Annotated in this window: 197 protein-coding genes and 5 pseudogenes (2 of these 202 running past the window's edge); 105 read left to right on the forward strand and 97 right to left on the reverse strand. The window is 66.7% G+C overall.

Annotated features, from left to right (window positions below):
- The 4 genes from AB3K92_RS04600 to AB3K92_RS04615 form a co-directional block, all read left to right on the forward strand.
- Nucleotides 1–926 carry the 3' portion of a ketoacyl-ACP synthase III gene (locus AB3K92_RS04600; protein WP_369464531.1) on the forward strand. The gene continues 73 nt to the left of window position 1, outside the view, so only the last 926 of its 999 coding nucleotides appear in the window; its start codon lies off the left edge, out of view; the stop codon is at nucleotides 924–926.
- A 5-nt stretch (nucleotides 927–931) separates the two neighbouring features.
- Nucleotides 932–1,828: an MBL fold metallo-hydrolase gene (locus AB3K92_RS04605; RefSeq protein WP_369464532.1), complete on the forward strand. Its 897-nt coding sequence runs from the start codon at nucleotides 932–934 to the stop codon at nucleotides 1,826–1,828.
- A gap of 89 nt (nucleotides 1,829–1,917) precedes the next feature.
- Nucleotides 1,918–5,754 (forward strand): AMP-binding protein, encoded by a 3,837-nt coding sequence (locus AB3K92_RS04610; protein ID WP_369464533.1) that lies wholly within the window; start codon nucleotides 1,918–1,920, stop codon nucleotides 5,752–5,754.
- Between the two features lie 11 nt (nucleotides 5,755–5,765).
- Nucleotides 5,766–7,907, forward strand: a complete 2,142-nt coding sequence (locus tag AB3K92_RS04615; RefSeq protein WP_369464534.1) for a hypothetical protein — start codon at nucleotides 5,766–5,768, stop codon at nucleotides 7,905–7,907.
- Nucleotides 7,908–8,087: 180 nt separating this feature from the next.
- On the opposite strand, the pseudogene AB3K92_RS04620 reads toward AB3K92_RS04615, so the two are convergent.
- From AB3K92_RS04620 to AB3K92_RS04650, 7 genes and pseudogenes are all read right to left on the reverse strand, one after another.
- Nucleotides 8,088–8,195: pseudogene (locus AB3K92_RS04620) on the reverse strand (3-hydroxyacyl-CoA dehydrogenase family protein); the annotation flags it as partial.
- Nucleotides 8,196–8,279: 84 nt separating this feature from the next.
- Nucleotides 8,280–9,095: a hypothetical protein gene (locus tag AB3K92_RS04625; RefSeq protein WP_146774233.1), complete on the reverse strand. Its 816-nt coding sequence runs from the start codon at nucleotides 9,093–9,095 to the stop codon at nucleotides 8,280–8,282.
- A gap of 505 nt (nucleotides 9,096–9,600) precedes the next feature.
- On the reverse strand, nucleotides 9,601–10,455 hold the full coding sequence (locus AB3K92_RS04630) for a 3-hydroxybutyryl-CoA dehydrogenase (protein WP_048028345.1): 855 nt from the start codon (nucleotides 10,453–10,455) through the stop codon (nucleotides 9,601–9,603).
- Nucleotides 10,456–10,492: 37 nt separating this feature from the next.
- Nucleotides 10,493–11,686 carry a beta-ketothiolase BktB gene (gene bktB, locus AB3K92_RS04635; protein ID WP_059817967.1) on the reverse strand — a complete coding sequence of 398 codons (1,194 nt, stop codon included), beginning with the start codon at nucleotides 11,684–11,686 and terminating at the stop codon, nucleotides 10,493–10,495.
- Between the two features lie 48 nt (nucleotides 11,687–11,734).
- On the reverse strand, nucleotides 11,735–13,408 hold the full coding sequence (locus AB3K92_RS04640; RefSeq protein WP_136470571.1) for an electron transfer flavoprotein-ubiquinone oxidoreductase: 1,674 nt from the start codon (nucleotides 13,406–13,408) through the stop codon (nucleotides 11,735–11,737).
- A gap of 36 nt (nucleotides 13,409–13,444) precedes the next feature.
- Nucleotides 13,445–15,235, reverse strand: a complete 1,791-nt coding sequence (locus tag AB3K92_RS04645; protein ID WP_369464535.1) for an acyl-CoA dehydrogenase — start codon at nucleotides 15,233–15,235, stop codon at nucleotides 13,445–13,447.
- A 388-nt stretch (nucleotides 15,236–15,623) separates the two neighbouring features.
- A complete protein-coding gene (locus AB3K92_RS04650) occupies nucleotides 15,624–15,896 on the reverse strand; it encodes a hypothetical protein (protein ID WP_369464537.1) in 273 nt (90 codons plus the stop codon).
- Between the two features lie 324 nt (nucleotides 15,897–16,220).
- Between AB3K92_RS04650 and AB3K92_RS04655 the strand changes: the two genes are divergently transcribed.
- The 8 genes from AB3K92_RS04655 to AB3K92_RS04690 all read left to right on the forward strand — a co-directional run bounded on the left by AB3K92_RS04655 (nucleotide 16,221) and on the right by AB3K92_RS04690 (nucleotide 24,538).
- Nucleotides 16,221–16,499, forward strand: a complete 279-nt coding sequence (locus AB3K92_RS04655; protein ID WP_059704281.1) for a hypothetical protein — start codon at nucleotides 16,221–16,223, stop codon at nucleotides 16,497–16,499.
- A 23-nt stretch (nucleotides 16,500–16,522) separates the two neighbouring features.
- Nucleotides 16,523–16,756: a hypothetical protein gene (locus AB3K92_RS04660; RefSeq protein ID WP_369464538.1), complete on the forward strand. Its 234-nt coding sequence runs from the start codon at nucleotides 16,523–16,525 to the stop codon at nucleotides 16,754–16,756.
- Nucleotides 16,757–17,051: 295 nt separating this feature from the next.
- Nucleotides 17,052–17,699, forward strand: a complete 648-nt coding sequence (locus AB3K92_RS04665; RefSeq protein ID WP_192387877.1) for an Imm50 family immunity protein — start codon at nucleotides 17,052–17,054, stop codon at nucleotides 17,697–17,699.
- Nucleotides 17,700–18,543: 844 nt separating this feature from the next.
- Nucleotides 18,544–19,128 carry a hypothetical protein gene (locus AB3K92_RS04670; RefSeq protein WP_059854524.1) on the forward strand — a complete coding sequence of 195 codons (585 nt, stop codon included), beginning with the start codon at nucleotides 18,544–18,546 and terminating at the stop codon, nucleotides 19,126–19,128.
- Between the two features lie 90 nt (nucleotides 19,129–19,218).
- Entirely contained in the window at nucleotides 19,219–21,336 is a 2,118-nt protein-coding gene (locus AB3K92_RS04675) for a serine protease (RefSeq protein ID WP_369464539.1), read from the forward strand.
- 29 nt (nucleotides 21,337–21,365) lie between these two features.
- On the forward strand, nucleotides 21,366–22,259 hold the full coding sequence (locus AB3K92_RS04680; RefSeq protein WP_155638347.1) for a hypothetical protein: 894 nt from the start codon (nucleotides 21,366–21,368) through the stop codon (nucleotides 22,257–22,259).
- 584 nt (nucleotides 22,260–22,843) lie between these two features.
- On the forward strand, nucleotides 22,844–23,776 hold the full coding sequence (locus tag AB3K92_RS04685; RefSeq protein ID WP_060154563.1) for an MBL fold metallo-hydrolase: 933 nt from the start codon (nucleotides 22,844–22,846) through the stop codon (nucleotides 23,774–23,776).
- Nucleotides 23,777–23,980: 204 nt separating this feature from the next.
- A complete protein-coding gene (locus AB3K92_RS04690; RefSeq protein WP_369464641.1) occupies nucleotides 23,981–24,538 on the forward strand; it encodes a YbhB/YbcL family Raf kinase inhibitor-like protein in 558 nt (185 codons plus the stop codon).
- A gap of 18 nt (nucleotides 24,539–24,556) precedes the next feature.
- On the opposite strand, the gene AB3K92_RS04695 is transcribed toward AB3K92_RS04690, so the two are convergent.
- Nucleotides 24,557–25,306: an SDR family NAD(P)-dependent oxidoreductase gene (locus AB3K92_RS04695; RefSeq protein ID WP_369464540.1), complete on the reverse strand. Its 750-nt coding sequence runs from the start codon at nucleotides 25,304–25,306 to the stop codon at nucleotides 24,557–24,559.
- Between the two features lie 108 nt (nucleotides 25,307–25,414).
- On the opposite strand from AB3K92_RS04695, the gene AB3K92_RS04700 reads away from it, so the two are divergent.
- On the forward strand, nucleotides 25,415–26,293 hold the full coding sequence (locus AB3K92_RS04700; protein ID WP_369464541.1) for a LysR family transcriptional regulator: 879 nt from the start codon (nucleotides 25,415–25,417) through the stop codon (nucleotides 26,291–26,293).
- A 48-nt stretch (nucleotides 26,294–26,341) separates the two neighbouring features.
- Here the strand turns inward: AB3K92_RS04700 and AB3K92_RS04705 are convergent, their stop codons facing one another.
- Nucleotides 26,342–26,548, reverse strand: a complete 207-nt coding sequence (locus AB3K92_RS04705; protein WP_369464542.1) for a hypothetical protein — start codon at nucleotides 26,546–26,548, stop codon at nucleotides 26,342–26,344.
- Between the two features lie 262 nt (nucleotides 26,549–26,810).
- On the opposite strand from AB3K92_RS04705, the gene AB3K92_RS04710 reads away from it, so the two are divergent.
- The 3 genes from AB3K92_RS04710 to AB3K92_RS04720 all read left to right on the forward strand — a co-directional run bounded on the left by AB3K92_RS04710 (nucleotide 26,811) and on the right by AB3K92_RS04720 (nucleotide 29,764).
- Complete coding sequence (locus AB3K92_RS04710) at nucleotides 26,811–27,353, forward strand: hypothetical protein (protein ID WP_369464543.1); 543 nt, start codon at nucleotides 26,811–26,813, stop codon at nucleotides 27,351–27,353.
- Nucleotides 27,354–27,871: 518 nt separating this feature from the next.
- Nucleotides 27,872–28,609 carry a transporter substrate-binding domain-containing protein gene (locus AB3K92_RS04715; RefSeq protein ID WP_059554367.1) on the forward strand — a complete coding sequence of 246 codons (738 nt, stop codon included), beginning with the start codon at nucleotides 27,872–27,874 and terminating at the stop codon, nucleotides 28,607–28,609.
- A gap of 153 nt (nucleotides 28,610–28,762) precedes the next feature.
- Nucleotides 28,763–29,764 carry a hypothetical protein gene (locus AB3K92_RS04720; protein ID WP_059585616.1) on the forward strand — a complete coding sequence of 334 codons (1,002 nt, stop codon included), beginning with the start codon at nucleotides 28,763–28,765 and terminating at the stop codon, nucleotides 29,762–29,764.
- Nucleotides 29,765–29,946: 182 nt separating this feature from the next.
- Here the strand turns inward: AB3K92_RS04720 and AB3K92_RS04725 are convergent, their stop codons facing one another.
- Both AB3K92_RS04725 and AB3K92_RS04730 read right to left on the reverse strand, forming a co-directional pair.
- Nucleotides 29,947–31,026 carry an alpha/beta hydrolase family protein gene (locus AB3K92_RS04725; protein ID WP_369464544.1) on the reverse strand — a complete coding sequence of 360 codons (1,080 nt, stop codon included), beginning with the start codon at nucleotides 31,024–31,026 and terminating at the stop codon, nucleotides 29,947–29,949.
- Nucleotides 31,007–33,256 (reverse strand): TonB-dependent siderophore receptor, encoded by a 2,250-nt coding sequence (locus tag AB3K92_RS04730; RefSeq protein ID WP_369464545.1) that lies wholly within the window; start codon nucleotides 33,254–33,256, stop codon nucleotides 31,007–31,009. The genes AB3K92_RS04725 and AB3K92_RS04730 overlap by 20 nt, the downstream gene beginning before the upstream one ends.
- 302 nt (nucleotides 33,257–33,558) lie before the next feature.
- Here AB3K92_RS04730 and AB3K92_RS04735 point away from each other — a divergent pair, with 302 nt between their 5' ends.
- Nucleotides 33,559–34,266, forward strand: coding sequence for a FadR/GntR family transcriptional regulator (locus tag AB3K92_RS04735; protein WP_021164174.1), 708 nt, complete (start codon nucleotides 33,559–33,561; stop codon nucleotides 34,264–34,266).
- 42 nt (nucleotides 34,267–34,308) lie between these two features.
- On the opposite strand, the gene AB3K92_RS04740 is transcribed toward AB3K92_RS04735, so the two are convergent.
- The 4 genes from AB3K92_RS04740 to AB3K92_RS04755 all read right to left on the reverse strand — a co-directional run bounded on the left by AB3K92_RS04740 (nucleotide 34,309) and on the right by AB3K92_RS04755 (nucleotide 38,476).
- Nucleotides 34,309–35,331: a methyltransferase gene (locus tag AB3K92_RS04740; RefSeq protein WP_059585621.1), complete on the reverse strand. Its 1,023-nt coding sequence runs from the start codon at nucleotides 35,329–35,331 to the stop codon at nucleotides 34,309–34,311.
- Nucleotides 35,332–35,408: 77 nt separating this feature from the next.
- On the reverse strand, nucleotides 35,409–36,509 hold the full coding sequence (locus AB3K92_RS04745) for a 3-dehydroquinate synthase II family protein (RefSeq protein WP_021164176.1): 1,101 nt from the start codon (nucleotides 36,507–36,509) through the stop codon (nucleotides 35,409–35,411).
- Between the two features lie 49 nt (nucleotides 36,510–36,558).
- Nucleotides 36,559–37,623, reverse strand: coding sequence for a 3-dehydroquinate synthase II family protein (locus AB3K92_RS04750; protein WP_369464547.1), 1,065 nt, complete (start codon nucleotides 37,621–37,623; stop codon nucleotides 36,559–36,561).
- A gap of 52 nt (nucleotides 37,624–37,675) precedes the next feature.
- Nucleotides 37,676–38,476, reverse strand: coding sequence for a 2-amino-3,7-dideoxy-D-threo-hept-6-ulosonate synthase (locus AB3K92_RS04755; RefSeq protein WP_021164281.1), 801 nt, complete (start codon nucleotides 38,474–38,476; stop codon nucleotides 37,676–37,678).
- A 285-nt stretch (nucleotides 38,477–38,761) separates the two neighbouring features.
- On the opposite strand from AB3K92_RS04755, the gene AB3K92_RS04760 reads away from it, so the two are divergent.
- The 14 genes from AB3K92_RS04760 (at nucleotide 38,762) to AB3K92_RS04825 (ending at nucleotide 55,752) form a co-directional block, all read left to right on the forward strand.
- Nucleotides 38,762–39,808 carry an LLM class flavin-dependent oxidoreductase gene (locus AB3K92_RS04760; protein WP_230942759.1) on the forward strand — a complete coding sequence of 349 codons (1,047 nt, stop codon included), beginning with the start codon at nucleotides 38,762–38,764 and terminating at the stop codon, nucleotides 39,806–39,808.
- 40 nt (nucleotides 39,809–39,848) lie between these two features.
- On the forward strand, nucleotides 39,849–41,075 hold the full coding sequence (locus AB3K92_RS04765; RefSeq protein ID WP_059484469.1) for an FAD-dependent monooxygenase: 1,227 nt from the start codon (nucleotides 39,849–39,851) through the stop codon (nucleotides 41,073–41,075).
- A gap of 66 nt (nucleotides 41,076–41,141) precedes the next feature.
- Nucleotides 41,142–41,666 carry a flavin reductase family protein gene (locus AB3K92_RS04770; RefSeq protein ID WP_048028684.1) on the forward strand — a complete coding sequence of 175 codons (525 nt, stop codon included), beginning with the start codon at nucleotides 41,142–41,144 and terminating at the stop codon, nucleotides 41,664–41,666.
- Between the two features lie 200 nt (nucleotides 41,667–41,866).
- Nucleotides 41,867–42,790 carry a LysR family transcriptional regulator gene (locus tag AB3K92_RS04775; RefSeq protein WP_059484468.1) on the forward strand — a complete coding sequence of 308 codons (924 nt, stop codon included), beginning with the start codon at nucleotides 41,867–41,869 and terminating at the stop codon, nucleotides 42,788–42,790.
- Between the two features lie 100 nt (nucleotides 42,791–42,890).
- Nucleotides 42,891–44,993 carry an FUSC family protein gene (locus tag AB3K92_RS04780; RefSeq protein ID WP_369464548.1) on the forward strand — a complete coding sequence of 701 codons (2,103 nt, stop codon included), beginning with the start codon at nucleotides 42,891–42,893 and terminating at the stop codon, nucleotides 44,991–44,993.
- Nucleotides 44,983–45,177 carry a DUF1656 domain-containing protein gene (locus tag AB3K92_RS04785; protein ID WP_027792350.1) on the forward strand — a complete coding sequence of 65 codons (195 nt, stop codon included), beginning with the start codon at nucleotides 44,983–44,985 and terminating at the stop codon, nucleotides 45,175–45,177. The genes AB3K92_RS04780 and AB3K92_RS04785 overlap by 11 nt, the downstream gene beginning before the upstream one ends.
- A 24-nt stretch (nucleotides 45,178–45,201) precedes the next feature.
- Nucleotides 45,202–46,116, forward strand: a complete 915-nt coding sequence (locus AB3K92_RS04790; protein WP_060148357.1) for an HlyD family secretion protein — start codon at nucleotides 45,202–45,204, stop codon at nucleotides 46,114–46,116.
- Nucleotides 46,117–46,127: 11 nt separating this feature from the next.
- Nucleotides 46,128–47,603, forward strand: coding sequence for an efflux transporter outer membrane subunit (locus tag AB3K92_RS04795; RefSeq protein ID WP_369464549.1), 1,476 nt, complete (start codon nucleotides 46,128–46,130; stop codon nucleotides 47,601–47,603).
- A gap of 57 nt (nucleotides 47,604–47,660) precedes the next feature.
- Complete coding sequence (locus AB3K92_RS04800; RefSeq protein ID WP_021162534.1) at nucleotides 47,661–48,101, forward strand: hypothetical protein; 441 nt, start codon at nucleotides 47,661–47,663, stop codon at nucleotides 48,099–48,101.
- 52 nt (nucleotides 48,102–48,153) lie between these two features.
- A complete protein-coding gene (locus tag AB3K92_RS04805; RefSeq protein WP_369464550.1) occupies nucleotides 48,154–48,903 on the forward strand; it encodes a hypothetical protein in 750 nt (249 codons plus the stop codon).
- Nucleotides 48,904–49,177: 274 nt separating this feature from the next.
- The gene (locus AB3K92_RS04810; protein WP_048028674.1) at nucleotides 49,178–50,338 is read left to right on the forward strand and encodes an efflux RND transporter periplasmic adaptor subunit; all 1,161 of its coding nucleotides are present in this window, start codon (nucleotides 49,178–49,180) and stop codon (nucleotides 50,336–50,338) included.
- Between the two features lie 20 nt (nucleotides 50,339–50,358).
- Nucleotides 50,359–53,502, forward strand: coding sequence for a multidrug efflux RND transporter permease subunit (locus tag AB3K92_RS04815; protein WP_059854568.1), 3,144 nt, complete (start codon nucleotides 50,359–50,361; stop codon nucleotides 53,500–53,502).
- 4 nt (nucleotides 53,503–53,506) lie between these two features.
- Nucleotides 53,507–54,949: an efflux transporter outer membrane subunit gene (locus tag AB3K92_RS04820; RefSeq protein WP_369464551.1), complete on the forward strand. Its 1,443-nt coding sequence runs from the start codon at nucleotides 53,507–53,509 to the stop codon at nucleotides 54,947–54,949.
- A gap of 113 nt (nucleotides 54,950–55,062) precedes the next feature.
- Nucleotides 55,063–55,752: a response regulator gene (locus AB3K92_RS04825; RefSeq protein WP_369464552.1), complete on the forward strand. Its 690-nt coding sequence runs from the start codon at nucleotides 55,063–55,065 to the stop codon at nucleotides 55,750–55,752.
- A 257-nt stretch (nucleotides 55,753–56,009) separates the two neighbouring features.
- Here the strand turns inward: AB3K92_RS04825 and AB3K92_RS04830 are convergent, their stop codons facing one another.
- Both AB3K92_RS04830 and AB3K92_RS04835 read right to left on the reverse strand, forming a co-directional pair.
- Nucleotides 56,010–57,164 carry an AraC family transcriptional regulator gene (locus AB3K92_RS04830; protein ID WP_048028662.1) on the reverse strand — a complete coding sequence of 385 codons (1,155 nt, stop codon included), beginning with the start codon at nucleotides 57,162–57,164 and terminating at the stop codon, nucleotides 56,010–56,012.
- The gene (locus AB3K92_RS04835) at nucleotides 57,164–58,798 is read right to left on the reverse strand and encodes an AMP-binding protein (protein ID WP_060148339.1); all 1,635 of its coding nucleotides are present in this window, start codon (nucleotides 58,796–58,798) and stop codon (nucleotides 57,164–57,166) included. The genes AB3K92_RS04830 and AB3K92_RS04835 overlap by 1 nt, the downstream gene beginning before the upstream one ends.
- Nucleotides 58,799–59,099: 301 nt before the next feature.
- On the opposite strand from AB3K92_RS04835, the gene AB3K92_RS04840 reads away from it, so the two are divergent.
- Nucleotides 59,100–59,888, forward strand: a complete 789-nt coding sequence (locus tag AB3K92_RS04840; RefSeq protein ID WP_369464553.1) for an HAD-IIB family hydrolase — start codon at nucleotides 59,100–59,102, stop codon at nucleotides 59,886–59,888.
- 124 nt (nucleotides 59,889–60,012) lie between these two features.
- Nucleotides 60,013–61,116: an AraC family transcriptional regulator gene (locus AB3K92_RS04845; RefSeq protein ID WP_042977091.1), complete on the forward strand. Its 1,104-nt coding sequence runs from the start codon at nucleotides 60,013–60,015 to the stop codon at nucleotides 61,114–61,116.
- Between the two features lie 26 nt (nucleotides 61,117–61,142).
- Here the strand turns inward: AB3K92_RS04845 and AB3K92_RS04850 are convergent, their stop codons facing one another.
- The 5 genes from AB3K92_RS04850 to AB3K92_RS04870 form a co-directional block, all read right to left on the reverse strand.
- Nucleotides 61,143–62,648, reverse strand: coding sequence for a HAMP domain-containing sensor histidine kinase (locus AB3K92_RS04850; protein WP_059491918.1), 1,506 nt, complete (start codon nucleotides 62,646–62,648; stop codon nucleotides 61,143–61,145).
- Nucleotides 62,648–63,367 (reverse strand): response regulator transcription factor, encoded by a 720-nt coding sequence (locus tag AB3K92_RS04855; RefSeq protein ID WP_021162521.1) that lies wholly within the window; start codon nucleotides 63,365–63,367, stop codon nucleotides 62,648–62,650. Before AB3K92_RS04855 ends, AB3K92_RS04850 begins: the two co-directional genes overlap by 1 nt.
- A gap of 419 nt (nucleotides 63,368–63,786) precedes the next feature.
- A complete protein-coding gene (locus AB3K92_RS04860; protein ID WP_021162520.1) occupies nucleotides 63,787–64,389 on the reverse strand; it encodes a TetR/AcrR family transcriptional regulator in 603 nt (200 codons plus the stop codon).
- A gap of 149 nt (nucleotides 64,390–64,538) precedes the next feature.
- Nucleotides 64,539–65,486, reverse strand: a complete 948-nt coding sequence (locus AB3K92_RS04865) for a hypothetical protein (RefSeq protein WP_230964592.1) — start codon at nucleotides 65,484–65,486, stop codon at nucleotides 64,539–64,541.
- 46 nt (nucleotides 65,487–65,532) lie between these two features.
- The gene (locus tag AB3K92_RS04870; protein WP_155644035.1) at nucleotides 65,533–65,865 is read right to left on the reverse strand and encodes a hypothetical protein; all 333 of its coding nucleotides are present in this window, start codon (nucleotides 65,863–65,865) and stop codon (nucleotides 65,533–65,535) included.
- Between the two features lie 335 nt (nucleotides 65,866–66,200).
- On the opposite strand from AB3K92_RS04870, the gene AB3K92_RS04875 reads away from it, so the two are divergent.
- Both AB3K92_RS04875 and AB3K92_RS04880 read left to right on the forward strand, forming a co-directional pair.
- On the forward strand, nucleotides 66,201–67,067 hold the full coding sequence (locus AB3K92_RS04875) for a PASTA domain-containing protein (protein ID WP_155644036.1): 867 nt from the start codon (nucleotides 66,201–66,203) through the stop codon (nucleotides 67,065–67,067).
- Between the two features lie 56 nt (nucleotides 67,068–67,123).
- The gene (locus tag AB3K92_RS04880; protein ID WP_021162516.1) at nucleotides 67,124–67,891 is read left to right on the forward strand and encodes a hypothetical protein; all 768 of its coding nucleotides are present in this window, start codon (nucleotides 67,124–67,126) and stop codon (nucleotides 67,889–67,891) included.
- Nucleotides 67,892–68,234: 343 nt separating this feature from the next.
- On the opposite strand, the gene AB3K92_RS04885 is transcribed toward AB3K92_RS04880, so the two are convergent.
- Nucleotides 68,235–69,344, reverse strand: coding sequence for a DNA alkylation repair protein (locus tag AB3K92_RS04885; RefSeq protein ID WP_060304007.1), 1,110 nt, complete (start codon nucleotides 69,342–69,344; stop codon nucleotides 68,235–68,237).
- A gap of 163 nt (nucleotides 69,345–69,507) precedes the next feature.
- Complete coding sequence (locus AB3K92_RS04890; RefSeq protein ID WP_369464554.1) at nucleotides 69,508–70,482, reverse strand: hypothetical protein; 975 nt, start codon at nucleotides 70,480–70,482, stop codon at nucleotides 69,508–69,510.
- Between the two features lie 224 nt (nucleotides 70,483–70,706).
- Here AB3K92_RS04890 and AB3K92_RS04895 point away from each other — a divergent pair, with 224 nt between their 5' ends.
- The 5 genes and pseudogenes from AB3K92_RS04895 (at nucleotide 70,707) to AB3K92_RS04915 (ending at nucleotide 74,670) form a co-directional block, all read left to right on the forward strand.
- Nucleotides 70,707–70,835: a hypothetical protein gene (locus tag AB3K92_RS04895; protein WP_021162513.1), complete on the forward strand. Its 129-nt coding sequence runs from the start codon at nucleotides 70,707–70,709 to the stop codon at nucleotides 70,833–70,835.
- Between the two features lie 514 nt (nucleotides 70,836–71,349).
- Nucleotides 71,350–71,502: pseudogene (locus AB3K92_RS04900) on the forward strand (zinc ribbon domain-containing protein); the annotation flags it as partial.
- A 471-nt stretch (nucleotides 71,503–71,973) separates the two neighbouring features.
- On the forward strand, nucleotides 71,974–72,729 hold the full coding sequence (locus AB3K92_RS04905) for a hypothetical protein (protein ID WP_369464647.1): 756 nt from the start codon (nucleotides 71,974–71,976) through the stop codon (nucleotides 72,727–72,729).
- 19 nt (nucleotides 72,730–72,748) lie between these two features.
- The gene (locus tag AB3K92_RS04910; protein WP_225740246.1) at nucleotides 72,749–73,432 is read left to right on the forward strand and encodes a hypothetical protein; all 684 of its coding nucleotides are present in this window, start codon (nucleotides 72,749–72,751) and stop codon (nucleotides 73,430–73,432) included.
- A gap of 29 nt (nucleotides 73,433–73,461) precedes the next feature.
- A complete protein-coding gene (locus tag AB3K92_RS04915) occupies nucleotides 73,462–74,670 on the forward strand; it encodes a zinc ribbon domain-containing protein (RefSeq protein WP_059491909.1) in 1,209 nt (402 codons plus the stop codon).
- An 87-nt stretch (nucleotides 74,671–74,757) separates the two neighbouring features.
- On the opposite strand, the gene AB3K92_RS04920 is transcribed toward AB3K92_RS04915, so the two are convergent.
- From AB3K92_RS04920 to AB3K92_RS04935, 4 genes are all read right to left on the reverse strand, one after another.
- Nucleotides 74,758–75,921: a TIGR03364 family FAD-dependent oxidoreductase gene (locus tag AB3K92_RS04920; protein ID WP_369464555.1), complete on the reverse strand. Its 1,164-nt coding sequence runs from the start codon at nucleotides 75,919–75,921 to the stop codon at nucleotides 74,758–74,760.
- A 264-nt stretch (nucleotides 75,922–76,185) separates the two neighbouring features.
- Nucleotides 76,186–78,645, reverse strand: a complete 2,460-nt coding sequence (locus AB3K92_RS04925) for an exo-beta-N-acetylmuramidase NamZ domain-containing protein (protein WP_369464556.1) — start codon at nucleotides 78,643–78,645, stop codon at nucleotides 76,186–76,188.
- Entirely contained in the window at nucleotides 78,591–79,811 is a 1,221-nt protein-coding gene (locus tag AB3K92_RS04930) for a putative glycoside hydrolase (protein WP_124625997.1), read from the reverse strand. Before AB3K92_RS04930 ends, AB3K92_RS04925 begins: the two co-directional genes overlap by 55 nt.
- Nucleotides 79,812–80,021: 210 nt before the next feature.
- Nucleotides 80,022–80,489 carry a hypothetical protein gene (locus tag AB3K92_RS04935; protein ID WP_059491922.1) on the reverse strand — a complete coding sequence of 156 codons (468 nt, stop codon included), beginning with the start codon at nucleotides 80,487–80,489 and terminating at the stop codon, nucleotides 80,022–80,024.
- A gap of 458 nt (nucleotides 80,490–80,947) precedes the next feature.
- Here AB3K92_RS04935 and AB3K92_RS04940 point away from each other — a divergent pair, with 458 nt between their 5' ends.
- On the forward strand, nucleotides 80,948–81,448 hold the full coding sequence (locus tag AB3K92_RS04940; RefSeq protein ID WP_051392386.1) for a lecithin retinol acyltransferase family protein: 501 nt from the start codon (nucleotides 80,948–80,950) through the stop codon (nucleotides 81,446–81,448).
- Between the two features lie 32 nt (nucleotides 81,449–81,480).
- Here the strand turns inward: AB3K92_RS04940 and AB3K92_RS04945 are convergent, their stop codons facing one another.
- The 3 genes from AB3K92_RS04945 to AB3K92_RS04955 all read right to left on the reverse strand — a co-directional run bounded on the left by AB3K92_RS04945 (nucleotide 81,481) and on the right by AB3K92_RS04955 (nucleotide 83,598).
- The gene (locus tag AB3K92_RS04945) at nucleotides 81,481–81,669 is read right to left on the reverse strand and encodes a hypothetical protein (protein ID WP_021163500.1); all 189 of its coding nucleotides are present in this window, start codon (nucleotides 81,667–81,669) and stop codon (nucleotides 81,481–81,483) included.
- 178 nt (nucleotides 81,670–81,847) lie between these two features.
- On the reverse strand, nucleotides 81,848–82,639 hold the full coding sequence (locus AB3K92_RS04950; RefSeq protein ID WP_369464557.1) for a polysaccharide deacetylase family protein: 792 nt from the start codon (nucleotides 82,637–82,639) through the stop codon (nucleotides 81,848–81,850).
- Complete coding sequence (locus AB3K92_RS04955) at nucleotides 82,636–83,598, reverse strand: 1-phosphofructokinase family hexose kinase (protein ID WP_059491913.1); 963 nt, start codon at nucleotides 83,596–83,598, stop codon at nucleotides 82,636–82,638. The genes AB3K92_RS04950 and AB3K92_RS04955 overlap by 4 nt, the downstream gene beginning before the upstream one ends.
- 230 nt (nucleotides 83,599–83,828) lie before the next feature.
- Here AB3K92_RS04955 and AB3K92_RS04960 point away from each other — a divergent pair, with 230 nt between their 5' ends.
- Nucleotides 83,829–85,622, forward strand: coding sequence for an adenosylcobalamin-dependent ribonucleoside-diphosphate reductase (locus tag AB3K92_RS04960; RefSeq protein ID WP_059863843.1), 1,794 nt, complete (start codon nucleotides 83,829–83,831; stop codon nucleotides 85,620–85,622).
- Nucleotides 85,623–85,645: 23 nt separating this feature from the next.
- On the opposite strand, the gene ftsH is transcribed toward AB3K92_RS04960, so the two are convergent.
- Genes ftsH through AB3K92_RS04975 form a run of 3 tightly spaced genes read right to left on the reverse strand, consistent with a single transcriptional unit; the run spans nucleotide 85,646 to nucleotide 88,788 of the window.
- Nucleotides 85,646–87,559, reverse strand: a complete 1,914-nt coding sequence (gene ftsH, locus AB3K92_RS04965) for an ATP-dependent zinc metalloprotease FtsH (protein WP_059484444.1) — start codon at nucleotides 87,557–87,559, stop codon at nucleotides 85,646–85,648.
- Nucleotides 87,560–87,592: 33 nt separating this feature from the next.
- Nucleotides 87,593–88,102, reverse strand: coding sequence for a BCAM0308 family protein (locus AB3K92_RS04970; RefSeq protein WP_059484443.1), 510 nt, complete (start codon nucleotides 88,100–88,102; stop codon nucleotides 87,593–87,595).
- A gap of 38 nt (nucleotides 88,103–88,140) precedes the next feature.
- Nucleotides 88,141–88,788 (reverse strand): BON domain-containing protein, encoded by a 648-nt coding sequence (locus tag AB3K92_RS04975; RefSeq protein WP_048028642.1) that lies wholly within the window; start codon nucleotides 88,786–88,788, stop codon nucleotides 88,141–88,143.
- A 281-nt stretch (nucleotides 88,789–89,069) separates the two neighbouring features.
- On the opposite strand from AB3K92_RS04975, the gene AB3K92_RS04980 reads away from it, so the two are divergent.
- The 10 genes from AB3K92_RS04980 (at nucleotide 89,070) to AB3K92_RS05025 (ending at nucleotide 100,750) form a co-directional block, all read left to right on the forward strand.
- Nucleotides 89,070–89,258: a DUF2964 family protein gene (locus AB3K92_RS04980; protein ID WP_042977964.1), complete on the forward strand. Its 189-nt coding sequence runs from the start codon at nucleotides 89,070–89,072 to the stop codon at nucleotides 89,256–89,258.
- Between the two features lie 209 nt (nucleotides 89,259–89,467).
- Entirely contained in the window at nucleotides 89,468–90,976 is a 1,509-nt protein-coding gene (locus AB3K92_RS04985; RefSeq protein ID WP_369464558.1) for an efflux transporter outer membrane subunit, read from the forward strand.
- Nucleotides 90,973–92,046 carry an HlyD family secretion protein gene (locus AB3K92_RS04990; RefSeq protein WP_021163492.1) on the forward strand — a complete coding sequence of 358 codons (1,074 nt, stop codon included), beginning with the start codon at nucleotides 90,973–90,975 and terminating at the stop codon, nucleotides 92,044–92,046. Before AB3K92_RS04985 ends, AB3K92_RS04990 begins: the two co-directional genes overlap by 4 nt.
- A complete protein-coding gene (gene rbbA / locus AB3K92_RS04995) occupies nucleotides 92,043–94,850 on the forward strand; it encodes a ribosome-associated ATPase/putative transporter RbbA (RefSeq protein ID WP_369464559.1) in 2,808 nt (935 codons plus the stop codon). Before AB3K92_RS04990 ends, rbbA begins: the two co-directional genes overlap by 4 nt.
- A 2-nt stretch (nucleotides 94,851–94,852) precedes the next feature.
- Nucleotides 94,853–95,977, forward strand: a complete 1,125-nt coding sequence (locus AB3K92_RS05000) for an ABC transporter permease (protein ID WP_059621620.1) — start codon at nucleotides 94,853–94,855, stop codon at nucleotides 95,975–95,977.
- A 183-nt stretch (nucleotides 95,978–96,160) separates the two neighbouring features.
- On the forward strand, nucleotides 96,161–96,349 hold the full coding sequence (locus tag AB3K92_RS05005; RefSeq protein WP_021163489.1) for a DUF2964 family protein: 189 nt from the start codon (nucleotides 96,161–96,163) through the stop codon (nucleotides 96,347–96,349).
- Between the two features lie 28 nt (nucleotides 96,350–96,377).
- On the forward strand, nucleotides 96,378–97,514 hold the full coding sequence (locus AB3K92_RS05010; protein ID WP_021163488.1) for an ABC transporter permease: 1,137 nt from the start codon (nucleotides 96,378–96,380) through the stop codon (nucleotides 97,512–97,514).
- Nucleotides 97,511–98,215, forward strand: coding sequence for an ABC transporter ATP-binding protein (locus AB3K92_RS05015; protein ID WP_369464643.1), 705 nt, complete (start codon nucleotides 97,511–97,513; stop codon nucleotides 98,213–98,215). Before AB3K92_RS05010 ends, AB3K92_RS05015 begins: the two co-directional genes overlap by 4 nt.
- The gene (locus AB3K92_RS05020) at nucleotides 98,212–99,297 is read left to right on the forward strand and encodes an HlyD family secretion protein (protein WP_369464560.1); all 1,086 of its coding nucleotides are present in this window, start codon (nucleotides 98,212–98,214) and stop codon (nucleotides 99,295–99,297) included. Before AB3K92_RS05015 ends, AB3K92_RS05020 begins: the two co-directional genes overlap by 4 nt.
- Nucleotides 99,275–100,750: an efflux transporter outer membrane subunit gene (locus AB3K92_RS05025; RefSeq protein ID WP_369464561.1), complete on the forward strand. Its 1,476-nt coding sequence runs from the start codon at nucleotides 99,275–99,277 to the stop codon at nucleotides 100,748–100,750. Before AB3K92_RS05020 ends, AB3K92_RS05025 begins: the two co-directional genes overlap by 23 nt.
- A 33-nt stretch (nucleotides 100,751–100,783) precedes the next feature.
- Here AB3K92_RS05025 and AB3K92_RS05030 read toward each other — a convergent pair whose 3' ends face one another.
- Nucleotides 100,784–101,230 carry a hypothetical protein gene (locus tag AB3K92_RS05030; protein ID WP_021163484.1) on the reverse strand — a complete coding sequence of 149 codons (447 nt, stop codon included), beginning with the start codon at nucleotides 101,228–101,230 and terminating at the stop codon, nucleotides 100,784–100,786.
- A 286-nt stretch (nucleotides 101,231–101,516) separates the two neighbouring features.
- On the opposite strand from AB3K92_RS05030, the gene AB3K92_RS05035 reads away from it, so the two are divergent.
- Nucleotides 101,517–102,920 carry an MBL fold metallo-hydrolase RNA specificity domain-containing protein gene (locus AB3K92_RS05035; protein ID WP_192387798.1) on the forward strand — a complete coding sequence of 468 codons (1,404 nt, stop codon included), beginning with the start codon at nucleotides 101,517–101,519 and terminating at the stop codon, nucleotides 102,918–102,920.
- A gap of 180 nt (nucleotides 102,921–103,100) precedes the next feature.
- On the opposite strand, the gene AB3K92_RS05040 is transcribed toward AB3K92_RS05035, so the two are convergent.
- From AB3K92_RS05040 to AB3K92_RS05060, 5 genes are read right to left on the reverse strand one after another with little or no spacing between them, the layout of a single operon-like run.
- The gene (locus tag AB3K92_RS05040; RefSeq protein ID WP_021159387.1) at nucleotides 103,101–104,141 is read right to left on the reverse strand and encodes a zinc-dependent alcohol dehydrogenase family protein; all 1,041 of its coding nucleotides are present in this window, start codon (nucleotides 104,139–104,141) and stop codon (nucleotides 103,101–103,103) included.
- Between the two features lie 41 nt (nucleotides 104,142–104,182).
- Entirely contained in the window at nucleotides 104,183–105,175 is a 993-nt protein-coding gene (locus AB3K92_RS05045) for a bifunctional enoyl-CoA hydratase/phosphate acetyltransferase (protein ID WP_369464562.1), read from the reverse strand.
- Nucleotides 105,172–106,992, reverse strand: coding sequence for a PHA/PHB synthase family protein (locus AB3K92_RS05050; protein ID WP_369464563.1), 1,821 nt, complete (start codon nucleotides 106,990–106,992; stop codon nucleotides 105,172–105,174). Before AB3K92_RS05050 ends, AB3K92_RS05045 begins: the two co-directional genes overlap by 4 nt.
- Complete coding sequence (locus tag AB3K92_RS05055; RefSeq protein WP_042974958.1) at nucleotides 106,989–107,735, reverse strand: beta-ketoacyl-ACP reductase; 747 nt, start codon at nucleotides 107,733–107,735, stop codon at nucleotides 106,989–106,991. The genes AB3K92_RS05050 and AB3K92_RS05055 overlap by 4 nt, the downstream gene beginning before the upstream one ends.
- Complete coding sequence (locus tag AB3K92_RS05060) at nucleotides 107,725–108,264, reverse strand: hypothetical protein (protein WP_021159383.1); 540 nt, start codon at nucleotides 108,262–108,264, stop codon at nucleotides 107,725–107,727. The genes AB3K92_RS05055 and AB3K92_RS05060 overlap by 11 nt, the downstream gene beginning before the upstream one ends.
- A gap of 189 nt (nucleotides 108,265–108,453) precedes the next feature.
- Here AB3K92_RS05060 and AB3K92_RS05065 point away from each other — a divergent pair, with 189 nt between their 5' ends.
- From AB3K92_RS05065 to AB3K92_RS05080, 4 genes are all read left to right on the forward strand, one after another.
- Nucleotides 108,454–109,293 (forward strand): universal stress protein, encoded by an 840-nt coding sequence (locus AB3K92_RS05065; protein ID WP_021159382.1) that lies wholly within the window; start codon nucleotides 108,454–108,456, stop codon nucleotides 109,291–109,293.
- A gap of 8 nt (nucleotides 109,294–109,301) precedes the next feature.
- On the forward strand, nucleotides 109,302–110,501 hold the full coding sequence (locus tag AB3K92_RS05070; RefSeq protein WP_369464564.1) for an acetate/propionate family kinase: 1,200 nt from the start codon (nucleotides 109,302–109,304) through the stop codon (nucleotides 110,499–110,501).
- A 69-nt stretch (nucleotides 110,502–110,570) separates the two neighbouring features.
- Nucleotides 110,571–111,074, forward strand: coding sequence for a universal stress protein (locus AB3K92_RS05075; protein WP_369464565.1), 504 nt, complete (start codon nucleotides 110,571–110,573; stop codon nucleotides 111,072–111,074).
- Entirely contained in the window at nucleotides 111,071–111,904 is an 834-nt protein-coding gene (locus tag AB3K92_RS05080; protein WP_059676159.1) for a universal stress protein, read from the forward strand. Before AB3K92_RS05075 ends, AB3K92_RS05080 begins: the two co-directional genes overlap by 4 nt.
- A 43-nt stretch (nucleotides 111,905–111,947) precedes the next feature.
- On the opposite strand, the gene AB3K92_RS05085 is transcribed toward AB3K92_RS05080, so the two are convergent.
- Nucleotides 111,948–112,418, reverse strand: coding sequence for a universal stress protein (locus tag AB3K92_RS05085; RefSeq protein WP_021159378.1), 471 nt, complete (start codon nucleotides 112,416–112,418; stop codon nucleotides 111,948–111,950).
- A gap of 248 nt (nucleotides 112,419–112,666) precedes the next feature.
- Between AB3K92_RS05085 and AB3K92_RS05090 the strand changes: the two genes are divergently transcribed.
- From AB3K92_RS05090 to fnr, 3 genes are all read left to right on the forward strand, one after another.
- Nucleotides 112,667–114,661 (forward strand): PAS domain S-box protein, encoded by a 1,995-nt coding sequence (locus AB3K92_RS05090; RefSeq protein WP_369464566.1) that lies wholly within the window; start codon nucleotides 112,667–112,669, stop codon nucleotides 114,659–114,661.
- Nucleotides 114,658–115,305 (forward strand): response regulator transcription factor, encoded by a 648-nt coding sequence (locus tag AB3K92_RS05095; RefSeq protein ID WP_021159376.1) that lies wholly within the window; start codon nucleotides 114,658–114,660, stop codon nucleotides 115,303–115,305. Before AB3K92_RS05090 ends, AB3K92_RS05095 begins: the two co-directional genes overlap by 4 nt.
- Nucleotides 115,306–115,677: 372 nt before the next feature.
- Nucleotides 115,678–116,478, forward strand: a complete 801-nt coding sequence (fnr, locus tag AB3K92_RS05100) for a fumarate/nitrate reduction transcriptional regulator Fnr (protein WP_059555020.1) — start codon at nucleotides 115,678–115,680, stop codon at nucleotides 116,476–116,478.
- Between the two features lie 31 nt (nucleotides 116,479–116,509).
- Here the strand turns inward: fnr and AB3K92_RS05105 are convergent, their stop codons facing one another.
- A complete protein-coding gene (locus AB3K92_RS05105) occupies nucleotides 116,510–117,499 on the reverse strand; it encodes a zinc-dependent alcohol dehydrogenase family protein (RefSeq protein ID WP_369464567.1) in 990 nt (329 codons plus the stop codon).
- A 174-nt stretch (nucleotides 117,500–117,673) separates the two neighbouring features.
- On the opposite strand from AB3K92_RS05105, the gene AB3K92_RS05110 reads away from it, so the two are divergent.
- The 5 genes from AB3K92_RS05110 to AB3K92_RS05130 all read left to right on the forward strand — a co-directional run bounded on the left by AB3K92_RS05110 (nucleotide 117,674) and on the right by AB3K92_RS05130 (nucleotide 122,423).
- Entirely contained in the window at nucleotides 117,674–118,675 is a 1,002-nt protein-coding gene (locus AB3K92_RS05110) for a nitroreductase family protein (protein ID WP_124625833.1), read from the forward strand.
- A gap of 50 nt (nucleotides 118,676–118,725) precedes the next feature.
- Nucleotides 118,726–119,061: a c-type cytochrome gene (locus AB3K92_RS05115; protein ID WP_059709084.1), complete on the forward strand. Its 336-nt coding sequence runs from the start codon at nucleotides 118,726–118,728 to the stop codon at nucleotides 119,059–119,061.
- Nucleotides 119,062–119,083: 22 nt separating this feature from the next.
- A complete protein-coding gene (locus tag AB3K92_RS05120) occupies nucleotides 119,084–120,115 on the forward strand; it encodes a TIGR00730 family Rossman fold protein (protein WP_369464568.1) in 1,032 nt (343 codons plus the stop codon).
- A 139-nt stretch (nucleotides 120,116–120,254) separates the two neighbouring features.
- Complete coding sequence (locus AB3K92_RS05125) at nucleotides 120,255–120,479, forward strand: hypothetical protein (RefSeq protein ID WP_021159371.1); 225 nt, start codon at nucleotides 120,255–120,257, stop codon at nucleotides 120,477–120,479.
- 177 nt (nucleotides 120,480–120,656) lie between these two features.
- Nucleotides 120,657–122,423 carry a SulP family inorganic anion transporter gene (locus AB3K92_RS05130; protein WP_369464569.1) on the forward strand — a complete coding sequence of 589 codons (1,767 nt, stop codon included), beginning with the start codon at nucleotides 120,657–120,659 and terminating at the stop codon, nucleotides 122,421–122,423.
- Between the two features lie 92 nt (nucleotides 122,424–122,515).
- Here the strand turns inward: AB3K92_RS05130 and AB3K92_RS05135 are convergent, their stop codons facing one another.
- Together AB3K92_RS05135 and AB3K92_RS05140 are read right to left on the reverse strand one after the other, a co-directional pair.
- The gene (locus AB3K92_RS05135; RefSeq protein WP_021159369.1) at nucleotides 122,516–122,755 is read right to left on the reverse strand and encodes a hypothetical protein; all 240 of its coding nucleotides are present in this window, start codon (nucleotides 122,753–122,755) and stop codon (nucleotides 122,516–122,518) included.
- Nucleotides 122,756–122,810: 55 nt separating this feature from the next.
- The gene (locus AB3K92_RS05140) at nucleotides 122,811–123,461 is read right to left on the reverse strand and encodes a BON domain-containing protein (RefSeq protein WP_042974973.1); all 651 of its coding nucleotides are present in this window, start codon (nucleotides 123,459–123,461) and stop codon (nucleotides 122,811–122,813) included.
- Nucleotides 123,462–123,691: 230 nt separating this feature from the next.
- On the opposite strand from AB3K92_RS05140, the gene AB3K92_RS05145 reads away from it, so the two are divergent.
- Entirely contained in the window at nucleotides 123,692–124,357 is a 666-nt protein-coding gene (locus tag AB3K92_RS05145; RefSeq protein WP_369464570.1) for a nitroreductase family protein, read from the forward strand.
- 104 nt (nucleotides 124,358–124,461) lie between these two features.
- On the opposite strand, the gene AB3K92_RS05150 is transcribed toward AB3K92_RS05145, so the two are convergent.
- From AB3K92_RS05150 to AB3K92_RS05165, 4 genes are all read right to left on the reverse strand, one after another.
- Nucleotides 124,462–124,896 (reverse strand): Hsp20/alpha crystallin family protein, encoded by a 435-nt coding sequence (locus AB3K92_RS05150; protein ID WP_369464571.1) that lies wholly within the window; start codon nucleotides 124,894–124,896, stop codon nucleotides 124,462–124,464.
- Nucleotides 124,897–125,076: 180 nt separating this feature from the next.
- A complete protein-coding gene (locus AB3K92_RS05155; protein WP_042974952.1) occupies nucleotides 125,077–125,352 on the reverse strand; it encodes a DUF1488 domain-containing protein in 276 nt (91 codons plus the stop codon).
- 66 nt (nucleotides 125,353–125,418) lie between these two features.
- Entirely contained in the window at nucleotides 125,419–125,889 is a 471-nt protein-coding gene (locus tag AB3K92_RS05160; RefSeq protein WP_059585664.1) for a universal stress protein, read from the reverse strand.
- A 134-nt stretch (nucleotides 125,890–126,023) separates the two neighbouring features.
- Complete coding sequence (locus tag AB3K92_RS05165) at nucleotides 126,024–126,959, reverse strand: hypothetical protein (protein WP_369464572.1); 936 nt, start codon at nucleotides 126,957–126,959, stop codon at nucleotides 126,024–126,026.
- Between the two features lie 26 nt (nucleotides 126,960–126,985).
- Here AB3K92_RS05165 and AB3K92_RS05170 point away from each other — a divergent pair, with 26 nt between their 5' ends.
- Nucleotides 126,986–128,590, forward strand: coding sequence for an AAA family ATPase (locus AB3K92_RS05170; RefSeq protein ID WP_369464573.1), 1,605 nt, complete (start codon nucleotides 126,986–126,988; stop codon nucleotides 128,588–128,590).
- 76 nt (nucleotides 128,591–128,666) lie between these two features.
- Here the strand turns inward: AB3K92_RS05170 and AB3K92_RS05175 are convergent, their stop codons facing one another.
- The 4 genes from AB3K92_RS05175 to AB3K92_RS05190 form a co-directional block, all read right to left on the reverse strand.
- Nucleotides 128,667–129,926 carry a nitrate/sulfonate/bicarbonate ABC transporter ATP-binding protein gene (locus AB3K92_RS05175; RefSeq protein ID WP_048027916.1) on the reverse strand — a complete coding sequence of 420 codons (1,260 nt, stop codon included), beginning with the start codon at nucleotides 129,924–129,926 and terminating at the stop codon, nucleotides 128,667–128,669.
- A gap of 119 nt (nucleotides 129,927–130,045) precedes the next feature.
- Entirely contained in the window at nucleotides 130,046–131,779 is a 1,734-nt protein-coding gene (locus AB3K92_RS05180) for an ABC transporter permease (protein ID WP_369464574.1), read from the reverse strand.
- 295 nt (nucleotides 131,780–132,074) lie between these two features.
- Nucleotides 132,075–132,524, reverse strand: a complete 450-nt coding sequence (locus AB3K92_RS05185) for a CBS domain-containing protein (RefSeq protein ID WP_048027796.1) — start codon at nucleotides 132,522–132,524, stop codon at nucleotides 132,075–132,077.
- 131 nt (nucleotides 132,525–132,655) lie between these two features.
- Entirely contained in the window at nucleotides 132,656–133,096 is a 441-nt protein-coding gene (locus AB3K92_RS05190) for a hypothetical protein (protein ID WP_059568829.1), read from the reverse strand.
- Nucleotides 133,097–133,491: 395 nt separating this feature from the next.
- Here AB3K92_RS05190 and AB3K92_RS05195 point away from each other — a divergent pair, with 395 nt between their 5' ends.
- A complete protein-coding gene (locus AB3K92_RS05195; RefSeq protein ID WP_060341470.1) occupies nucleotides 133,492–133,707 on the forward strand; it encodes a hypothetical protein in 216 nt (71 codons plus the stop codon).
- A 326-nt stretch (nucleotides 133,708–134,033) separates the two neighbouring features.
- On the opposite strand, the gene AB3K92_RS05200 is transcribed toward AB3K92_RS05195, so the two are convergent.
- A complete protein-coding gene (locus AB3K92_RS05200) occupies nucleotides 134,034–134,915 on the reverse strand; it encodes an endo alpha-1,4 polygalactosaminidase (RefSeq protein ID WP_081071497.1) in 882 nt (293 codons plus the stop codon).
- A 315-nt stretch (nucleotides 134,916–135,230) separates the two neighbouring features.
- On the opposite strand from AB3K92_RS05200, the gene AB3K92_RS05205 reads away from it, so the two are divergent.
- The 11 genes from AB3K92_RS05205 to AB3K92_RS05255 all read left to right on the forward strand — a co-directional run bounded on the left by AB3K92_RS05205 (nucleotide 135,231) and on the right by AB3K92_RS05255 (nucleotide 146,944).
- Entirely contained in the window at nucleotides 135,231–136,382 is a 1,152-nt protein-coding gene (locus tag AB3K92_RS05205; protein ID WP_369464575.1) for an acyl-CoA dehydrogenase family protein, read from the forward strand.
- Nucleotides 136,383–136,421: 39 nt separating this feature from the next.
- Entirely contained in the window at nucleotides 136,422–136,826 is a 405-nt protein-coding gene (locus AB3K92_RS05210; protein WP_042974961.1) for a thioesterase family protein, read from the forward strand.
- A gap of 23 nt (nucleotides 136,827–136,849) precedes the next feature.
- Nucleotides 136,850–137,839, forward strand: coding sequence for a nitronate monooxygenase family protein (locus AB3K92_RS05215; protein ID WP_060089387.1), 990 nt, complete (start codon nucleotides 136,850–136,852; stop codon nucleotides 137,837–137,839).
- Nucleotides 137,840–137,879: 40 nt separating this feature from the next.
- Nucleotides 137,880–139,016 (forward strand): prephenate dehydratase, encoded by a 1,137-nt coding sequence (gene pheA, locus AB3K92_RS05220; protein WP_059863825.1) that lies wholly within the window; start codon nucleotides 137,880–137,882, stop codon nucleotides 139,014–139,016.
- Entirely contained in the window at nucleotides 139,013–139,693 is a 681-nt protein-coding gene (locus AB3K92_RS05225; protein WP_021159351.1) for a hypothetical protein, read from the forward strand. The genes pheA and AB3K92_RS05225 overlap by 4 nt, the downstream gene beginning before the upstream one ends.
- A 26-nt stretch (nucleotides 139,694–139,719) precedes the next feature.
- Entirely contained in the window at nucleotides 139,720–140,211 is a 492-nt protein-coding gene (locus AB3K92_RS05230; protein ID WP_081065249.1) for a shikimate kinase, read from the forward strand.
- A 162-nt stretch (nucleotides 140,212–140,373) separates the two neighbouring features.
- Nucleotides 140,374–141,822 (forward strand): efflux transporter outer membrane subunit, encoded by a 1,449-nt coding sequence (locus AB3K92_RS05235; RefSeq protein ID WP_063800580.1) that lies wholly within the window; start codon nucleotides 140,374–140,376, stop codon nucleotides 141,820–141,822.
- Nucleotides 141,819–143,054, forward strand: coding sequence for an HlyD family efflux transporter periplasmic adaptor subunit (locus AB3K92_RS05240; protein ID WP_192387769.1), 1,236 nt, complete (start codon nucleotides 141,819–141,821; stop codon nucleotides 143,052–143,054). The genes AB3K92_RS05235 and AB3K92_RS05240 overlap by 4 nt, the downstream gene beginning before the upstream one ends.
- A 2-nt stretch (nucleotides 143,055–143,056) precedes the next feature.
- Nucleotides 143,057–144,595, forward strand: coding sequence for a DHA2 family efflux MFS transporter permease subunit (locus tag AB3K92_RS05245; protein WP_059817337.1), 1,539 nt, complete (start codon nucleotides 143,057–143,059; stop codon nucleotides 144,593–144,595).
- 23 nt (nucleotides 144,596–144,618) lie between these two features.
- Nucleotides 144,619–145,818 carry an arabinose transporter gene (locus tag AB3K92_RS05250; RefSeq protein ID WP_053077850.1) on the forward strand — a complete coding sequence of 400 codons (1,200 nt, stop codon included), beginning with the start codon at nucleotides 144,619–144,621 and terminating at the stop codon, nucleotides 145,816–145,818.
- Between the two features lie 103 nt (nucleotides 145,819–145,921).
- Nucleotides 145,922–146,944, forward strand: coding sequence for an aldo/keto reductase (locus tag AB3K92_RS05255; RefSeq protein WP_021157704.1), 1,023 nt, complete (start codon nucleotides 145,922–145,924; stop codon nucleotides 146,942–146,944).
- On the opposite strand, the gene AB3K92_RS05260 is transcribed toward AB3K92_RS05255, so the two are convergent.
- Genes AB3K92_RS05260 through AB3K92_RS05290 form a run of 7 tightly spaced genes read right to left on the reverse strand, consistent with a single transcriptional unit; the run spans nucleotide 146,941 to nucleotide 152,140 of the window.
- Nucleotides 146,941–148,215, reverse strand: a complete 1,275-nt coding sequence (locus AB3K92_RS05260) for an FAD-dependent monooxygenase (RefSeq protein WP_369464576.1) — start codon at nucleotides 148,213–148,215, stop codon at nucleotides 146,941–146,943. The genes AB3K92_RS05255 and AB3K92_RS05260 overlap by 4 nt on opposite strands.
- Nucleotides 148,212–148,529, reverse strand: a complete 318-nt coding sequence (locus tag AB3K92_RS05265; RefSeq protein WP_369464577.1) for a DUF1330 domain-containing protein — start codon at nucleotides 148,527–148,529, stop codon at nucleotides 148,212–148,214. Before AB3K92_RS05265 ends, AB3K92_RS05260 begins: the two co-directional genes overlap by 4 nt.
- Before the next feature lie 49 nt (nucleotides 148,530–148,578).
- A complete protein-coding gene (locus tag AB3K92_RS05270) occupies nucleotides 148,579–148,866 on the reverse strand; it encodes a DUF1330 domain-containing protein (RefSeq protein WP_021157707.1) in 288 nt (95 codons plus the stop codon).
- Nucleotides 148,863–149,225: a non-heme iron oxygenase ferredoxin subunit gene (locus tag AB3K92_RS05275; RefSeq protein WP_021157708.1), complete on the reverse strand. Its 363-nt coding sequence runs from the start codon at nucleotides 149,223–149,225 to the stop codon at nucleotides 148,863–148,865. Before AB3K92_RS05275 ends, AB3K92_RS05270 begins: the two co-directional genes overlap by 4 nt.
- A gap of 9 nt (nucleotides 149,226–149,234) precedes the next feature.
- Entirely contained in the window at nucleotides 149,235–149,768 is a 534-nt protein-coding gene (locus AB3K92_RS05280) for an aromatic-ring-hydroxylating dioxygenase subunit beta (RefSeq protein WP_027792273.1), read from the reverse strand.
- Complete coding sequence (locus AB3K92_RS05285; protein WP_021157710.1) at nucleotides 149,769–151,028, reverse strand: Rieske 2Fe-2S domain-containing protein; 1,260 nt, start codon at nucleotides 151,026–151,028, stop codon at nucleotides 149,769–149,771.
- A gap of 11 nt (nucleotides 151,029–151,039) precedes the next feature.
- Entirely contained in the window at nucleotides 151,040–152,140 is a 1,101-nt protein-coding gene (locus AB3K92_RS05290) for a 3-deoxy-7-phosphoheptulonate synthase (protein ID WP_021157711.1), read from the reverse strand.
- Nucleotides 152,141–152,349: 209 nt separating this feature from the next.
- Here AB3K92_RS05290 and AB3K92_RS05295 point away from each other — a divergent pair, with 209 nt between their 5' ends.
- Nucleotides 152,350–152,775 (forward strand): thioesterase family protein, encoded by a 426-nt coding sequence (locus AB3K92_RS05295; protein WP_021157713.1) that lies wholly within the window; start codon nucleotides 152,350–152,352, stop codon nucleotides 152,773–152,775.
- A 36-nt stretch (nucleotides 152,776–152,811) separates the two neighbouring features.
- Here AB3K92_RS05295 and AB3K92_RS05300 read toward each other — a convergent pair whose 3' ends face one another.
- Both AB3K92_RS05300 and AB3K92_RS05305 read right to left on the reverse strand, forming a co-directional pair.
- Entirely contained in the window at nucleotides 152,812–153,051 is a 240-nt protein-coding gene (locus AB3K92_RS05300) for a LuxR C-terminal-related transcriptional regulator (protein WP_225723211.1), read from the reverse strand.
- 380 nt (nucleotides 153,052–153,431) lie between these two features.
- Nucleotides 153,432–154,358, reverse strand: a complete 927-nt coding sequence (locus tag AB3K92_RS05305; protein ID WP_042973685.1) for a LysR family transcriptional regulator — start codon at nucleotides 154,356–154,358, stop codon at nucleotides 153,432–153,434.
- 377 nt (nucleotides 154,359–154,735) lie between these two features.
- Between AB3K92_RS05305 and AB3K92_RS05310 the strand changes: the two are divergent.
- Nucleotides 154,736–155,031 (forward strand): annotated as a pseudogene (locus AB3K92_RS05310) (DUF6687 family protein); the annotation flags it as partial.
- On the opposite strand, the gene AB3K92_RS05315 reads toward AB3K92_RS05310, so the two are convergent.
- Complete coding sequence (locus AB3K92_RS05315) at nucleotides 155,022–157,508, reverse strand: AsmA family protein (protein ID WP_369464578.1); 2,487 nt, start codon at nucleotides 157,506–157,508, stop codon at nucleotides 155,022–155,024. The pseudogene AB3K92_RS05310 and the gene AB3K92_RS05315 sit on opposite strands and share 10 nt — an antisense overlap.
- 252 nt (nucleotides 157,509–157,760) lie before the next feature.
- On the opposite strand from AB3K92_RS05315, the gene AB3K92_RS05320 reads away from it, so the two are divergent.
- Nucleotides 157,761–159,569 carry an alkaline phosphatase gene (locus AB3K92_RS05320; protein ID WP_369464579.1) on the forward strand — a complete coding sequence of 603 codons (1,809 nt, stop codon included), beginning with the start codon at nucleotides 157,761–157,763 and terminating at the stop codon, nucleotides 159,567–159,569.
- 99 nt (nucleotides 159,570–159,668) lie between these two features.
- Here AB3K92_RS05320 and AB3K92_RS05325 read toward each other — a convergent pair whose 3' ends face one another.
- Nucleotides 159,669–159,815 (reverse strand): DUF3096 domain-containing protein, encoded by a 147-nt coding sequence (locus AB3K92_RS05325; RefSeq protein WP_192387762.1) that lies wholly within the window; start codon nucleotides 159,813–159,815, stop codon nucleotides 159,669–159,671.
- 149 nt (nucleotides 159,816–159,964) lie between these two features.
- Complete coding sequence (locus tag AB3K92_RS05330; protein ID WP_369464580.1) at nucleotides 159,965–160,930, reverse strand: enoyl-CoA hydratase/isomerase family protein; 966 nt, start codon at nucleotides 160,928–160,930, stop codon at nucleotides 159,965–159,967.
- Between the two features lie 508 nt (nucleotides 160,931–161,438).
- Here AB3K92_RS05330 and AB3K92_RS05335 point away from each other — a divergent pair.
- The 4 genes from AB3K92_RS05335 to AB3K92_RS05350 all read left to right on the forward strand — a co-directional run bounded on the left by AB3K92_RS05335 (nucleotide 161,439) and on the right by AB3K92_RS05350 (nucleotide 166,329).
- Nucleotides 161,439–162,191 (forward strand): gluconate 2-dehydrogenase subunit 3 family protein, encoded by a 753-nt coding sequence (locus AB3K92_RS05335; RefSeq protein ID WP_369464581.1) that lies wholly within the window; start codon nucleotides 161,439–161,441, stop codon nucleotides 162,189–162,191.
- 7 nt (nucleotides 162,192–162,198) lie between these two features.
- Nucleotides 162,199–163,977, forward strand: coding sequence for a GMC family oxidoreductase (locus AB3K92_RS05340; protein ID WP_060322544.1), 1,779 nt, complete (start codon nucleotides 162,199–162,201; stop codon nucleotides 163,975–163,977).
- Nucleotides 163,978–163,985: 8 nt separating this feature from the next.
- Nucleotides 163,986–165,362 carry a cytochrome c gene (locus AB3K92_RS05345; protein WP_369464582.1) on the forward strand — a complete coding sequence of 459 codons (1,377 nt, stop codon included), beginning with the start codon at nucleotides 163,986–163,988 and terminating at the stop codon, nucleotides 165,360–165,362.
- A 106-nt stretch (nucleotides 165,363–165,468) separates the two neighbouring features.
- Nucleotides 165,469–166,329 carry a fumarylacetoacetate hydrolase family protein gene (locus AB3K92_RS05350; RefSeq protein WP_059484413.1) on the forward strand — a complete coding sequence of 287 codons (861 nt, stop codon included), beginning with the start codon at nucleotides 165,469–165,471 and terminating at the stop codon, nucleotides 166,327–166,329.
- 36 nt (nucleotides 166,330–166,365) lie between these two features.
- Here AB3K92_RS05350 and AB3K92_RS05355 read toward each other — a convergent pair whose 3' ends face one another.
- From AB3K92_RS05355 to AB3K92_RS05370, 4 genes are all read right to left on the reverse strand, one after another.
- A complete protein-coding gene (locus tag AB3K92_RS05355; RefSeq protein WP_369464583.1) occupies nucleotides 166,366–166,677 on the reverse strand; it encodes a DUF3331 domain-containing protein in 312 nt (103 codons plus the stop codon).
- Nucleotides 166,678–166,739: 62 nt separating this feature from the next.
- Nucleotides 166,740–167,759, reverse strand: a complete 1,020-nt coding sequence (locus AB3K92_RS05360) for an NADP-dependent oxidoreductase (RefSeq protein ID WP_369464585.1) — start codon at nucleotides 167,757–167,759, stop codon at nucleotides 166,740–166,742.
- A 78-nt stretch (nucleotides 167,760–167,837) separates the two neighbouring features.
- The gene (locus AB3K92_RS05365; protein WP_369464586.1) at nucleotides 167,838–168,236 is read right to left on the reverse strand and encodes an antibiotic biosynthesis monooxygenase; all 399 of its coding nucleotides are present in this window, start codon (nucleotides 168,234–168,236) and stop codon (nucleotides 167,838–167,840) included.
- 400 nt (nucleotides 168,237–168,636) lie between these two features.
- Entirely contained in the window at nucleotides 168,637–169,422 is a 786-nt protein-coding gene (locus AB3K92_RS05370) for an SDR family oxidoreductase (RefSeq protein ID WP_059484412.1), read from the reverse strand.
- A gap of 580 nt (nucleotides 169,423–170,002) precedes the next feature.
- Between AB3K92_RS05370 and AB3K92_RS05375 the strand changes: the two genes are divergently transcribed.
- The 3 genes from AB3K92_RS05375 to AB3K92_RS05385 all read left to right on the forward strand — a co-directional run bounded on the left by AB3K92_RS05375 (nucleotide 170,003) and on the right by AB3K92_RS05385 (nucleotide 174,160).
- The gene (locus AB3K92_RS05375) at nucleotides 170,003–171,043 is read left to right on the forward strand and encodes an NADP-dependent oxidoreductase (RefSeq protein WP_369464587.1); all 1,041 of its coding nucleotides are present in this window, start codon (nucleotides 170,003–170,005) and stop codon (nucleotides 171,041–171,043) included.
- 43 nt (nucleotides 171,044–171,086) lie between these two features.
- Complete coding sequence (locus AB3K92_RS05380; RefSeq protein ID WP_048027836.1) at nucleotides 171,087–171,770, forward strand: type 1 glutamine amidotransferase domain-containing protein; 684 nt, start codon at nucleotides 171,087–171,089, stop codon at nucleotides 171,768–171,770.
- 212 nt (nucleotides 171,771–171,982) lie between these two features.
- Nucleotides 171,983–174,160 (forward strand): FUSC family protein, encoded by a 2,178-nt coding sequence (locus tag AB3K92_RS05385; RefSeq protein ID WP_369464588.1) that lies wholly within the window; start codon nucleotides 171,983–171,985, stop codon nucleotides 174,158–174,160.
- A gap of 72 nt (nucleotides 174,161–174,232) precedes the next feature.
- On the opposite strand, the gene actP is transcribed toward AB3K92_RS05385, so the two are convergent.
- Both actP and AB3K92_RS05395 read right to left on the reverse strand, forming a co-directional pair.
- The gene (gene actP / locus AB3K92_RS05390; RefSeq protein ID WP_369464589.1) at nucleotides 174,233–175,909 is read right to left on the reverse strand and encodes a cation/acetate symporter ActP; all 1,677 of its coding nucleotides are present in this window, start codon (nucleotides 175,907–175,909) and stop codon (nucleotides 174,233–174,235) included.
- Nucleotides 175,906–176,421, reverse strand: coding sequence for a DUF485 domain-containing protein (locus AB3K92_RS05395; protein ID WP_369464590.1), 516 nt, complete (start codon nucleotides 176,419–176,421; stop codon nucleotides 175,906–175,908). The genes actP and AB3K92_RS05395 overlap by 4 nt, the downstream gene beginning before the upstream one ends.
- A 189-nt stretch (nucleotides 176,422–176,610) precedes the next feature.
- On the opposite strand from AB3K92_RS05395, the gene AB3K92_RS05400 reads away from it, so the two are divergent.
- Entirely contained in the window at nucleotides 176,611–177,537 is a 927-nt protein-coding gene (locus AB3K92_RS05400) for a LysR family transcriptional regulator (protein WP_369464591.1), read from the forward strand.
- Nucleotides 177,538–177,561: 24 nt separating this feature from the next.
- Here the strand turns inward: AB3K92_RS05400 and AB3K92_RS05405 are convergent, their stop codons facing one another.
- Together AB3K92_RS05405 and AB3K92_RS05410 are read right to left on the reverse strand one after the other, a co-directional pair.
- Nucleotides 177,562–179,241: a class I adenylate-forming enzyme family protein gene (locus AB3K92_RS05405; protein ID WP_369464592.1), complete on the reverse strand. Its 1,680-nt coding sequence runs from the start codon at nucleotides 179,239–179,241 to the stop codon at nucleotides 177,562–177,564.
- 110 nt (nucleotides 179,242–179,351) lie between these two features.
- On the reverse strand, nucleotides 179,352–180,314 hold the full coding sequence (locus AB3K92_RS05410; RefSeq protein WP_060322511.1) for a cyclase family protein: 963 nt from the start codon (nucleotides 180,312–180,314) through the stop codon (nucleotides 179,352–179,354).
- 381 nt (nucleotides 180,315–180,695) lie between these two features.
- On the opposite strand from AB3K92_RS05410, the gene AB3K92_RS05415 reads away from it, so the two are divergent.
- Nucleotides 180,696–181,730, forward strand: coding sequence for a porin (locus AB3K92_RS05415; RefSeq protein WP_369464644.1), 1,035 nt, complete (start codon nucleotides 180,696–180,698; stop codon nucleotides 181,728–181,730).
- A 241-nt stretch (nucleotides 181,731–181,971) separates the two neighbouring features.
- On the opposite strand, the gene AB3K92_RS05420 is transcribed toward AB3K92_RS05415, so the two are convergent.
- From AB3K92_RS05420 to AB3K92_RS05430, 3 genes are all read right to left on the reverse strand, one after another.
- A complete protein-coding gene (locus AB3K92_RS05420) occupies nucleotides 181,972–182,472 on the reverse strand; it encodes a BON domain-containing protein (RefSeq protein WP_369464593.1) in 501 nt (166 codons plus the stop codon).
- A complete protein-coding gene (locus AB3K92_RS05425; RefSeq protein WP_048027848.1) occupies nucleotides 182,456–183,394 on the reverse strand; it encodes a LysR family transcriptional regulator in 939 nt (312 codons plus the stop codon). The genes AB3K92_RS05420 and AB3K92_RS05425 overlap by 17 nt, the downstream gene beginning before the upstream one ends.
- A 341-nt stretch (nucleotides 183,395–183,735) precedes the next feature.
- Entirely contained in the window at nucleotides 183,736–186,501 is a 2,766-nt protein-coding gene (locus AB3K92_RS05430; protein WP_369464594.1) for a LuxR C-terminal-related transcriptional regulator, read from the reverse strand.
- A 275-nt stretch (nucleotides 186,502–186,776) separates the two neighbouring features.
- Between AB3K92_RS05430 and AB3K92_RS05435 the strand changes: the two genes are divergently transcribed.
- A complete protein-coding gene (locus tag AB3K92_RS05435; RefSeq protein WP_369464595.1) occupies nucleotides 186,777–187,241 on the forward strand; it encodes a nuclear transport factor 2 family protein in 465 nt (154 codons plus the stop codon).
- Nucleotides 187,242–187,318: 77 nt separating this feature from the next.
- Here the strand turns inward: AB3K92_RS05435 and AB3K92_RS05440 are convergent, their stop codons facing one another.
- On the reverse strand, nucleotides 187,319–188,983 hold the full coding sequence (locus AB3K92_RS05440) for a fatty acid--CoA ligase (RefSeq protein WP_369464596.1): 1,665 nt from the start codon (nucleotides 188,981–188,983) through the stop codon (nucleotides 187,319–187,321).
- A gap of 416 nt (nucleotides 188,984–189,399) precedes the next feature.
- On the opposite strand from AB3K92_RS05440, the gene hchA reads away from it, so the two are divergent.
- Nucleotides 189,400–190,281 carry a glyoxalase III HchA gene (gene hchA, locus AB3K92_RS05445; RefSeq protein WP_369464597.1) on the forward strand — a complete coding sequence of 294 codons (882 nt, stop codon included), beginning with the start codon at nucleotides 189,400–189,402 and terminating at the stop codon, nucleotides 190,279–190,281.
- Between the two features lie 346 nt (nucleotides 190,282–190,627).
- Here hchA and AB3K92_RS05450 read toward each other — a convergent pair whose 3' ends face one another.
- A complete protein-coding gene (locus AB3K92_RS05450) occupies nucleotides 190,628–191,026 on the reverse strand; it encodes a TetR/AcrR family transcriptional regulator (protein ID WP_369464645.1) in 399 nt (132 codons plus the stop codon).
- Nucleotides 191,027–191,175: 149 nt separating this feature from the next.
- Nucleotides 191,176–192,294, reverse strand: a complete 1,119-nt coding sequence (locus tag AB3K92_RS05455) for a helix-turn-helix transcriptional regulator (protein ID WP_369464598.1) — start codon at nucleotides 192,292–192,294, stop codon at nucleotides 191,176–191,178.
- Between the two features lie 234 nt (nucleotides 192,295–192,528).
- Here AB3K92_RS05455 and AB3K92_RS05460 point away from each other — a divergent pair, with 234 nt between their 5' ends.
- The gene (locus AB3K92_RS05460) at nucleotides 192,529–194,610 is read left to right on the forward strand and encodes a hypothetical protein (protein WP_369464599.1); all 2,082 of its coding nucleotides are present in this window, start codon (nucleotides 192,529–192,531) and stop codon (nucleotides 194,608–194,610) included.
- A 365-nt stretch (nucleotides 194,611–194,975) separates the two neighbouring features.
- Here AB3K92_RS05460 and AB3K92_RS05465 read toward each other — a convergent pair whose 3' ends face one another.
- The 5 genes from AB3K92_RS05465 to AB3K92_RS05485 form a co-directional block, all read right to left on the reverse strand.
- A complete protein-coding gene (locus tag AB3K92_RS05465; protein WP_042973658.1) occupies nucleotides 194,976–195,899 on the reverse strand; it encodes a LysR family transcriptional regulator in 924 nt (307 codons plus the stop codon).
- A gap of 123 nt (nucleotides 195,900–196,022) precedes the next feature.
- Complete coding sequence (locus AB3K92_RS05470) at nucleotides 196,023–196,580, reverse strand: ester cyclase (RefSeq protein WP_369464600.1); 558 nt, start codon at nucleotides 196,578–196,580, stop codon at nucleotides 196,023–196,025.
- 122 nt (nucleotides 196,581–196,702) lie between these two features.
- Nucleotides 196,703–197,749 carry a polysaccharide deacetylase family protein gene (locus tag AB3K92_RS05475; protein WP_175925356.1) on the reverse strand — a complete coding sequence of 349 codons (1,047 nt, stop codon included), beginning with the start codon at nucleotides 197,747–197,749 and terminating at the stop codon, nucleotides 196,703–196,705.
- A 223-nt stretch (nucleotides 197,750–197,972) separates the two neighbouring features.
- Nucleotides 197,973–199,307 (reverse strand): MFS transporter, encoded by a 1,335-nt coding sequence (locus AB3K92_RS05480; RefSeq protein ID WP_369464601.1) that lies wholly within the window; start codon nucleotides 199,305–199,307, stop codon nucleotides 197,973–197,975.
- Nucleotides 199,308–199,343: 36 nt separating this feature from the next.
- A complete protein-coding gene (locus AB3K92_RS05485) occupies nucleotides 199,344–199,736 on the reverse strand; it encodes a 5-carboxymethyl-2-hydroxymuconate Delta-isomerase (RefSeq protein WP_060377045.1) in 393 nt (130 codons plus the stop codon).
- A gap of 98 nt (nucleotides 199,737–199,834) precedes the next feature.
- Here AB3K92_RS05485 and AB3K92_RS05490 point away from each other — a divergent pair, with 98 nt between their 5' ends.
- Entirely contained in the window at nucleotides 199,835–200,797 is a 963-nt protein-coding gene (locus AB3K92_RS05490) for a LysR substrate-binding domain-containing protein (RefSeq protein WP_257251628.1), read from the forward strand.
- A gap of 202 nt (nucleotides 200,798–200,999) precedes the next feature.
- Here AB3K92_RS05490 and AB3K92_RS05495 read toward each other — a convergent pair whose 3' ends face one another.
- The 3 genes and pseudogenes from AB3K92_RS05495 to AB3K92_RS05505 form a co-directional block, all read right to left on the reverse strand.
- Nucleotides 201,000–201,710 (reverse strand): SDR family oxidoreductase, encoded by a 711-nt coding sequence (locus AB3K92_RS05495; RefSeq protein WP_226205501.1) that lies wholly within the window; start codon nucleotides 201,708–201,710, stop codon nucleotides 201,000–201,002.
- Between the two features lie 23 nt (nucleotides 201,711–201,733).
- Nucleotides 201,734–201,892, reverse strand: a pseudogene (locus AB3K92_RS05500) (alkene reductase); the annotation flags it as partial.
- An 18-nt stretch (nucleotides 201,893–201,910) separates the two neighbouring features.
- A complete protein-coding gene (locus AB3K92_RS05505; RefSeq protein ID WP_059621536.1) occupies nucleotides 201,911–202,315 on the reverse strand; it encodes a hypothetical protein in 405 nt (134 codons plus the stop codon).
- Nucleotides 202,316–202,675: 360 nt separating this feature from the next.
- Between AB3K92_RS05505 and AB3K92_RS05510 the strand changes: the two are divergent.
- Nucleotides 202,676–202,879 (forward strand): annotated as a pseudogene (locus AB3K92_RS05510) (transposase); the annotation flags it as partial.
- A 178-nt stretch (nucleotides 202,880–203,057) separates the two neighbouring features.
- Here AB3K92_RS05510 and AB3K92_RS05515 read toward each other — a convergent pair.
- Entirely contained in the window at nucleotides 203,058–204,467 is a 1,410-nt protein-coding gene (locus AB3K92_RS05515; protein ID WP_369464602.1) for an alpha/beta hydrolase domain-containing protein, read from the reverse strand.
- Between the two features lie 691 nt (nucleotides 204,468–205,158).
- On the opposite strand from AB3K92_RS05515, the gene AB3K92_RS05520 reads away from it, so the two are divergent.
- Both AB3K92_RS05520 and AB3K92_RS05525 read left to right on the forward strand, forming a co-directional pair.
- The gene (locus tag AB3K92_RS05520) at nucleotides 205,159–206,466 is read left to right on the forward strand and encodes a hypothetical protein (RefSeq protein ID WP_369464603.1); all 1,308 of its coding nucleotides are present in this window, start codon (nucleotides 205,159–205,161) and stop codon (nucleotides 206,464–206,466) included.
- 256 nt (nucleotides 206,467–206,722) lie between these two features.
- Nucleotides 206,723–207,676: a helix-turn-helix domain-containing protein gene (locus AB3K92_RS05525; protein ID WP_369464604.1), complete on the forward strand. Its 954-nt coding sequence runs from the start codon at nucleotides 206,723–206,725 to the stop codon at nucleotides 207,674–207,676.
- A 207-nt stretch (nucleotides 207,677–207,883) separates the two neighbouring features.
- On the opposite strand, the gene AB3K92_RS05530 is transcribed toward AB3K92_RS05525, so the two are convergent.
- The 5 genes from AB3K92_RS05530 to AB3K92_RS05550 all read right to left on the reverse strand — a co-directional run bounded on the left by AB3K92_RS05530 (nucleotide 207,884) and on the right by AB3K92_RS05550 (nucleotide 214,147).
- Nucleotides 207,884–209,140: an NAD(P)/FAD-dependent oxidoreductase gene (locus tag AB3K92_RS05530; protein ID WP_369464605.1), complete on the reverse strand. Its 1,257-nt coding sequence runs from the start codon at nucleotides 209,138–209,140 to the stop codon at nucleotides 207,884–207,886.
- Between the two features lie 407 nt (nucleotides 209,141–209,547).
- The gene (locus AB3K92_RS05535; RefSeq protein ID WP_021157738.1) at nucleotides 209,548–209,901 is read right to left on the reverse strand and encodes a 2Fe-2S iron-sulfur cluster-binding protein; all 354 of its coding nucleotides are present in this window, start codon (nucleotides 209,899–209,901) and stop codon (nucleotides 209,548–209,550) included.
- A 62-nt stretch (nucleotides 209,902–209,963) separates the two neighbouring features.
- Nucleotides 209,964–210,965, reverse strand: a complete 1,002-nt coding sequence (locus tag AB3K92_RS05540) for a sterol desaturase family protein (protein ID WP_051392171.1) — start codon at nucleotides 210,963–210,965, stop codon at nucleotides 209,964–209,966.
- 546 nt (nucleotides 210,966–211,511) lie between these two features.
- Nucleotides 211,512–212,810 carry a hypothetical protein gene (locus tag AB3K92_RS05545; RefSeq protein WP_369464606.1) on the reverse strand — a complete coding sequence of 433 codons (1,299 nt, stop codon included), beginning with the start codon at nucleotides 212,808–212,810 and terminating at the stop codon, nucleotides 211,512–211,514.
- Entirely contained in the window at nucleotides 212,804–214,147 is a 1,344-nt protein-coding gene (locus tag AB3K92_RS05550; RefSeq protein ID WP_369464607.1) for an MFS transporter, read from the reverse strand. The genes AB3K92_RS05545 and AB3K92_RS05550 overlap by 7 nt, the downstream gene beginning before the upstream one ends.
- Nucleotides 214,148–214,700: 553 nt before the next feature.
- Between AB3K92_RS05550 and AB3K92_RS05555 the strand changes: the two genes are divergently transcribed.
- The 6 genes from AB3K92_RS05555 to AB3K92_RS05580 all read left to right on the forward strand — a co-directional run bounded on the left by AB3K92_RS05555 (nucleotide 214,701) and on the right by AB3K92_RS05580 (nucleotide 222,581).
- A complete protein-coding gene (locus AB3K92_RS05555) occupies nucleotides 214,701–215,645 on the forward strand; it encodes a helix-turn-helix domain-containing protein (protein WP_048027883.1) in 945 nt (314 codons plus the stop codon).
- A gap of 296 nt (nucleotides 215,646–215,941) precedes the next feature.
- Nucleotides 215,942–217,381: an APC family permease gene (locus tag AB3K92_RS05560; protein ID WP_021157743.1), complete on the forward strand. Its 1,440-nt coding sequence runs from the start codon at nucleotides 215,942–215,944 to the stop codon at nucleotides 217,379–217,381.
- Between the two features lie 275 nt (nucleotides 217,382–217,656).
- Nucleotides 217,657–219,102 carry an aldehyde dehydrogenase gene (locus tag AB3K92_RS05565; protein ID WP_048027942.1) on the forward strand — a complete coding sequence of 482 codons (1,446 nt, stop codon included), beginning with the start codon at nucleotides 217,657–217,659 and terminating at the stop codon, nucleotides 219,100–219,102.
- 64 nt (nucleotides 219,103–219,166) lie between these two features.
- Nucleotides 219,167–220,531: an aspartate aminotransferase family protein gene (locus tag AB3K92_RS05570; RefSeq protein ID WP_059495601.1), complete on the forward strand. Its 1,365-nt coding sequence runs from the start codon at nucleotides 219,167–219,169 to the stop codon at nucleotides 220,529–220,531.
- Between the two features lie 145 nt (nucleotides 220,532–220,676).
- Nucleotides 220,677–221,240: a cytochrome b gene (locus AB3K92_RS05575; RefSeq protein WP_048027888.1), complete on the forward strand. Its 564-nt coding sequence runs from the start codon at nucleotides 220,677–220,679 to the stop codon at nucleotides 221,238–221,240.
- A gap of 192 nt (nucleotides 221,241–221,432) precedes the next feature.
- Nucleotides 221,433–222,581: a porin gene (locus AB3K92_RS05580; RefSeq protein ID WP_369464609.1), complete on the forward strand. Its 1,149-nt coding sequence runs from the start codon at nucleotides 221,433–221,435 to the stop codon at nucleotides 222,579–222,581.
- A 57-nt stretch (nucleotides 222,582–222,638) separates the two neighbouring features.
- On the opposite strand, the gene AB3K92_RS05585 is transcribed toward AB3K92_RS05580, so the two are convergent.
- A complete protein-coding gene (locus tag AB3K92_RS05585; RefSeq protein ID WP_021157750.1) occupies nucleotides 222,639–223,694 on the reverse strand; it encodes a porin in 1,056 nt (351 codons plus the stop codon).
- A 312-nt stretch (nucleotides 223,695–224,006) separates the two neighbouring features.
- Here AB3K92_RS05585 and AB3K92_RS05590 point away from each other — a divergent pair, with 312 nt between their 5' ends.
- Nucleotides 224,007–224,735 (forward strand): IclR family transcriptional regulator, encoded by a 729-nt coding sequence (locus tag AB3K92_RS05590; protein WP_021157752.1) that lies wholly within the window; start codon nucleotides 224,007–224,009, stop codon nucleotides 224,733–224,735.
- A gap of 42 nt (nucleotides 224,736–224,777) precedes the next feature.
- On the opposite strand, the gene AB3K92_RS05595 is transcribed toward AB3K92_RS05590, so the two are convergent.
- The 3 genes from AB3K92_RS05595 to AB3K92_RS05605 form a co-directional block, all read right to left on the reverse strand.
- A complete protein-coding gene (locus AB3K92_RS05595; protein WP_369464610.1) occupies nucleotides 224,778–226,229 on the reverse strand; it encodes an NAD-dependent succinate-semialdehyde dehydrogenase in 1,452 nt (483 codons plus the stop codon).
- A gap of 84 nt (nucleotides 226,230–226,313) precedes the next feature.
- Complete coding sequence (locus AB3K92_RS05600; RefSeq protein ID WP_021157754.1) at nucleotides 226,314–226,646, reverse strand: NIPSNAP family protein; 333 nt, start codon at nucleotides 226,644–226,646, stop codon at nucleotides 226,314–226,316.
- Nucleotides 226,636–227,594, reverse strand: the 3' portion of a protein-coding gene (locus tag AB3K92_RS05605; RefSeq protein WP_021157755.1) for a bifunctional 3-(3-hydroxy-phenyl)propionate/3-hydroxycinnamic acid hydroxylase. It continues 670 nt past the right edge of the window; the window shows 959 of its 1,629 coding nt (coding positions 671–1,629); its start codon lies beyond the right edge, outside the window — the gene reads right to left on this strand; its stop codon occupies nucleotides 226,636–226,638. Before AB3K92_RS05605 ends, AB3K92_RS05600 begins: the two co-directional genes overlap by 11 nt.

Below are 227,594 nucleotides of genomic sequence, written 5' to 3' on the forward strand. Positions count from 1 at the left end.
CCGGCATGATCGACACCAGCGACACGTTCATTCGCGAACGCACCGGTGTCGTCGCGCGACGCTATCTCGGTCCCGATCAGCATCTGGCGGACCTCGCCTGCCCGGCCGCGGAACGCGCAATGGCCGACGCGGGCGTCACGGCGCACGACGTCGACCTGCTGATCGTCAACACGCTGTCGCCCGATCATCACGACCCGTCGCAGGCGTGCTACATCCAGCCCCGGCTCGGCTTGCGGGAAGTGCCGTGCTTCGACATCCGCGCGCAATGCAGCGGCGGGCTCTACGGGATCGAGATCGCGCGCCACTTCCTCGCGAGCGGCCTGTATCGCAACGTGCTGCTGGTCTGCGCCGAGGCACTGTCGCGGCGCATCGACACGAGCAACGCCGGGCGCAACCTGTCGATCCTGCTGAGCGACGGCGCCGCCGCGCTGCTGCTGCAGGCGACGGACGAGCCGGCGCGCGGGCTGATCGACCTGACGCTCGGCGCCGACGGCACCCAGTTCGACCTGCTCGCCACCGAGGCGCCCGGCGCGCGACGCCCGCGCTTCATCGACGCGGACGACATCGCGGCCGGCCGCCACCACTTCCGGATGAAAGGCGCGCCGATGTTCGAGGACGCGACGCGCCGCATCGTCGACGCGTGCCGGCAGATGCTCGACAAGCACCGGCTGACGATCGGCGATATCGGCCTGGTCGTGCCGCACCAGCCGAACCTGCGCATCCTCGACGCGGTCATCGAGCGGCTCGGGCTGCCCCGCGAGCGCTGCATGATCTCCGTCGATCAACTGGGCAACATGGCGAGCGCGGCGTTTCCGGTCGCGCTCTCCCTCGCCCGCGAGCAAGGCCGCATGCCGGCCGGCCAGCTCAACCTCCTCGTGACCTACGGCGCGGGCGCGACATGGGCCTGTGCGCTCTATCGGAGCTGAACGACATGCTGAACGCTTCCCCCGGGTGGATCGAGCCGCGGCTGGCGCTGATCGGCACCGCCGACGTGCCGCTGTACGTGATCGTCAACGACGAGGCCGCGACGCTGATCGAGGGCGGCCTGAGCGGCATGACGGCGCTCGTATGGCAGCAGCTTCACGACCTGCTGCGGGACTTCGGCGGCATCCGGCATTTGCGCTACTGGCTGATCACCCACTCGCACTATGACCATTGCAGCCTGCTGATGACGCTCAAGTCGCGCATGCCGTGGCTCCATGTATCCGGTTCGCCCGACGCGTTCGATGCGTTCCAGAGCCCGTCGGCCTGCCGCACCATCCGCCAGCTCGACGAGCACGCGTCTCGGTCGTGGGAACCCGCTGCCGGCGCCGATTTCACCGAGTTGGCCGACCTGCCGTTCTACCCGGTCAATCCGGGCGCGCAACTCGATATCGGCGACGGGATGCAGATTCGCACGATCGCGCTGCCGGGCCACAGCCGCTGCCAGTTCGGCTACCACTGCCCGCAGCTGGACATCGGTTTCGTGTCGGATGCGCTCGGCGAGTTTCAGGACGCCACCCACTGGCTGCCGCTGGTCTTTCAGGACCTGTTTGCGTACCGGCACTCGCTGGACGTCATCGAACAGCTGCATGCACCGCGGCTCGCCCTGGGGCACCACGGCATCCTCACCGGCGAGCTCGCCCGGTCGGCCGCACGGCATGCGCGCGCGTGCCTCGATGCACGCGAGGCCGACGCACGCGCGGTTCGCGGCAACGCCGCCGCCACGCAGGCACTGGCCCATCAGTGGACGGCCCGTTACGCGGCACGAAGCGAAAAGGTCGTGCCACGTTTCCTGCATCTCAAAAGCATGACGCACATGATCGACCTGTTCCATCGCGCCGAATAGCCGTATCCGGATGTCCGCCGCGGCAACGCACGGGCGCCGGCCGGTGCGAGGCCCCTGCTCGCTGTTTTCATTCCTCTTCCGACGACATCATGACCACTGCGACCTTGCCGACTACGCTTGGCGAATTGCTTCAGAACCGCGCCGCCACACGCAGCGACCACACCGCCTACGTGTTCCTGAGCGGGCCGCCCGAGCAGGAACGGGCCGAATCGATGACCTTCTCCGAGCTCGACGTGCGCGCCCGCCGGGTCGCCGCGCTGCTGCGGCAGAACGCGGTCGACGTCGGCGACCGGGTGCTGCTGCTGTGCCGGCCGGGCCTCGATTACGTCGGCGCCTTCATGGGGTGCCTGTATGCGGGCGCGATCGCGGTGCCGGCCTACCCGCCGCGCAACAGGCAGCATATGGTGCGGATCGCCGGCATCGTCGACAACGCGGGCGCCGACACGATCCTGTGCTCGGCCGAGGACCACGCGCGCTGCTCGACCTGGCTCGCCGATACCGACGCGTCCGGCAGCACGCTGCTCGACGTCGGCGGCGCGCAGGCGCTGGCTCCGGTGGATTCGCCCGCCGGCGTGCAGCCGTCCCACATCGCGTTTCTGCAATACACGTCGGGAACGACGGGCACACCGAAAGGCGTGATGGTGAGTCACGCGAACCTGATCCACAACCTGGGGCTGATACGCGAATGGCTTGCCTATGACGAGTCGAGCACGATCGTCAGCTGGCTGCCGCCGTATCACGACATGGGCCTGATCGGCGTGATCCTGACGTCGCTGTACGGCGGCTTCCGCAGCGTGCTGATGGCCCCGGAACGGTTCATCCAGCATCCGTACCTGTGGCTGCGCGCGATCAGCCAGTACCGCGCGGACCTGACGGGCGCGCCCGATTTCGCGTACCGGATGTGCTGCCGGCGAATCTCCGACGAACAGCTGGCGACGCTCGACCTGTCGTGCCTGCGCGCCGCGTACAACGGCGCCGAGTCGGTGCGCGCCAGCACGCTGACGGATTTCTCGCAGCGCTTCGCGGCAGCGGGCTTCGCCGCCGACGGGTTCCTGCCGTGTTACGGGCTCGCGGAGGGCACGCTGTACGTCGCCGGCCGCACGGGACAGCACCCGGTCCGCACGCTGTGCGTCGATCAGGCCGCGCTCCAGCGGCAATCGGTGGTGTTGCACAACGAGACCCTCGGCGTGTCGCCGCAGCCGCTGGACCGCCCGGGCGAGCGGGTTCTGGTCGGCGTGGGCCGCACCGACGGCGAACAGCAGGTGATCGTGCGCGACCTGGAGACCAACGCGCGATGCGACGACCGGACCATCGGCGAAATCTGCGTGGCCGGCCCGAGCGTCGCCGCCGGCTACTGGCGGCTGGACGAGCAGACGCATTCGACCTTCCGGCACACGCTGGCCGGCGACCGGGACCAGGCATTCATGCGCACCGGCGATCTCGGCTTCATTCTGGATGACGAACTGTACGTGACCGGCCGGCTCAAGGACATGGTGATCCTCGCCGGCCGCAACTACTACTCGGAAGACATCGAGTACGCGCTGATCGTCGGCGTGCCGGAACTGGTGCCGAACGGCTGCGCGGCCTTCATGGACGACCAGGCCGACGCGGAACGCCTGATCGTCGTGGCCGAAGTCGAGCGCACGCAGCGCAAGGGCAATCTCGACAGCTTCATCGACGCGATTCGCCAGGCGATCTGGAACCGCCTCGACATCGGGCCGAGCAGGATCGTGCTGGTGTCGCCCGGCAGCGTGCCGAAGACGTCGAGCGGCAAGGTGCGCCGCAGCACGTGCCGCACGCAGTTGCACGACGGCGCGCTGACGATCCTCGCGCAGTGGGACGTCGACGCCGGCACGCAAACGCCGGCCCGCGATCGCGGGCAGCCCGCGCGCCCGGCCGCCGGTGTCGACCAGCCGGCGGCCAACGATCGCCGGCGCGACGACGCCGCCACCGTCGACGAACTGAACGACTGGCTCAGGCACTACGCCCGCACGCGGATCGATTCGCGCACCATCGACGAGCGACGCACCATTCCGCCGCACGTCGTCCTCGATTTCGGCAACCGGGGCCTGCTCGGCATGCCGATCGACCGTTCGCATGGCGGGCTCGGGCTCGGCCACCGCGAGATGGCGCGCGTGTTTGCGCAACTGGCCGCGATCGATTCGACGCTGGCTTTTTTCGTCGCCCTGAACAATACGCTCGGCATCGTGCCGATCATGCAGCACGCGCAGCCCGCATTGCGCAACGAACTGCTGCCGAGCCTCGCGAGCGGCCGAATGCTCGCCGCATTCGCGATCACGGAGCCGGCCGCGGGCTCGCATGTCCGCGCGATCGCGTCCCGCGCGCAGCGCATCGCGTCCGGCGACTGGCTGGTCAGCGGCACCAAGCGCTGGAGCGGCTCGTCCGCTTGGGCGGGGATCATCAACGTGTTCGCGAAGCAGGCCGACGGCACGGGAATGGTCGGCCTGGCGGTGCGACCCGGCACGCCGGGCGTGCGGATCGGCGCCGAGGAGCTGACGATGGGCGTGCGCGGCATGATCCAGAATTCGCTGCATCTGGATCGGGCGCGGATCGGCGACGCATGCCGGCTCGGCGACATCGGCCAGGGCCTGTCCGTGGCGCAGCACGCGATGAACATCGCGCGCCTCGGCATCGCCGCCGTCAGCGTGGGCGGAATGAAGCGCTGTGCGCAGCTGATGCATCGCTACGGGGCGCGGCGCGAGGTCGCCACCGGGCTCCTGCTGGACAATCCGCTGAGCCGCCTGCGCCTGGGCGAGCTGCGGGACCGCATCGACGGGCTCGACGCGCTGGTCGAGCACCTGGCCACCGAGCTGGACCTCGGCGTCGCGCTGCCTGAAGACTGCCTGCTGATCGCGAAGATTCTCGGCTCCGAGCTGCTGTCGCAATCCGCCGACGAGCTGATGCAGTTCCTGGGCGGCCGCGGTTACATCGAGACCAACTTCGCGCCGCAGATCTTCCGCGACGCGCGCCTGACCCGCATCTTCGAGGGGCCGACCGAAACGTTGCTGGTTCACCTCGGCAGCCGTCTGCTGAACGGAAGCGACGAACTTCCGCGTTATCTGGAAAGCGCGCTGGGCGCCGGCGTGCTGGCCACGGAGCTGCGCGAGCTTGGCGCCCGGCTGTCGCAGGACGGGCTCGCCAATGCGGCGAAACTCGGCGGCGCCGCGCATGCCGCCGTCTGGGTCAATTACTGGCTCGGCACGGTCGCGCAATGGGGATTGCTGCTCGCGGTGACCGAACGTGCGGCTGCACAGCAGCGCATCGGTGACGGCGCGCTGCGCTGGGCGCAGCGCCGGTACGAACTCGCGATCGAGGCGGCGCAGCGGCAGGTCGGCCTGCGATCCGCACTGACCACGTCGGCGCAATTGAACGACTGGGCCGCGCAGGTCGGGCTCGAGATCGGCGCGATCGAGCAAACGGTCCCGGGCGCCAGCCAGCGCGTCGATCCGTTGCTGGACGCCGATCCCGGCGAGCACCCGGCCGCCGGCATGCCCGATACCCCCGACGCGCCCGACACGCCGGCCGGCGAAGACGCCGGATCGGCGCCGGCCCCGATCGCGGGCGAGCCGGCGAGCCTGCTCGATCGCCAGCAGGTTCATGCCGTCGAACAATGGCTCATCGCGTGGCTGGGCGAGCGCCTCAAGCACCGCAAGCTTCGCTTGACGCGCGAGTCGACGTTCGCCGAGATCGGCTTCGACTCGATCCTCGCCGTCGAAATGACGATCGTATTCAGCGAGGCGTTCAGCGTGAGCGTCGATCCGTCCGCGGTCTGGGACTACCCGTCCATTCGCGCGCTGGCCGCCCATCTCGCGCCCCGTACTCGCGGCACCGCGCCGGCGCCGGTCGTGGCGCACGCCGATCCGGATGCCCCTTCATCCCATGCAGCCCAACCTTCGATCCTGTGAGACCGTCCAACATGCACGCCCGATCCGCCCGATTCGACCTTGGTGATTCCACCACCGCGCTGGCCCGGCAGCTCGAACACTATCTCGACGCCTATCCCGACGAAACGCGCACGTTGCTCGGCCTGCCGGCCGGCGCCGCGATCGGCGTCGAGGTGCTCGACGAGGAACTGCCCGTCAGGCTCGAACACCACACGCATGCGGCCACGCTGCGCATCGGCCGGCACGACGCACAGCGCGTGATGGCCTACACGCGCAGTTGCAACTGGGCCAACGGCATCGTGCTGGTGCCGACGCTGGCGCGCCTGGTGTTTGCCGGCGCGTTCGACGGCCTGCGGGCCGGAGCGCCCCGCGCGATGCGCGCGTTCGCGGCGTCCCGCCAGCCCGACCCGACCCGCAACCTCGGGATTCTGTGGGGCGCGTTCAACCTGCTGAGCCTGGCCGGCTGGCTGACCCTCGATCGCGGCGACGAAGACGCCGACTATGCGCTCACGCCCGCCGGCGAATATGTCGTCGCGTGCGTCGAGCACGCCCGGCCGCTGTTCGAGCAACTGGCCAATGCAACGTCGGTGCTCCAGCATCTGCACGCACTGTGTCATCGAACGCGCGTGGCGGCCGAGGACAGCCTGCTGTATGCGCGGCTCGTGCGGGCCTGCGTGGCGGGCTGGCCGGAGCTCGCGCCCCCGGCCACCGACCTGGAGCGCCAGGCGAACGGACAGCTGCGCACGGCGATGGACGGTCTGCTGCTGGGCCCGACCTGGGTCGCGCTCGACATGCCGATGTTCGACAGGCAGCCGGATGGCCAGTACGCGCAGTCGGCGCCCGGCATCCTCGGCAAGCTCGTCGAGCAGCCCGGCGGGGTCTCGGTGGGTGCCTGGACACAGGCGGACCCGGTCGTCCTGGACGCGGCATGGGCGCTGATGGGCAAGTTCGGCATGGTGGAAATCGACCAGGGGAAGGTGCGGCTCACCGAGTCGGGCCGGATTCACCGTCCGATCGCCGCGCCTTATGCGGGGCTGCCCGCGTCGTATCTGCGTTCGTATGCGCTGCTCGACGAGCTCCTGTTCGGCAACCCCGATCCGCTCGATATCGACAGCGACGGCCACATCGATCGCGTGATGAACGTGTATGCGTCGAGCGGCGCCGGGTCGGGGCCGGCGTCGCAGGAAATCACGACGAAGATCCTGCGCGAGCTGTTCGACGACACGCCGCTGGATCGCCAGCCCGCCGGCATCGCCGACATGGGCTGCGGCGACGGCAGCGCGGTGAAGCGCCTGGCGGAATACGTCATCACGTCGACGCGGCGCGGCCGGCACCTCGCGGACTATCCGCTGCTCGTGATCGGCGCCGACTACAACGAATCCGCGCGCGGCCGCGCCGCCGCGACGCTATCCGCGCTGAAGGACATCCCCGGTGTGCAGGTACGCGTGATCGCCGCCGACATCTCCCAGCCCGACCGCTACGACGAAGCCGTGGCCGACAGCGGCCTGACCGTCACGCAGCCGGACGGCAGCGTGCGCCCGGCGCGACTCAGCGACCTGCTGCACACCTTCATGTTCCTGGTCCACAACCGTCGGCTGGGCGTCCGGCGCACGGACGCCGCCGAAGCGATCCTCGAGCGCCATCTTCGCACCGTCGATCGGGCACGCCTGCGCGCGGTGATCGACCAGCACTATGCGGGGGCCCTGACGGTATCGGATCAGGAAGCGTTGCCGATCGGGCTCGAACAGATCAAGCGCGCGTTCAAGGTCGCGTACAGCGACGCGGAAGGGCTCGTTCCCGGTTACGTGGCGGCTGCGGACCTGATCGATTTCCTGACCCGCTGGAAGCCCCACGCGAAGCATGGCTTTCTCATCGTGGAAGGACACAGCCCATGGGCGGAGAACCTGTGCGCGCGGGCGCCGGGCGGCCCGGATACGTGGTTGCGCACCGAGCAGCTTCCGTCGGTGTTCAACTGGGGCATGCATTTCGTGTCGCGCCAGTTCATGGCGCCGTTCAACGAATTCACGCTCGCGCTGACCCTGGCCGGCCTGCGCCCCGACAGCCCGATTTACGGGCGGATTCATCCGGAAGGGTTCCCGGCGCCCGATCTGCTGAGCGACTATCGGTTCTTCAGTATCGCGAACTACGTTGCCGATACCGCTGTTGCCGATTGACGGTCCGTTCGGTGCTGTGCGGTACGCAGCGACGGCCGTGAATCGCATCAAGAAAACACCCCGGAGGCTGGATCGGTGCCCAGTCTCCGGGGTGCGGGTGCGCGCCGTACTGCTCGCCGGTTTCATGAATGCCCTGGATTCACACAGGGGCCTCCACGCAATCGGCGCCCGGCTCGCGCATCAGGCGCTGTAGTCGTACACCCCGCGCCCCGTCTTCCGCCCAAGCCGCCCGGCGGTCACCATCTCGCGCAGCAGCGGGCACGCGCGATACTTCGGGTCGCCGCCATTCGGACGCGACGGACACGCCCCCGGTTGCGCCGCGCGGCCGTCATGTTGGAGACAGGGCCCCCACGGCCCCGGCCCCGACCATCCTTAACGCACCACGTTGATCCGGCCGCGCGAGTCGTCGAAGCAACCGATGCCGGGCCCGCAAGCGCGCGCGTTGATCGCGAACTCGCCGAGCTTGACGGCGCGAACCGAAAAGACCGGCTGGAACAGCACGACCCCGCCGTTCGTATAGCCCGTGAAGTTGACGACACCGAACGGCTCGGAGTAGAGCGACATGGGCACGTTCCCGATCTGCGCCGTCGATACCCACAGGTGGACCGGCAAGTCGGTGAATTGGAGGACATGGGCCAGGATCCCCGGCACGATGATCGTGATGCCCTGGTCGTTGGCGATCGCCTTCGCGGGCGCGGTCCCGCCGGCCTTCGCGGCGCGGGCGACCTCGGCCGGCATCGGGGCGGTGCTGCGGCACAGCGCGAAATCGAGAACCCGCTCGTCGATCGTCACGTCCGACTCGTCGGTCACATCGACCGCGCCGCGTTGCGCGCATTGCTGCTGCCGATGCCGCGTCGCCTCGGCCGGCTGCTCGCCGCGCACGAAGCTCACGCGGCCCGGCGCGATCTGCTTCAGCACCTGTTCGACGACGACCGTCCTGCGCGCATCGGTGGGATCCGTGGTGCGGATCGAACGATAGATCTTGGTCACGCCGGCGGCATTGCCGACCGCTTGGTAATTGACGATCTCGTCCTGAGCCGTGGCGGGCGCGACGCCGTCCGCCTGCTGTGCATGAGCGGAAAGCGCGGCAACGGCCGTCGCCACTGCGATAACCCAAGCTTTAGGTTGCATGTATCCATCCTGAAGTGAGAGAGGAAACCACGCGCCCCTCGTTGCCGACGGGCGCACACCATGGCGCCGTGGTCCGGACGAACGGACGACCGCGCCCCGCCGATTCGCGCCGGCTTTTCACGTCCTTGAAAGCGAATAGGCGAACGACATCCGCACGATCAGAAATCGTGTTTTAGTAAGTGCGATGGCAATGGATCCATTTTCAGAAAACCAGCGCGAATCTACGCAGGAACCCGAACCGCTGTTGTACGTAAATGTCAGCCGCCCACGCGCGCCCGATTTATGCAACAACCTATTGCCGCTTTATTTTCTCTCGATTACATTTGTGCAACCAAGATATAACATTACACACTGAAACGTCAATTTAATCGATATGAAAACATCCACGCTAATTGATTTAACTATTTGACGATTAAAATCGATTTTCGAAATAATTCAACCGGCGGACAGGATTCGGCGAGCCACTTCCATAAATGAAAAACGCGGATGGCGAACCGCACCGGATGAACGACACCATCCGACACGACTCGCCACCCGCGTTGAAGACTTTCCAGCCTTCTGCTTATTTGCTGTAGTCGTACACCCCACGCCCCGTCTTGCGCCCCAGCCGGCCGGCCGTCACCATCTCGCGCAGCAGCGGGCACGCCCGATACTTCGGGTCGCCGAAGTCCTTCACGAACACGTCCATCACCGCGAGGCACACGTCGAGGCCGACGAGGTCGGCCAGCGCGAGCGGCCCGATCGGGTGGTTCGCGCCGAGCTTCATCCCCGCGTCGATCTCCTCGGCCGACGCGATGCCTTCAGCCAGCACGAAAAACGCCTCGTTGATCATCGGCACGAGAATCCGGTTCACGACGAAGCCCGGCGAGTTACGCACGCCGATCGGCGACTTGTCGAAACGCTCGGTCAGCTCGCGCACCGCCGACGCGGTCGCTTCGCTCGTCTGCAGCCCGCGGATGATCTCGACGAGCGGCATCAGCGGCACCGGGTTGAAGAAGTGCATGCCGACGAAGCGCGCCGGATCGGCGAGCGGCGCCGCGAGCGCGGTGATCGAGATCGACGACGTGTTGGTCGCGATGATCGCGTCGGGCCGTGCGACGGCCTCGATCTGCTTCAGGATGCGACCCTTCAGCTCGACGTTCTCGGTCGCGGCTTCGATCACGATATCGACCGACGCGAGCTGCGCGTAGTCGGTCGACGTCGTGATGCGCGCCAGCGCCGCATCGCGCACGGCTGCGTCGAGCTTGCCCTTCGACACGAGCCGCTCCAGGCTGCCCTTCAGCGTCGCGACGCCCTTCTCGAGCGCGGCGTCGCTGACGTCGATCATCACGACGTTGAGTCCCGCAACGGCGGCGGTCTGCGCAATGCCGTTGCCCATGGTTCCGGCGCCCACGACGCCGACAATTTCGATGGCCATGTAGTTCCTGTGTGTTCGGGTGCTGAGCGGTCGATTATCAGATGTTCTCGAAGATGGCCGCAATCCCCTGGCCGCCGCCGATACACATCGTCACGAGCGCGTAACGCCCGCCGATGCGCTTCAGTTCGTACAGCGCCTTGACCGTGATCAGCGCACCGGTCGCGCCGATCGGGTGACCGAGCGAGATACCCGACCCGTTCGGGTTGACCTTCGCCGGATCGAGGCCGAGCTCCTGCGTGACCGCGCATGCCTGGGCGGCGAACGCCTCGTTCGCCTCGATCACGTCGAGATCGGTGATCTTCAGGCCCGCGCGTTCGAGCGCCTTCTGCGTGGCCGGCACGGGGCCGATGCCCATGTATGCCGGATCGACGCCTGCGTGCGCATACGCGACCAGGCGCGCGAGCGGCTTCACGCCCTGCGCGCGCGCGGCGTCCGCGCTCATCATCAGCACGGCCGCGGCCGCATCGTTGATGCCCGACGCGTTGCCGGCCGTCACCGTGCCGTCTTCCTTCTTGAACACCGGGCGCAGCTTCGTGAAATCGTCCGCGCTCGCGTCGTGACGCACGTGCTCGTCGGTGTCGAACGCGACCTCGCCCTTCTTCGTGCGGATCGAGATCGGCAGGATCTGGTCCTTGAAGCGCCCTTCCGCGATCGCGCGCGCCGCGCGACGATGCGATTCGAGCGCCAGCGCGTCCTGCGCGTCGCGCGAGATGCCGTACTTCGCCGCGACGTTCTCGGCGGTCACGCCCATGTGGATCGTCTGGAACGGGTCGTGCAGTGCGCCGAGCATCATGTCGACGAGCTTGCCGTCACCCATGCGCTGGCCGAAACGCGCGGCCGGCACCGTGTACGGCGCGCGGCTCATGCTTTCCGAGCCGCCGCCGATCGCGACGTCGGCGTCGCCGAGCATGATCGTCTGCGCGGCCGACACGATCGCCTGCAGGCCCGAACCGCACAGGCGGTTCACGGTCAGCGCGGGCGTGTGCTGCGCGACGCCGCCGTCGATCGCCGCGACGCGCGCGATATACATGTCCTTCGGTTCGGTGTTCACGACGTGGCCGAACACGACATGCCCGACCGCATCGCCCGACACGTTCGCGCGCGACAGCACTTCGCGCACGACTTTCGCCCCGAGGTCGGTCGGCGAGAAATCCTTCAGGCTGCCGCCGAAATCACCGATCGCGGTACGGACACCGCTCACCACCACGACTTCTTTCGCTGCATTGCTCATCGTCTCACTCCGGTTCGTTCGCGCCCGCAGGCGCGGGGATACGTTGCGTTACATGTTCGGGTAATTCGGCCCGCCACCGCCTTCCGGCGTGACCCACACGATATTCTGCGTCGGGTCCTTGATGTCGCAGGTCTTGCAGTGCACGCAGTTCTGCGCGTTGATCACGAGGCGATCGCTGCCATCGTCGTTCTTCACGAACTCATACACCGCCGCCGGGCAGAAACGCCCCTCCGGCCCCGCGTACGTGCGCAGGTTCACGTTCACCGGCACGTTCGCATCCTTCAAGGTCAGGTGCGCCGGCTGGTTCTCTTCATGGTTCGTGTTCGAGATGAACACCGACGACAGCCGGTCGAACGTCAGCTTGCCGTCCGGCTTCGGGTACTCGATCGGCTCGCACTGCGACGCCGGTTTCAGCATCTCGTGATCCGCATGCTTGTGATGCAGCGTCCACGGCACGTTGCCGCCCATCACCTTCTGCTCGAGCCCGACCATCAGCGTGCCGAGGTACAGGCCCTTGGCCATCCACTGCTTGAAGTTGCGCGCGCGGTACAGCTCCGTGTACAGCCACGACTGCTTGAACGCATCCGGGTACGCGTTGAGCTCGTCCGACTGGCGGCCCGCCTGCACCGCGTCGAACGCGGCGTCGGCGGCCAGCATGCCGGTCTTGATCGCCGCGTGGCTGCCCTTGATCCGCGATGCGTTCAGGAAACCCGCGTCGTCGCCGATCAGCGCGCCGCCCGGGAACACCGTCTTCGGCAGCGACAGCAGGCCGCCCGCCGTGATCGCGCGCGCGCCGTACGACACGCGCTTGCCGCCTTCCAGGAACGCACGGATCGACGGGTGCGTCTTGTAGCGCTGGAATTCCTCGAACGGCGACAGGTACGGGTTCGTGTAGCCCAGGCCCACCACGAAGCCGACCACGACCTGGTTGTTGTCCATGTGATACAGGAACGAGCCGCCGTAGGTGTCCGACTTCAGCGGCCAGCCGGCCGTGTGGATCACGAGGCCCGGCTTGTGCTTGGCCGGATCGATTTCCCACAGCTCCTTGATGCCGATCCCGTACGCCTGCGGATCGGCGTTCGCGTCGAGCTTGAACTTCGAGATCAGCTGGCGGCCGAGGTGGCCGCGGCAGCCTTCGGCGAACAGCGTGTACTTCGCGTGCAGCTCCATGCCGAGCTGGAAGTTCTCGGTCGGCTCGCCGTCCTTGCCCACGCCCATGTTGCCGGTGGCGACGCCTTTCACGGAACCGTCGTCGTTGTAGAGAATCTCGGCGGCCGGGAAGCCGGGGAAGATCTCGACGCCCAGCGCCTCGGCCTGCTGACCGAGCCAGCGCGTGACGTTACCCAGCGAAATCACGTAGTTGCCGTGGTTCTGGAAGTTGGCGGGCAGCGCCCAGTTCGGCGTGGTGACGGCGCTTTTCTCGGACAGGAACAGGAAGCGGTCTTCCGTCACCTCGACGTCGAGCGGTGCGCCGCGTTCCTTCCAGTCGGGGAACAGTTCGGTGATCGCGCGCGGGTCCATCACCGCGCCCGACAGGATGTGCGCGCCGATCTCGGAACCTTTCTCGAGCACGCACACGCCGATCTCGGTGCCTTTCTCGGCGGCCAGCTGCTTGAGCCGGATCGCCGCCGACAGCCCGGCGGGGCCGCCGCCGACGATCACGACGTCGTATTCCATCGATTCGCGCGGGCCGTACTGCGCGAGCAAGTCCTGTGTGGTCAAAATCCTGTCTCCTCCTGCGTCCCGACCGTCAGCCGGTCAGAACTGGTCTTCCGTCAACGCGAGCACGCCCTCGTTGCCCTTCGTGCCGACGATCGACGCTTCGAGCGCGCCTGCCTGCACCAGCACCTGCTCCGCATAGAGCTGCGCGATCGCAATCTTCGCGCCGAAGAACGCCGGGTCGCTCGCGCGGTTCGCCTGCGCGGCCACCAGCGCACGCGCCATCTGCCATCCGCACAGCACCACGCCCGCCAGCTTCAGGTACGGCACGCTGCCCGCGAACACCGCGTTCGGGTCCTGCTTCGCGTTCGCCAGCACGTAATCCACCACCGACGACAGCGCCTTCGCGCCCTTCTCCAGCTGCACCTTCATCGATGCGGCCGCCGCACCGTCCAGCTTGCCCAGCGCCGCGACAGTCTCGCCGATTTCGGCGATCAGCGCCTTCGCCACCGCACCACCGTCGCGCAGCGTCTTGCGGCCCACCAGGTCGTTCGCCTGGATCGCCGTCGTGCCTTCGTAGATCGCCAGGATCCGCGCATCCCGGTAATACTGCGCCGCGCCGGTTTCCTCGATGAACCCCATCCCGCCGTGCACCTGCACGCCCAGGCTCGCCACGTCGTTCACCATCTCCGTGCTCCAGCCCTTCACGACCGGCACCAGATATTCGTAGATTGCCTGATGACGCGCCCGCGTCGCCTCGTCCGAATGGCGGTGGGCAATGTCGCTGTGCGCCGCGGCCACGTAGGCCAGCGAGCGTGCGCCTTCGGTCAGCGCGCGCATCGTGCCGAGCATCCGGCGCACGTCCGGGTGATGGATGATCGTCACCGACTGCTTGGCCGACCCGTCCACCGGGCGGCTCTGCACGCGCTCCTTCGCGAATTCCGCGGCCTTCTGGTACGCGCGATCGGCCACGCCGATCCCCTGCATCCCGACGCCGAAGCGCGCCGCGTTCATCATGATGAACATGTATTCGAGGCCGCGGTTCTCTTCGCCGATCAGGTAGCCGATCGCGCCGCCGTTATCGCCATATTGCAGCACCGCCGTCGGGCTCGCCTTGATCCCGAGCTTGTGCTCGATCGACACGCAGTGCACGTCGTTGCGTTCGCCCAGCGAGCCGTCGTCGTTCACCAGGAACTTCGGCACGATGAACAGCGAGATGCCCTTCACGCCTTCCGGCGCGTTCGGCGCGCGTGCCAGCACCAGGTGGACGATGTTGTCCGCCATGTCGTGCTCGCCCCACGTGATGAAGATCTTCGTGCCGAACACCTTGTACGTGCCGTCGCCTTGCGGTTCGGCGCGCGAACGCACCAGCGCAAGATCCGAGCCCGCCTGCGGCTCGGTCAGGTTCATCGTGCCGGTCCATTCGCCCGAGATCAGCTTCGGCACGTAGCGCTGCTTCTGCTCGTCGGTGCCGGCCGTCAGCAGCGCCTCGATCGCGCCGTCCGTCAGCAGCGGGCACAGCGCGAACGACAGGTTCGCCGCGTTCAGCATCTCGATGCACGGCGTGGCGATCAGCTTCGGCAGCCCCTGGCCGTCGTATTCGGACGGGTGCTGCAGCCCCTGCCAGCCGCCTTCGACGAACTGGCGGAACGCTTCGCCAAAGCCCGGCGTCGCGGTCACGACACCGTCCTTCCAGCTGCTCGGATTGCGGTCGCCTTCGACGTTCAGCGGCGCCAGCACCTCACCGCAGAATTTCGCGGACTCGTCGAGCACGGCCTGCGCCGTGTCGTAACCGGCGTCCTCGAAACCCGGCAGTTGCGCAACGGTGTCGATGCCCGCGAGTTCCTTCAGCACGAACAGCATGTCCTTGACGGGGGCGTTATAGCTCATGGTCGATGTTCCAAATCAGGCGGTGAATGAGGCGCGCCACGGGGCCGATACGGCAAAACCGGCCAGCTCCGGGCGGCGAGGTGACCCATCCTAATGCCGTGCGAGCCGGTTTCCATTGTCATATTCGGCCCACCTGGTGACAAAATCGGCCACGGGATGAGGGGCCGGGGGCGGAAGCGGCAGGCTGGATGCGGGTTTGGGCGGGGTGGGGTTTGGGCGGGAATGGCGAGCTGGCGGCTGGTTGTTATGTCCCCAAGCGCGGAAAGGCTGTCGATCGCATGCACGGGAGACGCGAACCGCCCGGAACCGGACTGAATGATTGCCCATGGGCCGCGCCGCAAGAACACTGGAACCATGCCGGCCAGCACGCCGGTTTCGCGCAGTCGTTTCAGGCACGGCACGACGTCGGGTAGAGATCTTCCGCGGTCACCGCATAAGTGCTTCCGGTCGCCTCGCGCTCCCGGCACAATGCGACGAAGTCGACACCCGGCCGCACGAGATCGAACACGCGACGATGATGCTGACCACGCGCGATGACCGCGCCGAGCAACGCATGAAACACCCGTCGCGGCACCTCGAGATGGTCGGCCCACTCGTTCCAGTCACGACTTTCATCGATCAGCGTTTCGCCGACGTCGAAGAACACGGCTTTTATCATCATCGGGTGGATCGGGTTCCGCAAAAACGGATCTTCAGGGTTTGGCGATGCCGGGATGGGTGGGCAATGACGGGAGTCGGCGCCAACAACGGCTCTTCGCCATCCGTTCCTGGACCATCGACAATCTCGAAGAAAAACTTTGGTGGTTAGCCGGATGCGAGCGATATCCTAGCGCGTGGGCCTAGCGGTGCTGGCACAACCCGCAACGTAGTGCAAACCCCGACAATCCAGTTGCGGTCGATAGTCTAGATTGTGACAGCATGGGTTCGTTGATCGAATTTCGGACGTTCCGCCTATTTCCTCGCTATGTCGACCTGAGACAGCTACGTGAACGAATCGACCTACCGCGCCATTTTCGGCTTTGTCGTGATCGCTTACGGCGCCGCGATATCCGCAATCATGGCATTTCGTCCAGAGCGAATATTGGCCTTCTATTGCAGATCAAGGGCTTGGAGATGGTGGTACAAGTTCTGCTTCAACATGTCTGCAGAAGATATTGTGTCGGCCAAAATGGTACGGCGAACCAGAATCCAAGGGGCGACGGCGCTGGCGTTCTTCACTGCCATTATTTTTGCAGCTTTGTTTCAGCTCGGTTCTCACGGCTAGCTGCTGAGCTTGGCGGGGGATATATGACGCACGGCTTGTACGAATTGCTTAGTGACCTCGACGATCGCCACCTCTTTTATACATTGGGCCGGCATCGCCCAGACACCATTCTGATCTCGATAACTGTGCCAGGTGAGCGTATCGAGATCGACGTGTTCGACGACGGACATATGGAGATGTCCCGCTTTTCCGGAGATGAGAGTGTAATTGACGACCAACAAATGATTCTGAAGGCTATCGACGAGGCGTCCGAGTGAAAGGGGTTGGTCATGAGGCGCAACGCGCCCACTTCCCGTCGGCCGACGTTGCTGCGCGCGGCCGATCTCAGGAATTGCATCTGTCTCTTATGGGTCGATTTCGGGTCACTGCGCTGGCCTACGGCAAGCAATTGCGGAAGGCAGCAGCCGGCGGTTTCTGTCATTCGACGTCGGCGCAAAAAGCATCGACAATCAACTGAGGACTAGGCGGTTGACAATAGCGAGAGAGTCAAAAATGCAGCTTCAGTCAAACTACTCGAAGACGTTCAGGTACGTTCGGCAGAACGAACGCCGCTTGACCTATGACATTGGTTACCACATCAATCAGCGCGACGACGGTACGTTCATATACGGTTACGAGATCGTGCAGGAGCTGAGTGACGGTCGCATCGGTAGCGCCGCGAGCGCGCTCGATTTTCGCGGCTCGGCTGAAGAGGCAGAACGATACCTGATAAAGAAGCTGGAGGAGATGGTAGAGGGTTTGCCGGAATCGTGGGAATCAGACCGATACAGGAACCGCAAGGAAACGGACGAGAGCGCGGTCAAATATGCCTGGTTGATACGAAGTATCTTTGGCTACTGGCCTCGGTTTCACGATGCCGAGGTGCTTGCTGTAACGCTGCGTCGCGTCAGCTCGAACGGAGCATGGCGTACTGATATGGAACTCACGATCCGTCACAGCGGACAGGATAATCCGGCACGGAACGGACAACAGGTGCCTTGTAGGATTACGTTCCTTCTCGAGGATGTTGAGGGAAGCGAGTTCACGACTGAAAACGTTTCTTACCCGTCGTGGATTTATGACCTCCGGTTTTCTCGCTGCGATGATGGCCGCACCCAGATCGACCTGTATCCGTCGACTGGCTTCTCCGTTCTGCTCTACTGCCGTGCTGCAACCGTGACATGTGTCGAACCGTGTCCGTCCGCGAATGAAAGCATTTAACGACCCGCGGCTGACCGGGTTAAGAATGAGCGGACGCGCGCCTACCCATCCACGCCAAGACAAATTCTCTCGCCGTGCCCCGGACTGACGCGCAGCGAATGACCGCATCGTGACGGCGTGATTGTCTGCTTCGGGTCGGAAGTCGCAGGTCGCACGTCGCAGGGCAGCGACCGGTTGAATCCACCACCAGAAACCGTCAGTGATCAACCCGCGCAGCCGAAAGTTGAGCGGCTGCTTCGCTCCACACGCTGTCAAAATCCCAACTCATGCAACGCCGTGGAAAAGCAATGCAGAGGGTACTAGTCAAGCCGACGGTCATTCCTCTCGACACGCTCAGGAAGCAGATCGCACAGGTCGTCACCGCAGCCAAGGCCTATGAAGTTCCGGACGCCGGTGTAGGGTAATCATACTTTCCGTGCAATTTCTGGCGGTTCGGTGACGACAGTCGTTGTCAGTCAATGCGTTGCTACCGTCGCGGTGGCAGCAAACACACAAAGCACAGAGCGTTGCCGGAAGCAGTTCCGTGCTTGGCCATCGCCATTTTTTGCTCGAAAAGTCCGATTTCCCCTCGAACTGCTGCGCCAGTTCAGCCAGCGTGCGCTCGCTTTTAACCGCTGCCAGCGCCACCTTCGCTTGGAACGCCGCTGAGTGCGTGCGTCGGGTTCTCTCCGTCATTTCCTCGGTTCCTTCACCAGCATTGTCGCTGGCTCAGGCCTCGGCCAAACCACTTATCCGATTATCCGAGTTCGCGCGGCCACCTCTCTACGTCTAGGGGCGGCGTTCCCCCTACATCGCTTCCCGGAAACTCGGTAGTCTGCTTTCATCGTACAAGAACGAGCGAGCCATGAGAGCAATCCGTGCGGGCGACGATTTGTGCCACCAGCCAAACGGGGAAGAGGCGCTTCTCGCGCGACTTTTCAGCGGTGACGCCTTCTTCGGGGGCAATCTGCGCGAGACCTCGGTTCTGTTTTGCCAGAGGCACGACGAACTCGTGTTGAATTACCTCCCGTTGATCCTGGCATCGCTTGCGAAATCGGCCGGATTCGAGACCATGTTCGACCTCGTCGCACGCGTCGGTGGAAGGCGCGTCTATCTGCCCGCCGCCCCCGCCCGGTTCTGCAGCCAGACAGGCGTAACCATCCCACACGCCGCTTACAAACCGTGGAGGCTACAAGCCGACGCCAACGGCCAGATAGAGGTTCCGTCAGCCTGGGGGGTCTATTTAGCCCTACGTCGCGCCGCAGTCAGCTACGCGATCGCACATGCATGGCCGCGCGACATCCTCCAGGTGACGTTCGGCATGTCCCGTCGGCAATTGCGATCCTATGCCTCGTCCTCCGCACCCGATGCGATCCATCGGGATCACGCCGCATCGGGTAACTGCCCGGTTAGCACGCTTACTGAAGGAGGCGCGATGACACTACCTTGATCCATTTCCCCAAGCCGCAGTACTGCGAGCCCCATCTCACATCACAAATGCATGGCGCTCATATACAGTCTTCTACATAGCGAGGTTGACATGCCTGGACGTTTGAACAAATCCTGCGCAGCAGACGGCGTGATAGCTTATCAAGACACGGACGAAAGCAATATGTTTCATTACTTTCCCGCCCGTATCGATTCCATCGCCAATGAAACGTTGCTTGACTTCAGCGTCAAATACTGGGGAATTAATGCGAAGCCCTATTACATCGATGTCGGTAAAGGGAAATACGAGAGCATTGTCGGCGCTACAGTCAGCGGCCAGGCCGTGGCGGACATCACGAAAAAACAGCGCGATGCAATTACCAAGGAAATTCGCCGGGTCTTCCAGTTGAAGCCGAAAGACGAAGTTGTCCTGGTTCCGCTCGTTCTTCAGGAGGTTGAAGTTCAACCGATTCTAGCCGGCAATGTCGTCGAAAAAGGGGGGGGCAGCAGCGTCACTTTCCCGTCCAGATTTCAGATCGGCACGCAATTCGGTTTCAACATCGGGTCGGGCAATAGCCTCTTCAGCGAGCTCGTAGCGAACGAGGGCAGTCTCGACCGTCAAAGCAGTCCAGACATCGGCGTGAACTTCTACGGTACGGCGGAGCTCAGGGCCGACAAATGGGTCGCCCGCATCGAGGCCGACCTCTCGCAGGTGTGGAGCTATACACGAAAGAAGGTCAGCGCGTCACTGAAACTTGGATGGCTGAATCTCGGAGGTGCGGATCTGGACAAAATTGTCCAGAGCCTGAGAAAAGAGAATATCGTCAAGATCACTTATATCGAAGGCGGCGGCGGAAAGGAGTTTGGGCGCGCATTGCTCGAATCAAGTAAAGCATTGTTTGAAGCCATCAACGCGCAGATCACGAGTGGTGAGGGCTTGTTCCGTTTCGAACCGAATCCCAAGCCTCAAGAGCCCCCTGCGGGTAAAGATTCGCTTGGAGGCGATCTGTTGCCGTGGAAAGTGAGCCTCAACATGTCGTTTGGCGAGAACACTTTCCAGCAATCTATCAAGTACGACCAGACGATTACGTTTGAAGGCAATACGCTGGTGGCCTTCAACGGAAATATGTCGCTTGCGTTGCCTTGCAATGCGAGCACGACGAAATACTTCTACGATCTCCAGCTGAAGCAAGGCGGGTGTATCACAGCGCAAAAGAGTGATGGACTACAGTCCCGCATCGGGAAGGAGCTGGCGGCGAAGAACGAAAAAGTGCGGCAGTACTTCAACAACGTTGAACAGGGACGTTGGACACCAGATCAAATGGCGACCATGCTCGAGTTACTCAACCAGACAACGCTGACCGAACAGGTCAACGTTGTTCAGCAACCCGATGGCGTGGTCGTGCTCGAGCCTGTACCGCTGGAACAAGCATCCGCAGCTTTTGACACCCTCGTGGCGGGGCGGGTCGAGGCCCAATCCGAGTCGCTACCAGTGGTAGCTCGGATGAAGGTTGCGAAGGTCTTTCCACCCGATACCCGTAAGCGAGTTAACGACACAAAGACCGCCCCCTGGAATGCCATTGGCCAGCTTGTTGTGAAGTTTCCGTCGGGCAATTACGGTTACGGTACTGGCACTCTCCTCGGCGGTCGTCATGTGCTCACCGCTGCTCATGTCCTTTACCTGGAGGACGAGGGCGGGCGCGCAGTCTCTGCTCGCTTCTATCCCGGCAAGAATGGCGTGCTCGATCCGTTTGGCGGTTACGACATGACGAGCTTCAATATCGACGACGAGTATCCGCAGAAAAGCGAGTTTGCGGACTATGATTACGCGCTCATCACCCTCAGCGAAGAAGTTATTCCCGGTTTTGCGAACTTTCGGCTTCGCAACATTGGATATGACGGGCTCGAGAATCATGACGTCGTGATCTCAGGCTATCCCATGGACAAACCGCTTGGTACGCTGTGGACGGCTTCCGGAGAGCTAACGGCGGTCACCGCCCGGACGCTACGCTATCGCATTTCTACGACGGCGGGCCAGAGCGGTAGCGCAGTTGCGTTCTTCGGCGGAGAGTCGTGGGATATCGTCGGGATTCATTCTGGCGAATCCGGTGACGCTAACGCAGCCTGTCGCGTAACGGACCGTGTAGTCCATGCGATACGAGAATGGATGAGCTACGACGCCGTTGAGATCGCCGAGGAAGGATGCGAGTGCAACGACGTTCCCGCTTAACGGCGAAAGAGTGACCTGCATCCGCATTTGTGCAACGCTTGTTCGGTGAAGGCTTGCGCCGCCGGCAGTCCGCCGGCGGCGTCGAAAGCATGCGACGCACGCGTTTGCCTTCGTCGATGTCGAAAGCGCGGGAAAGCATGTTCCGCACGTTCTTCGCCCGGGTCCAGGCATTGAGCGCTCAATGGGGTAATCACACTTTCCATGCTCGCTGGACGCTGGAACATGGCGAACCGGAGGCGCTAGCGTTTCTCGAACAACTCGCGGTGGCCGAAGTCACACCGTGGCGCTGCCCCTGCGGCTGTGCAAGTATCGATGCCGACGCGGCTTGCGGCTCGGGACAGCCGCAAGCTCCATATCGCCGGCTACACATAGTAAAGCGATGGCACGAGCGTCGGCTCCCCGCAATCTTGACTGTCCCTTGTGGGCCGGCAACCGTCGGCCGCATCCGTCGATTGGCGGCGGTGGATTCAACCAGTCGACGCAACGACTTGAATCGACGACAATCGAACGTCAGCAACGGATTAATATGGTGGTGTATGAGCGCCAGGAGTTCACGCTTCTTTATCGCCGGAAATATTGAGGAGCCTGTCTTCGTTCTGGATGGAATCGCTTCGGAATGGCTGTTCGTGTCGGGGTTCTGGTACAGAGTTAACGCATCGCTCGGAACGATGTACGATCAATTCGAGGAAGATGAGGCCGAACCAGCTGCACTTAGCCAGATCGCGTGCGAGCTGGCGCATCAAATCTGCGAACTTGAGGGGCGCGAGGAAGAGATGATCAGCTTCATCTACAGATGGACGCCACAAGGAGAGACATACACTCTGGAAATGCAGCGAGCGGATCTGATTTCCAAGTTGGTAGAAATGCGTGATTTCTTTAATTCGGCTGCTGCAAGTGGTGAAATTCTCGAGCTAAGCCTATAGGTAGTTCAAAAAATCTGGAAATTTGTTCGACCGATTCGCCTTCGGAAGCTGCCATTCGACCTTACAGCAATCGACGCGTGCATTTCAGCGTTTGAGCGCAGAACCGTCCGTGTCCGTCCGAGAAGGCTTTTTGACACTGAATTATGCGGTCCGCACACATCACGCATGATGTGAACTATGGCCACCTTTCCCGGACCCTGCGCCAGCGTGCATGATTCGTCCACGCGTCGGATGGCAGGATCGAGCAGCCCGCTACGCGTCATCGAGTTTGCCGTCAAGCACCATTTTGGGCCCGTTCGATCACTTGCTTCTCGCGACGCATCTGGCAGATAAAAACCCGAATTAAGTCAGATGTTCTGTCGCTGGCATTGCATTTCGCCGGCTATACGACCTGGATTGTTGCCGTCCAGACAACATGGCATACGCACTCGCGATCCTACCGGCGCTCGCCCGTCCCTCACTACAATGCGTCACACGCTCGCTTGAATTGCGAGCAAAGCGATACGCGCAAAACCCGTGGTCGCTCAGGTGAACCGCGCCGCGTGTACCGGATCCCCCCAACTGAAGCAATAGGACAATGGATCATGAGCAAGACAACTCACAATGTGCAGCCCGTTACTTCCAACCTGGGCAAACAGGGTTCAGCTGAACTCGTACCTTCCCGTTACGCGGTGCGCGTCGGTGACATCGATGTCGTATTGATCAGCGATGGCGTTCTACCGCTGCCCACCTCCACCATGTCCACCAATGTGAGCGAAGCGGATCGCAACGAATGGTTCGATGGTCGTTTCCTGCAACGAGACATGTTCGACTGGGCGCTGAATATTGCGCTCGTGCGCAGCGGTGGGCAGCTCATTCTGATCGACTCGGGCGTGGGTGATGGTTTCGAATACTTCACGCGAGCCGGAAAGTCAGTAGTGCGACTGGAGTCGGCAGGTATCGACCTTACTGCAATCACTGACATCGTCATTACGCACATGCATATGGATCACGTTGGCGGCTTGAACGTCGATGGCGTCAAGGCCAGGCTACGTCCGGACGTGCGCATCCACGTGTCGGCCTCCGAAGTAGAGTTCTGGAAAAACCCGGACTTCAGCAAGACGGTGATGCCGGAGACGGTTCCGCCTGCGCTACGCAAGGCTGCTGCGAAGTTCGTGGAACTCTACCGCGAGAATATCGTGCAGTTCGATCGGGCAGTCGAAGTCGCACCGGGCGTGTCGGCGCGCGTGACGGGCGGGCACACACCGGGGCACTGCGTCGTGGACGTCACATCAAACGGCGAGAAGCTAACGTTCGTAGGAGATGCGATTTTCGAAGTCAATTTCGACAATCCGGATTGGCAGAATGGCTTCGAGCATGATCCTGAAGGTGCAGTGGACGTGCGTCTCGCGCTGTTCAACGAAGCCGCGGAAACGGGCGCTTTGCTTGCCGCAGCGCACGTCGCGTTCCCATCCATCGGACACATTGCAAGGAACGGCGACATCTTTCGCTTTGTTCCTGTTACGTGGGATTACTAATCGATATCGGATAATTGATAATCACCCTCCGCGATCCGGACTCACTTTCCGTATCCGGAAGCGACTGGTGCGCATCCCGTGCATGACACTGTCGTTAAGCGTTACCTGCACCTGAATTTCTTCGAGCATGACTGCTATCTCCACGTGCGCACGCGGCGCGTGGAGCCCTTCAATCCACCGGAGCCTGCCATGCGATCCCTTCCCATGCCACGAAAAGCTGTTTGCGCTTGCGCGCTATTCGCAACGCTGCACGGCGCCGCGACCGCCGAAACGTTTGCGCTGAAAGTTGCCGATCTGGATCACGGCCGTTTCAGGAATGAACAAGTGTTCAGTGGATTCGGTTGCCACGGCGAGAATGTGTCACCGCACGTGACATGGTCAAACGCGCCAGCCGCTACTCGCAGCATCGTCGTGACGATTCATGACCCCGACGCACCGACGAGCGGTCTCGGTTGGACCCATTGGGCTGTTGTCAACATACCGCCTTCGCAGACGTCTCTGCAAAAGGGCGCCTCCGGCAACGTGAATCTGCTGCCGCCCGGGGTCACCGAAACGCTGACCGATTTCGGCCAGTCGAAGTATGGCGGACCGTGTCCACCACAAGGCAAGCCACATCGTTATATCGTCACCGCGTACGCACTCGATGTCCCGCATATCGACGTGAGCCCGGCATCTAGCCCTGCACTCGTTGCGTTTCAAATGCACGGGAAGATCATCGCTCGGGCTCGCTATGTCGCGACCTACCAACGCGCGGCGAACTGAGCCGCGCCACGGGTACTGTCAACTGAGCGACATGCCACCGTCGACACGCAAGTTGACGCCGTTGACGAAGCTGCCCTCGTCACTCACGAGAAAGAGCGCCGCGCGTGCGAGTTCTTCAGGAAGTCCAAGGCGGCCTAGCGGAATACGCCCTGCGACGGCAGCCTCGAACGCCGGCCGCTCGTCATGCGCGATACCCAGCTTCGTCAGAATTGGCGTGTCGACCGGCCCGGGACTCAGTACATTCACACGAATGCCACGCGTCTGAAGCTCCAAAGCCCAACTCCGCGCGAAGGCCTCGATTGCGGCCTTCGTACCCGCGTAGACTGCATGTCCTTCGAACACTTTCGAACTCGCGATCGAACTCGTCAATAGAATGGCACCACGATCTCTCATGAGTGGCGTGATCTTCTGTACCCCGAAGAAAATTGCTTTGGTGTTTGTCGCGAAGTGACGATCATAGGACTCTTCGCTCACTTCGTTCGATGCTTCGATAGTATTCACTCCCGCGTTCGCGAAATATATGTCAACTCCTCCAAAGCGCCTCGACACTAGCGCGGCCACTTCGTCGTGCGTTTTCGGGTTCGCGAGATCTCCCGTCAGTCCGATCGCCCGGTCGCCAAGTTCGGCCACGGCCGCATCGACGGCATCCGGACGTCGGCCCACCATAATGACATTCGCGCCCTCTTCAATCAGCAGCCTGGCCGCGGCCAATCCGATTCCACTATTTGCGCCAGTAACAACAGCAACCTTGTTTGCGAGTCGATTCATGTTTTCTCCGTCATATTCCACCTGTCCGGCGTAGAGCCAGAATTTAGCAACGGCTTCTGGTGGGTTGAAGTCACTCGCAGGTCATTTCACTCTTTCCACTTTGTCATCATGTCCGTGGATAAATTCAGCGGCTTTCCCGCGTTCGTTCGCTCCGTCGAGACGGGCTCGTTCACGGCTGCGGCGCAATCTTTGGGTACGACGACGTCGGCCGTGTCAAAGAGCGTGGCAAGGCTCGAAAAGCGCCTGGGCGTCACGTTATTCCAGCGCTCGACCAGGGCCTCCGTTCTGACGATTGAAGGTCAGGCGTTTTATGAGCGCATTGCCCCGCTGATGCGCGGCCTGGAGGACGCCGAAGAAGTATTGCGATCGCCGGCCGCCGCAGCAGGAAGACTGCGTGTAAGCCTGCCTGGCGAACTGGGTCGCTTTTTGCTCGATCCCGTCACGCGGGAACTCCTGCCAAACCACCCGGAACTCGCACTCGACGTGAGCGTCAGCGACCATCATGCCGACCTGATCCGCGATCGCATCGATATCGCGATCAGGGCGGGATGGCTGGAAGACAGCGGCCTGTACGCGCTGCCGATCACCAGTCTTCAGCTGGTGTTGGTTGCGGCGCCTGCATATCTGCGCGAGCGGGGATCACCGCGTGTTGTTGCGGATCTCGCTGCACATCGGCATGTGCGCTACCGGCTCAATGGCCGACCGTACCCCTTGAACTTCGCCGATGGAACGTCCAGCTCCATCGAAGGCAGGTTCGACGCTGATAACGGTGAGGCAATGCGCGTAGCGGCATTGAACGGACTGGGTATCGCCCAAATACTGGAAATTGCCGTACGGGACGATCTCGCCGCCGGGAGGCTGCAGGCTGTACTACCCGATCAGGCGCTCGCGTGCGTCCCTGTGCACGCTATTCACGCTTTCGGAAAAAACATGCCGACGCGCGCGCGCGTATTCGTCGATTTCGTTACGGCGCAACTCTCGAAATGAAGTATCCCGGCGCTCAGCGCCATCGGCTGCCGTCGCGCTGCATTCGAATCACGCCAGGGAGGCGTCGTGCAGCAAATCGATCAGTGTGTCGGCTCCAGTGTGGTCGGCCGTGAATGCCGTGGCCACCGGATCGTAGGTTGCGGGCAAGCCGACCGCACCAAGCAGATTGGCGAGGTATGTATCGAGCATGCTGGTCGCATTCGACACGCTTGCCGCGGTCACCGTATTGGCAAGCGTGACCGGCGCCCCCTGCATCAGTGAATTTATCGTCCACGACGCGCAAGACGTACATAGTCAATCTTGACCATGCCGCGCGTTCGGCGGCCCCGAGGCCGATTGCATGCGTAGCCGCATATGCCTGGCGAGGGGTGATCATGCGGGGATGGCTGGCGCCTCGACACGAACGAACAGAGGTGCAAAGTTTCCTATCGCCGACACGCAGTCACTACTATATTTTGCGTTGCGGACCCTGTCGTTTCGTCAATCGACGTCCGCGATTCCTCGCAGGAGCACAAAAATGGCACGTCGCAGGTGGGTCCCGTTCCTGGCATGGGTTGCTACAGCGTCATTGTCGTTGCCACTTGTTTCACCGCAAGTCGTCCTAGCCGGCGACGAAACGACCGCGAACACGCCGGAGCCATCACCGAAGCTCTCTTGGGCAGATCGAATTCGTCAGGCAAAAGTGCGAAAGGGCGAGCCAATCGTACTGATCGTGCATTCGGCAAAGGACTGCGTCTATTGCCAGCGCTGGAAAGGTTCATTAGGCGGCAAAGGTGATTTTGAATCGTGGGCGAAGACGCATTCCGATGTCCATCTATTCATAGTCGAGCGCGAGGCTATCGCCGTGCCAGAAACCATCGACAGCTATCCCCCGGTTGTCCAATGGCTTTTTGAGCGACGCCAGCGACTGGGCAACTTGTCGCCAGGAACACCCACCTTCGAAATATTCGTCAGGCGCAATATCATTTGGAAGTCGTATGGCTTGCACTCGTGGGACCGCGACGCGTTTCCGGCATTAAAGGACCTGGACAGCCGCCGTGTACCCTCGGACGTCGAGTAGCGTTGGCGTTCGCGCAGGTCAGGATCACGGCGAGGAATGTGCCGTTGGCATCGGACAGGGTGTGATGCGCCCTCCAGGCGTCGCAAACAGAGGTGTCCTCACTCGTTCTGAAAGTTCGTATAGCAAAATAATTCCGCGACTCCAGAATTCTCATGGATCAGGGCCTCCGTCCCGCGGATTGACGACTTTATTGACGGTCCCATCAAAATAATGTCGTCAACTCGCCTACGTCCGCATTAAATTTGTCGATTCGCGTAGTGGAGCAAGGGTTCCGGCGGTAACGTCCTGATTTCTGGACCGATTCCCGGCCTACCGCGCGGCCAGTCGAAGCGCTGAGTTCAGACAGGACGCTCTCTGTCTCAAGCTCAGTCACCTATGCTGGAAAAGCGGTGTTGCGGGACATTCGGGGCCAACTGCGTCCGCTTGCTCCCGGCTAAAAAGCGACATCTGCGCACGTAGGTAGAATCGTCAACAATCAGCTCTAGGTTTGATGGCCATTCCCATTGAGAGACGCAGCGATGAAGGTAACGATTGCATACATCGAAGAACCACCGTTCGGTTGGACGGAAGCGGATGGTACTGCTACGGGTGCTGACGTTGATCTGGCCGATGCGGTTCTTCGGGCGATCGGTGTTACCCGGATCGAGCATCGCCTGACGACATTTAGTGAACTGCTACCCGGCGTTGAAGCAGGTCACTGGGATATGAACGTTCCGCTCTTCGTTACCCCTGAACGCGCCAATATCGTCGCGTTCAGCGTACCCGTATGGGGGATCGGAGACGGCTTTCTGGTTCGGACTGGAAATCCGAAAGCGCTCAACAGCTACGTGTCACTCGCCAAACGTCCCGAGGCGCGCCTTGGCGTCATTGCCGGACAGGTGCAACACGAGTCTGCGAGAACGTCAGGCGTAAGCGAGAACCAGATAGCCATCTTCGAGCAACAGGCCGACGCGATCGAAGCGGTTCTTTCGGGCGCGATCGACGCGTATGCAAGCACAGCCTTGGGAAATCGCATAGTTGCGTATCGGATCGGAGGCTCAATGCTTGAGGCAGTGGAGCACGAGCCGCAAACGAATGGCACGCAGCAGAAGCTCCCGCTCGGCGCATTCTCGTTTAGCAGACGAAACAGCGCTCTGCTCAATGCGGTAAACGGGCAACTTCGTTCATATCTGGGCTCAGAAGAGCATCGCGCTCGTATGGCGAGATTCGGCTTGACAAACAATGAAATCGATTCCGCTCTCGCGCATGGGGTGTAAGACGGGTTTCGGCCACTTTCGGACCTTCGACTTCGGTGTCTAAACCGTCACCAATCCAGGTCACGAACACTTGTTGATGACCGTCGTGGGAAATGCACACACAATCTCACGTCATCACCGCACGACGATTTGATCAGACTGGAGACATAGCTAATGACCGATCGTGCTTCCCGCCGTCAGCTCGACCTTCTAGGCTCTCCGCGCTGGCAATGGCTCGATGAACTTCTGCGTATCTGGTATGTGCGCGCCTTAGATTCAGCCGATGGCTGCTCGCCCGACGAGCTCGCCGATATCTCGGCTCGCCTCAATTTCGTAATGCCAGCCACGCTTGCGGAGTGGTTCGAACTCGTTGGCCACCGCTTAGAATCCGTTCAGGACGCCCCCGCGACGCCCCTTACGGTGCGCGTTCAGGATGGCCTAGTAAGCGTCTGGACGGAGAACCAAGCTGTATGGACGCTGCTCGTGGGCGCCGGAAACGATCCGATGTGCCAGATCGATAGTTCCGATTTCTGCTTTCCAGCTACTCCTTTGAGCCAAGCATTGCACGGGATGACGCTTAGCGACACGTTAGTGGGCGCTTGGGATGGCAATGGTCGGGGACCACTAGGTGACTTGGCGTCATCGGTCGTCGGAGGCGTAATCGAGGACGCTACGGACGATGAGGTGGCTCGTGTCCTGAGTGCTTTCCCCCAACTAGAAGTCCCAGGCAATCCGTTCTATAACGTCCCGCCCCATGGGGACGGCACGACGATACTTCGTGACGGGATTGGCTTGGAGTGGGCGGTGGCTACGGCAGAGGCATTCGAGCACATTGATGCGCTGGTCCCGCTCGAACCTCCCGGCGGCCGCTACCGGGTGAGCCTTGAGCTCCCTACGGCAGTCGCGCGCCAGATCGGGCTGATCGGACGTAGTGCTATCCCGGATCTTAATGCCATCCATTTGCCCTCTGAACTTGCGAGGCCGGCGACGGGGAGCGTCAGCCAGCTTTCGGCTTCATTTGAGTGGGAGACCGCGCAGCCCGAAAAATGTATGTCTGCTGTTCGGAACGCGCTGCCCGAGACTGAGCGAGCGCTGGCCAAGATTACTTACAAACCAGAGCGGATTGCGCACTGGCGAACCGTCGAATCGGATGGAGGTGTTGATGATGCGCGTTGAAATCTGCCTTTCCGCCGGTTGGTAAGCAAGCCACAGCAAACGGTACGTCAGCGTCTGGGGCCGCGTCCGACCTGCCGGTCCAGGTGCAGGCGCGCGACGATATGGCGAAACCGCGAATGGCGATTGGGAGAAATTCGACTGACCGTTGAATCCACCGTCGCCAACGGCCATCCCCCACCCCCCTACTTCATCGCGACAAGCGGCTCGACAAACGCCTCGAAATGCGGCAACCAGATCGGAATCGCCTCCTTGACCGCGAACATCCCGTGGCCGTTCTTGCCGAACGGCGGCTCGACGATCATCTGCCCGTGCCCGCCCGCCGCCTGAAACGCGGCAAACCAGGTCTCCACGACTTCCGGTGCGAAATACTTGTCGTTCTGCACGTAATGCCACAGCACCGGCACGCGCGTCGTGCTCGCGAAATGCCCGATCGTGGCGGCCATCTGCCGCGGATCGCACGGCATGCCCGGATGCGTCGTCGGATTCCCGCCGCGCCCGCCCGAGAAGTTCACCACCGCGACCACGCCCTGCGGCGCGTAGCTTGCCGCCGCCAGCGACGCGAAGCCGCCCGCCGATTGCCCGACCAGCACGACGCGGCTTCGATCCACCTGCGGCAACGTCTGCGCATACCGCACGGCCGCGAGCACATCGCGCGCGGCCTGCTGGCCGGCAGCGAGGTAATCGGGATGCCGGCACGACCCTGCATCCTCTTCGTCGACACCGCCCGTCGCACCATATCCGCGGCGGATCGGCACGATGACCGCGAAACCGTGCTGCACGAACGTCCGGATCTGCGGCAACGCGCGGTAGCGCCCCACCTTCGGCCGGTCGCGCGGCTCGGGCGGGCTGCCGTGGCTCAGCACGATCAGCGGAAAGGGCCCGGGGCCGTCCGGCATGTAGGTCGTGGCGACGATGTCGCGTGTGTGCCCGCCTTCGTCGACCGGCACCTTGACGACGGTTTCATGCAGATCGGGGGCAATGGCGGTGTCTTCGACCGCCGTCGCCGCGCAGCCGGCGACGGAAGCGATCAACACGCCCGGGATCAGCACCCGGCACAGGGGGATGGCGATCCGGTTTCGACGAACGACGATGCTCATGAGCAATCTCTCCACGAATCCAGGGATGACGGGCGAGGCTGTGGCGATGCGTACCGCGAAGGCGACAGTGTATCCGTGCGGCGCCGCAACCGGGCCGGCCGCATGCGTACAGCCCGCACCGGCATCCTGATCGTCACCCGCCCCGTCACCACCGATAACTGACATCCCCCGTCACCGTCAGCCGCGTGCCGTAGAAGCACCCTCCCGCCGAAAAACACGACGACACATAAGTCCGGTCGAACAGGTTGTTCACGTGCGCCGCGACGCGCCACCCCTTCCACGCCGGCCGCTCGACACCCAGGTCGTACGACAGCCCGAGATCGAAGAGCACGACGGCCGGCACGTCGAACGTATTGACGTTGTCGCCCGCGCTGCGCCCGACGTAGCGCATGCCGCCGCCCACTCTCAGCCCGCGCAGGCCCGGCCGGTCGACCGCATAGTCGAGCCACAGCGACGCCAGATGGCGCGGCACCGCCGCCACGCGCTTGCCGACGACGGCCGCGTCCGTATCGGCCTGCACCGTCGTGTCGAGATACGTGTACGCCGCGATCACGTCCAGTTGCTTCCAGACGCGCGAACGCCCTTCCAGCTCGATCCCGCGCGAGCGCACCTCGCCCGTCTGCACGTTGAAGAACGGATGCTCGGGATCGGCGGTCAGCACATTGCGCTGGCGAATGTCGAACGCGGCGATCGACGCGTTCTGCAACCGGTCGGGCGACTGGTAGCGCAGCCCGACCTCGAACTGCTTCGCCTTCGTCGGCGTGAACGGCTGGCCGTCGAAGCGCGTGCCGAGCGCCGGCTCGAACGACGTCGAATAGCTCAGGTAGGGCGCAAAGCCGCTGTCGAACAGATAAACAGCGCCCGCGCGCCCGGTGAACGCACGCGTGCTCTGCCGCACGCTCGCGGAGCGCAGCAGGTCGTCGGTCGTCGTGCGCGACCACTCCTCGCGCCCGCCGAGCGTGAAGACCCAGCGATCCCAGCGCACCTGGTCCTGCAGGTAGACGCCGATCCGGTCGGGTGTCTGGCGCGTCTGCTGCCCGATCGGCGGCGCCGTGAACGGCTGCCCGTAATCGGGCGCACGCGTATCGAGCGGCGGCGCCGCGCCGAACCCCGACCCGACGAGGTTCGCCACCGCATGCTCGTAAGACAGCCCGGCCAGCACCGTATGCTCGACCGGCCCCGTCATCACGCGCATCTCCGCCTGGTTGTCGAGCGCGAGATGGTTCACATGCTCGCGCGACCACGACAGCGAACGGTTCAGCACGCCCGGCGCCAGGTAGGGCGCGACGAAATTGACGGCCGCGCCCGCAAAGTCGACGTCGAGATGCGTATAGCGCACGTTCTGCCGGACTTTCCACGTCGAGTCGAAACGATGCTCGAACGCGTAGCCGATCATCGCCTGCGTGCGGTCGTACGTGTCGAAACCGGGCAGCCCCGGATAGAAGCGCGTCGGTATCCGCCGGCCCGCGTCGGGCCACAGCGTGCCGAGGGCCGGCAGCCAGCCCGCGAAGTTGTTGTGCGGATCGCGCTGGAACGAACCCAGCAGCGTGAAACTCGTATCGGCGTTCGGCTGCCACGTCAGCGACGGCGCGACGACGATCCGCTGCTGCCGCGAATAATCGATCTGCTCGTCCGCGCGGCGCGCGAGGCCGTCGATCCGGTAGCGCCACGTGCCGTCCTGCGTCACGGGCCCGCTGAAATCGAACGCAAGCTGCCCGCGATCGCGGTTGCCGGTCTGCACGGCGAGCAGGTGCTGCGCGTCCCGCGTCGGCCGCTTGCTGACCATGTCGACGATGCCGCCGGGGCTCGCCTGCCCGTACAGCACCGACGCCGGGCCGCGCAAGACGTCGATGCGTTCGAGCGTCCACGGATCGACGACGCTCGCGGCCCAGTTCACGCCTTTCGGCAGCGGCAGGCCGTCGAGCATCTGCGGATTGATCGCCGCCGCCGCGAACCCGCCGAAGCCGCGCAGGAACACACTCTCGAGCACGCCGCCAGGGCGCGAGTCCGCGTACGTGCCCGGCGTGTAGCGCAGGCTGTCGCCGACGCTGTGCACGTCCTGCCGGTCCATCTGCTCGCGCGTGACGACCGACAGGCCCTGCGGCACCTCGACGATCGCCGTGTCGGTCTTGGTGCCCGCGCGCGACACGTCGCCCGCGATGCCGTTCACGGGGCCGACGCCCGTCTCGCGCCGCCCGTCGACGACGATCGGCGCGAGCAGCGGCGCATCCGCGGGCTCGCCCGCGTCCGGCGCATCTTGCGCGGCAGCCGAAGCGGCGATCGGCATCGTCGCCGCGCAGGCCAGTACGGCCGCCCAGCCCGGCACGCGCCGCAACGCCGCGCACGGCAACGGAAATCCAGGCCGCGCATCGCGGCCGATGTGTGATCGATTCATGTCGGGTTATCCGGAAAGCGGAGACGGGCGTCGGCGGATACGTGGCGCCCTTGGGTACGGAGACGGGCCGCTCTTGCAACGGCGACCTCGACTGAACAGCGAATGCGAATCATTTACGCCGACGCGACGCGGGTAAATGCCGGTGGACGCAATCGACGAATGTGCGGCATGCATCGATCGGCCGCGGGTTTATTCGTCTGACGTTAACAAAATGTCACGTTTGAATATCGTTATCCTGAACGACCAAATGAATGATCGGATGATAGGATAGCGACACCCTCAAGTTTCAAGCGACACACTTAATGTCAAGCCTGCCCCCGGCCACCCGACACTCGCTCGTCGATTCTGCGATCGAGATCCTCAAATCCAACATCACTTCCGGCATCTGGCGCGTCGGCCAGCGCATTCCGACCGAGCTCGATCTCGCGAAGCAGCTCGAAGTCGGGCGCAACACGGTGCGCGAGGCGGTTCGCACGCTCGCGTATTCCGGCGTGCTCGAAGTGCGCCAGGGCGACGGCACCTATGTGCGCCGCAACGTCGATCCGGCCGAAACGATGCGCAACGTCGATCGTGCCGCGCGCAGCGACCATCTCGAACTGCAATGCATGCTCGAAACGGAATGCGCGCGCTACGCGGCGCGCCGGCGCACCGACGAGGATCTCGTGACGTTGCGCAAGCTGCTGAAGGCGCGCGGCGAGCGCGAAGCGTCGCGCGACGTGAAGAAGTTCGTCGAGCGCGACCGCGCGTTTCACATCGCCGTGGCCGCCGCCTCGCACAATCACGCGCTCGAAGCGCTGTATCGCTACTTCTCGGGCTCGATCCTCGCGAACGTGGAAGACATCCTCGTCGAACTCGACGAGGCCGAGATCCCCGAGCCGGACATGCGGGCGCACCAGGCGGTACTCGATGCGATCGAACAGCGCGACGAGAACAAGGCGGTGCGCGCGACGCTCGCGATCCTCAAGCCGCAGATGACCTGGCTCGAGACGCGCGAGGCGCCCGCCGCCTGACGGGCCCCGCACGTCCGGTTTGCCCGGTTTGCCCCGTACGCGCTACGCGGCGACGGCCTCGATCACGTCGATCTGCCCGTCCGGCGCGGAGCGAAGCCCCACGGGCCGCCAGCCGGCGGCGGCGAGCAGCGCGTCGTATTCGTCCCGCGTGCGCTCGCGGCCGCTGCCCCAGCACATCATGTGGATGTCGTAGAGCTTCGAGAAATGCGCGACGCCCGGCGCCGGCACGACCCGCTCGATCACGAACACGCGCGCGCCGTCACGGGCGCTTTCGCGTGCCCGCCTGAGGATCGCCACGCATTCGTCGTCGTTCCAGTCGTGCAGGATCAGCTTCAGCAGATAGACGTCGGCGGCCGGCACCGCGTCGAACATGTTGCCGCCCGCCTTGCTGCAGCGCGCGCTCACGCCCATCCGCTGCGCCCAGTCGTCCGCATCGCCGTCGATCACCTCCGGCAGGTCGAACACGACACCGGTCAGCGCGCCGAACCGCCGCAGCAGGCTGCACAGCATGTGCCCCTGGCCGCCGCCGATGTCGCACGCATGCGTGCCCGGCGCGAACGTGACGTCGCGCAGCGCATCGACGACCTGCTCCGACTGCACGGTCGAGAAGCTCGACATCGCGCGCTTGAAATCGCTTCGGTAACGTTCGTGATCCTTCGCATAGTCGAACGCCATCGCGCCGAACTCGCGGACGAAGCCGTTCTGCTGCCCCTCGCGCACCATGTCGGGCAGATGCGCCCAGATCGCGTAGTGCTCGGGGCCTTCCTGCAGCAGCACGAAATCGCGCAACGTACTCGCGGCGTCCGCGTGCAGCAGCGCCCCCGACGCGGTGGCCCGGAAGCCGCGCCGCGGGTCCTCGTCGAGCAGCCCGAGCGCGGCGAGCGCACGCAGCAGCCGGTACAGCAGCGGTTCGTCGACGTCGAGCGTCGCCGCGAGCGCGGCCGACGAAACCGGTGCATCCGTGGTGACCGCATCGAACACGCCGAGCCGCGTGCCCGCATACAGGATCCGGCTGCGCCACCGCCCAAACAGCGTATCCAGCACCTGTTTTGCCGCATTTTCCATAAAGCACTCCTGAGCAGGGTTCGACCGCGCCGGCACGTGATGTACCGGGCGATCGCATCGTCAACGAAGCAGGCGGATCACTGCTCGTGCAGGAATTCCCGGATCGGGTAGCCGACATGGCGCTGCGCATCGAGCGTATAGCCGAGGATGCGGTCGCCGCGCTTGAGCTCCGTGATGTTGTGCACGCTGCCTTTCGGCCCGAGCACGCGCACGTGCCAGTCGTCCTGCGCAATGATGTTGATCGCGCGATTCGCGGCATTCTTCGCCTCGATCAGCAGCAGCGGCCGCGTCTCGACCTTCGCGCGCCCGACCACGACGCGGCGTGCCTTGCCCTGCACGTTGACAGCCAGGATCTCCGCGCCCGATTCGAGCTCGGCGAGGTAGCGGGTGCGGTTGTCCGGCGCGACGACATACGAATGGAGCGCGGCCGCGTTCACGCGGAACGGGCGCGTCGGCATGTACGGCAGCGGGTGCGTCTCGCTGCTGATCAGGATCATGCCGGTCGAATACGAACCCACGAGGATGCCCTCGTCCTGCTCGAAGCGCGAGCAGGTGTCGACGCATACGCGCTCGCCCGGCCCCAGGTGCGTGAGCCCGACGATCTCGATTTCCTCGAGCTGCAGATCCTCGACCGTGTCGCTGCAGATCGACACGAGCTGCGTGGCCTGCCCGACCTGCGTCGGCGTGAGCAGCACGCCTTCGGGGCCGCGCTGCAGCACGTTCAGCGTCACTTCGGCATCCTCCAGGTCGGCGACGACGGTGATCAGCTCGCCCGCCGCGCGATCGGCGGCCGCCAGCAGGATCTCGAGCGGGATCTTGCTCGGGTCCTGCAGGAATTCGACGAGCAGCCACGGCGTGGACACCGACAGCTCGCACGCGCGCGTGAGCGTCGCCTCGCCCGTCACTTCGATGAACACGCCGAGCTCGACGCCGTCCGGCACCGCGAAATCGACCGGCAGCCCGTCCTTCACGAGGACGATCTGCACCTGCTCGAGCAGCGCGGCATCGGCCGGCTGCCGATCGACGACCGCGACCTTGCACGCGCTCGGCGGCAGCCGCCCGGCCTGCTCCGCATCCTTCACGACGAATGCGGACACGCCGACATGCAGCGCTTCCTCGGTGATCTCGTCCGCGAGCTCGCCGATGTTGCGCAGGTCAATCCAGGAAAGCTTCTTCAAGGCCAATCTCCTTCGAAGGGGATAAAGCAGGTTGAATGACAGGGTGAAACTAGCGACTGACGGAAACGGCCGAACGCGACGCGGCGGCCCGCATCCGGCAATCCACCCAGCCGGCGCCCGGCTCGTAGCCGGCCAGCCGGACGCCGGGCGCGACATCGGCGAGCCCGACGGCCGTGCCGCCGTCGGTCCGGAACCGCACCGCGCGGTCGCCGCGCAGCACGACACGCGTGCTCGCGCCGGATGCGCTGCGCGTGTGCAACGCGACGAGCGGCGCGGATTCGATCCGCACGCGGCCGACCACGATCGCGCGCGTGTCGCCCGCCGCGCCGACCGTCAGGATCCGTTCGCCCGAACGCAGCAGCGAAAGCTGGCGCGCGCGGTCGCCGCCGCAGAACACGAACGATTCGGCCGAGCCGGCGTCGATGCCGAACACGAGCGGCCGGCCGGGCGGGTGCGCGCCGCCGGCCGCGACGACGAGCAGCATGCTGGTCGCGCTCGCGCCGGCCAGCACGCACTCTTCGCCATCGAGCTGCGAACAGCCGTCGATCACCGCATGCAGCCCGACGCCGAGCGGCTCGACGCGCTGCACCTCGAATGTCTTCAGCTTCAGCGGCTCGCGCGAGCGCAGCTCGCCGCACGCGGCCAGCACGCCGCGCAACGCGGCCGCATCGCGCGGTGCGAATGCGATGTCGACCGGCGACTGCGCATGCTTGCGCGCGAGATAGGCCGCGCCGTGCGGATCGGCGAGCGACACGACGATGCGGCACGCGGTGTCGCGGACACCCTCGAGCAGGCGCTCGAGCGGCATCGTGGTCGCGAGCGCGTAGTCGAGCAGGACGAGCGCGTGCCGCGCGATCGCGGCGCGCGCGGCATCGAAATCGGCCGCGCCGTCGATCCTCACGCGAACGCCCGCGAGCGGCGCATGCGCATCGTCGACCAGCGTCGCGACGCCCGCCGTCGAAACGGTCAATAGCGCCGCCGCGCCGGCCGCGCACGGTTCGCGCCCGGCCTCGCCCACCACGACGCGGCGCGCGCCGGCCCTCGCCGCGTCGGCCGCGACGGCGCCTGCCTGCGCGCCGAGCGCGCGCAGGTCGATCCACGGATAGCGATGCATGGAAACCCTCGATGGTCGAAAAAGACCGGGTACGACGGCCCGGCGCAGCGGATCAGGCGGCCAGGTGCGCGGCGCGCCGCTCGACGCCGTGCACCGCGTCCGACAGGCGGCGGATCAGCGGGGCGGCCTTCGGCGCGGCGAACACGTTGCGGCCGGCCGCGATGCCGAGCGCGCCCGCGTTCATCACCCGCGACGTGAACGCGACGAACTCGTCTTCGGGTAGCTTCGCGCCGCCCGCGACCAGCACCGGCAGCGACGAACCGGCGATGATGTCGGCCATGCTCGCGGCGTCGCCGCTGTACGGCAGCTTGACGATGTCGGCGCCGAGATCCGCCGCGACGTTCGCCGCATGGGCGATCAGTTCGGCCTGCGGACGATCGCCGAGGCCGGGGCCGCGCGGATAGATCATCGCGAGCAGCGGCAGCGACCAGCGCGCGCATTCGGTCGCGATGCGGCTCAGGTCGAGCAGCTGCTGGGATTCCGTTTTAGACCCGAGATTCACGTGCACGCTGACCGCGTCCGCGCCGCTCGCCAGCGCGTCCTCGACGCTCGCGAACAGCGTCTTCGCGTTCGCGTCCTCCGCGTAGCGCGTGCAACCGTTCAGGTGCACGACGAGCGCGAGATCGCTCAGCACGTCGGGCGCTAGGAAGCGCGCGCGGCCCCGATGCACGACGATTGCGTCGCCGCCGTGCGCGGCGATGTCGCCAACCAGTTGCCGCAACTGCTGCGGATGGGCGATCGGCCCGTCCGCGAGCGAATGATCGAGCGGCACCATCAGACACTTGCCCGACGCGGCACGCACCACCCGCCGCATCCTGAGCGCCTTGCCAGAAACCGATAGAAGAGCGTTCATCCGTGATTCCTCGCCAGAAATGGAAAGGCCGGCCCGTTCGACTTCAGCCTGCCCCCGGGGTGCCCGTTTGCGGGCGGAACTGGAGCGACAACCGAGCAACGCTTGCAGCAAATCTTGCGACGTGTAAGACTTGCATAGACCCAATCATCCTATGATTGGATCATCCTTGCAAGTGCCTTGCGAGCGATCCTGTTTCCCGACCGGGGGACGCCTTCGTCGCGGCATCGCTTCCCCTTTGCAGACAACGGCAGCACATCAACCTGTGAGGTGTCTATGAAGTTCGGCGTGTCCTTCCTGCCCGATACCGGCCCGGCCGACCGCCCGGCGGCCGACTATTACGCCCAGGCGCTGAAGCTCAGCGCGCTGTCCGAGCGGCTCGGCTACACGTACGTGAAGATGACCGAGCATTACCTGAAGCCGTACGGCGGCTACAGCCCGTCGCCGCTGATGTTCCTCGCGGCCGTGGCCGCGCAGACGAAGTCGATCCGCCTGATGACGGGCGGCATCCAGGCGTCGTTCCATCATCCGATCCAGCTCGCGGCCGAAGCCGCGCAGCTCGACGCGATCTCGAACGGGCGGCTCGAGCTGGGCTTCGCGCGCGCCTTCCTGCCGTACGAATTCGACGCATTCGGCATCGATCTCGATTCGAGCAAGACGCGCTTCCAGCAAACGATCGACGCAACGGTGCGGCTCCTCGCCGAGGAATCGGCCAGCGAGGACACCCCGTTCTTCCGCTATCGCGACGCGCAATCGCTGCCGCGCCCGACGCAGCAGCCGCGCCCGCCGGTATGGGTCGCGGCGCTGCTCACGCCGTCCAGCTTCGAGTGGATCGGCGAACGCGGTTTCAACCTGCTGATGGCCGCGCCGCCGCGCAAGGCCGCGCTCGCGAAGACACAGGAGATGGTGGCGCTCTATCGCGACACGTTCGAGCGCCATCACGGCCACACCGGCCGCAAGCCGCAGGTCGCGATCAGCATCCCGCTGATGATCGGCACGTCGGACGCGCATGCGCTGGCACTCGCGGAGCCGCGCCTGCGCCATCACTGGCGCAATTTCGCGGAAGCGGCGAAGTCGTGGGAGCAGGTGCAGTCGCCGGCCTACCAGGGCTACAACGAAGCGATGAAGAACAAGATGGGCGGCATGGACACGGCCGACCTCGACGCAACCGCCGTGCTCGGCACGCCCGACACCGTGCGCCAGCGCATTCGCGCGCTCGAGGCCGACCTCGGCCTCGACGCGATCCTGTGGCACATCGACTACGGCGCGCAGCCGTACGAACTGATGAGCAACAACCTGGAGGTGTTCGCCCGCGACGTGCTGCCGGGACTATGACGCCATGCCGATTCCTTCCGGATCCACCACGGGCTCGCCCATGACACCGTCCCTGTCACTCGACACGATCGTCGTCGGCGCCGGCATCGGCGGCCTCGCCGCCGCGCTCGCGCTGCGGCGCGCCGGCCATCGGGTCACCGTCCTCGAACAGAGCCGGGCGTTTCGGGAAGTCGGCGCCGGGCTGCAGGTCGTGCCGAACGCGACGCGCGCACTGCGTGCGCTCGGCGTGCTCGACCGGCAGCGGCTGGCCGCCGTCGCCCCGATCGCGACGATCCGCCGCCGCTGGCAGGACGGCAGCCTGCTCGGCGCCTTCCCGCTCGGCGACGCGGTCGAAGCCGAGTTCAACGCGCCTTACTGGAACGCGCATCGCGCCGACCTGCATGCCGCGCTGCTCGACGCCGTGCGCGACCCGTACACGGCCGGCCCGCCGGTCGCCGTCCTCGGCGGCATCGCGGTGCGCGGCCTCGACGCATACGGGCCGGACGGCGCGACGCTCGTCGATGCGGCGGGCACGCGCTGGCGCGCGGATCTCGTCGTCGCGGCCGACGGCATTCATTCGACGCTGCGCCACGCGCTGCTCGGCGACGACGCGCCGCACTACAGCGGCGACGACGCGTATCGCGCGCTGATCGACGCCGATGCAATCGACCCGCGCTCGCCCGTGTTCGAGATCGTCAAGGAACCGCAGGTGACGATCTGGCTCGGGCCCGGCCGGCACGCGATCCATTACTGGGTGCGCGACCGCCGGCTGCTGAACCTCGTCGTGATCGTGCCGGGCGACGGCAGCACGCGCGAATCGTGGAGCAGCAAGGGCGACCGCGCGACGCTCGAGGCCGAGCTCGCCGGCTGGGATCCGCGCCTCGTCGGGCTGATCCGCTGCGCGTCGGACCTGAGCCGCTGGTCGCTGCACGACCGGCAACCGCTCACGCGCTGGGTGTGGGACAGCGTGTGCCTGCTCGGCGACGCATGCCACCCGATGCTGCCGTACCAGTCGCAAGGCGCCGCGCAGGCGCTCGAGGACGCGGTCGTGCTCGGCCGATGCGTGACCGGGCTCGCGTCGAAGGACGCGCTCGGCGCCGCGCTGGTCGAATACCAGCGCCTGCGGATCGACCGCAGCGCGCGGATCCAGCTTGCATCGGCCGGCAACGGCGGCGTATTCCACCTGCCCGACGGCCCCGAGCAGCAGGCGCGCGACGCCGAGCTCAAGTCGCGCCGCGCCGACTTCAAGTCCTATCACTGGACCTGGGCCGACGCGTACCAGCTTTGACGCCCGCCCCGGTGCCGCGCGGCGCGACCTGCGCGGTACCGGGGCTCCTCGCGACAGGACCGCATCATGACGAACACCGTGGACATTGCGCAGCAACTGAAACAGGCGATGCGCGGCGTGGCCGCCACCGTCACGATCGTGACGACCGGCGGCGACGGCGCCGCCGCCGCACCGTGCGCGCTGACCGCCAGCTCGTTCACGTCGGTCGCGCTCGATCCGCCGACCGTGCTGGTGTGCATCAACCGGCGCGCCAGCATTCACGCGTCGATCACCGGCCGCCGGCGCTTCTGCGTGAACGCGCTGCGAAGCTGCCACGTACCGCTCGCGCTCGCGTGCAGCACGACGGGCTCCGACACGCGTTTCGCGCACGACGCATGGCGTACCGACGCGGCGACGGGCCTGCCCTATCTCGAGAACGCGCAGACGTCGTTCTTCTGCGACACGCTCGAACAGGTCGAGGTCGGCTCGCATTCGATTCTGGTCGGACGGGTCACGCGCGTCGCGATGTCCGCCGACGTGAACCCGCTGATGTACGTGAACGGCGCGTTCGCCGCCGTCCGCTCGCTGCCGTCCGATGCCGGCGGCGGATGACGGGCGCACGTTCTGTTGTTTCGAGCATTCGTTCGCGGGGTTCGCACCAGGCCCGTGCGCTCGAGAAAACACGCGCCCCCCACCGATGCGTGCGTCACGCGTGATGCCGCACGCAATCGTTGCGTGCGCTGCAGTCACGCTGCGCGCGCACATCACGCACTACCATTGCGCCGCATGCACGCGATGAAACGGAGAAGCCGATGGCACCCGACCTGAACCTGCTGATTTCGCTCGATGCACTGCTCGAAGAGGGCAGCGTCGTCGGCGCCGCACGCCGCATGAACCTCAGCCCGCCCGCGATGAGCCGCACGCTCGCACGCATCCGCGAAACGGTCGGCGACCCGATCTTCGTGCAGGCCGGCCGCAAGATGGTGCCGACGCCGCGTGCGCTCGAACTGCGCGGGGTCGTCCGCGAAACCGTGGAGCGCGCATCGCAGTTGCTCGCGCCGTCCGCGGAAATCGATCTCGGCACGCTCGACAAGCAGTTCAACGTGCGTGCGAACGACGTCTTCGTCGGCCTGCACAGCAGCCGGCTGCTCGAGGAGATGGCGCGCGGGATGCCGCGCGCGATGCTGCGCTTCATGCCCGAGGAAGACGACGTCGACGACGACGCATTGCGCAGCGGCCGCATCGATCTCTTCATCAGCGCGTCGCGACGCCTGGGGCCGGAGATTCGCGTGCAGCCGCTGTTCACGACGACCTTCGTCGGCCTCGCGCGCCACGACCACCCGATCTTCGACGACGACATCACGCCCGAACGCTTCGCGCGCTGGCCGCATATCGGCGTGTCGCGGCGCGGCAAGTCGGCGGGGCCGATCGACGACGCGCTCGCCGCGCGCGGGCTCGCGCGCCACGTGGTGCTCGTCGTGCCGACGCCGTATGCGGCGATCTTCGCGCTGCAGGCGTCGGACCTGATCCTGCCGCTGCCCGAGCATCTCGCGCGCGGCGCGGTGCGGGCCGGGCTCGGCGTGCGCACGTTCGAACTGCCGGTGCCGCTCGAAACCGTGCTGATCACGCAGGCGTGGCATCCGCGCTTCCAGAGCGACCCCGCGCACCAGTGGTTGCGGCGTGTCGTGCGCGGGCTGTGCACCGGCCAGCCGGCACTGCGTGCGGCGCACGCATGACGGATGCGTCGCACGCACTCGTCGAGTGCAAAGACGTCACTGTTCGGCATGCATGGCGCGACCGTAGACTGGCTTCGTCCTTTCTCATGGAGCGAGTGCAGTGCATGAAGCAGCAGATCAGACGCGCGCCGTCGCGGCGCCGCCCCGCCGCCTGACTCGCGCGGCCGCGGCGCTGATCGCGCGCATCGACATCTTCACGCCGCGCGGCGCGTATGTCGCACGCTCGGTCATCGCCGCCGCGCTCGCGCTCGGCGTCGCGTACCTGCTCGAACTGGAAACCCCGTATTCGGCCGCGTCGACGGTGCTGCTCGTGATCAATCCCGTCCAGGGCGCGGTGATCGGCAAGGGCGTGTGGCGCGTGGTCGGCACGATCGCGGGGATGGTCGTCGCGTTCGTGCTGATGGGCTGCTTCGCGCAGCAGCCGCTGCTGTTCATCCTCGGCTTCGCGTTCTGGCTCGGCGTCTGCGTCGCGGGCATGACGCTGCTGCGGCACTTCCGCGCGTCGGGCACCGTCGTGGCCGGCTACACGATCGGCCTCGCGACCTACGGCGCGATGCAGCATCCCGAGCTGACCTTCGAACACGTGATCGGGCGCGGCTCGACGGTCGCGATCGGCGTGCTGTGCCTGAGCCTCGTGTCGATGCTGCTCGGCACGCGCGACGTGCACGCGAAGCTCGACGCGCTGGTGACGCGCATCACCGCCGACGTCGCGCGGGTCATCGCCGCGCAGCGCAACGGCCTCGCGGCGGCACCGGCCGACGACAAGCGGCACGCGCTGTTCGCCGGCATCTACGGCATCGACGATCTGCTCGCGCTCGGCAAGGCCGAATCGGAGGATCTCGCGCAACGCGCGGCCGCCGTGCGGCACGGGATGGCATCGCTGTTCGGCGCACTCGCGGGCGGCATGCCGCCGCTGCCGGCCGACAGCCCCGGCGCGCGCGCGGTCGCATCGCTGCAGCCGCGTCTCGCGGCCGCGTGGCAGGCCGCCGCCGACGCATTGGGCGACGGCCCCGGCGGCGCCACGCACGCACGTGCGCTGCTCGGCGATGCGCGCGAACGCCTGCGCGACGCGCTCGACGGCATCGCGCTCGGCGATCCGCGCGACGAGGCGGCGTTGCTGATCGCCGGCGAGCGGCTGATCGAGCAGATCGACGACTACCGCGCGGCGCTCGACGGGCTCGTCGAACTGCAGCGCCCGCGCCCGGGCTACCGGCCCGCGCGGGTGCGCTTTCACCGCGACACCGGCGCGGCCCTGCGCAACGGCGTGCGCGCCGCGTGCGCGATCGTGATCTCGGGCGCATTCTGGCTCGCGACCGGCTGGAACCAGGGCGACATGATGCTGCTCGTCGTCGCACCGTACTGCGCGCTGCTCGCGACCGCCGGCAACCCGGCCGCCGGCGCGCAGGCGTTCATCAAGGGCACGGTGCTCGCCGTGCCGGCCGCGTTCGTGTGCGCGTTCGGCATCCTGCCGCGCATCGAAGGCTTTCCGCTGCTCGTCGTCGCGCTCGCGCTGTTCTGGATGCCCGGCATCTACGCGACGAGCGTGCCGAAGACCGCGCTCGCGGGGCTCGCCTATCTCGTCGCGTTCAACACGCTGACCGGCGCGACCAATCCGTTCCGCCCCGACGTCGCGCTGTTCCTGAACCAGTCGGTCGCGTGGGTGCTCGCCACGTTCCTCACGCTGCTCACGTTCCGGTTGATCCTGCCGGGCAACCTGGCCACCGACGCCACGCGGCTGCGCCGCACGATCCGCGACGACACGCTCGCGCTCGTGGCCGGCCGGCGCGTCACGGCGGCGGGCTGGCAGCAGCGTCAGCAGCACCGCATCGCGCAGCTCGGCGCGCTGCTCGCGGGCCAGCCGGCCGCGATGACGCAGGCGAGCATCGAGACGCTCGCGGCGCTGCACGTCGGCAAGGAGCTGCTGCGGATCCGCCGCGGCGCCGCGCGCGACGGCCTGCCCGACCGCGCGCGGCGATGCGTGCGTGCGGGGCTCGCGGGCCTCGCGCGGCACGCGGCCGCCCCGCCGCGCGCGGCCCGGCATGCACGGCGCGCCGCGCACGTGCTGGCCGGCCTCGCCGCCGCGCAGCCGGGCAACACCGAACTGAAGTGGCTGATGGCCGCGTTCGCCGACGTCCACGTGCTGCTGCACACGTACGCCGCCTATTTCACCGCCGTTCCGGAGCGCGCCCGCGATGCTCAGTGAATTCCCGCTGGCCGGTATCTACCTGCCGCCCTTTTTCGTCTATGCGTGCGCGACCGTGCCGCTCTACCTGGCCGTGCGCGCGCTGCTCGCGCGGCTCGGCGTGCTGCGCCGCGTGTGGCATCCGGCGCTGTTCGAGTTCGCGATTTCGCTCGTGCTGGTCGCCACGCTGATCCTCTATTTCTAGCCTCCCGTCGGAACGTATCGCGTCATGTCGCTCAAACCCCTCACCCGCTCCCTGCTGACGCTCGCCACCGTGGCCGTGGCGATCGTGCTGGTCGCCGCCCTCTGGCACGCATACGTCCTCGCGCCGTGGACGCGCGATGCGCGTGTCAGCGCGCACGTCGTGCGAGTCGCGCCCGAAGTGTCGGGCACCGTCGTCGAAGTCGCGGTGGTCGACAACCAACGCGTCGCGAAAGGCGACGTGCTGTACCGGATCGATCCGCAGCGCTTCGCGCTGGCGGTGGAACAGGCCGAGGCGCAGGTCGCCGCGACCGCCGAGTCGATGCGCCAGAAGCGCGACGAAGCGCAGCGGCGCACCGGCCTCGACGATCTCGTGCCGCGGGAGGACATCCAGCGCTCGAGCCGCGCGGTGGCGATCGCGCAGGCCGAGTACCGCAAGGCGCTGGCCGCGCTCGACGTCGCGAAGCTCGACCTCGAACGCACGACGCTGCGCTCGCCGGTCGACGGTTACGTGACGCAGCTGCGCCTGCGCCACGGCGACTACGCGGTCGAAGGCAAGCCCGGCATCTCGGTACTCGACGCGCACAGCTTCTGGATCACCGGCTATTTCGAGGAGACCAAGCTGCGCCGCGTCGCGACGGGTGCACCCGCGACGATCCGGCTGATGGGCTTCGATCCGCTGCTGAGCGGGCACGTGACGAGCATCGGCCGCGGCATCGCCGACGAAAACGGCACGCTCGACGAACTCGGCCTGCCGGCCGTCAACCCGACCTTCAGCTGGGTGCGGCTCGCGCAGCGCATTCCGGTGCGCATCGAGATCGACCGGGTGCCGGCCGGCGTGCTGCTGGCGGCCGGCATGACGTGCAGCGTCGAAGTCGGCGAACGCGGGCGCGAGCGCACGCCGCGCGGCCGGCTCGCGTCGTGGCTGCACGCGTGGATGTGACGGAGGCGACGATGCGATGCCTGTTCCCTCCGATGCGCGCGACGTGCCGCGTACGCACCTTCGTCGCGGCCTGCGCGTGCGCGCTCGCCGCATGCACGACGGTCGGCCCCGATTACGTGGCGCCGCAGCCCGCGCATCCGCCCGGCTGGATCGCGCCGCGCGACACGGTGACGGCCGACCCCGCGCAGTTGCAGGACTGGTGGCGCGCGTTCGGCGATGCGCAGCTCGATGCGCTGGTCGAGCAGGCGATCGCGCACAACCAGGATCTCGCGATCGCGCGCCAGCGCTTGCTGCAGGCGCGCGCCGAACGCGACCAGATCGCGAGCCGCCTCGGCCCGACCGTCTCCGCGGGCGGGAACGCCGATGCGCTGCGCTCGTCGCGGGCGCTCGAATGGCCGCCCGGAATCGGCCAGTCGCGCACCTACCGGCTCGGCTTCGATGCGTCGTGGGAACTCGACCTGTTCGGCGGCACGCGGCGCGCGGTCGAATCGGCCGATGCGCAGATCGACGCGCTCGACGACGATCGCCACGCGATCCTCGTGAGCCTGCTGGCCGAGCTTGCATCCGATTACGCGGAACTGCGGGCGACCCAGGAGCGGCTGCGGATCGCAACGGACAACGTCGCGAGCCTCGACGCCACGCGGCAGCTGACCGAGCGCTCGAACCGGCGCGGCCTCGGCACGTCGTTCGCGGTCGCGCAGGCGCGTGCCGAACTGCAGCTCGCGCAGGCGGCGGTGCCGCCGCTGCAGCAGGACGTCGCGCGGCTCGCCCACGCGATCGGCGTGCTCGTCGGCGGTTTTCCGGAAACGCTGCGCGACACGCTGAGCGCACCCGGCGCGACCCTGCCGGTCGCGCCCGCGCTGCCCGTCACGCTGCCGTCGGACGTGATCCGCGAGCGCCCCGACATTCGCGCCGCCGAACGGCGGCTCGCCGCCGCGACCGCGCAGATCGGCGTCGCGCGCGCCGAGCAGTTTCCGCATTTCGCGATTCCGCTGAGCCTCGGCACGACGGCGAGCCTCGTGCAGGACCTGTTCTCGGGCGCGAGCGTCGCATGGTCGGTCGCCCTCGACGGCACGCAGACGCTGTACGACGGCGGCCGCGCGAAAGCCGGCGTCGACGCCGCGCGCGCGGCCGCCGAGGCCGCCCGGCTCGCATACGAGCAGCGCATCCGCCGCGCGTTCCGCGATGTCGAGGACGCGCTGGCGGCGATCGGCGCCGCGCGCGACCAGCAAGCCATGCTCGCCGCGGCGGTCGACAGCAGCCAGGACGCGCAGTCGCGCGCGACGCGGCTGTACCGCAACGGCCTCGGCGAATACCTGTCGGTGCTCACGGCGCAGCGCGCGACGTACCGCGCCCGCGATGCGCTTGCGCTCAGCCGGCTCGCCCAGGTGCAAGGCGCGATCGCGCTCTACAAGTCGCTCGGCGTCGGCTGGCGCGATGCGCCGCCGGTCGCGCAGGCCGGCGCGGCGCAAGCGAGCGCGCATTGAATGCCCACGCACGGCCACCCGACGCTCCGGCGTCGCTCATCCAACGGAGAACCCTCGATGTCCGCTCTCAATCCGAATGATTTCGCGCTGCATGACATCCATCTCTTTCCGGTCTGCGTGTTTCGCCCCGAACACGCGACACCGGGCTACGCACCGCGCTGGGAAGGCGAGATCGACACGCTGATGCGCCACGGCGAGCCGTTCGTGATCGTCTACGTCGAACTCGATACCGACGAAAGCCACGACGACCGCAAGCATCGCGCGGTCTGGCTCAAGCAGAACAAGGTCGAGCTGGGCGCCGTCTGCAAGGCGCTCGTCAGCGTCGAACCCGATCCCGACCGGCGCGCGGAAGTGGCCGCGCAGGGCGAGGTCGCCGTCAAGGCATTCGGGATTCCTCATCACGCGGTGGCGTCGTTCGGGCAGGCCGTCTCGCTCGCCGCCCGGCTCACGCGGCAGCATCCGGGCAACGACGCGCTGCAAACCGGACAACAGGCATGACGGGGCCGGCACGCCGCGCCACGTCGCATCCGCCACCGACACGGGGGCCGGCATGCGCTATCCCGCCCTGACGATCACCGGCTCGCACACGCTGGCGTCATGTCCGTCGCGGCTTCCCGCTCCGGGCGAGATCCTGTTGTGGCGACTGCGCGGCGAATGGCAGCTCGTCACCAGCGAGCAAGGCCATCTCTGCCTGTCGAAGACGGAACTGCGGCGTGCCAGGATGCATCCGAACCGCGCGCACGGCCGCCGCTTCGCGATCGGCCGGTCGGCGCTGCGCGCGATCCTGGGGACGCTGGCCGGCCGCGCCGCCGACGAACTCACGCTGATCGAGCGGGAGGCCGACCATATCGCGATCGCGGGCTGCGACTCGCTGGACGGGCTCGACGTCGTGGTCGGCCACGCCGGTATCTGGATCGTGATCGCGATCGCCCGTGGCCCGATCGGGCTCGGCATGGCGCAAGCCGGCACGCCCGCCGGTCCGGCATCGCGCGACCAGCTTCGGCTGGACAGCCTCTCGAACGCATGCGGAAGCGGACACGGCGCGACGCTCGCGTCGCTGGCGCCGTTTGCGGGGCCCTTCCGCGAGGTCGATACGCCGCATGCGGGCCGCTGGCGCCTGCTCGACATCCCGCTCCCCGGCCTGGCCTGCGCGGCCACCGTTGCCGCGCGCCAGATGGACAAGATCCATGCGGTGGGCTGGCGCGGCGAACGCAAGGACTGGCTGGCCGACCGCGATCGCCACCTGCGGGCGGCGGCGTCGTGCGGCACTTCAGCCTGCGTCGCGGTCGAGACTGGATAAACCGGCGCAGCAATCCTCGCGGCGCGTGCTTGCGCGCCGGTCGCCGTCGGCATCGATGATGGGATGCCGTTCATGGGAACGCGCGAAGGTTCCCGGTTATGGGAGCACGCGCTCCGGATGTAAAGCGCCCACACCGCCGCCGCATCGCCATTCCGCGATTCTTTCGCCTCCTCCATCAAACCTCCATCTTTCCGCACAAAAAACTCCATCGGGCATACGCACACTGCGAACCGAAAATGCGGGCCATCGGGTGCCTGCGTCCCATGGAGTCCACATGAAGAATCAGAAACGAGCCTGCTACGGCGCCGTGTGCGCGCTGGTGGCGGCGATGCTGGCGGGCTGCGGGCCCTCCGAACAGCAGGCCGCCGCGCCGGCCATCCCGGTTGCGGCGATGACGCTCGCGGCCGCGCCCCTCGACGTGAGCGAAGACCTGCCGGGCCGCGTCGCGGCCGTGCGGATCGCCGAAATCCGGCCGCAGGTCAGCGGCATCGTCCAGCGACGGCTGTTCGAACAGGGCACCGAGGTCCGCGCAGGCCAGCCGCTGTTCCAGATCAATCCGGCGCCGTTCAAGGCCGACATGGATACAGCAGCGGCGGCGCTGCAACGCGCGGAAGCCGCGCTTGCACGAGCCAGGGTGCAGACCACGCGGCTGAAGCCGCTGGTCGAAGCCGACGCGATCAGCCGGCAGGTCTACGACGACTCGGTGTCGCAACGCGACCAGGCCGCCGCCGACGTCGCGCAGGCCCGCGCGACGCTCGCACGACGCCAGCTCGACCTCAAGTTCGCAACCGTCGAAGCGCCGATCACGGGCCGCATCGACCAGGCACTCGTGACCGAGGGTGCGCTCGTCGCGAGCAGCGACAGCCAGCCGATGGCACGCATCCAGCAGATCGACCAGGTCTATGTGGACGTCCGCCAGCCGGCCGCGTCGCTCGAATCGCTGCGCGGCGCGCTCGCGGCGCAGACGCAAGCGTCGAACAGCAACAGCCTGCCAATCGATGTGCTGCGCGAAGACGACACGCGCTACGACGTGCGCGGCCGCATGCTGTTTTCGGGCGTCAACGTCGATCCGGGCACCGGCGACGTGCTGCTGCGCGTGCTGGTCGACAACCCGAAGCGCGAGCTGCTGCCGGGCATGTACGTCCGTGCCCGTGTTCCGCGCGCGCACTATGCCAACGCGGTGATGGTGCCGCAACAAGCGGTCGTCCGCGCCGGCGGCAAGCCGCAGGTATGGGTGCTCGACGCGAAGGGCACCGCACATCTGAAGGCCGTCGAAGTCGGCGAGCTGACGAACCGCAGCTACCGCATCAAGTCGGGCCTGCAGGCCGGCCAGAAGGTCGTCGTCGAAGGGATGGAACGCCTGGTCGACGGCGCGCCGGCCGCCGCGACCGACTGGAAGTCGCCTGACGCGGCGACCACCGCGTCCGCGCACTGAGCCACGAGGAGCCTCCAGTCATGGCTGAATTCTTTATCCGCCGCCCGGTGTTTGCGTGGGTGATCGCGCTCTTCATCATCCTCGCGGGGCTGATCGCGATCCCGCAACTGCCGGTCGCGCGCTACCCGTCGGTCGCACCGCCGTCCGTCACGATCACCGCGAACTACCCGGGCGCCACGCCGCAGACGATGAACGACGGCGTGCTGAGCCTCATCGAGCGCGAGCTGTCCGGCGTCAAGAACCTGCTGTACTTCGAATCGTCGGCCGATACGTCCGGCCAGGCGGAGATCACCGTGACGTTCAAGCCCGGCACCGATCCGGCGCTGGCGCAGGTCGACGTACAGAACAAGATCAAATCGGTCGAGCCGCGTCTGCCCGCGGCCGTGCGCCAGAACGGGCTGATTGTCCAATCGGCGTCGACCGGCTTCCTGATGATCGTCAGCCTGCGCTCCGACAACGGCCGCTTCGACGAAGGCGCGCTCGCCGACTACATGGCGCGCAGCGTGTCCGAGGAACTGCGGCGTATCGACGGCGTCGGCCGTGTGCTGCAGTTCGGCTCCGAACGCGCGATGCGCATCTGGGTCGATCCGCAGAAGCTGATCAATTTCGGGCTGTCGATGAGCGACCTGACGACCGCGATCGGCCAGCAGAACGTGCAGATCGCACCGGGCAGCCTCGGTGCGCTGCCCGCATTGAAGGGGCAGCGCGTGACCGTGCCGCTCACCGCGCAGGGCCAGCTCACGACGCCGGAAGAGTTCGCGAAGGTCGTGCTGCGCGCGAACGTGGACGGCTCGAAGGTCGTGCTCGGCGACGTCGCACGCGTCGAACTCGGTTCGCAAAACTACACGTTCGTGAGCCGCGAGAACAACAAGCCCGCCACCCTCGCCGGCGTGCAGCTCGCACCGGGCGCCAACGCGGTGAAGACCGCGGAAGCGATCCGTGCACGCATGGCCGAACTGAGCAAGTCGATGCCGTCGGGCATGACCTACTCGATCCCGCTCGACACGTCGCCGTTCGTGAAGATCTCGATCGAGAAGGTGCTGCATACGCTGCTCGAAGCGATGGTGCTCGTGTTCCTCGTGATGTACCTGTTCCTTCAGAACGTTCGCTACACGCTGATCCCGGCCATCGTCGCGCCGGTCGCGATGCTCGGCACGTTCGCGGTGATGCTGCTGACCGGCTTCTCGATCAACGTGCTGACCATGTTCGGCATGGTGCTCGCGATCGGCATCATCGTCGACGATGCGATCGTCGTCGTCGAGAACGTCGAACGCCTGATGGCGGAGGAAGGCCTGTCGCCGAAGGACGCGACGTCGAAGGCGATGAAGGAGATCACCGGCGCGATCATCGGCGTCACGCTGGTGCTGACCGCGGTGTTCCTGCCGATGGCGATGGCGAGCGGCTCGGTCGGCGTGATCTACAAGCAGTTCACGATGTCGATGGCCGTGTCGATCCTGTTCTCGGCGCTGCTCGCGCTAACGCTCACGCCGGCCCTGTGCGCAACGATGCTCAAGCCGGTCGAGCCGGGCCACCACGAGAAACGCGGCTTCTTCGGCTGGTTCAACCGCCGCTTCGATCGCCTGACGAAATGGTACGAGACGCGCGTCGGCCGCCTGGTCGGCCGCACGGGTCGCGTGATGCTGGTGTTCGTCGCGATCTCGGGCGCGCTGGTGTTCGGCTTCCGCGGCCTGCCGTCGTCGTTCCTGCCGGACGAGGACCAGGGCTACTTCATCACCAGCTTTCTGATGCCGGCGGACTCCACTGCCGAGCGTACGCATGACGTCGTCAAAACGCTGGAGAAGCATCTTGCCTCGCGTCCGGCAATCCGGTCGAGCATTTCCGTGATCGGCTACGGCTTCTCGGGCCAGGGCCCGAACGCTGCGATCAACTGGTCCGTCATGAAAGACTGGAAGGACCGCGGTGACGCATCGACGCTCGAAGAAGGCATGCGGGCCCAGCAGGCGATGGCCGGGGTCACCGAAGGCACGGTGATGAGCCTGCTGCCGCCGGCGATCGATGAACTCGGCAACAGCTCGGGCTTCGCGATGCGCCTGGAAGACCGCGCCAACCAGGGCACGGCGGCGCTCAAGGCGGCTGAAGCGAAGCTGCTCGAACTCGCCGCGCAAAGCAAGGTCGTGACCGGTGTGTATCCGGACAGCCTGCCGGCCGGCACGAGCATCCGGCTCGAGATCGACCGCGCGAAGGCGCAGGCGCTCGGCGTCTCGTTCACGACGATCAGCGACACGTTGTCGACCGCGATGGGTTCGACCTACGTGAACGACTTTCCGAACGCGGGCCGCATGCAGCAGGTGATCATCCAGGCCGACGCGCCGGCGCGCATGCAGATCGACAAGGTGATGAAGCTGTACATGCGCAACGCGGCCGGCGGCATGGTGCCGCTGTCCGAAGTGGTTCGCCCGGTATGGACCGAGACCCCACTGCAGATGGTGCGCTTCAAGGGTTATCCGTCCGCGCGTATCTCAGGTACGGCCGCCCCCGGCCAGTCGAGCGGTGCCGCGATGGCCGAGATGGAGCGTCTGGCCGCGCAACTGCCCCCGGGCTTCGCGGTCGAGTGGACCGGCCAGTCGCTGCAGGAACGTCAGTCGGCGTCGGAAGCGCCGATGCTGATGGTGCTGTCGATGATCGTCGTGTTCCTGGTGCTCGCCGCGCTGTACGAAAGCTGGTCGATCCCGCTGTCGGTGATGCTGGTGGTGCCGCTCGGCCTGATCGGCGCGATCGGCGCGGTCCTGCTGCGCGGCTTGCCGAACGACGTGTTCTTCAAGGTCGGGATGATCACCGTGATCGGCCTGTCTGCCAAGAACGCGATCCTGATCGTCGAGTTCGCGAAGCAGTTGCGCGAGGAAGGCAAGGGGCTCGTCGAAGCGGCCGTGCAGGCATCGAAGCTGCGCCTGCGCCCGATCCTGATGACCTCGCTCGCATTCGGCCTCGGCGTGGTGCCGCTGATGATCGCGACCGGCGCCAGCGCCGAGACGCAGCACGCGATCGGCACCGGCGTGTTCGGCGGCATGGTGACCGCCACCGTGCTGGCCATTTTCTTCGTTCCGGTTTTCTACGTGTTCGTGATGAGCATCCAGGAACGCATCTCGGCATGGCGCGCATCCGGCAAGAAGCCCGCCACCGTGACCCACGAACATGAAGGTTGATGCCATGCGATCGCTCATTCTTACCGCGGCCGTTTCCGCCGCCCTCGCGCTGTCGGCATGCTCGATGGCTCCGAAGCTGGTCAAGCCCGCGATGCCGGTGCCGACCGCCTACACGACCGCTGCCGCGGCCGACCAGCACGCGAACGCGGCCGATCTCGGCTGGCGCACGATGTTCGGCGACCGCCGCCTGCAGCGCCTGATCGAGCTCGCGCTCGACAACAACCGCGACCTGCGCCTGGCCGCGCTGAACGTGCAGGCCGCCGAAGCGCAGTACGGCATCCAGCGTTCCGCGCGCCTGCCGTCGATCGGCGCCGGTGCGAGCTTCACGCGCCAGCGCACGGCGGCCGACTCGCAATCGAATCCGCCGCTGCTCGAGAACACGCAGAACCAGTACGGCGTGAACGTCGGCGTCAGCGCGTTCGAGATCGACCTGTTCGGCCGCGTGAAGTCGCTGTCCGATGCGGCGTTCGCGCGCTACCTCGCGACCGATCACGGCCGCCGCGCGGTGCAGATCGCGCTGGTCGGCTCCGTGGCCAACGCGTATTTCGCGGAGCGTCTCGCGCAGGAACAGCGCGCGTTGTCCGAACGCACGCTGAACGACTGGCGCCAGTCGCTCGACCTTGCACGCCGGCTCAAGCTCGCGGATCAGGCGAGCGGTGTCGACATCGCGCAGGCCGAAGGCCAGGTCGCGAGCGCCGGCGCCGATCTCGAAGCGCGCTCGCGCGCGGTCGAGCAGGCAGGCAACGCGCTGCGGCTATTGGTCGGCACCGACCTGCCGAAAGACCTGCCCGACCCGCTGTCGCTGGAACGCCAGCCGGTGATGACGCAACTGCCGGCCGGCCTGCCGTCGGAATTGCTGTACCGCCGGCCGGACATCCAGCAGGCCGAGCAGAACCTCGTCGCCGCCAACGCCGACATCGGCGCGGCGCGCGCGGCGTTCTTCCCGCGCCTGTCGCTGACGTCGTCGATCGGTTTCCTGAGCCCGGGGCTGGGCAGCCTGTTCGCCGGCGGCCAGAACGTGTGGAGCTTCGCGCCGCAGGTCACGTTGCCGATCTTCCAGGGCGGCCGGCTGCGTTCCGAACTGAATCTCGCGGAAGTGCGCAAGTCCAGCGCGGTCGTCGAATACGAACGCGCGATCCAGACCGCGTTCCGCGAAGTGGCCGACGGCCTCGCCGGGCGCGAGACGTTCACCCGCCAGATCGATGCGCAAAACCGCGTCGTCAGGAGCGCCGAGCGCCGTACCGATCTCGTGAACCTGCGCTATCGCGCCGGCATCGAGGACCGGCTGGAACTGCTCGACTCGCAGCGCCAGTTGTACGCCGCGCGTCAGGCGCTGCTGGATCTGCGCAACGCCGAACTGGGCAACGCGGTCGCGCTCTACAAGGCGCTCGGTGGCGGCCTGGTCGACACCGATGTGCCTCCCGCTCACAACGTGGCGAACAACTGAGCAACGCGTCGTCGCCGATCCGTTCGCGACGACCGCACGCACGATGAAGTCCGGCGGCGCACATGCCGCGCCGCCGGCCCGCCTGCCGGTCACGTTCACTTTCAGTGATACCGATGAACCCTCTGATACTCATTGCCGAAGACGATCCGGAGATCGCCGACATACTCGACGCCTACCTGGCTCACGACGGCTTTCGCACCTATCGCGTCGGTCACGGCCAGGCCGTGCTCGACGTGCAGCGCGTGCTGAAACCCGACCTGATCCTGCTCGACGTCAGGATGCCGAACAAGGACGGCTGGGAAGTCCTCGTCGAACTGCGTCGCCGCGGCAACACGCCGATCGTCATCATCACGGCGCTCGACCGCGAAATCGATCGCTTGCAGGGGCTGCGCTTCGGCGCGGACGACTACATCACGAAGCCGTTCAATCCGGCCGAGGTGGTCGCGCGCATCCGGGCGATCCTGCGCCGCCTGGAAACCGCCGCCGCGGGACGCTTCATCAAGGTCGGCAACCTCGAAATCGATACGCAAAGCTATCTGACCACGGTCCGCACGGACAGCGGGGAAACCAGCATCGCGCTGACGCTGACCGAATTCCGGCTGCTCGCCCACCTGGCCGCCTCGCCGAACCGCGTGTTCACGCGCAGCGAACTGATCGACGCGTGCCTCGCCGACGTCGATGCGCTGGAACGCACCGTCGACAGCCATATCAGCCGGTTGCGCAAGAAGCTCGAAGGCGCGGGCGCGTCCGGGATGCCGGAAGTGATGCGCGGCGTCGGCTACCGGCTGCGCAGCAGCCAGTGAACACGCGTCATGGATCGCGGCCGCGTGCTGCGCGGATCGTCGGGCTCCTGATGGCCACGGTCGTACTGACGATCTCAACCGGGTGGTTCGTCGTCTACGGGCTGATCATGAGCATCCGCACGCACGTGCGACGCTTCGATGCGTGGCCCGGGAGCAGGGCCCGGTTCGAAGCCGACGGGAGCCGTCCATGGGAGCGTGCGACGGGAGCCGGTTATGGGAGCCGGCTCCCTTGGCCCTTGAACCTTTGAAGCGATGCGCTACGCGCGCCGCCGGTAAGTGCCCGGCGTGCTCCCCGTCCAGTGGCGGAACGCGCGATGGAACGCGCTCGGATCGTCGAAGCCGATGTCGGCGCCGATCGCCGCGATCGTGTCGGGCGTGTCGGTCAGCCGCTGGATCGCGATGTCGCGCCGCAGTTCGTCCTTGAGCACCTGGAACGTCGTCCCTTCGGCGGCCAGGTGGCGGCTCAACGTGCGCACCGAGCAATGCAGGTGCTCGGCCGCCTGGTCGATCGCCGGCAGGTCGGGCAACGCGGCCGACAGGTACTGCCGCACGCGATGGCATACGAGCTGTTCGCTGAACGATTCGAAGATCCAGTCGCCGGGCGCGCGCGCGAGGAACTTGCGCAGGTTGCGCTTGCTCTGCCGGATCGGCGCATCGAGGTAGTCCGCGCTGAAGCGCATCAGCGTGCGCTCGCAGTCGAACTGCACGGAGCCGGTAAAGAAATACAGGTGGTCGACCGCATGGCGCGGCCGCGGGCACGCGAACTCGATCTGCAGCAGCGGGATCTTCTGCCCGATCAGCCAGGAGCACACGCCGTGCACGAGCTTGAGCATCAGTTCCTGGCCGAGCGCGCCGATCGGGCCGATCGCGTCGTTCGGGCGCAGCAGCACCTGCGCGACGAGGCCGTCGCGCTTCGATTCGACGAAGAAATCGTCGAGCAGGATATGGAAGAATTGCCCGAAACGATGCTGCGCCGTTTCGAGGTTGCGCGCGTCGAGCAGGCTCAGGCACAGGTACTTCAACGTGCCGCCGCGCAGCGGGCGCGAGAAGATGCCGGGCATCTCGTCGTCGAGGTCGATCGCGAGCGTGCGGTACAGCGTCGAGAACTGCTCCTCCGTCACGCGCGCATGCGGTTCGCCGAGCAGCTCGATCGGGATGCCGGCCCCGCGCAGGTAGCGCTCGACCACGTCGCGCTGCACGCCCGCGCTCGCGAGGAAGCCGTTGACGAGCGAGATCGGCACCGTCGCGCTCGGCGAAGGCAGCGCCCGCCCGGGCCCGGGCTGGGCGGAAAGTGCATCTGAACCGGTCATCGCGTCCCCGTCGGTCGAACCGCTCGCATTGTACTTGAGCGGCCCGCGCGGGGCCTTCCGGGCCCGAGGCGCGCCGGGCCTTGCGCGGCGCGCCGACGCCATCAGTCGGTGCGGCTGAGTTCCCGGCGCAGGATCTTGCCGACGGTCGACTTCGGCAGGCGGTCGACGAAGCGGATCAGCTTCGGCACCTTGTAGGCCGCGAGGCTCGCGCGGCAATGCGCGACGAGTTGTTCCTCCGAGACGTACGCATCCTGCGCCAGCACGACGAACAGCTTGACGGCCTCGCCCGTGCGCGCGTCCGGCACGCCGATGCACGCGCATTCGGCAACGCCCGGCATGGCGGTCGCGACGGCTTCCACCTCGTTCGGGTACACGTTGAAGCCCGACACGATGATCATGTCCTTCTTGCGGTCGACGATCCGCAGGAAACCGGCTGCGTCGAACACGCCGACGTCACCCGTGCGGAAATAGCCGTCGGCCGTGAACGCGGCCGCGTTCGCGTCCGGTTTCTGCCAGTAGCCGCTCATCACCTGCGGCCCCTTCACGCAGATTTCGCCGGCTTCGCCGATCGCGACTTCGCGATCCTGGTCGTCGAGCAGCTTCACGTCGGTCGACGGCAGCGGCAGGCCCGTGGTGCCCGTGAAGGTGTCGATCGACTGCGGGTTGAACGACACGACCGGCGACGTTTCCGACAGCCCGTAACCCTCGCGGATGAAGTTGCCCGTCACCGCCTTCCAGCGCGAAGAGATCACGTCGATCACGGCCGCGCCGCCGCCGGCCGACAGCTTCAGCCGCGACCAGTCGACTTCCGTCAGGCGCGGATGGCCGGCGAGCCCCGCATACAGCGTGTTCACGCCGACGAATACCGTCGGCCGCGCGGCCTTCAGCACGTCGATGAAACCGTCCATGTCGCGCGGGTTCGCGACCAGCCAGTTCTGCGCGCCGATCGCGAAGTAGGACAGGAAGTTCACCGTCAGCGCGAAGATGTGATACATCGGGATCGCCGTGACGACGACCTCCTCGCCCGGCTCGCGCGCGGCCGGCACGATCGCGCCGAACTGCGCGATGTTCGCGACGAGGTTGCGGTGCGACAGCGCGGCCCCCTTCGACAGGCCGGTCGTGCCGCCCGTGTACTGCAGCAGCAGCAGGTCCGCGCCGCCGAGCGGCACCGGCTCGAACGCGAGCGATTCGCCGGCGGCGATGGCGTCCGCGAGCGGGATCGAACCGGGCGGCAGCGCGTCGCATGCACCGGCCGGCGCATCGACGACGCCGAGATCGCCGCGCCCGACGCTCAGCACGGTACGCACGCGCGTGCCGCCGACCACCTCGGCGAACGTGCCCATCGACCCGCCGCACACCAGGGCGACTTCGACGCCTGCGTCGTTGAGCTGATGCTCGAGCTCGCGCGCCGTGTAGAGCGGGTTCACGTTGACCTGGATCGCGCCGATCTTCGCGACCGCGACGAACGCGACCGGAAACGCGAGCACGTTGGGCAGCATCACGGCCACGCGATCGCCCTTGCGCACGCCCACGACCTGCTGCAGATAAGCGGCCAGCGCCGTCGACAGGCGGTCGACGTCGGCATAGGTGAGCGTGCGGCCGTACGAATGGAACGCCGGACGATCGGCGAAACGGTGCATCGCGTCGTCCAGCAGCGCGCTTACGGAAGGATGGCGATCGGGATCGATCTCGGCGGGGATCGAGCCATACGACCCGGTCCAGTGTCTGTTCGTCATGTCTCACTCCACGGGGGACGGCGCGCCGGCCGCGCGCCGTTCGCGCGACGGCCTGCACGCCAGAAGCGCGGGCCGTCGCCTGACCGGCGACTATCGCCCGCGCGGCGCGCTTTGAAAATGATCCGGGCGGCCGAAAAGATGATCGAAACGGACACGCGGGCGGGCGCGCTTGTCCAGACAACTTCGCAGGCCGGCGCGGGAAACCGCTTATTCCGCGACACGAATTGCAAAGCAGCAAGCGGCATGGCACGGCCGGGCGCCCTTCTTCATAATCGACGCCCGTCATTCCGCTGTCGAAACCATGCAGCCGCTTTCCCTGGCCCCCGCCGACACCTTCTCGTCCGTCCGCTTCCTGCTGACCGACATGGACGAGACCCTGACCCATCACGGCCGCCTGTCCGCCCGCACCTACACGGCGCTCGAACGCCTGCAGGCGGGCGGCATCCGCGTGATCCCGGTGACGGCCGCGCCGGCGGGCTGGTGCGACCAGATGGCGCGCATGTGGCCGGTCGACGGCGTGATTGCGGAGAACGGCGGCCTTTTCATCCGGCGCGGCCCGGACGGGCATGGCGTCGAACGCCGTTACTGGCATGCGGACGATGCGCTCGCCGGCGCGCGCGACGCACTCCGGCGCATCGCGCGGCAGGTCGAGGCGGCCGTCCCCGCCGCCCGCCCCGCGGACGACCAGGATTTCAGGCTGACGTCGCTCGCGTACGCCCGCACCGGCGGCAACCAGGACGACCGGGTCCGCGACGCGCTGGTCGAGGCCGGCGCGGACGCGACCATCAACAACCTGTGGATCATCGGGTGGGTCGGCGGGTACGACAAGCTGTCGATGTCGCTGCGCGTGCTGTCGGACACGTTCGGCGTCGACGCGGGCGCCGGCGCGGCGCGCGATTGTGTCGCCTATTCCGGTGATTCCACCAACGATGCGCCGATGTTCGGCTACTTCACGCACACGGCCGGCATGAGCACCGTGGTCGACTATCTGCGGCAGTTGCCCGCGTTGCCGCGCTGGATCACGCAGGGCCCGGGCGGCAGCGGGTTCGTGGAGTTCGCCGACGCGATCCTGCGCACGCGCGCGGACTAGGGCCTGTTCACGCTCGCGCATCGACTGTCGCGTGATCGTCAGGGTGAACCCTGTGGCGCATGGGACCGATCCCGAGCAGAATTGCGTGCCGTAAACGATATCGATTCGGACGCAGGATGTTCCCATGCCGCGCAGTGTGCCCTTGAACCCGACGACCGCCCGCGCCGCCCGCCTGCCGGACCTCGAGCCGGCCCACACGTTGCGCCAGCAGCGCTTCACGCCGGCCAAGCTGGCCGTGCTGCTCGACGTGGCCGCGCAAGCCGGCATCGACCCGGCCGCGGTGCTCGACGGTACCGGCCTCACGCCGGCCGCCGTCGCGGACCCGTTCACGCTCACGTCGCCGCTGCAGTTCCTCACGGCCGCGCGCAATGCCATCGGCCGCCATGACGGCACCGATCTCGGCGTGCGCGTCGGCCACCGGCTGCACGTGACGAGCTACGGGATGTACGGCTACGCGATGCTGTGCTCGGAATCGCTCGCGCACGCGTTCGAATCGGCCGTCAAATATCACCGGCTCGCGAACGGCATGCTCGCGATCCGCTGGGTCGAACAGGGCGATACCGCGTCGTGGCTGTTTCCCGACCGGCACGAAGTCGCGCTGCCCGATCTCGACGAGCCGCTGTACCGTTTCCTGATCGACATGCAGTTCGCGCTGCACGTGACGATCATCAAGGACGTGATGGGTGCGTGGTGCGTGCCGGCGCGCGCGCAGTTCGCGCAGCCGCAGCCGGCGCACGCGGCGCTGCTGGGCGATGCGCTCGAATGCCCGATCGCGTTCGACCAGCCGCATCATGTGCTCAGCTATCCGGCCGCGTGGCTCGCGCGCGCGCCGCAGCTCGCGAATCCGATTACCGCCGCGCAGGTGTCGTCGCACTGCGCGAGCCTGCTCGACGAATTGCGCAGCCAGGCCGGCGTCACGCGGCGCGTGTACCAGGAACTCACCCGCACGCCGGGACAATTCCCCGATATCGACGCGATCGCGGCGATCCTGTGCATCACGTCGCGCACGCTGCGCCGCAAGCTCGAAGCCGAAGGCACCTCGTACAGCGAACTGCTGGCGAGCGTGCGCAAGGCGCTCGCGATCGACTATCTCGGCACGACCACGCTCAGCACCGAGGACATCGCATCGACGCTCGGCTTCAGCGATGCGGTGGGTTTCCGCCACGCGTTCAAGCGCTGGACCGGCATGACGCCGAGCGACGTGCGGCGCAACAAGCGCGGCGGCTGAGCGCGAGCAGTAACCGCGCTCAGCGCTCAGCGCCCGTCGCCGGTCGCGGACGCGGCCACCGCCAGCGCGAACTCGAACACCGCCCCCCGCCCGGGCCGGTCGACCAGCCGGATACTGCTGCCGTTGAGCGCCAGCATCCGGTGCACGATCAGCAGCCCGAGCCCGCCGCTCGTCACCGCGCCGCCGCTCATCGGCCGCTGCGGCCGCTGGAACAACCCTTCGCGCCGCGCCGCCGGAATCCCTTCCCCGGTATCGGCCACGGTCACGAGCACGCGGTCGCCGCGCGGCTCCAGCGCGACCTCGACCTCGCCATGCGCAGGCGTATGCCGCAGCGCGTTGTCGAGCAGGTTGGTCAGCACGCGCTCGATCATCCCGAGATCGGCCGACACGACCGGTACCCGCGCCGGAATCCGCGCATGCAGCGCGACGCCGCGCGCCTGCGCGGTCAGCTCGAACTTCTGGAACACGTCCTGCACGAGATCGACGAGCGAGAACGGCTCGCGCTCGGCCTGCACGCCGCCCGATTCGAGGCGTGCGAGCTCGAACAGCGCCTGCGCGAGCCGCCCGACCTTCGCGCTCTGCGCGAGCGCGATCGACAGGTAGCGACGCCGTTCGGTGTCGGCGAGCGTGTCGGCCTTCAGCGACAGCGTCTCCAGGTAGCCGTGCAGCGACGTGAGCGGCGTGCGCAGGTCGTGCGAGATGTTCGTGATCAGCTCGCGCCGCTGCTGGTCCTGGCGCGTCAGCGCGCGCCACTGGTCGCCGATCCGGTCGGCCATCTGCGCGAACGCGGATTCGAGCACGACGATGTCGTCGCCGCGCCGGCCCGGCCGCGAGCGCGGCACCGGCGGCTGCGTGTCGGGCGTGCCGTTCGCGTCGAAGCGGCGCATCGCGTCCGTCAGCCGGCGCAGCGGGCGCGTGATGAAGCTGAACGCGGTAAGGCCCGCGAGCAGGCCGAGCAGCGCGACGAGCGCCATCGACCACAGCGTCGTGCGCAGCACGTTGCCGGCGTCCACGCGCGCGGCCAGCCGGTCGTGCGCCTCGCCGAGCAGCACCACGTAGATGTAGCCCGACGGCGGCTGCCCCGCGCGCTGCAGCGGCGCGGCGCTGAAGACCTTGCGCGCGTCGGGGCTGCGCGGATCGTCGCCGAGGATCGGCAGCGGCTCGCCCGCGATGAAGCGCTGCACGGGGGCGAGATCGACGCGGTCGCGCTTCACGTGGCCGGGCGGCGCATCGTCGCCCTTGATGCGCCCCGCGTTGTCGAGCAGATAGACCTCGACGCTCGGGTTCACGCCCATCAGCTGGCCGAACAGCGTGCGCACGGCGTCCGGGCGCAGCCCGTTCGCGTCCATCAGCGGCGCGCTGTGGGTCACGCTGTCGACGATATTGGCGGCGAGGTCACGCGACAGCCCCTGCACGACTTCCTGTTCGCGCATGTCGTTCGCGCGGATCTGCAGCCACGCCGATGCGCCCGAGCACGCGAGCAGCAGCACCGAGAACACGAGCGACAGCCGCTGGGTCAGGGTGAGCTTCATCATCCGTCCCGCTGGCCCGGCGCGGCGAGCTTGTAGCCGCGGCCCCACACGGTGAGGATCCGCACGGGCTCCGCCGGATCGGCCTCGATCTTCGCGCGCAGCCGGTTGATGTGGGTGTTGACCGTGTGTTCGTAGCCTTCGTGCTGGTAACCCCACACGGCATTGAGCAGGTCCATCCGCGAGAACACCTTGCCCGGGTGCCGCGCGAAGAAATACAGCAGGTCGAATTCGCGCGGCGTGAGGTCGATGCGCGCGCCGTCCACGCTCGCTTCGCGCGCGATCGGGTCGATCGCCAGCCCCGCGACGTCGAGCGTACCCGCATCGATCCGCGAATCGCGCGCGAGCGCATCGACGCGGCGCAGCAGCGCCTTCACACGCGCGACGAGTTCGAGCACCGAGAACGGCTTGGCCAGATAGTCGTCGGCGCCGAGCTCGAGGCCGAGGATCCGGTGCACCTCGCTCGAGCGCGCGCTCGTGATGATGATCGGCGTGTAGCGCGTCATCGCCCGCGCGCGCCGGCAGATCTCAAGGCCGTCGACGCCCGGCAGCATCAGGTCGAGGATCAGCGCATCCCAACCGCCCTGCTCGAGCAGGCGCAGCCCTTCGGCGCCGTCCGCGCTGTGCACGACCTCGTAGCGCTCGTCGCGCAGGTGCAGGCTGAGCACGTCGGCGATGTCGGCGTCGTCTTCGACGATCAGGATGCGTTTCGGTTGGTCCATGGCGGCGGATGGCGGCACGTCGGTGCCGAGGTCGGGTATCGGTTCGGGCCGGCCCCGGGCCCGGGCCGGCTGGCCGGGTTCCCCGGGGAGCGAATCGCGGCAATGCGCCGCGCTGCCGCCATTGTGCAAAATTTTGCGGGAGGGAGGGATCACATTTCGTTTATCTTTGCATCGTGCCCGCCCCGTGAGCCAATGCCGGCATGGCTCTCCAATCCGGCCCCATGAAACGGAACCTGCGCCGTTCCGTCCGGACGCAAACTGGACACTCGGGCGCGGCTCTGTCGAGCGATGGCGGCGCGCCCCGGATTGCCGATCCGATTCCGCGCTGGATGCTGTGTGAGTGGCGCCTCCGGCACTCAGTGCCGCCGACCGGCACGCGCGGCGCACGGAACGCGCGGCGGGGAGCCGACAGCAAATGCCTAACCCTGACGACTACGCGTTTGACGCGTACTCCCGGTTGCGACCGCTGACTCGTTCAGCAACACCTTCGCCGCCTCCCACGCCCGCGCGGCGGCACGTGGATCTCCGATCGCACGCGCATCCGCTGTCGCCCCGCTCAGCAACATCACGTACACGCCGGCCAGCCGATGTGCCCGGCGACGCGGAATGATCTCGGACAGCAAGCGCTCCATGATGGCCAACAGGTCGTCCCGGTAGCGCACCGCGACGTCGGTCACCTTGGGACAGGTCGCGCCGAACTCGGCCAGCGCACGCTCGAACAGGCAGCCCGCAAACTCGGGGCTGCGAAACCAGACACCGTACCAGTCGAAGATTCCCTTCAGGCGCGCAGTGGCATCCGCCATGGGTTCGAGCTTGGCGGCAATGCTGTCCATGATGAAGGTGTAGCGCTGCTCCAGCACCGCCTTGATCAGATCGTCCTTGCTCGCGAAGTGATGGTAAAGCGTCATGCGAGCCACGTCCGCCTCGGCGATGATCCAGTCGATACCGACCGGATGAAAGCCATGGCGGGAAAACAACTCACCGGCCTTGTCCACCACTTGCTGGCGTTTGCTCGCGCGCATGCATGCTTCTCCTGACTACGGGGCGGCATCTTAGCACCGCCGTCAGCACCGCTTCTTCAGGTTGCAGCGCAAGCGTTGCAGGCTGCCGGCACGACCACGCGTTGCAGGACATCAAGCACGTGGCCGCCATGCCCCTGCGCGCGGCAGTCTCAGCAAGGCACCCGGCCGCCGTTCATCATGCACCATCGCTGCGTCTCCTGTTGCGGGGCCGCATACGGCAATCCGGTTCTCGGATCGATGTGATCGTACTGGCCCATCGGGTGTCGAGCCCGCCAAGCGGCCTGCTCGGCATACTGCTGTTCGATCGCGGCATGCTCTCGTGCCAGATCCGCCTTCTGCGCATCGTCCAGTTTCTTCGTCATGGCCACGAGCCGTGCGAACTTCGGATCGCGAACATCCTGCAGGGGCGGAAACGGTGGCGTAGGCGGCATGATGAGCACCGGGCCGGTGTATTTCGGAATCGGGAACCGGGACGGCCGGCCGAAGTTCGCCGCCATATCCATCTCCCACATGGCAGCGCCCATTCCGAGCACATGTTCGTAGTCGCGATTGACGACCGCCAGCGTGACCGGCCCCGACGGCGCCGGCAATGGCTGCAGGACAGGCGGAAGCGTCTGTCGCGCGTCGGGATAGATGGTACGGACATACGCGATTGCAGCGACGGAATACTGCTGGAGGACCGCCTCGTACGCGTCCAGTATCTGCGCTCGACCATAGCCGCCAGGATTCTCGAACATCGGCTTGTAGGCCAACACCTTCTGGCTATACAACGCATTCGCATTCCGCTGCTCTGCGGCAAGCTGTTGCTGGGGATCCATCGGCGCAGACGCAGATAGCGGCGCACACCCCGAGAATACGCTGGCGGCCAGCAATATCCCGACCGTCGCGCCAAGAGCCGTCCGGCATCGACGCAGGCTGCGGGCGATCGCCTGGTTGACCCGGGCGAACAAAACGGGGGTTTTCCTGAATGCGCTTGTCTGCATGGCACGGTGTCCGAAAAGTTTGGCCATCTTTAGCCAGGTGCCGATCGCGACTGCGAACGCGATGCGTCGCAGTACAAATTGAATCGGCACGAAGCCCTCATTGGGGTTGAACATCAATCCAGCGCACATTGCACGACGATGCCCCGATTGACGAGCGACTTCAGCAACCCCGTGTATGTCGGACATGCCCGGGAAGCATTGAGTGCACGCACGTCGTCGATTTCCGCACTGTCGTTGCGCACGCATTCGTACTGTCGCGCAGTGGACGGTTGCAGCGAGGCAAACGCACCGCACACATCCACACGTGCACGAATGCAACAATCTCCTCGAATATTCTCGTATTGATCTCGATGGCGACCATCATGTCGGCGCCATATCCGCATTCCGAATCCACCTTCGCCGCACAGGCCCGCAGGTCGTACGCGGGCAACCAGGGCGGATGCAATCCGTCTAGGCTCCGGGCGATTTCATCGATACCGGCTTTCAGCGACATGGTGAAATCCTGCCTGCACCGGATTCGGCGTCGCATCCTGCCGGGTAACAGGTGCCTGTCTTTACGGGGCGGGAAGCAAGATATGATGAATGTATACTAGTCGATCTACTTTGACTAGAATCCCGAATGTCGAAGCGGAAGCAGCCGATGCATGCGCGACGGCCTCCGCTTTATTGCCTTTGAATATGTTTTCCGATCCTGATATTCGGGAAGCGAAAGCGTTTCATAAAAACGTTACCCGGCAACGCATACCCTCTCGCTCTGCCGGCAACAGGCAAACACAAATGCGCCGTACCTCGTAGCCCGCTTCCACGACCTCTACGAATCTCTCCGCCATGTCGCGTGCCTCCTTTCCGCCTCGTTTCGCCGCATCGTTCGCATCGGGCTGCCTGCATGGCGCCGGCCTGATGCTTGGCCTCGCGCTCACCGTGCCGGCCGCCGCACAAACGACCGCATCCGCGCCACGCGTCGTGTCCGAGTTGAAGGACATCCGCATGAAGCCGCTCGCGAATCTGCCCATGGCTGGTAACGCCATCGATCGCGGAGACTGCTCGCAACTGGTCATCCAGCCGAAATCGGCAGCGGCCAGGCTGGTGGCTGCGCAAGGCTGGGCCGTCATGTCGGACATGCCTCTGGGGCCCTACCGCGCGATCAGCTTCGCGGGCCAGATGGAGGCAGCGACCAGCGGCACCTGCAGCATCACGCAAGGCAACGTGGCCGTGTTCGAGAACGGCAGGCTGATCGCGCTGGCCTATGGCAAATCGGCGGAAGACACCGCCATCGGCAGACTGGCCCCGCTCGAGAGCGGCGCCGTGCGCATCTGGGATGGCGACATTGCCCCCTCGCCCGTCGGTGACCTGCACGTCGACCGCGACGGCTCGCTGCGCCTGTCCAGGGTGGCCGACGAAGATGCCGTATGCAAAGGCCGCGCGAAGGTGCCCAACGTCTACAACATGCCGATCGACAAGGCCCGCAAGGCACTGATCGCCAACGGGTGGAATCCGGTGCGAGGCGGCGCCAGCGGAGAGCCGCGGCAGTCCGCCCTGGTCAGGCGCGGGATTGTCGAGACCGAGTCCTGCGCGGGCACCGGGCTCGCCTTTTGCGACTTCGGCTACACCGGCCCTGCCGGCAAGCTGACCTTGACCACCGTAGGCGAAGGCGCCCTCCCATCCGTCACGGACTACGACGTCAAGTGCCGCTGATCCCCCATCGCCCGCCGCGCTGCCCGGCCGCGCCCTCCATGCATGCGGAGCGCCTCATGCAACGTCTGCACATGCGAACCTCGGCGAACGTCTTGCGTACGCTGTCCGCTTGTGCGCTGCTGATCGGCCTGAACGCGTGCGAGCGCGCCACCCCGTCCGCCCACCGGATGACGGCACCTGCGTCCGCCGCATCCCGGCCTGACCCCCATGAGCCGGCAATGGCCGCGGATTCGCCGCTGCAAGCGCTGTTGGGCGTGTTCGGCGGCGTGAAGCCGGCGGCCTGGCCAGCGTTCGACAGCGTAGCCGGCGTGCACTGGGACGACGCCAGGCCGCTCGTCAATCCGGACGCGAACGCCCGCGAGGCCACACGCTACCGTGGCGGCAGCCTGCTGCTCGCGGGTTTTGGCGAGGTGGACGTGCCGGACGGCAAGGTCGGCGAGAACGCCGGCGTCAAAAAAGACAACGAAGGCCACGTCGGCGTCGTACTCAACGGCAATGCGACCGCCGTCCTGTCGATCGTGCTGCGGAAGTTCTACCCGAACGACGACACGCAGGACATTCTGCTGCGCCAGTTCGGCAGAGGTGCCGCGGTCAAGCGCATCGCCGGCAGCTGCGCGCGGGACTACGGCACCACCGCGCCCAACACGCAAAAGAACGTGTTCTACCGGGTCAGTATCGCCAACGCTGCCGTACCGGTGTTTGCCGAAACCTACGTCGATGAAGATGGCGGCAATCACGACCCCGGGGCCACCACCTTCGTGTTCTACCGCAACAGGCCGGACCAACGTATCGCGGGCATGCGGTGCAAGCGCGCCGACGCCTGAGCCGGCGCGCCTCGACATCGCGCCGCTCGCACACGCCGTGCATGACGACACGTGCCTGCGGGATGGAAGAACGTCACCCGGGAAAATATGGCGAACACGGCCGGTGGCGCTTCGACGCGTTCGAGCGTCGACGCACGCATGTTTCGGTCTACGCCATCGGCGCACGCTCCGACAACGGCGAGCCACTGGCGCCGGATCCGTCAAGGCGGTACTGGTGCAATAGCGCAAGCCGCCTGCCTCTGCGCGGGCGGCGAATTGATCGAGCACGCGCGGGACAGCGCGGCGGGCACGGCCGGCAAGCGCGAAACGTCGGCCGCCTCATCTCCCGCCCGCCAACCGCCACTCACACGGCGAGCTCGAAAAACGATCGCGCAACGACCTGACCGTTGACGATCAGCTCCACCTCATGCCGGCCCGCATAGTGCCGGCGCGTCGTGAAATCGCGCATCGGACGACTATGCTGCAGCGTGACGCGCTGCCCGGGTTCGAGCGTCAGCCCCTTCAGCTTGAACACCTTCGGCGACGCGTCGCCATTCTGCTTCACATACGCGATACGGTAATCGACGACGAGCCGCTGCGCGGTCTCGGCCGTCGATTGCAGCTCGCACGCGAGCGTAATCGACTCGCCGAGCACCACCTGCGCGGGCGTCACGCCGAACGGGCCGATTTCCAGACGCGGCGCGCTGTCGGCACCCAGGATCGCGAGCGCTCGCGCATTGCCCTGCTTCACGAGCGTGCGGAGCGCATGACGGACGATCCATCGCGTATGCGGATGGTCGCCGCCCCATCGTTCGGCCCGATCGAGCACCCACGCCGGATGCGTCTTCGCCACGTCGTTCAGGTGATTTGCGACCGAGCGGCGCACATAGGCGCTCGGGTCCGAGCGAAGGTTGTCGAGAATCCGCGCGGCCAGCGACGGGTCGGCCTCGATGTCGCGGAGCCGGAACGACCAGGGCAGACGCGGGCGGCTTCCCTCGCTCGCCAGCCGGCGCACGGCATCGTCCGTATCGTGCGACCAGGCTTCCATCGTTGCGAGCGCACGCGCCAGGTCGATGCGCAGGAATTCGCGCACCGCGAATTCCGACGTGCCGAACGGCGTGAAGTATTTCAGCGCGTCCATCGAACGGTCGAACGCGTGACGACCGTACTGCCCGACGTAATCGGGCGCGATGAGCGATACGAAACCCCGGCCCAGTCGAGGCGCTGCCTCCTGCAACAACGCCAGCACGGCATCGTACCCGCCCTGCAGCGGCCGTGCGCCCGTGTCGATCGCAAGACTGGCGCGCCTGACGCGCTCCATCAACGTCAGGCCGTCGAGGCCTTCGAGCGCCGTCGCCAGAAATGCCGGCCGGTCGAAGGCAGGCTCGATCGAATGCAGCGCGTCGGACAGCGCATGGAATTGCCGCTTCCCCAGCGACTCCTTCAACGGGACGGGAACTTGAGTGGTTGTCATGACGTGGAGATTCGACGCGCGTCGCGGATCATCGGGTGCGAAAACGCACAGTATCGCCGAAGCCCCTGCCAGATTCTGTCAGCAGACTTTACCTGTCCGGCTTGCGCCGCTGCGCGTGCAGCCAGCATGCGCGGATCGCCAATCGCGAGCGGGTGCGCGGTATTCATTCATGCGTCGGTTCTCGCCGCGGCTCGGCGGATGAATCGGGGGAATCGTCGCCGGAGAGTCGGTTTCGCAACTGACCGCCAACGAAGGCGATCGCAATCAGCGACAGATAACCGGCGACGAGGAGATGCCGCCAGCTGTCGAGCGCGGCGCGATGCGCGACCAGCGCCGCATCGGGCGCCGGGACGGCAAGACTTTCCGGCACGATCGCGCGCGTCATCTGCACGAAACCCGCTGCCGACAGCACGGGCAGCAGGACGAGCAAGGCCAGCAGCACGAACCTGGCGCGACGAAAAAACGCACGCCGGCGCAGATGAAACCACAACCCGAGACTGCCGTGCACCCACCCCGGTGCAAGCAGTGCGATCTGCAGCCCCTGCGTGCCGCTCGTGAGAAGCGACACGATGACTCGTTCGTAGTTGGGTTCGAAGCCGTAGAACGAGGTCGCTACGCGGGTCCCGACAACGTGGCGGATCAACAGCATGGGCAGGCTGAGTCCCGCCCAGAGACGCAGCCATTCAGCGGGCGGCAGCGACCAGTGCCGGCGGCCGTAAATGGTGCGAATCGCCAGCGCGAAATGCAGGCCGGCCGCGCCGTACAGCACGATCGTTCCGGGCAGGCTTTGCCAGAGCCCGATCGCCAGGTGCAGCCCGCGCTCGGCGATATCGATGGACCAGATGCCGAGCGCGTGATTGACCATGTGAATCGAAATATAAAGCCACAGCAGGATGCCGGACCCGAGCTGCAGCCTCCGCGCGGTCTTGCGCATCAGGTCATGCGCCGACACCGGTCGACCGTCGTCGGGGTCATGCGTGTGCGGTGCGCGACGCAAGGCACGATTGCTCTTTGGCGGGCGCATGCCGCCCTCCCGCAACCACGACGACCGCTGCACCCCGCCCAAGTTCGAGGTGCCCTCACGATCGCGCTGCGCCCGGCCCGGCGTGTCGCGGACCTGCTTCTCCCTGTCGTGCATTGGCGCCTCCTCTCGATGCCTCCAGTGCGTGATCGACATACCGGGAAACCAGCCCGTTTATTCCCGCGATGGGCGACATGCAGCGGAAATGCGTCGCGCGGCTTCGGGAATAGGTACCGTGCTGGCCGGGTATACCGAGTGTGAGTGCACGACGGAACAACGACAGTTGCACGTCGGCACCCGCCACCCCGGAGAGAGAAACAAGCCGGGTCAAGGAGACCATCATGTCCAACGTTCTGTCCCACTGGATTCTGATCGGCTGCGACGCATACGACGAGTATGTGTTTGTGCCGTGGCTCGATAAATCCGTGTATCTGCGCACGGTCACGCTGCGTCGCGTCTGTCTGCTGTGACGGCCGATGCGCATTTTCGAGCGGAATTCTTCCTGCGCCATGACGTCCGTTCCGAAGCCGCCAGGCACTCGCTGCCGTGCTTTGCAACTCTCCGTCGACATACTTCGTCACGCGATTGGCGAATGGCAAAACCTCATAATTTCAGTGTAATATCCGCTGCAGAAGACCATTCGTATTAACAATCCAAATAATGAAAACAGTCCGCCGGATTCAACCTGGCGACTGAAACGGGGAAAGCTTGAACTCGCCATTCAATACCGGAACATCCGGATTCGTCGGGCCGTATGTGCCATACGTGCCGATCCACGTCGGCCGGATCTCTTCTTCTCCATGCCGCCACTTCCCGCGCGGCCGTCCCGAATTCGACTGATATCCCGCGCCGAGCGGCCCGTTCCGCGTCGCGTGCCTTCGTAGCACACGGCCGACACGCCGCCATCCCGCGATTCGGACATGCGTGCGCTCGCTCGCACGGCGCTGTCACGTCGATCGATCAAAAGAAGAGGATTACTGAATCATGACTGCGTGTACCCACTGCGGGACCGATCTGCCCGTCGGGCTCAAGTTCTGCAAGCAATGCGGAACACCGGTGGCGGCCACTCGGAACGAAGCGGCCGGCGCACCCTGCCGAAGCTGCCATGCCGTTCTGACGCCAGGCCAGCGTTTCTGCAACAAGTGCGGGACGCCCGTCGCATCCGCGAATGACAATGGCGCAATCGAAACCGACGCACCCGCTCCACCGGCCGAGTCCGCACCGCAACCCGCATACGCGGCCTCGGAATCGACTCACGCGCCTGTGCACGACATCGGCACCGAATCGCCGGCGGCGAACACCGCCTCGAACGATATCCCGCACGTCGCGAACATCGCAGATGCGGAATCGGCTCGCGCGAGCGCGCCGCTGCCATCGCATGGCGTCGCGGCAACCGTCACGCCCAACGCAGCGGCAGACCATCGCGGCGATACGGCCGCTGCGTTGCATGTCTCGCCCGTCGCCACCGATGGGCAGCCCGGGCCTGCGGGCACATCGGCAAGCACCGAAGCGGCGCTCGCCGCCGACGACACGATCGCCGTCGAAACGGTTGCCGAATCTCGCGACGTACCGGACACCGATACCGCGACGGTGCCGGATACAGAACCCATGCGTCCGGCATCCGGTGTGGTGCCCCGGCCGATCGCACAGCCCGCGACGGCGAACGACGATACGTCGGCAAGACTCAAGCTCATTGCGGCGGGCGTCGCGGTCGCCGTCGCCTGCGCGGGCGGCGCATTCTGGTGGCACGGCCGCCAGGCGAGCGCCCCCGCAACACCCGAGCCGGTCGCCGCATCCACGGTGCCGGCCGTTCCCGCCAACGCCGCGTCGGACATCACCGCAGCGGGTACCGTCATCGCCAGCGCGGTCGTTGCGACGACGCCGGCCGACACACCGGCGTCCGCGCCGATCGATACGGCCACCGCCGCCGCAGTCACGGCCTCGCCCGCGTCGGGCCCGGCCGTCGTCACGAATGTCGCGACGCCTTCGGTGCCCGCGACACCGCCCGCATCGAACCCGCCCACCGCATCGGCGAACGCGCAACAGACGTCGCCCTTCGCGAAACTGCAGGACGACGCACCCGCACCGGCCGCACCCGCCGCCGTTGCGGAAGCATCGCGCAACAAGCCGCGCCCTTCACCGCCCGTGCGCCCGTCCACGGCGGCCAACTCCGCATCGCCCGCCGTCGACGGCCTGCTGAAACGCGCGCAGGGCGACCTGTCGCGCGGCCAGTACGACAAGGCCATCGCGACAGCGGAAAGCGTCCTTGCGATCGAGCCCGGCAACCGTCCGGCGAAGACGCTCATCGGCAAGGCAAAGGCACGGCAGATGGATGCACTGCGCAACAACAGCACACTTGAATGAAGCGCCGGAGAAGACCGACATGACAATCCAGAAAACCCTCGCCGCGGCCTGCGCGGTCACCTTGCTCGCCAGCGGCTGCGCCACCCAGAACGGCGCCGGCGGGATCTCGTCCGAATCCGTGCTGCGCTGTACCGCACTCGGCGCCGGCGGCGCGATCGTCGGTGCGCTGATCGGCGGTACCAAGGGCGCGATCGGCGGCGCGGTGGCCGGGCTCGCCGCGTGCGCCGTGATCGAAGTGGCGACACGGCAGACGAAGACGGCAGCCGAAGTCGATCGCGATTACCGCGCAAGCAACCGCAACAACCTGCCGCCCTACGCGAAGATCGACGCGTACAACACGGTCGTGACGCCGCGCTCCGCCGTCAAGGCCGGCGAGCCGATCAGGCTGGCCTCGCAGATTCGCGCGGTGTCCGGCACGAACGAGCCCGTCCAGGAAGTCAAGGAAGTCGTGACCGTCTATGCACCGTCGGGCGAACAGTTCAAGCGCGGCGAGAAGGTCGTCAACGCGACACCGGGCAGCGGCGAATTCGACAACAGCTTCACGCTGAAACTGCCTTCGGGCGCACCGCAAGGCACGTATACGCTGAAAAGCCAGGTCTACCTGAACGGCAAGCCGGGCTCGGTCCGGCAGTCGAGCATCCAGCTCGCGCAGGTCGACGGCGTCACCGTCGTCGCGCTGCTCGACGCCCCCGCCGCACACTGACCCGCCCGCACCTGCAAGGAGATTCAACGATGTCAACGCTCGATCACGCCCCCGTGTCGGGGAAGTTCGGACTACTGCGCGCCGCCGAGGCCGTCACGAACTGGCGCGCACTCGCGATGTGCGCTGTCGCGCTCGTCGCCAGCATGCTGATGGGCATGCTCACGATCCAGGTACTCGGTCACAGCCCCGTGCTCGGCCTGCTGTTCGTCATCGCGACCTGCGCGATCTCGCTGATCGGCTATTCCGCGGTCGGCATCGTGCTGATGCGCGATGCCCAGGGCGAGCCGGTCGGATTCGTCGACGCGCTGCTGCAGGCGACGTTCACCGTCCACCGCCTGATCGGGGTCGGCGTGCTGCTCGCCGTCGGCTGGGTGCTGTTCCTGCTCGCGCTGCTGATCGTGTTCCTGGTCTGCAAGATCCCGGGCCTCGGCCCGCTGCTCTATGCGATCGCGTATCCGCTCGCGGCGATCGTCGCGGGCGCGATCTTCGCCGGCATGTGGTACGTCGGTTATCCGCTGGCCGCGCCCGCCATCTGGCAAGGCAACTCGACGCTGCAGACCGCCGCGCGCCTGCTGCAGATCGGCCGCCGCCAGCTGCTCGGCGTGATCGTCAGGATGTTCGGGCTGCTGCTGCTCGTCGGCGTCCTGTCCGCGGTCGTACTCGGCATTCTCGGCACGGGCGCCGCGATCGCCTCGTCGATCTCGGCGGCCACCGGCACCAGCCCGCTGGGCGGCCTGATGAGCACGCTCGGCGGCCTGGGCGGATTCGGCCGCCATGCCGGCGCGTACGGCCTCGGCGCGGATGCGGCGGAAGGCGGGCTCGGCGGTCTGGGCGGATTCGACTACCGCAGCATGGCCTATCTGGGCGCGTACGGCTTCGGCAACGGCCTGCTGGTCGCGATCGGCCTCGTGATCCCGTTCCTGACGTTCGTCAACGGCACGTGCCTCATCTATCTGCAGACGGTCAGCGGTGTCGATTTCTCCGCGACCGAAGAGAAACTGAGCCAGCACGTCGCGGACGCGAAACGCCACGCCGAACAGGCACGCGAGCGCGCCGCCGATCACCTCGCGAAAGCACGCGCGTCACACGCCGCCGGTGCGGCCGGCACGGCTTCGCTGCCGGCGTCGGATACGGCCTCGCCCGCCACGGACGAAGCCACGGCGTGTGCGCAGTGTCACAAGCCGATGGCCGCCGACGACCTGTTCTGCGGCGAATGCGGCGCACGCCGTCACGCGTGACGGCTGCATGATCGCGCCTGTGCCTGCTGTCGATCGGCAGGCGCCGGCCGGTTCAGCCTCGCGAGCCTCCCCGGCTCGTCGATGCCGTCACCACGCGGCAAACACGTCCTGCGCGATCCCGAAGCCCGTGCTCATCCCGGCGCCGCTCGTCACGACCACGACACGCGTGCCGTCGTCCGGCGCTTCGATCACGCAATCGGCATCGGGCGCCGACGGATAGCTGCCGGTCCAGCGCTCGACCACATCGAGTTCCGTCACATCGAGCGTCTCGTGCAGCAGGCGCAGGATCTGCGCATCGATCTCCTGCGTTGCGAACGGCAGCGGTGCGGCGCCGTATTCATGCGAATCGCCCACCACAAGACTGCCGTCGGCGCTCTGCACCACGATCAGGTGGATGCCGTACCCGACGCACACGGGCTCCTCCGCGTTCAGGCGCGCACGCAACGCGCCGGCGGCGGGCAGCGCCGCGAAACCCGCGTAACGCAGCAGGCTCAGGTCGCTCATCACCGCGGCGCGCAGCGCCAGCGGGCGGCGCGGCCGCACGCGCAGCATCTGCAACTGGCACAGGCGGACCTCGTGTCGCGCGAACCAGTCGCCGTACAGGTGACGGCTGTCCGCATTGCCGCAGACGATCACGCGCTCCGCATGCAGCACGCCGCGCGACGTGCGTACCGTCGGCGTGCGCACCTCGTGCACCATCTCGCCGTAGCGGAACCGCACACCGAAGCGCTCGGCCAGCCACGACGCCAGCAACCCGATCGCGGTACGCGGCTCGATGCGCAGTTCATGCGGGCTGTGCAGGACGCCATGCGCGCCGTCCAGCCGCAGCTCCGGCGCCACGGCCGCCGCTTCGCCGGGCGTCATGACCCGGCAGCCGTCGGCCATGCCGGTCTGCATGAACGCATCGATCAGGTGCATCGCCTCGGGGCGACGCGCAATCAGGTGCAGGCCCTGGTGAAGCACGTCGATGCCGGCTTGCGACGCCACGTCCGCCCAGACCTCGCGGCTCGCCCGCGCACGCCGCCAGCTGTGCCCGGCGCGCTGCCCGGTGACCGTGACGAAACCGAAATTGCGGATCGACGCGCCCACACATGCGGCGTCGCGTTCGACCACGCAGACGCGCAGCCCCTCGAGCGCCGCCGTATAGGCATGGGCGAGGCCGACGATGCCCGCGCCGACGACGATCACGTCGTAAGCATCCGCCGCTGCGATGGCGTTCACGATGGCACGCTCCTTCTGTCGAGATGTCATGCACCGCCCGTTCGGAGCGTGCGTATCGGTTGCAGTGCGCCGCGTTCCTCGGGTGGATCCCCGGGACTGGCGCGCGATTCCGCACTATCGCGACGCGAGATGACAACCGCGTGAAAAGCCACAAAACGGCATGTTTTGGCAAATTTTGCCATTGCACGACACTGAGGAGAATCGCATCGATCCGTTGGTGCGCGGCATTCGCACATGCCGTAGCCGGCGCGTGGCGAAACGTGGCCGGCGCGGCAGGACAGCGCGACGCCGAGGTCAGTACAGCAGAAACGCCGCACGTTCGCGCGCGAACGCTTCATTCCGTGCGTCGACCACCCGTTCGATCTCGCCGAGCGGCCGCCCCGCATCCAGCATGTCTGCCACTTCGCGCGAGCCGATCGACGCGCGGATCGCATCGATCCGGAATTGCACCGGATAGCGCCGACGCAACGCCAGCGCGAGCGCCAGCCCGATTTCACCCGGCCGCGTCGCGCCGGGCAGCCGCTGGATGCGCACGCCTTCGCACAACCTGCCGCGGTACGGCCCCTCCGCCGGTACGAACCGGACCGGCGTGAACGTCGCACCGAGCCCCGTCGCGCGAAGATCGTCGGCGAGCACGCGCCCGTCGATCCACGGCGCGCCGACCACGCCGAACGGCGTCGCGGTTCCGCGCCCCACGCTGAGTGCCGCCCCTTCGATGAGCCCCGTCTCCGGATAGAGCGACACGGCAGCGCCATCCCGCAAATTCGGCGACGGGGGCACCCAGCCGAGCCCGGTGTCGTCGAAACGCATCGCGCGCGCATAGTTCGCCATCGGCACCACGGTGAGCGCCGCGCCGATATGCAGGCGCGCATTGAACAGCCGCGCGAGCTCGCCGAGCGTCATGCCGGGCTGCAGCGGCAACGGGTAATACCCGGTGAACGTCGCCGGCTCCGCATCGGCCACGGGGCCGCCGACCACGTCGGCGCCCAGCGGGTCGGGGCGGTCGAGCACGAGCACCGGGCGGTGCGCGGCGGCCGCTGCCTCCAGCGCGTAGCCGAGCGTGGCCAGATACGTGAAGAAGCGCACGCCTGCATCCTGCAGGTCGATCACCAGCACGTCGACGTCGGCGAGCCGCTCGGGCGCGATCCTGCGCCGGTCGCCGTAGAGGCTGTGAACGGTCACGCCGGTCGCGGCGTCGGTCGTGTCGCCGAACGTTTCGTCGACGTCCGTGCCGAGCCCGTGTTCGGGCGCGAACAGCGCGACGAGCCGCGCGCCCGGCACCCTCGCGAGCAGGTCGGCCGAACGCCGGCCGAACCGGTCGAAGCCGCTCCTGTTGGTCAGGAGTGCGATGCGCTTGCCGGCCACGGCGGCGAAGCCGCTTGCCGCAAGCACGTCGATACCGGCCAGCACCGACCCGCGCGAAACCGGCAACCGGCCGGCCTGTGCGACGGCCGCGGCCATCGTCGGCACCCGTGTCGCGATCTGCAGTGACGTCACCGGCGCGGCCGCGCTCGATACGAGGCCGACCACGAGCGCGCGCAGCGGCATCGCGGTGCCGGTTTCGTCGGGATACAGCCGGCTCGTCAGCACGATCGCGAAACGGCGCGTCACGGGATCGATCCACAGCGCCGTGCCCGTATAACCCAGATGCTCCAGCGCACCGGCCGGCGGCAACCGGTAGCGGTTCGCCACGAGCGGCGGCCCGACACGCCAGCCGGGCGTATGCCAGTCGCCTTCGGCGTCGAGCGTGGCCGGCGTCTCGAGCACGGCGACACTGCCGTCGCCGAGCACGCGTGTCTCGCCGAGCGTCCCGCCGTTCAGCAGCATGCGCGCGAAACGCGCCAGATCGCCGGCACTCGAGAACAACCCCGCATTGCCCGCGACACCGCCCATCGCCGCCGCGACGGGATCGTGCACGCGCCCCCTGAGCAACCGCCCGTCGCGAACGAGCGTCGGCGCGACGCGTGCCCGTATCGCCGCGCCCGGCCTGAAGGTGGTATCGGCCATGCCGAGCGGCGCGAACACGTGACCCGCACACCATGTGTCGAGCGGCTGCCCCGACACCCGCGCGACGATCTCGCCGAGCGCCACGTAGTTGACGTCGCTGTAGCGCACACGGGTGCCGGGCGGCTCCGCGGGCGTCATCGCGACGATGTCGGCCAGCACGGCCGCACGGCTGCGCAATGCGCGCGACGACGACACGCCGGCCGGCAGGCCCGACACGTGCGCGAGCAACTGGCGGATCGTGATCGTGTCCTTGCCGTGCGCCGCGAATGCGGGCCAGTAGCGCGCGGCCGGTGCGTCGAGGCCCAGCAGGCCGCGCTCCGCGAGCTGGAAGATCGCGACTGCCGTCGCCACGGGCTTGGTCAGCGACGCGAGATCGAAGACGGTATCGGCCGTCATCGCCTCCGCGTGCTCACCCGTCACCCGCAAGCCGCGCGCCACGCGTACCTGCACGCCGTCCGCGTCGCCGGTCACGACGACCGCGCCGGCAAGATGGCCGTCGGCGATTTCGGCCGCGATCGCCGCATCGATCGCGGCGGCCTGGCGTTGCGGCGCCGTGGCCGTCGCAGTCGCAGTCGCAGTCGCTGGTGCCGATACCGTCGCCGATGCCGATGCCGATGCCGGTGCCGTCGCCGGTGCCGCGTCGCGCACCGCGCGAGCGCCGGCCGGCGCCAGCGCGAACAGCAGCGCACCGGTCAGCGCGGCAGCGCAGCGGGATCGTAACGATTGCGCGGATTCCACAGCATCCATCCATCCGTGCCGGCCGCGTCCGCGGCGTCGACCTGCGCGCGGATGTCTGCCGCATCGAACGCGCGCCGGTCGAACGCATAGTCGCGAAATGCCTGCAGCCACGGCCGGAACCGCACGCCGTCGAGCCCCGTGCGGCGCATCGCTTCCGCGAGCGACCGCCCGACGATCTCGCCGGGATGGTCGGTCGGCTTGCGGCAGCCCGGCAGCCCCCACGTGAAGCCCGACGGATACAGCATCGGCGAAATGTAATCGACCAGCCCGCCCAGCGAGCCGAGCCGCTGCCCGATCTGCGTGTCGTCGGCATTCCAGCACACGTAGCCGAAGATATCGGCCGACAGGTAGCGGTTGTAAGGCCGCAGCCGGGCGCGCGCGCCCTCCAGGAATCCGGTGATCGCGGCCACGCGGTTCGCCTCGGTGTTGGGTTCGTGGAACCTCAGGCCGCCCGCATCCGGAAAGCGCAGATAGTCGAACTGGATCTCGTCGAAACCCATCCGCGCGGCCTCCTCGGCCACATCGAAGTTGTGTTCCCACGCGGCGCGCACGGTCGGATCGATCCAGCGCAGATGCTCGCGATCACGCCAGATTCCACCGGCCGCGTCGCGCACGGCCCAGTCGGGATGGGCGGCCGCGAGCGGATCGTCCTTGAATACGACGATGCGCGCGATCAGGTAGAGCCCGCGCAGGTGAAATGCGCGGATCAGCGCCGGCAGGTCCGCGACGCGCGGCCCCGGCTCGCCGCTCGCCGCGCCGATCGCTTCGCGTGCTTCGCTGCGATACGGCGTCATCCCGCGATCGCCCTTCACGTCGATCACGAATGCGTTGACGGCCGTGCGGCCCGGGAGCGCGAGCGCCGCGTCGCGCAGCGTGCGATCCGCGACACCGTAGACCGACAGGTAAACGGCCTTCGGACGGAACGGGACGAGCCGCACCGTGCGTGCCGTCTCGCCGGCGGCGAGCACGACCTCCGCACGTGCATAGCCGGGCGCGGTCACGCTGAGCGTCACGTCGCCCGCCGGCGCGGCAAACATGCCGGCAGCCGATGCAACCAGGCTGCTGCCCGACGCATAACCGAGCGCACCCGACACCGGCCGGCCGCTGCCGGCATCGACGACCGTCACCGGGACGGTTCCGGCCCGGGCGGCGACACACGCGAGCGCCAGCAGCATGCCCGCCAGCACGCGGCCGAGCGTCGCCGCGCCCAGCCACCCGCGTCGAAACGGCTCGTGCCGGTGTTGCCCGGCACGCGGCCAATGAACGATTGCCCGATTCTTCAATGCACACCTCGCGACGCGAATTCCTGCGGACATTGTTGCGAATCCGCCGCAACGCCGCGTGAGGCAGATCAACGGCACGCGCTGCGCCGCCGCCATGCGCGTCTAGGGCGTGCCTGCGCCCGGACAACCGCTGCAAAGCCGCATCACATCGCGCCGGTCCGGGTTCCGCCAGTAGAACCGCATATCGACGGCGCCGTGCGCCGGCACGACGACGTGACGGACTTCGTGGACGGCCCGATCGCGCGCCGATACCGTATATCGCCCCGGCGGCACGCGCGCGAACAGGAACGGGCCGGCCGTGTGCGCGTCGAGGATGGTCGACTTGCCGGACGCCAACGTGACGTCGATGTCGGACAGGTAATGACCGGCCTTCGTCGTGAACGTGATCCGCAGGTTGTAACGCGGCGCAGCGGCGCGAAACGCCGCGACTTCCTCCTCGCCGACGCCGCCCGTGATGTACACGGCACCGTTGCGCTCGACCGGCTCGGGCAGCGCTTGAGCCGGCACGCTCGCGGCGGCGGCCATCAAACAGGTCGACAGCAGTAGCGACCCGACGATTCCAGTCCGCATTTCGTTCTCCCGATTCAGGCACGCGGGTGGCGATGCGGCTCGTTCGTCCGGGCGCGTCACGGCCGGCGTGCCGCGACGTGACGCATTCGCATCGTTGACGACGCCAGCGTCGCGCGGAACGTCGATTTCCCGTTGATGCAGGTCAAGCGCCCCCGACCGGCCGGCGGCGCGGCGTGCCGGCTCGCGGCTCACGATGGGGCGACGCGGCGGGCCCGCACGGCGCACGACGCGCCACGCACGGCGGTGCGGCGCCATTGTCCGTTCCGGCTGTCAGCCGATATTGCGCGGCGTGTCGGAAAACGCCGACACGGCGGCCCGACGTCGGACAGCAAGCTCAGGCCGCGCTGATTGTCCGGCCATGTTCCGCCGCCAATACTGGAGACGTGACAGGACGCAACGCGTACCGCGGCTCGCAAGCAAGTATTCCGCACGGCCGCCACCGGATCCAGGAGCTGGCCATGACTCGCCCGAACACAGCCCACGCCGACGATGCCGCGCCGCACCGCGACCTTCCGGTCGGCGCCCACCTCGTGACCCGGCGCCCCGGTTACGTTCACCACGGGATCTACATCGGCGACGGCAACGTGATCCACTACGCGGGCCTGGCACGCAGTCCGGGCGGCGGCCCGGTCGAAGTCGTCTCCCTCGACGACTTCTGCGCCGGATTCGGTCTCGCGATGGTCCGGCACGCGCGGGCTCCGTACGACGGCACGGAAGCGGCGCGGCGCGCAACCTCGCGCCTCGGCGAATGCCGCTACCGGCTGCTCACCAACAACTGCGAGCACTTCTGCCTGTGGTGCCTGTTCGGCGTCGGCAGGAGCGAGCAGGTCGCGTCGTGCCTGCGCAACCCGCTTCACGGCATCGCGGTCGCCGCCGTGCTGCTTGCGTGCGTGCTGGCCGGGCGGCTGCATCCGGCATCCGTCGAACGCACGCCGGCCCCGCATGCCTGCACGGCCTAGCACGACCTGAATCGACCTGACGCCCCCGCCCGTCACCCGCGTGGTCGAAAGGCAGCATGCACCCGCCCCCAGCGTTTCGCCTGCGCGATCGCGATACGGATCGCGCTGCCCTCGGCGCGCCCTTGCCGCAGCAGCGCGTTGGCGATCTCGATCGCCTTGCCGCGAACCGGCGGCGGCAGGTTCCGCATCGACGGCGGATAGCGTTCGTCATTCCACGGCATGGTCGATCCGGCTAGTAGAGGCCGGCAGAGGCCGGCCGATCCCGCCGTGCCGGCCGGCGGGCATCGCGGCAGGAACGCAGCGACGATGCAGCGGGCTCCACGGGATGCGGCCCGGCGTGAACCCCGACGGAGACGACATCGGCAAACGACCGCGGTAACCCCGCGATCCGCTGACTGGTCACGGGTGCTCCCCGGCGGTTTGCAGCAATCCGTTCATGCATCGCGTGCCGCACGCGTCCGTCATCAGATAGCGCGGCAATGCCATCGGGGGATCGGTCGGTCGAACGGGGCGGCCATCGATCGTGAACGCCGCGACATAGCCTTCGCGAGCGGCCAGCCGGTCGGTCTGCGCATCATGGACGCCGAACGGCCAGGCCAGCAGCCGGATCGGCCGACCGGTTTCGGACTCGAGCCGCTCGCGCGACCGGCCCAACTGGAACGAGACGAATCGTTGGTAATCCGCTTCAGTGCGCCGCGCGCGCTCGGTGGCGAAATTCGGATGCCAGTAGGTATGCGACTCGATATCGTATCCGCCGGATCGGCCGAGCGTGCGCAACTGATCCCACGTCATCGCGTAGCGGGCGTTGGAAATCGCCGACGGATAGATGAACAGCGTGACCGGCACTGGATGCGCCGCCAGCAGCGGGCGCAGCACGTCGTAGACGGAACGGTGACCGTCGTCCACCGTGATCGCGACCGCGCGCGCCGGCAGCGCATCCGTCTGGCCGTCGTGCCAGCGCACGACGTCGGCGAGCGGCACGATACGGTAGCCGCTCGCCTCGATCGCGTGCAGTTGCTCGATGAATGTCCCGGTGCGCACCGTCATCGAATCCAAGCGTTGCGTCGCAAACCGGTGATAGACGAGTATCAGCACGCGTTGCAACACGGGCGCGACCGTGCCGGCGCCGGCGGACGCCATCCGCGGCAGGCACGACAGCAGCAGCAGGCAGACGATCGCGCGCAAGCTCATGCCGCGCCTCGCGCCATGGCCGTGCCGCGTGCCTGCGCAACCAGTTCCGCATGAATCCGTTCGACGTCCTCACGTGTACACAGTGCCGTACCGGGATGCTCGACCGACGCGGCCGATGCCGCCAGCGCATACCGGCACGCGTCGTCGAACGGCACGCCGCGCGCCAGCGCCCAGATCATCCCGCCGACGAAACTGTCGCCGGCGCCCACCGTGCTGCACACGGCCGCGGGCCTGCCCGGCAGGCGCAGCGCACGCTCGCGCGTGACGACCCATGCGCCGCGCGCGCCGAGTGTCAGCGCAACGATGTCGGCGCGCCCCTGCGCGACGAGCTCGCCTGCCTTCCGGCATGCCGACGCTTCGTCGAGCGGTTCACCGGCCAGCGCGCTCAGTTCGTCGAGGCTGGGCTTCACGAGATGGACACCGGCGTCGAGGGCGGCGCGCAGCGCCGGGCCCGCCGCGTCGACGACCACCCGGCTGCCGTTCGCGGCGGCCGTCCGCGCGAGCGTCGCATACAGGTCGTCCGGCGCGCCGGGCGGCAGGCTGCCGCTCAGCACGAGATAACGCGGCGCGGGCTGCAAGGCCGCGATGCGGGCCGCGCAGTCGCGCCACTCGGCGGCCGTGACCGACGGCCCCGGCATCAGGAAACGGTATTCACGCCCCGTCGCGGTCTCGGTCACGCACACGTTCTCGCGCGTCTCGCCGGCGATCCGCAGGCGGACGGACGGCACGTGTTCGGCTTCGAGCAGCAGCGTCAGCACGTCGCCCGTCGGCCCGCCCGCCAGGTACAGCGCAACGCAGTCGCCGCCGAGCCGGTGAACGGTCCGGGCGACGTTGATCCCGCCGCCGCCCGGGTCCCGCCTGGGTCGCGCGCAGCGCAGCTTGTGCGTATCGACGATATGTTCGACCGACGTCGAGACATCGACGGCAGGATTCAATGTGACGGTAACGATCTCGGTCATGGCGCGTGGTCGGTGGAAGACACGATTCGCGGGCTTGCGCGGCGCCCGCCCGCGGCCGTGCCGCGTTCCGGCCATCGGCGCAGGCCAGCCCTCACACCACCTTACGCATGCCCCTTCGCACCGCGTTGACGACCGTCAAACGATGCCGCAACCGCGCCGGATTGCGCTCGATCAACGACGCGGGCGGGCAGGCCCTTACAGTGAGTCATCCGTCGTCGCCGAGCCCCGCCATGGACGAGCAGCCGCTTTGCACCACCGTGCTCGCCGAGCGCTATGCGCAGCCCGGCGAAACGTCGCGCGCGGCCGTCTTCCAGCGTGTCGCCCATGCACTGTCACTCGCCGAGCCGCCCGCGCTGCGCGCCCGGGCCGAGCGCACGTTTTTCCTGAACCTGCAGCGCGGCGCGATCGGCGCCGGCCGCATCATGGCGAATGCCGGCTCGACGGCAGGCGGCACCATGATCAACTGCTTCGTCCACCCGCTCGCGGTTCCCGTGGAGATGCCGCTGCAAGGCACCGACGCGGCGCTCGCGCAGGCGCTCGACGACGCCCGGCTCACGCTGCTGATGGGCGGCGGAATCGGCTACGACTTCTCGCCCGTGCCGCCCGCCGGCGCGTACGAACGCCGCCTGTCGGCCGAACGTGGCGCCTGCGCGGCGATCGACCGCTTCGATGCGATGTGCCGCACGCTGCCGTTCACCGGCCCGCGCCGCGGCGCGCAGATGGGCGTGCTGCGCTGCGATCATCCGGATCTGGCCGCGTTCGTCACGGCCAAGCGCGGGCGATCGCGCTGGCCGACCTTCAACCTGTCGGTCGGCATCACGGACGCGTTCATGGAAGCGGTCGCGCACGATCTGCCCTGGGCGCTCGTCCATCACGCGCCGCGCCACGCAGCCGACGCTGCGTCGCTCCGGCGGCAGGACGGGCGCTACCTTCATGCGACGGTGCCTGCTCGCAAGCTGTGGCAAACGATCGTCAACGCCGCACGCGACAGCGCCGAACCCGGGCTGCTGTTCCTCGACACGATCCGCGACGCGAACCCGCTGCGCGAGCACGAGCGGATCGACGCGACGAACCCGTGCGGCGAACAGCCGCTGCCGCCCTACGGCAGCTGCGTGCTCGGGCCGATCGACCTGTCGCGGTTCGTGCATCATCCGTTCGGCATCGGCGGCGAGCCGCGCATCGATTTCACGGCGCTTGCCGACGCGGTGCACGTCCAGGTGCGCCTGCTCGACGATGTGCTCGACCTCACCGCATGGCCGCTCGCCGCGCATGCACGTGAAGCGCAGCGGACACGGCGCATCGGTGTCGGCGTGACGGGCCTGGGCGACGCGCTGACGATGCTGCGGCTACGCTACGACAGCGTCGAGGCGCGCGCATGTGCGCGCAGCATCGCGCTGACGATGCGCGAGCACGCGTTTGCCGCATCGGCCGCGCTGGCCGCCGAGCGCGGCGCGTTTCCCGCCTACGATCCGGCCGCTTACCTGACCGGCCCCGCCTACCGGATGCGGCTGCCGCTGAAGGTGCATCACGCGATCGACCGGCACGGGCTGCGCAACAGCCATCTGCTGTCGTTCGCGCCGGCCGGCAGCGTGAGTCTCGCGTTCTGCGACAACTGCTCGAACGGCATCGAGCCGGCCGTCGGCTGGACGCAGCGCCGGATGGTCCGCACGGCAGACGGGCAGGTGCGCGCGTTCCGGGTACAGAACCATGCTTACCGGCTGTTTCGCGCGCTGCATGGCAACGGCGTCGGGCTGCCGGACTATTTCGCTACCGCGGCCGAGATCGCACCGCTCGATCACGTCGCGATGCTCGCGGCGCTCCAGCCCTGCGTCGACGCCGGCATCTCGAAGACCGTGACGCTGGACAGCCAGTGTTCGCTGGCGCAGGTCGACGCGCTGTTCTTCGCGGCGTGGCGCGACCGGCTCAAGGGCATCACGGTGTTCCGCCCCGATCCGCGGCTCGCGTCGGTCGTTACCGACGACACCGCGCAACCGCGCGACGGCGCGGTCTGCATCGGCTGTTGAGCGGCCCGCTCGCCAGTCGCGCGTCAGGCCGACGTATCCGTCGCCGCTACCGGCTCCGCATCGGCTCGCGCCGGCCCGGGCGCCGCACCGCGATCGTCCGGCGGCGTAATGAGCGCCACCAGCGTGTCGTGATCGATCGACTCGTGTTGCAGCAGGCACCGCGCGATCCGTTCGAGCGCGTCGCGATGCTCGCCGAGCGTCGCCGCGACGCGGACGTGCGCGTCTTCGAGCAGCGCGCGCACCTCCTCGTCGATCAACTGCGCGGTGTGTTCGCTGCACCGGCCGTCGCCCGGCGTCCACACGCCGGGTGAACCGCCTTGCGGCGTCGCGTCGTCCAGCGTCGCCAGGCCGAGCTTCGCGCTCATCCCGTACTGCATGACCATGTGCCGCGCCAGCGCGGTCGCTCGCTCGAGGTCGTTCTGCGCGCCGGTCGATACGTCGCCGAACGCGATCTCCTCGGCGACGCGGCCGCCGAGCAGGACGTCGAGCCGGTCGAGCAGCTCGCTCTTGCGCAGCACGTAGCGATCCTCGGTCGGCACCTGCTGCGTGTAGCCGAGCGCCGCGATGCCGCGCGGGATGATCGACACTTTCTTCACCGGATCGCAATGCACGCGGCTTTGCGCGACGAGCGCGTGCCCCGCCTCGTGGTACGCGATGGTCCGCTTTTCCTCGTCGTTCATCACGCGGCTCTTGCGCTCCATGCCCGTCATCGCGCGATCGATCGCCTCGTCGAAGTCGGCCATGCCGATCGCCGGCTTGCCGAGCTCGGCCGCATGCAGCGCGGCCTCGTTGACGACGTTCGCGAGATCCGCGCCGACGAAGCCCGGCGTGCGCTGCGCCAGCTCGGCAAGATCGACCTCCGGGGCCAGCTTCACGCGCTTCGTGTGCACGGCAAGGATCTGCTTGCGGCCGTTCAGGTCGGGCCGGTCGATCGCGATGTGGCGGTCGAAGCGCCCGGGCCGCAGCAATGCCGGATCCAGGATCTCCGGCCGGTTGGTCGCGGCCATGATGATCACGCCCGAATTGGCCTGGAAGCCGTCCATCTCGACGAGCAGCTGGTTGAGCGTCTGCTCGCGCTCGTCGTTGCCGGACATCAGGCCGACGCCGCGCGCCTTGCCGAGCGCATCGAGCTCGTCGATGAACACGATGCACGGCGCCTTCTGCTGCGCCTGCTCGAACAGGTCGCGCACGCGTGCCGCGCCGACCCCGACGAACATCTCGACGAACGCCGAGCCGCTGATCGTGAAAAACGGCACGGCCGCCTCGCCGGCCACCGCGCGCGCGAGCAGCGTCTTGCCGGTGCCGGGCGCGCCGACGATCAGCACGCCCTTCGGGATCTTGCCGCCGAGCCGCTGGTAGCGTTCGGGGTTGCGCAGGAACGCGACGATCTGCTGCAGTTCGGCCTTCGCCTCGTCGATGCCGGCGATGTCGTCGAACGTGATGCCGGTTTCCTGCTGCACGTACACGCGCGCCTGACTCTTGCCCATGCCGCTGAAGTCCCGGACGCCGCCCGGCCTGCGCATCATGAAGCTCCAGAACGTCACGAGGACGATCACCGGCAACATCCACCCGGCAAGCGTTTCCAGCCAGCCCGAATCCGGCACGCCGCGATAGCGGATGCCGGCGGCCGTGAGTTCGGTGACGAGACGATCGTCAGCGACCCGGTTGGTCGTGAAGCGCCACGGCGGCCCGGCCTTCTTCACGGCGGCCGCGTCGGAGGCCGGCAGGTTCGCGGCGGCCTCGGGCATGCGCAGCACGCCCGAAATCGACGACTGGCCGATGTCCAGATCGTCGACGAGCCGCGCGTCGACCAGGCGGTGAAAGTCGCTGTACGGGATCGACGTCGTTGCCGGCCGGGCCATCAGAAGCTGATACGCCACCAGCGCGGCAAACACGAACGGGATCAGCAGTCCGGAATAATCGAATGATTTTTTCATCGTATCGGGCCCGCTCGCCGGCCACACCTCCGTTCATGCGTCGTTGCGCGTCCATTGCGCGCGCAGGATGTCCTCGCCATCGCGATAGTTGAGTGCGAGATCGCCGTGATGCGCATGCAGCAACGCTTCCGCCAGCCGTCGCACCATGTGCACGCCCGTCGTACGGACGACGACCGTATCGGCGGATTTCTCGATTTCCATGATGCGTTCGAGCGCGTGCTCGCTCGTCTCCAGAATGGCCTGGCGCTCGAGCAGGTCGAGAATCGTCGCCCGGTGCGCGCACAGGTACGCGCCGTGCAGCACCAGTTCGCCCGCCGGCAGGTTTTCCCGCATGCGCCTGCAGGCCGGGCATTCGAGCTGGCGCCGATCGAGCGGTGTCGCGTACCACGTCCAGCGGCCCGCGTCGCAGACGGCGCCGCAGCCTTCGCAGATCCTGTCGCCCTTCGGCCGCTTCGGATCGCGGTAGCTGTCCTTCGTATGCGGCTGCATGCGCCTGTCGTGGCGCAGAGGGTGTCGGCCGGGGCCGGAATTCGAACGGTTCATGACTGCTTCTCCTCGCAGTGGACAGCACTGGCGAGCCGTCAGCCGACGGTGAGCCGGTCGACGACCTCCCTGACGCCTCTCACCGATCCGGCCGCACCGCACGCGGCGCGCCTTTCGGCGAGCGACGCGACCTTGCCCGTCAACGTGACGATGCCGTCGGCCGCGTCGATCGCAATTCCCGCGGATTCGCGCCGCGCGCGACGCGCAAGCGCTTCGGCGATCCGCGTGCCGACGTCCGGCACCGTGTGGTCCGTTCGCACGCGGATCCGGTTCGCGACGCCGACGACGCCGATCATCCGGCTGACCATCTTTTCCGCCGCCCGGCTCTGGTATGCATGATCGACTTCACCGTCGAGCGTCACGCAACCGTGATCGACCTCGACGCGAATCTTGTGATCGCGCAGCGCCTCCTGCCAGCCGAGCGCGAACGTGATCGCGATCGCCAGTTCCTGGTCCGCGCACGCGTTCTCCGGCGGCGCGACGTTCAGTTCGAGCACCAGCGCGCGCGCATCCTCGACATGCAGCGCCGTTTTCTGCGCCTCGAGTTTCTGGGCCCAGCTGTCGACCGTGCCGCGCAACGTCACGATCCGGTCGTGTACGTCGACGTCGATCCGCCGTGCATCGACCGCCGGATTCCAGAACAGCGCCTGCTCGACATCCTGCTTGAGTGCCGCATCGGACTTCATTGCCGTCTCCTGTCGGGCCGTGCCGGTCGCGACATTCGCGATCGGCGATGGGGCCGCACCGGATTCAGCATCGCGCAAGGCGGCGCCGGCGGTTTGACGAGGATCAATCAACGCCGTGCTTGCGGCAGCCGCCGTCGCACACACTCGATCCCGATTTTTCCGTTGACGCAGATCAACTGCGCGACCGGGCGCGCCGCGATCATGACCCCGGCGGCGCCGCGACATTCGTGGCGGCCCGCACGCTTCGCATCGTTGCGACCGCCGTTCCCCGGGAGACCGTCATGAACCGCAGGCAATACCGCATCTCGCTGGCGACGCTCAGCGTATTCATCGCGCTCGCATCGCTGGGCGGCATCATTCACGGCATGCTGTTCGACGAGCGGGTGTTCAGATACTCGATCGTCACGCTGATCCTGAGCATCCTCTCGTTCGCCGTCCTGCTGAACCTCGCTCCCGGCGACCGGCCGTGACGCGCGCGACCGCGTCGGGCCCGGCGCAACCCGCCGGCCCGGGGCCATGTTCCGGCGTGCCTGTCAACCGAAGCACCGCTCGAAACGCATTCCCGCGGAAGTGATGCAGATCAAGGGTAGGAGCGTCAATCGTCGGATATAAGTGAACCCGAAGCGGCGACGCCACGAGGCGGCGCCACCCCGCGTTTCCGTATTCGCCGAGGCTTTCCATGCGCGCCACCGCGCTTCCCGTCGTATTCCGCACTGCAGCTTCCCGGTACGGGCGTTTCGTTGCGCTCGCAACGAGTATCGGCCTGCTGTCCGGATGCCTGTCGCTCGCCCCGCCGGACCAGCGCCCCGCCGCGCCGATCCCGGCCGCCTTTCCGGATCCGTCGGCCGGCGCCACGCCCGCGGCCGCGCAGGTGCCCGCATGGCAGGACTACTTCGTCGATGCGCGCCTGCGGGCGCTGATCGCGCAGGCGCTCGCCAACAATCGCGACCTGCGCGCGGCCGTCGCGCGCGTCGAACAGGCCCGTGCCGTCTACGGCATCCGCAGCGCGGACCAGTGGCCGACGATCGGCGCCGGCGCGGCCTATGCGCGGTTTCGCGCGCCGGGCGGGCTCCTCACGCCCACCCCGTTCATCGGCCAGGCCTACGAGGTCCGGCTGGCCGAGACGCAATGGGAACTCGATTTCTGGGGCCGCGTGCGCAACCTGAAGGAAGCGGCGCTGCAGCGCTATCTCGCGAGCGATGCGGCCCGGCGTGCCGCGACGCTGAGCGTGATCACGTCGGTCGCCAACGCGTACCTGACGCTGTGCGAGTACGACGAGCGCATCGCGCTGACCCGCGCGACGATCGACACGCGCCGCGAGTCGCTGCGGATTTTCCGGCTTCGCCATGCGGCCGGCGCGATCTCGCGCCTCGACCTGACGCAGGCCGAGATCCTGCTGCAGCAAGCGGAATCCCTCGGCGCCCAGTTGCAACAGGCGCGCGCATCGGCGGCCGATGCACTGGCCCTGCTGGTCGGTGCGCCGCCGGATCTGGCCGGCACGCCGCTCGCGCTCGACGACGCCGCCGTCGCGCCGTCGCTCGCCCCCGGCCTGCCCTCGTCGCTGCTCGCGCAGCGGCCGGACGTGATCGCGGCCGAACACGAGCTGCAGGCGTCCCGCGCGAACATCGGCGCGGCGCGCGCCGCGTTCTTTCCGCGCATCGCGCTGACGAGCTCGATCGGCTCGGGCAGCAGCGCGCTGCATGAGTTGCTGACGTCCAGCACCGGCGTCTGGTCGGTGATCCCGAACATGACGCTGCCGCTGATCGACGGCGGCCGCAACCGCTCGAATCTCGCGCTCGCGCACGCGCAGCGCGACGAAGCGCTCGCGCGGTACGAGCGGACGATCCAGAGCGCGTTTCGCGACGTGTCCGATGCGCTCGCGTCCCGCTACTGGCTGGCCGACGAGGTGCGTATCGAGCGCGCCACGCTGGATTCTCAGGCCGAGCGGGCCCGCCTCGCGAAGCTGCGCTACGACAGCGGCGCGACCCGCTTCCTCGAGGTGCTCGACGCGCAGCGGGACCTGATGAACGCGGAGCAGCAATGGGTGATGACGCGTCGCGCGCTGTTGTCGAGCCGCGTCGCGCTGTACGGCGCGCTCGGCGGCGCCACGCAAGACGGCGGCGCGGCCGCCGCGCGACCGACCAACGAATCGACCAACGAATCGACGAATCCGGATTCCACACGATGAAAACCCTCAAGCGCCCTCTTCTGATCGGGGCAGGCGTCGCCGTGCTCGCGATCGGCATCACGTATTTCGGATGGACGCGCTGGCGTGACGGGCAGGCCGATGCCGGCCTCGTGAGCGGCAACGGCCGCATCGAGGCAACCGAGATCGACGTCGCGACCAAGCTGCCGGGACGCGTCACCGCGATGCTCGTCGACGAAGGCGACTTCGTGAAGGCCGGGCAGCCGCTCGCGCGCATGGACGTGGTCGTCCTGCAGGCCCAGCTCGACGAGGCGCGCGCCCGGGAGGAGCAGGCCGTGAACACGGCGGCGAGCATCGACGCGCAGGTCGCGCAGCGGCGCAGCGACAAGGCGGCGGCCGAGGCCGTCGTCGTCCAGCGGGAAAGCGAACTGGATGCGGCGACACGGCGGCTCGCGCGCTCCGAAACGCTGTCGCGCGACGGCGCGTCGTCGATGCAGGAACTCGACGACGATCGCGCACGCGCCGGCAGCCTGCGGGCGACCGTGAATGCGGCGCGCGCGCAGGTGCAGGCTGCCCAGGCCGCGATCGACGCGACCCGGGCCCAGCTGGTCGCCGCGCACTCCGCGGTGACGGCCGCGCAGGCAACCGTCGCGCGCGTGCAGGCCGACATCTCGGACAGCGACCTGACCTCGCCGCGCGACGGGCGCGTGCAGTATCGCGTGGCCGAATCCGGCGAGGTGCTGCCGGCCGGCGGCAAGGTGGTCAACGTGGTCGACCTGTCGGACGTCTACATGACGTTCTTCCTGCCCGAGACGGTCGTCGGCCGGGTGCCGCTCGGCGCCGACGTGCGGATCGTGCTCGATGCCGCGCCGGAATACGTGATTCCGGCCCGCGTGTCGTACGTGTCGAGCACCGCGCAGTTCACGCCGAAGACGGTCGAGACGGCCACCGAACGGCAGAAGCTGATGTTCCGGGTGAAGGCGCGCATCGACCGCGACCTGCTGCAGCGCCACCTGAAGCTCGTCAAGACCGGGCTGCCGGGGGTCGCGTGGCTGAAGGTCGATCCGAACGCCGCGTGGCCGGCGCGCCTCGCCGTCCGGGTGCCGCAATGAAATCGGCGCTCCCGGCCGATACCGGTGCCGGCGCGACCGAAACGCCGCCGGCACCCGCGCCGGTCGCGCGGCTGTCCGGCGTCTCGCTGCGCTACGGCGACAAGGCCGCGCTCGACGACGTGACGCTCGACATCCCGGCCGGCCGCATGGTCGGGCTGATCGGCCCGGACGGGGTCGGCAAGTCGAGCCTGCTCGCGCTCGTGTCCGGCGCACGCGCGATCCAGCAGGGGCGCGTCTGGGCCCTCGGCGCCGACCTGTCGTCGCGCCGTCATCGCGCGCGCGTGTGCCGGCGCATCGCGTACATGCCGCAGGGCCTGGGCCGGAACCTCTACGCGACGCTGTCCGTCGAGGAAAACCTGCAGTTCTTCGCGCGGCTGTTCGGCCACGATGCGGCGGAGCGGCGCCGCCGGATCGACGCGCTCACGCGCAGCACCGGCCTCCACCCGTTCCTGGATCGCCCCGCCGGAAAGCTGTCCGGCGGCATGAAGCAGAAGCTCGGCCTGTGCTGCGCGCTGATCCATGATCCCGACCTGCTGATCCTCGACGAACCGACGACCGGCGTCGATCCGCTGTCGCGCGCCCAGTTCTGGGAACTGATCGCACGCATCCGGGCCGCCCGCCCGGCGATGAGCGTGCTGGTGGCGACTGCGTACATGGACGAAGCCCGGCGCTTCGACCGGCTGATCGCGATGGACGCCGGGCGAGTGCTGGCGACCGGCAGCCCGGACGAGCTGCTGGCCCGCACCGGGTGCGACACGCTCGAAGGCGCATTCGTCGCGTTGCTCCCGGACGCGCAGCGGCGCGGGCACGAGCCGATCCGGATCGCGCCGTTTCAGCCCGAACCCGCCGCCGGCTACGCGATCGAGGCCGACGGGCTGACGATGCGGTTCGGCGATTTCGTCGCGGTCGATCACGTGAGCCTGCAAATCCGCCGCGGCGAGATCTTCGGCTTCCTCGGCTCCAACGGCTGCGGCAAGTCGACGACGATGAAGATGCTCACGGGCCTGTTGCCGGCCTCCGAAGGCACGGCGACGCTGTTCGGCCAGCCGGTCGCGGCCGACGACATCGACACGCGCCGGCGGGTCGGCTACATGTCGCAGGGGTTTTCGCTGTATGGCGAACTGACCGTCCGGCAGAACCTCGTGCTGCATGCGCGCCTGTTCGGCGTGCCGGAGGCGGACGTGCCGGGGCGGGTCGACGAAATGGCCGGGCGCTTCGGGCTCACCGGCGTACTCGACGCGTTACCCGAAAGCCTGCCGCTCGGCATGCGGCAGCGCCTGTCGCTCGCGGTCGCGATGGTGCACAAGCCCGAACTGCTGATCCTCGACGAGCCGACGTCGGGTGTCGATCCCGTCGCGCGCGACGACTTCTGGCGGCTGATGATCGAGCTCGCCCGGCAGGATCGCGTGACGATCTTCATCTCGACGCACTTCATGAACGAAGCCGAGCGCTGCGATCGCATCTCGCTGATGCACGCGGGCCGGGTGCTCGCCAGCGCGTCGCCGGGAGAACTCGTGCGCATGCGCGGCGCCGGCACGCTCGAGGAGGCGTTCATCGCGTACCTGACCGACGCGCAGCGTGCAGACAGCGTCCCGATGGACGCCGCGTCCGACGCTGGCTGGCTGAGCGCGCCGCCCGAGGCCTCCGCCAGCGGGGCCGGCACCGCCCGCGCGGCCGCGTGGTTCAGCCCGGCGCGGGCCGGCAGCTACCTGTGGCGGGAAGTGCTGGAGCTGCGGCGCGATCCGCTGCGCGCGACGCTGGCCCTGTTCGGGTCGCTCGTCCTGATGTGCGTCATCAGCATCGGCATCAGCCTCGACGTCGACAACCTGACGTTCGCGGTGCTCGACCGCGACCAGTCGATCCTGAGCCAGGACTATGCGCAGAACCTCGGCGGCTCGCGCTACTTCGTGCCGCGCGCGCCGCTCGCGGACGAGCGCGAGATCGACCGCCGCATGCGCAACGGCCAGCTGTCGCTCGCGATCGAGATTCCGCCCGGGTTCGCGCGGGACGTCGCGCACGGCCGACGGGTCGAGATCGGCGCGTGGATCGACGGCGCGATGCCGATGCGCGCCGAGACGATCCGCGGCTACGTCGCCGGCATGCACGAGAACTGGCTGCGCGACCAGGCGAAGCGCCGGCTCGGCGCGTCGCTCGCGCCGGCCGTCGAGATCGCCGTGCGCTATCGCTACAACCCGGACGTCAGGAGCCTGCCGGCGATGATTCCGGCCATCATGCCGATGCTGCTGCTGATGCTGCCCGCGATGCTGACGGCGCTCGCCGTCGTCCGGGAACGGGAGCTCGGGTCGATCGTCAACCTGTACGTCACACCCGTCACACGCGCGGAATTCCTGCTCGGCAAGCAGGCGCCCTACGTGATGCTCGCGATGCTGAACTTCCTGCTGATGGTCGTGCTGGCCGACGTCGCGTTCGGCGTGCGGATCAAGGGCAGTTTCTTCACGCTCGCGGCCGCGGTGCTGGTCTTCAACGTGGTGGCCACGGGCATCGGCCTGTTCGCGTCGACGTTCACGCGCAGCCAGATCGCCGCGATCTTCATGACGATCGTCGGCACGCTGATTCCCGTCGTGCAGTTCTCGGGGCTGCTCACGCCGCTGTCGTCGCTGGAAGGCGCCGGCAAGTGGATCGGGGCGGTCTACCCGGCGACCTACATGCTCGCGATCAGCCGCGGCGTCTACAACAAGGCGCTCGGCCTGGGCGACCTGTCGTCGCAGTTCTGGCCGCTGCTCGCGGCGGCGCCGGCCATCCTGGCCATGACCGCCGTCCTGCTGCGCAAACAGGAGCGCTGACCATGTCGCGCCTGCTCGTCATCTTCCGGCTCGGGGTCAAGGAGCTCTGGAGCCTCGCCCGCGACCCGATCCTGCTGATGCTGATCGTCTACACGTTCAGCGCGTCGATCTACGTCGCGGCCACCGCGCGCCCGGAAACGCTGCACAAGGTGCCGATCGCGATCGTCGACGAAGACGCATCGCCGCTGTCGGCGCGCATCGCGTCGGCGTTCTTCCCGCCGCAGTTCGCACCGCCGCCGATCGTCGACGCGGCCGCGGCCGATCGCGGCCTCGACAACGGCGACTACACGTTCTCGCTCGACATTCCGCCGGATTTCCAGCGCGACGTGCTCGCCGGCCGTCATGCGACGATCCAGCTCAACGTCGACGCGACCCGCATGACGCAAGCCTTTACCGGCGGCGGCTACGTGCAGCAGATCGTGTCGGGCGAGATCGACGCATTCGTGCGGCGCTATCGCGGCACGGCGTCGCCGCCCGTCGATCTCGCGATGCGGATGCGCTTCAACCCGAATCTCGACGAAGTGTGGTTCGGCGCGCTGATGGAGCTGATCAACAACGTGACGATGCTGTCGATGATCCTCACCGGGGCCGCGCTGATCCGCGAACGCGAGCACGGCACGATCGAGCATCTGCTCGTGATGCCGGTCACCGCCGCGGAAATCATGCTCGCGAAGGTCTGGTCGATGGGGCTCGTCGTCACGGTGGCGGCCGTCGCGTCGCTGACGCTGGTCGTGGGCGGAGCGTTGCACGTGCCGATTCCGGGCTCCATCCCGCTGTTCGTGGCCGGGATGGCGCTGCACCTGTTCGCGACGACGTCGATGGGGATCTTTCTCGCGACGCTCGTGCGCAGCATGCCGCAGTTCGGGATGTTGCTCGTGCTCGTGCTGCTGCCGCTGCAACTGCTGTCAGGCGGGCTGACACCGCGCGAGAGCATGCCGCTCGCCGTGCAGGACATCATGCTGGCCGCGCCGACCACGCACTTCGTCGAACTCGCGCAACGCATCCTGTACCGCGGCGCGGGCCTCGATGCGGTCTGGATCCAGTTCGCGGTGCTGTTCGCGATCGGCTGCGCGCTGTTCCTGCTGTCGCTGACCCGCTTTCGCAAGACGATCGCCCAAATGGCGTAACCGGCCCGGCAGGCGGCCAGGCGCCCGCGCGGCGCCCGGATTCGTCCGTTGATACAGATCAACCGTGCCGGCACCCTTCACGCGATCATGACGTCACGTCCTGTGATAGCCGCGGCGGCCGCGATGGCGGCATGTCGGCATCACGCTCACGGGCGGCCGGCGGCCGCCCCGCCGGAGAACGTCATGATGCGCCTGCCAAACCGGATCGTTCTTGCCACGCTCGGCGTGTTCATCGCACTCTCGTCGCTGCTGGGCGTCGTGCACGCGATGCTGGTCGGCGTGCATGTCCTTCCGTACGCGATCCTCGCGCTGGTTTCGGGCGTCGCCGCTTTCGTCGCACAGTTGGATTCGGCCGCTGGCGAGGATTCGTGATGCGCCCGCATCCCTCGCATTCACCGTCATGAACGGCATCCTCCGCCTCGCGTTCAAGCTGCTCGTGAACGACAGCGCGAAGTTCACCGCGCTGACCGTCGGCATTACGTTCTCCGTGCTGCTGATGATCGAGATGACATCGCTGTTCGCCGGGATCCTGAACAAGTCGTCGGCGTCCGTCATCAACATCGGCGCGAAAGTGTGGGTGATGGACCCGGCCGTGAAGACGATCGCGAACAGCATCGGCATGCCCGACTACGTGCTCGACGTGGTGCGCAGCACCGACGGCGTCAAGTATGCGGTGCCGCTCTACTCCGGCGCCGCGCTCGTGAAGCTGCGCTCCGGCACCTACCAGGCCGTGACGGTCGTCGGCCTCGACGACGCAAGCCTGCTCGGCCGTCCGACGATGCTGCAGGGCCACATCGAGGACATCTACGCGGAGAACGGCTTCATCGCGATCCAGGACCCCGAGTTTCCGAAACTCGAGAATCCGTCGGTCGGCACCGATTTCGAACTGAACGACCATCGCGGCGTGATCGTCGGCATCGCGAAGGTGGCGGCCAGCGGCCTGTTCGGCACGCCGACGCTCTACACCACATACGCCCGCGCGATCCGGTACATTCCGTCGCCGCGCTTCACGACGTCGTACATTCTCGTCGAGCCGAAATCGGCCGCGGACATCGCGCACATCAAGGCCGTCGTGCAATCGCTCGGCTATCGCGCGTACACGCGCGACGAATTCATCGCGCAGATCGCACGCTTCTACAAGTACGAGACCGGGCTGGGCACCAACATCATGCTGATGACGATCATCAGCTTCATCATCGGCCTGTCGATCTCGGGCCAGACGTTCTATGCGTTCATCCTCGAGAACCTCGACAAGTTCGGCGCGCTGAAGGCGATCGGCGCGAAAAGCCGCGAACTCGTCGTGATGATCCTGTTCCAGGCGACGTTCACCGCGCTAACCGGCTACGGCATCGGCGTCGGCCTGTGCGTGCTGATGATCAGCCTCGCGAAGCTGCAGATTCCGGATTACGCGGCGCTCGTCACGTTCGGCAACCTGGCGCTCGCGTTCGGGATGGTGGTCGTGATCGCGACGATCTCGAGCTATCTCGGCGTGCGGCGCGTGCTGCGCATCGAGCCGTTCGACATCTTCCGGGGCTGACGATGGCGAACGTCGCGATCGACGCACGAGGCGTCAGCAAGTGGTTCGGCGAAGGCGACGCGCGCACGCAGGCGTTGCGCGACGTGTCGATGCAGGCGAACTGCGGCGAGATGCTGCTGATCGTCGGGCCGTCCGGCAGCGGCAAGACGACGCTGCTCAGCGTGATCTCGGGCATCCTGCGGCCGGAATCCGGCTCGGTGTCGATCGACGGCGTCGACCTGTGGGCGCAGCCGAACGACGCGATCGCCGATTTCCGGCTGAACCGGATCGGCTTCGTATTCCAGGACTACCACCTGTTCCCGCGGCTCACGACCGTGGAGAACGTCGCGATTCCGCTGATCCTGAAACGCCGGCCGTGGGACGAGGCGATGCACGAAGCGCTCGGTTACCTCGACGTCGTCGGGCTCGGCAATCGCGCGCAACTGCCGCCCGTCAAGCTGTCCGGCGGCGAGCAGCAACGCGTCGCGATCGCGCGCGCGATCGTCAGCCAGCCCGACCTGCTGATCCTCGACGAGCCGACCGCGTCGCTCGACGGCGACACGGGCCGCATGATCATCGACTTCGTCAAGCACCAGGTGCTGAACGACACGCGCTGCATCGTGATCGTCACGCACGATGCGCGGATCTTCGAATACGCGGACCGCATCCTGCGGATGGAGGACGGCAAGCTGAACGGGATCGACCGCGGAGGTGCGCGATGAAGCACCGGCTCGTATTCGTGGCGGCCCTGCTCGGCTTCCTGGCAAGCGTCGTTGCCGCGTGGGTGTACAGCCGTCAGGAACCGCCGCAGCCACCGGTATTCAAGCCGGCCGCCAATCCGTACGCGCGCGGCGTCTATGCGAACGGCATCGTCGAAAGCGAACAGCCGGCCGGCGCGAACGTGAACGTCTACCCGGACGTGCCGGGCGCGGTGACACGCATCCTCGTGCACGACGGCGATCCGGTGAAGGCCGGCGATGTGCTGCTGACGATCGACGACTCGGTGCAGCGCGCCACCGCCGCGCAGCTCGCGGCACAGGCCGACGCGGCCGACGCCCTGCTCGACGAACTGAGAGCGCAGCCGCGCCGCGAGGTACTCGACGTGGCCACCGCGCAGACCACGGCTGCGCAGGCCAGCCTGAAGCTCGCGCAGGATCAGTACGACAAGCAGCGGCGCGCATACGACATCGACCCGAAGGCCGTCAGCCGCGATGCGCTCGACACGGCCGCGAACGCGGTACGCGTCGCTGCGGCCAACCTGGACGTCGTGACGCGGCAGTATCGCCTGACGAAAGCCGGCGCGTGGCGTTACGACGTGCGCAACCAGGAAGCGCAGGCCGTCGCGCTGCGGCGCGCGGCCGACGCGGCCGCCGCGCTGCTTGCCCGCTACACGCTGCGCGCGCCGGGGGACGGCACCGTGCTCGCGATGAACGCGGCCGTCGGCTCGTACCTGACCTCGCAGGGGCTCTACGATACCTACACGCAGGGCAACGGGCCCGTCGCGGTGCTCGGCACGCCGGTCGACCGCCTGCAGGTGCGCTGCTACATCGACGAAATCCTGATCCACCAGTTGCCCGACCTGCATGCGCTGAAGGCTCACATGTTCGTGCGCGGTACGTCGGGCGAGGCCGACCTCCAGTTCGTCCGCGTGCAGCCGTACGTCACGCCGAAGATCGAATTGTCCGACCAGCGCACCGAGCGCGTCGACGTGCGGGTGCTGCCGGTCATTTTCCGTATCGTCCCGAACAAGGCTGTCCGGTTGTTTCCCGGGCAGATCGTCGATGTGTACGTGGCCGGCAAATGATCGCCCCGTCCGCGGCCTGCTGCGCGCGGCGGCCCTGCTCGCGGCCGTCGCGCCGCTGGCCGGATGCATGGTCGGGCCCGACTTCACCCGTCCGCCCGCGCCGCATGTCTCGCGTTTCGTCGCCGCGGACGCCGCGACCGGCGCATGGACAGCCGGGGGGCAGATACAGGCGCTGTCGGCAAGCGAGCCGCTCACACGCGACTGGTGGACACGCTTCGGCAGCCGTGCGATCGACTCGACCGTCGGCGACGCGCTGACCGGCAGCCCGACGCTCGATCTCGCCGAGGCGACGCTGCGGCGCAGCGAACATGCGCTGCGGGCCGGCGAAGGCGTGTTCTTTCCGCAGGCGGATACCCAGGCCGGCGCGTCGCGCCAGCGCTATGCGCCGCTGCGCACCGGGCAGGGTCTGCCGGCCTCGATCTTCAACCTGTACACGCTGTCGGCGACGGTCAGCTACACGCTCGACCTGTGGGGCGGCGAGCGGCGGCAGGTCGAGGCGCTCACGGCCGGCGTCGACGCACAGCGCCAGGCGCTGGCGGGCGCGCACCTGATGCTGACCGCCAACGTCGTCAACACGATGGTCGCGCGCGCCGCCTATCGGGACGAAACCGCGGCCACGCGCGAGATGATCGGCCTGCTCGACGAGCAGATCCGCCTGACGCGCGCGCAGGTGACGGCCGGCGCGGCGGCCTACGTTGCGGTGCTGACGCTGGAATCGCAACGGGCGTCGCTCGAGGCGACGCTGCCCGCGCTCGACCAGAAACGCGCCCAGGCCGACGACCTGCTCGCGCTGCTCGCCGGCCGCTACCCCGCCGACTGGCAGACACCCGACCTGTCGCTCGAGCGCATCGCGCTGCCGGCCAGCCTCCCGGATACGGCGCCGTCGTCGCTGGTGCGCCGCCGGCCGGACATCCTGCAGGCGGAAGCGCAACTGCACGTGGCCAGTGCGCAGGTCGGCGTCGCGACGGCCGCGCTCTACCCGAATGTCACGCTGTCCGCGTCGGGCGGCTTCGACAGCACCGTCGCCGGCCGGCTGTTCGCGCCGGCCGGCCGCGCATGGAGCGTCGGCGCCGGGCTCACCGCACCGCTCTTTCACGGCGGCACGCTGCTGAACCAGCGGCGTGCGGCGCAGGATGCGTACGACGAAGCCGACGCGACCTACCGGCAAGTGGTGCTGTCGGCGTTCTCGCAGGTCGCCGACGCGCTGCGCGCACTCGCGAACGACGCAACCGCGCTCGATGCGCAGGCCCGCGCGATGGCCGCGGCCCGCGACGCGCTGACGCTTACGCAGGCCGGCTACGACGCGGGGATCTCGGGCTACGTCCAGTTGCTGGTCGCCGACGTGCAATACCACCAGGCACGTCTCGCGTGGCTGCAGGCAGTCGCGCAGCGGTTGCAGGACACGGTCGCGTTCTACGTCGCGCTCGGCGGCGGCTGGGGTGACCCGGGCTGAAACGCGGCGTGCGGTCGTCCGGAGTCCGCCCGTCTACGTGTGCGCCACGATATCGGGCCGCTGCCAGGGCGGCAATTCGGCCCAGCCGAGCGGGCCGTAGACGGTGCCGCCGGCAGCCTCGATCGTCTCGACGAATTCGGCGAGTGTCGCGCCGGCCGGCACGGCCAGCTTCATCGCGTCGACGAATTCCTCGCTGCGCAGCCACGGCACCGCGCCGCCGTTGATCTGCTCGACGCTCCAGTCCTGCCCGTGGCGCCCGGCTTCGGGCGGCAGCAGGCGCGGCGCGTCGAACGCCACGCGCAGCAGCTGGGTGCGCGAATCGCTGTAAGGCGGTTGCGCGACGTCCTGATAGGGCACGTCGGCCCAGCTTTGGCCGCATTGCAGGTCGAGCGGCAGGCACGTAAACCATGCCCAGGGCGCGCGGACGAAGCACAGCCGGTAGCCGGTCCGCGCGCCGTCCAGGTTGGCGATCAGCGTCATGATGGATTCGTCCCTATCGCGTCGAAATCTCGCTGCTTATGGAGTACGGCATATACGCGGCCCGCGCGGAGAGCGGGATCACGACATCGCCTCCGCGCATGCGACCACTATCGCGCCACCGTCCGGCCCGGGCGTTGATTGACGTCAAGCCGCAGCCGCAACGGCCGGAGGACGAGCCTCGCCCGCCCCGAGCACGGATACGGCAATCCCTGATTTCCATCAATCGGTTCACGCGCATCCGCGCTGTAATCGGTTCACTGCTCCCTCGACTCCCGGTGAGGCATCCATGAAACTGACTTTTCTCGGCGCGACCGAAACCGTGACCGGCTCGAAGTACCTGCTCGAGCACGGCAACCGGCGCGTGCTGGTCGATTGCGGCCTGTTCCAGGGCACGAAGAACCTGCGGCTGCGCAACTGGAGCCCGTTGCCGCTCACGCCCGACACGCTCGACGCGGTCGTCCTCACGCACGCGCACATCGACCATGCCGGCTACCTTCCGGTACTGGTGCGCGAAGGGTACCGCGGGCCCGTGTACTGCACGGCCGCGACGGCCGAACTCTGCGACATCATGCTGCGCGACAGCGCGCGGCTGCAGGAAGAAGAAGCCGACTTCGCGAACCGCCACGGCTACTCGAAGCATCACCCCGCACAGCCGCTCTACACGCTGGAAGATGCGCAGCGCGCGCTGCAACTGCTGAAGCCCGTCGCGTTCGACGAATGCACCGCACTGGGCGGCGGCCTGGCGTTCCGCCTGCTGCCGGCCGGGCACATCCTCGGTGCGGCGAGCGTCGTGATGCACTGGAATCACAAGGTGCTCGCGTTCTCCGGCGACCTCGGCCGCTATCACGACCCGATCATGCAGCCGCCGCTGGCGCCCGCGCATGCGGACTTCCTGGTCGTCGAATCGACGTACGGCGACCGCCTGCATCCGGAATCGGACCCCGAGAACGAACTGGCCGCGTTGTTCGACAAGACTTTCGCGCGCGGCGGCGTCGTGGTGATGCCCTGCTTCACCGTCGGGCGCGCGCAGGAAATCCTGCACTACATCGCGCGGCTGAAGGCATCCGGCCGCATGGCGCGCGTCCCGGTATATCTCGACAGCCCGATGGCGACGGACGTGACCGAGATCTATCGTCACCATATTCTCGAGCACCGGCTGACGCCGTCCGAAGCGAATGCGCTCGGTCACGCGGCCACGATGATCCGGTCGGTCGAGCAGTCGAAAGCGATCGCCGACCATCATGGCCCGATGGTCATCATCGCCGGCAGCGGGATGGCGACGGGCGGCCGCGTGCTGCATCACCTGAGCCGCTATGCGCCCGATGCGCGCAACACGATCGCGCTGGTCGGCTACCAGGCGGCCGGCACACGCGGCGCGGCGCTGGCCGCACACGAGCCGACGCTGAAGATTCACGGCGAATACGTGCGCGTGCGCGCGCAGGTCGAGTCGATCACGACGCTCTCCGCGCATGCCGACTACGAGGAGATTCTCCGCTGGCTCGGCACGATGCAACGCGCGCCGGTGCGGACCTTCGTCACGCACGGCGAACCCGCGGCGGCCGATGCGCTGCGGCGGCGTATCGCGGAACGACTGCACTGGCCGTGCGAGGTGCCGACTTACGCGCAGTGCGTCGATCTCGATGCAGTTGAATCGGGCGACGCGCACGAGCCGGCCACGCTTTCATCCTGACGGCGACGCCGGCGACGCCCGGGCCGGCGCGGCGGGAACCGGACGTCGCGCACTGTGTCCCGTGCACGCACGGCACGCACGGCACGCACGGCACGCACGGCACGCACGGCACGCACGGCACGGCACGGCACGGCACGGCGCGGTGCGGTGCGGTGCGGCGCCGCTATCGGCCATCGGCGATCAACCGACTTCGATGATGACCTTCAGCGCATGGGTTTGCGCCGCGCGGCCGAAGGTGTCGTATGCGCGCTCGACGTCGTCGAGCGAGAACCGGTGCGTGATCAGGCGCGTCGGATCGAGGCGCCCGGCGCGTACGGTCTTCAGCAGCATCGGCGTGCTGACCGTGTCGACGAGCCGCGTCGTGATCGAGATGTTGCGATCCCACAGCTTCTCGAGGTGCAGGTCGGCCTTGACCCCGTGCACGCCGACGTTCGCGACCACGCCGCCCGGCGCCACCAGCGAGGTGCACATCTCGAACGTCGCCGGAATGCCGACCGCCTCGATCGCGCAATCCACGCCGACGCCGTCGGTCAGCTTCATGACCTCCGCCACCGGGTCGACGGTGCGGCCGTCGATGCAATCGGTCGCGCCGAAACGCCGCGCGACCTCGAGCCGGTTGCTGTCCGGGTCGACCATGATGATCCGCGCGGGCGAGTAGAACTGCGCGGTCAGCAACGCCGCCAGTCCGATCGGGCCCGCGCCGACGATCGCGACCGAGCAGCCGGGCTGCACCTTGCCGTTCAGCACGCCGCATTCGAACCCGGTCGGCAGGATGTCGGACAGCATCACGAGCGCGTCCTCGTCCGCGCCCGGCGGAATCCGGTAGAGGCTCGTCTGCGCATGCGGGATGCGCACGTACTCGGCCTGCGTGCCGTCGATCCGGTTGCCGAGGATCCAGCCGCCCGTCGTGCAGTGCGAATACAGGCCGCGCCGGCAGTACTCGCAGCGGCCGCACGACGAGATGCACGAAATGAGCACCGGATCGCCCGGCTTCAGCGAATCGACCGCGGCACCGACCTGCTCGACGATGCCGACGCCCTCATGGCCGAGAATGCGGCCGGGTTCGCACGTCGGCACGTCGCCCTTGAGAATATGCAGATCGGTTCCGCAGATCGTCGTGCGCGTCACGCGGACGATCGCGTCGGTGGGCGACTGCAGTTCCGGCCTGGGCCGCTCCTCGAGCGCCTTGCGCCCGGGTCCGTGGTAGACGAGTGCTTTCATCGCGGTTCCTCCATCGAAAGAAAGGGTTGCGGGTTCATTCATCAGGACTGCAGGTGATGCCGCCCCTGCGCCAGCACCGTCGCGAGTGCGCACGAAGCGATGCGGACGGCAATGCCGTCGGCACGGCTCGTCAGCACGATCGGGACACGTGCGCCGACGACGATGCCTGCGCTGACGGCCCCCCCGAGGTATTCGAGCTGCTTCGCGAGCAGGTTGCCGGCCTCGATATCGGGAACGACCAGGATGTCGGCGCGGCCCGCTACCGGCGAATCGATCCCCTTGTCGTGCGCCGCCCGCAGCGAAATCGCGTTGTCGAACGCGAGCGGGCCGTCGACGATCGCACCCGTGAGCTGGCCGCGCTCGGCCATCTTCGCGAGCGCGGCCGCATCGAGCGTCGAGCGCATCGCCGGATTGACGGTTTCGACCGCGCACAGCACCGCCACGCGCGGGCAGGCAACGCCCAGCACATGTGCGACGTCGATCGCGTTCTGCGTGATGGCCGCTTTCTGCGCGAGATCCGGCGCGATGTTCACCGCCGCGTCGGTCAGGATGAACGGGCGCGGATACGCCGGCGTCTCGATCAGGAAACAGTGGGACATGCGCTTGTCGGTGCGCAGGCCCGAACCGGCCGCGACGACCGCGCCCATCAGCTCGTCCGTGTGCAGGCTGCCCTTCATCAGCGCGCCAGCACGGCCGGCCGCCGCCAGCTCGACCGCGCGGGCCGCCGCCGCATGGCTGTGCGGCACGTCCTCGATCGTCCACGTCGAAAGATCGACGCCCGCCTCGTTCGCCACGCGTTGCACCTTGGCGCGCGGCGCGACGATCAGCGGTTCGATCGCCGCCCCCAGGGGTGACGTGCGCAGCGCCGCAAGCGCAACCATACTGGTCGCGTCACACGGATGCACGACGGCGACGACGAGCGGCGCCGCGTTGCACGCCCGCGCGATCAGTTCGGGTAATGCGCCGTCCGGGCGTGGCAGCAAGCCGGGCAGGCAGGCGTCGTCGAGCCCCTCCGGCGGCGGGTTTTCGCTCATGTTTCGAGTACGTAGGTGCCGGGCGCCGCCGCCAACCCCGCGGCCGGCGTACGGGCCGGCACGTCGCCCGACGAGCGCGCGTGCAGCCAGTCGCGCCAGCAGGTCCACCACGATCCGTCGACGGCCGGCGTGTCGCGCACGAAATCGTGCCGGCTGCGGTAGGCCGCGCCGGGTTCGCGGGTCGCGCATCGATAGTGGCGCCCCGCGTGGCCGGGTTCGGACACGATGCCCGCGTTGTGCCCGCCCGATGTCAGCACGAAGGTCAGCGCGTGGTGCGTGAGCAGGTGGAGCTTGTAGACGGAACGCCACGGCGACACGTGGTCGCGCTCGGTGCCGACCACGAACGTCGGCACGTCGAGATCCGACAACGCGACCGGCCGCCCGTCGACGCAGTAGCGTCCGGCCGCGAGATCGTTGTCGAGAAAGAGCCGCGTCAGGTATTCCGAATGCATCCGATACGGCATGCGTGTGGTGTCCGCATTCCACGACATCAGGTCGTTGGGCTTCGTGCGCGTGCCGAGCAGGTATTCGCTCATCATCCGCGACCAGATCAGGTCGCGCGCGTTCAGCAGTTCGAACGCGGCGGACATCTGCGCGCCGTCCAGGTAACCCTGCCGCCACATCAGCGCGTCGAGTGCGGACAGTTCGCTCGCGTCGATGAACAGGCCGAGCTCGCCGGGTTCGCTGAAATCGGTCTGGGCCGCCAGCAACGTGACGGAGCGCAGTGTGTCGTGTTGCCGCCCGTCGCGCGCGAGCGCCGCCGCGCCGATCGCCAGCAGCGTGCCGCCCAGGCAATAGCCGACCGCGTGGACCGCTTCGCCGCAGATCGACCGGGCGACATCGAGCGTCGCCATGCACCCGTCGCGCAGATAATCGTCGAGCCCGACGTCGCGGGCCTCCGCGCCCGGGTTGCGCCACGACACGGCGAATACGGTGTAGCCCGCATCGACCAGGAAGCGGATCAGCGAGTTGTGCGGCTGCAGATCGAGGATGTAGTACTTCATGATCCACGACGGCACGATCAGGATCGGTTCGCGCGCGACGCGGGGCGTCGCCGGGTCGTACTGCAGCAGCTCGCACAGCGCGTTGCGCCAGACGACGCGCCCCGGCGTGACCGCCACGTCGCGTCCCGGCAGATACGTGCGCGTGTCGCGGGCCCGCGTGCCGCTCGTGCGATCGAGCAACGCGCTCGCGTCGTCCAGCCAGTTCCGGAAGCCTGCCGCGAGATTCGCGCCGCCGCTGCGCATCGTCGCGTCGAGCGCGACCGGGTTGGTCGCCAGGAAGTTGCCGGGCGAGCACGCGTCGAGCCACTGTCGCGCGACGAACCCGACCAGTTCCTCGTGATGCCGTTCGACGCCCGGCACGCCGCGCGTTGCGTCGCGCCACCAGCGCTGGATCGACAGGAAACTGTCGCGATACACGCTGAACGGCCAGCCGGCCCACGCCGGCGCGGCGAAACGCGGATCGGCCTCGCCGGCATGCACGGCAAGGCCGCTCATGTCCGCATCGTCGGCGCCGCCCTCACGCCGGTTTGCCGCCGGGGCAACGGCGGCCGTGCACGCCTGCGTCGCGAGCTCGAAGCACTTTCCCGGCGACACCGCCAGATGCGCGCCCCAATCGAGCACGGCCAGCGCCAGCGACACGGGCGACAGCCCGAAGGTCATCGCGGCGACGGTCGCATGCGCTGCGCGGTTCCATTGGTCGGCCGGCGAAGTCGTTCCCGCCGGGCATTCGGCGGAACGCGACACCGGGCCGCCCCGATCCGGCGGCGGCATCGATTCGCGCGTGAACGGTGCATGGACGACGGAGGCTGTCATCGCATGTGCATGCCGCCGTTGACATCGAATTCGGCACCCGTCGCAAATGCGCCCGCATCGGAACACAGGAAGCCGACGAGCGCGGCGATCTCGTCGGGGCGGCCGAGACGCCCCACCGGGATCTGCGGCAGGATCTTCGTGTCGAGCACTTCCTTCGGCACCGATTCGAGCATCGCCGTATCCAGGTAGCCTGGCGCGACCGTGTTGACCGTCACGCCGTGACGCGCGAGCTCGAGCGCGAGCGCCTTCGTGAAGCCGTGGATGCCGGCCTTCGCGGCCGCGTAGTTCGTTTGCCCGTACGCACCTCTCGCCCCGTTGACGGACCCGATGTTCACGATCCGCCCGAAGCCCGCGTCGATCATGCCGGGCACGAACGGCTTCGTCATGTTGAACATGCTGTCGAGGTTGGTGCGCAGCACCGCATCCCACATGCCCTTGGTCATCTTCACGAAGGTGGCGTCGTGCGTGATGCCGGCGTTGTTGACGAGCACGTCGACGCGCCCGAATTCGGCCAGCACGCGTGCCGCGCAGTGCTGGCACGCATCGTAATCGGCAACGTCGACCTCGTATGCATGAAACGCGCGGCCGGCGTCGCGTTCCTGCGTGAGCCACGTCGCGACGTGGTCGTTGTGTTCGGTGTGCGACACCGCCACCGTCATGCCCGCGTCGTGCAGGCAACGGCTGATCGCGGCGCCAAGGCCGCCCATTCCACCCGTGACGAACGCGACGCGCCTAGCGGACATGATCGTGCTCCCGCGCGGCAACGCGATCGTCCGGCAGTCGCGCAGCCGTCGTTTCCCCGTCGCTCGCGCCGACGGCCTCCGTGATGCCGAGCTCGAACGCCGCCATCCAGTCGCGCCACGGCATGCTGGCCTCGTTGATCACGGCCAGCCGCCCGAGGTCGGGCAACCAGTCGGTCTGGTAGCGCGCCAGCCCGCCGGTGCCGTATTCGCGCAGCCACGTGCGCCACGCGCCGGCACTCTCGAACTGCCCGCGCATGCAGAGCTCGGTGGCGTCCTGCCAGATCGCGACGGTGGCGATCGTGTAGTCGCGCATCGCCAGCCGGGCCGCTTCACCGAAGGCCGTCCACTCGCTCGTAGCCGTGAGCGCCTGCTGCAGGCCGCGCACGGCGTCGTGGTCCCGCTGGATGCAGCGCCCTGCGAGCGCATGCCATTCCTGCTGCCAGCCTCGGTTCAGCGCGGCCATGCGCAATGCAAGATCGCATCCCGCGCGGCAGGCGTCGTTCGGTGTCGTCAAAGCGTGGGCGCTCATCGTGATCCCTCCATCGATCCGGTCAACGGATTGGCATCCGCCTCGTGCCGCCCGCCGGGCATCGGCAGGGCGACCGCCTCACTGTGCGGCCGCGGCGCTCGGCTGCCGTTGATCTGAGTCAAGCGCGCGGAAACCCTGCTTCGTAGACTGGATTGCACTGGCGGATCACCCGTCGATGGAGCGATTCCGATGAGCTACAAAAGCATGGTCGTGCACCTCGATACGAGCGCCCGCGCGCATTCGCGCCTCGAGTTCGCGTTGCGCCTCGCCCGGCGCTTCGGTGCGCATCTCACCGGGCTGTTCGCGGTCTACACGCCCGAGCCGCATTCGTTCTACGTGATGGCCGGTTCCGCCGACTATTTCCGCGAGCACCGCGAGCGGCGCGACGAACGGCTCGCCGCGCTGGAGCGCCTGTTCCATGCGGAGACCGCCCGCGCCAAGGTGCCGGCGACCTGGGTTCACGCGGACGAACGCGCGAACCTGGCCGTGCCGCGCGCCGCGCGTCTCGCCGATCTCGTGATCGCGGGCCAGAGCGACCCGAACGATCCCGAGACCTTTGTCGACGACCAGTTTCCGGAGAACCTGGTGCTGTCCGCCGGCCGCCCGGTGCTGTTCGTGCCGTACACCGGGGAATTTCCGTCGATCGGCGAACGGGTATTCGTCGCGTGGGACGGCAGCCGCGAAGCGGCCCGCGCCGCGCACGACGCGCTCCCGTTTCTCGAGCATGCGAAGCGCACGACGGTCGCCGCCGTGGTCGACGCCGATTCGGAGGCGGCGACCACGCGCATTCCGGCCGCCGATGCCGCGCTGATGCTGGCACGCCACGCGCACGACGTGAACGTGCTCGACATCGGTACCGGCGCCGGCGCGTCGATCGGCGACACGCTGCTGTCACGCGCCTACGAAACGGGTTCCGACCTGCTCGTGATGGGGGCCTACGGCCATTCGCGCTGGCGCGAGCTGGTGATGGGCGGCGCCACGCGCACGGTGCTGGGGTCGATGACGCTGCCGGTGCTGATGTCGCACTGAGCCGGCCGATGCGCACGCTCGCGCTCCTCGTCGTCAATGCCGGTTCGTCGAGCGTGAAGTTCGCGCTCTTTGCGTATCCGCCGCACGACGATCCCGCGCGGCGGCCGCTGCACGAGGGCGAAGCGGTCGAGACCGGCAACGGCGTGTCGATCCGCTTCGACGCCGAACCGGCCGTTGCATGGCCGCTCGGTGCGAGCGACCCCAGCCGCGACGTGCTCGCGCGGATCGCGACGTGGATCCGTGGACAGTTGCCGCACATCACGGTGGGCGCCATCGCCCATCGCGTCGTGCACGGCGGCGCACGCTTCATGGAGCCGGTGGTCGTCGACGACGCGGTGCTCGGCGCGCTACGCACGCTGACGCCGCTCGCCCCGTTGCATCAGCCACACGGCCTCGATGCGATCGACGTGCTGCGCGGCGCGCTTCCGGGCGTCCCGCATGTCGCCGTGTTCGACACGGCATTTCACCGCACGCTGCCGCGCACCGAGCAGTTGCTCCCGCTGCCGCACGCGTGGTTCGACGAGGGTGTACGGCGCTACGGGTTCCACGGCCTGTCGTACGAATACCTGGCCGTCGCGCTCGACGAGCGGTTCGGCGCACGTGCGCACGGCCGCGTGATCGCCGCCCATCTCGGCAGCGGTGCCAGCCTGTGCGCGATGCGCGACTGCCGCAGTGTCGCGACGACGATGGGCTTCTCGGCACTCGACGGGCTGATGATGAGCACGCGCTGCGGGGCGCTCGATCCCGGTGTCGTCCTGCTCCTGCTCGAAGTCGGCAAGCTGTCGGGCAACGCGCTGGGCCGCCTGCTGTATCACGAGTCGGGGCTCAAGGGCGTCTCGGGCGCGTCGGGCGACCCGCGCGTGCTGCTGGCACGCGCAGCCGCCGGCGATGCACCGGCCGCCGATGCGCTGGCGCTGTACGTCCATCGCATCGTGCGCGAGGCCGGTGCGCTGACCGCGCTGCTCGGCGGCCTCGACATGCTGGTCTTCACGGCCGGCATCGGCGAGCACTCGGCCGTGTTGCGCGAGCGGATCTGCGCAGCGCTCGGCTGGCTCGGCATCGACCTCGACGTGTGCGCGAATGCCGGCCATGCGCAGGTCGTGTCGTCCGCGTCGAGCGCGGTCACGGTGGTCGTCGAGCCCACCAACGAAGCGTGGATCGCGGCACGCGCCGCGGTGCGCGTGCTGCGCGGCAACCGCGCCGCTTGATCCAGATCAGCGCCGTCGGCGCGCACGCGCCGATGATGACCTCATCCACATCCGTTCAAGGGAAATGCCATGTACTCGAACATTCTGGTTGCGCTCGACGGCAGCGACACGTCGTCCCGCGCACTCGACGCTGCGCTGACGCTCGCGGCGGAAACGGGTGCGCGGCTGACCCCCGTCTACGTCGTCGATTTCCTGGTGCCGGCCTACGACATGTACGGATACGATCCTTCGATCCTCGTCGACGCCTTCCGTGAAGAAGGGCTGCGCGTCACCGAGGACGCGGCGCGACGCCTGAAAGCGCGCGACGTGGCCGGCACGCCGCAGATCTCCAACGTCGAGCCCGCGGGCGAAGACATTCCGCGCCGGATCGTCCGTCTTGCCGACGAAACCGGGGCCGACCTGATCGTGATGGGCACGCACGGCCGGCGCGGCTTTCAGCGCCTCTTCCTTGGCAGCGTGGCCGAGCGCGTGCTGCGCCTGGCCACCTGCCCCGTCCTGATGATTCCGGCGAACTGCGCGCCGGAGAAACCCGCCGAAACCGCCGCGGCATCAACCGAAAAGGAGCCGTCATGAGCTACAAGACCCTGCTCGTCCACCTCGACGACAGCGAGCGCTGCGCGACGCGCGTCGACCTCGCGCTCGAACTCGCGGCGCGCTGGAACGCGCATCTGATCGGCCTCTACGTGGTCTGCCAGGACCTGTTCGAGCCGTTGCGACGGCCCGACGAACCGCTGAAGCTTGCCGTGTACGAGCGGCTGTGCGAGCAGCGTCGCAAGGAAGCCGAAGAAAAATTCCTGACGGCCGCCGAGCGCGCGGGACGCAGCGTCGAATGGCAGGCCCCCGCCGGCGACGCGACCGCCGCCGCCATTCTGCACGCGCGTCACGCCGATCTGCTGGTGCTCGGCCAGGAAGACCCCGACGATCGCATGACCTACGTCGCGCGTCATTTCGTCGAGGATGTCGTGATGGGCAGCGGCCGCCCGGCGATCGTCGTGCCCTACGCCGGCGACGTGCGAACGATCGGCGAGAACGTGCTGATCGGCTGGGACGGCGGGCGCGAAGCCGCCCGCGTGATGGCCGATGCGCTGCCGCTGCTCGCCCGCGCGCGCTTCGTCAACGTCGAGACGGTCGTGCGCGGGCAGCCCGATCCTGACAAGACGCCCGCTGGCGTCGACGTCGCCGCGTATCTCGAACGGCACGGCGTTCGCGCGTCGTTCTCCACGACGCCGCGCGACCGGTCGGTCGGCGTGGGCGCGACGCTGCTGAACCGGGTGACCGACCTGCACGCGGACCTGCTGGTGATGGGTTTGTACAGCCACGCACGCATGCACGAACGTGTGCTGGGCGGCGCCACGCGCACGATCCTCGAGACGATGACGGTGCCGGTGCTGCTGTCTCACTGAGCCGTCGAAAAGGGGGCAGCCGCTTGCGGCCGCCCCCTTTTCGTCACAACACGGCGGCACACGCGCCCTGCCCCTCCCGCACGACCAGCACCGGCCGGTCGGCCGTGCGCACCAGCGATTCGGCGACGCTGCCGAGTAACGCGCGGCGCACGCCGCGCCGCCCGTGCGTGCCCATCACGATCAGCTCCGCGTCGCATTCGGCGGCGGCGCGCGCCAGAACGGACGACACGTCCTCGCCGCACGCGTCGAGCGTGTGTGCCGTGCCGCGGACGCCGCACAGGCGAAACGCGGTCTCCGCGTCCGCCACCGCGATCGCGGCCCTGTCCGCATCCAGCCCCGCCGGGTCGCGCTGGCCGATATAGCCGCTGTCGAAATCGGCCACCCTCGGCGCGTCCGATACCACGCACACGGCGACGATCAGGCCGCCTGAATCGCGGGCGAGCGCGATCGCCTCGTCGAGCGCGAGTCGCGAAGCGCGGCTGCCGTCGAGGGCCGCAAAGATCCGTGCATACATGGAGCCTCCCCGTTGCCGTTCCGATTTGACCGGCATGCCAGACCAGTCTGGGCCCGACGCGCGTCGTCCGGTTGACGCCGGTCAAGGCCGCCCGGAAACAGGCATACACATCGGTCCCGATTGGCGAACCCGGACAAAACGCGCACAATTTCGGGCGACATCGCAGTTTCGGCCTGCCCCGCTTCCCGTGCCCCGCGTCCGGCCCGCCACCCGCCAGCCGCCGGCGATATCCGTCAGGATGAACGGCAATGACAGTCCATGTGCCCGCCTTCAAGGCCGGGCCGGCTCCGCGCAGGGTCCGGCCCGCGCGATCCGCGACCCTCGCCGCGCTGCTGACGCTGGCGCTCGGCCTGGCCACGTCGTTTGCCGCCGCCCGGCTTCTGCAGAACCGGGCGCAGGAAGCCGCCCAGGCGCGCTTCGCGCAATCGGCGACGCTCGCGACGGCCGACCTCCGGCGCAGCCTCCTCGGCGCCGCCGCCGTCTTGCGCGGCGCGCGCGGCTTCGCGTCGACGCTGGTCATGCCGCAATCCGGCGACGCGTGGCGTCGTTACCTCGACGGTCTCGATCTGGACGGCTTGCAGTCGCCCGTCCGCAGCGTCGGGAGAATCGAGTCGAGCACCGCCAATGACGACCAGGCGACCCGGCGGGCACTGCAGCGCGCGGCGGAAACCGGCAGGGTCGCGCTGGCCGCGAACGCGACCCAGGACAGCACCGACGCGACGAGTGCCCGCACGGCGCTGATGTTGTATCTGCCGATTTATGCGGACGCTGAAGACGGGGCGCCGTCGGGGCCGCAACATGCGCGCGCGACCGGATACGTCTATGCCGCGCTCGATCCGGCACGTCTCGTCGATCCGTCGATCCTGGATCGGCTACGCGTGGAAATCGCGGCCGACATCCCGGCGGCGCTCGTCCATGCCGGCGGCTTCGGCGGCAACGACGCCGCGGCCGCCGGCACCATGCTCACGCGAACGGATTCGCTGTCGTTCGGTGGTACGCCGCTCACGCTGCGCTACAGTGCGCCGGGCGCGGACACGTCCGGACCCGCGCTGGCCGTGCTGGCGGCCGGCGCCGCGCTGTCGCTGATCCTGGCCGCGCTCGTGCAGCAGGTTGTCTCCATGCGAATCTCCGCCGCCGTGCCCGCCGGCGACGGCCAGCCGACCGGGGAGCGGATGATGGGCATCATCCGGTCATCGATGGAAGCGATCATTACCGTCGACGAAAGCCAGACGATCGTGATCTTCAATCCGGCCGCGGAACGCGTGTTCGGTGTCTCCGCGATGGAGGCGATCGGCGCGCCGCTGACCCGCTTCATCCCCGAGCGCTTTCGCGCCGCGCATGCGCGGCACGTCGAGCAATTCGGCGTGACGGGCGTGTCGGATCGCCAGATGGGGCAGCAACGCGTGCTGTTCGGCCTGCGCGGCGACGGCACGGAGTTCCCGATCGAGGCGTCGATATCGCAGATTCGCGACGGCACGGGCAAGCTGTACACGGTCATGCTGCGCGACGTCACCGAGCGCGTCCGCGCGGAAAATGCGCTCAGGCAGTCGCGCGAGGAACTCCGCGAGTTGTCCGCCAACCTGCAGAACGTGCGTGAGGAAGAAAAAACGCGGATCGCGCGCGAGTTGCACGACGACCTCGGCCAGCAACTCACCGCGCTCAAGATGGATCTCTCCGCCGTCGAGCTGGGCCTCGCGGGCGTTGTCGCCCCCCATACCGGCGTGCGCGAGCAGTTGGGCGGCATGCATCGCCTGATCGATTCGACCGTCGCGTCGGTGCGGCGCATCGCGGCCGATCTGCGGCCGGTGATGCTCGACGACCTGGGTCTCGTCCCGGCGATCGAGTGGCTTGCAAACGATTTCACGCATCGCTACCGGATCACGGTCGACCGGGACATCGCCCCCGCCGATACCGCGTTCACCGGCGCCGGCGCCACCACGCTGTTCCGCATCGTGCAGGAAGCGCTCACCAATGTCGCCCGGCATGCCGATGCGACGCACGTGACGCTCGCGCTGAAAGTGGAAGACGGCTACTGCATGCTGCGCATCGCGGACAACGGCCACGGTGCGCCGGAGGTCGCCCGCGACGAGCGCGATCGTCCGTCGTTCGGGCTGATCGGCATCCGTGAGCGCGCGCACATGCTCGACGGCACGGTGACGATCGACAACCGGCCGGGAACGGGATTCACGATCACCGTGGCGTTGCCGCTTCACGCCATCCAGCAAGGAGATGTGCTGTCATGATCAGGGTACTCATCGCCGACGACCACGCACTCGTCAGGGACGGCCTCCGGCACATCCTGCAGAACGCAAGCGGCTTCGAGGTCGCGGGCGAAGCGTGCGACAGCGCATCCACGATCGCACTCGTGCGCGGCACGGCCGCGAACGTGCTGGTGCTCGACCTGTCGATGCCCGGCCGGAACGGCGTCGAGCTCATCAAGCAGATCAGGGACGAGAAACCGGCCTTGCATGTCCTCGTGCTGACGATGCACGCCGAGCAGCAATATGCGGTGCGCGCGTTCCGCGCGGGCGCATCCGGCTACATGACCAAGGAGAGCGCGAGCGCCGAGCTGGTCGCGGCGCTGACCAAGATCGCGGCCGGCGGCGTGTATGTCAGCCTGACGATGGCCGAACAGTTTGCGCAGAGCCTGAACGAACCGACCGATCTCCTGCCGCACCAGCGTCTGTCCGACCGCGAATTCGACGTCTTCCGGCGCGTCACCACCGGCGAGTCGATTTCCGAAATCGCGCAGGCGCTCTGCGTCAGCGTCAAGACCGTCAGCACGTACAAGACGCGCATTCTCGAGAAGATGCAAATGCCGAACGACACGGCGCTCGTGCGTTATGCGATGCGCCACAAGCTGTTCGACGACCCGGACGAACTCTGACGGCGGCCAGGCAGCCGGCCGCTTGCGCCCCGCCGATCTCGCTGCCACCGCCCGCCTCGGCGGCAAGATCGCGGCAAGATGCCGCCCCCTTTGTAGGAAACGCCCTACAACGCTTCCACGTGTCCTACCGCATCTTCAATTCCGGCTGATTTCCGTCGCGCGCCGCGCCATCCATACTGCGTATCAAGAAAAACAAGCCAGCGTGCCGCCCGGAGCAATGGCCGCATCAATGCCGAGACCGGTTTCGGTCTCGTGGCCCGTCCGGTGTGGTTCCCCATCAGGAAGGCGGCAGACACCAAGGCCGCCGGTACGACGGCCAGCGCGATCCCGCCCGACAGCGATTCGCCGCTGGCCCAGGAATTGGAGCCGATCATGCAAAGCCATGCCGATGTATCGCAGACCCTGCCGCTACACCCGTTACACCCGTTACAACCGTCACGTCCGTTCATCCCGCTGCATCCCGTCGAACGGGCGGACCAGCCGAAGCGCGCCGCGTCCCGTTGCTCGACCTGCGCGCTGCGTACCGTGTGCATGCCGCCCGATCTTTCGCCGGACGATTTCGCGCGTGTCGACGCGATGATCTGCACGACGCGGCACGTCAGGCGCGGCGAAACGCTGTTTCGCGCGGGTGACGCATTCAACAGCATCTATGCGGTCAGAACCGGTTCGTTCAAGACCATCGTGATGCATCGCGACGGAGACGAGCAGATCACCGGCTTCCAGATCGTCGGCGAATCGCTCGGGCTCGACGGCGTGCACACCGGGCGGCACAACGGCGACGCAATCGCGCTCGAGGACAGCACCGTCTGCATCATTCCGTTCGGCCAGCTCGAGCAGATGTGCCGCGACGTTCGGCCGATGCAGCATCACGTGTATCAGATGATGAGCGGCGAGATCGTGCGCGAATCCGCGCAGATGCTGCTGCTCGGCACGATGACCGCCGAGCAGCGCGTGGCCGCCTTCCTGCTGAACCTGTCCACGCGCTTCAAGGCGCGCGGCTACTCGGCCGCCGAATTCGTGCTGCGGATGACGCGCGACGAGATCGGCGAGTATCTCGGGATGAAGCTCGAAACGGTCAGCCGCATGATGTCGAAGTTCCAGCGCAAGGGGCTCGTCGCCGCGCAAGGCAAGCAGATCCGCATCGTCGATCCGGACGGCCTCGGGCGCATCTGAGCGCATGGCGGCGCGGGCATGCCGAGCGGGATCAGCCGCGCATGCCGAGCACGGCGGCACCGGACACGCGCCCCATGCGCAGATCGTCCAGCGCGCGGTTTGCATCGGTCAGCGCGTAATGCACCGCTTCGACCCGCAGCGGCATCGCATCGGCGATCCGCATGAACGCGGCCGCGTCCGCACGCGTCAGGTTGGCGACCGACACGATGCGGCGCTCGCCCCACAGCCACGCGTACGGAAAGCCCGGGATATCGCTCATGTGAATGCCGCCGCATACGACGATCCCGCCTTTGTCGACCGCGCGAAGCGCGGCCGGCACCAGTGCGCCCACCGGCGCGAAGACGAGTGCGGCGTCGAGGGGTTCCGGCGGCGTTTCGTCGCTGCCGCCGGCCCATGCGGCACCGAGTGACAGCGCGAGCTGTTGGGCGACGGTGTCGCCGGGCTTCGTCAACGCAAATACCTTCCGCCCCTCGAAATGCGCGACCTGCGCGACGAGATGGGCGGCCGCGCCGAAGCCGTAGATGCCGACGCGACGCGCATCACCGGCCATGCGCAAGGTCCGGTATCCGATCAGGCCGGCGCACAGCAGCGGCGCGGCCTCGAGATCGGAATAGCGCCGCGGCAGGTGCACGCAATAGCGATGGTCGGCAACGGCGCACTCGGCATAACCGCCGTCGATCGTGTAACCGGTGAATCCCGGGCTGTCGCACAGGTTTTCGCGGCCGGACGCGCAGTACGCGCAATGCCCGCAGGTCGAGCCCAGCCATGGAACGCCCACCCGGTCGCCGACGGAGAATCCCGTCACGCCCTCGCCGGGCACGCGCACCGTTCCGACGATCTCGTGCCCCGGCACCAGCGGCAGCTTCGGGTGTGCGAGTTCGCCGTCGACGACATGGAGATCGGTTCGGCATACACCGCACGCGTGCACGTCGATCAGCAGCTGGCCCGGCGCCGGCAGCGGTTCCGGCACGCGCGCCTCGCGCAAATGCGGCGTCGTGCCGTCAAACATCATCGCAAGCATGCTCGCCTCCCCGCGCCATCGTGTTCGCGCGCGTCACGATCCAAGGCTAGTCGCCACGCGCCGCGCGCGCATGGCGCGGTGACGGGCGCTTGATGTGGGTCAACGGCGGCCGGCCGGTTGCTGACACGATGAAGTGGCATGACGCCGCCGGCCCGGCGACCAGGAGATGATCGAATGATATCCGTTACCCCACTTGCCGCAAGCGCGCATCCCGAAGCGCTTCTGAGGTCGCTGCTGGCCTATGCGGTGCTGGCCCCGTCCAGCCACAATTCGCAGCCGTGGCGGTTCATCGTCGACGGGCCCACGATCGCGGTCTGCGCGGACCGCGTCCGTGCGCTGCCCGTGGTCGATCCGTTCGATCGCGAGCTGATCATCAGTTGCGGCGCCGCGTTGCTCAACCTGCGTGTCGCGCTCGACCACGCAGGGCTCGCCCATACGATCAGCACGTTTCCGTCCGAAGTCGACCCCGATCTCCTCGCAGTGGTTCGGGTCTGCGACGACGGCTACTCCGACGCGTCGCTCGGCGCGCTGTTCGATGCGATTCCGGAGCGCGTGACGACGCGCGCGCCGTTCGAATCGACGGCCGTTCCGGACACGCTCCAGCGCGAGCTGATCGCGGCCGGCGTGGCGGAAGGCGTCGAGGTCGCCTGTGTCGACGCGATCGCGCACCGCGCACGGGTGGCCGAGCTCGTCGCCGAAGCCGACCGGCAGCAGTTCGCCGATCCGCGCTTCCGGCGCGAGCTGGCGAGCTGGATCGATCCGCGCCGGCACGTCGACGGCATGCCGGCATTCGCGGCCGGCGTGCCGACGCTGCTGGACTTCGCGGCGCCCGTCGTGACGATGGCGGTCCGGACGTTCGATCTCGGCAACGGGCTCGCCGCGCTGCATCACCAGCTGGTCGGCGCGTCGCCGCTGATCGTCTGCCTGTCGACCGTCCGCGACGATCGCGAAGCGTGGCTCGCCGCCGGACAGGCGCTGGAGCGCGTCCTGCTCGTCGCGGCGCGCGCGGGCCATACGGCGTCCTACCTGAACCAGCCGATCGAGACGGCCGGGCTGCGCGCCCACCTGCGCCACATGCTCGGGCTGCGCGGCGAGCCGCAGTTGCTGCTGCGCGTCGGGCGCGGCCCGCATACGCCGCATTCGCCGCGCCGCCCGCTCGACGAAGTCGTCTCCTGATCGCGCCGCGCGGCAAGGTGCGCCTCTCCGACCCCGACGAGGAAAAAAACATGAACCTCCTGCGTTTCGCCGCCCTCTGCGCGATCGCTGCGGTGGCCGGCCCGGCCGCCGCGCAGACGGCCGTGCCCGAGCCGACCGATCTCGTCAACGCGCAGCACTGCATGTTCTGCCACACGCCCGACATGAGGTTCCTCGGGCCGTCGTTCCACGAGATCGCACAGCGCTATCGCGGCGATCCGGCGGCCGCCGCGGAACTGGAACGCAAGCTGCGCGTCGGCGGCCGCGTGCACTGGGGCGACACGCCGATGCCGTCCGCCGAGGATCGCGGCGGCCCGCTGTCCGCCGACGATGCGCACCAGCTCGTGCAATGGGTGCTGAGCCAGTAGCCGGGCCGCCGGCCCGCACCGCATGCCGACCGCCATCAAACGCATCCCCGCCCGTACGGTACGAGGCAACGCGCGCCGCCGTGCCGCGCCCGGCGTGACGCCGGTGGACACGCGCGGCATGCCCGCACGTCCGCGGCCCGATGCGCTCGCCGGCAACGACGACAGCGCGCGCCCCGGCCCGCCCCGCGCGCGGCGTGCCGCCCGACGCCCGAAGCGCACGCCCGTCGACGACGACGCCGCCATCCTGCAACGCGCGAGCATGCGCGGCATCCGGCTGCAGCTCGACTACTGGAAAGCCGAGGCGCGCCTGCAGAGCGAAGGCATCGGCCATGCCGTCGTGATCTACGGCAGTACGCGCATCGTCGCGCCCGCCGTCGCGAATGCCCGGCTGGACGAAGCCAATCGCCTGCTCGCGCAGCGTCCGCACGATGCGGGCCGGCGCCGCGCCGTCGCGGCGGCGAGCCGGCTCGTCGAGCACAGCGTGTATTACCGCGTCGCACGCGAATTCGGGCGCATCGTCGGCCACGCCGACCGCTGCACGCGCACCGCGCGGCTCGCCGTGGTCACCGGCGGCGGCCCCGGCATCATGGAGGCCGCGAACCGCGGCGCGTACGAGCGCGGCGCGCCGAGCATCGGCCTGAACATCGAGTTGCCGCGCGAACAGGCGCCGAATCCGTACATCACGCCCGATCTCGGTTTCCAGTTCCACTATTTCGCGATCCGCAAGCTGCACCTGCTCGAACGCGCGAAAGCCGCCGTGTTCTTCCCGGGCGGCTACGGCACATTCGATGAGCTGTTCGAGGTCCTGACGCTGCTGCAGACGCGCAAGATCCCGCCGCTGCCCGTCATCCTCGTCGGCGAGGCGTACTGGCGCCGCGCGGTGGACCTGGCCTTCCTCGCCGACGAGGGGATGATCGATCGCAGCGATCTCGACCTGTTCACGTACTGCGAAGCCGCCCCCGACATCTGGCGCGCGATCGGAAGCTGGTATGCACGGCGGCGCGCGGCGCGGCCGGTGCGCCGCCGCGCGCCGCCGAAACCGCGTGCCGTGTAGGAATCTGCCGACGCGCTCCGCGCGATTCCTACCGCAGCTTCGGGGCATGCCGATTGAATCGCGCGTGCGCGGCAACGATACTGAAACCACGGATCGCGGCTGCGCGCCAGCCGGATTCCGGGCCATCAGGAGAGCCGTCATGACACACGCTACCCCGCTTCCCGATTCGGGCGACCAGGCCCGCCGGCCTGACGCTGCCGCGCTCGACACGCAGGCGCTCGTCGCCCTGGCGCGCGACGCCGGCATGCTCGTGATCCTCGACGGACAGATCGGGCGCGAGCGGTACGAGAGCGTGACGGGCTCGATCGCCACGCTGGCCCGCTTCGCGCAGGCACTGCAACTGTCGGCACTCAAGGCCGCCTGAAGCCCGCAGCCGTGCCGCCGGCATCCGGTGCGACGGCGGCGGCCCGGTCGTCCGATGCAATGATCACGCTCGCCCTGCCGTCCCGTCCGCCTGCCCGGGCCGGGCGCATCCCGGTCGCCACGCGCTTGCCGACGCCGTCCATCCCGTTCGCCCGGACGTCTCCGGGATGAAGCCGCGATGAACCGGCACCTTTCCGGACACGTCGCCCACCTGTTTCCGGGCATCGCACTGCTCACGCACTACCGGCGCGCATGGCTGTCGCGCGACCTGTATGCGGGCCTCGCGCTGTCGGCCGTGCTGGTGCCCGTCGGCATGAGCTATGCACAGGCGGCCGGCCTGCCCGCCGTCACGGGCCTCCATGCGTCGATCGCCGCGTTGCTCGCGTATGCGCTGCTCGGCCCGAGCCGGATCCTCGTCCTCGGCCCCGATTCGGCGCTGGCCGCGCTGATCGCCGGCGCGATCGCGCCGCTCGCCGACCATGACCCGCAGCGCGCCATCGCGCTGGCCGGCGCGCTGGCGCTGGCGGCCGGCACGATCTGCATCCTGCTCGGCACGCTGCGCCTTGGCTTCGTCACCGACCTGCTGTCACGTCCGATCCAGTACGGCTACCTGAACGGTATCGCGATTGCGCTCGCGATCGGCCGGTTGCCGGAACTGCTCGGCATGCCCGCGGCGCGCGGCGACGTGTTCTCCAGCGTGCCGCCCATCGTGCACGCGCTCGCCGAAGGCCGGTTCTCCACCGATGCCGCGCTGCTGGGCAGCGGTGCGCTCGCCACCATTTTCCTGATGAAACGGGTGATGCCGCGCGCACCCGGCGTATTGATCGCGGTGCTGGCGGCGACCGTGGTCGCGCACGTGTGGCCGCTGCACGGCATCGCGACGGTCGGCACGTTGCCGGCCGGCGCGCCCGTGCCGCACCTGCCGGTCGTCTCCGTCGCCGACCTGGGCGCGCTCGCGTCAGGCGCCGTCGCCGTCGCGCTGGTGTCGTTCGCCGACATCAGCATGCTGTCGCGCGCCCTGTCGGCGCGTTCGGGCGAAACGCCGGATCGCAACCAGGAACTGGTCGCACTGGGCGCCGCCAATCTGCTGGCCGGCATGATGCAGGGCTGCGCGGTCAGCAGCAGCGCATCGCGCACGCCCGTCGCGATTGCCGCGGGCGCGCAGAGCCAGGTCACGAACCTCGTCGCGGCGGCGTGCATCGCGATCCTGCTCGTTGCCGCGCCGACGCTGCTGACCGGCGTCCCGCGCGCGGCGCTGGCCGCCGTCGTGATGTACGCGGCGTTCGGCATCGCGGACGTCCGCAGCGTCGTCCGGCTGTACCGGATGCGTCGCGGCGAATGCCTGATTGCGGTGCTGTGCTTTGCCGGCGTGATCGGCATCGGCGTCGTGCCCGGCATCCTGCTCGCCAGCGCGCTGTCGCTGCTGTCGTTCGTGTGGCGGGCCTGGCATCCGTACGATGCGGTGCTGGGCCGGCTGGCCGGCGTGCGCGGTTATCACGACATCGCGCGTCATCCGGACGCCGTCCAGACGCCGGGGCTCCTGCTGTTCCGCTGGGATGCGCCGCTCTTCTACGCGAACGTCGAGATCTTCTGCGAGCATCTGCACGCGGCCATCGTGTCGTCTGCGTCTCCGGTCACGCGCATCGTCATCGCGGCCGAGCCCGTCACGGATATCGACGTCAGTGCCGCCGACCGGCTCGTGGCGCTTTGCGAGGAACTCCGCGCGCAGACCATCGCACTGGATTTCGCCGAAATGAAGGGGCCGGTGAAGGATCGCCTGCGCGCCTACGGGTTGTTCGACGCGTTCGGTCCCGCCAGCTTCTTTCCGACCGTGACCGACGCCGTCGCGCATCATGTCCGGCGGCAACGCGAGCATCCGCGCGACGGCGAACCGGCTGCGCGCCCCGCGCCGCCGCCTGCCGGCCGTGACCGGGCCGACGGATAGGCACACCGATACCCGTGCGATTCGACGCTCGTTGCATCGGATGACGAATGAAATGTCGACGCACGGGAGACACGTTCACGTGCGCCGTGGCGTCAGACCGTGAACGTGTTCGATTTCCTCATCTCGACCCAGGTCATCCCGGCGCGCAGCCCGTCGATCGCGGCTTCGCGCTCGGTATCGTGGGTCCGGCTGTGCGCGAACGTGCGCTCGCATGCGCCATCCGGCGACGCGAACGTCACGTGGATCCTGCAACGATAGCCGCCCGTTTCGGCGGCAATCGTCTGGATCGTCACCGACCAGTCCGCGTCGTGTACCTCGCCTGACAGTGTCATCCGGCTTCCCTCCTTCAACTGCGCGGACTGTCCATCCGGTTGCCCGGTACCGCGCTTACTCGACGACCAGGTCGTCGACCACCGCACGCACGCCGCGCGCCGACCACGCGGCACCGCGCACGGCCTTGCGCTCGGAGAACGAACCGACCTTGCCGGACAGCCGCACGGTGCCGTCGCGCACCTCGATCGCGATGTGCTTCGCCTCGCGCTCCGCGTGGCGCATGATCGCGCGCTTGATGCTGCCGCCGATGTCGGCCGCCCCGACCGCCCCCTGCACCGCGATGTGGTCGGTCACGCCGGTCACGCTGCGCATCTGCGAGATCGCCCGCACGGCCATATGGCTCTGGTACGCCCAGTCGACCCTGCCGGACAGCGTGATCCAGCCGTGTTCGACCTGCACCTTGACCGTGTCGTCGTGCAGACCGACCGTCCAGTGCAGAACCGAGCGCACGGCATTCGCGATGTCCTCGTCGGTGCGGACGTCGTCGTCCGGCAGATGCACGGTCATGTCGACGACGAGCGCCTTGACGCCGGCCACGCGGTTCGCCGCCCGCTCGATCGCGAGTTTCTCCGCATAGCTCGGCGGGTGACCCGAGAGCGTCACGATCCGGTTGACGACCTCGACACCGATACGTGTCGCGTCGATCGCCGGGTCGGACTCGAGTTCGTCCTGGACGTCCTGCTTCAGTTCCTTGTCGGTTTTCATCGCCTGCACTCCTGTGAGCCGCGGCGTGCCTGTTCGCCGCATACGTCCAGATTTGCACATGCACGGCCGGGGATCGCTGATGCAGGTCAACGGACGCCGCTCGACGCGCTTCGCGGCCTGCCGGTGCACCGCTTGACGGAGGTCAAGCCGGCGCGGCCCGGCCGCCTTATCGTGAGATCACCGATGCGCGACGTCCCGGGCACGCACGGCGATGCTCCAAGGAGACTCACATGACGGAACAGCAACTGTTGGCCTATTCGCCGACACCACCGGCAGGGCCGGTATCGCCGCAGGGCGAATCCCCGCCCCTCATCGACCTGCCGCACCCGGACCTCGACGGCGGCCCGCCATTGATGACCGCACTCGCGGCAAGAATGAGTTCCCGCGAATTCGCCGCCACGCCGCTGCCGCCCGCGACGCTCGGCGCGATGCTGTGGGCCGCGGACGGCGTCAACCGGCCGGCGGCCGGCGGCCGCACGGCGCCGTCCGCGCATGCGTTCAACGAAATCGACGTGTACGTCGCGCTGCCATACGGCGTCTATCGCTACGACGCGCCCGCGCATCGGCTCGTGCTGAAGCATGCCGTGGACGCCCGCAACCTGACGGGTTACCAGGACTTCGTCGGGCACGCGCCGCTGGATCTCGTCTACGTCGTGCGGACCGCCGCGATCCTCGACATGCCGCCGCAGCAGCGCGACGTGTTCTCGGCGATCGCGGCCGGCGCCATCGCGCAGAACGTGTCGCTCTACTGCGCGGCCGCCGGCCTCGGCACGGTCGTGCGCGGCTGGATCAACCATCGCGTGCTGGCCGACGCGCTGCGGCTGAACGAGGACGAGCTGCCGATCCTCGCGCAGACGGTTGGCTACCGCGCAGGCGGCGCGGCATCGAATGCGTGAGCGCCGCGGCGCCCGCTTCGACGAAACGGCGCGCGGATCGCTCCGCGCGCCGTTCCCTCCTGTCGGGCAACGCATGCCGGCGTCACCCGCGACCTGCCGCCCGATCAGCCGATCGTCAGCTTTTTCTGCGCGACCGGCGCCTTCTTCGGCAGCGTCAGCGACAGCACGCCGTCCTGATACGTCGCCGTTGCCTTCGCGTCGTCGATTTCACCCGACAGCGAGAACGAGCGGCTGACCGCGCCGCTATAACGCTCGCGCCGGATCACGCGCACGCCTTCCTTCTGCTCGCTGTTGCGCTGGATTTTCGCGTTGATCGATACGGTATTGCCCGTCACCTGGACGTCGATGTCGTCCTTGGCGACGCCCGGCAGCTCCGCGTTGACCTTGTACGCATCGTCGCTTTCCGTCACGTCGATCTTCATCGATGCAAGATCGGGCTCGTCCGCCAGCGTCATCCCGCGCAGCGGCCTGAACAGGCCCTGAAACAGGTCGGCGACGGGTTCGATCGAAAACGGATCGTACCGTGTGACATTGCTCATGGTTCGTACTCCTCGAACGATTGACATGCGGCCCGCGCTTTCGTCCCGCCCGCGCGAAACCATGACGAAGATCGGATTGGCGCGGCACCGTGTGCCGGGCAACGGACGAACGATCATCAGGATTCCAGCGTAACTGCCCGCATCGGCATGGGCTTGACACGCGTCAACGGGAGCGGACGCTCAGGTGCAGAACCGGAAATAGCCGCTGTGAAGCAGGATCGGCCGGCCGCCCATCTCCTCGAGCAGGCAGCGCGCGGCGCGCTCGATCGCGGGTCGATGACGGGAAAATGCCTCCACGAGATCCTGTTCGCGCGGCGACGCCGCGCGGAAGTGATCCTCCAGTGCCTCCGCGGTGATCGCGCAGTGCACACGGCGGCCTTCGACCAGCGCGGGAAACGCCAGCGCGGGATCCTGGCCGCAATACGTCGGATGTTCGCAAGGAAAGGAGATCTGCATGATGGTCACCTGTGCAGGTTGCGCATGGGTGGGCGCGAGGTTGGCGGTGCGCCGCGTGCGACGACGCTAGGCTGCCGCCGCGGCCGGGGCGGCATCGCCGGCGCGTACGAGCAGGACCGGGCAACTCGATCCGCGCAGGAAACGCTCCGCGACGCTGCCGAGAAACAACCGCCGGACGCCGCGGCGGCCGTGCGTACCGATCACGGCCAGATCGATCGAACGCTCGACGACGTACCGTTGCAGCCGTTCGGCGACATTCTGGCCGGGCTCGGTCTCGACGATTTCCGTGTCGCCGTTGACCGCCGCGTGCGAGATCGCCCGTTCCGCGCTGCGCAGCACCGCCGCGCCATCGCGCCGAACCTCGTCGAGCAGCGCGTCCGGATCCATTCGTCCGGCGTACGTCACCAGAAGCGAGCGGTCGACGACGAAAACGGCGAACAGGCGCGCGCCGTACGATCGCGCCACCTTCAGACCTTCGTCGAGCGCCAGTTTCGATGAAGGACTGCCGTCCACGGCGACCATGATGTTCGTGTACATACCGACCTCGCTGGATGAACCGACGCGCCGGCGGCGTGCGGATGGGTGTCATCATCGGCGTTCGCCGGGCGCGGGCGTTGACGGAGGTCAACGGTTCGGAATCACGCGGAGGCGCGCGGGCACGGGATGCCGGATCAGCGCGGCGCGACCGGCTTCGGCGCGTCGGGGGAACGCGCCGGGTTCACGTCGGCCCGAAAACCTCGCTCGATGTCGAGGATCTTCGTCGCGCACGCGTCGTACCGCCATCCCGGGCCGCCATCGCTGTCGTACATGCCCTTGCACATCGCCTTGAGCCGGATCACCGCCGCGCCACTGCCCGATGCGGTGCGCGATGCCCACACATAGACTTCGCCGGCCAGGAACGGCGGCGCCGTCTCGATCGTGTCTGCATCGGCCCGGGTGATCCGGGTCGACGAATGTCCTTCGACGTAGCGGCGCGCAAGGCGCCAGGCGCGATCGCATTCGGCCGGTGTCGAACACGGCAGCGCCGCGGCCTGGCGCGCCGCGAACAATTGCGTTTCCGTCGACCGGAAGGCCGCGTTCCGCTCCGCACCGGCGCACGCACCCAACGCGAGCAACACGACGACCGCCCACATCCGTTGTTTCATCTTCACTGCCTCGCAACGCATCGCGTTCCGCTCGCCATCCGGCGGCATGAATCCGCTCGACGCCAACCCGGCCGCGTGACGCACCGACATCCCGCATTCGGAACGCGGTACGTGCCGCATCGCCCGAGCGCCCGAATCGACTGTAGGGCCGCCATGGGGAATGCGGTTGACCTGCGTCAAGCGCGCGCCGGCGCGGTGCGTACCGCACGCGCCGCAACGGTGCCGACGACGTGCATGCGGGCGGCGTTGCGCCGCTACCGCGCCGGCGCCGGGCCACGGCAGGCTGTCCGGGTGCGCACGGTCAACGCGCTTGACACGCATCAAGCCGGCATGGGCGACAGTCGGCTGCAATAGGGTTCGTCGCACGCGTGCCCCGAGCCTGCCGGCCCGATCCCGCGACATCGAGCAGACGGAGCGTGCCGCTTCCGTTCGACTACAACCCGCGGGCACGGCGCGATGCAAGCGCCCTGCCCATCGATCCGTTCATCATGTCCCGAGCACCACGCCTGCCGTTCACGTCGAGCCGCGGAGCCGCACGACGAAAGACCCTGCAGTTCGATCGCGCGTTGCGTCGGCCTGCCACCTATCCGCATCCCGCCGGCCGGATCGAACGGATCGAAACCCACCTGTCCGTCGTGTATCTGGCGGGACGCTACGCGTACAAGCGCATCAAGCCCGTGCGATTCGCGTTCGTCGATCTCGTGCGCCCCGCGCAGCGCCGCCGCTGCGCGCTGGCGGAATGGTCGCTCAACCGGCCGTTCGCCGGCCCGCTGTACCTGGGCGTCTGGCCGATCGTCGCGCGCGGCCGCGGCAGCACGTTCGGCCCGCCCGTGCGAACCGGCACGCAACGCCACCGGCAGCCGGCGGTGCCCGGCGAGTATGTGGTGCGCATGCGCCGGTTCGACGCGCAAGCGATGTTGTCGGTCCGCAGCGCATCGCACGACACGGGGCTGGCGGACGCGGACGCATTCGCGCAGACGCTGGCCCGCCATCATCTGCACGCACCGCGCCGTGCGCCGCGCGGCTACCCGGGCAGCGCGGCGAACGTCGTGGCCCAATGCCAGGCGTTGTGCGACACGCTCGACGTCACGGTGCCCGCTCAAGCCGCGCTGCGACGCTGGTACGAAGCCGAGCTGGCCCGTCTCGCGCCGCAGTTCGCCGAGCGGCACGCGAACGGCTTCGTGCGCGCCTGCCACGGGGATCTGCATCTCGACAACGTCGTCCGCTGGCGCAACCGGATCCTGATGTTCGACTGCATCGAGTTCAACGACGCACTGCGCTGGATCGACGTGGCGAGCGATCTCGCGTTTGCATGGATGGATTACGCCGCCCGCGGGCGGGCAGATTGCGCCCACCGCCTCCTGTCAGGATGGCTCGCACGTACGGGCGACCATGCGGCGCTGGCCGTACTGCCGTGCTACTTCGTCTATCGTGCGCTGGTGCGTGCGCTGACCGCACGGCTGCGCGGCGACGAGGCGACGCGCGGCCGCTATCTGCGCCTTGCGTCGGACATGGCGCAGGCACGCCGCGATGCGCGGCCGTTGCTGCTGCTCTGCCATGGCATGTCCGGTTCCGGCAAATCGGTGGCGAGCCGCGCGCTGGCGGAACAGCTCGGCGCGATCCGGCTGTCCAGCGACGCCGAGCGCAAGCGCCTCGCCAGCGCACCCGAGGACACCAGGCTGCCGCTCGCCGCTTACTCGGAGACGGCGATCGACGCGGTCTACGACAGACTGCGTGCGCAGGCCGGCGAGGTCCTCGCCAGCGGCTATACGGCGATCGTCGACGCGACGTTCCTGCTCCGGCGCAACCGGGCACCCTTCATCTCGCTCGCCGAGCAGCGCGGCGTGCGCGTCGCGATTCTCGACTTCACCGCGAGCCCGGCGACGCTCGCCGCCCGTGTCGCGGCCCGGGCCGCACACGGGCGCGACGCATCCGATGCCGACACGGCCGTACTGGCCCGGCAGGTCGAGCATGCCGAGCCGCTGGCCGGAGCCGAGGCCGCGATCGCGATCCGCTTCGAAACCGAGTGCGACGTCGCGGCGTACGGGAGCCGCGCGTTCTGGGCGCCGTTATTCGCCGCGCTACGCGCGTAAACACGCGCGCTGCGCCGCCCGGATGACTTGACGCCATGTCACGACGCTCCGTTTCGGCCGGCCGCGGCCCGCATGATCAACGGCCGAAGGTGCGCGTATGGTCGTCGTAGTCGAACAGCCCCGCGTAGCGGCCCCAGTCCGTCACGACGCGCAGCGCCTGTTCCGCGCTGCGCGGATCGAGATGATCCTCGAGCTCCAGTTCGAAGCGCTCACGCGGCGCGCGATGCCCTGCTCGCTCGTCCAGCACTTCGTCGATATGCGCGGCAAGCGGCACGAACTTGACGACATGCTCTCGAAACAGACGCCGCCGGGCCTCGTCGTCGCTGTGCGCGAACACGTGGCCCGCCGCGCTCAACCGGAGGGTGCGGTCGTGCCACTCGGCAAAGGCGAGCAGATGGAGCGCCGCGGCGGTCGCATGGAGCACGTCGACCCGGAGCGCGAGCGCCGCGGCAATCGCGCCGAGTTCCGCATGGCCGTCGTACGGCGCGGCCGCCAGGGTCTCGACGAACCCGGCGAGATGGTGGCTCGTCACGTCGGGTAGCGCCATGGCCAGCGTGCCGCCGGCCGCCGCGCGAGCCGCCGCCGCGTCGGCGATACGCGCGGTCAGCGTCGCGTAGATCTTGCCGACGATCGCCTGGAAGGCCGGGTCGTGCCGGTTGCGCGGACGCGGCAACGGCACGTTCAGCGCGGCGTCGATGCGCGCCGGGCCGGCACCGAGCACCAGGATGCGATCGCACATGAGCACGGCTTCCTCGATGTTGTGGGTCACCATCATCACCGACCGGGTCGACAGCTGGCGCGCGTCCCACAGGTCAAGAAAATCGGTGCGCAGCGTTTCCGCGGTCAGCACGTCGAGCGCCGAGAACGGTTCGTCCATCAACAGCAGGACGGGTTCGCTGACGAGCGCGCGGGCAAACCCCACCCGCTGGCGCATGCCGCCCGACAGTTCGCGCGGATAAGCCGATTCGAAACCGTCGAGCCCGATCAACTCGATCGCGGCGGCCGCCCGTTCGCGCACGTCGCGTGGCGGAAGGCCCAGCGCATCGAGCCCGAGTTCGACGTTTTCGACGACGGTCAGCCACGGGTACAGCGCGAAGGTCTGGAACACCACCGCAATGCCGGCGGTCGGGCCGGCAAGCGGCGCCCCGCGATATGCGACCGTGCCGGACGACGGCTCGACGAGCCCGCCCGCGATCCGCAGCAGCGTGGACTTGCCCGAGCCGGAGCGGCCGAGCAGCCCCAGTATCTCGCCCTCGCGGAGCGTGAGGTCGATATCGGCCAGCACGTGCAGCGGCTCGCCGGACGGCTTCGTGAACGATTTGCAAACGCCGCGCATCTCGAGCACGACCGGCGCCTGCTCCGACGACGGCGCGGCCGCGCCCGCCGCGTACGCTTCCTTGCATTCACCGGGATTCGACACATCGGTCTCCTGCGGATAAAGGATCGGGCCCGGACTCAATCGAACCGCGTCCTGCGCTCGGCGAACGCATACATCGGGCGCCACACGAGCCGGTTGGTCGCGATCACGAGCAGCGACATGACGGCGACACCGAGCGCGATACGCGGAAAGTCACCGGCGCCGGTCATCTGCGCGATATAGGCCCCCAGTCCGCCGGCATTCAGGCGCGTGCTGCCCCAGCTCACCGCCTCCGCGACGATGCTCGCATTCCATGCGCCGCCGGACGCGGTGATCGCGCCCGTCACGAAGTACGGCAGCACACCCGGCAACATGACGCGACGCCACCAGGTCACCGGCCGGACCCGGAAGCATGCCGCCGCTTCGCTCAGGTCGGCCGGAAACGCGCTCGCTCCGGCGATCACGTTGAACAGCACATACCATTGCGCGCCGAGGATCATCAACAGCGGCAGCCAGACATCGGGGGCGAGCCGGTAGCGCACGATGACGAACACCGCGACCGGAAACAGCAGGTTGGCCGGAAACGCGGCGAGAAACTGCGTGATCGGCTGGATGCGGGCGGCCACGCGCGGTCGAAGACCAATCGCAATGCCGACCGGCACCCAGATCGCCGACGCGATCACCACCAGCACCGTCACGCGAACGAAGGTCAGCGCCCCTTCGCCCGCTACGACGCGCAGGTCCGTCCAGGTCAGCGCCGCGCGTTCGAGCCGGAACAGGACAACCGCCGCATACCCGCCTCCCGCCGCGCACAGCGCGAACCAGAGCGCGTCACCCGCGTGCCGCGGCAGCGCCATCCGGCCGCGCCACGGCCATGCGGCCCCGGGCAGCCGCGCACGCGCCGCGCGGCGCAACAGCATGCCGACCGGGCCGCCGGCACGGGCCATCCATCGCGACCGGTGGAACAGGTCGAGCATCCAGCTGCGCGGCACGACCGCGGGCACGGCATCGCCATACCGGAACCGTTCCGACCACGCGACCAGCGGCCTGAACAGCAACTGGTCGTACAGGACGATCGCGACGCTCATCGCGACGATCGCCCAGCCCACCGCGGCCAGGTCCCGGTTCGCGATCGCCTGTGCGACATAGGCGCCCACGCCCGGCAGGTCGACGTGCAGGTCGCCGACCGCGATCGCCTCCGACGCGACCACGAAGAACCAGCCGCCCGACATCGACATCATCGCGTTCCAGACGAGACCGGGCATCGCGAACGGCACCTCGAGGCGCCAGAAGCGCTGCCATACGGACAGCCGGAAGCTGCGGCTTGTCTCGTCGAGATCGCGCGGCACCGTGCGCAGCGACTGGTAGAAGCTGAACGTCATGTTCCACGCCTGGCTCGTGAAGATCGCGAAGATCGCCGCACATTCGGCGCCCAGCATCCGCCCCGGAAACAGCGACAGGAAAAACAGCACCGTGAACGACAGGTAGCCGAGGATCGGCACCGACTGCAGCACGTCGAGCAACGGAATCAGCACCCGCTCGGCTGACCGGCTCCTGGCCGCCGCGGTCGCGTAGACGAACGTGAAGGCAAGCGATGCGAGCAATGCCGCGAACATGCGCGAGACCGTACGCAGCGTATAACCGGGCAGCGCCGCGGGGGACAACGAGATGGCCGGGGGATGCGCGACGGCGAGCGGGCCTGCCATCTGGTGCGCCGAGATGCCGGCCAGCATCAGGAACCCGATGACGATCAGCACCGCGGCGAGATCCCGCCAGCCCGGCGCGGGCAGCGTCCAGCGCCCGCCGCGCAATACCTCCGCATGGTGCTCCACGGTGCCCCTCCCGGCCGATGATGGCGGTTCATCTTCAGGGGCGGGCGGGACAGTCGCGTTGACCTGCGTCAACCGTCCCGCGGCAGCCGGGCCGGGTCGCGCCGACGGATGCGGGCGCGGTCGGCGTTCGGAAGATGAACGTGTCCGATTGCTTCAGATCGACACGGGCCATGCCGCCGCCTGAAACGTCCAGCACCGCTTCGCGCGCGGCCGCCGATACCCCATGGCGCGCGGCGACATGCCCGCACGCGCGGTCGCAACGGGCACGCCGCGGCGGAACGCGGTGCGCGCCGGATCAGTCGCGTTGCTTCTCCTCGAAATACGGCTGACGCGCCGCCACGAGGCGCAATTCGTCGAGCAGCGCCGCTGCCACGCGAAGCAGGTCGTCGAGCGAGACGATACCGACCAGTTCGCCGTCGTCGCCGACGACCGGCAACCGGCGCACGCCGTGCTGACGCATCCGCTTCGCGAGCAGCCAGACATCGTCGTCGACATCCGCGACGGCGACGGGCGCGGACATGATGTCGCCGACGAACAGCGCGTCGGCCTCCGCGCCGGGGCTGACCACGGCAAGCACGATGTCCCGGTCGGTCACCATGCCGATCGGCTTGCATCGTCCTTCCTGTTCATGGACGACGACCAGGTCGCCGGCATGAGCGTCACGCATCCTGGCGGCTGCCTCGACGACGGTCGTCCGTGCGGGACACGTCGCGACATCGCGGGTACAGAGCATCGCAGCATTCATGTTCGTTCTCCCGGGCGGGGCGAAGCGGATCATCGGCGCGTGACGCGATCGGTTCCCGTCGCCATGCGCGCCCGTTCGCATCCGGCGAAAACAACGGTAAATCCGGCCGCGCAACCGGAAATTGATGCAGGTCAGCGCGGTGCGCCGTGCGGTGTTCCGCGCAATGCCGTGGTCGTTGCCGTCCGGCGCGCGGCCGTGAAGCCGGCGTTGCCGTCGCGGCCGGGGCGATCGCACTCGGCGAAGCGCGACACGATCCGGCAGCCGTCGTCCGACAAGCGCGCGGGAGCCTCCACAAGCGACGCGGCATCTAGTCGCACGAGGCCGCGATCGACCAGACGGCGTAGGTCGGCGGGGTCGCCCTGCTGGCATCGCGGCTCGCTGGCGAGCACCATCAGGATCGCGATCTCGTGGGGACTCAGCAGCCGGTCGCCGTCGGCGTCGGCGTCGACCGGACGATTCCGGTGCGGCGCGACGGGCGGCGTGATGATCCGGGGATTCGACGTGTGCGCAAACAGGGAAGGCATGGTGGAGGCCCGTATCATGAACGTGAAGACGCGGACGGCACGGTGCATGTCGGTTCCCCATCGAACGCGACACGCGCAAGCGTTCATCTTCGCTCTTGCAGCACAAGCGGTCTTGACGCAGGTCAGCAAGTGCACGCACGCGCCCCACACTACCGGCGATTCATCTGACGTGATGCCGTCCGGAGATCCGCTTTGCGTGTCTGTCAGGAACACGTCAATTTGATCGTTTAGCCTTTGGTCGGCAGATCGGAACGCCACGGTAGCGTAAGTATCTTCACGTCGGCCGCTCGGACTCCCGCTCGCGGTCGCATGTCGTCCACGTAGCACTCCGCATCATCCGGTTTTCTCCGGAGAGACCGAACGCCGTATCCGGCTTGCGTGAAATCAATGCGTCGCGGTCGGCCGGAATCCATCATGAATCACCGTCCTGAAGAGGTCCATGCATGAACCGGTACTACGAAGTCGAACGCGAGCTCGCCCATATCGAAGGATCCATTCGACTGCTCGAACAGGCACGGGGCGACTTCCATAAGAAGACGTCGATCAGCGATCCCGCATACTGGCGTGCAAGACTGCACGCCGTCAGGGCGACGGCCGAACAGGACAAGACGCTGCTGCGCCGCGCCGACGAAATCCTCGAACGGCTCGATCGGTTCTGATCCTCAAGCGCCCGGTCCGCCTGCATTCCCGATACGTAACGATCGGACGATTCGGGCAAGATGCGTACGGCACATGGGGCGTGCCTCGATCAATCCGGCGAAGCGCCCGTATAACGCGCACCATCGAGTGCGGATCGGCCCGAACCATCGTGCTTGACCTCCATCAGCGCGCCGCTGCGGCATCGCTCACAGATTGCAAGGAAGCGCGCGAAACGATTCGCACCACGAAACTTGTCCGACTCTCCGGTGGCTTCTCGTCCATCCGCGATATGGCATGACCTGATCGAACAGCAACGCCAATGGTGGCGTAAGTGGAACGCCGCCGCTCACTCGAACCGGCAGGCCGCGCGCGGCAGCGCCGAAAGCGTGTCGCTCGACAGTTTCAGAATGCCGTCGAAACCGGCCTGGTTGTCCGCCGGGCAGAACGCCGCGAGCGTCATGCCGTCCGGGCGCGTGTACTCGACGTTGAACACGGCCTTGTTCAATGCGATGAAGCTCGCGTAACCGCCGCACTCGTGGAACCTGTTGCATTGTTCGTTGAGCGCCCAGTCGGCCACTTTCGCCATCGCGGCCGCGATACCCGAGCCGTTCTTCAGGCCCATCGACATCCCGCGATCGTGCGCGGCGGCGATCAGCGCCGTGTTGTACCGCAGTTGGTCGTCGCGCGTCAGCGGAAACCCCGTTTCCTGGCGATAGCTGTCGTCGAGGTCCGGCTCGATGCCGTCGCAGCCCTTTTTCTTCGCCATGTCGAGACGCGCCAGCATCAAGGGCATCAGGATCGCGGTCTGACGGATGTCCAGCCAGCGCTCGTGATCCTCGTATCCTTCGACGGGGTAACCGAGCACGCTGTCGGGAAACCGGCCGGCATCGCCACGGGTGTCTTCCCGCCCGCCCACCTCCATGTAGCACACGACGGTGATGCCCTTCGCCTTCAGGCGCTGGATCGTGCCGGCATCGGTCAGCTCCATGTCGACGTCGTACATCTTGCGGGCGTTGTTCACGCCGTCCAGCACCTTCTCGTTGATCGTATTGCCGTCGATCTGCCATTGCCAGCTCGTGCCGGGCACCAGCGGCTTCCACGCGGCGGCTTGCGAAGCGCGCGCCGAAGCCGCCGCGACCGGGCCGCCCGGCACCGACGAATCAGAGTCGCCGCCGCACGCCGCAAGCAGCAGCATCAGCACGAATGAAGCGAATGACCTTGCGGACATGGCGAATCCTTTGCCTGTTGGCGGCTCGTCAGGATGCGAGAGTGCGAGGGTGCGAGGGAGTCACGTGCAGCGGAATGCAGGCGATGCATCTGCCGATCGCGCAGTGGTGCGGGAACGCGCGAAGCACGTCCGGATGGTAGGCGGGAACACCGCGCCCATCTGTTCCGATTTGTCGATTTTTGTTTACGTCGCGGGCCGGCGTTGTCCGCAAACGCACCGTCATCGCCGATGAGCGATTGCGAAAAATGACAGTTTCTCCGTCCCGGGGTTTTGGATAGATTGGCCATACCGCATCCGCATCGCCTCACGGACACCATGAACTTCGAAGCCACCCCCGATCAACGCGCTGCCGCCGCCACCTACCGCGCCATCGCGCTGCGTCACTTCGCGCCGTCGCCGCGCCGCGGCTTCGACTGGGCAACCTGGCGCGCGCTGTCCGAAGCCGGTCTGTGGCGCACGCTCGTCGCCGGCCGCGACGCAGGCGCGGACGCGTCGTTGAACGTGTTCATCGCCGCGTTCGAGGCGATCGTGACCGCGACGAGATCCGTCGGCTTCGCGATGGCGCTGGCGAATCAGGCGACCGTGATACGCGCGCTGCTGCTCCACGGCACACCGGCGCAGCGCGACCGTTTCCTGCCGGCCCTGACGTCCGGCGCGGTGGCCGCGACCGCCATTTCGGAAAAAGGCACCGGCACCGAAATCCGCGCACTGCAGAGCCGCGTCACGCTGGACGGCCAGGATGGCCGCCTCGACGGTCACAAGTACAACATCAGCCACGCCCCGGACGCGGCACTGATCCTCGTCGCCGCGAGCGCCACGCACGACGGTCGCCCCGGTACGGCGCTGGTTCTTCTCGATCCGCAGCGCGCCGGCGTGACGCGCACCGCGCCCCAGGAAACCCTGGGCGTCACCGATCTGCCGATCGGCGACATGACGTTCGACGGTGTTCCCGTCGGCACGGACGATTTGCTTTGCAGTCCCAAGGACGGATTGCGCGTGCTGATGGACATCGCGTCGATGAACCGCGCATTGTTCGGCCTGCTGTGCGCGGACGTGGTCGGGCCGTTCCTCGACGACGCACTCGCGTATGTCGGCGAACGCGGCGCGCTCGGCGTGACGCTCGACAAGCATCAGCATGTCCAGCGGCGGCTCGTCGACATTCACGTCGGTGCGGAGCGCTCGCGCTGGATGGCACTCGCCGCGCTCGACCAGTTGCGGGCGGGCGACCCGTCCGCGCTCGCCAGCTGCTCGATTGCGAAACTGGGCGGCGCCCGCGACCTGACCCAGGCCGCGCTGCACCTGCTCGCGATCTACGGCAGCGACGGTTATCGCCGTGGCCCGCTCGCGACCTTCGTTGCCGACGCACTTGCCATGGGAACCGCGGGCGGCACCGAAGAGATGCACGCGCGCAACATCTTCAGCCAGATGCAGCGACGCGCGACCGCGTCGCACATGCACGCGGCCTGAATGCTCGATTTTTCGTTTCCCATCCCGAAGGAGTCTGCCTTGACCATCCAACCCGGCCTCCGTGCCCGTGCCACGCACCGCGTCGATACGATTTCGCTTGCCGATCAATGGGGCGGCGAAGCGCACGCGCTTGCCAGCCCGATCATGATCATCTTCATCGAGCAGACCTGCATGCAGGCAACCGATCACCTGCTCGGCGCCGACCTGATGACAGTCGGCTACAACTTCGAGATCAAGCATCTCGCTCCGACGCCGCCCGACTGGGAAGTCACGGTGGACGCCGAGCTGATCTCCGTGGAAGGCCGGATGATGACCTACAAGGTGTCGGTTCGCGATGCGGCCGGCGTCGTCGGCGAAGGCATCCATACACGCTGCGCGGTCGGTCGCGACAGTTTTCACGAGCGGCTTGCCGAGCGCCGCGACCGTGCACCGGTCGCGCAATGAGCACCACTGGAGGAGACACCCCGATGCGCCCGACGCCGCTGCACGACCTGCGCCTGCCGCTGATCGCGTCGCCGATGCTGATCGCCAGCTACCCCGAGATGGTGCTGGCGCAGTGCAAGAGCGGGATCGTCGGCGCCTTTCCCGCGCTCAATGCACGACCGAGCGCGCAGCTCGGCGACTGGATCGATCGCATCGACGAGGAACTCGCCGCGCACCGTGCCTCCCGTCCGGATGCGTGCGTGGGGCCGTACGCGGTCAACCACATCTGCCATCAGACCAACACGCGGCTCGAAGCGGACTTGCGGATCTGCATCGACCGGCGCACGCCGATCCTGATCACGAGCCTGCGCGCGCCGCCGCGCGAGATCGTCGAAGCCGTGCACGCCTACGGCGGTGTCGTCCTGCACGACGTCACGACCGTACGACACGCGGAAAAAGCGCTCGAGGCCGGTGTCGACGGCCTGATCCTGGTCGCGGCCGGAGCGGGCGGCCATGCCGGCACGCTGTCCCCGTTCGCACTGGTGTCGGAGGTGCGCCGCCTGCATGACGGCTTCATCGCGTTGTCCGGCGCGATCGCCACCGGCGCGGCCATCGCGGCGGCGCTTGCACTGGGTGCCGACTGCGCGTACATGGGCACCCGCTTCCTCGCGTCGCACGAAGCCAACGTGGCGCAGCGCTACAAGGACACGATCGTCGAGGCCACGGCCGCCGACATCGTCTACACCGATGCGTTCAGCGGCGTGCACGGCAACTATCTGCGCCAGAGCATCGAGGCCGCGGGCATGGACGTCCGCAACCTGCCCCGCAGCGAGCACGCACACCTCGATTTCTCGCCCGAATCCGGCGCGCGGCAGTGGCGCGACATCTGGGGCGCCGGCCAGGGCGTGGGCTCGATGGACACGGTACTGAGCGTCGAGCAGATCGTCGCGCAGCTCGAGATCGAGTACGGCGTCGCACTCGAACGCGTGCGCCACGAGTCCGCCCGCATCGGCCGGCACACTCCCGCGCACTGACCGGGCACCCGCATTCTTTCGCTACCTCCACGGTACCGTCATGACCCTCACCGCCACCGCCTCGCCCGCTCACGATCCGGTCGCGCTGCAACGCGCGCAGATCGATGCCATCGACCAGGAACTGCTCGCGCTGATCGCGCGCAGGATGCAGCACGCCGCCGCGATCGGCCAGTTCAAGGCGCTCGACGGCCGGACGATCCGCCAGCCGGCCCGGGAAACGGAAATCGTCGCGGGGCTGTGCGCCCGGCCGCACGGGCTGCTGCAGGCGCGCCACGTCGCGGCGATCTGGCACACGCTGTTCCGCGTCAGCCGCGAGTTGCAGCAGGTGCCGTCGGTCGCGTTCCTCGGCCCGCCCGGCACCTTTACCGAGACCGCGATGCAGCGCTACTTCGGCGCCCCGATCCGTCCACATGCGTGCGACACGCTCGAAGCGACGTTCGCCGCACTGGCGGCCGCGAACGTCGACCATGCGGTGGTGCCGATCGAGAACTCGACCGAAGGCACGGTGACGCGCGCGATCGACCTGCTGGCCGACGCAACCGCTCCGGTGGTCGGCGAGATCGTGCTGCCGGTCGCGCACTGCCTGCTGAGCGCATCCGGCACGCTCGAAGGCGTCGACTGCGTGCTCGGCCATCAGCAGGCGCTGGCGCAGTGCCGCGCGTGGCTCGATGCGCATGCGCCGCAATTGCGCCGCGTGCCTGTCGCGAGCAACGCCGCGGCCGCCCGCGAAGCAGCGAGCATGACGGATTGCGCGGCGATCGCCGGCGAACGGGCGGCCGATCGATACGGACTGCGTATCGTGGCGAACGCGATCCAGGACGAACCCGGCAATCGCACGCGCTTTCTCGTCCTCGGCGGGCCGCTGGCGGAGCCGACAGGCCACGACCGCACCAGCCTCCTGCTGAAGCTCGACGATACGATCGGCGCGCTCGCAGGCGTGTTCGATGCATTGGCGCGGCACCGGATCTCGGTGCTGTGGCTCGACGCGCGCCCCGGCCGCGCCGCCGGATGGGCGTATCGCTTCTTCGTCGACATCGACGGCCACCAGGACGACGCGCATGTCCGTGCCGCCCTCGACGACATCAGGGCGACCGCAGCCGACCTGCGAATCCTCGGTTCCTACCCGCGCGCGCCGAGCGTCGATGCCGGCGCCGTTGCCGAGCCGAGCGCGACATGAGTGCCGCGTCCGCCGATACCGCCGTCGCGCGCCGGGTGCGGGCCATCTGCGACGGCCACGACGATCGCCTGCTGGTCCTGCTCGGGGTCGTGCCGCCGTCGCTGCGTCGAGACACCGGCGCATGGCTGCGTGCATTGCGCGCGGACTACGAGGACGAGCTGGAGTTGCTGACGCATGTGCAGCGCGTGGCCACCCCGGACGTCGACGACGATGCGCGGGCCGCGCTGCTTCGCCGGCTCGGCAGACTGCGGCTGCCGACGGCGTTGGTCGTCGATACGTCCGCGACGGCCTATGGCCGCTGGTGCACGCGGAACGGCGCCACCGCGCGCGGCTGGCGGCTGCTGGAAACCGCGCGCGGCGCGGCGCCCGTCGGCGGCGTACTCGTGCCCTGGCGCGACTGCCTCGCGGCACCCGCGACCTCGCGCCGCGTGCTCGCCGATTTCGGCCATGCGTGGGCCGGCATCGATGCGAGCGTCGCCATGCTGACCGACGCGCTGCTTGCGAACGACGTGCAGGTCGGGGGCATCGCGCTGGGCGATCTGCTCGCGCAACCCGGTGCCGCACCCGTATCGCCCGCAAGAATGACCGGCGTCCTGGACCGCCTCGCCAATACGGTGCGCCTGCGCCGTATCACGGCGGCGACGCGCCGGACGCATTCGCTGCGGAGCCGGCTGTGACGGCAGCGCACCATCCGCGCATCGCGTTGATCGGCATGCCCGGTGCGGGCAAGACGACGATCGGCGCGGCGCTTGCGGCGGCACTCGACCGCCCGTTCGCGGATTCCGACCGGGAGATGGAGCAGCGCTTCGGCGCCCCGCTTGCCATGCTGTTTCCGCTGCCGACGTTCCGCGCCCGCGAAGCCGGCGTCATCGACGCGCTGTCGCAACGCGACACGCTGATCCTCGCCACCGGCGGCGGCGCGGTGCTGCGCGACGACACCCGCGCGCGCCTCAAGGCGCGCTGCCACGTGATCTACCTGGTCAGCGACATCGACGCGCTGTACCGGCGCACCGCGCGCGATCCGGCGCGCCCGCTCCTTGACGTGCCCGATCCGCGCGCCGTGCTGGCCGAGTTGCAGCGGACGCGCGATCCGCTGTATCGGGCCTGCGCGCATCGCCTGCTCGACACGCGCGGCGCGTCGATCGACGAAATCGTCGCGGCGGCCCTCGCCGAATCCGCGTCCGCGTCCGCCTGACGGTCGCGCCCATGCGCGCGGCTTCCCCGCTCCCGGTTAGCTTCCCGCCCCGTCAAGGGGACTTCCCACTGCCATTTCTGACAGTTGCTCCTTGTCTGAGAATATCTAAAGATATATTTTTAGATAGGTTGAATTCGTCAACCGGACTCGTGGAAACCGATCATGTCCAAGTTTCTTGTCTCGACTCGAAGATGGGGTCCGATCGCTGCGGCAGCCGTGACGGCGGCCGTCATGGCCGGTTGTGCCCCGTTCGGCCAGCAGCCGGACCAACAGAAGATCACCCCGGTCGAACAGCTCGACCCGGGCCTCGCCCTTCACGCGGCCAAGGGTCAGGCCGACGTGGACGCGCAATGGTGGCGTACCTTCGGCGATCCGCAGCTCGACCGCGTGCTGGCCGACGCGCTCGCGGGCGCGCCGTCGCTGAAGGCCCAGCGCGCCCGGGTCGACGAGGCGCTCGCGCAAGCCGACGTCAGCGCGGCGGATTCCCTGCCGCTGCTCGGCGCAGCGGTCAGCGCGACGCCGACGCGGCTGCCGCGCAGCTACACCACCCCGCCCCCCGCCGCAGGCCACTGGCAAGTCAACGCGCAGGCGCTGCTGAATGCGTCGTTCGATCTCGACGTTGCCGGGCGCCTGCGCGCGCTGACCCGCGCCGCGACCCTGCGCGCCGGCGAGCAGCAGTCGCTCGAGCGCGCGGCAACCGTGTCGTTGCAGGCCGCGCTCGTCGAGACCTACCTGCAGCTCGCGCTCGAGCTGCAACTGCTCGACATCGCGAACGATACGCTGCGTCAGCACGATTACCTGCTGCGTCTCACCCGCCAGCGTGAAGCGGCGGGACTCGACATGCCGGTCGCGGTCGCGCGTGCCGGCGAGCCGCTGCCGCTCGCGCAGGCCGACGTCGAGCGACAGCGCGCGGCCGTCGCGCTGCTGCGCCACCGGCTCGCGGCGCTCGTCGGGCGCGGGCCCGGCTATGCGGACACACTCACGCCGTCCCCCCGCGTGCTGCATGCCGTCACGCCGTTGCCCGCGGCGCTCCCGGCCGCGCTCGTCGGGCGCCGGCCCGACATCCTGGCGGCCCGCTATCGCGTCGAGGCCGCGTCGGCCGACATCGACGCGGCCCGCGCGGCGTTCTATCCGGACATCAACCTGATGGCGTTCGCCGGCGTGCAGAGTTTCGGTTTTCGCGCGCTGCTTCACGGCAGCAGCGGCACGTTCGGCGCCGGCCCCGCGATCACGCTGCCGATCTTCGAAGGCGGCAGGCTGCGAGCCGGCCTGCGCGCGCAGACCGACGCGTACAACGCCGCCGTCGCCGACTACGACGACACCGTCGTCAACGCACTCGCCCAGGTCAGCGACTCGCTCGTGCAGCTCGACGCGCTGGCGAGGCAGCGCGACCTGAATCGCGATGCGCTGGCACGCGCCCAGCAGACCTACGACATCGAGACGCGGCGCTACCAGAAAGGCATTTCCGGCTACCTGGACGTGCTGCTGGCCGAAACCCGGCTGCTTGAGGACCGCCGGTCGGTCGCTCGCGCCGATACCTCACTTGCCGTCGAGCACGTCCGGCTGATCGCCGCGCTCGGTGGCGCAACGAACCCCGGAGCCCAACAATGAATCGCACCGACACTCCGCCGGCCGCCGCGGGCGCGGCGTCGCCCCCGCCCGCCGAACAGGCGCGGCGCACCACGCGGCGCCGCTACTTCCGCTGGTTCTTCATCGCGCTCGCCCTGGCCGCGCTGGCCGGCGGCTACTGGTGGGTCACGTCGCGCGGCACCGAGACGACCGACGACGCCTACGTGACGGGTGATGTCGTGCAGGTATCGCCGCAGGTGGCGGGCACGGTCGACACGATCATGGTGCAGAACGCCGAATGGGTCCGTGCCGGCGATCCGCTGTTCCGCGTCGATCCGACCGATGCGAAACTCGCGCTCGACGACGCCGTAGCCCAGCTCGCCCATGCGGTGCGCGAGTACCGCACCGCGCATGCCGACACGGCGCGCGAGGCGGCCCAGATCCTCCAGCGCAAGGCCGAGCTGTCGAAGGCCTCCGACGACCTGCAGCGGCGGCTCGGCCTCGCGCAGGACGGCGGCGTATCGCGCGAGGACATCCGCCATGCGCGCGACGCGATGACCAGTGCGTCCGCCGCGCTGGACGCGCAGCAGGCCGCGTACGACGCATCGCGTGCCCGCGTCGACGGCACGTCGATCGACTCGAACCCGCTGGTGCGCGCCGCGGCCGCGCGGGTGCGCAGTGCGGCGCTCGCGCTGCGCCGCACCGAAATCCGCGCGCCGCTGGCGGGGCTCGTGACCCGCCGTGTCGTGCAGGTCGGGCAGCACGTCACGCCCGGCTCGCCGGCCATGGCGCTCGTGCCGCTCGACCATGTGTGGGTCGAGGCCAACTTCAAGGAATCGCAGCTGCGCGGCATGCACGCCGGGCAGGCCGTCGAGCTTCGCTCGGACCTGTATGGCTCCGACGTCGTGTTCCACGGCCGCATCGAAGGCGTCGAGGCGGGCACGGGTTCGGCATTCGCGTCGGTGCCCGCGCAGAACGCGACCGGCAACTGGATCAAGGTCGTGCAGCGCGTACCCGTGCGGGTCGCGCTCGATCCCGGCGAATTGCGCGCGCACCCGCTGCGCATCGGCCTGTCGATGAACGCATCGGTCGTGCTCGGCGACGGCGCGCCCGGCACCGCATCGGCCTCCGTGCGCCCCGCGCCGGCCGCCGCCCGGCGCCCGATCGACGCGACGTCGATCTTCGATGACGATGCCTCGTCCGGCGACGCCCTCGTCAACGACACGATCCGCGCGAACGACGGCGCTGCCGTGCGCCGCGCGCCGGGAGCCTGAGCATGGCGCCCGTCGCTCGGGGTGCGGCGCCGAAACTGCCGCTGGAGCCGCTGCAGGGCCCGGCTCTCGTGCTCGTCGCGATCGCGATCAGCGTCGCCAACTTCATGCAGACGCTCGACCTGACGATCGCCAACGTCGCGGTACCGACCATCGCCGGCGATCTCGGCGTCGCGCCGGACATGGGCACCTGGATGCTGACGTCGTTCGCGACACCGCTCGCGATCACGCTGCCGCTGACCGGCTGGCTCGCGCAGCGCTTCGGCCAGGTGCGGCTGTTCCGGGTCTCGGTCGTGCTGTTCGTCCTGACCTCGATCCTGTGCGGCCTCGCACCGAATTTCGAATCGCTGCTGCTGTTCCGCGCGCTGCAGGGTGCGGCCTCCGGGCCGATCACCGCGCTGTCGCAGGCGCTGCTGCTGGCCGTGTTTCCGGCCGCGCGCCGCAACGTCGCGCTGTCGGTCTGGCAGACCACCACGTTCGTCGCGCCCGTGCTCGGCCCGATCGCCGGCGGCTGGATCACCGACAACCTCTCGTGGCCCTACATCTTCTACGTCAACGTCCCGACAGGGGCGCTGGTCCTGCTCGTGCTGACCCGCTTTCTCGGCCGGCGCGACAACCCGACCCGCCACCTTCCCGTCGATTTCGTCGGGCTGCTGCTGCTCGCCGCCGCATTCGGCTCGCTGCAGCTGATGCTCGACCGCGGCCAGAACCTCGACTGGTTCGCGGCGGTCGAGATCCGCGCGCTCGCCGTGCTCTGCGTCGTGTCGTTCGTCGCGCTGGTCCTCTGGGAGCTGACCGACGCGCATCCGATCGTCGACCTGCGGCTGTTCGCGGATCGCAGCTTCACGGCGGGAACGATCGCGGTGACGGTCGGCTTCGGCGTCTATTACGGCGCGCTCGTGCTCGTGCCGCTCTGGTTGCAGACCGAGCAGGGCTACACGGCGACCTGGGCCGGCATCGCCACCGCGCCGCTCGGCATCGCGGGCATCGTGATCGCGCCGTTGATCGGCCGCATCCAGGGGCGCAGCGACCCGCGCCACCTCGCGACCGTGGCGCTGGTCGGCTGGGGCGCGGCGTCGTTCTGGCGCATGGGCTTCAATACCGACGTGACGCTCGGCGACATCGCGGCCAACTCGCTGCTGATGGGCGCGGCCACCGCGTTTTTCATCACCCCGCTCGTGTCGCTGTCGATCGCCGGGTTGCCGCGCGAAAGGCTGCCGGCGGCGTCGGGCGTGCAGAATGCGCTGCGCCGGATCGGCACCAGCGTCGCCACCTCCGTCGCGCCGACCTATTTCGAACGGCGCTCGCGTGTTCACAACACGTACCTCGTCGATCGCATCACGCCGTTCGATCCGGCTGCCGGCGACTGGCTCGCCCGGCTCGAACATGCCGGCATGTCGCCGGCCGGCGCGCTCGCGTCGGTCAGCCGCTCGATCGACGTGCAAGCCCACATGCTCGCGCTCAACGATTTCTCGTTCGGTTGCCTGCTGCTGTTCGGCGCAACCCTGCTGACCGTCTGGTCCATCCGCTACCGGCGTCCGTGACGCCGATCAACCGGCTCCTTCCGATGAACGCCCCCGACCTCGACAACGTCGTCGCGCCCGACATCGCCCCGGCCCGCACGGCCCGGCTCATCTGTTTCGGCGTCTTTCTCGGCGCGCTGACCTTCGGCGTCCTGCTGCCCGTCGTGCCGCTGTACGTGCACGACACGCTCGGCTTCGGCACGCTCGTCGTCGGCACGGCGGTCGGCGCGCAATTCCTCGCGACCGTGCTCACGCGGAGCATCGCGGGCCGCCGCGCCGATCATCGAGGCGCGAAGCGCACGATGTGCGCGGGGCTCGTGTCGTGCGTCGTCGCGGGCGGCGTCTACGTCGCGAGCGCCACGGCGCCGGCCGGCCCGGGCGCGCGTCTCGCGCTGCTGGTTGCCGCGCGGCTGCTGTCCGGGCTCGGCGAAAGCCAGCTCGTCACCGGGGCGCTCGCGTGGGGCATCGGCACGCTCGGCGCGACCCGCTCGGGCCGCGTGCTCTCGTGGACGGGCATGGCCCTTTACGGCGCGATCGCGCTCGGCGCGCCCTGCGGGATGGCGCTCGCGCGCGCCGGCGGGCTGGCCGCCGTGGCCGGCGCCACGATCGTCCTGCCCTGCATCGCACTCGCGCTCGTCGCCACGCTGCCTGCCGTCGCGCCGCAGCCGGGCCTGCGGGTGCCGCTGTCCCGCGTGCTGCGAATCATCGCGCGGCCCGGATGCAGCCTCGCGCTGCAGGGCGTCGGTTTCGCGGCGATCGGCGCGTTCGTGACGCTGCTGTTCCAGGCGCGCGGATGGGAAGGCGCGGGCCTCGCGCTCAGTTGCTTCGGCGGTGCCTTCGTCCTCGTCCGCGTCCTGTTCGGCCATCTGCCCGACCGGTTCGGCGGTTATCCGGTCGCGCTCGCCGCGCTCGCGGTCGAGGCGATCGGCCAGCTTCTCCTGTGGGCGGCGCCGGCATCCGGCGTCGCGCTCGTCGGCGCGACCGTATCCGGCCTCGGCTGTTCGCTGGTCTTTCCCGCGCTCGGTGTCGCCACCCTCCGGCACGTGCCGGCGCAGGCACGCGGCACCGCCCTCGGCGGCTTCACGGCGTTCCAGGATGTCGCCTACGCGTGCACCGGCCCGCTCGCTGGCTGGGTCGTCGCGCGTACCGACTACCCGTCCGCCTTCGCCGTCGGCGCGTGTGCCGCATTCGCCGGCGTCCTGCTGACAGCGTGGCTGATGCACGCCGACCGGTCGCCCCCGTGAACCCCGGCGGACGGCGGGCGCATGCCCTGCCGTCCCCGTCCGTATCCCGCGCCCTCGCGGCGCCATCCCGCAGTCCTTCACACTTCGACAAGGAGTACCGATCATGGAATACCGAACCCTCGGCGGAACCGGCTTCAAGGTCCCCGTTCTGAGTCTCGGCACCGCGACGTTCGGCGGCGGCAACGCATTCTTCAGGGAATGGGGCAGCACGGACGCCGCCGGAGCACGCGAGCTCGTCGACATCGCGCTCGACGCCGGCATCTCGATGTTCGACAGCGCGGACGTCTATTCCGACGGACTCGCCGAAGAGCTGCTCGGCCAGGCGATCGCCGGCCGGCGCGATCGCGTGATCGTGTCGACGAAGGGGACGTTCCGGCTCGGCGAAGGCCCGAATGACGTCGGGTCGTCGCGCCATCACCTCGCCAATGCCATTCACGGCAGCCTCAAGCGGCTCGGCACCGACTACATCGACGTGTACCAGCTGCATGGATTCGATGCCCAGACACGCGTCGAGGAAACGCTGCGCACGCTCGACGATTTCGTGCGCGCCGGCAAGATCCGCGTGATCGGCTGCTCGAACTTCTCCGGCTGGCACCTGATGAAGTCGCTCGCGGCCGCCGATCGCGACGGGCTCACGCGGCATGCCGTGCACCAGGTCTACTATTCGCTGATCGGCCGCGACTACGAAACGGAGCTGATGCCGCTCGCGCTCGACCAGCAGGTGTCCGCGATCGTCTGGAGCCCGCTCGGATGGGGGCGGCTGACGGGCCTGGTCGGCCGGGGCCGGCCGTTGCCGGAGACGAGCCGGCTGCACAAGACCGCAGACGAGGGCCCGCCCGTCACGGATGCCCTGCTGCACCACGTCGTCGATGCGCTCGACGAGATCGCCGCCGAAACCGGCAAGACGGTCGCGCAGGTCGCACTCAACTGGTTGCTGCGGCGGCCCACCGTCGCGAACGTGATCATCGGTGCCCGAAACGCGACGCAACTGCGCGAGAACGCGCAGGCGGCCAGCTGGGCATTGACGCCCGACCAGGTAAAGCGGCTCGATGCCGCCAGTACGACGCAACTGCCCTACCCGTACTGGCACCAGCGCGGCTTCGAGCGCAACCCGGCACCGGTCTAATACGGTACCGGCGCGTGCGGCATCGGCGGCGACCGATGCGACGGTACCGCACGCGTCGCCGCGGCCTGCATGCGCGCGGCGAGCGGCGACGCGCCGACCAGCCAGTCCAGCTCGACGGGTAACGGCGGCAGCGCGGGCGACGCGTGCGCGGTCAGTGCATCGTAGCCGAACACCCAGTCCGGCTCGGTCGGGCCGTGCATGAAGGTATTCGCGGCGGATACGCGATGCACTTCGCCGAGTCGCGCGACCCGGCACTGCGCATAGGTCGAGAACGCACTCGCCGCGTTCGAGGAGCCGATGAGCGCACGTAGCAGAATCGTCGCGTCCTCGAGCGCCATGGCCGCGCCCTGCGACATGAACGGGCGCATCGGATGACAGGCGTCGCCGATCAGCACGACGCGCTCGTTGCCGAACTCGAACTGCGGCGAACGTTCGAACAACGCCCACTTCATGACCGACTCGCGTGGCGCGCGTGCCAGCATGTGACGCACGGCCGGATGAAAATCGGCGAAGATCGCCTGCATCTCGTCGACGTCGCCCGGCATCGACGAGGCCTGCGTGGGCCACTCGGCCTGCGGTGTCATCGCGGCGAAATAAAATTCGCGGCGCGCACGATCGAGCCAGTACGACAGCACGAATTTCCGGTCGCCCCACCACTTGGTCAGATCCTCGACCGCGAGTTCGCCCAGCAGCGCGCGCGGATACGCCCCGCGAAACGCGACCTGCCCGGAGAATTCCGGCGCCTCGAACCCGCGCAGCGCCTCGCGCACGCGCGAGCGCAGGCCGTCTGCCCCGATCACCAGATCGGCCGTTTCGCTCGAACCGTCCTCGAACGTCAGCCTGATCGCGTCGCCCGCCGGGTCGAGGCCGGCGAGACGCTTGCCCCACGCGATCGTCCCGGGTGCCACCGCCCCCAACAGCGCGGCATGCAGGTCGCCGCGCTTGAGCGTCACGAACGTCGCACCGAAGCGCCCGATCGCGTTTTCGCCGAGCGGCAGCCGATACAGCAGCTCACCGTCGGCCGCCTGGCGGTTGGCGAACGCGTCGGGTTCCTGGCCCGCCCACAGGGCCTGGCGATGCACACCGAGCAGCCGCATCACCCGCATCAGGTTCGGGCTCAGGTGAATGCCGGCCCCCACTCGGGCAAACGCCGGCGCCTGCTCGAACAGGCGCACGTCATGGCCGATCCGTTGCAGCATCGCGCCGAGCGCGCACCCGCCGATACCCGCGCCCACGATTGCGACGCGCGCCGCCGAAGTCGTCCTGGTCATCCCTGCTCTCCCACGGTTGTCGCCGGCGGCGCGCCCTGTACGATGATGCCGATCGTGCGTGCGGTGCGCTCGCGAATATCCCGCGCGCGCCGATAGCCGTCGGACTCGTACCACGCCTTTGCACGGTCGATCGAATCGAATTCGAGCACCACGACGCGGCGAGGCGACCATGCGCCTTCGAGCGTTGCCGCCTCGCCGCCGCGCACCAGGAAACGCCCGCCGAACTCAGCGACGGTCGGCGCGCCGATCTCTCTGTACTCCTCATAACTACGTGCGTCGTGAACGTCGATGTCAAACACGATATATGCCGTCATGTCTTCCCCTACTTGGTCTCGCGGGCCGCGGCCGGGCGCGGCCCCGGTGTCACAGGCTCGCGAGCGCGATGCTGTGCGTGTCGGCCGCATCGAGCCGCAGCTGCCTCGCGCGCTGGTATTCGTCGGAGCCGTGCCAACGGCGCGCCGCGTCGAGATCGTCGAACTCCAGCACGACCAGGCGCCGCGGCGTCCATTCGCCTTCAAGCACGACCACGTCGTCGCTGCGTGCGAGCACGCGGCCTCCATGCGCGGCGATCGTCGGCACACCGAGCTTCCGGTATTCGGCAAATCGCACTTCGTCGTATACGTCGACATCCACCACCACATAGGCACTCATGTCCGCTCTCCCGTCGATGCATCCGCTTCGTCATGCGCGACTTCGGTATCGAATCGCACGAACACCCGGCCCGCCTCGATCTTCACCGGGAACGTCTTCACGCAAGCCGTGACCGGCGCGCACAGCGCGGCACCGGTACGCACGCTGAAGCGCCCCTGATGCAGCGGGCACTCGATTTCGTCGTCGAGCAGAAAACCGTCGCTCAGGCGCGCCTCGCCGTGCGTGCACTGGTTGTCGGTCGCGAAGATCTCGTCATCGACCGCGAACAGCGCAATGTCGCGCCCGCCGACGATCACGCCCGTCAGCCCCTCCTCGCGTACCGCGGCCGTATCGACCGCATAGATCCATTCCGTCGTCACGCCGCCTCCTCAGATCGGATAGATGATCGAATTCGGCACCATCTCGCTGTCGTACACGCAGATGCGCGACTCGAAACGCAGCCCGTGCGGCGTGCGGCGTATCCGGTCGAGATAACGGCCGGTGTTGTACACGTCGCTCATCTGCTCGCTCTTGGTACGCAGCACCGCGTAGTTCGTCTCGGCCTCGATGACCGATTCGTCGAGATACGTGATGAGCGGCGTGCCGATCAGGTGGCGCTGGTAATACGGGTCGTAGAACAGCGTCTCCTTGATGCCGTACACGCGATCCTTCAGCATCCCCTTGCTCTCGAACGCGAGCAGCGCAAGCGGGAAGTCGCGTTCATGGTTCTCGCGCGGCAACAGCTGATACGTGCAGTCCTCCTCGAAGAATTCCGGCCACGCGTCCCAGTCGCCGCGATCCAGTGCGGACGCATAGCGCGCGTTCAGGTCCACGAGCCCGTAGAAATCGGCGAAGGTCGCCGCAACCGTTCCGGTGCCGCGCGTCGCGGGCCGTGCGTCGGCCAATGCGGATGAAATCGTCATTCATGCCTCCATCACGTGGCGCCAGTACTGGTACATGCCGCGCACGAGCGTTTCGCTGACCATGTGGTCGGTGCGCTCGTCGACTTCGCGGCCGCCGAGCTCGTTGTATACGTTGCCGTGCTGGATCTGCTCGAAGCTCTGCTGCACGCATTCGATCACTTCGCCGTCGTCCGCCGAAACGAAGCCGGCCGGCCCGAACAGGTTGGCCTGGCGCAGCCGCCGGCGCGTCATGTCCTCGTCGTCCGTCTCGAATCCGAAGTGCGTCCAGACGTAATCGAACACGCCGGGGCTGACCGGGCGGATGCGCCGGGTCGACAGCGCATTCACCTGCTGCTGGATGATCACGCTCGGCATCAACGTCAACATCACGACGGTCGGCTCGCCCCACCACGGCTCGTGCACGACGTCGAGGAAACGGTCATCGTTCAGCGTCATGCGCTCCTTGAAGCTCGTCACGTTGTGCGTGACCTCGCCGCCGCCCCCGCCGCTGCGGATCGAGATCATCGCGCCGTGACGGTGATGCGCGTCGGTGACCAGCTGGGCCGGATTGTCCGCGCGCCACAGCCCGAAATTGACGAACCACGTGTGCAGGAGCCCCGCGTGATACGGATCCTTGATGTTCTCCACCATCAGCTTCCAGTTGCTCGGCACGCGCTGGCGCGTATAACCGAGCACGGTCAGCTTCGGCCCGTGGAACAGGCGGTCGTAATAGCGCAGGATGTCGGGACCGAGAAAATCCTCGAACGACTCGACGTCCTGGTCGAACGACGCGAACACCGCGCCGCCGCGCGTCGACACGCGCAGCCGCCGCAACCCGTGATTCTTCGGATCGAAATCCGGCGGCATGCCGCCGTTGATCTTGCCGCTCTGCCGCACGCCGCGCCGGAACGGCACACCGACCAGATTGCCCTTCAGGTCGTAGTTCCACTGGTGATACGGGCAGTGGAAATCCTTCGCGTTCCCCGCGCGTTCACGACAGAACTGCATGCCGCGATGCGCGCAGGCGTTCTCGAACACGACCACCTCGCCGTCCTCGGTGCGCGTCATCACGACCGAACGCTCGCCGACTTCGGTGCGCTGGAAATCGCCGGGAGACGGCACTTCCGCCTCGAGGCCGATGTAACACCAGTGTTTCGAATAGAACAAACGCTCCAGTTCGCGCTGGTAAAGCGCATCGCTCGTATAGGCTTCGAACGGTGTCCGGCTTGCGCCGTCCCCCTTCCAGTCGAGCGCGTGTGCGATATCGATGGGTGAGTTCAAGAAAGCTCCTTTCAGTAAGAAATGGCTTGTACGGTGCCGGCCGGAACACCCGGTACCAGAAAGCCGACTCGGGACCGCCGTCGCGACGCAACCGCGGCGGCGAACAGCTCGATCAGTGCAACCGTGTCCTCCCAGCCGAGACAGGCGTCCGTCACGCTCTGCCCGTAGGTCAAGGCCCGGCCGGGCACGATGTCCTGCCGCCCCTCGACGAGAAACGACTCGACCATCACGCCGGCAATCGCGCGCTGCCCGTCGCGCAGTTGCCCGGCCACGTTCTCGCAGACGGCGATTTGCGCACGCGTCTGCTTTCCGCTGTTGCCGTGACTCGCGTCGATCACGACGTGCGGCGGCAACTGCGCATCGCGCAGCGCCGCACAGGCGGCCGTCACGCTGACGTCGTCGTAGTTCGGCACGCGCCCGCCGCGCAGCACGATGTGCGTATTCGGATTGCCCCGCGTGGACGCGACCTCGAGCCCGCCTTCGTCACGCGGACGGAGATAGTGATGCGCGGCCCGCGACGTGCGGACCGCGTCGATCGCGATCTTCACGTTGCCGTCGGTGCCGTTCTTGAAGCCGATCGGCGCATCGAGGCCGGATGCGATCTGCCGGTGAATCTGCGACTCGGTCGTGCGTGCGCCGATCGCGCCCCAGGACACCAGATCGTCGAGGTAGGGCGCCGTGAGCGGATCGAGAAACTCGGTCGCGACCGGCATGCCGAGTGCGTTGACGTCGAGCAGCAGGCGACGCGCAAGACGCAGCCCGTCGTCGACGCGATAGCTTCCGTCGAGCAGCGGATCGTTGATCAACCCCTTCCAGCCGACCGTGGTGCGGGGCTTTTCGAAGTACGTGCGCATCACGACCTCGAGCGTATCGGCGTAACGCGCCCGCAGCGGCGCGAGCCGGCGTGCGAATTCGAGCGCGGCGTCCGTGTCGTGAATCGAGCACGGCCCGACGATCAACGCGAGGCGATCGTCCCTGCCCGCGAGGATGCGGGCGAGTGCGCGCTGGGCGCCCCGTACCACGCGAGTGGTCGCGGCGTCGGCATGCAACTCGCCGCGCAGTTGCATTGCCCCGGTGACCGCCGCCGTCCCTTTCAGATGAGGCTGTTCCACTTGACTCTCCGATTTCGATTCGACAATACGAAACTCACGGGGGTCAATTAAAGCTTTATCAAATTCGATTGGCGACTGTCATTTATCTCAGTCGCCAATCGAATTCCTCAATCTGCTATTTTTTACAGTATCTAAAACCATCAGATTCAATTTATTTTCATCGCGAGGACATGCGCCATTGCACCTCGCACTCTCACATGGAGATACACATGACGAAAAATCATTATGAAACTGAAATTACAGTTAAATACCGGGAGACAGACGGACTCGGGCATGTCAGCAGCCCCGTTTATTACGATTACCTTCAGCACGCATATCTGACGTTCATGCACGACCTGCTGGAGCTGCCGTATTCGGAGAAGTTGCCGCACATCATGGTCAAGACGTCGTGCGAGTACCTGAAGCCCGCCCAGTACGGGGATACGATCACGGTACGCAGCAGCATTACCCGTTTCGGCTCGAAGAGCTTCGAACTCGAACACCTGATGATGCGGGACAACGGCGCGGCCGGCGACGACGCGATCGTTGCCCGCGCGCAGTCGACGCACGTGATGTTCGACTATGCGAGCAATGCGACGATGCCGGTTCCCGAAGAGTTCAAGGCGCGCGTGCTGGCGTTCCAGGGCGCGATCTGACAAACGGCTTCCCGGGGCGGGCGCCCCGGGTCCTTTCTAAACGAATACGATCAGGCCCATCAGCACGGCTTTCACGACCGCGTTTGTCTTGTTCGAAGCATCCAGCTTGGCAATGGAGCGTGAAATGTGAAAATTGATCGTACGTTCGGTCAATCCGAGAATCATGCCTATCTCATAGGCAGTCTTCCCTTCGGCTGCCCATTTCAATACTTCACACTCTCTCGTGCTCAACGCGACCGCAGTGGGGGGTGTCATGTTCAATGCCAACCGAGTCATTCTCATCTCCAGAACAATTAACCATGCCGGCCGACTCGGCGCACGCCCGTCCTGCGAAGCGTGAATCATCCTGTTCAGCCCTCGAAAGCGCAAACGACAGTGCTTGGTGCGAAAGCACCAGCCTGTTTCTTTATTTATTAAGCCAGTAATGCACGCGATTCGGCCATGTGCCGCTCGCGTCGCCCGGGATCATTATCAGCAACGATCGGGCAACAATCGCGGATCAAAGTGCATTGAACGAAACAATGCAATACGGATTAATTACGCCGGACGCAGCAATCGGACAAGGTTGAGCATACCGAGTTGCAATCCCGCGCGGAAGATGCGTCACGCTCAATGTATTCATGCAGTTGACGCGCGCGAACGTGACGTGTGCACCGTCATGGTTCAGGTGCGCCGACATCGTACAACGACGGCGCCTGGGTCGCGCAGACACGCCGCAGGCAGCTGCGCAGCCAGCGATGCGCGGGGTCGTTGTCGAAGCGCGGATGCCATATTTGCGAAACCGTCAACGTGGCAGTCAGCACCGGCAACGGGAAGCTGAACATTCCCCCCCGCGATTTCCCGGTCTGCCGTTCCGGAACATTGGCGATCAAATCCGAGTCGCGCGCCAGGGACAATGCGGCGGGAAAACCGGACACGATCGCCGCGACGGTTCGCTGCAGCCCCAGCGTATCAAGCACGTTGTCGATGGGACCGCTGAGTTGCCCCCGCCGCGACACGCTGATATGGCCGAACGATGCATATCGCTGCGGCGTGACCTCCTCCCGCGCAAGCGGGTGACCGGCCCGAACGACGCCGATGAAGCGGTCGCGGAACAGCGCCTGTACACGCAATTCGGGGCCCGTATGGCCCACCACGCCGATCTCGAGATCGACGGCCCCCATGCGCAACGCCTCGACACTCTTGTCCGGCTTCGGCGCGAAGCGCAGCCGCACGTTCGGCGCGGTTTCCATCACCAGCGCGAGCAGTTCGGCCGCGAACGTATCGACGAACCCTTCGTTGGCGCGGATCGTGAACGTGCGCTCGAGCCCGCCGAGGTCCGCGTTCTTGCACGGACACAGGACGGCCTGCGCGCCTTCCACGAGCGCGCGAACCTGGACTCGCAGTTCAAGCGCATGAGGCGTCGGCACCAGATCGCGTCCGGCCCTGACGAGCAGCGGATCACCCGTCGTGGCCCTCAGGCGGGCCAGGGACCGGCTCAATGCCGACGGGCTGAGGCCGAGCGTCTCCGCGGCCCGCGCGACGCTGTTCTCGGACAGCAAGGCATCCAGAACAATCAGGAGATTGAGGTCAGGTGCATTCATCTTGTTCAACTCGTGCCGATCGGGACCCGGCCTGGATTGACGATTAACGGGAACCGCGAATTCGACGTGATATCCGCGCAGCGCACGATGACGGACAACCGCGCCGGTCGATCGCCGGCACGGCGTTCCATCCGTCATCGAGCGCGGAATACGTGAAGCGAGACGGCCCGTTTGCGCGATGTCATTCTGTTTCCGGATTGTGCACCGCACGCGATTCGATCTCAACCGCCATTCGACGCCGCCCCCTGTCCATATCGGCCGCAGACACCGGGTGACGGCAAGGCAAGCAGGAACCTGTTGTCACGGGTCGACGCGGCGCGCCTGCGTTCGGTCGATGCGGTGCCCTGCTGGCGGCCGGGAATCGACAGGGCACGCAAATCGAACGGCATCCCGAACGCGATCTCGCGGTGTTCCGGCTACCTGCATCGGCCGCGCTTCGCGGGCGCGCGTCGCCACGCTACTTCGGCTTGTCGCCCATCGGATTCCGCAACCGGGCCCGCTGTCGGCGCGCGCACGAGTCGCACACGACGACGTCGCGATTCATCAGCGCCACGAGGGTTGGGTCACGCGCGTATCGCAATCGCCGCGCCCCCTGCGCGATCTGTCGATGCTCGCGCGTATACTCGAGGCGGCCGAGCGCGGGAACGGACCGCGCACGTGGCGTTACCGGTCATGAGAGGAACTCCGGGTCCCCCGCGTCGAGTGCCCGGGTTCGGCACCGGCCGGCGCGGAAGCGGCAGAAGCAGCCAGCGGCGCGTTCATGTACGCCGGGACAGCCTTCTTTCCCTGTCGGACGCCAGGCGGCGGCGCCGTCGGGCGCTGCTCCATGTCGGCCAGCATCTGCCCGCACGGCAACGAACGACTGCGGCCCGGCTGCAGCAACGCGAGCAGACTGGCGAGCGGATTCAGCAAACCCAGCCCGATCGCGGCACCGCCACGCGCGATCAGTGCGCCCGCCTTCACCCCGACGTGCGGTTGCTTGAAGGTCCCGGTGACGTACAGCGGCGAGCGTAGCGATATCACCCGGAATCCCTTGGTATGGGGATGGATCGTCAGATTCATGGTCTCGTCCCGCAGGTTCACGTTGCCATCCATGCCGATCACCGCATCCTCGGTGTCGAGCGCGAATACGCGCGAGTCGAGCACGCCGTTGGTGACCACGAAGTCGGCCACACCGCAGTTGATCCTGACGTCGCGCGTGCCGAACAATTTCTCGTACACCACGTTTGCAACGTTCAGCCCCGCGGCTTCCATCAGCAAGAGACTCACCGTGCCGTCGGTCACCAAGGTCTTCACTTCCCCGTTGGAAGTCGCGGCGAGCGCCGCCGGCGAATTTCCGGTGGCCGACAGCGCGGCATCGCCGTTGACCTCGCCGAGCGCCGTTTGCATCACCGGGAATGTCGGGAACAGTTGCTTGAGCTTCAGATGTCGCGCCTGCAGCGAGAACCGCCCCTTGAGCGGCATGCCGCTGCCGTCCAGGTGGATGTTCGAAGCAAGCGTGCCCCCCGCGACGCCGAAGTTCAGCGGGTTGAGCGTCAGCACGCCGTCATGCAACACGACGTGGGTCGACAGGTCGGTGATCGGCAGGCTCGCAGTCTTGACGATGCGTCGCCCGGTCAATCGAACGTCGGCGTCGATCTTCTTCCAGCGGTCCGTGCGGAATGCCTCGACCGGCAATGCCTTGTTCGCGGGCTGCGCGACGGCGGCGCCCCGCCGCGCCTTGCTGGCATTCGTGTCGGCGCCGATGAGCGGCGCAAGGTCGGAAAACTGCAGCAGCCTCGACACCAGCGTACCGGACAAGAGCGGCCTCGGTTCGCGCGAAACGTACGCCAACGAGCCGTTGATGTCGCTGCCGCCGACGCGTCCCGTGAAGTCCTCGTACTTGAAGACGTTGCCGGACGCCCGGAACTGGCCGACCAGTCGGCCGTCGGTCGCATAAGGCGCGGTTTCGGGAAGGGTGATGCCCGTGACGTCATACAGCTTGGCCATGCTGGTGCCCGCGAGCCACAGTCGAAGATCGACCGCCGCCAGGTGAGCCGGATCGGTCAGCGTGCCGACGAGCGCCAGGTGCGTATCGCCGAAACGCAAATCGGCCTGAACCGGAAACGGGTGTTGTGCGCCCTGCAACTCCAGCACATTGCCGATCTTGCCCGTGCCGGCGACCGCGCCTTTCCTGTAAGTCCCCTTGACGGTCCAGCCGATCGTGTACGTGCCGACGCCGGCAGAGGCCGCGGGTGCCGCGGGTGCTGCGCCCGTCGATGCACTCGTTATCGCCGAAGCCGTTGCGCCCGATGCGGGCGCTGCGGGCGCGCTCGATGCCATCGACGGGCCTGATGCAGCCGGGCCTATCGTGGTGCGAGATGTCGTCGCCGCAGCATGCGAAGCAGCAGCCAACGCTTGCGACGCCGCGGCCGATGCGCGGGACGCCGCCTCGGCACCCGACGCCGGCACCACCGGTTGCGCCGGGCCGGAGCGCGCCTGGGCCGCGAGCTTTTTCTGACCTGCCGGGCCGACGGCTCGTGCCGATTCGTGTTGCGCCAACGCCTGCTGCTGCTTCACCACCGCGTCGAACGGGATCGGCTGGCCAAGCGTGTTGACCACGGCGCTCAGATCGAACTGCTTTTGCTGATCGTAGTAGCCGAGATGACCCTGGGCAAACGCGATCTGATGCAGGTCGAGCGTCCATCGGCCCGGCTGCGCGGGCCGCTTGAGCTTGAGCGTCCAGTTGACTCGCCCGTCCTTGATGCGCTCGAGATCGACGGACGGATTGACCAGGTCGATTGCCGGAATCACGATGCGGCGTGCGATCAGCGGCAGCGCCTCGACTTCGAAGCTGATCATGTCCAGCGCGACGAAATGCTTCGTGCGCGCCCAATCGGGATTGGCGATCGTGACATCGTGTGCGCTGAATCGCGGCCACGGTACCCATGCACGCCAGCCTTGCTCGCTCATCGGCCGACGCCAATCGATACGCAAATCGCCGTTGATGGCGAACTGTCGTCCGATTGCGTCCGACACCTTGTCATCGATCCACGGCCGGGCTCGATTCCAGTCGAACGTGACGATGAAGATGACCAGCGCGGCAAGCGCCAGGATGACGATGACGGCAAGCCACGCGGCCACCTTGCCGACGGTGTGGCCAATGCGCATTGCTCCCTCCCCGAGTTTGCTGCACCGTATCCAGCAATTCGTGTTCCTGAATACAGGGGCCTTTTGCGAGGTCGCATGCACGCTTTCGAAATGGGGTTCTTACGACTTTTCAGGCGTCGATCTACGCAGTAAGGTTCGAGATCGACTGCGCTATCTGTCCTCGCTGCGTAACGCCGGCACGCTTGCCGAGCGAGAGCAGCGGACACCTGCTGCAGTGCTTCCTGCATCCGCGGGATGCGATCGGGAGGATCAATGGATCGTCGCCATTTCCTCAAGTCGTCGGCCTTTTTTACCATTGCGGCTGCCGCTGCTGCCGTCCCGCACGACGTTTCACCAGCAGACCTGCCGGGCAGCACCGTGCGCAAAAACACCAGTCGATTTCCGCAAGGTGTCGCAAGCGGCGATCCGCGCGATCGCTCCATCGTGTTCTGGACACGCTGCGTGCCGGTATCCAGCAGCGAGCAGCACGATGCAAGAAGTGCCGCGCGCGCGGTCCCGCTACGACTCGAAGTCTCGACGCTGCCGGATTTCTCGACGCTCGTCGCCAGCGTACCGCTGAGGGCGCTGGCCATCTACGACTTCACCGTGCGCGCGAAGGTGGCGGCACTCTCGCCGAAGACGACCTACCACTACAGGTTCGTCGCCGGCGGCGACGTCAGCATGACCGGTGTCGCGCGCACGGCACCGGAGGCCAGCGAGGCCAACGAACGGGTTCGCTTCGCGTGGCTCACCTGTCAGGACTGGAGCGTCAACCACTGGCAGGCGATGACGCTGATGGCCGCCGAACGCGATCTCGATTTCGTCGTGCACGTGGGTGACTATATCTATGAAACGGTCGGGACCTCTCCCCCCGGCCAGGCCGAGCCGGCGCATTCCCCGCTGCATCTGCCCGACGGCAAGCGGCTCGCGGACGGCCGCGCGTATGCCGATTCGCTCGACGACTACCGGACGCTCTATCGCACCTATCGCACCGATTCGCGCTTGCAGACACTGCACCAGCGCCTGCCGATGATCGCGATCTGGGACGACCACGAATTTTCCGACGATTGCTGGCAGGATCATCAGGTCTACACCAACGAGGAGCGACAGGAAACCCGGCGGCGGCGCAACGCCAGCCGCGCGTGGGCAGAGTACATGCCGGTGGATTGGGGCGACGTGCGCTTCGAGCCGGACAATCCGTCGTACACGAATATCCGCATCTACCGCGATTTTCGTTTCGGCATGCTGATGCATCTGGTGATGACGGACGAGCGGCTGTATCGCGACGACCATGTCGTGAGCGAAGCGGCTATCGCGCGCGCGCACGGGCACGACCCGGTGCACGGAGACGATGCGGCCGGCTCGCGCTACTTCGTCAAGCAGGATGGACTGCAACGCGACGAGGCGCGTCTTGCCCGGCAGTTGGGCCGCCCGCCGTCGCTGCTCGGTCCGGAGCAGACGCAATGGTGGAAAGCCGCGATGAAGGACTCGCCGGCAACCTGGAAGGTATGGGGCAACGAGGTGATGTTGAACCGTCTGTGGTTCGTGATGCCGGGTGCACCCCAGACACCGGGAGCCCGCCTCGTGGTCGATTGCGACGCATGGGACGGTTATCCCGCGCACAAGCACGAACTGCTCGCCTACTTGAAGGAGCACGGGATCCGTAACGTCGTCGCGATCACAGGAGACCTGCACGCATTTCAGTGCGGCGTTGTGCGGGACGATCCCGATCCCGCGACGGGGGTGCCGGTCATCGTCGATTTCGTCTGCGCCGGCATCAGCAGCATGTCCTTCTATTCCTGCCTGAAGGCCGCATGGAACGGCACACCGCTCGCGTCCATCGCGGCGACGCCTGCCAGACTCGACCGCTTCCTGATGGCGAACAACCCCGATCTGTGCCACGCCGACCACGACGCGCAGGGTTATGCGTCGGCCACGGTCACGCGGGACACCTTTTCCGTCACGTTCAACAAGATGAAGCCGTTGAACCCGGACGGCACCGCGCCCGCGGATGCTTTGCTTGGCCGCACGCGATTGACCGTGCCCAGGGATTCAGTCGAGGTACGCGTCGAGCACATGTAGGTTCCGACGCGCCGCCGTTTCCCGGCGGCATTGCGTGTCTCCGGAAACTCGAGCTAGCGGCCCCGTGCGGTCATGCACAGGGCCGTTCCACGCGACGCGTCAGTGGAAATGTCCGCCGAAAAGCCCGAGCAACCCTATGATGATCAGGTAGAGCGCAACAATGTAATTCAGCAAGCGCGGTACCACCAGAATGAGAATCCCGGCGATCAGCGAAACCAATGGGCTCCAGTTCGTGAATGCGTGCATGGCGCGGCCTCCTGACAGTGGATCGCGAAATCAGACGTGCGTCGGTGCGACGCTGATCCACGTATAGGAGCGATTTCCATGCCTGGCTCGACGCGTGCCGCGTCGGGTCGTCGAATCGGCGCACGCTCTTCCGGAGCCGCGCAGATCGCTCAATCAGCGGGGGGCAGCTTCGCGGACAGGTCCGGAAAGTGGAGTTCGCCTTCGTAGGTCTCGGCCCCGGCTGCGAGTATCGCCTTCACACGCGCATGTATCGCTTCGTTGGCCACGCAAAGATCGGCCTCGTGCGCTTCCACCAACAAGCCTTCGGAGAAGGAAACGTCGGACCCCATGTCCACGGACCGCTTCAGGTGTGCAATCGTGGAGGGCGGGAACGTCGCGATGCGGCGTGCCAGCTTGTCCACGAACGGGCCCAGTTCCCTGGCCGGCAATGCACGATTGATATAGCCGTAGTGATCGGCCAGCTCCGCGGAGAAGTCTTCCCCGGCCAGCAGTACCTCGAGGGCGCGGGCGCGTCCCATCCGCCGCGGCAGGCGCTGCGTGTTGCCGCCGCCCGGGACGAGCCCGCACACGACCTCCGGCTGACCGAACACGGCTTCGCCAATCGCGGCGAAACACATGTCCGCGGCCAGCGCAATTTCGCAGCCGCCGCCGCGGGCGATCCCTTCGACCTTCGCGATGACGGCCTTGGGCATGTTGCGCAAGCGCTCGCCAAGCATCTGTGTCAGGCGGAAGGTGCGCGTATTCGAAGTCGTCTTCGGCGCCGAGCCGACACGGTGCAGGCCCGAGTGAGCAATGAAGAACTTCGGCACGGCGCTCTGCAGGACAACGACACGTACGCTCGCATCTTGTTCCAGCAGCCGGGTCAGCGAGTCGAATTCCTCCGAGAGAACCTCGTCGAGCAGATTCAGCGGCGGATAGTCCAGGGTAACCGTGGCGACGCCGCTATCGCGGGTAACCCGGATATGTTTGTAATCGTCATAGCTTCCGCCTCCCCCTTGTGATGGCGCGGACGGTTGGGGAGCAGCGCCCCCTTCCGAAGACGCGAGCAACACACCGGGCGCGAATGTGGCGGCACCGATTGACTGGACGAAGGTACGTCGAGAGATAGTCGACATGGCAGACTCCTGGGTTGGTTTCATCTCGCCTCGGCAGAGCCGCGCCCGGCTCGCAATCCGCGGCGGCATCAAGTAACGCAGTTGCAATCCCCTGGCGCGGCGGTCCCCATGTCACTGCGGATGGCAATGACTGCGCCGGCAATCCGGCGTCGTTGAGCGGCATTCGTCAGTTTGAAAAAGCAAGCTTCGCCGACGCCATGATCCTCGCCACGTCGGGGCCTTTGCAAGAATCCTCCCTAAGTGGGGGGGCGCCCCGATCGACCTCGCGCGGCAGCACGGAGCGGGTCGATCCTGCACGCCCTCCCCGAACAGGGGGCTGCCTTCGCGCCGGGCCATGGGTACTTTTGGCGGCATGGCCCCTTCGACACATGATCCGGCGCGCGTCTCCCTTCCTGGGCATCCGCCCGACTCATGCCTGTTGAAGTGCGTACCGGCACGCTGTCGCTGCATGGTCGGCAGACCGTAGCGGCCGCGCACCGACGACACCACGGAATGATCCGCCCCATCCATGAACAATAGCCAATCATCCGGCGACAAGCCGGCGCCTGAGTCAGGCCGGCGCGTATTCCTCAAACGCGTCGCCATTGTTCCCGCCGCCGTCGCGATAGGCGGGTGCCATTCGGGCGACGACGCATCGCCGGCACCGACGGCGACGCAAAATGCCGGCAGCGGCGTTCGGCTCGACACTTATCGTCCGGTGTTCTTCGCACCCGAAGAATGGCACTTCGTGCTCGCGGCGGTGGATCGACTGATCCCGCACGACGACGAGGGGCCCGGTGCGCTCGACCTGAACGTTCCCGTCTTCATCGACCGGCAACTGGAAACCGGTTACGGCTACGCGGCGCACTGGTACATGCAGGGTCCGTTTCGCGCGGCCTCCCCGCTGTTCGGCTATCAGTCGAGGCTCACGCCGCGCGAGCTGTATCGGGCCGGCATCCAGGCGACGAACGCACGCTGCATGCGCGAGTTCGCCGGCAAGCGCTTTGCCGAACTCCCCGTCGCGGAACAAACCGGCGTGCTCGCACGCCTGGAGTCCGGCGCGATGGCATTCGACGCGATCTCCTCGGCGGATTTCTTCGCGTTTCTGCTGGAGAACACCCGCGAAGGCTATCTGTCGGACCCGATACACGGCGGCAACAAGGAGATGGGCAGCTGGAAAATGATCGGTTTTCCCGGGGCCAGGGCGGACTTCCTCGACTGGGTCGGGACCGGCAAGCGCTACCCGTATGGGCCCGTCAGCATCGAAGGTCAACAGGGTTGAGACGCATATGCCGCAAATCACGAAGCCGGAAGTGGATGCCGTCCTCGTCGGGATGGGTTGGACAGGTTCGATCATGGGGATGGAGCTGGCCGAGGCCGGCCTGACCGTGGTCGGCCTGGAGCGCGGCGCAAACCGCGATACGAGCCCCGAGTTCGCGTATCCCGCCATCGCCGATGAGCTCGCCTACATTCAGCGGCGCAAGCTGATGCAGAATCTTGCGCACGAGACGGTCACGATCCGGCATGCGCCGAACGAAGACGCGTTGCCCTACCGGCAGCTCGGCGCATTCCTGCTGGGTACCGGGGTAGGCGGCTCGGGCGTGCACTGGAACGGCACGACCTGGCGTGCCAATGCCGCCGACCTCAAGATCCGCTCGCACTACGTGCAGCGATACGGCGCCGGGTTCATCCCCGGCGACATGACGATCCAGGACTGGCCTTACTCACTGGACGAACTCGAACCGTACTTCGAGCGCCTCGAGGCCGTGATGGGCACGTCGGGCAAGGCAGGCAATCTGCGCGGCCGGATCGTCGACGGAGGGAATCCCTTCGAGGCCATGCGCCGGCGCGACTATCCGTGCCCGCCACTCGCCGACAATTATCCGGCGACGCTGTTCCGGAACGCGGCGCGCGACGCCGGTTTTCATCCCTTTCCGATACCCGCGTCCAATGCGTCGGTCGCCTATCAGAATCCGTACGGAATGCAGCTCGGCCCGTGCAACTTCTGCGGCTATTGCGAAGGCTTCGGCTGCTACATGTATGCGAAGGCTTCGCCGCAAGCCTGCATCCTGCCCGCCTTGCTGGCCAAACCCAATTTCGAGTTGCGCGACCGATCGCATGTGACGCGTGTGCAACTCGATTCGGACGGCAAGCGCGCGACCGGCGTGACCTATCTCGATGCGCAGGGCCGGGAAGTGTTTCAGCCGGCGCGCATCGTCGTGCTGTGCGCGTTCCAGATGCACAACGTGCGCCTGCTGCTGTTGTCCGGGATCGGCAAACCGTACGATCCGGCGACGGGAACGGGAACCGTCGGCAGGAACTTCGCCTATCAGAAGAACAGTGCGGTCTCGCTGTTCTTCGACAAGGACGTCCACATCGATCCGTTCATCGGCGCCGGCTCCGGCGGCCAGGCATTCGACGACTTCAATGCGGACCACTTCGATCATTCCGCAGTTGGGTTCGTCGGGGGTGCCTATATCAGCGCGATGGTCACCGGCGGCCGCCCGATCGGACAGACCCTGCTGCCGGAAGGCACGCCCAAATGGGGTTCGGCGTGGAAGAAGGCGCTCAAGGACAACTACCTGCATTCGTTTTCCATCGGTACGGCGGGGTCGGTCATGTCTTACCGCACGAACTACCTGGATCTCGATCCGACCTATCGCGACGCATACGGCCTCCCGCTGCTGCGCATGACGTTCGACTGGCACGACAACGAGATGCGCATGACGCGCTTCGTCACCGGCAAGGCCGAGCAGGTCGCGCGCGCGATGAAGCCGAAATCGATGTCGGTCCACGCCGGGAAGATCGGCGATCACTTCGACATGCGGCCGTACCAGACCACGCATACGACGGGCGGCGCGGTCTGCGGGGATCGTCCGGACACGAGCGTCGTGAACAAGTACCTGCAATCGTGGGACGTCCACAACGTATTCGTGACGGGTGCCTGCGCGTTTCCGCAAAACTGGGCCTACAACCCGACAGGCATGGTCGGCGCGCAAGCGTATTTCTCGGCGCGCGCGATTCGCGAGCAGTACCTGAAGAATCCCGGTCCGCTGCTACCGACATAGGAAAGGCAATGGGTGAGCGATACAAGAAACTGGCCGGAATCTCATTCGGTCTGCTATGCACTTTCGCCGCGCTGGCTACGTGGCTGCAACCGGCCGACGCGAACGCGCAGGATGCCGGGCAGATCGCGCGCGGCGCCTATCTGGCGCGCGTCGGCGATTGTGTGGCATGCCACACGTCGCGCCGCGACCAGCCGTTTGCCGGCGGGCTGCCGATGGAAACGCCATTCGGTACGATCTATTCGACGAACATCACGCCCGATACCACGCACGGGATCGGCCGCTACAGCTACGACGATTTCGCGGCCGCGCTGCGCCAAGGCGTCGCGAAGGACGGGCACCTGCTCTACCCGGCCATGCCGTATCCGTCGTTCTCGAAGGTCAGCGACGCCGATACCCGTGCACTCTATGCGTACTTCATGCACGGCGTGCGCCCGATCGGCCAGCCGAACATCGAGACGCGGCTCCACTTTCCGTTCAACCTGCGCGTGCTGCTCGCGGGATGGAATCTTCTGTTCCGGCCCAGTGGCACGTATCGCGAGGACCTGACGCAAAGCGCGACGTGGAATCGTGGTGCCTATCTCGTGCAAGGGCTCGCACACTGCGGCGCATGTCATACGCCTCACGGTCCGATGGGCCAGGAGAAGGCGCTGGACGCACGCGGGACGGTCCTGTACCTGAGCGGCTACACGCTCGCGGGCTGGCATGCGCCCGACCTGCGCCCCGGCGGCGGAAACGGTGCGGGCGAGCGCACACGGGACAGCATCGTTCAGCTTCTGCGCACCGGACGATCGCACGGCAGCGCCGCGTTCGGCGGGATGTCCGAAGTGGTGGAGAACAGCACGCAGTATTTCAGCGACGCTGACCTGGCCGCGGTGGCCGAATACCTCGTCAGCCCGGACCCCGGTCGCGCAACGCGGACGTCGGCGGCACCTCCCGTCAAGTCCGATACGACCGCGGCGTTGCGCTCGGGCGTCACGCCGACAGGCGGCGCGTTGCTGTACCTCAACAACTGCAACGCGTGCCATCGTTCGGACGGCAGCGGCGCGATGAAGGCGTTTCCCGCGCTGGCGGGCAACGCGGTGGTCACGTCCGACGATCCGTCGTCGGTCATTCACGTGATTCTGACCGGCTCGCGGATGCCGTCGACCCGATCCGATCCGGCGCCGCTGGCCATGCCCGCATTCGGCTGGCGGCTGTCGGACATGCAGGTCGCCGAGCTCGCGACGTTCGTCCGCGGCAGCTGGGGCAATCGTGCCGGCACGGTGAGCGCATCGGACGTCGCGAAAGTCCGGCGGCAGGTCGATCCGGCGCAACTGAAGCGGATTCGGGCCGCCGTCATGAACGAAGTGACCGACGACGGCGCGCCCGGGTCGACCGGCAAATGACCTCGGGCGGCGGCCCGTATCACGCGGCCCCCATCGCCCGCACACGATCGAAGGTCTGCGCGGCACGGGCCTTCCACTTGTTTGACTCGATTATCGGAAAACCATCATGCGATTCATCAGCTTTGTCCGCGACGGCGCCACCGGCGTCGCCATCCGGTCCGGCGACGGCCGTTATCTCGGACTGACGCGTAGCGACCCGGACTTTCCCGGCGATCTCGACACCCTCGTTTCCGGCGGTCCTGCCGCGCTGGCGCAGGCCAGCGAACGCCTCCAACTGGCCGGCCGGCCGCTGGACCTGGCCGATTGCACCCTGCTCCCGCCCGTGACACGGCCGGCGAAGATCATCTGCGTCGGGCTCAACTATGTCGAGCACTCGCACGAGGCGGGCTACGAGGTTCCGTCGTATCCGACACTCTTCGCACGCTTTCGCAGCAGCCTGACCGCGCACGGCGCCGCGATACGCATGCCGACGGAATCGGATCAGCTCGACTACGAAGGCGAGCTGGCGGTCGTCATCGGGCGCGGCGGCCGGCGCATCGCGCGAAGCGATGCGTTGAACCATGTGGCCGGTTATACGGCTTTCAACGACGCGACCCTGCGGGACTATCAGTTCAAGACGCCGCAATGGACGGTCGGAAAGAATTTCGACGAAACGGGCGCACTCGGCCCCGAGCTGGTGACCGTCGACGAATTGCCGGCGGGCGCGGCCGGTCTCAGGCTTCAGACCCGGCTCAACGGTGTCGTCATGCAGGACGCCAATACGAACGACATGATCTTCGACATCGCTACGCTGATCGCCACCATCAGCGAAGTCATGACGCTCGAGCCCGGCGACGTCATCGCGACCGGCACGCCGTCGGGCATCGGCATGGCGCGCAATCCGCCGCACTGGATGCGCGCCGGCGACGTGTGCGAGATCGAGATCGAGGGGATCGGCGTACTCAGGAATACCGTCGCGCAATCGTGATCCGGTCGGGCCGGCGCAGTGCGCGCCGGCACGCGTTCAGCCAGGCTGCATGATCAGCGCATCGTTCGCGAGGATCATCGCGCAGGCGTTGGTGGGCCTCGGCCGCTCCGCCGGACGAAACACCGCGTCGCCGGGGAAGATCGGCACATGCGTCAGCACGCAGATGCCGCGGCGCGACGCGATGACACGCCGCCAGCGCTGCTCGCCGAAATGCCGGACGCCGGGCTCGACCCAACGAACCACCAGCACGCTTCCGTCGCATTCCAGCACCGTCACCCGGGCACCCGCGAACTCGCGGGCGGAACCCACGCGCGGCCTGTCGTCCAGTCGTGAAATCGCATCAGGCATGTCCCACCCGCAAGCCGGTGCGGTCGAGCCGTGGGCCCGGTCGACCGCGCGTGTTCAATCGGTCACGTGATCCTGACCAGCATCTTGCCGGTGTTGGTCCCGTTCATCAGCCCGATAAAGGCCTCCGGCGCGCGCGCGATACCGTCGACGATCGTTTCGTCATGCACGATCTGCCCGGCCCTCAACCACGCCGCCATTTCGTCGACGAACGCGTCGCGGTGCTGCCGATAGTCGTGCAGCAGGAAGCCCGTCAGCGTCAGGCTCCGGTAGACGACGTTTTCCATGAACCTCGGCCCGGGCGACACGCCGACGCGGTCGTACTGCGAAATGGCGCCGCAGATCGCCGCCCGCCCGCCGTAATTGAAGGCCGACAAGGCCGCCTCGAGATGATCGCCGCCGACGTTGTCGAAATAGACGTCGATACCTGCCGGTGCCGCGGCCGCCAGTTGCTCGAGCACCGGCGCGCGCCGGTAGTTGAACGCCGCATCGTATCCGTAGCGTTCGCGCATCACGGCAACTTTCTCGTCGCTCCCTGCCGAGCCGATCACGTGCGCGGCGCCTTTCAGCCGCGCGATCTGCCCCGCGAGCGAGCCGACCGCGCCCGCCGCAGCGGACACGAATACGACTTCATCCTTGCGCATGCGTGCCACCACGAGCAGCCCGACATAAGCCGTCATGCCCGTTGCGCCCATGACGCCGAGGTGAACGCTGCTCGGCAGCTCGGGCAAGTCCGCGACGCGGGTGAATTCGGCTGCGGCGCCCTGCGCGATGTCACGCCAGCCGTAGCGGTGCAGCACGAGATCGCCGGGTGCGAACGTGCTCGACGCGCTGTCGGTCACACGGCCGACCGCGGCGCCCGTCATCGTTTCATGGAGCTTGAACGGTTCGACATACGACGGCCGGTCGTCCATCCGGCCGCGCATGTACGGATCGACCGAAACGTATTCGTTGCGTACGCGAACCTCGCCGTCCGCCAACGCCGGAAGCGGCACCTCGACCGTCAGGAAATCGTCCGGGACCGGCTGACCGTTCGGCCGTCTCGCCAGTTGAATCTGCGTGCTGATCGTGGAGAACCTCGCCACCCCTCTCTCCTTGCAAGAACCCAGGGTGCCGGCGGTGCCGGCCGGGCACGCCGCACGGATGCGGCGGCGTACCGCGCCTCATGCACCGGCGATTCGGACTTCGCTCACGTGCTCGACCGACGGCGGGCCCACGAAGAAGGGGCCGGCCAGTTCGCGCCAACGCTGAAAATCGGCTGTCTGGCGAAAGGCGTCGTGCAGCGCGACGCTTTCCCATTGCACCATCAGGCGGTAGCGCGACGGTTGCTCGATACCGCGATACAGGCGCAAGCCATGGCAACCGGGGGCGCGTTCGATGAGCGGCTTCGCCTCGGCGACCGCGCGCTCGAATCCCTGCTCTCCGTTTTCCTGGATCTCGATCTGGGCAATTTCAAAAATCATGGCGGGTTTCTCCGCGCAACGCGAACCGTCGCGCAGTGCAATTGACACGACGCCGGCATCGATCCCGGGCCGGACATTCCGGGTGGGCGGCGCGTGCATGCGCGCTGCCCTGCTGCCGGCTCGCGTGGACAGGCGAACGCGGCCGGTCGAGCCATGCAATCGTCGACGGGTTCATGCACGGTTCAGCACAACGTCCCGGCAGTTTTTTCCGCCGCGGTCGGATCGGCAGATGAGGTCGGTGCGGAACGATCGAGCCGGTTCATACTGCGCGGCCTCGCTCCGGAACCGCACGACGTCACCGCACCCGCTCGATACGAACCGGCCTGCATCGTTTCGGCCCGTCGCGACGATGAGCCAACGATAGCGTTGTCCTGCCGACCGCTCTACCCCCAGTACGGGGGGGTGAAAAAACCTCTGGAAGCACCGGCACCCGAGGCCGACGGCAATCCGCGGCCACGCATGCCGAACTCGCCGACCGACGGGCGTTCGTTCGAGCCGGTCACTGTTTGCCGCCGACGACCCGCTGCCATGCGGCGGCCTGTTCGTCGCGCACGAGCTGCTCGGCGGATTCGGGCCTGACCGTGCGATACGGCGGCGCCTCCGCCTCGATCACCGTGACGATGGCGTCGATCATTTCCGCGGGATCGTGTTGCCGATTCAGTTCGCGCGTCGGCCAATGGGCGACGACGCGCTCGCCTTGATCCCACCACTGATCCATGCTTTCCATGCCGGTATCGTTGAAGCCGGTGCGATAGGCACCCGGATTGATCGTGACGACTTCGACGCCGTAAGGCTGCAGTTCTTCCGCCATCGCGGAGCAGATGCCTTCGACGGCATGCTTCGACGCGGCGTATGCGCCGTCGAACGGCACCTTGATCAATCCCGCGACCGACGACATCCAGACGATCCGGCCATGCCCGCGCGCGACCATTCTGCGCGCGAATCCCTGCGCGACCTCCAGCGCCGCAAAGACATTCGTTTCGAAGACCGAACGAAACACGGAGATCGGGATCTCCACGAGCGGGCCGGACTCCATGATGGCCGCGTTGTTCAGCAGGACATCGACCTCGTGCGTCAATGCGTGCGCACGATCGATTTCGTTCGTCACATCGAACTTGATGATCTGCATGTCCACGCCGCGCGCCTTGGCCTCCTGACGCAGTGCCCAGACCTGCGGCCAGATCTGGCCGCACGCGATGACGCGATGCCCTCGTTCCGCCAGTGCGAACGCGACCCCTCGCCCGAATCCGGACCCCGCACCGGTTATCAACACCGTTCTGGTCATGCATCCTCCCGCTCGGTTCACGATGATGGCGCCGCCCGGCCGGACGCCCCGCCCGGACGGCGATCTTGCCGACTACGTTACGGCGTTTCCCGCAGCCAACGCCCCCCCGAATGGGGAGGCGGACCGCATCGACGACACGGTTCGGAAGCGGCCGCATGCCGTCAGTCGCAGCAACGCCCGATTTCGGCGAGCGCCTTATGACACGGCCCTTGCGGGGAACGGATACCCCGTTCGCCGTTGCCATGCGCACCGCGTCAACCGCAAACGGGACCGATCGGAAAGCGCGAAATCGCGCCTCACCATCACTAGACGACTGGTCTACTCAGCCGTATGATCCGCGTCACGGTCCGACCGCCATGTCGGCCCTCGCATTCATGCGATGCCTGGCGCAACCCGGCGCACCCCCGCAGGTCATGCCCTGTGACGTTGCCCGCAAGCGTCCACGTTATAGACGACTGGTCTACTTTGTTCGTGCGTCGTGCCGTCGTGGCACGTCGTCCCGCGCATCTCGACCGTCACGCGAACAACCCGCTGCCGCCGACCCGATCCAGGCGGCGAAACCGTTACACAGAGGTCACTCATGCCGCATTCCCCATTCGTCAATCGCCGGGTCGTCCTGGCCAGCCGCCCCGTCGGTGCGCCGGCAGCGCACGACTTCCGGCTCGAAACCACGGCGGTGCCGACGCCCGCCGACGGCGAAGTCCTTCTGCAGACGCTTTACCTGTCGCTCGATCCCTACATGCGGTGGCGCATGAGCGACGCGCCGTCCTACGCGCCGCCGGTTGCGCTCGGCGACACGATGGTGGGCGGCACCGTCAGCCGCGTCGTCGCGTCGAAGCATCCCGCGTTCGCGGTGGGCGAGCTGGTGCTGGGCGACAGCGGCTGGCAGGACTACGCGCTCTCCGACGGCACCGACCTCATGCCGCTCGGCACGGGTCTCGAGCGCCCGTCCCATGCGCTTGGCGTGCTTGGCATGCCGGGCTTCACCGCCTATACGGGCCTGCTCCAGATCGGGCAACCGAAGCCGGGCGAAACAGTCGTGGTCGCGGCGGCGAGCGGCGCGGTGGGCGCCGTCGTCGGCCAGATCGCGAAGCTCAAGGGCTGCCGCGTCGTCGGCATTGCGGGAGACGCGGAGAAATGCCGGTACGTCACCGAGACGCTCGGCTTCGACGTGTGCATCGACCGGCGGCCCCCCGATCTTGCACGGCAACTCGCGCAAGCCTGCCCCGACGGCATCGACATCTACTTCGAGAACGTCGGCGGCGCGATTTTCGACGCCGTGCTGCCGCTCCTCAACGTCGGCGCACGCGTGCCGCTCTGCGGCCTGATCTCGCAATACAACGACAGCGAACCGGCGCCCGGCCCCGACCGGTTGCCGCGCCTGACCGACACGCTCCTGAAGAAACGGATCCGCATGGAGGGCTTCATCATCCTCGACCACTATGCGACCGGCTATCAGGCGTTCCTGGCGGAAATGGGCCGCTGGGTCGAGGCCGGCGAGATCACGCCGCGCGAAGACGTCACCGACGGCCTCGAACGCGCGCCGGAAGCGCTCATCGGCCTGCTGGCGGGAAAGAACTTCGGCAAGGTGGTCGTGCGCGTCGCCGAAGTCGCTGCATGAAGCGAATTCGCGCATCCATCATTCATCTCCATCCCTAGACATCATGAAACTTCTGTTCGTCCTGACTTCCCACGACACCCTCGGTTCGACCGGCGAGAAAACCGGCTTCTGGCTCGAGGAATTCGCGGCGCCCTACTACACGCTGAAAGACGCGGGCGCCGACATCACGCTGGCGTCGCCGGCCGGCGGCCAGCCGCCGCTCGATCCGAAAAGCGCGGACCCCGCGTTCCAGACCGACGCCACGCGCCGCTTCGAAGCCGATCCGGACGCGCGCGCCGCGCTCGCGGCCACGCAAAAACTGTCGGAGGTCGCGGTCGACGCGTTCGACGCGGTGTTCTATCCGGGCGGCCACGGCCCCCTCTGGGATCTCGCCGAAGACGCACGGTCGGTCTCGCTGATCGAGCAGGCCATTGCGCTGGGCAAGCCGGTCGCGGCCGTCTGCCACGCACCGGGTGTGCTGCGCCATGCGAAGGGGCCGGACGGCAAGCCACTCGTCGCCGGCAGGAACGTCACCGGCTTCTCGAATTCGGAAGAGGATGCCGTCGGGTTGACGAACGTCGTGCCGTTTCTCGTCGAGGACGAACTCAAGTCGAAGGGTGGTCGTTATTCGAAAACCGATGACTGGCAACCGTATGTGGTCGTCGACGGCCTGTTGATCACCGGCCAGAATCCGGCGTCGTCCGAACCGGCCGCCCACGCGCTGTTGAAACTGCTGACGCGCGCCTGACCCACGGAGCGCCCCCGCACCGGCGGCGAGCACCCGGCTCGCCGCCGGCTTGCGCGCGAACGAAACGCGCGGGAAAGCGGCCGTCGCGCGCTCACATCGATCCTGATCCGGGAAAAGCATTTAACACCACGCGCAATACTCGAACGCGCTTCCGGAAAATACAATCACGGTCGTCCTGTCGCCGCACGCCTGCATCGCGCACCACATCCATCATGTCTTCGCCGCCCTCCAGATTCACGTCATCTATTTCGGATACCAAAACAGGTATCGCCGATGCGGCCCGTCATTGGGCCGGCACGAGCGGCGTCACCTGGCTGTACATCTTCAAGACCCTGCTCGCCGCGCTGCTGGCGCTCGGCGTGGCGATGAAGCTCGAACTCCCGATGCCGCGCACGGCGATGACGACGGTCTTCGTGCTGATGCAGCCGCAAAGCGGCATGGTGCTCGCCAAAAGCCTGTACCGGATCTGCGGCACGATCGTGGGCCTGCTGGCGATGCTGGTGCTGATCGGCCTGTTCGGGCAGGTGCCCGAACTCTTCCTCGGCGCCACCGCGCTCTGGATCGGCATGTGCACCGCGGGTGCCGCGCGAAACCGCAACTTCCGGACCTATGGATTCGTGCTCGCCGGCTACACGGCCGCGCTCATCGGCATCCCGTCATGGCAGCATCCGGACGCGGCCTTTCTTTCCGCGATGACGCGTGTGACGGAGGTGACGATCGGCATCCTGAGTTCGGGCGCGGTCAGCGCGCTCGTCTTTCCGCAGCATGTCAGCGAACAGATCAGCCGCGTGAACCGCACGCGGTTCACCGCGTTCGCGGACGACGTGCTGTCGATTCTGTCCGGCCGGATCGACCGGTCGTTTCTCGAGGCGCTGAGCGTGCGCATCGTCGACGAGACCGTGAGCGCCGAAGCCGCGCGCAGCGCAGCGGTGTTCGAAGGCCCCGACACGCGCTTGCGAAACGGCCGCCTGACGCGGCTCAATGCGGAGCGCATGGCGGCGTCGACGCGGCTGCACGCATTGAGTCAGCTGATCGCCCGGCTGCGTGCCGCGCGAGCCGATGGGGTGCTGACGGAGATCGACGCACTGATGGCCGGTATCGCAGAACCGCTCCGACTCATACGGCAGGACGCGACGCACGCCGACGATATCGACGCATTCGCCGCGTCGCTGGCCGCCACGCTCGAGCACTGCCGCGCGGCGCTGCCCGGCCGCGCGCAGTTGGCGCGAAACCGGCTCGGCGGCGGCACGACCGCGCTCGATTTCGACACGGCGGTCGACCTGCTCGACCGGTTCCTGGGCAGCTATGTCGCCTATGCGAGCACCTATCTGTCGCTGAACGCCACCGCACACGAGCGCGAACAGTGGGTGACACCCTACGAGCCGCGCACCAATCCGCTCATCGCGGCAGTCGCCGGCGTCCGAGCGATGCTGCTGACGCTCGTGCTCAGCGTATTCTGGATCGCGACCGCGTGGCCGTCGGGCGCCCTGCTCGTGCTGAACGGCGGTGCCATCTGCGCGCTGGTCGCTTCCTCCGCGCGCCCGTCTCGTACGGCGTTCCAGATGGCGATCGGCACCGCGTTCGCGTCCGCCGTCGGGCTGATCGTCATGTTCGTCGTCTATCCGGTCATCGACGGCTTCCCGCTGCTCTGCGTGGTACTCGCCGCGCCGCTCGCATTGGGATGCTGGATGACGACGCGCGCGTCGCTGGCCGGGTACGGCATCGGCTACTGCATCTATTTCTGCTTTCTGACCGGCCCCGACAATGTCGTCGCCTACGATCCGACGTCCTTCATGAACGACGCGATCGCGCTGGTCCTGTCCATGCTGATGGCGTCCGTCGCGTTCGAGCTGTTCCTGCCGCCGACGATGCGCGGGTTGCGCCGGCATCTGCTGGCCGACCTGCGCAGGCAGGTCGTGTTCGCATGCACCGATTCGGTCGCAACGCTGCGCACGCGCTTCGAAAGCCGCACGCGCGACCTGATGTATCAGGTCCGGTCGATATCGCGTGACGACCCGGTGGCAAACGGCGAGTCCGTCGAATGGTTTCTGTCCGTCCTCGAGATCGGCTCGGCCGTCGTGGACCTGCGCGACGCAACGGCCATCGAGGCGGCACGAGCCGCGCCGGACGCCGCACCGGCCTGGCTCGACGATTGCACATCCGCGTGCCGCGCGATCCGGCTGCTGTTCGAGGCACCTACACCGAAGGCCGGCGCTGCTGCCACGCACGCGGTACAGGTTGCAATCGCCGCGCTGCAACGGACGATGCAGACCGCCGATGCGGCAGGCCCGTCCGGGCCCCGCCTTCAGACGGTGCTCGGCAGCCTGCATTTCATTCACAGCGCGCTCGCGGCACCCGACTCGCCGCTCTCCGCTTTCCGCCCGCACTGACCACGCGTCGGTACCCGCCGCGCACGCCGGCTCGTTCACCGGCGCACGGCGGGCGACGCGGTTCGTTCCGCGTCAATGCTCGACGGCCCGTTCCGCACCAAGCCCGGTCTGGGCGCGCACGAACTGGGCGTCGAACGCATGCCGCTCCGCGTCGGCCCTCGAACTGCGATCGAGTGTCGACATCACGTAGCTCGCCAGGAACGCCAGCGGCATCGTAAACAGCGCCGGATGATCGTACGGGAACACGGCAGCCGGATGCCCGAGCACCGACTTCCACACCGCCGGCGACAGAATGACCAGCGAGACCGACGATACGAGCCCGACGACGCCGCCGCAGACGGCCCCGCGGCTCGTCAGCCCCTTCCAGTACATCGAAAGCACGAGCGGCGGAAAATTCGCCGAAGCGGCAACGTTGAACGCCAGTGCCACGAGAAAAGCGAGGTTCTGCCCTTTGAACAGGAGGCCCAGCACGACGGCCACGGCGCCGATCGCCAGCGTCGTCCACCGCGTGACGCGGATTTCATCGGCCCCGCTCGCTCGGCCCTTGCGCAACACGCCCGCATAGAGGTCGTGCGATACGGCCGACGCACCCGCCAGCACCAGGCCCGACACCACGGCCAGGATGGTGGCGAACGTCACCGCCGCGAGGAAACCGAGGAACAGGCTGCCGCCCGTCGCGTCGGCGAGATGCATGGCCACCATGTTGCTCCCGCCGCGCAGCACGCCGCCCACGCGTCCGCCCTCGAAGAACTGCGGATCGGTGCCGACGATCACGACGCTCGCGAGACCGATGACGAACATCGCAATGAACATGAAGCCGATGCACGTGCTCGCCACGAACACGCTCTTCCTGGCTTCCCGTGCATTCGGAACGGTAAAGAAGCGCATCAGCACGTGCGGCAGCCCGGAGAGCCCGAACACCGTTGCGAGCGACATCGAGACGGCCGAAACGGGGTCCGAGAACAGGCGACCCGGCTCCATCAGCGCGTTCCCCGCGTGGTGTACCGAGATCGCCGACCGCGCGAGCCGTTCGAAGCTGAAACCGAAGTGACCGAGCGCCAACAGCGTCAGCAACGTGCCGCCGAACATCAGCAGGACGGCCTTGATGATCTGAACCCACGTCGTCGCGATCATCCCGCCGAACGTCACGTAGACGATCATGAGACACCCGACGCCAATGACCGCATAGTTGTAGTCGATGCCGAACAGCAACTGAACGAGTTCCCCCGCGCCGACCATCTGGACGATGAGGTAGAAGAACACGACCGTCAACGAACTGACCACGCCCATCCAGCGCGTGCTGACCGGATCGAGCCGGTAGGCGATGATGTCGACGAACGTGAACCGGCCGAGATTGCGCAGTCGTTCGGCCATGAGGAACAGCATCACCGGCCATCCGACGAAGAAACCGACGACATAAAGCAGGCCATCGTAGCCCTTCGCGTAGACGAGACTCACGACGCCGAGCAACGTCGCGGCGGACATGTAGTCGCCGGCGACCGCAAGGCCGTTCTGAAGCCCGCTGATTCCGCCGCCGGCGGTGAGGAAGTCGTTGACCGTCCTGGTACGGCGCGCCGCCCAGTACGTGATGCCCAGCGTCATGCAGACGAACACCATGAACATCGCGATGGCGGCCGGATTGAGCGGCTGACGCTGCCCCGCCTCCACGGCGGGGCCGGCCCATACAAGGCCGCCCGGCGCGGCGGCAAGCGCGAATGCCGCGGTCGAAACGCGTGCGATCGGATTCATTGCCCCACCTCGCCCAGCAATTCGCCGGTCAGACGTTCGAACCGGTCATTCGCGACGCGGACATACAGCCACGTCAGCCCCCATCCCGCAACGATCACGGCGATCGCGAAGATCACGCCGACGGTCGTGACGCTGCCGGCCCACGCGGCGTTGCGCAACAGGTCGGGCCGCAACGCGACCAGCGCAATCAACCCGAAATACGCGCCCAGCACGATGACCATCGACACCCGGCCCAGGCGTGCGCGTTCGTCGACCAGCTCACGAAACTTCGCGTGCTCCCGGATACGTGAAACAGCGCTTGCATTCAACGTCATATGTCTCCTCCATCGCCAGTTTTGAGAATCGGGATCGCCTTGCGTATCCGTCATCCCGTCAATCGATTCGTCATCCATAAGATAGGGTTCGCTTCCCTGTCCGGCCGGCCCCGCCAGCACGATCGCCAGGACGACCGAGCTTATTTCCGCCATCGGCGAATAACAGCCCCCACAGGTGGGGGGCGTCGGCGCGCTCACCTGTCCCCCGGGGAAACACCGACTGTTCCCGTCGACGACCGTCACTCGGGGCTCGCGCGCGCACGGAATCGCGGGGCGAGCGGCGCGAGGCGAACCGCCCCCCGTCCGGGGGGTGGAAAAAACGTGTCTTCGCGGAGTATTTCTCACGAATCGCCGCCGCTGCCGCGCCCCCCTTTCATTCGCGACGTCATGAACCTTTTCCGTACCGACCTGAACCTGCTGGTGGTACTCGAACGCATCTACGCCCAGCAGAGCATCACGCGCGCGGCGCAGCAGCTCAGCCTCAGTCAGTCGGCGGTCAGTCATGCGCTGAACCGGCTGCGCGAGTTGCTCGGCGACCCGCTGTTCGAGCGCCACGGCAATGCCATGATGCCCACCCCGTTCACGAGGGCGATCATTGCGCGCGTGCGCAACGGCCTGCATACGCTCGAATGCACGCTGCATGAAGCCAGCCGGTTCGATGTCGCGACGACGATCAGGCGTTTCACGATCGGCATCCTCAATGCGCAGGAACCGGTGGTATTGCCGGCCATCGCGCAATACGTCGCGCAGCACGCACCGTCGATCGATATCGCCGCGGTGCAACACGACCGGCGCGCGATAGAGGCCGACCTGCTCACCGGCTCGCTCGATGCCGTGATCGACGTGCTGCTGCCGCACCCGCAATCCGTCCGCAGTACCCGGTTGTCGACCGACCGGTACGTCGTGCTGTGCCGGCGCAATCACCCGCGCGTCGGACAGCGCCTCGACCTCGACGCCTATCTCGCCGAAGAGCACGTGCTCGTGACGAGCCGGCAGCGCGGCGGCGGCGTCGAGGATGCCGCGCTCGTCAGGCTCGGCGCCGAACGCCGCGTGCGCCTGCGATGCGTCCGCTACTTCGCCGCGTGCCGCGTCGTCAACCAGACCGACCTGCTGCTGACCATGCCGGAACGGTACGCGCGACTGCTCAACGAGATGTGCGGCAACCGGATGCTCGAATGCCCGTTCGACGCGTCGATCGATACCTACCTCTACTGGCACGCGAATTCCGATGCGGATCCCGCGAACGGCTGGCTGCGTCGACAACTGGGCGACATATTCGATCCCGTTCGCGCGGACACGGCGGGCCACCCGTGATGCGGTGCCTCGCCGGCCGCTTGCTCACCCGCGCAGCTCGCGCCGCAGGATCTTCCCCGTCATGGTCTTCGGCAGTTCGTCGATGATCTCGACGATGCGCGGATACTTGTACGCCGCCATCCGCTCCTTGCAGTAGGCGATCAACGCGTCGGGCGAGACATCGGCATGCGGCTTCAGGCTCACGACCGCCTTGACGGTTTCGCCCCGGTAACTGTCCGCCACGCCGACGACCGCGGCCTCGCGTACCGCCGGATGCGAGTACAGGACATCCTCGACCTCGCGCGGCCAGACCTTGTAGCCGCCCGCGTTGATCATGTCCTTCTTGCGATCGACGAGATAGAACCAGCCGTGCTCGTCCATGAAGCCGACGTCGCCGGTACGGAAGTAGCCGTCGACGATCGCTTTCGCACTCTCCGCCGGCTTGTTCCAGTAACCGGGCACGACCATCGGCCCACGCGAGATGATCTCGCCGATCTCGCCGGGCGGTAGCGGGCGGCCGGCTTCGTCGCCGATGTACGACTCCACGTTGAATACCGGCACGCCGACAGCGAGCGTGCCGGTCGACGGATCGACCGGTGCGTCGCGACCGAGCGGCACGCAGTGCGTCGGCGAGTTCGTCTCGGTCAGGCCGTAACCGTTGTGAATGTAGTGGCCAAAGCGCTCGCGGAACGCATCGATGACGCTCGGCGGAATCGGGGCGCCGCCCGAGTAGATGCGTCGCATCGACGCCAGATGCTCGCGCGTTGCATGCGGATGGTTCATCAGCGCGATGAACGCCGTGATCGAGCCGATCGTGAATTCGGCGCGATGCTCGCGGATCGCATCGAGCACGACGCCCGGCTCGAAACGGCACGCAAGTATCAGCGGTGCCGCGCAGATCAACGCGGCGCCGATATGTCCCACCAGCCCGGTGATGTGAAACAGCGGCGCGACGCCGAGGATCGGGCCGCCTTCCCGCAGCGCGATCCAGTCACGGTACACCTGCGCGTTGAACGCGATGTTGCCGTGCGTGTTCATCGCGCCCTTCGGCACGCCGGTGGTGCCCGACGTGTACACGAGCATCGCGACGTCCGTGGGCCCGAGCGTGACGGGTGGCGGCCGGTGGCCGCGATGAGCGGCAATCGTCGTCGACAGATCCTCCACACCTAACGCCGGCTGCCGTCGCGTACCGGCAAAGAGCCGCGCGTCGTGCCGGCGCTGGTATTCGAGTTCACTCGTGGTCATCACGGCCGGCTGCACCGCCGGCTCGCCCCGCGCGGCGGCCCGCGCTTCCTCCGCGAGAAGCGGGCCGACGACGTCCGCATGCAGCGATTCGTGGCAGATCAGCAGTCGCGCGCCCGAATCCGCGAGCAATACGCGCAGCTCGCGTGAGCGGTTCATCGGGTTGATCGATACCGCGATCATCCCGAGCTTCCACGCGGCCACCAGCGCGATCACGAACTGCGGCACGTTCTGCAGATACAGCGCGACGCGATCTCCGGCCACGCAGCCGCGCGCGCGCCACGCGCTTGCGAGGGCATCCGATTGCACGTCGAGTTCGGCGTAGCTCAGCACGCCGTCGAAGTACCGTATCGCGTCCCGCTCGGGCGCCCGTGCGACGGCCGCGCGGAACATGGAGAGCGCGTCGGTAAATACCGGCGCGATCGTCGCCGGATGGCCGGCCGCGTAGTTCGCGAGCCAGGGCTTGTTGTCATAGGGCGTCATGGACACTCCAGAAGCGGGCGGCACGGCTTCACGTGCGCGCGCCGCCGGAATTGCACTGCGCGCCCGGCGCTTGCGGGCGTCGGGCGCGGTCGGGCCGGAGCCGGGACGGCCTACTTGATGACCACCGGGTTGACCGGCGCGCCGCTGCCGCTGACGACCTTGAGCGGCGCCGCCGTGTAGAGGAACGACCATTGACCGTCGTCCGCACAGTCGGACGCGAGCGGATCGAGCTGCGCGATCTCGGTCAGCGTGACGCCGAGATTGCGCATCAGCGCGTTGTGCAGCGGCAGCGCAACGCCCGATTCCGGATCGATCGTCACCTCGTTCGCGATCGTATCCGTGACGAGGTTCGGGATCTCCATCCGCTGGAACCATTCGACGAGCGCCGGGCTGTAGGTCAGGCCGGGTTCGATGAAATTCTTGTAGAACTCGCTCCGGTCGCGCTCGTAGAACGAGCCGATCCAGCCGGTGCGGATCACGAGGACGTCGCGCTTTTCGATCGTCACGCGCTGCGCTTCGGCGGCCTCGAGCAGGTCGCGATGCGTGAAGGTCTCGCCCGGATCGAGCACGGCCTTGCCGCGATGCCGCGCGATGTCGATCAGCACGCCGCGCCCGACGACGCCGCGCTCCGCGATCGGCAGGACGCTCGCCTTCGCGAGGCCGCCGATCGTCGATTTCGCGTCATAGCCGTTCCAGATCTGGTCGCCGTACCACACGTGCCCCAGGGCGTCGTACTGCGTGGAGCCCTGCAGATACATGATCATCATGTCGTCCGCATACTCGAGGAGCCCGGGGAACAGCGGCCCCTTGCCGCACATGTAGTGGCCCTTGTCCATCACGTTCATGCGACAGGCCTGGGAGCGCCCCGGCCATACAGGGTCGCCCTTCGGATTGCCCATCTGAATCTGCAGCGTGAAGGTCTTGCCGGAACGTACGGCTGCGACGCCGCGCAGTACCTCCGTCTCGGTCAGGTAATTGAGTGAACCGACTTCGTCGTCCGGCCCCCACTTGCCCCAGTTCTTCGGCGCATCGCGCAACAGTTCAGCCATCTCCGGAACATTCTTCGACTCCATGCATCGTCTCCTTTCAAGTCCACCGCTCATATTTTCCCGGTCGACCTCAGGCACGGAAGACTTCCGCCCAGAGCGCCGGGATTCATCGATTTTTTATGGTTGAAAGCGTAGGCAGGCAGAAAATGCGACGCAAATGAATTGTTTTCATGGCCCTCGATTTATCGCGTACATATCTAGTGCTACTACCGTATTTCAATGCGGCGGCACCATGATCTAACATCGATCGAAATGAAACGGAAATACGTGGCCGGATGATTTCCAGACTCATTTATTCAAATAGATTCAAGAATCACAAATCATTAGAAGTCCACATTACATTGGAGACAATCAACGATGTCATTTCGTCCCGGAATTCGTGAAGTCGCACTGGTCACCGCCATCATGGGAGGGGCGGTACCGCAGGCCCATGCACAGGGGAGCGTGACGCTTTACGGCATCGTCGACAGCGGCATCCTGTACACGAGCAAGACGGTCGATCCGGCAACCGGGCGAAACGCCGGCCATCAGTTTTCGCTGATCAGCGGCGGCATGACGCCCTCGCTGTTCGGCCTGAAAGGCAGCGAGGATCTCGGCGGCGGCCTGAAAGCGATTTTCACGCTGGAGAGCGGCATCGACCTGTCGAAAGGCGGTTTCACCGATTCGAACGGAAACTTCTTCGGCCGCCATGCGTGGATCGGTATCGAGAGCGGCGCGGGTACCGTCAAGGCCGGCTTGCAGTTTTCCCCGTTCGTGCTCTCGCTGATCGCGACCGACCCTCGCTCCGTCTCGTTCTTCGGCAGCCAGGTACCCGTCTATGTGGGCAACGTGTTCGTCACCGGCATCTTCAACGCGAATGCCATCTCGTATGCGAGCCCGACGATCGCAGGCTTTCAGGGCAACGCGATGCTCGCGCTGGGGGGCGCCGCCGGCAATTTCCAGGCGGGCCGTCAGTACTCGGCGAGCCTGAACTACACCTATGGGCCGATGCTCGTCAGCGCGGCGATGTATAGCGGCAACGCCGGCGGCACGGCTGCGGCCACGCCCGTGCCGAGCGCGGTCGCGTTCTCGGGCCGCACGATCGGTGCGCGTTACGAATTCAACGACCTGACCGTGAACGCGGTATTCGTCAATTACAAGGTCGCGGGCGCGTTCGACAGCCGCGTCTACGGCGGCGGCCTGAGCTACCGGTTCACGCCGACGATCCACGCGGACGCGGGCGTCTGGTACACGAGCGACGGGAACGATAGCGCCAACCATTCGATACTGGCCGCAACGGGCCTGACCTACAGCCTGTCGAAGGCGACGCTGATTTACGGTCAGTTCGGGTTCGTCAACAACCACGGCAGGATGAACACGGGACTGTCGACCAACGGCGCGCTGGACGGCGTGTCGGGATCGACTTTCGGCACCGTCGTCGGGATTCGGCATCTCTTCTAGGTCACGTGCGGCCCGCGCGCCGAGCCGGGCGAATCGGGAGCCTGTCGATTCCGGCCATCCGATCGCCCGCCGCAGCGCGCGGGCGCCGATTCAAGCATCCGGCAGGCTCGCCGCATCGCCGTTGATCCGGCGGTTCACCCTGCGCGCGGCGGGTCGAATGCAGCGCCCTGCATGGCGAAGATCCTCCGGATGCGAACATCCGGAGGATCCGGTATCGCTCAGCAATGCGACATACGCCGCATCACTGCCCGCCTTCCATGCGCAACTGAAGCTTGCTGGTCACCGACGTGACGCCCGGTACCTGGCGAGCCGCTTCCACCGCGGCCTTGTCCTGCGATTCGTCGGTGATCAGTCCCGCCAGCGTCACTTCACCCGTCTTTGCCTTGGCGAAGACGGTGACCTGTGCATTGCCGATCCCGTGCGCTTTCACGATCGCCTGACGGACCTTCTTCGCAAATGCACGGTTTTCCAGGCGCTCGGCCTTCTTGGCCGAGCGAGACGGGGCAGCCGTCTGCGTGGCCGTTTGCGGGTCGGGGCTGGCGGATTGCGCGTAGGACGTGACGGACGTCAATGCGACAAAACCGGCGACAACGATCATAAGGCGTGACTTCATCATCCTCTCCTCAATTTGAACGAACGGGAAACTACGGGTGGGTGGGTACTCGAATCGGGCCCGGTATTGCGCCTGCGTCGCGCCGGCCACTGCCGGTTGCAGTGCGCAGGCCTTATGCGGCAATCGCATTCAACGCACCTTCGTCGGCTTCCAGCGCCGGCGAAAGCGTCATGCGCAGATGCTCGAGAAATGTCCGTATCTTCGCGTCCATGAACTGCCGGGATACGTACATCGCATAAACGTCGAGCATCGTGAGGCGGTAACCCGGCAACACCCTGACGAGTTTCCCGCTCCGCAGATCGTCAATGACGGAATAGATCGCCAACGACCCGATGCCCATGCCTGCACGCAACGCGATCGCCAGCGCTTCCGGTGCATTCGCCTGGAACGGGGCCGAGAGAACGGAGTGTGATTCCACCTCGCCGCGCGTGCCATGAAGCAACCATTCATCGTTCGAGTCGGCCGGCGTGTCGAGGCGCAAGCACGTATGGTCGGCAAGATCGGCCGGCTTCGACGGCGTGCCATGCCGGTCGAGATAGTCCTGGGACGCGACCAGCACGCTGTAGCACCTTCCGTAGGTATGCGCGATGTATCCCGAATCGGGAAGACTCGACGCCGCGACCACCGAAATGTCGTAACCGTCTTCCACCAGGTTCGGCATCCTCTGCGAATAGGTGATGTCGACGGCCACCTCGGGAAAAGCCGCCTGATAGGTGACGACGGCCTCGGTGACATGGCTTTGCCCCAGGCCCGGCATCGTGTGCACGCGCAACCGCCCGTATGGCCGAACGAGTGCGTTTCTCGCCTCGGCATTCGCCTGGTCGACATCGCCGAGGATGGCCAGCAGGCGCTCGAAATAACGCCGTCCGCTGTCGGTCAGCGAAATCCTCCGGGTCGTTCGATTCAACAAGCGGGTCTGTGCATATTCCTCGAGGCCGGATACCGCCCGCGATACCTGTGCAATCGCCACATCGGTCTGTTTCGCCACTGCCGTAAAGCTGCCGGCCTGCACGACGCGCACGAACGTCCGCATGTTCTCAAGGATGTCCATTTCGACCCATCATCCAGTGCTGCATCCACGCGACACGCCAGCGAGGTGCGGCGACGCGTTCGGTGTCACCGATTGTCCGGCATTCCGCGCCGACACTTCAGCCCCCCGGTCGGGGGGCTGAAGTGTCGGTCGATCATGTGGAATGCTTGACGTTTGCGTCAACGCGCTGATCGCGCAGACGCACCGGTCACCCGCCGATATGACGACGGAACCTCATTCGCACGAGCGTGGCGCGCGCATCGTGACGAACGAACAGTCGGTACACCTATGGGTCGACGGCCGATTTCCTGATCAGTGGCTGTATCGCCTGCCCCGGCCAATCGTCTGCGGGCGCAAGCCGTTCATTCGCCGCCGGAGCGCGTGCGGGACGCTTCGAGCGCCAACCCGCTGCGCACGGCCTGGATGCGCGACGTGACGTTGAGCTTTTCGAAGATGTTCTTCAGATGCCACTTGATCGTCTCCGGCGCGACGCGCAGCGCGCGGGCGATTTCCTTGTTCGAAAGCCCGCGCGCAACGTAGTCGAGGATCTCGACTTCCCGTGCGCTCAGGTTGCCGGCCACGCCAGGCCGCCCGGCCGGCGTCGCGCCCGCGGCGCGCTGCGCGTCGAACGCGCGCATCAGTTCGCGCGGATACCACGCCCCGAGCGCCGGAAACCGGTCGAGCCGGTTCTGCACGCGCGCCAACATGCGCTCGACCGGCGGACCTTCGTCGACGAAGGTCCGCACGAGGCCGTTGCCCTGACCGTATTCGAGCGCGCGGGCGAGCATCGCGAGCGCCGTCTCTTCGTCGCCCGCCTGTTCGCACGCGAGCGCGCGCAACACGGCCGCCTGCGCCGCCAGCCAGTCGAACCCGCGGGCGGCAAGCAACTCGTGCACGGTCGCCATGACTTGCGCGGCCTCGTCCGCGCGCGCATCGGCAAGCAGCAGGCGTGCACGTGCGGATTGCGCCATCTGCCATGTCTCGACCTGGCTCGACGTAACTTCCGGCGGCGCCTCCGACACCAGCGACGCGAGCGCCCGCCCGACGCGATGCGCCTGCGTCGGCTTCCCGGCGTCGAGGTGAAGCCGGATGCCGGTCGCCATGCATGCAACGCGCAGCCGCAGCCATTGCCGGCTGCATGCGATGTGATCGGCCTCGTCGAGCAGTTCGTGCGCGCGCGCTTCGTGCCCGGCCTGGAACTGCAGCAATGCGGCGGTCTGCACGAACCTGAGCAGCGGCCCCAGCGAACACGCCTGCATCACGATGTCGAAGCGGTCGGCCTGCGCGTCGCGCACCTTCTGCCAGTCGTTCCATTCGTAGTAAATGGCCGACAGGTAACCGGCCGACAGCGCCGTTGCCGCCGACAGGCGCCCCGCCGCCCGCTCCGCGGCACGCAACGCCGTTTCGAACGTCTTCGACGCGTCGTGCAAGCGGCCGGCGACGAACTCTGCGAGGCCGGACATGTTCTGGCGATACACGTTCGCAAACAGCGGTTCGTGGCCGGACGCCGCGCGCTCGGCCCGCGCCCGGAGGTCCAGCGCGTCGTCGAGGCGGCCCGCGTACCCAAGCCCGAAACTCAGCGTGGTCTGCCCGATCTGCTCGACCCACGAGCCGGACGGCGGGCCGGCCGCGAGTACGCGCTCGCCCAGGTGCAGCGCGTCGACGCTGCGATCCGACAGCGCGACGATCAGCGAGCGGACGGCCAGCAGCTCGGTCGCCGTGACGGCATCGGTATCGAGCCGCCCCGCGTCGATGTCGGCTTCGAGCGCATCGAGTGCGTGCCGCGCGTCGATGATCTGCATCGCCAGTGCCAGCGCCCAGGCATGCGCGATCCGCAGCCGCAGCCGGCCTGCCAGCGCCTGCCCGGGCAGGCGCGACACCCAGTCGAGCACGGTGCGCACGTCGCTCGACGCGATCAGCTTCATCGCGCATGCCTCGACCCAGGCGGCGGCCGCGTCGAAATCGCCCGCTGCCAGCGCGTGCCGGACGGCGTCCGGCCACTGCCGCTCCGCCGCATACCACTCGCTCGCACGGCGATTGAGCGTCGCCACCGCATCGGGCTCGCGCAGCGCCAGTTCCTCGCGCAGGTACTGCAGAAACAACGCGTGATAGCGATAACGCTGGCGGTCGCCATCGATCGACCGGATGAAGAGGTTATGCCCGATCAGCCATTCGAGGCAGCCGAGCGCATCGTCCCGGCCGGTCAGCGCATCGCACAGCGCCGGCGTCATCCGGTCCAGCACGGCCGTATGCAGCAGGAAGCGACGGATCGCGTCCGGCACCTGCGTCATCACGTTCTCGTTCAGGTACGCGGCGATGCCGGCCCGGGCATGGCTGACCTGTTCGGCCACGCGCGCCGCATCGTTGTCGTCGTTCAACGCAAGCGCCGCGAGTTGCAGGCCCGACACCCAGCCCTCGGTGGCCGCGCGCAGGCGCTCCACGTTTGCCGCGTTGAGCGGCTTGCCGGCGATCAGCTCGAAGAACGAGCGCGTTTCCGTATCGTCGAAACGCAAGTCGTTCTCGTCGATTCGCACGAGCTGGTCGCGCGAATCGAAGTAGCTGAGCGGCAGCGCCGGTGCCGAACGGCACGACAGCACGACGTGAAGGTTCGACGGCGCATAGCGCAGCAGACCGAACATCGCGTCGTGGATGACCGGCGACACGAGGCGATCGAAGTCGTCGAGCATCAGGAACAGTTCGACACCCGAACTTTCCAGCTCGTTGAGCAGCTCGTCGAACACGACCTTCAGCGGAATCAGTGCGCGGTCGCGCAGCATCTGCCGGGCATGCGCGCCGACCCCGCCCGTCGCGTCGACGATTGCCGCGACGACGTAGGACGAAAAGATCGACGCGTTGTCGTCGTCCTGGTCGAGGCTCACCCATGCAACCTTCCTGTCCGATTCGACCAGCGCGTTGCGCCATTCCGCCAGCAGCGTCGTCTTGCCGTACCCGGCAGGTGCGCAGACGAGCGTCAAACGGCGATCGAGGCCGCGGCGCAGCCGCCCGAGCCGCGTGATGCGCGACACGATCCCGCTGGCCGACGGCGGCGCGAGCTTGGTGCGCACGAGCACTTCGATCGTGTCGGCGTCCGGCGGGCTGGTTGATCGTCTGTTGTCCCTCGGCGTCATGCTGTTCACGTTCTCCTCGCGCACTGCGCGTATCCGCCCGTCCGGAAAAGGCACCACCGGCTGCCCGGGCGCGGCGCTCCGCAACAGCATAGCGAGTCGGCGCCGGCCGTCAAAAGTAGGTGATGTCCGTACCGATCCGCCCGCGCGCGGCGCCGCGTCGCGGTCGGCTCCAAAGGACCCGCATTGTTCTTGAACGGGCGCACAATGTTCAGCCCCCCATTCGGGGGGTACCTCGCACGACAATGTCGTTTCATTCTGGCAACTCGGCATCGCGGGTGACCCGCGCCGCCACCGACGCTGCGCTTTCCCCAGGAGCCGCCATGAACAGTCGCGACGCCGTCGCCGCGTTTTTTGACCGGTATCGCCGGCATGACATCGAAGGGATGCTCACGATGTTCGCGCCGGATGCCACCCTCGACTACGTGCCGATCGGCGTGACCGGCCGGGCGGACGTGCAGGGCAAGGCCATCTGGGCGGCGCTGCTGGACGCATTTCCGGACCTGCACAACGAGGTCGACGCCATTCATGCGGACGACGCCGGCCGTCACGCCACCGCCGAAGTCACGATCGGCGGCACGCAGGTACGCGAATTCGCCGGCATCCAGAACCGCGGACGCACGTTCTCCCTCCGGCATGCGTTCGTGTTCGAGTTCGATACCGACGTCCGCATCGAGCGGCTCGTCGCTTACTGGGACAACGTCCGGCTCTTCGAAGATCTCGGCAAGACGACCCTCGGGTGACGTCCTCCGCACGCTTCCGTTGTGCCGACCCGGCGCCGCACCGCAAGGGCGAGCGGCGCCCGGCGGCAACGCCGCACTCAGTCGGGCTCGTAGCGCTCGCGCAGCGCGCGCTTGTTGATCTTCCCGACGCTCGTCTTCTCGATCGCGTCGACGATCAGCAGGCGCTCCGGCACCGCATAGCGCGAGATCAGCCCGCGGTCGGCCACCTGCTTCACATGGGCCTGCAACTCCGCCGGCCCGACCCGGCCCACATGCTCGTCAGCCAGCACGACGAGCGCGAGCGGCCGCTCGCCCCACCGCGCGTCCTTCACGCCGATCACGGCCGATTCCCGAACGGCCGGATGGCGCGACAGGATGTCCTCGAGCTCGAGCGACGACACCCATTCGCCGCCCGTCTTGATCACGTCCTTGATCCGGTCCGTGATCTGCAGCCGACCGTCCTTGTCGATCACGCCGATGTCGTTCGTATGAAGATATCCGCCAGCCCACAGCGCGGCCGATGCCGCCCCGTCGCCGAGATAACCCTGCGTCGCCCACGGCATCCGCACGACGATTTCGCCCGCCGACCGGCCGTCGTGCGGCACGTCGCGAAACTGGGCGTCGACAATGCGCAGGTCGACGAGCGGCAGCGGCAAGCCTGCCTTCGTTCGGCGCGCGATATCGTCGTCCGTCGTGCAGCCGGCCCCGAGCGGCGGATCGACCTGTGCGATCGTCATCAGCGGGCAGGTTTCCGACATGCCGTAACCCGTGTACACCTCGATGCCGCGCGCGAGTGCCGCCCGCGCCAGCCCCTCGGGCAGCGGCGAGCCGCCCACGATCACCTTCCACGACGACAGGTCGATCCCGGCCAGCGCCGGGCTGTCGAGGATCATCGCAAGCAGCGTCGGCACGCAGTGCGAGAACGTCACCGATTCGCGCGCGATCAATGCGAGCAATCCGTCCGGCGAATAGCGCCCCGGATAAACCTGCTTGAGGCCGAGCGCGGTCGCGATATACGGGATGCCCCATGCGTGCACGTGGAACATCGGCGTGATCGGCATGTAGACGTCGTCACGATGGATGCGGCCGCGATCGCGCGCGCTCGACAACGCCGCCATGCCGGCCAGCGTGTGCAGCACGAGCTGACGATGGGTGAACGCCACGGCCTTCGGCAGCCCCGTGGTACCGGTCGTGTAGAACGTCGTCGCGCGGGTCTGTTCGTCGAAATCGGGGAACACGAAATCCGGCGGGCTGGCGCTGACCCAATGCTCGTACTCGTCGACGAACCCGTCCGGAAGGTCGATCTCGGCTCCGTCGCCGATCAGCACGAACCGTCTCACCGTTTCGAGCCGGTCGCGAATGCCGGCGAGCATCGGCAGAAAGTCGCGATGCACCAGTGCAACCTGTGCCCCCGAATGATTGAGGCTGTACAGGAGCTGATCGGGAGACAGCCGAACGTTGGCGGTCATCAGCACCGCCCCCATCATCGGAATCGCGAAATAGCACTCGAGATAACGATGGCTGTCCCAGTCCATCACCGCGACCGTATCTCCGGCCCCGACGCCGATCGATGACAACCCGCTGGCGAGTTGACCGAGACGATGGCGGAAGGTCCAGTAGTCGTGGCGCACCTGGTCGCCGTAAACGATTTCCTGTTCCGGCCGCGTCGCCAGCGGGGTGTGAAGCAATTGCTTGACCAGCAGCGGATACGTGGACACGGACGGCAATGGCTCATCCCGGGAGCCGGAATGCGAAGGGTTCATGAGAGTCTCCGTGAGCGGCGACCTGGCCCGATTCAAGGTTTCTGGCGGCCATGCAGGCCGTCGTCGACGCCGGTTCGCGTCGGCCAGGGTGACAGTCAAGATACCGTACCGGCATGCGCCGGACACCCCCACGTTTTGGGGGGGACAAGCCGTCATGGCGGATCGGCCATGCCGCGCCCGATCGCGCGGGTTGCACTCGCCCGGCCGGGCGCGAACCCACCTGATCGGGGGGGCAATTAATCCCGGCCGCGTTGTAATATCTCCGGGCATGCTCGCGCGGCCTGACGACATCGTCGTCTTCGCCTCGAAGTGCAAAGGAGACCTACCGAGCCGACTCAAAGGCATTCGTCGGTGGAGCACGGCCAATCGTCGACGCCCCGCCGATTCCTGAACCATGTCCAGTGAAAGGAGCAGTCATGACCACCGAGCCGCAGCAAACGGACAAGATCCCCTCGCCCGATCCGGCCGAGAACAATGCGTACTTTCCGTCTCCGTATTCGTTGTCGCAATACACGTCTTCAAAGACCGACTTCGACGGCGCGCATTACCCGAACCCGTACAAGGGCGGCAAGTGGAAGGTCCTGATGATCGCGACCGACGAACGCTACGTCCTGATGACGAACGGCAAGATGTTCTCGACCGGCAATCATCCGGTCGAGATGCTGCTGCCGATGCATCACATGGATCAGGCCGGCTTTGAAATCGATATCGCGACGCTTTCGGGCAATCCCGCCAAGCTGGAGCTATGGGCGATGCCCGGCGACGACGAAGCCGTGCAGTCCACGTACCAGAAATACCTGACGAAGCTCAAGACGCCGCTCAAATTGTCCGACGTGCTCGAGAAGGACCTCGGCGCCGATTCGCCGTACATCGCGGTGTTCATTCCCGGCGGCCACGGCGTGCTCGCCGGGATTCCGCACAGCAAGGAAGTGAAGCGAACCCTCAAGTGGGCGCTCGACAACGACCGGCACATCATCACGCTGTGTCACGGCCCGGCGTGCCTGCTGTCGGCGGCCGTCGACGAGGATCCGCAAAACTATCTGTTCAAGGACTACGAGGTTTGCGTGTTCCCGGATGCCCTCGACAAGGGGCCGAATCTCGATATCGGGTACATGCCGGGCCCGCTGCCGTGGCTCGTCGCCGAAAGCCTCGAAAAACTCGGCGCCAAGGTGTTGAACAAGGACATGACGGGCCGGTGCCATCAGGACCGGAAACTGATCACGGGCGATAGCCCGCTTGCGTCCAACAACATCGGCAAAATGGCCGCCGCGGCACTGCTGAAGGAAGTCGGGAACTGACGACCGGCGTGCATCGCGCAATTGCACTGGTGTTACGCATCACCAGTGCAATTGCTGCCGTCATCGGCGCCGGCGACAGGCAACTGTTTCCCCCGGGACGGGTGCGCTCCGCGTTCGATCCGTTGGCGAAGCCTTCGTCAAGCATGGGTGCGCTTCAATGTCGACTAAACCGCAATCCCCGGTTTGATTGGCTTCGTTTGCTGCGTGTGCTCACGCAGCATCAGGATCGGCGCCCCATGATCCTTCGAGAATACCGAGGATACCGAACCATCGAAAAAAGTCATTCCCGCGTTATCTGCACAGCGCATCCCGAGCAGCCTGGAGTATTTCTTCCGACAGCGCCTCGTTATCGACCACGCGCGACATCATCAGCGCACCGATCATGGCTGACGCGGCCGCCAGCGACTTGCCGTGTGCGCGAATCGGCTCTCGCCATATCTCCACCCAGCGCCGCAAACGGGCAGCCTATCGACATATTGTCGCGATGCGCGACCGACAGGTAACGCTCCGCAATCTCCCGGCGCGCCTCACGAGGCGGTTTCCCCTGCACGAATGACTCGAGCGTCCCGTACAGCGTCGCGCTGGCGACATCGCATGCTTCCGCCACGAGAGGGTCCTTCGACTCGAAGTGCCGATAGAACCCGCCTGGGGTCAAGCCGGCAGCCGACATGATGTCGGCAATCCCCGCACCTTCCCGTCGACACTTAGGACCCTTCGTGTTCGAGAACGTGCCACGGCTCGCGATGCGGGCGTCACCTGCTCGACCAGATTGGGCAGATCCTGCGCCACTACGACTACGCCGTGAACGAGACGGCGCGCGCCAGCGGCAAGATCGACGGTCTCACACAGAGCCGGAAAGCGACTTATCCCCACCCGGCGAGCGGTTTCGAAGCATCAATCACCGCGCGAATGCCGAGGTAGCACCCAGAGCATCCGTCCCACTGCCTCGGCCTGGTTCCGGGTGTGCGTCTTCTCGTAGATCGCGCGCAACTGGGTGCGAATGGTCGCGAGCGACACGCCCGCGCTGGCCGCGCATTCGTCCGGCGTCTTGCCACCGATCAACGCTTCGGCGACGGCGGCTTCCGCGCTCGACAAGCCGAACGCCTGTCGTAGCTGCTGCGCGGCGACGAGCGGCGCCCCGCTACGTTGTCTGGCCGTGACCAGCAACGTCGCATCGCCGAGAACGGCATGCCGCCCGTGTCCGGACAAGGCGGCGATGCTCAGAAAGACTTCGTGCGCGGCGTTCACGGCGCTGGACAGGGCCAGACTCTCGCTTTTGCGGGTTTTCGCGACACGCCCCAGCGCCGCCTTGAGCGCGTCATTCTGAGGCGCACTTACCGCGCCAAGATGACCGTTCTCGAGCTTGATCCAGGTGGCCGCGCGAAGCATCGCTTCGGCCGCCCTGTTGACGAACACGATGCGTGCATGCCGGTCCAGCGCGAAGACGGACAGGCCCAGTTCCTCCATCAGTTCGGTACCGAGTGCCGCGTCGTGATGCAGTACCCTGGCGTCCTGCCACAGGTTGATCGAACGTTGCAGATGCCCGGCCATGCCGGTCAGCGTCGCACGCTCTTCCGGTGAATAGGGCGGGCGCCCGTGCGCGCGCAACAGCCCGAGCAAGATGTTGTCGCTACTGGGGCGAGCGAACCGAATGCCCATCAGATAGCGAATGCCCGACGGAATCTGATAGTCCTGGAAGAATTCGCTGCGTTCGATATCGCGCTCGGTCAGGTGATCCTGGCAACAAACGAATTCGCCTAGCGGTGCATTCTCCACGAAGTCTCGGCGTGGATCGAGCGCGCCGTAATACTGGTCGTAGAGCGCGACGATCTCGTCGAATTCCGCGCGCGGAGAATAAATCGAGAATTTCGGCGCATTGCGTGCGGCGTCCCAACTGAACATGTGAAATACATTTGCACCGAGGCTTTCGGATACCCGGTGAAAGACTTCGAGAAAACCATCCGGATGCAGCGCGGCCTCGTAGAGGTCCCCGATGAGTTGGTCACGGTGCATGCTCCCCCCGTCGCTTCGCGATCTTCGTATGTTGATTTTGTCTGACGATATTGCTTCGAATACCGAATGTTCAGGCTAACACAGGTTATTTGCATGCAGTGCCATGTTATTTCCTGATTTTCATCCACCTGAATGATGATCAAAAAAAATGGCTTTGCGAGAATCCCGGCCATTCAGCGTGCATCAGCAGTGCATATGGCACGTATCAACCAGCAGGCTCTCGGGGGAAAAACAATGAAGCTCACACCTGTCGTATCCGGTATTGCAGTGCTCGTCCTGTCGGCTTGCGGCGGCGGTAGCAGTTCGTCCTCGTCGCCTGCCGAACCAACCGCACAGACGGTCAGCGGGGTCGCGGCCGCCGGCGCGGCGATGCAGGGTTCCACCGTGAAGCTGGTCGATGCCACCGGCAAAGCGGTTGACTGCCCGGCCGATGCGTCGAGCGGCGCGTTTCATTGCACCGTGACGGGCTTGAGCGCGCCGTTCGCATTGTCCGCGTACGGCAACGTCGCCGATTCGCAGGCCACGCTGATCGCGCTCAGCGCGAAAGCCGGCACGCAGACCATCAACATCACGCCGATCACGAACGCAATCGCCGCCACGATCATCGGCGACAACCCGACGAAGCTGCTCGCCGACACCGGCTTGCTGCAGAGCAAAGTCACCGCGCAGGCGGTTGCGAGCACCGTGCAAGCTTATTCGTCTGCGTTATCGGACCTGCTGGCCGCGACCGGCAATACGGGTGTCGACCTGATTTCCGGCCCGCTGACCGCCGGCGCACCGGGCCTCGACCGGCTGCTCGACCAGGTGAAGGTCAACGTGCTGCCGGATGGCGGCGTCCAGATCAGCTCGGTGGCAGGCGCGTCCAGCGATACGCCGGTACAGCTTCAGCTCGCACCGGGTGTCGCGCCGCAGGCCAGCGACAAGGCGAGCCTGCCGGCCGCCGCGACCATCAACGGTACGGTCGTGTCGAATTTGCCGAGCGCCAGCGATCTGGCAGCATTGCAGACCGCACTCAACCAGTGCTTCGCCGGCTCGACCGGCACCGCGCGCACGGGCGGCAGCGTAGCGGCGTGCGGCCGGATCTTCGTGGACGACGTCGCAGCGAGTGCGCTGAACGCCGGCGTGCCGGCTGCATATCTCAACAACGGGATGTCGGCCGACCAGGAGTTCGGTGCAGTGGCCGGCAGAACGCCGGGGATCGTCGCCGACGATGCAATGAACAACGCCAGCTTCAGCTTGCCGGAAGTGATCCGCGTCGTTGCCGGTGACACGATGTGGGTCAAGCTCGCGTGGACGCGCAGTGACGGCATTCGCGACGGCATGCAGCAGCACGTGCAACTGGCGGTGCGGGCGGGCAGTCTCGCGAGCGGCGACAACGGCTGGCGCGTGGTCGGCAATCAGCGAGCGGTACTGACCAAGGTGAACGCGAACGCACAAAAATGGGACTGGCTGAATCCGGCCAACCCGTCGACGGGAACCAATGCATTCGTCGATTCGCTCAACCTCCAGGTGGGCGCTGTCGATGCGGCCGGTACCGCCGTGGACTTCGCGATCGTGAACGGCCCGGGCTTGCGCAACGGCGTGTTCCTGCAGCCGTCGAGCGGCACCTGCGACACCCTGAACATCCGGGCGCAAATCGCGAGCGGGCAGACGCCGGCGCAGCTTGCCGCGCTGTCGAAGAATGCGCTGTGCCGCAACAATTTCCGCCTCGCCGGCGTCGCGCAGGATCCGGCCAGCCAGGGCCAGTTTACGTGGCCCGGCGACGCGCCGCGCAACAATACCGCGTGGGCGAAACCGCAACTGAGTGCCGCCGAGCTGGCCGACATCAAGCCGTTCAGCGCCTATACGATCGACGTATATCAGAACGGCAACACGTCGACACCAGCCAAACACTATACGGTTCGGTTGCGTACGCCGTCGCCGCTTCCCGAAGCGCTGCGCCAGTATGCGTGGCACGAGCTGGCGCAATCCACACGCGACAAGCTGACGCCGGGCACGGCCGATACATTCGTGGGCGGCACGACCTTCCCGCTGGCCTGGACGTCGAAGGCCGGACTACCGTTCGTCAAGCGCGGCAACGTGCAGATTCGCGCAACCGCGGCCGGGCAGACGGCGGCGACGTTCGTCAACGGTTCGGCATCGGCGTTGCCGGTCCAGCCGGGCGCTGCGGCGACGCTCAACGTGCCGGGCGACCAGGGCGTGGCGTTTCCGTCGGTCGCCGGATGGACCGGCAGCACGGACTTCTCGTTCGTGAATTTGAACTGGTCCGATCCGGTCGACACGCTCTTCACCGAGTCCTTCGAGTACGACCGGTAACGGGAGGCCCAAAATCGACGCTCGCTGACAGTCCCGTGCATGCCGGATCGTCTTGGTCGTGTCCGGCTGCGAGGAAAACGGCGAGCGTCGCGTCGAACCCGGCTCCGTGTCGTCGAGAAGCGGGGTCGTCTCTTCCCGAGCCGTACGAAGACGGCGAGCGGACATTCCGTGAAGCGATGCCTCGCGTCCGGCCCACACGTGATGGGTCCAGGTCACCCTGAACAGGCGGCGAGCATTCGCGGCATTTCCGGCACGACAGAAACGACTCGAAACCATGAGTGCCGCCGCCCTCCCCGCGACTCGCTCACTGGCCGCAAAGATCTGCGCGCATACAGGTCAAACCGATAGCCGCCGACAAAGGCGAGCTATCGCAGAAACGGCGCCAACGCTTCGGATGCTTCGGAAAACTGCTTTTCGAGGAAGTCGAGCAATGTGCGCACGCGCGGTGCCATATAATGCGTGCGCTGAAAGAGTGCGTTCACTGGCACGTCCGGGCAACGCCACTCCGGCAGGAGCAGTTTCAGCCGCCCTGCCTGCAGATCTGCGCCGATGTCCCAGATCGACTTCATGGCCACGCCGCGACCCTCTATCGCCCATTCGCGGGCAAGCGAACCGTCGTTCGTTTGACGTGAACTGTCGAGCGGTGCCGTGAACAATGCTGTCTCGCCATCGCGCGCGAAACGCCAGTTGTTCGCCGCGCCCGCTGCCGAAGAGAGTACGACGAACCGATGTTCGCGCAAATCGTCGGGATGGTTCGGCATGCCGTGCGCGGCAATGTAGTCGGGTGACGCACATAGTGCACGGCGATTGTCGGCCATGCGCTTGGCGACCATCGAACTGTCGGCCGGCACACCGAAGCGGATCGCGAGATCGATGTCGTCCTGCAGCAAATGTGACAGCGAATCGGACAGGACCAGCGTCAGCGTGACGTTCGGGTGGCGTTCGTTGAATTCGTCGAGCCATCGACGTAGCACGGTGCGTCCGAAATCGGACGTCGCCGACACGCGCAACGCCCCACTCACCGACGCCCGTCCGGCCTGCAATGCAGCGCGCGCATCTTCCAGGGTTTGCAGCGCATGCTGGCAATGTACGAGGTACAGGCGACCTTCGTCGGTGAGGCGCAGCTTGCGGGTCGACCGCTCGAACAGCTGAGTATGGAGTTCTCCCTCGAGCTTCACGAGCCGGGCGCTCGCCGCGGCGGGAGAGAGGCCGAGCTTTCTGCCGGCAGCCGAGAGACTGCCTTGGCTTGCCGTTTCAACGAAAAGGCGAATATCACCGAGATTGTCCATGATCGCGTCACGCGAAAATAATGATGGGTTGTGCCGCGCGATGCCCCGCGTGGGCCCCGGCATGGTAACGCGCCGCAGATCGAATCAGGAAAAGCCGACCGGCGGGATCGGCCCCATGCCCATTTACCTGGCGACCACGCCGAGTTGCTGGAGGAACGTCAGATTGTCCTCGAGATGCCAGTTGTCGGTGATCTTGCCGTCGCGAACGCGATAGATGTCCGTCGCGATGAAGTCAACCGCCTGCCCCTTTCCCTGCACGCCGTTGAAGCTGCCCGTGAAGTGACCGGTGAAGTGCAGATGGGTGATGACGCGGTCGCCTGCGACGATCATCTGTTCGACCTCGGCGTGAACGTCCGGCACGGCACCATGGAAACCCTTCGATGCCGCGAGTGGCCCCGCGATGCCCTGCGGCCGGCCGGCGGGCAACGTGCGGTCGGTGAAATCGGCCGCCAGCGCCTCGCGAGCCTGTGCCTCGTCACCCGTGCTCCAGAAGGTATCGTAAAGGCGTGCCGCACGGATCTGTTGCTCGGCCTGATGCTTCGACAGACTCTTGTCGATAATCAGCGTTTTCGGCTGTACGAGATTGTCGTCGGTGGCGGAAACGGCAGGCAATGCGGCAGCAGCTGTGGCGGCGGCCAACGCGATGCGGGAAACGACGGAAACGACGGTGCTGGCTTTCATGTCAGGCTCCTGTGCGGTGTGTTCGAAAAACGAAATGAATCCGGAAATGACGCGACTTTGAATGTTCAGGCGGGAATGCGTGCTGCGCGATCGAATCAGTGCGCAGCCGCTCGGGCAGTACCCTAGATCGTCTCGCTTTCGCGTACCGTAATCGGGCTTTTCAGGACGAACCGTGCAATGTCGTCCTTGCGCATGAACGCAACGCCGGGATGACTCTTCGCATAACGCAGAAACGCGTCCCATGCACGTGTCATCTGCGGCGTTCCGCTGATACGGTCATGCGCGCTGATTGACATCATGCGTCGACGCGATCCCGCCTCTTCGTACAGCTGATCGAAATCGAACTTGATCTGTTCGAGGAATTTTTCCGGCGAGTAATTCCGGCCCTCGACCAGCAGGATGTCGTTATTGCGCAGTGTGTACGGAACCACAACGAAATCCTTGCCGTTGACCTTTTCGATGAACGGCTCATCACGGCTCGTATCGTCGATGTGATAGACGTAGCCGAGCTCCTGCAGCAACGACAGTGTGTTCGGGCCGCGTCGCAGCCAGTTCGCGTTGTAGCCGATCGGGCGTTGACCGGTCACCTCTTCCACCATCGATCGCGCCTGGATCAGGAATTCGCGTTCCTGTGGCCGCGACATCGCGTACTGCGAGTTCCACGTCGGCCCGTGGCCCGAAGCCTCATGGCCGCGCACCACGATCTCCCGAGCAATCTCCGGATGCCGCTTCGCCGCCTCGCCGATCATATGAGCCGTCACCTTCACGTCGTGGCGATCCCAGAGATCCAGCATCCGGGGAATCCCTTCGCGATATCCATACGCAAACCACGCTTCGGCGGCCAGATCGGCGGGGACACTCGCCGGGAAATCGACCTTCGGGAACGGATTGTCGGCCCCCTTCGGGGGCTGCCCGCCCGCCTCGAACTGCATCGAGATTGAAATGACCAGCCGCGCGCCGTCAGGCCAGAATTCTCCCCGCCCGGGCGCAGCGACCGCGTTCGATTGGGAATGACTCGTTTGCGCGTCGACCTGTGCCGTTTGAAGCATCGCACCGACGGCGAAAGCACCCGCGCCGACACCGGCCTTGGTCAGGAAGGAACGGCGCGTCGGCTGATCCGGCGCCTGATTGATTGAATCACGATCCGTTTGATCGACCTGAATTGCCATAGTTGAACTCCTCACGACGCACAAGCGCGTCTCTGTCACCGCATTGCGGTGCGTGATGACGAATGAACAGATATTGAATGTCGCGCCAAACCGTGCGCGTGGAATGAATTCTCGGCAAACGCCCATATTTTGAAAATGGGCCTTGAAATGAATAGACTTTCAATCCAGACCAAAAAATTCGGATCTCACCGAAACCGGTCAGGCAAACTCGGCATGCGTCTCGTCAATGCCTCGCCACCCGCCGGTAAATGACGGTGAGTAACGCAGCCGCCAAAGCACTCAGTGCCAGCAACATGGTCGGCCCGATCGCATCGTGATGACGGTCTTTCAACCACCCGAACGCGATTGGTCCGGCGAAGCCCGCAAGGTTTCCGAAACAATTGATCGTCGCAATCCCCGCCGCCGCGGCCGTGCCGGTCAATCGCATGGTCGGCAGATGCCAGAACAGAGGCAATGCGGTCAGCGTGCCCGCGGCGGCGAGTGAAAGCCCCGCGATCACTACCGGCAGAGCACCGCTGAACGATGCGCTCAAAATGAAACCGACCGATGCCACACCGGCGCCGCCTACGACATAGGCCGCCCAGTTACCCGCACGGTCCGCGCTACGTGCGCCGACATTCATCGCCAGCACCGCGATCAAATACGGAATCGCACTGCAAACGCCGATCCATGACAGTTTCGTCAGACCCGTGTCCTTCACGAGCGTCGGAAGCCAGAAGCCGATTCCGTACAGACCGACGAGCAGCAGGAAATAAATCGTCGTCAGCAACACCATCTCCGATGCCGACAACCTGGATGCGCGCTGCGTCTCTTCGGCACGACCTGCATTGACATCGAGGCCTTGCAACACCGCATCCGCCTCTTCCGGCGACAGCCAGCGGGCATCGTTCGGGCGGCTCGGTAGCAGATAATGCACGGCGAGACCCACGACGACCGTCGGCAAGCCTTCAATTACAAACGTCCATTGCCATCCGGACAGCGCCGCGAATCCGTCGAGATTCGTCATGATCCAACCCGACAGCATGTTGCCGACAATGCCTGCGACCGCCGTCGCGCTCATGAACAACGTCGTCATCCGGCCGCGCCGGTGAGCAGGAAACCAGTAGGTCAGGTACAGCACGATGCCAGGGAAAAATCCGGCCTCCGCTACGCCAAGGATCAACCGCTGCAGATAGAAAGTGGCGGGAGAATGTACCCACGCGGCAGCGGCCGAAACGATCCCCCAGGTCACCATGATGCGGGCAATCCACACGCGCGCGCCCACACGATGCAGCATGAGGTTGCTCGGTACCTCGAACAAGAAATAGCCGACGAAGAATATGCCCGCGCCGATACCGTAGACGGTGTCGCTCAATCCAAGATCACCTGCCATCTGCAGTTTCGCGGCTCCGACGTTAACCCGGTCGAGATACGCAAGAACCTGAGCCACCAGAAGCAACGGCATCAGCTTCCAACCGATGCGTCGATAAAGTGCGTCGAGATCCGCAGGCGACGAGTCTGCCGAGATTGCTTTTCGTTCGTCGGGTGTCTCACACCCGGTGCTGCGCATGATGTCCATTTCAGTCTCCATGAATTGTTGTCGATACGTGCCACGTCATGCAGAAGCCCCCGTCTCGGCGTGGGTCCCGTCACGAACGGTCTTGATGTACGGCGCGCCGCTGAAATCGCAGACGAGTACGCAGCACTGCCAGCCGAATTCCGGCTGGATACGCTCGACGTCGTCTCGCACGACGTCGTGAATCAGCCTCCCCATTTCGTGCAGTACCGGCTCGCTCCTGGGCTTCGTCAGCAACAGCCTGACGACGACGAATTCGTTTGTCGGATCATCTCCGGACAAGAACTGTTCGGCCGTATAGATGCGGCTCTTCAATTCGGCAAGCAAAGCATGTCCTTGTGCCGCGAGCCGTTCGTGCAACGTACTCGTCAAGGATCGGAAATCGATCAGTCTCGCAATCCGGGGCGTGGATTCGATGATCAGGTGCGGCATGGCTTCACCTCTGTTGAAAGAATGCGTGGGTGAGAGGTTAGGATTCGGATCACCTGATGTAAATTTATGTTTTGCGTATCGATTCATTAGCCCCTGTTATGTATTCAGCCATCGATCTTCGCCTGCTGCGCAGCTTCATTGCGGTCGCGCGCTCGGGCAGCGTGACCCGCGGGGCAGCCCGGCTGCATTTGACTCAATCGGCACTTTCGCAGCACCTTCGTGAGCTCGCGGATCTGCTCGGCGTGACGCTGTTCGATCGGGTGGGTCGCGGCATTTTGCTCACTCAAGCGGGAGCAGACCTGTTCGCGGAAGTCGAGCCGATCCTGGAAAAACTCGACGTGACGCTTGCCAACGTCCGGAACCGCTCGCTCGAAGTTCACGGCACATTGCGCATTGGTGCGATCGACACCTACGCAAGATCGCTCGTGATACCGACGATATCGACGCTACTCGCCCGGCATTCTCAGCTGCGCGTGTCCGTTCACGAACTCCCGGCCGCGGCGATCGATCAAGGGCTGATCGAAACTGAACTGGATATCGGCGTGTCGTTCTCTCACTTGTCGAATGCGGACATCGAGCAGAGAACGTTGTTCACGGAACGGCTGGCGCTCGTCCGGCGATCTACCCGTCGCAGAGCCGGAAAGACCGTCAGCCTGCAAGAAGTTGCGCGCCAGCCGCTCGCGCTGCTGAATCGGACATTCGCCATGCGCGGGCAAATCGACGCCGCATGTGCGAATGCAAACATTGCGCTGGACGTTCGCGTGGAGGCTGCCAATGTCGATTCGCTGATACGGCTCGTCGAGCATGCCGGCTACGCAACAATCGCGAGCCCGCTGGCAGTGCAGGCCGGCTCGCGAATCGAAACGACGACTATCTCGGACGACAGCCTGGCGCGCATCGCTGCGTTGCGCTGGCGCCGCGGCAGGACCTTTACCCCCGCCATGGAATGTTTTGAAGAAGCGATGTTGCAAACGATCCGTTCGTCCGGCCTGGAAACGCCAGGCGGCGATTCGGTACGCATGTCGGAGCCGTCCCGTCGTCCGCGTATTCGACAGCGCTGACGGCATCCTGAACACGCCTGTTGCGTAGGCGGAACGGCTGTTCAGGAGGCGGATACTCCCCTTCGCCCCAACTCCGGACGAACGTGAGTGATTCACGAAGGAATTCCGCGAAAACGCGGACGCGCGGTACCAGCTGAAGCGACTGGAACTGACCGACTATCGGTACGATCCACGCACGCCCGGGTTGTCCCGACGCAGGGTGCTACGCGATCGCGCCACCACCGTCTACCAGCACCGTCGAACCCGTCGCATAAGGAGTCGACGCGAGGTAGAGCACGGCGTTCGCGACGTCCTCGGGTTGTCCAACTCGACCGGCCGGCAATCGCGCCGCCGCGCCTTCGTACATCCGGTCGCGCGCTTCCGCATCGATCTTCGACCAGAGAGGTGTCGCAATCAGGCCCGGGGATACCGTGTTGACACGTACCGGTGCAAGTTCGAGCGCAAGGCCTCTCGCCAACGATTCAAGCGCTGCGTTGATCGCGCCTTGCAAGACCGAATTCTTGCTCGGCCGCACGCTCAGAAAGCCCGACACAAACGTCAGGGAACCGCCTTGCCGAATGCGGACGGCCCGTGCGATGCGATACGCTCCCCAGAACTTGCTGTCCATCGCCGCATAGGCGTCGTCAAGCGCCAGACCACGCACCGGCCCCGTGGCTGTCTGGGCGGCCGATACGACAACGTGGTCGAATTCGCCCGCCGAATCGAGAAATGCACGGACGCTCGCGTCGTCGGTAATGTCCATTACGCCGGTGCTCACGCCATAACCGATCCTGTCTTTGCTCGCCGCCAGCCTGGCCGCATCGCGCGATGCAATCGTCACTGTCGCTCCGGCCTCCGCAAATGCACGTGCGGTCGCTTCACCTATCCCGGAGCTTCCGCCAACCACCAACACCTTTTGATCATCGAGTTTCATCGCCCGTTTCCTCCGTTAAGAATCTGTCCTTCAAACGCCACCGCCGATGGCACTACCGGCAACGCACCATCGTGGAAAGCCGGGTGCGACATCCTGCCTGCATGCCAAAGCTGTAAAAAGATGCGCGCGCCCTCTGCATGCACCGCTTCTGCCACGTTACGCCAGCCTTCGATCTGCGCGTCACAGTCCGACATACCGATTCAAGCATTCTTGATATCGCCTTGATCATTGCTTGCGAGTGTCGTCACGAACTCGACGCAAACGCCCGGAGCAATGGACACGAACAGCTGTCGCTCGTTGGAAAGCGGCACGTCGCTCAATGTGTAGTCGATCCGTCTGGTGGTCAGCCGCTCGATCAACGCCTCCCATTCGCGGCGCGCGTCGATGCGCAGCGCAATATGATCGATACGCGGTGTGCTACGACCTTTCTGCGCAGGAAGCGTCGCGCGCGTAACGTGAATCATCGGGTGACGATCGAGGTACAACCAATAGCCGTCCACGCTGAACGGCGGTCGGGGCCCGGTATCGAGACCGACAACCTCATCGAAAAAGCAACGGGTACCGTCGATGTCATCGGTAACGATGGTGGCGTGGTCGAAATGCATGGCTCATGCCTGTACGAGGGTGCGATGTCGTATTTTGTTGCCCCCGGGTCGATCTTGATAATTGGCTTTGCGATTGAATGATTTTCAACGATGACAAGAAGATGGGAAGTGCATGTTTCCACGCTCCCGATCAGCCTGGTCAGTGGCCGGGAAGATTCGGGAAGGTCAACGGAAAATGAAAACGGGTGCAGACCATGGTCTGCACCCGTTACGTCCCTTCCGCATCCCGGTATACCCCGTCACGAATCGGTGGTGACTGTAGCGCGACTCCGTCACGGGATCGGCTGCGACGATCAAGCCAGGATTGCTCGTCCCGGTGTGATTCGCGACCTCGATCAGACTTCTCAAGGTGCCTGCACGATCGACGGCCGCACCTCGCGACACGCCGGTAATGGCATCAGCCGAGTGATTCGCAAGCGCATCGAAGAGCACTTTGGCTGGTGCAAGACCGTCGGCCGGATTTGGCAGTCCGCGTATCGCGGCATCAAACGGGTCGACCAGCACTTCAAGCTGACGATGCTGGCGAGCAACCTAACTCGAATAGCTCGAATACGGGAATCGATGCCGCTGGGAGTGGAACGGCGAGCCGCTCCTGCGCAGCCGTTGCGCGGCAACGCGTCGGTCGGCCCGCTGACAAGCGGGGCATCCGGCACGACCCGCCAGCGACTCAACGGCCAATTGCATACGAAACCCATTTAAGTAGCGCCTCGGTCGTCACAACGAGGCGTTTTTCAACAGCCTGCTAGAAGTCCCCGGGTTGCGCAATCGGCCGAAGCGCAGCAGCATCGTCCGGCAGAAGATAACGCTCCTTGATCGACTTTGCTTTCGCCGCCTCGAATTCCTGCTCGTAGTTCTGGTAATTTCCGTACAACTTTCTCATCTTGCTTTTCGAATACGGAATCTTCGTGTCGTAGATCAGACCGCAACCCGTTTCCTGGTCGGTCATGTAGGTCGCGGACGGCACCTGAATCCAGGGTGGACGGACTCCCCCCTCCATGTTTCCAGTTACCAGATCGCGCACCACGGCCTTTCCGTTGCGGACGACCCTCGGCGCCTTCGGCATGGTCTCGCCGTTCCGCACCCATCTATCCATCCCGTCAAGGATTGCCGATACGACGTCCTCCACCGGCTCGTCATAGAGCGTTCGGCAACGCGGATCGTTACCCTTGCCGATATCGGCGGCCACCCACTCCTTCTCACCCGTGCCGAGATCGGCCTTTCGCAAGTGCGGCATGCCCGTCACTTCGTAATAACGAAGCTTGGGGCTGTCGGTGTCCGGCGGCAGCGGAATACCGGCGAGCACATCGTGCATCAATTCGGATTCGCTGAAGACCGTCACGAACGGTGCGTCGTCCGGCATCTTGCGCGGAACGCGAATGGATTCGCCCCCCACCTCGCCATAGGCCATGCGCCCCGCCATGTACGCGTCGATCAAAGGACGACCGTCAGGCATCCGCCATTGCTGGTGACGCCCCTGGTCGAGATAGTCCATCCATACTTGCGCCGTCACGGCCCAACTATCGACATAGACCCGCCGAACCTTCAGTGGCGCGAGCGGACTTTGCGGCGTATCGGACTTCAGCATCAGCGCCAATTGCGCACCGATGCCTTGCGATTGCGGAATGAACGGGTCCGGCACGTTGCCCAGCACGAAATGCTCGGGATCGTAATACACGCCCAGCGGCGCATAACGCGCGTAGTCGAAGCGACGCATGAAGTCGAAATTGACGATGTTTCCATACAACGCGATCTGGTCCGCCTGCTCCTTCGGCGTGTCCGATATGAACTTCGGATCGACCGCCGGCTTGTTGCTATTGAGCGTGTATCCCACGTAGGCGTATCCGCGACTCAGCAGATATTTCCGGGTAAGGATCCAGCCGGCGCCGCGCTCTCCGAACCAGCTGAACGGCTCGATTATCACGGTTCCATTGAAGCGGGCCGGGTCGGTCGGTGCGCGGACGAGAATCCGTGTCAGGTACGGCGCCTGGAACATCGTCTTCCCCGTCGCGGTAATGACCGGGGCGATACCGGATAGGTAGTATTCCTTCTCGGTGTACCCGTATCTGGCCAGATCGATATATTCGGTTCCAGGGCGGGAAGCCGACGACAGAGGCAGCTTACCGGAGGGTGGAACTTCGACGACGGTGGGCATTTGCGGGACCTCCGCGCGAACCGGTGCGGCCGTACCTGCCACGATCCAAACTCCCATCAAGACAACGTATCGGGCTTTCTCTATCAGACGGTGCATGTGAATATTTCCACTGTTGATGAGCCTGGTCACTGCGCGAAACACGTGCCCCACGGCGTCGCTTCACGAATGTCTTTCGGGCATCCCACGCCACGCTTCGACGAAAGCGCCACCCTTCCGTTTCCGGCATCTCTTATTCGCTGATGAGCGGTACTCCCGCGCGGGCTTTTCCTTCATGCGGCGCGGTGCCTCCGCGATTCCAGCTCGCCCTGCCGCCATCCCGCTGCACGGTCGACCAGGGGAGCACACCCGTCGGCGGCTCGACGCAAGTCATTAAACAGCGTCTCCAGACAGCGGTTTATCCAGAAATGGCAACTCCATACGGAACCGGGGGAATACCCTCGCGAAAGGAAACCGCCAACGGCAACGGCTCGATTGCGCCGCCACGTTTCGCATCGCCGCCTGCACCCGACCCTCGTACTTTGTGCTGATTTGGGCTACCACCGCACGGCATCGCGACTGAACACTCGAACCCGCGATTCGCGGTGCTCGTGACGACTTCAATGACGCGCTGTCTCCCGTCGACAGCGCGCGCTGCGCAGGGCACACCGTGTGCAGAAAAACTCCAGTGCGCCGCACATTTCAGGACAATTTCATGTATTCCGTTATCCGAATTTTGTTTCCGGCGCTGATCGTCATCGGCACATTTCCGTCGCCTGCAAGCGCATACGAGTTCTACAACGACGGGAGCACGAACATCGACGCGAATCTGAGCGTGGGCTACGGGTTCTTCAGTGTCCAGCGCAGTTATATCGACCGTCCGGGCGCAACCCGATGGCAGGAAGGCTTTCTGAAGTATGGCTTGAGCGGCGGCACGGCGATCCCCGGCGCAGGGTCGATCTACGGGGCCGTGAGTCTTCTCGGCTCCGCCACGTGGGGAGACGGCGACCCCGGCGGCTTTACGACCGGCCGCGAACGCCGCAACGCGCTCGAGGACGCCTACCTCGGCTGGAAATCCGGCGACTCGATTCCTGCAATGGGAAAGGACGGCATCGACATTTCCGCCGGCAGCCAGTACGTCAACGTGGGCTCCGGTTTCCTGATCAAAGGAGACAAAGTCAGTGCCGGCAGAGCTGTGGACGACGGCCGCTACGATCGCGGCGGCGCTTACTATCTGGCATCGCGCGTGGCTTTCTCGCGAACCGCAGTGCTGCGACTGGGCGGCGACACCGGATGGCATGGAAGCGCAATCTGGCTCAAATCGAACAATCATCTGCAAGCCGATACCGAGCTGGCCGTAGGCACCCTGGACTATACGGCCCAGCCGGGAACGCTCGGGCTCACCTTTGTCCATGGCATCAGCATCGACAAGCGATATGTCAGTACCCCAAGCCGCCTCGATCGCCCGGGGATGAACACGTACAGCATTCGAGGCGACGGTGACGCCGGGATCCCCAATACGCACTTCGCGTTCGAATATGCATACCAAACCAAACGATCCGGCAACGACAACGGGTGGTATGCCGAAGCCGGATATACGTTCCGGAATGTCCGGTGGCAGCCGTCGTTGAGCTATCGCTACACGCGTTATTCGAAGGATTTCGACTCGCTGTTCCAGGGTGGATTCGGCGATCGCTACCAGGGTGAAATCGCATCCAACTATTCGTTTTCATACAACTTCAATACGCGCATCCATGACGTCGGGCTCACAGTCCACCCGTCCGAAAAATTTACCGTGACCCTGATGTATTTCAACTTCCGGACGTTGTCCAATCGCTCGACCCTCGATCTCGACGCGTCCAAGCTGACACTCTATCTGGATTGGGCTCTGACCAAGCATCTCCAGTTTTCCCCGAACTTCGGTGTCTACAAACCGCGAAAATACGCTGCAAACGGCGGAAACCAGACCGGCAGCGCAGCCGCAAACTTCTATGCCAACCTGATGATCGTCGCGAATTTCTAGCGCAATCTTCGATCACCCCGCCGCACATCGCATCGCCGACATCGGACTTCGTGGCAGTCGCAACCGCTTACGGCGCCTCGACACGCCGAACTTGACGGAGTCATCGGACCGGCGGACGGGCTCGCGCGTTCCGGCTCGACATCCGCGGGTTTCCCCCGCTGGGATAACACACGATTTGTTCGCAGAATTTCTCCTGCCAAAAAAACGATCAGTCGCCCTACGCACGTCCTTCGCCGCCCCGTCGAGGTTTCCTGTCATGAAGAGCATCGACCGATTTGATGACGTGAATGCCCACGCCGCGTCGATCAAGCACTGGAATCAAACCTACAGCCAGATATCGGCGGGTTCGCTCGAAAGCTCGCTGATGCAACTTGCAAGCGCGCGCTGCCACCTTTTCCGGGAACGGATAAACCAGCGCGTCGTTCAACACGGCGAAGCTCCGTCGGGAAAGATTTGCTTCGCCATACCGATTTCGGCGTCCGGACCGGTCGTCATGCAAGGCCGCAAGGCAGACTGCAACAGCGTTCTCTTCCTGCGTAGCGGCGAGGAGTTCATGTTTCATATGCCAACGGGCATGGACATGCTCTCGATCAACTTCGATCGCGATATGTTCGAATCGGCACTATCGACCGTTGCGAACGCCCACGCGATCAACACGCTCCTCAAGCAACCCGTCATCACGTTGCCCAGACAGAGCCTGAACGCGTGCCGCCGTCGCCTGCTTGCGATATTTTCCGAGGCGTTCGTCGACGACGAAGGCGGCACCATCCAGCATGACGAAGGCGCGTTCGAGCAATTCGTTCTTCATGAAATGATTCGACTGATCAGCAGCCCGGATTGCAATCTACGTCAACGCAACGGCAGTTCCACCCAAAGTTTCATCGTCGAGAAATGTCATCACCTGACCATGTCAGAGAGCGTCAAGGTTCCCAGCGTGATGGAGCTGTGCCGGCAACTGCAGGTCAGCCGGCGTACCGTGCAGAACAGCTTTCGATCCGTGACCGGAACGACGCCGTTGAATTACCTTCGGTCCGTGCGGCTCAACGGCGTGCGTCGAAGCCTGATGTCGACGCATCCATCCAAACTCCTGATCGGTGACGCCGCCGCCCGATGGGGATTCTTCCACTTGAGCCATTTCGCCGAGGACTACCTGGCACTCTTCGGCGAGTTGCCTTCGCATACCAAAAGACCGGTTCGGAACGACGGATAGAAGCCGGACGAGCCGGCGCGGTCCGATCTCCGAGCCCGACCGCGATGCAGGGTGCCTCGCACCCATTCCGACGGCTGCGGCCACCACCCTGCTCGTCATCTTCCGCGACCGAATCCGCTGCCGGAGCGCACGCGGATTCACGTGATGGCCGACATACGACCGGTGACTCGCGTGCGCGAGGCGCCCGGTGTACCCCGAAAATGACGCTCAATTCACCTGTCCGGCGTCGATCATGGATCTGAGATCCGCGGTCGGGTCGGCCAGCGTCGCAGCGGGAATACGCGATCGCTGGGCGATCAGCTTGCGCGCCAGCACGTGGTCCGACGGCCGGTTCACGGAATGCGCAGCCGCCATCGCACCGTCGTGCAGGTAGAACACCGTAAAGCGATCGCTGGCGGGTGCACCGCGCAACACCACCTGGTCTCCGGACGATGGCAGACCGGCCATCTGGAATCTCAGGTCGTGCTGCTCGCTCCAGAACCATGGTACGGCCGAAAGCGGTTGAGGCCGACCGACCAGCACCGAGGCCGCGGCGCGCGCGCCGTCGCTGGCGGCCTGGATAGATTCAAACCGCATTCTGGCCGGACTACCCGGGAAAGGCGGCTGCGTCATGTTGGCCACGTCGCCGACGGCCAGTACGTTCCGCACCGAGGTGCGGCCCAACGCATCCACAAGGATGCCGTCGTCGCAGGCGATGCCGGCGGCATCGGCAAGCTCCGTGTTCGGCAATACGCCGATCCCTGTTACGACCAAGTCGCAATCCAACGTGCGGCCATCGTCGAACTGGACTGCCTCGACGCTACCCTGACGGCCCAGCAGCGCCCGTACGCTGCGGCCCAGTTCCAGCGAGACGCCGCGCCGGCGATGCGCATGCGCGACATAGTCCGACATGAACGCCGGGAAGGCGCGCGCGAGGAGGCGAGTCTGGCTCTCGACCACGGTAACCCGCGTTCCAGCCGAGCTCAGCGCGGCCGCGACCTCCAGACCAATAAACCCGCCGCCAACGATGCACGCGCTCGAGCAACCGCCAAGCCTGCGCTGCACCGCCAGCGCATCGTCGAGCGTGCGCAGTTGATGCACGCCCTGAAGCTCAGCACCGGGAACCGGAAGCGGGCGGCAGCGCGCGCCCGTCGCGAGAGCAAGCCAGCCGTATTCGAGATGCTCGCCGTCCGCCAGCCGCACGCTGCGCGCGGCCAGATCCAGCGCTGTAGCGCGCTGCCCCACGCGCAGATCGATGCATTGTTCAGTATAGAAATCCGGGCTGCGCAGCGCGAGCTGGCTCATGCCGGTCTTGCCCGTGAGCAGGCCCTTGGAAAGAGGCGGGCGCTGGTAGGGTGCGTGCGGCTCGTCTCCGATCAGGACGATAGGTCCATCGAATCCCAGTTCGCGCGCAGCCGCGGCGAGTTGAGTTCCGGCATACGAGGCACCGACGATAACGAGCGGCGCTTTTTGTGAGGATGTCAAAGTTGTCTCCCGAGGAAACGCCCTGGCAATCCACGGGTTTGAACCGGATCGGCGCACGGCGTGCGGCGTGCGCACCGGAACCGGCTGTCGAGGACGACGTTCGCCGGCAAACCGTCGCTTCGACAATCGCGCAGCCGGAACGATGTTCGACGAGGTGGATCACTTGCCGGGCAGTACGGACTCCGAATGCGTTGAAGAGGATGACGAGCGTGTCTCGCCGACAGGCAATCGGAGACGCCCACGCGAGCGCGTCTCCGATCGCCGAACCGGCCGCGGCCCCCGTCGATGCACAACGCGCACGAACGGGCACGAAACACGAAGATTCGCATTCGCGCCCCGGTTCATCGCCGTCGTACTCCGTCGAAGTACGCGCGCCGAGCCGTCAGGAACAGGCTCGGGATAGCCGCCTAGCCTTGCTTCTCGGGCATTCTCAGCACCAGGCCGTGCAATTCTCGTGTCAACTTGATCTGACAAGCGAGCCTGCTGTTCTCCTGCGTTGCACCCAACGGCTCGAGGAGGGCAAGCTCGATCGCCGGATCGGCTTTGCCGGTCACGCCGAGCCAGGGTTCGTCGACATAGACATGGCAAGTCGCACACGAGGCCTGGCCGCCGCAAAAGCCGTCGATACCCGGCACTCCATTTTCCAGTGCGGTCTCCATTGCATTGGCGCCGTCCGGCGCGACCACGACGTGCTCGTCGCCATTCGCTTCGATATAGGTAACTTTTGGCATATTCAAGAAAGGTGATTTTTTAACGAGCACGCGCGACTCTGTTCGATATCGAGTCGTGCGTGCGGCCTGGATATCCGCCCGTCGGCGAAAACTCACTCGTGGGTCGGCGTCACGGTATCCTGGCGAGCGCCGATTTGAAGCAAACCCTGCCAGAACGAAACGAATGGCTCGAGATAGAAACCTCGCAGGGTTTTGTGAGGATTTTTTTCCCCAAACTCCACTTCATTCAGCCCCCAGCGCCATGTTTCGTTCTTTTTCGGCAGATAAAGGGTTCCGAACATCCAGTCCCAGACCGTCAAAATCACCCCGTAGTTTTTATCTCGATGCGGCAGCTCGATGCTGTGATGGAGGTTATGCATGACAGGCGCGAGCACGATACGATTCACCCAGTTTCCGTACGAAACGTGCACGTGTACGTGAGACATCGTGTCGACGACAAAAAAGGAAACGTACACCTGAATTCCGATCACGGTCACGGTTCCCGGATTGACAGCGGTTCCGGTGGCGTAAAGCAGCAAGCCCAGCATCACGCCGGCGAAAAACGACGGAATCGTGTTCAGAAAAAAGAATTCGACCGGGTGTTGACGAAAGAGCGTCCATGGCGTCAGCGTTTCGGCCGTATGGTGCGGCTTGTGCAGTGGCCATAGGACGGGAACCTCGTGACACCAGCGGTGCACCCAGTAGCCGGAAAAATCCAGGGCCAGAAAATAGATAGCAAACTGAACCGCAACCATTTTCCAGTCGGTGTGCATCAGAGGCGCTCTCGCCCCGAAATACGTCGCCAGAAAACCCGCCAGATTGTCCGCCACCGATATCGCATTGATTGCGACGAATACAGAAAGTGGAAAACCGATCGCCAGAAGAATAATGCCGTTCCATCGGTCGACGCGAGCCGACGCGTGATCGTACTGGTCCTTCGGAAATACGGACCTCACCACCGCCCGTAACGTCACCGGCTCTCGTTCTTTTCTTGCCAGGAACGCGACCCATGCAACTACCACGAAATAAATCGGAAGACCCCATGCCCACTGCCGCAGCATTCCGATGGTCGGGTCATAAAAGTCAGCAACCGAGCTCCATATCTCATTTAGCATCTTCGTCTCCGGGATTGCATATTGTCACGAGCCAGGGCAGGGCCGCGAGTCGCGCACGCCGCGCTTGCCAGGTACCGTCTATGCCCGCGGCCTGTTCGACACAGAAGGAAGACGCGGCCGTCGGGATAGTGCGTTCATGGTGGTCTGCCGCCCTCCCACCGGCCAGTAACGAACGGTGGACGAACGGTTAACGAACGTTTTTTGGTGTTTTCGCGTGACCGGACAACTGCAATTCCCTGGGTAAACCCGATTTCATCGCATCGCGGATGCCTGCGTATCGCGGGCATATCGACTCCGGCGTGCATTGCGCCCGCTCTTCTGCTCCGCTCGCTTGCGGCGCGCACCGGTTCGGCCCAGCCGAAATAACGACGTCTCGAAACGGGAGGAACGGGTGGAGAAACAGAAGACGGCGCGGTATCGGGCATTCAATCTCGATGCGGCATCGAGAGCACATCCGGATCGCCGTCGAAACAGGTGCGTCCCGCATGTTCACCACGATCTCGAGCCCGGACCGGCTCCAGGGATCACCGTACGCAGCGCAACTTTTTATTTTGGTTTTGCGGGTTCGCCGGCTCCGGCTTTCTTGGGCGCAAGCTCGCTTTCTCTTACAGGCCACATCTGGCCGACCTTCAGATGGCGAACAATGACCGGCTTATTACCGACGTTCGACGGTCCGAATGTACGGACTTCATACAGTGCCTCGAACGTGTTATCGGAGCCGAGACTCTTCTTCAGCTTGTCCAGTTCGGATTTACTCGACGCAACATGTATCGCCTCCATGAGCGCAGGATCCCTGGTGCCAGCAATAACGACGATATGATTTCCCGATGAGCCCGGAAAGCTGGCTATATATGCATAGTCGCGGCGCATAATCCCCTCGGTCGAAGGGTTGTCCCAGTCGGATTGAAACTGATTCCCGCTCGCCCGATCGACAAGCGTATCGCCGTCGTCCGACAGAGAGAAACCCGAGATATCGCAAAGCGGTTCTTTCAGGTCCGCCAGATTCCTCAGCAAACCGACATAGACGAGATCGTGAGTCCGCAACATGTTGTTGGTGAAGCGCGACATCGCGATGGATTGCAGCGACGGCAGCTCACCGGCTCGCGCGGTCGCAATGATGGGAGTAATGGCAGCCATAGCCGGCGCCACACCTTCAGGAAGGGTGTAGGTATTCAAGTCGATATATTTTTGATTCGCGCCCGAGGTCCGCAACCGGTACTGACCCAACTCATCCGCAGAGTGAATTCGGGGGTCGAGTATCAGGCGGGAAACCTCGTTGTCGGAATCCAGCTCGCCGAAAACATAATCGCCGCCATAAACGACAAGAGTCGGAATATGGCTCCCCGCCAGCGCACTCCAGAGATTGGTCCCGAGGCGAGCGTCTCCGGCGGGATTGCCTGCGAACCAGTTCCAGCAAATCAGATTGAGCCCGGCGAGAAGCACGGCGCCCCCTGCGAACCACATCCAGGCGCCGCGTCGCAGGCGGCGGCGCGGTGCGGCACGTTCGTCTGCCTCGGCCGCAGCCGGCGGAACGACGACGAGCCGATATTCCCCGCGCGGAAGGGCCAGGCGTTCACCATGCTCGTCCGGTGGCAGTTCCTCGAGTTTCTTCCGTAGCCGGTGGACATGCACCCTCACGGTCGCATCGGCGGCAAGATCCACGTCGATGGATTTGCCGAAGACCGTTTGCGCAATCTCGATTTCCTTCGGTGCGGCGTCGGCCAGCGAACGTTCGAGCAGTAATTCGAAAAGACGATTGATCTGCGACGATTTTCCGAGCACGCCACTTTTTTGAATGCGTTCCCCGTGAGCAACGAGCCGCCTTGTGTCTTTGTCCTCTAGCACGCTCGACCTCCCCGGCTTGTACGGAGACACGCCCGTTCGCTCGCCGCGCGGCGCGGCGGCAGAGTGCGCGGCACCAGGCTCGTCACGAGCACCGAACCGACCACCAGTAGCCCCGCGACTACCCCGAGCCCGGCATGCGGCGTCCCCGTACGCGCAAACAGGAGGCCGACCAGCCACGAACTGAAGGCGCCGCCGAGCGAACCCAGCATGCTGATCACCGCGATGCCCGCCGCCGCCGCGCGACCGGTCAGTTGTGCAGCCGGAATCGTCCAGAAAACGATCGGCACGGTGAACGCGCACAGCTGCGCGGTCGCCAGCAAGGCCACGGTGATCCATACGTGGCCGACCGAGAAGCGCAGGAGCAGTAGACTGCACGCGGTGACGAGCATGCAGACCACCGTATGCCACCGGCGCTCGCCAAATCGGTCGGAACTCCATGCGATCGCCACGTTTCCGATCATCGTGAACACCGATATCAACCCGGATAACCAGCCGATTCCGGAGACGCTCGACACCCCGGCCGACTTCAGCACCGTGGGCGACCAGAACGTCACCGTCCCCATTCCGACGTAGATGCAGAAATAGATCGCGGCAAGCCCCAGCACGCGACCGTTGCCAACGATGTCGACAACGCCGACCCGGTCATGGCCGACCACGGCCGAGGCCCGCTCGGCGTCCAGATCGCGCAAGAGCGCCTGCCGGTCCAAAGACGACAGCCATGCCGCCTGTTCCGGCCGGTCGCTCAGCATCAGCGGCGCAACCAGCCCGAGCGCGATGGCCGGCAATCCCTCGATCAGAAACAGCCATTGCCATCCGCGCAACCCCATCACGCCCTGCATGTGCGCCATGATCCAGCCGGACAGCGGTCCGCCGATCATTCCAGCAACCGGAACGGCGAGCAGCAGCATGCTGTTGACACGGGCGCGCACCGCGTCCGGAAACCAGTACGACAGGTACAGGATCAGGCCCGGAAAGAAGCCGGCCTCGGCGGCGCCGAGCAGAAAACGCACCACGTACAGCGACACGCTGCCGGTCACGAACATCTGCGCCACCGTGCAAAGGCCCCACAGCACCATGATGCGCATCAGCGTGCGGCTCGCGCCGATGCGCGCCAGCACCAGATTGCTCGGCACCTCGAAGGCGGCGTAACTGATGAAGAAAATGGCCGTCGCGGAGCCGAACACGGCTTCGCTCAAGCCGAGATCCTGCAGGAACTGCAGCTTGGCGAACCCGATGTTGACGCGATCGACGAAGTTGATGACGTAGCAGACGAACAGAAACGGAATCACGCGCAGCGCGATCCGGCGGTACAAGACGGCAGGGGGTGACTCGGACATGGACCGCTCCCGGTAGGTGGAGATGCATCGGCAGTCGCGTGCGTTGCTCGCGGCTGTAATCGGCGGCGCCATGCATGCGCACGGCCAGTCGAAGCGCCACGGGAGAATTATACAAATCTCACAATTCGGGATTCATTGGTAGTTAACACGAGAAAATCCGCCGGGCGCCGCCTGCACCGCATCGCCAACCTTCATCCGTCAGCTTTGTAAGAAAACATCGAGATCCTGCGGATATCACGGTCATTTCGCCTACACTGCAAGGTATCGCACCATATCGCACGTAAACCCCCATCATAAAATAAATTCAATCTCATATAATGAGATTTATAAAAAAACGGCCACGAGCGTCAACGGGGTTTTCGATCGCGTCACCCGGTGTTTTTTTCTGGATATGATCGTCGGCGGGACCGGCCGCATGGCACGGCATCTTCGGAAGCCGTCCATCCGGGCGAATCCAGGCGAACCGCGCGCATCGCGCGTGCTGCCCGCGCCCGGGCAACCTGCGTCGGCCTCGGCCGGCATCGAATTTCAGACGGTATGCATCAGCCACGCCATGAATCTGCACGCTGAAACACTGTGCTTCTCGGATGTGTTCCTCCATTCCCAGGCGATCGTGAACTGGTCGCAGCACTACGACCAGATCAGTCCCGGCACCGCAACGACCACGCTGCGCCAGGTCGCCGGCCAGCGTTTCCACGTCTTTCGCGAACGCATCAATCAGCGCGTGATGCAGCACGGCCTCGCGCCGCGCGACCGGCTCTGCTTCGCGCTGCCGATCGTCAGCGCGGTCGCGCCCGTGGTCCAGGGGCGCACCGTCGAGCGCCCGAGCCTGCTGACGCTGCGCGGCGGCGAGGAGTTCGTCGCGCATCTGCCGTGCGACACCGAGGTGCTCGCCTTCACGATCGATCGCACGCTCACGGCCGATCGCGAACTGGACGAACTCGCGAACCTGCCTGCCCGCATCCTGAAGCAGCCGGTGCTGCCGATCTCGCCAGCACGCTACGGCCATGCGCTGGACGGGCTCGAGCGCGTGCTTTGCCAGGCGCTCGACAGCGGTTCGCTCACCGCACGCGATGCATTCGACGAACGCGTGCTCGCGCACAGTGTCGTCGGCATCCTGCTCGACCTCGTGCAGTCCGACGATGCCGATGCCGGCGCGCTGCCGTCGGCCTCGACGCAAAGCTACATCGTTCGCCGCAGCCAGGAAATCGCGCTCGAATGCGACGACGTGCCGACGGTGATCGATCTCTGTCACCACCTCAGAATCAGCCGCCGCACGCTGCAATACAGTTTCCAGAACGTGGTCGGCACGACGCCGACCGCCTATCTCCGCTCGATCCGGCTGAACGCCGTGCGGCGCTTCCTGATGACGACGCCCGAGACGATGCGGATCGGCGACGCGGCGGCGCAATTCGGCTTTTGCCACTTCGGGCGCTTCTCCGCGTACTACCAGCAGCATTTCCACGAGCTGCCGTCACACACGCCGCGCCTGAGCTGAGCCCGCGAACGACGCATGGTGGCGGCGCATCCGGGTAATCCCCTGCCGCCCCCGCGCATGCGGATTGCCGATAACGGACAACGCACGTGATTTAGGCACCGTAAATTTTTGTCGTCGGCCTGCTTGTGTGCGCTTCACCGCATCGAGCGGCCGTCCAAGCGCACACCTGTGTCGTCGTCGGTGGTCGGCCGTCGGCATCCCATGCCGGCTCGTCAGGATCGGCGCGCGGCACGGGAATATCGATCAGGCATGCCGGTGTCGATTCCTGACGGACGATCCGGCCAGCGGGACTACTCATGAACGAATCGTCACCCCGGTCCGAAGCGGGGCTCAGCAAGAACGCCGTCGGACTTTCACACATCGTTTTCTTCGTCGTCGCCGCGGCCGCGCCGCTCACCGCGATGGTCGGCGCGACGCCCGCGGCATTCTCGCTCGGCAACGGCCCCGGCGTGCCCGGCGTATTCGTGCTGGCGGGCGTCATGTACCTGATCTTCAGCATCGGCTATGCCGCGATGAGCCGGCACATCTCCAATGCGGGCGCGTTCTATGCGTATATCGCGAACGGGCTCGGACGCCCCGCCGGCGTGGGCGGCGCGTTCGTCGCGATCGTCGCGTACAACGCCGTGCAGATCGCGATCTACTGCATGTTCGGCTTTTTCCTGAACGACAGCATCCAGCGGCACTACGGCGTCGACGTGCCGTGGTGGGCGTTCGCGCTCGCGTGCGTCGTCGCGGTCCACGTCTGCGGCGCGCGACGCATCGAGTTCAGCGGCCGGCTGCTCGGCATGCTGATGATCGGCGAGATCGCGATCGTGATGCTGCTCGATCTCGCGATCGTCGTGCACGGCGCGAGCACCGGCGGCTTCAGCGCGAAACCGTTCAGCCCCGCGCTGGTGTTCGCACCCGGGCTCGGCACCGCGCTCGTGTTCGTGCTCGGCTCGTACATGGGCTTCGAGGCGACGGCGATCTTCTCCGAGGAGGCGCGCGACCCGAAACGTACGATTCCGCGGGCCACCTACCTGGCCGTGATCCTCATCATGGCGTTCTACGCGCTGTCGTCGTGGGCGATCGTCGAGGCGTGGGGCGAGGGGCAGATCGCCGCACAGGCGGGCCGCGATCCGGCCAATCTGTGGTTTGCCGTCAGCGGCCGGCTGCTCGGCGGCATCGCGACGGACGCGATGAACGTGCTGCTCGTCACGAGCCTCTTCGCGGCCATCCTGTCGTTCCACAACACGATCACGCGCTATTTCTACGCGATGGGCCGCGAACGCGTACTGTGGCGCAAGCTCGGTCATACGTGCCCCGTGCATCGTTGCCCGGATGTCGCCGGCAAGGTGCAGACGCTGATCGCGCTCACGGCCATCGTCGGATCGGCGGTGTTCCGCCTCGATCCGTTCGCGGTCGTGTTCTCGTGGATGAGTGCGCTGGCCACGATCGGCATCATCGCGGTGCAGATCCTGGTGGCGGCCTCGGTAATCGCATTCTTCGCGCGCGATCGCAGGGACGCCAGCGTCGTGCACCGCCTGATCGCGCCGCTCGTCAGCGTGATCGCGCTCGGTGCATGCCTCGTGCTGGTCGTGCGCAACCTGTCCGTGCTGAGCGGATCGGATTCGACCTTCGTCGCGATGTTTCCGTATTTCCTCGTCGCCGTCGGCGCGCTCGGCATCCGCGCCGCGCTGCGGCTGAAGCGCAGCGATCCCGACCTGTACCGCGAACTCGGGCGCGCCGCCCAGTAGCCGCTGGCCAGTAGCCGCTGCCCGGACGGTGCCGCGCCGCCCCGTCGTCCCGTTACGCCCTCCCCGGGCATTTCCCGCTGCCGACGCGACTCGCAATGCGTCGCGCCGGCACGGGTATTCCCTATCCCGATCGCACAGCAACGATTGCCGATAGCGGACAAGGCGCGCGATTTCATCGACATACAGTGAAAGCGACGTCGCCGCAGCACGGTGGCAGCCGCCCTCGCCGCCGCCCCGTTCAGCCCGACGATTCGCCCCTGTGAAACATGGACACCATGATGAAAATTCAGAATCTGATCGGCGGCAGGCATTGCGATGCAGCGACCGGCCGCACTTTCGAAAAGCTGGCGCCGGCAACCGGCGACTACGTCGCCGCCGTGCCCGCATCGACCGCCGAGGACGTCGATCGCGCGGTGCGTGCCGCGCACGCCGCGCTGCACGACGACGCGTGGGCCCGCGCCGGCGGCTCGGCCCGCGCCCGCTGGCTCCTTCGGCTCGCGGATCTGGTCGAGCGCAACGGCAATGCGCTGACGGAATTGCTGGCCGTCGAACAGGGACGCCCGCTTGCCGAGATGCGCATGATGGACCTCCCGATGTGCATCGACACGCTGCGCTATTTCGCCGGCTGGGCCGACAAGCTCGAGGGCCGCACGATTCCGACCGACGGCTTCATGGGCCGACCGACGCTCAGCTACACGCGGCGTGCACCGGTGGGCGTCGCCGGTCTGATCATTCCGTGGAACGCGCCGTTGATGATCGCCGTGTGGAAACTCGCGCCGGCGCTCGCGGCCGGCTGCCCCGTGGTCATCAAACCGTCGGAGGACACGCCGCTGGCCGTCGCCCGGCTCGGCGAACTCGTCTGCGAAGCCGGCCTGCCCGCCGGGGTCGTCAACATCGTTCACGGCGTGGGCGCGGAAGTCGGCGCCGCGCTGGTCGCGCATCCGCTCGTGAACAAGATCAGCTTCACCGGCAGCACCGAAGTCGGCCGCGCGATCGCGACCGCGGCAGCGAAGACCTTCAAGCGCGTCACGCTCGAACTCGGCGGCAAGGCCGCGCAGATCGTGTTCGCGGATGCCGATCTCGATCGTGCGATTCCGTCGCTGATGGCCGGCATGTTCGCGAACCAGGGCCAGACGTGCGCGGCCGGCTCGCGCGTGCTCGCGCACCGCTCGATCGCGCACGCACTCGAAGAGCGGCTTGCCGAGGCGGCCCGGGCCATCCGTGTCGGTCCGCCGTCGGAGCCCGGCGTGCAGATGGGCGCGCTGATCAACCCGCGTCACCTCGCGCGCGTCCGTGCGCTCGTCGACGGCGCGCTCGCCGAAGGGGCGGTCATGCTCGTCGGCGACGAACAGGTGCCGCCGCGCGGCTGCTTCATGCGACCGACGATCCTGGGCGGTGTCCATCCGGGCATGCGAATCGCCCGCGACGAAGTGTTCGGCCCGGTCGGCATGGTCATGCCGTTCGAGACCGAGGACGAGGCCGTTCGCATCGCCAACGACACGCCGTTCGGCCTCTCCGCTTCGGTGTGGACACAGGATGTCGACACCGCGCACCGCGTCGCCGAGCGGCTCGACGTCGGCGCGGTCGCAATCAATGCATGGAGCCCGATCGACGCACGCCTGCCGTGGGGCGGCACCAAGCAAAGCGGGATCGGGCGCGACCTGTCGAAGGCCGCGCTCGATGCATACCTCGAGGAAAAGATCGTCACCGCAGCCCTGTGACCCGCGGCGCACACCACGTCGCCCCCCTCTGTTCAAGCACTTCGTAAGAGAGACGAGAGACACCATGGACTATCAAAAGCGTCAAAAACGATTCTGGCATCCGATGAGCTCGGCCGCCGCCGGCCATACGACCCCCACCGTCGTCATCGCACGCGGCGACGGCAACTACGTGTACGACGTCGACGGCCACCGCATGCTCGACGGCGTCGGCGGACTGTGGAACGTCAACGTCGGCCACAACCGGCCGGAGGTGAAAAGCGCGATCGCGCGGCAGATGGACGAGCTGTCTTACTACCAGACCTTCGACGGCGTCGCCCATCCGCGCGTCTACGACCTGGCCGACCGCCTGTGCGCTATGTTCGCGCAGGAGGACATGCAACGGGTGATGTTCGGCAGCGGCGGGTCCGACGCGATCGAGACCGCGCTCAAGATGGCGCGTCAGTACTGGGTCGCCGCAGGCGAGCCGTCGCGCACGAAATTCCTGTCGCTGCGCAACGGCTATCACGGCGTACACATGGGCGGCACCTCGATCGGCGGCAACGGCGTCTACCATTACAATCACGGCCCGCTGCTGCCCGGCTGCGTGCTGCTCGACACGCCGTGGCTCTACCGCAATCCGTGGAACTGCGACGATCCGCAACAGCTCGTCGAGCACTGCATCCGGCAGCTCGAGGAAACGATCGCGTTTCACGGCCCGCAGACCATTGCCGCGTTCGTCGCCGAACCGGTGCAGGGTGCCGGCGGCCTGATCGTCCCGCCGGCCGATTACTGGCCGCGCGTGCGGGCCGTATGCGACCGCAACGGCATCCTGCTGATCGCCGACGAGGTGGTCACCGGCTTCGGCCGCACCGGCAGCCTGCTCGGCAGCCGCGGCTGGGGCGTCGCCGCCGACATCCTGTGCGTCGCCAAGGGCATTTCCGCCGGCTACGTGCCGCTCGGCGCGACACTGTACAACGGCCGGATCGCCGACGCGATCGAACATGGTGCGGGCTTCTCGCACGTGGTCATGCACGGCTATACGTACAGCGGGCATCCGCTCGCTTGCGCGGCGTCGCTTGCCGTGCTCGACATCGTCGAGGCCGAGGATCTGCCCGGTAATGCGGCGCGGGTCGGCCAGCGCCTGCTCGAGCAATTGCTGCCGCTGAAGGCCGACTTCGAGACGGTCGGCGACGTCCGCGGCAAGGGACTGATGCTGGCGCTCGATCTGGTGACCGACAAGGCCAGCCGCACGCCGCTCGATCCGGGACAGGGGTTCGCCGCCCGCGTGGCCGATGCCGCGCGCAGGCGCGGCGTCCTGGTACGGGCGATCGCGAACAAGGTCGTGATGTCGCCGCCGTTGACGCTGCGGCAGGACGAAGCCGACTTCATCGCGGTGACGCTGCGCGAAGCACTGCAGGAATGCTGCGCGGATTCGCTGGCGATCGCCTGAGCGCGCGAAATAGCCTGGCGCACGGGCCTCTCGTCGAAGGTTCGTGCGCATCGCCATCCGGCCTCGGTTCGACGAAGATCGGCGCGAGACGTTGACGATCGGCATCCCGCCTGTCGCAGTGTCGCTTCAAAGGAAGACAAATCAAATGGAACACCAGGCCATTGCATTCACCGTGGAGAAATACCCGCTCGCGCTTCGGCTGTTGCACTGGGTCAGGGCGATCCTGATCGGCGCGCAGCTCTGGACCGGCTGGACGATGGTCCGGCTCGACGACAACCTGCCGGCCAAGTTCGACTGGTACTACCCGACGCATAAGGAGTTCGGCGTGCTCACGCTGCTGGTGGTCGTCACGCAACTGGCGATTCGGTCGATGAAGCCGTTGCCGCCGCTGCCTGCCACCCTGCCGACGCTCGACCGCAAGCTCGCCAAGATCGGCCACTACCTGCTGTACGCGCTGGCGATCGTCGTGCCGCTGATGGGTTATTCGATGTCCAGCACTTTCACGCAGAGCGACGGCGTGCCGTTCTTCTTTTTCCGCGTACCCGAGCTGCTGCCGAAGAACGACCACTGGTTCGAGGCGTTTCAGTGGCTGCACCGGACGCTCGCCTACACGTTGCTCGCGCTCATCGTGCTGCATGTGCTCGGCGCGCTGAAGCACCGCTTCTTCGACCGCAACCCGGAAAACGACGTGCTGCGGCGGATGCTGTAGCTCCGCTACGCGGAACCTCGCGCCCGGCGAGGCGCCGTATTCGGTCCGCTCGATCGCGGCGGACCGATTCTCTTCCCGATACATATTTCGTTTAACTAACGATAAACGGACCCGCCGCACGCGTCCGGTGCTGACGCACGCCGTCGGAAACCGTGTCGCCACGCGTGGGCCGCCCACACCTGGAGATCGACGATGAAGAAGATGATGGCGGCCGTATCGGCCGCGAGCGCCATGGGTTTCGGCCTGCCGGCCCACGCGCAAAGCACCGTGACGCTGTACGGCCTGATCGACGAAGGCATCAATTTCACGAGCAACGCGGGCGGCAGCACGGCTTACCAGATGATCAGCGGCGATACCGTCGGCAGCAACTGGGGGTTGAAAGGTACCGAAGACCTCGGCGGCGGCCTGAGGGCGCTGTTCCAGCTCGAAAACGGCTTCAACGCGAGTACGGGCGCGCTCGGCGTGACGTCCCGGATGTTCGGCAGGCAGGCTTATGTCGGACTCGATTCCGACCGGTTCGGCACGCTTACGCTCGGCCGCCAGTACGACCCCACGCTCGACATGTGGAGCCCGTTCACGGCCACCGGAAACTGGCTCGGCGACTTCGGCGCGCACCCGTACGACAACGACAACGCCGACTGGGACTACCGCATCCAGAACAGCGTCAAATACGTGTCGCCCGCGTATGCCGGCTTCAAGGGCGAAGTGCTCTACGGCCTCTCGAACCAGGCGGGCGGCTTCGCGCGAAACCGCGTCTACAGCGCGGCCGTGCAGTACCAGATGGGCGCGTTCTCCGCCGCCGTCGCCTACCTGAAGGCAAACAACGGCGGCGCGACCGCGGGCGGTGCGCTGTCGAGCGACGACACGGTATTCAGCGGCCGCTCGCAGCAGAACATCGATGCCGGCGCGTCATACAAGTTCAGCGACAAGTTCACGCTCTCCGCCGCGTATTCGCACGTCGACGTGACCAACCCCGAATCGAATCTCTATTTCGCGAACCCGCCTGCGGCAGGCACGCAGAACGCGTGGAAATTCGACAACTTCGAGGTCAACGGCCAGTATTTCTTCCGGCCTGACTTCTGGCTCGGTGCCGCCTATGCATTCACGCATGCGCATGTCGCCACGACGGCCGGCGACGCATCGCCGAGCTGGCACCAGCTGTCGATGATGCTCGACTACGACCTCAGCAAGCGGACCTCGACCTACCTCCAGGCTGCATACCAGCATGCAACCGGCAACACCGGTACCGACTTCGACCATGCGCACGTGCTCGGCACGGCCGGGCAGTCGTCGGGCCGCAACCAGCTGGCGCTGCGGATCGGGATGATGCATCGGTTCTGAGCGCGGCGACCCGCGGGCCGGGTTGCCGCACGCGGCAACCCGTGCTTTCCCGTGCGGTCAGAACTGATGCCGCACCCCGACGCGCACCGCGGTCTGCGACGCGCCTGCCGCCGCTGCGCCAAGCGCGGCCTCGACCTGGGCGCCGTAAGCACTGTCGTGCCCGCGCGCGACCACCGCGTACAGCCCCGTGCGCTTCGACAGCGAATAGTCGGCGCTCAGCGTGATCTGGTTGGCCGAGCCGATGTCCCCGCCGCGCTGCTGGTACTGGAAACCGCCGCCGAGCTGCAACGAGGGCGTGACCGAATAGGTCAACCCGGCGTCGTAGGTAGTGGCGCGCAACGGCGCGGCAGCGCTGATCCGTACGTCCGACACCATGCCGAAGACGCGGAACGGCCCGACGTTGTAGCCGGCCCCGCCCGAGAAGTTGCGCAGATTGCCGCCGGCAGCCACGTCGTGCTGGCCGAAATAGGCGAACGCTGCGCTGAACGCGCCTTGCGTGTAGGACAGCATCGCGCTTTGCACGCTGCTGCGCGCGACCGTGCCGGGCACGTTGCCGAACCCCCACATGCCGCCGAACGCGACACCGCCGAACGTCGGACTCACGTACTTCACCGCGTTGTTCACCTGCACACCCCACACGCGGTTGTCGAGCGCGCCGCCCGCCGACGCGTTCGCCGGCAAGCCCCACGCGAGCAGCCCGGCCGGCGTGTTCGCGCCGATCGCGAACGACGGCATGAGATCGCCGACGAAATCGAACTGCCGCCCGAGCGTCACGGTGCCCCAGTCGCCGCCGAGCCCGACGTACGCTTGCGAACTGAACGCGGAGCCCGGCACGGTCAACGTGCCGTCCGATGTCTGGAACTGGCTTTCGAGCCGGAATACCGCGAAGTTGCCGCCGCCGAGGTCTTCCCTGCCCGTCAGGCCCCACACGTCGTTGCGCGACACGCCCGCCTGGAGCGCGAGCTGGCGGCCGCCGCGCGGCGCGGAAGCGACGTCGCTCGTGTAGGTGATGCCGGTGTCGAGCGAACCGTAGAGCGTCACGCTCGACTGCGCGAACACCGGCGAAACCGCACCGCAGCCGCACAGCGCCACCATCTTCAACCACGTTCCCATCTTCTTCTCCTCATCGAATATTCATGCATCGCGTCCGCGAGCCGGATCGCACGCAGGCCGTGTCGGGTTGCGTTATCTGCATCGTCAACATAGGATTCCATATTGATTCGATGCGACGCGATTACAGGACGATCAGCGGCATGTGTCACGCGCCTTCCTTGATGCGGGTCCGGTTGCCGCCGCCACGACTTAAGTTAGACTACGGCCCTGCCGTCGCCGATGTGTCGCGTCACCCGCGACCGCGGCGCAGCGCGAGCCGTTTCCGATCCTCCCGTTCCATTGCCGCAAGCCGCCTGATTTCCGGATCACGTCATGTCGAGCCTCACCAAAATGCTGTCCATCCTCGACGTCTTCTCTTCGTCCGCGACGTCGATGACCGCCGAGGAAATCGCCGAACACATGGGCTTTTCACGCACCACGTGTTATCGCTACGTGAAGGAACTGGCTTCCGTCGGCCTGCTCGTCGGCACCAACGGCCGCTATACGCTGGGCCCGCGCATCATCCATCTCGACTACAACATGCGGCAGTCGGACCCGACGCTCACCGCCGCGAAGCCCGTCATCCAGAAACTGGTCCAGGTCACCGGCGGCGATGCGCTCGTGTCGACGCTGTTCGACGAACAGATCATCAACGTCATGCACGAAACCGGTGCCGAAAACCTGCAGCTCGGTTTCGGCCGCGGCCGCATCATGCCGCTGTTCCAGGGCGCATCGTCGAAAGTGATCGTGGCAGCGATGTCGCGCGCGCGCCTGAAACGGCTGCACGAACGGCGCAACGCCGCGTTCGGCGAGTTCGCGGCCGACTGGACACAGTTCTGGCGGCACTGCCAGCAGATCGTCGAGACCGGCTACTGGATCTCGCGCGGCGAACTCGATGCCGGTTTCGTCGGCATCGCCGCCCCGATCCGCACCGCCAGCAGCGGCGAGATCAACAGCAGCCTGTCGCTGGTCTTTCGCGCCGAGCACTTCGCGCTGTTCGACGAGCACGTGCTCGGCAAGCTGCTGATCGACGCCACCGCGCAGATCGGCGAAGCCACCTGAAGGCTGGCGCGACGCCGCGCGCGGGCGCCGGCGCGCGCACCGTCAGTTCAGTTGCGTGATGAATTTGGTGACCAGATAACCGTCGAAGGTCTCGGTGCCTCCCTCGCTGCCGAAGCCGCTGTCCTTCACGCCGCCGAACGGGATCTCCGCCGGCCCCATGCCGAAGTGATTGATGTTGACCATGCCGGCCTCAAGCGCGCGGCCAATCCGGTGCGCGTTGCGTGCCGATGTCGTGAATGCATACGACGCCAGGCCGAACGGCAAACGATTGGCTTCGGCGAGCGCATCGTCGAGTGCATCGAACGGCACGATCCCGACGATCGGGCCGAACGGCTCGTCATTCATCAGGCGCGCCTCGCGCGGCGGTGCCACGACGACCGTCGGCGCGAAGTAATGGCCGGCCCCCGGCAAACGCGTGCCGCCCGCGACGATCGCCGCGCCGTTCGCCTTCGCGTCGGCGACGAACGCGTCGATCTCCGACACGCGCCGCGCATGCGCGAGCGGCCCCATCGTGACACCCTCCTCCAGTCCGTAGCCGACGCGGATCTTGCCCACCGCTTCCAGATACGCGGCAACGAAGCGATCGAACACCGCGCGTTGCACGAAGAACCGCGTCGGCGACACGCACACCTGCCCGGCATTGCGAAACTTGTACGCGGCCAGCATCGCCGCGGCGCGCTCGATCTCGGCATCCGCGCAGACGATCACCGGCGCGTGTCCGCCCAGCTCCATCGTCATGCGCTTCATGTGCGCCGCGGCGAGCGCCGCCAGCCGCTTGCCGACCGGCACCGAACCGGTGAACGAGATCTTGCGCACCTGCGGCGCCTCGATCAGTTGCGTCGACACGTCGCCCGGCACACCCCACACGATGTTCAGGCAGCCCGGCGGCAACCCCGCATCGTGGAAGAGGTGCGCGAGCGCGACGAGCGCGCTCGGCGATTCCTCGGGCCCTTTCAGCACCAGCGTGCACCCCGACGCAAGCGCGGCCGCGATCTTGTGCATCGCCTGGCTGAACGGGAAATTCCACGGCGAAAACGCCGCGCACACGCCGATCGGCTCCCGCAACACCGTCTGCATCACATCCGGCGAACGCGCCGGCACGACGCGGCCGTAGGTGCGACGCCCCTCCTCCGCGTGCCATTCGAGCTGTTCCGCGGACGACATGACCTCCGCGACCGCCTCGCGAAGCGGCTTGCCCTGGTCCATCGTGATGTGGCGGCCGATTGACTCGGCGCGCTCGCGCGCGAGCGAGGCGGCGCGCCGCAGGATGTCCGAGCGCACGAGCGGCGACTCGCGGCGCCATGCCGCGAACGCGCGATGCGCGGCATGCACGGCGGCGTCGATATCGGCCCGCGTCGCATGCGGCAGGTCGCCGAGCACGCGGCCGTTGCCCGGATCGAAGACGGGCTGCGTGCGCCGGCCGTCGGCCGGCAGGAACCGTCCGTCGACATACAGACGAAGCGGCGGGTAATCGACGCACGCATCAGGCACCATGCGCGAAGTCAGCGGCGTAAACGGAATCAAGACGGAACCCTCGATTGAAAGTGCGCGGTTGGCGCGGACGGCGCGACGGCCGCTTCACGCCGCCTGTTGCGGCGCATGCAGCAAGCCGCCGATTTCCTGCCGGAGAATCTGGTTTTCCTGCCTGACGAGCAGATGCCGGACCTTGCCGCGAAAGATCCCGAACTCGGGATCGGCCATCAGCGCGGCACGCCGCCGCGCACGCGTGTCGAGCGAATCGAATGCCCACAGATAGACGAGCTGGTTCAGCGGCCCGACTTCCGTCGCGAAACAGCCGATCATCGTGCCGAGCACCCGCTCCTGCGCGGCGCGTCCGCATTCCGCATACAGCCGCAGATATTCGGCGACGCCGCCCGGCACCAGCGTATAGGTGCGTTGTTCAACAAACATGCACTTCCTCCCGTTGTCGTGGCGCGAACGCCTGAAAGGCCGCGGTCGCGCGGGCCATCCCCACGGCGTCCGTCTGCGCCGCCACGTAGCGATCGGGGCGCACGACCACGAGCGGGCCGGCATGCCGGTCGAACCACGCCGCCAGCGCGTTGTCGACGTCCTCGACGCAGGCGCTGCCGTGCACGCTGGTCACGCGCCGGGCGCGACTCGACCCGCTGCGCGAACGGCTCACCTGCACGAACACCGCGCCGAGCGACGTCCAGTACGCGCGATCGTCGTCGCTCAGGCACGCTTGCGGATCGCACTGCCAGCCGACGATCGAGAACCACGGCCCCAGCACGTCATCGAGTTTGCGGCGCACGCCATCGGCCGTTTCGACGTCGGGCTGCACGATCATCCTGCCGACCGCATCCGATCCGCCGGGCAGCACGATGCCGCGCGTGTAGCTCGGCATCGGCTTGAACCGCATCTGCAGGATGTAGTCCTTCAGTCCCGGCGCGAAGCGGACCAGCCCGAGAACGCGATCGCGCACAAACGCGACGAGCCGGTTGGTCGGCATCAGCATCGCGCCGAAGGTGTCCGCGAGGTCGATCATCGCCTTCGCGTGATCGCGCCGCTCGGATTCGTACGTCGAGATCACGCCGGGATGCAATGCGCCACGGACGATGCCCGCCAGCTTCCACGCGAGGTTGCCCACGTCGCGCAGGCCCGCGTTCAGGCCCTGGCCGATCCACGGCGGACTCAGGTGCGCGGCATCGCCGACGAACGCCACGCGACCGACAACGAAACGCTCGGCCACGCGCGAATGGTGCGTGTAGGTTCGCGCGCGCACGATCTCGACGCGATCGATGTCGTCGACGTACGGCGCGATCAGCGCTCGAATCGAGTCGGGCTGGGCGATCGCCGCTTCGTCCTCGTGCGGGAACACGAGAAACTCCCAGCGCCGGA

This window comes from Burkholderia sp. Bmkn7 (assembly GCF_041103175.1).
Taxonomy (GTDB): Bacteria; Pseudomonadota; Gammaproteobacteria; order Burkholderiales; family Burkholderiaceae; genus Burkholderia; species Burkholderia cepacia.

What these genes read in the sequence shown, in the direction of transcription:
- AB3K92_RS04605 (WP_369464532.1), top strand. Translation starts at nt 932, where the DNA reads ATGCTGAACGCTTCCCCCGGGTGGATCGAGCCGCGGCTGGCGCTGATC.
- AB3K92_RS04610 (WP_369464533.1), top strand. Translation starts at nt 1,918, where the DNA reads ATGACCACTGCGACCTTGCCGACTACGCTTGGCGAATTGCTTCAGAAC.
- AB3K92_RS04615 (WP_369464534.1), top strand. Translation starts at nt 5,766, where the DNA reads ATGCACGCCCGATCCGCCCGATTCGACCTTGGTGATTCCACCACCGCG.
- AB3K92_RS04630 (WP_048028345.1), bottom strand. Translation starts at nt 10,455, where the DNA reads ATGGCCATCGAAATTGTCGGCGTCGTGGGCGCCGGAACCATGGGCAAC.
- bktB (WP_059817967.1), bottom strand. Translation starts at nt 11,686, where the DNA reads ATGAGCAATGCAGCGAAAGAAGTCGTGGTGGTGAGCGGTGTCCGTACC.
- AB3K92_RS04645 (WP_369464535.1), bottom strand. Translation starts at nt 15,235, where the DNA reads ATGAGCTATAACGCCCCCGTCAAGGACATGCTGTTCGTGCTGAAGGAA.
- AB3K92_RS04650 (WP_369464537.1), bottom strand. Translation starts at nt 15,896, where the DNA reads ATGATGATAAAAGCCGTGTTCTTCGACGTCGGCGAAACGCTGATCGAT.
- AB3K92_RS04660 (WP_369464538.1), top strand. Translation starts at nt 16,523, where the DNA reads ATGACGCACGGCTTGTACGAATTGCTTAGTGACCTCGACGATCGCCAC.
- AB3K92_RS04670 (WP_059854524.1), top strand. Translation starts at nt 18,544, where the DNA reads ATGAGAGCAATCCGTGCGGGCGACGATTTGTGCCACCAGCCAAACGGG.
- AB3K92_RS04675 (WP_369464539.1), top strand. Translation starts at nt 19,219, where the DNA reads ATGCCTGGACGTTTGAACAAATCCTGCGCAGCAGACGGCGTGATAGCT.
- AB3K92_RS04685 (WP_060154563.1), top strand. Translation starts at nt 22,844, where the DNA reads ATGAGCAAGACAACTCACAATGTGCAGCCCGTTACTTCCAACCTGGGC.
- AB3K92_RS04690 (WP_369464641.1), top strand. Translation starts at nt 23,981, where the DNA reads ATGCCACGAAAAGCTGTTTGCGCTTGCGCGCTATTCGCAACGCTGCAC.
- AB3K92_RS04695 (WP_369464540.1), bottom strand. Translation starts at nt 25,306, where the DNA reads ATGAATCGACTCGCAAACAAGGTTGCTGTTGTTACTGGCGCAAATAGT.
- AB3K92_RS04700 (WP_369464541.1), top strand. Translation starts at nt 25,415, where the DNA reads ATGTCCGTGGATAAATTCAGCGGCTTTCCCGCGTTCGTTCGCTCCGTC.
- AB3K92_RS04705 (WP_369464542.1), bottom strand. Translation starts at nt 26,548, where the DNA reads ATGCAGGGGGCGCCGGTCACGCTTGCCAATACGGTGACCGCGGCAAGC.
- AB3K92_RS04710 (WP_369464543.1), top strand. Translation starts at nt 26,811, where the DNA reads ATGGCACGTCGCAGGTGGGTCCCGTTCCTGGCATGGGTTGCTACAGCG.
- AB3K92_RS04715 (WP_059554367.1), top strand. Translation starts at nt 27,872, where the DNA reads ATGAAGGTAACGATTGCATACATCGAAGAACCACCGTTCGGTTGGACG.
- AB3K92_RS04720 (WP_059585616.1), top strand. Translation starts at nt 28,763, where the DNA reads ATGACCGATCGTGCTTCCCGCCGTCAGCTCGACCTTCTAGGCTCTCCG.
- AB3K92_RS04725 (WP_369464544.1), bottom strand. Translation starts at nt 31,026, where the DNA reads ATGTCAGTTATCGGTGGTGACGGGGCGGGTGACGATCAGGATGCCGGT.
- AB3K92_RS04730 (WP_369464545.1), bottom strand. Translation starts at nt 33,256, where the DNA reads ATGAATCGATCACACATCGGCCGCGATGCGCGGCCTGGATTTCCGTTG.
- AB3K92_RS04735 (WP_021164174.1), top strand. Translation starts at nt 33,559, where the DNA reads ATGTCAAGCCTGCCCCCGGCCACCCGACACTCGCTCGTCGATTCTGCG.
- AB3K92_RS04740 (WP_059585621.1), bottom strand. Translation starts at nt 35,331, where the DNA reads ATGGAAAATGCGGCAAAACAGGTGCTGGATACGCTGTTTGGGCGGTGG.
- AB3K92_RS04750 (WP_369464547.1), bottom strand. Translation starts at nt 37,623, where the DNA reads ATGCATCGCTATCCGTGGATCGACCTGCGCGCGCTCGGCGCGCAGGCA.
- AB3K92_RS04755 (WP_021164281.1), bottom strand. Translation starts at nt 38,476, where the DNA reads ATGAACGCTCTTCTATCGGTTTCTGGCAAGGCGCTCAGGATGCGGCGG.
- AB3K92_RS04765 (WP_059484469.1), top strand. Translation starts at nt 39,849, where the DNA reads ATGACACCGTCCCTGTCACTCGACACGATCGTCGTCGGCGCCGGCATC.
- AB3K92_RS04770 (WP_048028684.1), top strand. Translation starts at nt 41,142, where the DNA reads ATGACGAACACCGTGGACATTGCGCAGCAACTGAAACAGGCGATGCGC.
- AB3K92_RS04775 (WP_059484468.1), top strand. Translation starts at nt 41,867, where the DNA reads ATGGCACCCGACCTGAACCTGCTGATTTCGCTCGATGCACTGCTCGAA.
- AB3K92_RS04785 (WP_027792350.1), top strand. Translation starts at nt 44,983, where the DNA reads ATGCTCAGTGAATTCCCGCTGGCCGGTATCTACCTGCCGCCCTTTTTC.
- AB3K92_RS04790 (WP_060148357.1), top strand. Translation starts at nt 45,202, where the DNA reads ATGTCGCTCAAACCCCTCACCCGCTCCCTGCTGACGCTCGCCACCGTG.
- AB3K92_RS04795 (WP_369464549.1), top strand. Translation starts at nt 46,128, where the DNA reads ATGCGATGCCTGTTCCCTCCGATGCGCGCGACGTGCCGCGTACGCACC.
- AB3K92_RS04800 (WP_021162534.1), top strand. Translation starts at nt 47,661, where the DNA reads ATGTCCGCTCTCAATCCGAATGATTTCGCGCTGCATGACATCCATCTC.
- AB3K92_RS04805 (WP_369464550.1), top strand. Translation starts at nt 48,154, where the DNA reads ATGCGCTATCCCGCCCTGACGATCACCGGCTCGCACACGCTGGCGTCA.
- AB3K92_RS04810 (WP_048028674.1), top strand. Translation starts at nt 49,178, where the DNA reads ATGAAGAATCAGAAACGAGCCTGCTACGGCGCCGTGTGCGCGCTGGTG.
- AB3K92_RS04815 (WP_059854568.1), top strand. Translation starts at nt 50,359, where the DNA reads ATGGCTGAATTCTTTATCCGCCGCCCGGTGTTTGCGTGGGTGATCGCG.
- AB3K92_RS04820 (WP_369464551.1), top strand. Translation starts at nt 53,507, where the DNA reads ATGCGATCGCTCATTCTTACCGCGGCCGTTTCCGCCGCCCTCGCGCTG.
- AB3K92_RS04825 (WP_369464552.1), top strand. Translation starts at nt 55,063, where the DNA reads ATGAACCCTCTGATACTCATTGCCGAAGACGATCCGGAGATCGCCGAC.
- AB3K92_RS04830 (WP_048028662.1), bottom strand. Translation starts at nt 57,164, where the DNA reads ATGGCGTCGGCGCGCCGCGCAAGGCCCGGCGCGCCTCGGGCCCGGAAG.
- AB3K92_RS04835 (WP_060148339.1), bottom strand. Translation starts at nt 58,798, where the DNA reads ATGACGAACAGACACTGGACCGGGTCGTATGGCTCGATCCCCGCCGAG.
- AB3K92_RS04840 (WP_369464553.1), top strand. Translation starts at nt 59,100, where the DNA reads ATGCAGCCGCTTTCCCTGGCCCCCGCCGACACCTTCTCGTCCGTCCGC.
- AB3K92_RS04845 (WP_042977091.1), top strand. Translation starts at nt 60,013, where the DNA reads ATGCCGCGCAGTGTGCCCTTGAACCCGACGACCGCCCGCGCCGCCCGC.
- AB3K92_RS04850 (WP_059491918.1), bottom strand. Translation starts at nt 62,648, where the DNA reads ATGAAGCTCACCCTGACCCAGCGGCTGTCGCTCGTGTTCTCGGTGCTG.
- AB3K92_RS04855 (WP_021162521.1), bottom strand. Translation starts at nt 63,367, where the DNA reads ATGGACCAACCGAAACGCATCCTGATCGTCGAAGACGACGCCGACATC.
- AB3K92_RS04860 (WP_021162520.1), bottom strand. Translation starts at nt 64,389, where the DNA reads ATGCGCGCGAGCAAACGCCAGCAAGTGGTGGACAAGGCCGGTGAGTTG.
- AB3K92_RS04865 (WP_230964592.1), bottom strand. Translation starts at nt 65,486, where the DNA reads ATGTTCAACCCCAATGAGGGCTTCGTGCCGATTCAATTTGTACTGCGA.
- AB3K92_RS04870 (WP_155644035.1), bottom strand. Translation starts at nt 65,865, where the DNA reads ATGTCGCTGAAAGCCGGTATCGATGAAATCGCCCGGAGCCTAGACGGA.
- AB3K92_RS04875 (WP_155644036.1), top strand. Translation starts at nt 66,201, where the DNA reads ATGTCGCGTGCCTCCTTTCCGCCTCGTTTCGCCGCATCGTTCGCATCG.
- AB3K92_RS04880 (WP_021162516.1), top strand. Translation starts at nt 67,124, where the DNA reads ATGCAACGTCTGCACATGCGAACCTCGGCGAACGTCTTGCGTACGCTG.
- AB3K92_RS04885 (WP_060304007.1), bottom strand. Translation starts at nt 69,344, where the DNA reads ATGACAACCACTCAAGTTCCCGTCCCGTTGAAGGAGTCGCTGGGGAAG.
- AB3K92_RS04890 (WP_369464554.1), bottom strand. Translation starts at nt 70,482, where the DNA reads ATGCACGACAGGGAGAAGCAGGTCCGCGACACGCCGGGCCGGGCGCAG.
- AB3K92_RS04895 (WP_021162513.1), top strand. Translation starts at nt 70,707, where the DNA reads ATGTCCAACGTTCTGTCCCACTGGATTCTGATCGGCTGCGACGCATAC.
- AB3K92_RS04905 (WP_369464647.1), top strand. Translation starts at nt 71,974, where the DNA reads ATGCGTCCGGCATCCGGTGTGGTGCCCCGGCCGATCGCACAGCCCGCG.
- AB3K92_RS04910 (WP_225740246.1), top strand. Translation starts at nt 72,749, where the DNA reads ATGACAATCCAGAAAACCCTCGCCGCGGCCTGCGCGGTCACCTTGCTC.
- AB3K92_RS04915 (WP_059491909.1), top strand. Translation starts at nt 73,462, where the DNA reads ATGTCAACGCTCGATCACGCCCCCGTGTCGGGGAAGTTCGGACTACTG.
- AB3K92_RS04920 (WP_369464555.1), bottom strand. Translation starts at nt 75,921, where the DNA reads ATGACATCTCGACAGAAGGAGCGTGCCATCGTGAACGCCATCGCAGCG.
- AB3K92_RS04925 (WP_369464556.1), bottom strand. Translation starts at nt 78,645, where the DNA reads ATGGATGCTGTGGAATCCGCGCAATCGTTACGATCCCGCTGCGCTGCC.
- AB3K92_RS04930 (WP_124625997.1), bottom strand. Translation starts at nt 79,811, where the DNA reads ATGCTGCTGGCGCTCGCGTGTGTCGCCGCCCGGGCCGGAACCGTCCCG.
- AB3K92_RS04935 (WP_059491922.1), bottom strand. Translation starts at nt 80,489, where the DNA reads ATGCGGACTGGAATCGTCGGGTCGCTACTGCTGTCGACCTGTTTGATG.
- AB3K92_RS04940 (WP_051392386.1), top strand. Translation starts at nt 80,948, where the DNA reads ATGACTCGCCCGAACACAGCCCACGCCGACGATGCCGCGCCGCACCGC.
- AB3K92_RS04945 (WP_021163500.1), bottom strand. Translation starts at nt 81,669, where the DNA reads ATGCCGTGGAATGACGAACGCTATCCGCCGTCGATGCGGAACCTGCCG.
- AB3K92_RS04950 (WP_369464557.1), bottom strand. Translation starts at nt 82,639, where the DNA reads ATGAGCTTGCGCGCGATCGTCTGCCTGCTGCTGCTGTCGTGCCTGCCG.
- AB3K92_RS04955 (WP_059491913.1), bottom strand. Translation starts at nt 83,598, where the DNA reads ATGACCGAGATCGTTACCGTCACATTGAATCCTGCCGTCGATGTCTCG.
- AB3K92_RS04960 (WP_059863843.1), top strand. Translation starts at nt 83,829, where the DNA reads ATGGACGAGCAGCCGCTTTGCACCACCGTGCTCGCCGAGCGCTATGCG.
- ftsH (WP_059484444.1), bottom strand. Translation starts at nt 87,559, where the DNA reads ATGAAAAAATCATTCGATTATTCCGGACTGCTGATCCCGTTCGTGTTT.
- AB3K92_RS04970 (WP_059484443.1), bottom strand. Translation starts at nt 88,102, where the DNA reads ATGAACCGTTCGAATTCCGGCCCCGGCCGACACCCTCTGCGCCACGAC.
- AB3K92_RS04975 (WP_048028642.1), bottom strand. Translation starts at nt 88,788, where the DNA reads ATGAAGTCCGATGCGGCACTCAAGCAGGATGTCGAGCAGGCGCTGTTC.
- AB3K92_RS04980 (WP_042977964.1), top strand. Translation starts at nt 89,070, where the DNA reads ATGAACCGCAGGCAATACCGCATCTCGCTGGCGACGCTCAGCGTATTC.
- AB3K92_RS04985 (WP_369464558.1), top strand. Translation starts at nt 89,468, where the DNA reads ATGCGCGCCACCGCGCTTCCCGTCGTATTCCGCACTGCAGCTTCCCGG.
- AB3K92_RS04990 (WP_021163492.1), top strand. Translation starts at nt 90,973, where the DNA reads ATGAAAACCCTCAAGCGCCCTCTTCTGATCGGGGCAGGCGTCGCCGTG.
- rbbA (WP_369464559.1), top strand. Translation starts at nt 92,043, where the DNA reads ATGAAATCGGCGCTCCCGGCCGATACCGGTGCCGGCGCGACCGAAACG.
- AB3K92_RS05000 (WP_059621620.1), top strand. Translation starts at nt 94,853, where the DNA reads ATGTCGCGCCTGCTCGTCATCTTCCGGCTCGGGGTCAAGGAGCTCTGG.
- AB3K92_RS05005 (WP_021163489.1), top strand. Translation starts at nt 96,161, where the DNA reads ATGATGCGCCTGCCAAACCGGATCGTTCTTGCCACGCTCGGCGTGTTC.
- AB3K92_RS05010 (WP_021163488.1), top strand. Translation starts at nt 96,378, where the DNA reads ATGAACGGCATCCTCCGCCTCGCGTTCAAGCTGCTCGTGAACGACAGC.
- AB3K92_RS05020 (WP_369464560.1), top strand. Translation starts at nt 98,212, where the DNA reads ATGAAGCACCGGCTCGTATTCGTGGCGGCCCTGCTCGGCTTCCTGGCA.
- AB3K92_RS05025 (WP_369464561.1), top strand. Translation starts at nt 99,275, where the DNA reads ATGTGTACGTGGCCGGCAAATGATCGCCCCGTCCGCGGCCTGCTGCGC.
- AB3K92_RS05030 (WP_021163484.1), bottom strand. Translation starts at nt 101,230, where the DNA reads ATGACGCTGATCGCCAACCTGGACGGCGCGCGGACCGGCTACCGGCTG.
- AB3K92_RS05035 (WP_192387798.1), top strand. Translation starts at nt 101,517, where the DNA reads ATGAAACTGACTTTTCTCGGCGCGACCGAAACCGTGACCGGCTCGAAG.
- AB3K92_RS05040 (WP_021159387.1), bottom strand. Translation starts at nt 104,141, where the DNA reads ATGAAAGCACTCGTCTACCACGGACCCGGGCGCAAGGCGCTCGAGGAG.
- AB3K92_RS05045 (WP_369464562.1), bottom strand. Translation starts at nt 105,175, where the DNA reads ATGAGCGAAAACCCGCCGCCGGAGGGGCTCGACGACGCCTGCCTGCCC.
- AB3K92_RS05050 (WP_369464563.1), bottom strand. Translation starts at nt 106,992, where the DNA reads ATGACAGCCTCCGTCGTCCATGCACCGTTCACGCGCGAATCGATGCCG.
- AB3K92_RS05055 (WP_042974958.1), bottom strand. Translation starts at nt 107,735, where the DNA reads ATGTCCGCTAGGCGCGTCGCGTTCGTCACGGGTGGAATGGGCGGCCTT.
- AB3K92_RS05060 (WP_021159383.1), bottom strand. Translation starts at nt 108,264, where the DNA reads ATGAGCGCCCACGCTTTGACGACACCGAACGACGCCTGCCGCGCGGGA.
- AB3K92_RS05065 (WP_021159382.1), top strand. Translation starts at nt 108,454, where the DNA reads ATGAGCTACAAAAGCATGGTCGTGCACCTCGATACGAGCGCCCGCGCG.
- AB3K92_RS05070 (WP_369464564.1), top strand. Translation starts at nt 109,302, where the DNA reads ATGCGCACGCTCGCGCTCCTCGTCGTCAATGCCGGTTCGTCGAGCGTG.
- AB3K92_RS05075 (WP_369464565.1), top strand. Translation starts at nt 110,571, where the DNA reads ATGTACTCGAACATTCTGGTTGCGCTCGACGGCAGCGACACGTCGTCC.
- AB3K92_RS05080 (WP_059676159.1), top strand. Translation starts at nt 111,071, where the DNA reads ATGAGCTACAAGACCCTGCTCGTCCACCTCGACGACAGCGAGCGCTGC.
- AB3K92_RS05085 (WP_021159378.1), bottom strand. Translation starts at nt 112,418, where the DNA reads ATGTATGCACGGATCTTTGCGGCCCTCGACGGCAGCCGCGCTTCGCGA.
- AB3K92_RS05090 (WP_369464566.1), top strand. Translation starts at nt 112,667, where the DNA reads ATGACAGTCCATGTGCCCGCCTTCAAGGCCGGGCCGGCTCCGCGCAGG.
- AB3K92_RS05095 (WP_021159376.1), top strand. Translation starts at nt 114,658, where the DNA reads ATGATCAGGGTACTCATCGCCGACGACCACGCACTCGTCAGGGACGGC.
- fnr (WP_059555020.1), top strand. Translation starts at nt 115,678, where the DNA reads ATGCAAAGCCATGCCGATGTATCGCAGACCCTGCCGCTACACCCGTTA.
- AB3K92_RS05105 (WP_369464567.1), bottom strand. Translation starts at nt 117,499, where the DNA reads ATGCTTGCGATGATGTTTGACGGCACGACGCCGCATTTGCGCGAGGCG.
- AB3K92_RS05110 (WP_124625833.1), top strand. Translation starts at nt 117,674, where the DNA reads ATGATATCCGTTACCCCACTTGCCGCAAGCGCGCATCCCGAAGCGCTT.
- AB3K92_RS05115 (WP_059709084.1), top strand. Translation starts at nt 118,726, where the DNA reads ATGAACCTCCTGCGTTTCGCCGCCCTCTGCGCGATCGCTGCGGTGGCC.
- AB3K92_RS05120 (WP_369464568.1), top strand. Translation starts at nt 119,084, where the DNA reads ATGCCGACCGCCATCAAACGCATCCCCGCCCGTACGGTACGAGGCAAC.
- AB3K92_RS05125 (WP_021159371.1), top strand. Translation starts at nt 120,255, where the DNA reads ATGACACACGCTACCCCGCTTCCCGATTCGGGCGACCAGGCCCGCCGG.
- AB3K92_RS05130 (WP_369464569.1), top strand. Translation starts at nt 120,657, where the DNA reads ATGAACCGGCACCTTTCCGGACACGTCGCCCACCTGTTTCCGGGCATC.
- AB3K92_RS05135 (WP_021159369.1), bottom strand. Translation starts at nt 122,755, where the DNA reads ATGACACTGTCAGGCGAGGTACACGACGCGGACTGGTCGGTGACGATC.
- AB3K92_RS05140 (WP_042974973.1), bottom strand. Translation starts at nt 123,461, where the DNA reads ATGAAAACCGACAAGGAACTGAAGCAGGACGTCCAGGACGAACTCGAG.
- AB3K92_RS05145 (WP_369464570.1), top strand. Translation starts at nt 123,692, where the DNA reads ATGACGGAACAGCAACTGTTGGCCTATTCGCCGACACCACCGGCAGGG.
- AB3K92_RS05150 (WP_369464571.1), bottom strand. Translation starts at nt 124,896, where the DNA reads ATGAGCAATGTCACACGGTACGATCCGTTTTCGATCGAACCCGTCGCC.
- AB3K92_RS05155 (WP_042974952.1), bottom strand. Translation starts at nt 125,352, where the DNA reads ATGCAGATCTCCTTTCCTTGCGAACATCCGACGTATTGCGGCCAGGAT.
- AB3K92_RS05160 (WP_059585664.1), bottom strand. Translation starts at nt 125,889, where the DNA reads ATGTACACGAACATCATGGTCGCCGTGGACGGCAGTCCTTCATCGAAA.
- AB3K92_RS05170 (WP_369464573.1), top strand. Translation starts at nt 126,986, where the DNA reads ATGTCCCGAGCACCACGCCTGCCGTTCACGTCGAGCCGCGGAGCCGCA.
- AB3K92_RS05175 (WP_048027916.1), bottom strand. Translation starts at nt 129,926, where the DNA reads ATGCGCGGCGTTTGCAAATCGTTCACGAAGCCGTCCGGCGAGCCGCTG.
- AB3K92_RS05185 (WP_048027796.1), bottom strand. Translation starts at nt 132,524, where the DNA reads ATGAATGCTGCGATGCTCTGTACCCGCGATGTCGCGACGTGTCCCGCA.
- AB3K92_RS05190 (WP_059568829.1), bottom strand. Translation starts at nt 133,096, where the DNA reads ATGCACCGTGCCGTCCGCGTCTTCACGTTCATGATACGGGCCTCCACC.
- AB3K92_RS05195 (WP_060341470.1), top strand. Translation starts at nt 133,492, where the DNA reads ATGAACCGGTACTACGAAGTCGAACGCGAGCTCGCCCATATCGAAGGA.
- AB3K92_RS05200 (WP_081071497.1), bottom strand. Translation starts at nt 134,915, where the DNA reads ATGTCCGCAAGGTCATTCGCTTCATTCGTGCTGATGCTGCTGCTTGCG.
- AB3K92_RS05205 (WP_369464575.1), top strand. Translation starts at nt 135,231, where the DNA reads ATGAACTTCGAAGCCACCCCCGATCAACGCGCTGCCGCCGCCACCTAC.
- AB3K92_RS05215 (WP_060089387.1), top strand. Translation starts at nt 136,850, where the DNA reads ATGCGCCCGACGCCGCTGCACGACCTGCGCCTGCCGCTGATCGCGTCG.
- pheA (WP_059863825.1), top strand. Translation starts at nt 137,880, where the DNA reads ATGACCCTCACCGCCACCGCCTCGCCCGCTCACGATCCGGTCGCGCTG.
- AB3K92_RS05225 (WP_021159351.1), top strand. Translation starts at nt 139,013, where the DNA reads ATGAGTGCCGCGTCCGCCGATACCGCCGTCGCGCGCCGGGTGCGGGCC.
- AB3K92_RS05235 (WP_063800580.1), top strand. Translation starts at nt 140,374, where the DNA reads ATGTCCAAGTTTCTTGTCTCGACTCGAAGATGGGGTCCGATCGCTGCG.
- AB3K92_RS05240 (WP_192387769.1), top strand. Translation starts at nt 141,819, where the DNA reads ATGAATCGCACCGACACTCCGCCGGCCGCCGCGGGCGCGGCGTCGCCC.
- AB3K92_RS05245 (WP_059817337.1), top strand. Translation starts at nt 143,057, where the DNA reads ATGGCGCCCGTCGCTCGGGGTGCGGCGCCGAAACTGCCGCTGGAGCCG.
- AB3K92_RS05250 (WP_053077850.1), top strand. Translation starts at nt 144,619, where the DNA reads ATGAACGCCCCCGACCTCGACAACGTCGTCGCGCCCGACATCGCCCCG.
- AB3K92_RS05255 (WP_021157704.1), top strand. Translation starts at nt 145,922, where the DNA reads ATGGAATACCGAACCCTCGGCGGAACCGGCTTCAAGGTCCCCGTTCTG.
- AB3K92_RS05260 (WP_369464576.1), bottom strand. Translation starts at nt 148,215, where the DNA reads ATGACCAGGACGACTTCGGCGGCGCGCGTCGCAATCGTGGGCGCGGGT.
- AB3K92_RS05265 (WP_369464577.1), bottom strand. Translation starts at nt 148,529, where the DNA reads ATGACGGCATATATCGTGTTTGACATCGACGTTCACGACGCACGTAGT.
- AB3K92_RS05270 (WP_021157707.1), bottom strand. Translation starts at nt 148,866, where the DNA reads ATGAGTGCCTATGTGGTGGTGGATGTCGACGTATACGACGAAGTGCGA.
- AB3K92_RS05280 (WP_027792273.1), bottom strand. Translation starts at nt 149,768, where the DNA reads ATGACGATTTCATCCGCATTGGCCGACGCACGGCCCGCGACGCGCGGC.
- AB3K92_RS05295 (WP_021157713.1), top strand. Translation starts at nt 152,350, where the DNA reads ATGACGAAAAATCATTATGAAACTGAAATTACAGTTAAATACCGGGAG.
- AB3K92_RS05300 (WP_225723211.1), bottom strand. Translation starts at nt 153,051, where the DNA reads ATGACTCGGTTGGCATTGAACATGACACCCCCCACTGCGGTCGCGTTG.
- AB3K92_RS05305 (WP_042973685.1), bottom strand. Translation starts at nt 154,358, where the DNA reads ATGAATGCACCTGACCTCAATCTCCTGATTGTTCTGGATGCCTTGCTG.
- AB3K92_RS05315 (WP_369464578.1), bottom strand. Translation starts at nt 157,508, where the DNA reads ATGCGCATTGGCCACACCGTCGGCAAGGTGGCCGCGTGGCTTGCCGTC.
- AB3K92_RS05320 (WP_369464579.1), top strand. Translation starts at nt 157,761, where the DNA reads ATGGATCGTCGCCATTTCCTCAAGTCGTCGGCCTTTTTTACCATTGCG.
- AB3K92_RS05325 (WP_192387762.1), bottom strand. Translation starts at nt 159,815, where the DNA reads ATGCACGCATTCACGAACTGGAGCCCATTGGTTTCGCTGATCGCCGGG.
- AB3K92_RS05330 (WP_369464580.1), bottom strand. Translation starts at nt 160,930, where the DNA reads ATGTCGACTATCTCTCGACGTACCTTCGTCCAGTCAATCGGTGCCGCC.
- AB3K92_RS05335 (WP_369464581.1), top strand. Translation starts at nt 161,439, where the DNA reads ATGAACAATAGCCAATCATCCGGCGACAAGCCGGCGCCTGAGTCAGGC.
- AB3K92_RS05340 (WP_060322544.1), top strand. Translation starts at nt 162,199, where the DNA reads ATGCCGCAAATCACGAAGCCGGAAGTGGATGCCGTCCTCGTCGGGATG.
- AB3K92_RS05345 (WP_369464582.1), top strand. Translation starts at nt 163,986, where the DNA reads ATGGGTGAGCGATACAAGAAACTGGCCGGAATCTCATTCGGTCTGCTA.
- AB3K92_RS05350 (WP_059484413.1), top strand. Translation starts at nt 165,469, where the DNA reads ATGCGATTCATCAGCTTTGTCCGCGACGGCGCCACCGGCGTCGCCATC.
- AB3K92_RS05355 (WP_369464583.1), bottom strand. Translation starts at nt 166,677, where the DNA reads ATGCCTGATGCGATTTCACGACTGGACGACAGGCCGCGCGTGGGTTCC.
- AB3K92_RS05365 (WP_369464586.1), bottom strand. Translation starts at nt 168,236, where the DNA reads ATGCACGCGCCGCCCACCCGGAATGTCCGGCCCGGGATCGATGCCGGC.
- AB3K92_RS05370 (WP_059484412.1), bottom strand. Translation starts at nt 169,422, where the DNA reads ATGACCAGAACGGTGTTGATAACCGGTGCGGGGTCCGGATTCGGGCGA.
- AB3K92_RS05375 (WP_369464587.1), top strand. Translation starts at nt 170,003, where the DNA reads ATGCCGCATTCCCCATTCGTCAATCGCCGGGTCGTCCTGGCCAGCCGC.
- AB3K92_RS05380 (WP_048027836.1), top strand. Translation starts at nt 171,087, where the DNA reads ATGAAACTTCTGTTCGTCCTGACTTCCCACGACACCCTCGGTTCGACC.
- AB3K92_RS05385 (WP_369464588.1), top strand. Translation starts at nt 171,983, where the DNA reads ATGTCTTCGCCGCCCTCCAGATTCACGTCATCTATTTCGGATACCAAA.
- actP (WP_369464589.1), bottom strand. Translation starts at nt 175,909, where the DNA reads ATGAATCCGATCGCACGCGTTTCGACCGCGGCATTCGCGCTTGCCGCC.
- AB3K92_RS05400 (WP_369464591.1), top strand. Translation starts at nt 176,611, where the DNA reads ATGAACCTTTTCCGTACCGACCTGAACCTGCTGGTGGTACTCGAACGC.
- AB3K92_RS05405 (WP_369464592.1), bottom strand. Translation starts at nt 179,241, where the DNA reads ATGACGCCCTATGACAACAAGCCCTGGCTCGCGAACTACGCGGCCGGC.
- AB3K92_RS05410 (WP_060322511.1), bottom strand. Translation starts at nt 180,314, where the DNA reads ATGGAGTCGAAGAATGTTCCGGAGATGGCTGAACTGTTGCGCGATGCG.
- AB3K92_RS05415 (WP_369464644.1), top strand. Translation starts at nt 180,696, where the DNA reads ATGGGAGGGGCGGTACCGCAGGCCCATGCACAGGGGAGCGTGACGCTT.
- AB3K92_RS05420 (WP_369464593.1), bottom strand. Translation starts at nt 182,472, where the DNA reads ATGCGATTGCCGCATAAGGCCTGCGCACTGCAACCGGCAGTGGCCGGC.
- AB3K92_RS05425 (WP_048027848.1), bottom strand. Translation starts at nt 183,394, where the DNA reads ATGGACATCCTTGAGAACATGCGGACGTTCGTGCGCGTCGTGCAGGCC.
- AB3K92_RS05430 (WP_369464594.1), bottom strand. Translation starts at nt 186,501, where the DNA reads ATGACGCCGAGGGACAACAGACGATCAACCAGCCCGCCGGACGCCGAC.
- AB3K92_RS05440 (WP_369464596.1), bottom strand. Translation starts at nt 188,983, where the DNA reads ATGAACCCTTCGCATTCCGGCTCCCGGGATGAGCCATTGCCGTCCGTG.
- hchA (WP_369464597.1), top strand. Translation starts at nt 189,400, where the DNA reads ATGACCACCGAGCCGCAGCAAACGGACAAGATCCCCTCGCCCGATCCG.
- AB3K92_RS05455 (WP_369464598.1), bottom strand. Translation starts at nt 192,294, where the DNA reads ATGCACCGTGACCAACTCATCGGGGACCTCTACGAGGCCGCGCTGCAT.
- AB3K92_RS05460 (WP_369464599.1), top strand. Translation starts at nt 192,529, where the DNA reads ATGAAGCTCACACCTGTCGTATCCGGTATTGCAGTGCTCGTCCTGTCG.
- AB3K92_RS05465 (WP_042973658.1), bottom strand. Translation starts at nt 195,899, where the DNA reads ATGGACAATCTCGGTGATATTCGCCTTTTCGTTGAAACGGCAAGCCAA.
- AB3K92_RS05470 (WP_369464600.1), bottom strand. Translation starts at nt 196,580, where the DNA reads ATGAAAGCCAGCACCGTCGTTTCCGTCGTTTCCCGCATCGCGTTGGCC.
- AB3K92_RS05475 (WP_175925356.1), bottom strand. Translation starts at nt 197,749, where the DNA reads ATGGCAATTCAGGTCGATCAAACGGATCGTGATTCAATCAATCAGGCG.
- AB3K92_RS05480 (WP_369464601.1), bottom strand. Translation starts at nt 199,307, where the DNA reads ATGGACATCATGCGCAGCACCGGGTGTGAGACACCCGACGAACGAAAA.
- AB3K92_RS05485 (WP_060377045.1), bottom strand. Translation starts at nt 199,736, where the DNA reads ATGCCGCACCTGATCATCGAATCCACGCCCCGGATTGCGAGACTGATC.
- AB3K92_RS05490 (WP_257251628.1), top strand. Translation starts at nt 199,835, where the DNA reads ATGTATTCAGCCATCGATCTTCGCCTGCTGCGCAGCTTCATTGCGGTC.
- AB3K92_RS05495 (WP_226205501.1), bottom strand. Translation starts at nt 201,710, where the DNA reads ATGAAACTCGATGATCAAAAGGTGTTGGTGGTTGGCGGAAGCTCCGGG.
- AB3K92_RS05505 (WP_059621536.1), bottom strand. Translation starts at nt 202,315, where the DNA reads ATGCATTTCGACCACGCCACCATCGTTACCGATGACATCGACGGTACC.
- AB3K92_RS05515 (WP_369464602.1), bottom strand. Translation starts at nt 204,467, where the DNA reads ATGCCCACCGTCGTCGAAGTTCCACCCTCCGGTAAGCTGCCTCTGTCG.
- AB3K92_RS05520 (WP_369464603.1), top strand. Translation starts at nt 205,159, where the DNA reads ATGTATTCCGTTATCCGAATTTTGTTTCCGGCGCTGATCGTCATCGGC.
- AB3K92_RS05525 (WP_369464604.1), top strand. Translation starts at nt 206,723, where the DNA reads ATGAAGAGCATCGACCGATTTGATGACGTGAATGCCCACGCCGCGTCG.
- AB3K92_RS05540 (WP_051392171.1), bottom strand. Translation starts at nt 210,965, where the DNA reads ATGCTAAATGAGATATGGAGCTCGGTTGCTGACTTTTATGACCCGACC.
- AB3K92_RS05550 (WP_369464607.1), bottom strand. Translation starts at nt 214,147, where the DNA reads ATGTCCGAGTCACCCCCTGCCGTCTTGTACCGCCGGATCGCGCTGCGC.
- AB3K92_RS05555 (WP_048027883.1), top strand. Translation starts at nt 214,701, where the DNA reads ATGAATCTGCACGCTGAAACACTGTGCTTCTCGGATGTGTTCCTCCAT.
- AB3K92_RS05560 (WP_021157743.1), top strand. Translation starts at nt 215,942, where the DNA reads ATGAACGAATCGTCACCCCGGTCCGAAGCGGGGCTCAGCAAGAACGCC.
- AB3K92_RS05565 (WP_048027942.1), top strand. Translation starts at nt 217,657, where the DNA reads ATGATGAAAATTCAGAATCTGATCGGCGGCAGGCATTGCGATGCAGCG.
- AB3K92_RS05570 (WP_059495601.1), top strand. Translation starts at nt 219,167, where the DNA reads ATGGACTATCAAAAGCGTCAAAAACGATTCTGGCATCCGATGAGCTCG.
- AB3K92_RS05575 (WP_048027888.1), top strand. Translation starts at nt 220,677, where the DNA reads ATGGAACACCAGGCCATTGCATTCACCGTGGAGAAATACCCGCTCGCG.
- AB3K92_RS05580 (WP_369464609.1), top strand. Translation starts at nt 221,433, where the DNA reads ATGAAGAAGATGATGGCGGCCGTATCGGCCGCGAGCGCCATGGGTTTC.
- AB3K92_RS05585 (WP_021157750.1), bottom strand. Translation starts at nt 223,694, where the DNA reads ATGGGAACGTGGTTGAAGATGGTGGCGCTGTGCGGCTGCGGTGCGGTT.
- AB3K92_RS05590 (WP_021157752.1), top strand. Translation starts at nt 224,007, where the DNA reads ATGTCGAGCCTCACCAAAATGCTGTCCATCCTCGACGTCTTCTCTTCG.
- AB3K92_RS05595 (WP_369464610.1), bottom strand. Translation starts at nt 226,229, where the DNA reads ATGGTGCCTGATGCGTGCGTCGATTACCCGCCGCTTCGTCTGTATGTC.
- AB3K92_RS05600 (WP_021157754.1), bottom strand. Translation starts at nt 226,646, where the DNA reads ATGTTTGTTGAACAACGCACCTATACGCTGGTGCCGGGCGGCGTCGCC.